General features: G+C 58.0%; 181 protein-coding genes, 1 tRNA gene and 1 riboswitch (2 of these 183 cut by a window edge). Of the genes, 89 read left to right on the top strand and 93 right to left on the bottom strand.

The genetic code is table 11. The features are described 5' to 3' along the window. The 3 genes in view from Poly24_RS18465 to Poly24_RS18455 are tightly spaced (at most 5 nt apart) and all read right to left on the bottom strand, a layout consistent with a single transcriptional unit that may run on beyond the window. Positions 1-507 carry the 5' portion of a class I SAM-dependent methyltransferase gene (locus tag Poly24_RS18465; protein ID WP_231753218.1) on the bottom strand. 237 nt of this gene lie to the left of the window's left edge, so 507 of the gene's 744 nt are visible here — the first part of the coding sequence; its start codon is at positions 505-507; the stop codon falls past the left edge of the window. A gap of 5 nt (positions 508-512) precedes the next feature. Continuing rightward, positions 513-1,241 carry a hypothetical protein gene (locus Poly24_RS18460; RefSeq protein ID WP_145098825.1) on the bottom strand — a complete coding sequence of 243 codons (729 nt, stop codon included), beginning with the start codon at positions 1,239-1,241 and terminating at the stop codon, positions 513-515. Continuing rightward, a complete protein-coding gene (locus tag Poly24_RS18455) occupies positions 1,238-1,945 on the bottom strand; it encodes a PTS sugar transporter subunit IIA (protein WP_145098822.1) in 708 nt (235 codons plus the stop codon). The genes Poly24_RS18460 and Poly24_RS18455 overlap by 4 nt, the downstream gene beginning before the upstream one ends. Positions 1,946-2,190: 245 nt before the next feature. On the opposite strand from Poly24_RS18455, the gene Poly24_RS18450 reads away from it, so the two are divergent. From Poly24_RS18450 to Poly24_RS18425, 6 genes are all read left to right on the top strand, one after another. Beyond that, positions 2,191-3,711, top strand: coding sequence for a glutamate ligase domain-containing protein (locus Poly24_RS18450; RefSeq protein ID WP_145098819.1), 1,521 nt, complete (start codon positions 2,191-2,193; stop codon positions 3,709-3,711). A 646-nt stretch (positions 3,712-4,357) separates the two neighbouring features. Beyond that, positions 4,358-4,570, top strand: a complete 213-nt coding sequence (locus Poly24_RS18445) for an addiction module protein (RefSeq protein ID WP_145098815.1) — start codon at positions 4,358-4,360, stop codon at positions 4,568-4,570. Next, the gene (locus tag Poly24_RS18440) at positions 4,563-4,862 is read left to right on the top strand and encodes a type II toxin-antitoxin system RelE/ParE family toxin (RefSeq protein WP_197452007.1); all 300 of its coding nucleotides are present in this window, start codon (positions 4,563-4,565) and stop codon (positions 4,860-4,862) included. Before Poly24_RS18445 ends, Poly24_RS18440 begins: the two co-directional genes overlap by 8 nt. Positions 4,863-5,056: 194 nt before the next feature. Next, complete coding sequence (uvrA, locus tag Poly24_RS18435; protein ID WP_145098809.1) at positions 5,057-7,891, top strand: excinuclease ABC subunit UvrA; 2,835 nt, start codon at positions 5,057-5,059, stop codon at positions 7,889-7,891. 162 nt (positions 7,892-8,053) lie between these two features. Next, the gene (locus Poly24_RS18430) at positions 8,054-9,433 is read left to right on the top strand and encodes a DUF1501 domain-containing protein (protein ID WP_145098806.1); all 1,380 of its coding nucleotides are present in this window, start codon (positions 8,054-8,056) and stop codon (positions 9,431-9,433) included. Positions 9,434-9,510: 77 nt separating this feature from the next. Further along, entirely contained in the window at positions 9,511-11,985 is a 2,475-nt protein-coding gene (locus Poly24_RS18425; protein ID WP_145098803.1) for a DUF1553 domain-containing protein, read from the top strand. A gap of 45 nt (positions 11,986-12,030) precedes the next feature. On the opposite strand, the gene Poly24_RS18420 is transcribed toward Poly24_RS18425, so the two are convergent. Beyond that, positions 12,031-13,341, bottom strand: coding sequence for a hypothetical protein (locus Poly24_RS18420; protein ID WP_145098801.1), 1,311 nt, complete (start codon positions 13,339-13,341; stop codon positions 12,031-12,033). Between the two features lie 218 nt (positions 13,342-13,559). On the opposite strand from Poly24_RS18420, the gene Poly24_RS18415 reads away from it, so the two are divergent. After that, entirely contained in the window at positions 13,560-13,979 is a 420-nt protein-coding gene (locus Poly24_RS18415) for an RrF2 family transcriptional regulator (RefSeq protein ID WP_145098797.1), read from the top strand. A 22-nt stretch (positions 13,980-14,001) separates the two neighbouring features. After that, the gene (locus tag Poly24_RS18410) at positions 14,002-14,580 is read left to right on the top strand and encodes a c-type heme family protein (protein ID WP_197452006.1); all 579 of its coding nucleotides are present in this window, start codon (positions 14,002-14,004) and stop codon (positions 14,578-14,580) included. A gap of 121 nt (positions 14,581-14,701) precedes the next feature. On the opposite strand, the gene Poly24_RS18405 is transcribed toward Poly24_RS18410, so the two are convergent. Next, entirely contained in the window at positions 14,702-15,700 is a 999-nt protein-coding gene (locus Poly24_RS18405) for a DUF1559 domain-containing protein (protein WP_145098790.1), read from the bottom strand. 1,355 nt (positions 15,701-17,055) lie between these two features. On the opposite strand from Poly24_RS18405, the gene Poly24_RS18400 reads away from it, so the two are divergent. From Poly24_RS18400 to Poly24_RS18365, 8 genes are all read left to right on the top strand, one after another. Then, positions 17,056-17,574: a sigma-70 family RNA polymerase sigma factor gene (locus Poly24_RS18400; RefSeq protein WP_145098787.1), complete on the top strand. Its 519-nt coding sequence runs from the start codon at positions 17,056-17,058 to the stop codon at positions 17,572-17,574. Continuing rightward, a complete protein-coding gene (locus Poly24_RS18395) occupies positions 17,571-19,286 on the top strand; it encodes a LamG-like jellyroll fold domain-containing protein (RefSeq protein WP_145098785.1) in 1,716 nt (571 codons plus the stop codon). Before Poly24_RS18400 ends, Poly24_RS18395 begins: the two co-directional genes overlap by 4 nt. A 106-nt stretch (positions 19,287-19,392) precedes the next feature. Then, positions 19,393-21,891 carry a PSD1 and planctomycete cytochrome C domain-containing protein gene (locus Poly24_RS18390; RefSeq protein WP_231753217.1) on the top strand — a complete coding sequence of 833 codons (2,499 nt, stop codon included), beginning with the start codon at positions 19,393-19,395 and terminating at the stop codon, positions 21,889-21,891. 8 nt (positions 21,892-21,899) lie between these two features. Continuing rightward, on the top strand, positions 21,900-23,309 hold the full coding sequence (locus Poly24_RS18385; RefSeq protein WP_145098779.1) for a DUF1501 domain-containing protein: 1,410 nt from the start codon (positions 21,900-21,902) through the stop codon (positions 23,307-23,309). 72 nt (positions 23,310-23,381) lie between these two features. After that, entirely contained in the window at positions 23,382-23,597 is a 216-nt protein-coding gene (locus Poly24_RS18380; RefSeq protein ID WP_145098776.1) for a hypothetical protein, read from the top strand. 72 nt (positions 23,598-23,669) lie between these two features. After that, positions 23,670-23,783: riboswitch (TPP riboswitch) on the top strand. Positions 23,784-23,854: 71 nt separating this feature from the next. After that, entirely contained in the window at positions 23,855-25,939 is a 2,085-nt protein-coding gene (gene thiC, locus Poly24_RS18375; RefSeq protein ID WP_145098773.1) for a phosphomethylpyrimidine synthase ThiC, read from the top strand. 505 nt (positions 25,940-26,444) lie between these two features. Then, positions 26,445-27,605, top strand: coding sequence for a glutamate 5-kinase (gene proB, locus Poly24_RS18370; RefSeq protein ID WP_145098770.1), 1,161 nt, complete (start codon positions 26,445-26,447; stop codon positions 27,603-27,605). 147 nt (positions 27,606-27,752) lie between these two features. Continuing rightward, entirely contained in the window at positions 27,753-29,039 is a 1,287-nt protein-coding gene (locus Poly24_RS18365) for an outer membrane protein assembly factor BamB family protein (RefSeq protein ID WP_145098766.1), read from the top strand. 117 nt (positions 29,040-29,156) lie between these two features. Here the strand turns inward: Poly24_RS18365 and Poly24_RS18360 are convergent, their stop codons facing one another. Next, positions 29,157-30,317, bottom strand: a complete 1,161-nt coding sequence (locus tag Poly24_RS18360; protein ID WP_145098762.1) for a GNAT family N-acetyltransferase — start codon at positions 30,315-30,317, stop codon at positions 29,157-29,159. A 241-nt stretch (positions 30,318-30,558) separates the two neighbouring features. Next, complete coding sequence (locus Poly24_RS27675; RefSeq protein WP_145098759.1) at positions 30,559-32,697, bottom strand: nucleoporin; 2,139 nt, start codon at positions 32,695-32,697, stop codon at positions 30,559-30,561. A gap of 423 nt (positions 32,698-33,120) precedes the next feature. Between Poly24_RS27675 and Poly24_RS18350 the strand changes: the two genes are divergently transcribed. After that, positions 33,121-34,155: a lysylphosphatidylglycerol synthase transmembrane domain-containing protein gene (locus Poly24_RS18350; protein WP_145098755.1), complete on the top strand. Its 1,035-nt coding sequence runs from the start codon at positions 33,121-33,123 to the stop codon at positions 34,153-34,155. Here the strand turns inward: Poly24_RS18350 and Poly24_RS18345 are convergent, their stop codons facing one another. Further along, positions 34,156-34,959, bottom strand: a complete 804-nt coding sequence (locus Poly24_RS18345; protein ID WP_197452005.1) for a class I SAM-dependent methyltransferase — start codon at positions 34,957-34,959, stop codon at positions 34,156-34,158. Positions 34,960-35,211: 252 nt separating this feature from the next. Here Poly24_RS18345 and gap point away from each other — a divergent pair, with 252 nt between their 5' ends. From gap to Poly24_RS18325, 4 genes are all read left to right on the top strand, one after another. Beyond that, positions 35,212-36,237 carry a type I glyceraldehyde-3-phosphate dehydrogenase gene (gap, locus tag Poly24_RS18340; RefSeq protein ID WP_145098747.1) on the top strand — a complete coding sequence of 342 codons (1,026 nt, stop codon included), beginning with the start codon at positions 35,212-35,214 and terminating at the stop codon, positions 36,235-36,237. 355 nt (positions 36,238-36,592) lie between these two features. Further along, positions 36,593-39,406 (top strand): COG1361 family protein, encoded by a 2,814-nt coding sequence (locus Poly24_RS18335; protein ID WP_145098744.1) that lies wholly within the window; start codon positions 36,593-36,595, stop codon positions 39,404-39,406. 237 nt (positions 39,407-39,643) lie between these two features. Beyond that, positions 39,644-40,945, top strand: a complete 1,302-nt coding sequence (locus Poly24_RS18330; RefSeq protein WP_145103123.1) for a Gfo/Idh/MocA family oxidoreductase — start codon at positions 39,644-39,646, stop codon at positions 40,943-40,945. A 269-nt stretch (positions 40,946-41,214) separates the two neighbouring features. Then, a complete protein-coding gene (locus Poly24_RS18325) occupies positions 41,215-42,063 on the top strand; it encodes an SGNH/GDSL hydrolase family protein (RefSeq protein ID WP_145098740.1) in 849 nt (282 codons plus the stop codon). Between the two features lie 75 nt (positions 42,064-42,138). Here Poly24_RS18325 and Poly24_RS18320 read toward each other — a convergent pair whose 3' ends face one another. The 3 genes from Poly24_RS18320 to lysS all read right to left on the bottom strand — a co-directional run bounded on the left by Poly24_RS18320 (position 42,139) and on the right by lysS (position 45,389). Next, the gene (locus Poly24_RS18320; protein WP_145098737.1) at positions 42,139-43,248 is read right to left on the bottom strand and encodes a leucine-rich repeat domain-containing protein; all 1,110 of its coding nucleotides are present in this window, start codon (positions 43,246-43,248) and stop codon (positions 42,139-42,141) included. Between the two features lie 195 nt (positions 43,249-43,443). Continuing rightward, positions 43,444-43,755 (bottom strand): hypothetical protein, encoded by a 312-nt coding sequence (locus Poly24_RS18315; protein ID WP_145098734.1) that lies wholly within the window; start codon positions 43,753-43,755, stop codon positions 43,444-43,446. A gap of 62 nt (positions 43,756-43,817) precedes the next feature. Beyond that, entirely contained in the window at positions 43,818-45,389 is a 1,572-nt protein-coding gene (lysS, locus tag Poly24_RS18310; protein WP_145098731.1) for a lysine--tRNA ligase, read from the bottom strand. Between the two features lie 323 nt (positions 45,390-45,712). Here lysS and Poly24_RS18305 point away from each other — a divergent pair, with 323 nt between their 5' ends. Continuing rightward, positions 45,713-46,180: a response regulator gene (locus Poly24_RS18305; RefSeq protein WP_197452004.1), complete on the top strand. Its 468-nt coding sequence runs from the start codon at positions 45,713-45,715 to the stop codon at positions 46,178-46,180. Between the two features lie 10 nt (positions 46,181-46,190). On the opposite strand, the gene Poly24_RS18300 is transcribed toward Poly24_RS18305, so the two are convergent. Next, entirely contained in the window at positions 46,191-47,738 is a 1,548-nt protein-coding gene (locus Poly24_RS18300) for an arylsulfatase B (protein WP_145098723.1), read from the bottom strand. 433 nt (positions 47,739-48,171) lie between these two features. Here Poly24_RS18300 and Poly24_RS18295 point away from each other — a divergent pair, with 433 nt between their 5' ends. The 5 genes from Poly24_RS18295 to Poly24_RS18275 all read left to right on the top strand — a co-directional run bounded on the left by Poly24_RS18295 (position 48,172) and on the right by Poly24_RS18275 (position 52,125). After that, a complete protein-coding gene (locus Poly24_RS18295; protein WP_261343122.1) occupies positions 48,172-48,393 on the top strand; it encodes a YqaE/Pmp3 family membrane protein in 222 nt (73 codons plus the stop codon). Positions 48,394-48,680: 287 nt separating this feature from the next. After that, positions 48,681-49,736, top strand: coding sequence for a sodium:calcium antiporter (locus Poly24_RS18290; protein ID WP_145098720.1), 1,056 nt, complete (start codon positions 48,681-48,683; stop codon positions 49,734-49,736). 210 nt (positions 49,737-49,946) lie between these two features. Beyond that, positions 49,947-51,005: an NAD-dependent epimerase/dehydratase family protein gene (locus Poly24_RS18285; RefSeq protein WP_145098717.1), complete on the top strand. Its 1,059-nt coding sequence runs from the start codon at positions 49,947-49,949 to the stop codon at positions 51,003-51,005. 95 nt (positions 51,006-51,100) lie between these two features. Beyond that, the gene (locus tag Poly24_RS18280) at positions 51,101-51,733 is read left to right on the top strand and encodes a vitamin K epoxide reductase family protein (protein WP_145098714.1); all 633 of its coding nucleotides are present in this window, start codon (positions 51,101-51,103) and stop codon (positions 51,731-51,733) included. Beyond that, a complete protein-coding gene (locus tag Poly24_RS18275; RefSeq protein WP_231753215.1) occupies positions 51,733-52,125 on the top strand; it encodes an SPW repeat domain-containing protein in 393 nt (130 codons plus the stop codon). Before Poly24_RS18280 ends, Poly24_RS18275 begins: the two co-directional genes overlap by 1 nt. Here the strand turns inward: Poly24_RS18275 and Poly24_RS18270 are convergent. Continuing rightward, on the bottom strand, positions 52,100-53,311 hold the full coding sequence (locus Poly24_RS18270; protein ID WP_145098711.1) for a zinc metalloprotease: 1,212 nt from the start codon (positions 53,309-53,311) through the stop codon (positions 52,100-52,102). The two genes, Poly24_RS18275 and Poly24_RS18270, sit on opposite strands and share 26 nt — an antisense overlap. Positions 53,312-53,560: 249 nt before the next feature. Continuing rightward, entirely contained in the window at positions 53,561-53,815 is a 255-nt protein-coding gene (locus Poly24_RS18265) for a hypothetical protein (protein ID WP_145098708.1), read from the bottom strand. A gap of 382 nt (positions 53,816-54,197) precedes the next feature. Between Poly24_RS18265 and infA the strand changes: the two genes are divergently transcribed. From infA to Poly24_RS18250, 3 genes are all read left to right on the top strand, one after another. After that, entirely contained in the window at positions 54,198-54,419 is a 222-nt protein-coding gene (infA, locus tag Poly24_RS18260; protein WP_145098705.1) for a translation initiation factor IF-1, read from the top strand. Between the two features lie 269 nt (positions 54,420-54,688). Further along, a complete protein-coding gene (locus Poly24_RS18255) occupies positions 54,689-56,389 on the top strand; it encodes a hypothetical protein (RefSeq protein ID WP_145098685.1) in 1,701 nt (566 codons plus the stop codon). 194 nt (positions 56,390-56,583) lie between these two features. Further along, positions 56,584-58,008, top strand: coding sequence for a redoxin domain-containing protein (locus Poly24_RS18250; protein WP_145098682.1), 1,425 nt, complete (start codon positions 56,584-56,586; stop codon positions 58,006-58,008). A 38-nt stretch (positions 58,009-58,046) separates the two neighbouring features. Here the strand turns inward: Poly24_RS18250 and Poly24_RS18245 are convergent, their stop codons facing one another. Beyond that, positions 58,047-59,399, bottom strand: coding sequence for a DUF1501 domain-containing protein (locus tag Poly24_RS18245; RefSeq protein ID WP_145098679.1), 1,353 nt, complete (start codon positions 59,397-59,399; stop codon positions 58,047-58,049). Positions 59,400-59,767: 368 nt separating this feature from the next. Here Poly24_RS18245 and leuB point away from each other — a divergent pair, with 368 nt between their 5' ends. From leuB to Poly24_RS18215, 6 genes are all read left to right on the top strand, one after another. Next, the gene (gene leuB, locus Poly24_RS18240; protein ID WP_145098676.1) at positions 59,768-60,838 is read left to right on the top strand and encodes a 3-isopropylmalate dehydrogenase; all 1,071 of its coding nucleotides are present in this window, start codon (positions 59,768-59,770) and stop codon (positions 60,836-60,838) included. A gap of 163 nt (positions 60,839-61,001) precedes the next feature. Next, positions 61,002-61,544, top strand: coding sequence for an ATP-dependent protease subunit HslV (gene hslV, locus Poly24_RS18235; RefSeq protein ID WP_145098673.1), 543 nt, complete (start codon positions 61,002-61,004; stop codon positions 61,542-61,544). After that, complete coding sequence (gene hslU, locus Poly24_RS18230; RefSeq protein ID WP_231753214.1) at positions 61,541-62,950, top strand: ATP-dependent protease ATPase subunit HslU; 1,410 nt, start codon at positions 61,541-61,543, stop codon at positions 62,948-62,950. Before hslV ends, hslU begins: the two co-directional genes overlap by 4 nt. Positions 62,951-63,158: 208 nt before the next feature. Then, positions 63,159-64,481: an adenylosuccinate synthase gene (locus tag Poly24_RS18225; RefSeq protein ID WP_197452003.1), complete on the top strand. Its 1,323-nt coding sequence runs from the start codon at positions 63,159-63,161 to the stop codon at positions 64,479-64,481. Positions 64,482-64,487: 6 nt separating this feature from the next. After that, the gene (locus Poly24_RS18220) at positions 64,488-65,246 is read left to right on the top strand and encodes an isoprenyl transferase (RefSeq protein WP_145098670.1); all 759 of its coding nucleotides are present in this window, start codon (positions 64,488-64,490) and stop codon (positions 65,244-65,246) included. A 256-nt stretch (positions 65,247-65,502) separates the two neighbouring features. Continuing rightward, complete coding sequence (locus Poly24_RS18215) at positions 65,503-67,026, top strand: serine/threonine-protein kinase (protein WP_145098667.1); 1,524 nt, start codon at positions 65,503-65,505, stop codon at positions 67,024-67,026. Positions 67,027-67,084: 58 nt separating this feature from the next. Here the strand turns inward: Poly24_RS18215 and Poly24_RS18210 are convergent, their stop codons facing one another. After that, positions 67,085-67,828 carry a nitroreductase family protein gene (locus tag Poly24_RS18210; RefSeq protein ID WP_231753213.1) on the bottom strand — a complete coding sequence of 248 codons (744 nt, stop codon included), beginning with the start codon at positions 67,826-67,828 and terminating at the stop codon, positions 67,085-67,087. A 141-nt stretch (positions 67,829-67,969) separates the two neighbouring features. Further along, positions 67,970-68,431: a hypothetical protein gene (locus Poly24_RS18205; RefSeq protein WP_197452002.1), complete on the bottom strand. Its 462-nt coding sequence runs from the start codon at positions 68,429-68,431 to the stop codon at positions 67,970-67,972. Positions 68,432-68,800: 369 nt separating this feature from the next. On the opposite strand from Poly24_RS18205, the gene Poly24_RS18200 reads away from it, so the two are divergent. The 3 genes from Poly24_RS18200 to Poly24_RS18190 all read left to right on the top strand — a co-directional run bounded on the left by Poly24_RS18200 (position 68,801) and on the right by Poly24_RS18190 (position 73,777). Further along, entirely contained in the window at positions 68,801-69,586 is a 786-nt protein-coding gene (locus Poly24_RS18200) for a hypothetical protein (RefSeq protein ID WP_145098664.1), read from the top strand. Continuing rightward, the gene (locus Poly24_RS18195) at positions 69,583-70,665 is read left to right on the top strand and encodes an SAM-dependent methyltransferase (RefSeq protein ID WP_145098661.1); all 1,083 of its coding nucleotides are present in this window, start codon (positions 69,583-69,585) and stop codon (positions 70,663-70,665) included. Before Poly24_RS18200 ends, Poly24_RS18195 begins: the two co-directional genes overlap by 4 nt. A 151-nt stretch (positions 70,666-70,816) precedes the next feature. Beyond that, the gene (locus tag Poly24_RS18190) at positions 70,817-73,777 is read left to right on the top strand and encodes an FAD-binding and (Fe-S)-binding domain-containing protein (protein ID WP_145098658.1); all 2,961 of its coding nucleotides are present in this window, start codon (positions 70,817-70,819) and stop codon (positions 73,775-73,777) included. Here the strand turns inward: Poly24_RS18190 and Poly24_RS18185 are convergent. The 3 genes from Poly24_RS18185 to Poly24_RS18175 all read right to left on the bottom strand — a co-directional run bounded on the left by Poly24_RS18185 (position 73,774) and on the right by Poly24_RS18175 (position 76,001). Next, positions 73,774-74,331 (bottom strand): hypothetical protein, encoded by a 558-nt coding sequence (locus Poly24_RS18185; RefSeq protein ID WP_145098655.1) that lies wholly within the window; start codon positions 74,329-74,331, stop codon positions 73,774-73,776. The two genes, Poly24_RS18190 and Poly24_RS18185, sit on opposite strands and share 4 nt — an antisense overlap. Before the next feature lie 30 nt (positions 74,332-74,361). Then, positions 74,362-75,093, bottom strand: a complete 732-nt coding sequence (locus tag Poly24_RS18180) for a zinc ribbon domain-containing protein (RefSeq protein ID WP_145098653.1) — start codon at positions 75,091-75,093, stop codon at positions 74,362-74,364. Positions 75,094-75,233: 140 nt separating this feature from the next. Further along, a complete protein-coding gene (locus tag Poly24_RS18175) occupies positions 75,234-76,001 on the bottom strand; it encodes a hypothetical protein (protein ID WP_145098650.1) in 768 nt (255 codons plus the stop codon). A gap of 423 nt (positions 76,002-76,424) precedes the next feature. Here Poly24_RS18175 and Poly24_RS18170 point away from each other — a divergent pair, with 423 nt between their 5' ends. Both Poly24_RS18170 and Poly24_RS18165 read left to right on the top strand, forming a co-directional pair. Next, the gene (locus Poly24_RS18170) at positions 76,425-76,820 is read left to right on the top strand and encodes a hypothetical protein (protein WP_145098648.1); all 396 of its coding nucleotides are present in this window, start codon (positions 76,425-76,427) and stop codon (positions 76,818-76,820) included. 222 nt (positions 76,821-77,042) lie between these two features. Continuing rightward, the gene (locus Poly24_RS18165; protein WP_145098645.1) at positions 77,043-78,089 is read left to right on the top strand and encodes a transglutaminase-like domain-containing protein; all 1,047 of its coding nucleotides are present in this window, start codon (positions 77,043-77,045) and stop codon (positions 78,087-78,089) included. A 3-nt stretch (positions 78,090-78,092) separates the two neighbouring features. Here the strand turns inward: Poly24_RS18165 and Poly24_RS18160 are convergent, their stop codons facing one another. The 4 genes from Poly24_RS18160 to Poly24_RS18145 all read right to left on the bottom strand — a co-directional run bounded on the left by Poly24_RS18160 (position 78,093) and on the right by Poly24_RS18145 (position 82,937). Further along, a complete protein-coding gene (locus tag Poly24_RS18160; protein WP_145098642.1) occupies positions 78,093-78,506 on the bottom strand; it encodes a hypothetical protein in 414 nt (137 codons plus the stop codon). A 49-nt stretch (positions 78,507-78,555) separates the two neighbouring features. After that, on the bottom strand, positions 78,556-79,935 hold the full coding sequence (locus Poly24_RS18155; RefSeq protein WP_145098639.1) for a sigma-54-dependent transcriptional regulator: 1,380 nt from the start codon (positions 79,933-79,935) through the stop codon (positions 78,556-78,558). Beyond that, entirely contained in the window at positions 79,913-81,538 is a 1,626-nt protein-coding gene (locus tag Poly24_RS18150) for a sensor histidine kinase (RefSeq protein WP_145098636.1), read from the bottom strand. The genes Poly24_RS18155 and Poly24_RS18150 overlap by 23 nt, the downstream gene beginning before the upstream one ends. 154 nt (positions 81,539-81,692) lie before the next feature. Then, positions 81,693-82,937 (bottom strand): PP2C family protein-serine/threonine phosphatase, encoded by a 1,245-nt coding sequence (locus Poly24_RS18145; RefSeq protein ID WP_231753212.1) that lies wholly within the window; start codon positions 82,935-82,937, stop codon positions 81,693-81,695. 234 nt (positions 82,938-83,171) lie between these two features. On the opposite strand from Poly24_RS18145, the gene Poly24_RS18140 reads away from it, so the two are divergent. Next, the gene (locus Poly24_RS18140) at positions 83,172-83,663 is read left to right on the top strand and encodes a PEGA domain-containing protein (protein ID WP_231753211.1); all 492 of its coding nucleotides are present in this window, start codon (positions 83,172-83,174) and stop codon (positions 83,661-83,663) included. A gap of 3 nt (positions 83,664-83,666) precedes the next feature. Here the strand turns inward: Poly24_RS18140 and Poly24_RS18135 are convergent, their stop codons facing one another. Further along, complete coding sequence (locus Poly24_RS18135) at positions 83,667-85,442, bottom strand: DUF3592 domain-containing protein (RefSeq protein WP_145098630.1); 1,776 nt, start codon at positions 85,440-85,442, stop codon at positions 83,667-83,669. A gap of 168 nt (positions 85,443-85,610) precedes the next feature. Here Poly24_RS18135 and Poly24_RS18130 point away from each other — a divergent pair, with 168 nt between their 5' ends. Beyond that, positions 85,611-86,729 (top strand): prolyl oligopeptidase family serine peptidase, encoded by a 1,119-nt coding sequence (locus tag Poly24_RS18130; protein WP_145098627.1) that lies wholly within the window; start codon positions 85,611-85,613, stop codon positions 86,727-86,729. A gap of 30 nt (positions 86,730-86,759) precedes the next feature. Here Poly24_RS18130 and Poly24_RS18125 read toward each other — a convergent pair whose 3' ends face one another. The 6 genes from Poly24_RS18125 to Poly24_RS18100 form a co-directional block, all read right to left on the bottom strand. Then, a complete protein-coding gene (locus Poly24_RS18125) occupies positions 86,760-87,134 on the bottom strand; it encodes a hypothetical protein (RefSeq protein WP_145098624.1) in 375 nt (124 codons plus the stop codon). Between the two features lie 21 nt (positions 87,135-87,155). After that, positions 87,156-88,247, bottom strand: coding sequence for a sugar kinase (locus Poly24_RS18120; RefSeq protein ID WP_145098621.1), 1,092 nt, complete (start codon positions 88,245-88,247; stop codon positions 87,156-87,158). Then, positions 88,244-88,915 carry a bifunctional 4-hydroxy-2-oxoglutarate aldolase/2-dehydro-3-deoxy-phosphogluconate aldolase gene (locus Poly24_RS18115; RefSeq protein ID WP_197452001.1) on the bottom strand — a complete coding sequence of 224 codons (672 nt, stop codon included), beginning with the start codon at positions 88,913-88,915 and terminating at the stop codon, positions 88,244-88,246. The genes Poly24_RS18120 and Poly24_RS18115 overlap by 4 nt, the downstream gene beginning before the upstream one ends. A 258-nt stretch (positions 88,916-89,173) precedes the next feature. Further along, positions 89,174-89,914 carry a sulfur globule family protein gene (locus Poly24_RS18110; RefSeq protein WP_145098618.1) on the bottom strand — a complete coding sequence of 247 codons (741 nt, stop codon included), beginning with the start codon at positions 89,912-89,914 and terminating at the stop codon, positions 89,174-89,176. 487 nt (positions 89,915-90,401) lie between these two features. Further along, complete coding sequence (locus Poly24_RS18105) at positions 90,402-91,802, bottom strand: anti-sigma factor family protein (protein ID WP_145098615.1); 1,401 nt, start codon at positions 91,800-91,802, stop codon at positions 90,402-90,404. A gap of 36 nt (positions 91,803-91,838) precedes the next feature. After that, complete coding sequence (locus Poly24_RS18100; protein WP_145098612.1) at positions 91,839-92,444, bottom strand: RNA polymerase sigma factor; 606 nt, start codon at positions 92,442-92,444, stop codon at positions 91,839-91,841. A gap of 307 nt (positions 92,445-92,751) precedes the next feature. On the opposite strand from Poly24_RS18100, the gene Poly24_RS18095 reads away from it, so the two are divergent. From Poly24_RS18095 to Poly24_RS18080, 4 genes are all read left to right on the top strand, one after another. After that, complete coding sequence (locus tag Poly24_RS18095; RefSeq protein ID WP_145098609.1) at positions 92,752-93,603, top strand: SAM-dependent methyltransferase; 852 nt, start codon at positions 92,752-92,754, stop codon at positions 93,601-93,603. Next, entirely contained in the window at positions 93,600-95,894 is a 2,295-nt protein-coding gene (locus Poly24_RS18090; protein WP_231753210.1) for an efflux RND transporter permease subunit, read from the top strand. Before Poly24_RS18095 ends, Poly24_RS18090 begins: the two co-directional genes overlap by 4 nt. 496 nt (positions 95,895-96,390) lie before the next feature. Next, positions 96,391-96,777: a response regulator gene (locus tag Poly24_RS18085; protein WP_145098603.1), complete on the top strand. Its 387-nt coding sequence runs from the start codon at positions 96,391-96,393 to the stop codon at positions 96,775-96,777. Beyond that, a complete protein-coding gene (locus tag Poly24_RS18080) occupies positions 96,774-98,216 on the top strand; it encodes a sensor histidine kinase (RefSeq protein WP_145098600.1) in 1,443 nt (480 codons plus the stop codon). The genes Poly24_RS18085 and Poly24_RS18080 overlap by 4 nt, the downstream gene beginning before the upstream one ends. A 42-nt stretch (positions 98,217-98,258) precedes the next feature. On the opposite strand, the gene Poly24_RS18075 is transcribed toward Poly24_RS18080, so the two are convergent. The 13 genes from Poly24_RS18075 to Poly24_RS18015 form a co-directional block, all read right to left on the bottom strand. Beyond that, positions 98,259-100,031, bottom strand: a complete 1,773-nt coding sequence (locus tag Poly24_RS18075; RefSeq protein ID WP_145098597.1) for an IlvD/Edd family dehydratase — start codon at positions 100,029-100,031, stop codon at positions 98,259-98,261. 205 nt (positions 100,032-100,236) lie between these two features. After that, a complete protein-coding gene (locus Poly24_RS18070; protein WP_145098594.1) occupies positions 100,237-101,172 on the bottom strand; it encodes a lactate/malate dehydrogenase family protein in 936 nt (311 codons plus the stop codon). A 102-nt stretch (positions 101,173-101,274) separates the two neighbouring features. Then, complete coding sequence (locus tag Poly24_RS18065; protein ID WP_145098591.1) at positions 101,275-102,147, bottom strand: class II aldolase/adducin family protein; 873 nt, start codon at positions 102,145-102,147, stop codon at positions 101,275-101,277. Between the two features lie 52 nt (positions 102,148-102,199). Next, positions 102,200-102,484 carry a EutN/CcmL family microcompartment protein gene (locus Poly24_RS18060; RefSeq protein ID WP_145098588.1) on the bottom strand — a complete coding sequence of 95 codons (285 nt, stop codon included), beginning with the start codon at positions 102,482-102,484 and terminating at the stop codon, positions 102,200-102,202. Positions 102,485-102,506: 22 nt separating this feature from the next. Beyond that, complete coding sequence (locus Poly24_RS18055; protein ID WP_145098585.1) at positions 102,507-103,112, bottom strand: hypothetical protein; 606 nt, start codon at positions 103,110-103,112, stop codon at positions 102,507-102,509. A gap of 24 nt (positions 103,113-103,136) precedes the next feature. Continuing rightward, a complete protein-coding gene (locus Poly24_RS18050; RefSeq protein ID WP_145098582.1) occupies positions 103,137-103,400 on the bottom strand; it encodes a EutN/CcmL family microcompartment protein in 264 nt (87 codons plus the stop codon). A 56-nt stretch (positions 103,401-103,456) separates the two neighbouring features. Next, positions 103,457-104,905, bottom strand: coding sequence for an aldehyde dehydrogenase family protein (locus tag Poly24_RS18045; RefSeq protein ID WP_145098579.1), 1,449 nt, complete (start codon positions 104,903-104,905; stop codon positions 103,457-103,459). A gap of 108 nt (positions 104,906-105,013) precedes the next feature. Continuing rightward, the gene (locus Poly24_RS18040; RefSeq protein WP_145098576.1) at positions 105,014-105,325 is read right to left on the bottom strand and encodes a EutN/CcmL family microcompartment protein; all 312 of its coding nucleotides are present in this window, start codon (positions 105,323-105,325) and stop codon (positions 105,014-105,016) included. A 103-nt stretch (positions 105,326-105,428) separates the two neighbouring features. Then, entirely contained in the window at positions 105,429-106,610 is a 1,182-nt protein-coding gene (locus Poly24_RS18035) for an acetate/propionate family kinase (RefSeq protein ID WP_145098571.1), read from the bottom strand. Between the two features lie 84 nt (positions 106,611-106,694). Then, on the bottom strand, positions 106,695-106,967 hold the full coding sequence (locus Poly24_RS18030; RefSeq protein WP_145098568.1) for a BMC domain-containing protein: 273 nt from the start codon (positions 106,965-106,967) through the stop codon (positions 106,695-106,697). A 264-nt stretch (positions 106,968-107,231) separates the two neighbouring features. Then, complete coding sequence (locus Poly24_RS18025) at positions 107,232-107,516, bottom strand: BMC domain-containing protein (protein ID WP_145098565.1); 285 nt, start codon at positions 107,514-107,516, stop codon at positions 107,232-107,234. 102 nt (positions 107,517-107,618) lie between these two features. Beyond that, entirely contained in the window at positions 107,619-108,338 is a 720-nt protein-coding gene (pduL, locus tag Poly24_RS18020; RefSeq protein WP_145098562.1) for a phosphate propanoyltransferase, read from the bottom strand. A gap of 56 nt (positions 108,339-108,394) precedes the next feature. Continuing rightward, entirely contained in the window at positions 108,395-109,177 is a 783-nt protein-coding gene (locus Poly24_RS18015; protein WP_145098559.1) for a DeoR/GlpR family DNA-binding transcription regulator, read from the bottom strand. 305 nt (positions 109,178-109,482) lie between these two features. On the opposite strand from Poly24_RS18015, the gene Poly24_RS18010 reads away from it, so the two are divergent. The 4 genes from Poly24_RS18010 to Poly24_RS17995 all read left to right on the top strand — a co-directional run bounded on the left by Poly24_RS18010 (position 109,483) and on the right by Poly24_RS17995 (position 113,668). Beyond that, entirely contained in the window at positions 109,483-109,971 is a 489-nt protein-coding gene (locus tag Poly24_RS18010; protein ID WP_145098556.1) for a DinB family protein, read from the top strand. 815 nt (positions 109,972-110,786) lie between these two features. Beyond that, positions 110,787-112,268 carry a class I adenylate-forming enzyme family protein gene (locus Poly24_RS18005; protein ID WP_197452000.1) on the top strand — a complete coding sequence of 494 codons (1,482 nt, stop codon included), beginning with the start codon at positions 110,787-110,789 and terminating at the stop codon, positions 112,266-112,268. 54 nt (positions 112,269-112,322) lie between these two features. Then, positions 112,323-112,595, top strand: coding sequence for a hypothetical protein (locus tag Poly24_RS18000; RefSeq protein ID WP_145098549.1), 273 nt, complete (start codon positions 112,323-112,325; stop codon positions 112,593-112,595). A gap of 8 nt (positions 112,596-112,603) precedes the next feature. Further along, the gene (locus Poly24_RS17995) at positions 112,604-113,668 is read left to right on the top strand and encodes a hypothetical protein (RefSeq protein WP_145098546.1); all 1,065 of its coding nucleotides are present in this window, start codon (positions 112,604-112,606) and stop codon (positions 113,666-113,668) included. Between the two features lie 98 nt (positions 113,669-113,766). On the opposite strand, the gene Poly24_RS17990 is transcribed toward Poly24_RS17995, so the two are convergent. The 5 genes from Poly24_RS17990 to Poly24_RS17970 all read right to left on the bottom strand — a co-directional run bounded on the left by Poly24_RS17990 (position 113,767) and on the right by Poly24_RS17970 (position 121,225). Beyond that, positions 113,767-114,945, bottom strand: coding sequence for an FG-GAP repeat domain-containing protein (locus Poly24_RS17990; RefSeq protein ID WP_145098543.1), 1,179 nt, complete (start codon positions 114,943-114,945; stop codon positions 113,767-113,769). Positions 114,946-115,205: 260 nt separating this feature from the next. After that, entirely contained in the window at positions 115,206-115,625 is a 420-nt protein-coding gene (locus tag Poly24_RS17985) for a hypothetical protein (RefSeq protein ID WP_145098540.1), read from the bottom strand. A 148-nt stretch (positions 115,626-115,773) separates the two neighbouring features. Continuing rightward, the gene (locus Poly24_RS17980; protein WP_145098537.1) at positions 115,774-116,730 is read right to left on the bottom strand and encodes a DUF1559 family PulG-like putative transporter; all 957 of its coding nucleotides are present in this window, start codon (positions 116,728-116,730) and stop codon (positions 115,774-115,776) included. 77 nt (positions 116,731-116,807) lie between these two features. After that, entirely contained in the window at positions 116,808-118,250 is a 1,443-nt protein-coding gene (locus Poly24_RS17975; RefSeq protein WP_145098534.1) for a DUF1501 domain-containing protein, read from the bottom strand. 8 nt (positions 118,251-118,258) lie between these two features. Beyond that, positions 118,259-121,225 carry a DUF1553 domain-containing protein gene (locus Poly24_RS17970; protein ID WP_231753209.1) on the bottom strand — a complete coding sequence of 989 codons (2,967 nt, stop codon included), beginning with the start codon at positions 121,223-121,225 and terminating at the stop codon, positions 118,259-118,261. Positions 121,226-121,464: 239 nt separating this feature from the next. Here Poly24_RS17970 and Poly24_RS17965 point away from each other — a divergent pair, with 239 nt between their 5' ends. Together Poly24_RS17965 and Poly24_RS17960 are read left to right on the top strand one after the other, a co-directional pair. After that, positions 121,465-122,004, top strand: coding sequence for a sigma-70 family RNA polymerase sigma factor (locus Poly24_RS17965; RefSeq protein ID WP_145098531.1), 540 nt, complete (start codon positions 121,465-121,467; stop codon positions 122,002-122,004). Between the two features lie 29 nt (positions 122,005-122,033). Next, positions 122,034-123,698 carry a LamG-like jellyroll fold domain-containing protein gene (locus Poly24_RS17960; RefSeq protein ID WP_145098528.1) on the top strand — a complete coding sequence of 555 codons (1,665 nt, stop codon included), beginning with the start codon at positions 122,034-122,036 and terminating at the stop codon, positions 123,696-123,698. On the opposite strand, the gene Poly24_RS17955 is transcribed toward Poly24_RS17960, so the two are convergent. The 3 genes from Poly24_RS17955 to Poly24_RS17945 all read right to left on the bottom strand — a co-directional run bounded on the left by Poly24_RS17955 (position 123,692) and on the right by Poly24_RS17945 (position 127,689). Continuing rightward, positions 123,692-125,335, bottom strand: coding sequence for an enterochelin esterase domain-containing protein (locus tag Poly24_RS17955; protein ID WP_145098525.1), 1,644 nt, complete (start codon positions 125,333-125,335; stop codon positions 123,692-123,694). The genes Poly24_RS17960 and Poly24_RS17955 overlap by 7 nt on opposite strands. Positions 125,336-125,511: 176 nt before the next feature. Then, on the bottom strand, positions 125,512-126,609 hold the full coding sequence (locus Poly24_RS17950) for a DUF1559 domain-containing protein (RefSeq protein WP_145098522.1): 1,098 nt from the start codon (positions 126,607-126,609) through the stop codon (positions 125,512-125,514). Between the two features lie 303 nt (positions 126,610-126,912). Continuing rightward, on the bottom strand, positions 126,913-127,689 hold the full coding sequence (locus tag Poly24_RS17945) for an ABC transporter ATP-binding protein (protein WP_145098519.1): 777 nt from the start codon (positions 127,687-127,689) through the stop codon (positions 126,913-126,915). A 786-nt stretch (positions 127,690-128,475) separates the two neighbouring features. Between Poly24_RS17945 and Poly24_RS17940 the strand changes: the two genes are divergently transcribed. The 5 genes from Poly24_RS17940 (at position 128,476) to Poly24_RS17920 (ending at position 135,533) form a co-directional block, all read left to right on the top strand. Continuing rightward, positions 128,476-129,114, top strand: coding sequence for a PepSY-associated TM helix domain-containing protein (locus tag Poly24_RS17940; RefSeq protein ID WP_391556922.1), 639 nt, complete (start codon positions 128,476-128,478; stop codon positions 129,112-129,114). Between the two features lie 65 nt (positions 129,115-129,179). After that, entirely contained in the window at positions 129,180-129,713 is a 534-nt protein-coding gene (locus Poly24_RS17935) for a DUF2271 domain-containing protein (RefSeq protein ID WP_145098516.1), read from the top strand. Positions 129,714-129,783: 70 nt separating this feature from the next. Next, a complete protein-coding gene (locus tag Poly24_RS17930) occupies positions 129,784-130,590 on the top strand; it encodes a DUF4198 domain-containing protein (RefSeq protein ID WP_145098513.1) in 807 nt (268 codons plus the stop codon). A 23-nt stretch (positions 130,591-130,613) separates the two neighbouring features. Further along, positions 130,614-132,287, top strand: a complete 1,674-nt coding sequence (locus Poly24_RS17925; protein WP_145098510.1) for a sulfite reductase subunit alpha — start codon at positions 130,614-130,616, stop codon at positions 132,285-132,287. 300 nt (positions 132,288-132,587) lie between these two features. Beyond that, on the top strand, positions 132,588-135,533 hold the full coding sequence (locus Poly24_RS17920) for a VWA domain-containing protein (protein WP_231753207.1): 2,946 nt from the start codon (positions 132,588-132,590) through the stop codon (positions 135,531-135,533). A gap of 119 nt (positions 135,534-135,652) precedes the next feature. On the opposite strand, the gene Poly24_RS17915 is transcribed toward Poly24_RS17920, so the two are convergent. Further along, complete coding sequence (locus Poly24_RS17915; protein WP_145098507.1) at positions 135,653-136,429, bottom strand: zinc-dependent peptidase; 777 nt, start codon at positions 136,427-136,429, stop codon at positions 135,653-135,655. Positions 136,430-136,852: 423 nt separating this feature from the next. Here Poly24_RS17915 and miaB point away from each other — a divergent pair, with 423 nt between their 5' ends. The 3 genes from miaB to glgX all read left to right on the top strand — a co-directional run bounded on the left by miaB (position 136,853) and on the right by glgX (position 142,832). Further along, positions 136,853-138,271, top strand: a complete 1,419-nt coding sequence (gene miaB, locus Poly24_RS17910) for a tRNA (N6-isopentenyl adenosine(37)-C2)-methylthiotransferase MiaB (protein ID WP_145098504.1) — start codon at positions 136,853-136,855, stop codon at positions 138,269-138,271. A gap of 192 nt (positions 138,272-138,463) precedes the next feature. After that, a complete protein-coding gene (locus tag Poly24_RS17905; protein WP_145098501.1) occupies positions 138,464-139,633 on the top strand; it encodes a sialidase family protein in 1,170 nt (389 codons plus the stop codon). 1,108 nt (positions 139,634-140,741) lie between these two features. Next, on the top strand, positions 140,742-142,832 hold the full coding sequence (glgX, locus tag Poly24_RS17900; protein WP_145098498.1) for a glycogen debranching protein GlgX: 2,091 nt from the start codon (positions 140,742-140,744) through the stop codon (positions 142,830-142,832). On the opposite strand, the gene Poly24_RS17895 is transcribed toward glgX, so the two are convergent. After that, complete coding sequence (locus Poly24_RS17895; protein ID WP_145098495.1) at positions 142,826-143,257, bottom strand: hypothetical protein; 432 nt, start codon at positions 143,255-143,257, stop codon at positions 142,826-142,828. The two genes, glgX and Poly24_RS17895, sit on opposite strands and share 7 nt — an antisense overlap. Before the next feature lie 200 nt (positions 143,258-143,457). Between Poly24_RS17895 and Poly24_RS17890 the strand changes: the two genes are divergently transcribed. The 3 genes from Poly24_RS17890 (at position 143,458) to Poly24_RS17880 (ending at position 147,982) form a co-directional block, all read left to right on the top strand. Continuing rightward, positions 143,458-145,980, top strand: coding sequence for a DUF3656 domain-containing U32 family peptidase (locus tag Poly24_RS17890; protein ID WP_145098492.1), 2,523 nt, complete (start codon positions 143,458-143,460; stop codon positions 145,978-145,980). Positions 145,981-146,417: 437 nt separating this feature from the next. Continuing rightward, positions 146,418-147,386: a DUF1559 domain-containing protein gene (locus Poly24_RS17885; protein WP_145098488.1), complete on the top strand. Its 969-nt coding sequence runs from the start codon at positions 146,418-146,420 to the stop codon at positions 147,384-147,386. A gap of 152 nt (positions 147,387-147,538) precedes the next feature. Next, the gene (locus tag Poly24_RS17880) at positions 147,539-147,982 is read left to right on the top strand and encodes a hypothetical protein (protein ID WP_145098485.1); all 444 of its coding nucleotides are present in this window, start codon (positions 147,539-147,541) and stop codon (positions 147,980-147,982) included. A 253-nt stretch (positions 147,983-148,235) separates the two neighbouring features. On the opposite strand, the gene Poly24_RS17875 is transcribed toward Poly24_RS17880, so the two are convergent. Beyond that, entirely contained in the window at positions 148,236-148,910 is a 675-nt protein-coding gene (locus Poly24_RS17875; protein ID WP_231753206.1) for a DOMON domain-containing protein, read from the bottom strand. Between the two features lie 335 nt (positions 148,911-149,245). Between Poly24_RS17875 and Poly24_RS17870 the strand changes: the two genes are divergently transcribed. Continuing rightward, entirely contained in the window at positions 149,246-149,494 is a 249-nt protein-coding gene (locus Poly24_RS17870) for a FeoA family protein (protein WP_145098482.1), read from the top strand. Between the two features lie 66 nt (positions 149,495-149,560). Continuing rightward, on the top strand, positions 149,561-151,552 hold the full coding sequence (feoB, locus tag Poly24_RS17865) for a ferrous iron transporter B (protein ID WP_145098480.1): 1,992 nt from the start codon (positions 149,561-149,563) through the stop codon (positions 151,550-151,552). A gap of 28 nt (positions 151,553-151,580) precedes the next feature. On the opposite strand, the gene Poly24_RS17860 is transcribed toward feoB, so the two are convergent. Together Poly24_RS17860 and Poly24_RS17855 are read right to left on the bottom strand one after the other, a co-directional pair. Beyond that, the gene (locus Poly24_RS17860; RefSeq protein ID WP_145098477.1) at positions 151,581-152,468 is read right to left on the bottom strand and encodes an HDOD domain-containing protein; all 888 of its coding nucleotides are present in this window, start codon (positions 152,466-152,468) and stop codon (positions 151,581-151,583) included. Positions 152,469-152,747: 279 nt separating this feature from the next. Continuing rightward, entirely contained in the window at positions 152,748-154,889 is a 2,142-nt protein-coding gene (locus Poly24_RS17855; RefSeq protein WP_145098474.1) for a M3 family metallopeptidase, read from the bottom strand. A gap of 306 nt (positions 154,890-155,195) precedes the next feature. On the opposite strand from Poly24_RS17855, the gene Poly24_RS17850 reads away from it, so the two are divergent. Beyond that, positions 155,196-156,170: a hypothetical protein gene (locus tag Poly24_RS17850; protein WP_145098471.1), complete on the top strand. Its 975-nt coding sequence runs from the start codon at positions 155,196-155,198 to the stop codon at positions 156,168-156,170. A 148-nt stretch (positions 156,171-156,318) separates the two neighbouring features. Here the strand turns inward: Poly24_RS17850 and Poly24_RS17845 are convergent, their stop codons facing one another. After that, positions 156,319-157,440, bottom strand: coding sequence for a citrate/2-methylcitrate synthase (locus Poly24_RS17845; RefSeq protein WP_145098468.1), 1,122 nt, complete (start codon positions 157,438-157,440; stop codon positions 156,319-156,321). A gap of 36 nt (positions 157,441-157,476) precedes the next feature. Next, positions 157,477-158,340 carry a methylisocitrate lyase gene (gene prpB / locus Poly24_RS17840; protein ID WP_145098465.1) on the bottom strand — a complete coding sequence of 288 codons (864 nt, stop codon included), beginning with the start codon at positions 158,338-158,340 and terminating at the stop codon, positions 157,477-157,479. A gap of 227 nt (positions 158,341-158,567) precedes the next feature. On the opposite strand from prpB, the gene Poly24_RS17835 reads away from it, so the two are divergent. The 9 genes from Poly24_RS17835 to Poly24_RS17795 all read left to right on the top strand — a co-directional run bounded on the left by Poly24_RS17835 (position 158,568) and on the right by Poly24_RS17795 (position 170,612). Then, positions 158,568-160,175, top strand: coding sequence for an acyl-CoA mutase large subunit family protein (locus Poly24_RS17835; protein WP_145098462.1), 1,608 nt, complete (start codon positions 158,568-158,570; stop codon positions 160,173-160,175). 1 nt (position 160,176) lies between these two features. Beyond that, positions 160,177-160,569 (top strand): cobalamin B12-binding domain-containing protein, encoded by a 393-nt coding sequence (locus tag Poly24_RS17830; protein WP_145098459.1) that lies wholly within the window; start codon positions 160,177-160,179, stop codon positions 160,567-160,569. Positions 160,570-160,578: 9 nt separating this feature from the next. Then, positions 160,579-162,813, top strand: a complete 2,235-nt coding sequence (locus tag Poly24_RS17825; protein WP_145098456.1) for a bifunctional 2-methylcitrate dehydratase/aconitate hydratase — start codon at positions 160,579-160,581, stop codon at positions 162,811-162,813. A gap of 10 nt (positions 162,814-162,823) precedes the next feature. After that, positions 162,824-164,419: an acyl-CoA carboxylase subunit beta gene (locus tag Poly24_RS17820; protein ID WP_145098453.1), complete on the top strand. Its 1,596-nt coding sequence runs from the start codon at positions 162,824-162,826 to the stop codon at positions 164,417-164,419. A gap of 1,137 nt (positions 164,420-165,556) precedes the next feature. After that, entirely contained in the window at positions 165,557-167,407 is a 1,851-nt protein-coding gene (locus Poly24_RS17815) for an acyclic terpene utilization AtuA family protein (RefSeq protein ID WP_145098450.1), read from the top strand. Positions 167,408-167,415: 8 nt separating this feature from the next. Continuing rightward, positions 167,416-168,186: an enoyl-CoA hydratase/isomerase family protein gene (locus Poly24_RS17810; protein ID WP_145098447.1), complete on the top strand. Its 771-nt coding sequence runs from the start codon at positions 167,416-167,418 to the stop codon at positions 168,184-168,186. Beyond that, positions 168,171-169,931, top strand: a complete 1,761-nt coding sequence (locus Poly24_RS17805; protein ID WP_145098444.1) for an acyl-CoA dehydrogenase family protein — start codon at positions 168,171-168,173, stop codon at positions 169,929-169,931. Before Poly24_RS17810 ends, Poly24_RS17805 begins: the two co-directional genes overlap by 16 nt. Before the next feature lie 151 nt (positions 169,932-170,082). After that, positions 170,083-170,325 (top strand): ribbon-helix-helix domain-containing protein, encoded by a 243-nt coding sequence (locus tag Poly24_RS17800; RefSeq protein WP_145098441.1) that lies wholly within the window; start codon positions 170,083-170,085, stop codon positions 170,323-170,325. Then, on the top strand, positions 170,325-170,612 hold the full coding sequence (locus Poly24_RS17795; protein WP_145098438.1) for a type II toxin-antitoxin system RelE/ParE family toxin: 288 nt from the start codon (positions 170,325-170,327) through the stop codon (positions 170,610-170,612). Before Poly24_RS17800 ends, Poly24_RS17795 begins: the two co-directional genes overlap by 1 nt. Before the next feature lie 8 nt (positions 170,613-170,620). Here Poly24_RS17795 and Poly24_RS17790 read toward each other — a convergent pair whose 3' ends face one another. After that, entirely contained in the window at positions 170,621-170,836 is a 216-nt protein-coding gene (locus Poly24_RS17790) for an addiction module protein (RefSeq protein WP_145098435.1), read from the bottom strand. Between the two features lie 220 nt (positions 170,837-171,056). Continuing rightward, a complete protein-coding gene (locus Poly24_RS17785; protein WP_145098432.1) occupies positions 171,057-172,757 on the bottom strand; it encodes an AMP-binding protein in 1,701 nt (566 codons plus the stop codon). Between the two features lie 149 nt (positions 172,758-172,906). Here Poly24_RS17785 and Poly24_RS17780 point away from each other — a divergent pair, with 149 nt between their 5' ends. Both Poly24_RS17780 and Poly24_RS17775 read left to right on the top strand, forming a co-directional pair. Further along, a complete protein-coding gene (locus Poly24_RS17780) occupies positions 172,907-174,082 on the top strand; it encodes a thiolase family protein (protein WP_145098429.1) in 1,176 nt (391 codons plus the stop codon). A gap of 64 nt (positions 174,083-174,146) precedes the next feature. After that, positions 174,147-175,001, top strand: coding sequence for an MBL fold metallo-hydrolase (locus Poly24_RS17775; RefSeq protein WP_145098425.1), 855 nt, complete (start codon positions 174,147-174,149; stop codon positions 174,999-175,001). Positions 175,002-175,004: 3 nt separating this feature from the next. On the opposite strand, the gene Poly24_RS17770 is transcribed toward Poly24_RS17775, so the two are convergent. From Poly24_RS17770 to Poly24_RS17745, 6 genes are all read right to left on the bottom strand, one after another. Next, a complete protein-coding gene (locus tag Poly24_RS17770) occupies positions 175,005-175,844 on the bottom strand; it encodes a S1 family peptidase (protein ID WP_145098422.1) in 840 nt (279 codons plus the stop codon). A gap of 75 nt (positions 175,845-175,919) precedes the next feature. Then, on the bottom strand, positions 175,920-176,522 hold the full coding sequence (locus tag Poly24_RS17765; protein ID WP_145098419.1) for a GNAT family N-acetyltransferase: 603 nt from the start codon (positions 176,520-176,522) through the stop codon (positions 175,920-175,922). A gap of 42 nt (positions 176,523-176,564) precedes the next feature. Continuing rightward, a complete protein-coding gene (locus Poly24_RS17760) occupies positions 176,565-176,879 on the bottom strand; it encodes a type II toxin-antitoxin system RelE/ParE family toxin (protein ID WP_145098416.1) in 315 nt (104 codons plus the stop codon). 9 nt (positions 176,880-176,888) lie between these two features. After that, on the bottom strand, positions 176,889-177,131 hold the full coding sequence (locus Poly24_RS17755; RefSeq protein ID WP_145098413.1) for a ribbon-helix-helix domain-containing protein: 243 nt from the start codon (positions 177,129-177,131) through the stop codon (positions 176,889-176,891). Positions 177,132-177,299: 168 nt separating this feature from the next. After that, complete coding sequence (locus Poly24_RS17750; RefSeq protein ID WP_145098410.1) at positions 177,300-178,724, bottom strand: DUF1501 domain-containing protein; 1,425 nt, start codon at positions 178,722-178,724, stop codon at positions 177,300-177,302. A gap of 12 nt (positions 178,725-178,736) precedes the next feature. After that, on the bottom strand, positions 178,737-181,367 hold the full coding sequence (locus tag Poly24_RS17745) for a PSD1 and planctomycete cytochrome C domain-containing protein (protein ID WP_197451999.1): 2,631 nt from the start codon (positions 181,365-181,367) through the stop codon (positions 178,737-178,739). Positions 181,368-181,952: 585 nt separating this feature from the next. On the opposite strand from Poly24_RS17745, the gene Poly24_RS17740 reads away from it, so the two are divergent. Both Poly24_RS17740 and Poly24_RS17735 read left to right on the top strand, forming a co-directional pair. Continuing rightward, positions 181,953-182,219, top strand: a complete 267-nt coding sequence (locus tag Poly24_RS17740; RefSeq protein ID WP_145098404.1) for a hypothetical protein — start codon at positions 181,953-181,955, stop codon at positions 182,217-182,219. A 196-nt stretch (positions 182,220-182,415) separates the two neighbouring features. Then, a complete protein-coding gene (locus Poly24_RS17735) occupies positions 182,416-183,345 on the top strand; it encodes a CHAD domain-containing protein (protein WP_145098401.1) in 930 nt (309 codons plus the stop codon). Positions 183,346-183,367: 22 nt separating this feature from the next. Here the strand turns inward: Poly24_RS17735 and Poly24_RS17730 are convergent, their stop codons facing one another. Then, positions 183,368-184,687: a beta-ketoacyl-[acyl-carrier-protein] synthase family protein gene (locus Poly24_RS17730; protein ID WP_231753205.1), complete on the bottom strand. Its 1,320-nt coding sequence runs from the start codon at positions 184,685-184,687 to the stop codon at positions 183,368-183,370. Continuing rightward, positions 184,684-185,847, bottom strand: coding sequence for a beta-ketoacyl synthase N-terminal-like domain-containing protein (locus Poly24_RS17725; RefSeq protein ID WP_145098398.1), 1,164 nt, complete (start codon positions 185,845-185,847; stop codon positions 184,684-184,686). Before Poly24_RS17725 ends, Poly24_RS17730 begins: the two co-directional genes overlap by 4 nt. Before the next feature lie 272 nt (positions 185,848-186,119). Between Poly24_RS17725 and Poly24_RS17720 the strand changes: the two genes are divergently transcribed. Continuing rightward, positions 186,120-187,103 carry a hypothetical protein gene (locus tag Poly24_RS17720; RefSeq protein WP_231753204.1) on the top strand — a complete coding sequence of 328 codons (984 nt, stop codon included), beginning with the start codon at positions 186,120-186,122 and terminating at the stop codon, positions 187,101-187,103. Positions 187,104-187,215: 112 nt separating this feature from the next. Next, complete coding sequence (locus Poly24_RS17715; RefSeq protein WP_145098395.1) at positions 187,216-188,019, top strand: hypothetical protein; 804 nt, start codon at positions 187,216-187,218, stop codon at positions 188,017-188,019. Positions 188,020-188,065: 46 nt separating this feature from the next. On the opposite strand, the gene Poly24_RS17710 is transcribed toward Poly24_RS17715, so the two are convergent. From Poly24_RS17710 to Poly24_RS17685, 6 genes are all read right to left on the bottom strand, one after another. Next, a complete protein-coding gene (locus Poly24_RS17710) occupies positions 188,066-188,692 on the bottom strand; it encodes a cysteine peptidase family C39 domain-containing protein (RefSeq protein WP_145098392.1) in 627 nt (208 codons plus the stop codon). Positions 188,693-188,766: 74 nt separating this feature from the next. Next, the gene (locus tag Poly24_RS17705) at positions 188,767-189,207 is read right to left on the bottom strand and encodes a hypothetical protein (protein WP_145098389.1); all 441 of its coding nucleotides are present in this window, start codon (positions 189,205-189,207) and stop codon (positions 188,767-188,769) included. A gap of 12 nt (positions 189,208-189,219) precedes the next feature. Next, positions 189,220-189,732, bottom strand: coding sequence for a DUF6931 family protein (locus Poly24_RS17700; protein WP_145098386.1), 513 nt, complete (start codon positions 189,730-189,732; stop codon positions 189,220-189,222). 59 nt (positions 189,733-189,791) lie between these two features. Next, positions 189,792-190,082 (bottom strand): PAAR domain-containing protein, encoded by a 291-nt coding sequence (locus Poly24_RS17695; RefSeq protein ID WP_145098383.1) that lies wholly within the window; start codon positions 190,080-190,082, stop codon positions 189,792-189,794. Positions 190,083-190,134: 52 nt separating this feature from the next. Further along, positions 190,135-190,785, bottom strand: a complete 651-nt coding sequence (locus Poly24_RS17690; RefSeq protein WP_145098380.1) for a hypothetical protein — start codon at positions 190,783-190,785, stop codon at positions 190,135-190,137. 71 nt (positions 190,786-190,856) lie between these two features. Beyond that, positions 190,857-193,682, bottom strand: coding sequence for a type VI secretion system Vgr family protein (locus tag Poly24_RS17685; protein ID WP_197451998.1), 2,826 nt, complete (start codon positions 193,680-193,682; stop codon positions 190,857-190,859). Positions 193,683-194,111: 429 nt separating this feature from the next. Here Poly24_RS17685 and Poly24_RS17680 point away from each other — a divergent pair, with 429 nt between their 5' ends. Further along, positions 194,112-199,037 (top strand): vWA domain-containing protein, encoded by a 4,926-nt coding sequence (locus Poly24_RS17680; protein WP_145098374.1) that lies wholly within the window; start codon positions 194,112-194,114, stop codon positions 199,035-199,037. After that, positions 199,034-203,536, top strand: coding sequence for a carboxypeptidase-like regulatory domain-containing protein (locus tag Poly24_RS17675; RefSeq protein WP_145098371.1), 4,503 nt, complete (start codon positions 199,034-199,036; stop codon positions 203,534-203,536). Before Poly24_RS17680 ends, Poly24_RS17675 begins: the two co-directional genes overlap by 4 nt. A 7-nt stretch (positions 203,537-203,543) precedes the next feature. On the opposite strand, the gene Poly24_RS17670 is transcribed toward Poly24_RS17675, so the two are convergent. From Poly24_RS17670 to Poly24_RS17650, 4 genes are all read right to left on the bottom strand, one after another. After that, positions 203,544-204,170 carry a phosphoglycerate mutase family protein gene (locus Poly24_RS17670; protein WP_145098368.1) on the bottom strand — a complete coding sequence of 209 codons (627 nt, stop codon included), beginning with the start codon at positions 204,168-204,170 and terminating at the stop codon, positions 203,544-203,546. Between the two features lie 1,470 nt (positions 204,171-205,640). Beyond that, positions 205,641-208,259 carry an AAA family ATPase gene (locus tag Poly24_RS17660; protein WP_197451997.1) on the bottom strand — a complete coding sequence of 873 codons (2,619 nt, stop codon included), beginning with the start codon at positions 208,257-208,259 and terminating at the stop codon, positions 205,641-205,643. Then, positions 208,243-208,746, bottom strand: coding sequence for an ASCH domain-containing protein (locus Poly24_RS27930; protein WP_145098359.1), 504 nt, complete (start codon positions 208,744-208,746; stop codon positions 208,243-208,245). The genes Poly24_RS17660 and Poly24_RS27930 overlap by 17 nt, the downstream gene beginning before the upstream one ends. A 97-nt stretch (positions 208,747-208,843) precedes the next feature. Then, positions 208,844-209,056, bottom strand: a complete 213-nt coding sequence (locus tag Poly24_RS17650; RefSeq protein ID WP_145098354.1) for a virulence RhuM family protein — start codon at positions 209,054-209,056, stop codon at positions 208,844-208,846. Positions 209,057-209,214: 158 nt separating this feature from the next. Between Poly24_RS17650 and Poly24_RS17645 the strand changes: the two genes are divergently transcribed. Beyond that, a tRNA-Pro gene (locus tag Poly24_RS17645) sits at positions 209,215-209,288 on the top strand. A 169-nt stretch (positions 209,289-209,457) separates the two neighbouring features. Here Poly24_RS17645 and Poly24_RS17640 read toward each other — a convergent pair. The 6 genes from Poly24_RS17640 to Poly24_RS17615 form a co-directional block, all read right to left on the bottom strand. Then, positions 209,458-209,664 carry a hypothetical protein gene (locus Poly24_RS17640; RefSeq protein WP_145098351.1) on the bottom strand — a complete coding sequence of 69 codons (207 nt, stop codon included), beginning with the start codon at positions 209,662-209,664 and terminating at the stop codon, positions 209,458-209,460. A gap of 45 nt (positions 209,665-209,709) precedes the next feature. Next, on the bottom strand, positions 209,710-210,477 hold the full coding sequence (locus tag Poly24_RS17635; protein ID WP_145098348.1) for a glucose 1-dehydrogenase: 768 nt from the start codon (positions 210,475-210,477) through the stop codon (positions 209,710-209,712). A 42-nt stretch (positions 210,478-210,519) separates the two neighbouring features. Further along, a complete protein-coding gene (locus tag Poly24_RS17630) occupies positions 210,520-211,032 on the bottom strand; it encodes a cyclophilin-like fold protein (protein ID WP_197451996.1) in 513 nt (170 codons plus the stop codon). A 4-nt stretch (positions 211,033-211,036) separates the two neighbouring features. After that, positions 211,037-212,086, bottom strand: coding sequence for an alpha/beta hydrolase (locus Poly24_RS17625; RefSeq protein WP_145098341.1), 1,050 nt, complete (start codon positions 212,084-212,086; stop codon positions 211,037-211,039). Between the two features lie 133 nt (positions 212,087-212,219). Next, a complete protein-coding gene (locus Poly24_RS17620; RefSeq protein WP_231753203.1) occupies positions 212,220-212,969 on the bottom strand; it encodes an SDR family oxidoreductase in 750 nt (249 codons plus the stop codon). Between the two features lie 54 nt (positions 212,970-213,023). Then, complete coding sequence (locus Poly24_RS17615; RefSeq protein ID WP_231753202.1) at positions 213,024-213,611, bottom strand: (R)-mandelonitrile lyase; 588 nt, start codon at positions 213,609-213,611, stop codon at positions 213,024-213,026. A 402-nt stretch (positions 213,612-214,013) separates the two neighbouring features. Between Poly24_RS17615 and Poly24_RS17610 the strand changes: the two genes are divergently transcribed. Further along, positions 214,014-214,904 carry an AraC family transcriptional regulator gene (locus Poly24_RS17610; RefSeq protein WP_145098338.1) on the top strand — a complete coding sequence of 297 codons (891 nt, stop codon included), beginning with the start codon at positions 214,014-214,016 and terminating at the stop codon, positions 214,902-214,904. 120 nt (positions 214,905-215,024) lie between these two features. Here Poly24_RS17610 and Poly24_RS17605 read toward each other — a convergent pair whose 3' ends face one another. The 4 genes from Poly24_RS17605 to Poly24_RS17590 all read right to left on the bottom strand — a co-directional run bounded on the left by Poly24_RS17605 (position 215,025) and on the right by Poly24_RS17590 (position 219,498). After that, positions 215,025-215,207: a hypothetical protein gene (locus Poly24_RS17605; protein ID WP_145098335.1), complete on the bottom strand. Its 183-nt coding sequence runs from the start codon at positions 215,205-215,207 to the stop codon at positions 215,025-215,027. Between the two features lie 500 nt (positions 215,208-215,707). Next, on the bottom strand, positions 215,708-216,496 hold the full coding sequence (locus Poly24_RS17600; protein WP_145098332.1) for an SDR family NAD(P)-dependent oxidoreductase: 789 nt from the start codon (positions 216,494-216,496) through the stop codon (positions 215,708-215,710). A 311-nt stretch (positions 216,497-216,807) separates the two neighbouring features. After that, the gene (locus Poly24_RS17595; RefSeq protein ID WP_145103075.1) at positions 216,808-217,617 is read right to left on the bottom strand and encodes an AraC family transcriptional regulator; all 810 of its coding nucleotides are present in this window, start codon (positions 217,615-217,617) and stop codon (positions 216,808-216,810) included. A 729-nt stretch (positions 217,618-218,346) separates the two neighbouring features. Then, the gene (locus Poly24_RS17590; RefSeq protein WP_145098329.1) at positions 218,347-219,498 is read right to left on the bottom strand and encodes a DegT/DnrJ/EryC1/StrS family aminotransferase; all 1,152 of its coding nucleotides are present in this window, start codon (positions 219,496-219,498) and stop codon (positions 218,347-218,349) included. 500 nt (positions 219,499-219,998) lie between these two features. Between Poly24_RS17590 and Poly24_RS17585 the strand changes: the two genes are divergently transcribed. Next, positions 219,999-223,016: a hybrid sensor histidine kinase/response regulator gene (locus Poly24_RS17585; RefSeq protein WP_145098326.1), complete on the top strand. Its 3,018-nt coding sequence runs from the start codon at positions 219,999-220,001 to the stop codon at positions 223,014-223,016. 44 nt (positions 223,017-223,060) lie between these two features. On the opposite strand, the gene Poly24_RS17580 is transcribed toward Poly24_RS17585, so the two are convergent. The 3 genes from Poly24_RS17580 to Poly24_RS17570 form a co-directional block, all read right to left on the bottom strand. Continuing rightward, positions 223,061-225,307: a site-2 protease family protein gene (locus Poly24_RS17580; RefSeq protein WP_145098321.1), complete on the bottom strand. Its 2,247-nt coding sequence runs from the start codon at positions 225,305-225,307 to the stop codon at positions 223,061-223,063. Between the two features lie 20 nt (positions 225,308-225,327). After that, positions 225,328-227,175: a preprotein translocase subunit SecA gene (locus Poly24_RS17575; RefSeq protein ID WP_145098317.1), complete on the bottom strand. Its 1,848-nt coding sequence runs from the start codon at positions 227,173-227,175 to the stop codon at positions 225,328-225,330. A gap of 170 nt (positions 227,176-227,345) precedes the next feature. Next, positions 227,346-227,831, bottom strand: a complete 486-nt coding sequence (locus tag Poly24_RS17570) for a MaoC family dehydratase (protein WP_197451995.1) — start codon at positions 227,829-227,831, stop codon at positions 227,346-227,348. Positions 227,832-228,160: 329 nt separating this feature from the next. Between Poly24_RS17570 and Poly24_RS17565 the strand changes: the two genes are divergently transcribed. Together Poly24_RS17565 and Poly24_RS17560 are read left to right on the top strand one after the other, a co-directional pair. Next, positions 228,161-229,381 (top strand): FG-GAP-like repeat-containing protein, encoded by a 1,221-nt coding sequence (locus tag Poly24_RS17565; RefSeq protein ID WP_145098310.1) that lies wholly within the window; start codon positions 228,161-228,163, stop codon positions 229,379-229,381. A gap of 17 nt (positions 229,382-229,398) precedes the next feature. Further along, the gene (locus Poly24_RS17560) at positions 229,399-229,749 is read left to right on the top strand and encodes a nucleotide pyrophosphohydrolase (protein WP_197451994.1); all 351 of its coding nucleotides are present in this window, start codon (positions 229,399-229,401) and stop codon (positions 229,747-229,749) included. 94 nt (positions 229,750-229,843) lie between these two features. On the opposite strand, the gene Poly24_RS17555 is transcribed toward Poly24_RS17560, so the two are convergent. Continuing rightward, positions 229,844-230,686: the 3' portion of an outer membrane protein assembly factor BamB family protein gene (locus tag Poly24_RS17555; RefSeq protein WP_197451993.1), read on the bottom strand. The gene runs 717 nt beyond the window's last position; the window shows 843 of its 1,560 coding nt (coding positions 718-1,560); its start codon lies beyond the right edge, outside the window — the gene reads right to left on this strand; the stop codon is at positions 229,844-229,846.

Genomic DNA, 230,686 nt, shown 5'->3' with positions numbered 1-230,686 from the left:
GACGATCGCGTCGACTTGTTCGATGCCGCGAGCTTGGCACAGCGCGACAACGTTGGCGACGCTCTCTTCGACGACGTCCACCTCGGGCAGCTTCTGTTGGACGATCGCGACCAATTCGGGATCGCGTTCGATCGCGAAGAACTTGGCGTCGGGATGCAGTTTCTGGACGACATGTTTCGTGAAGACGCCGGTTCCCGGTCCGTATTCGACGACGCCGCGAGCCGATTCCCAATCGAACCAGCCGACCATGGTTTGGGCGAGTTGTTCGGAACTGGGGGCGATCGCGCCAACCGCTCCCGGCTGACGCAGGAACGATTTTACGAATTGCAGCGAATTGTTTCCCAACAGATCGGTCCGTTGCTTGAAGAAAGGAGGTGGGGCGTCGAGCGGCCGCGTTTCGCAGCTGCTGCCGAAATGATAACTCCCCATCGCCTCCTCGGCGACCGCACTGGCCGAGGCCGCCGGCCTACCGGTTCCTAGCAAAACCGCAGCGCTTCGCGGCGCCAATGCGTTTACGCGGTTACGGCGCGGCGATTCAAGCTGGCGAGGATGCTATCGAGATCCAATGGCTTGCTGTGAAGCGATTCAAAGCCGGCCGCTTGTATCGCATGCCACGTCTCGACGCGCGGGCTGCTGACCAGCCAGTGATGTCGAGCGGTTCCAGCGTGAGCGGCAACTGCGGCGGCTTGAGCTTGCCAGTCGTCGAGCGTCGCGATCACCGAATCGTCCCACAACAGATCGCTGTACGGACCTGCGACCGCTAATTGCTGCGGTGCGACGGCGACGCAGGGGATGTTGGCGTGACGCAGCGAATCGACAACTCCCGACCCAATCCAACGGCTGCGACTGACGATCCCGATGCAACCCGATGTTGTCGGTGCCGATGTAGATGCTTGGTGATTCAGGCCGCTCCACGCGACCAATTGGAAACTCCAGCGGTGCCAGTAGATGCGTTGGCAATGGGGCCAGGGAGTTCCGGTCCGTTGCTCCCCTTCGCACAAACTGCCCAGCAGCGTGGCGTAGCTGGCAAGCGGGTATTGTTGTTGCAATGCGCGAAACGTTGCGGCGGGCTGCGGTTGCCGGTCGGGTCGCGCGATGAGGATGTGTGGGATCGAACGCGCGACGGGTTGTTCAATTGCGGCATCGATTGAATCGCGATGTTTGCATTGGCCCGATTCGATAGCCCAGGTCCACGCATCTCGAAATTCGGGATGTTCGTTGTCGCCGATCCACAGCATCATACTTCGTCGATCCGTTCTTCGACGTCCAGGATCGCTTGCCGCGCCGCCGCGGCATCGGGAGCTTCTCGCAATTGTCCGAGGAAGATCTCGTCGGTGATCATTCGGCTGATCCGAGACAGGATTCGCAGGTGAATGCGATCGTCGTAGGAGGCCAGCAGGAAGAAGACGTCGGTCAGTTGGCCGGTATCGGAGAAGGGAAGCGGTTGCGACGTGCGGCCCAAGGCGACGACGGAATCGGCCAGGATCGAGGTTTGCGGTCGCCGCGGGTGCAACAACGCGACACCGCAGTCGAGCGCCGTCGGATGCAACTCTTCACGCGCTTTGACAGCCTCGGCCATCGCGGCGGGATCCCAAAGCATTCCGCCGCCGGCTGCAAGTGAGGACATCGAACGAATCACCGACGCTTTGGTGCGAGCCTGCAAAGGAACTTCGATCACGTCCAGCGAACAAAAGCTCGCGATCGTGATGTCGTTATGGATATTGTCGGCCCGCGATAACACGGCGTCGACCTTATCGAGTTGTTCCAAATCGCTGGCCCCGATCTGTTGTTCGAGCCAATGGTGGACCTCGGCTTCGGAAAAGATCCATCCTCCACTTACACGGCGTCCCGGTAGACGGCCTCGTTGTGCCATCTTGTTGACTTGATCGGGCGTCAGGTGCAGGTAAGCGGCCAGTCCAGCTACATCAAAATTTTCTTCGGACATCTGCTAGCATTTCGCTGTAAGTCGTTACGCGGTCGAGGGATTGGGGTTGCATTGTCGTGTGATCGGCAATTATTGTCCAGTGAACCGTCTCGATTCGGGTTGACGAACTGGTGCGGATGTAAAGAATCAATTCGACCCAGGACTTTGGATCGGGACATCGGAAGCCCCGCAAACGACGGATCGTTTGACTTCCGGTAACGCGATCTTCACAAAACGTCCAACTTATCTAGGCAAGGAGGCCGACGATGGATGTGGCGAAGCGAATCGGTTCCCAAGATGTCAGTTTGCGTCAGCTGTTCCCCGCAGCACGCATGATCTCGACCCCCGACATGACCGTGCGACGGTGTTCGGCCGACGCATCGGATTGCTCTCCCGGCGACGTGTTTGTCGCCGGCATCGACGATACCCCCGCCGACGAAGCTGCGGCTGAAGCGGTTGCCGGCGGTGCGATCGGAATTATCACCGAACAATTGTTGCCCGTGTCGGTCCCGCAGTGCATCGTCGCCGACGTGCGTCAGGCCTACGCTCATCTGGTTTCCGAACTGGCCGGCAAACCCTCCCAACAAATGCTGTCGATCGGCGTCGCCGGAATCGATGGCAAGACCAGCACGACGTTGATGGTCGCCGCGGCGCTCCGGAAGTCGGGGCTGCGAGTTGCTTACAACTGCGACTTGGGACGCAGCGACGGGATCATTCAAGACGTTCCTCGCCGCCCCCTGTCCGACGCGCAAGACCTGACCGACTGGTACGCCGACGCGTCCGATTCGGGATGCCAAGTTGCCGTTGTTGAATTGTCCGAAGCGATGCTTCGCAGCCATGCTGCCGATGGCACTTCGTTCGACATCATGATCTTGTCGGGCGATTCGGATCACGCCTACCTGAAGAGTGCTCAAGGCGGTTCGCTGTTCAGCGAAGCGATCAGCCACGTTCGCCCCAAGGGATTGGTGATCCTTAATGAAAGCAACGCCGTCGCAGCTCAGGCGGCTGAGTCTTCCGACCTTTCGATCCTGACCTACGGCACGTCGCAAGAAGCCGATGTGATCGGACGGATCATGGAACGACACGCGGGCGAAACGACCTTTTTGATCACCGCCGGAGATACCACCGCTGCGGTTCGATCGCGGATGACGGGCGACTGGATGTTCCATCATCAATTGGCTGCCGCCGCAACGGCACTGGTGATGGATTTCCCGCTGGAGACGGTTGCCGCGGGACTGTCGGCGATGGAAAAGATTCCGGGGCGGATGCAACGCGTTGCTTCGTACACCGGTCCGCAGATCGTGTTGGACGATGCCGATTGTCCCGAACGCGTGATGGCGACGATCAACACACTTCGCAAAGAGCTGCCGCGTCGCGGGAAGATCTGGTGCATCGCCGCTTGCGATCATCGTCGGACCGCAACCCACGCGGCCAACTTGGGTTACATCACCGAACGATGCAGCGATCATCTCGTGCTGACCTCGGGCGTTTCGGGCTCCGATGAATTTCTGTCGCTCGTGCACGAGATGCTCGACGGCGTCGTCGACCCCGCGAAGCCTCAGTTGATCGCCAATCGTGAAGCTGCCATTCAGTGGACGATCAGCAAGGCGACACCAAACGATCTGGTCGTGATCTTGGGCGGATGGTGTCCCGATTCGCCGCGAACGATCCGAGCAGCGATCGACGCCGACACGAAACTGGCCGAGCAGACGCTGGAACGCGTCGAAGCGATCGACGATTCGGAGCCAGTCATCCTGCCGCACCCCGCCCTCTTGGCATCGATGTAAATCGGCAGTCTTTTAATTGGTCCGCGTTGCACTGACGCGCGGACGGCCCTCCCCGAAAAACTCGCTCGGCGCTCGTTTTTCGACCCTCCCGGCGTTGCCGGGCGGGTGAAGTTGCGCATGCCTCACCCTCCACCAAACGCAGTTTGAGGTGGAGGGTCGAACGAGCGCAGCTACGTTCGGGGAGGCTCGGCGTGAGGTTGTTTTTACGAGTTTGACTCACGGATGGCCCTCCCCGAAAAACTCGCTCGACGCTTGTTTTTCGACCCTCCCGGCGTTGCCGGGCGGGTGAAGTTTCGCATTCTTCACCCTCCACCAAACGCAGTTTGAAGTGGAGGGTCGAACGAGCGCAGCTACGTTCGGGGAGGCTTTGCGTGAGGTCGGTTTACTAGTTCTTCACTCGCGGACGGCCTTCCCCGAAAAACTCGCTCGGCGCTCGTTTTTCGACCCTCCCGGCGTTGCCGGGCGGGTGAAGTTGAGCTTTGGGGGGAGCCTCGGGGAGTCACCACTTGTCCCTCCGGCGAGTTCCGTCTGCGGCTGCTTGCTTGCAGCCGACCAGTTCGAGTGCGACAATCGCTTGTGTAGAAAAGCTGCATAGATTGTAGGTCGATCTACTGTTTCTCGACGTGTGCCCCTTGGGAGAGTTACTATGACCATCGATCTGGCTGAACTTCGGAGTCTTCCCATCTCGGAGAAGCTTCGAATCGTGGAAGCTCTCTGGGACGATATCAGTGCCTCGGAAGAACCGATCGTCTTGCAACCTTGGCAGCGAGACGAAGCGCATCGGCGCAGTCAGGAAATGAAAGCGGCCCCTTCAATCGCCATCGATCGGGATGAACTTTGGCGTCGAGTCAATGGCTAAGCCGCTTCGGTTTCATCCACTCGTCGCGGACGACTTGGTTAGTGCTGGTGATTGGTACGACGAAATTTCCACTGAGCTTGGCAACCGCTTTCGGGCTTCGGTTGATGCAAGTTTTGACGCAGTAGAATCGCGATCGGAAGCATACGGCATGGTCGATCCGCCGTTGCGTGCTGCTCGAGTCAATCGGTTTCCGTATCTAATCCTCTTCGAAATCACCATCACAACCATCGAAGTGCTGGGAGTTTTTCATACAGCGTCCGACCCAGATAAATGGCGAAAACGTAAAGGATAGTGCGCATGCGTGTGCTGCTTATGCGTGTTTATTCTCATTCGTTCCATGCCATCGCGCGGCGGAAACAAACGGTACCGTCAACCAATTTGGCTGAGCCCCCGCGATTTTCATCCCGCTCGTTGAACGCTACAGTGGAAGATTCGTCTCTCATTCATTGACAAGCCTCTTCGAATCTTGAACCACTGGACGCGGAATTGAATCAACGGAGTATTCGGCTGCGCGGAGTCCGCGTTCACAACTTGCGCGATGTCGACGTCGACGTGCCTCACCATCAGCTGGTCGTGTTTTGTGGTGTCAGCGGCAGCGGCAAGACCAGCTTGGCCCTCGATACGTTGTATGCGGAGGGGCAGCGACGCTACATCGAGAGCTTCTCGGCGTACACGCGTCAGTTCCTGCAGCGGTTGGATCGACCCGATTGCGAATCGATCGAAGGCCTTCCTCCGGCGATCGCCGTCACGCGCGGTGGGGCCTCGCGTTCCAACCGCAGCACGATCGGAACGGCGACTGAAACCGCTGACTACCTGCGGTTGCTGTACGCCAAGGTGGCCGATCTGACTTGTCTGAACTGTGGCCAACCGGTCCGCAGCGACGATCCGCAATCGGCGGCGAACCAGTTGGCAGCGACCGAGCCGGCGGCCCGCGCGATGCTCGGTTTTCCATTGCTGTTGGAATCGAAGCTGCATGCTGTCGATGAGCTCTCCTATCTGCAGCAGCAGGGATTTCTGCGGCTGATCGTCGGCGACCGATCGTTTAATCTAGGCGATGAATCGCGCGGCGAATTGGCCGAAGCGATTGGCGATGGTGCCGAAGCGATCGTGATCGTCGATCGCTTGAAAACGTCGGACGCAGCCGGACGTTTGACCGAATCGATGGAGACGGCGTTTGCCGAAGGGGCTGGCCAAGCGGTGGCGCTGATCGAATCCGCTGAGGGCGAAACGGTAATCGACGGCAAGTCGTGGCAGGCGATGAAGTGGAGTCGCCAGCGGAAGTGCGAAACGTGCCAGATCACCTATCCCGATCCCGAGCCGCGGTTGTTCAATTTCAATAACCCTTTGGGAGCGTGTCCGGCGTGCGAAGGGTTCGGCGATATCGTCGATGTCGATATGGATTTGGTCGTTCCCGATCGGTCCAAGACGCTCCGCGAAGGGGCGATCCAACCGTGGAACACGCCTTCGTATCAGCATGAGTTGGAAGAGTTGTTGGCGTTGGCCGATGATTACGATCTGCCAGTGGACGTTCCCTTTTCGCGGCTGACCAAAAAACAGCGGCGGCTGATCGACGAAGGGGTTCCCGAGCGGGAGTTCGGTGGACTGAACGGCTTCTTTGCCTGGTTGGAACGCAAAAAGTACAAGATGCATATCCGCGTCTTCTTGAGCCGTTGGCGAAGTTACCGCCGGTGCACGACTTGCAACGGACAGCGGCTCAAGGACGAAGTGCTCGCCTATCGCGTCGGCGGCAAGAACATCGCCGAGGTCTGCGCGATGGAAGTCGATGCGATCGCGCGATTCTTCGCCGACGTGAAGCTTGCCGATCGGGAGGCGGAGATCGCGGACGATGTCTTGCACCAGGTCCGCAATCGGCTGGGCTATCTGCAATCGGTCGGCCTCGGCTATCTGCAGCTGGATCGCACGCTGCGAACGCTCTCCGGCGGCGAAGCCCAACGCGTCGCGTTGACCAGCGCACTTGGATCCAGCCTCGTCAACATGCTTTATGTCCTGGATGAACCGACGGCGGGGCTGCATCCGGCCGACGTTCCCAGCTTGATCGAATCGATTGTTCGGCTGCGCGATCGAGGGAACACCGTGGCGGTCGTCGAACATAATGAAGCGGTCTTTGCGGCGGCCGATCGGTTGATCGAAGTCGGCCCGGGGGCGGGAGCCTCCGGCGGCGAGATCGTCTTCGAGGGGACCGCCGACGAGATGGTCCAGACGCAGGGAAGCCTGACGGGCGATTACCTGTCGGGACGCCGAGGGATGTTGTCGCTGCAACGCGATCGGCTGCAGCCGCGCGGGTGGCTGAAACTGACGGGGGCCAGCGGAAACAATCTGCAATCGATCGACGTCGATTTCCCGTTGGGCGTGCTGTGCGTGGTGACGGGCGTGTCGGGGAGCGGCAAGAGTAGTCTGGTTCACGATACGTTGTACGGAGCGATCTGCCGACGCAAGAAGAAGTCGGGCGCAACCAGTCTGCCTTACTCGGATCTGGTGGGCGATGGGCAGCTGGAAGACGTGTTGTTAGTCGATCAATCGCCGATCAGCCGCAGCCCACGCAGCAATCCGGTGACGTACGTCAAAGCGTTCGATTCGATTCGCAAAGTGTTCGCCGATACGTTGGAGGCGCGGACTCGCAATTTTGGCGCCGGCCACTTCAGTTTTAATTCCGCCGCCGGCCGCTGCGAGGCCTGCGAAGGGGACGGGATGCTGCAGATCGACATGCAGTTCCTAGCCGACATCTACATGCAATGTCCCGAGTGCAAAGGGACGCGTTATCGCGACGAGATCTTGAAGATCCGCTACCGCGATCGAAACATCGCCGACGTGTTGAAGATGACGGTTCGCCAAGCGGTCTCGTTCTTCCGCGGCTACGACAAGGTGCAGGAGAAGCTGAAGCGGTTGACCGACGTGGGGCTCGATTATCTGCAGTTGGGCCAGCCGGCCAATACGCTCAGCAGCGGCGAGGCGCAGCGGCTAAAACTGGCGGCCTTCTTAAGTGCCGCTCAGCGACGCCGGACGCTGTTCCTGATGGACGAACCGACCACGGGGCTGCATGTGGCTGACATCGTCAAGCTGTTGGGCTGCTTCGACGCGCTGCTTGCCGACGGGCATTCGTTGATCGTCGTCGAACACAATCTGCGACTGATCAAGGCGTCGGACTATATCATCGATATGGGCCCCGGAGCGGCGGGCAATGGCGGTCGTGTGGTCGCGGCGGGCGAACCCGAGGTGGTGAAAGAGGTGGCGGAATCGGCGACCGGCCAGATTTTGAAGCGAGCGATCGAAGCGGATCTCGCTGCGAGTGAGCCGGAATGAGCCAATAAACTTTGCGGGCTCTACCGGATCGGCTAACATGGATGCAGCGAAATATTGGGGGCTGATTTGCCAGTCCAGCGAGACTGGTGGGCGCCTGCCTGCCTTTGGCTAGTTTTACCAGCAGCCGACCGCAGGCAGCGAGCGAATGAGGAATTATCGACGATGTTAGATCTGATTGGACGCGGCAAAGCCCAGACATGCAACGGAACAACTCGGCGAGATTTTCTGCAGGTCGGCACCCTCGGGATGTTGGGCTTGGGATTGCCCAGCTACGTCGCGGCTCGCGAGGCGGGGAAGGTCGACCCCGCCAAAGAAGATCACAGCTGCATCATGATCTTCAACCTCGGTGCGCCCAGCCAATTGGACACCTTCGATATGAAGCCCGATGCGCCGGCGGAGGTTCGCGGTCCGTTTAAGCCGATCTCGACGGCCAGCGGCGAGTTTCAGATCTCCGAGATCTTGCCGCAGCACGCCAAGATCGCCGACAAGTTTTCGCTAGTGCGATCCTGTTTCCATCGCGGCGCGGCGGTGCACGATGCCGGTTGGCAGATGATGCAGACTGGGCGATTGTTCACCGGCGGCGTGAACTACCCGCACGCCGGCGCCGTCGTCGACTATCTTCGCGGTCGTCGGAGCGATCTGCCGGCTCACGTCGTGCTGCCCGAAACGATGGGCCGCGGCGGTGGGAATCTGCCCAACGGCCAAGCGGGCGGATTTCTTGGCAAACGCTACGATCCGTTTGCGTTGATGGCCGATCCGTCGCAGCCGAACTTCCAGGTTCCCGATTTGTTGCCTCCCGATTCGATCGGCCAAGCTCGGATCGATCGCCGTCGCAAGATGCGTGAGATCGTCGAACAGACGATGACAAATTTCGAATCGAGCGAGACGGCTCAGTTGTTGGACGGCAGCTTTGAATCGGCGTACCGGATGATGACCAGTCCCGAAGCTCGCAACGCATTCGATCTCGCGAAAGAGCCGATGAAGGTTCGCGAGCGGTACGGCATGAATCGCTTTGGCCAGTGCTGTCTGTTGGCGCGGCGATTGATCGAAGGGGGCGTGCGGTTTGTCACGATCAACACCTTCCTGACCGTCTTCAACGAGATCACTTGGGATATTCACGGCAGCAAACCGTTCACGAGCATCGAAGGGATGCGCGACATCGTCGCCCCGATGTACGATCAAGGTTATTCCGCGTTGATCGAAGATCTGGCCGACCGTGGGATGATCGATTCGACCCTTGTCGCGTGCCTCGCTGAATTTGGACGGACACCGAAAGTGAATCCGGCCGGCGGCCGCGATCACTGGCCGCAGTGCTTCACCACCTATTTCGCCGGTGGCGGCGTCCAAGGGGGCCGCGCGATCGGGGCCAGCGATCCCAATGGTGCGGTGCCAGCGGAGCGTCCCGCGGCGGCTGACGAAGTGGTGGCGACGATCTTTCACAGCCTGGGATTGGATTTGGATACCGAACTGCCCGGCCCGGCGGGACGGCCTTTCCCGCTGGTGAATTTTGGGGCCCGAGAAATTCACGAACTGTTTTCATGATCTCCCGTCCTTCCAACGTTGCGTCCCCACGCCCACCGCGCCTCTCCGTTTCCCACCTTCGGCTCCGCTTCACCATCATGCAACGTATCGCTCTTCTGCTGACCGCCGCACTTGCGTTCGCGCCGGCTGCTTTCGCCCAAACCACGCTTCGCATTCTGCCTGAAAAGATCGAACTGACCGGGCAGGAGGCATCGCAGCGTTTTCTGGTCCAACAGGTTGTCGACGGTCGCGTCGCGGGGCAGATCACCGGCGGAGTCGACCTGAAACCGAAGACCGATGGGATCGTCCGCGTCGCCGATGGGCGAGTCATCGCGGTGGGGGAAGGGCAGACCGAATTGATCGCGACCGATGCGGCGGGCAACACGGCAACGGCGATGGTGATCGTTCGCTTGGCCGACGTTCCGCAAACGATTCGGTTCGCCAGCGATGTCCAAGCCGTGTTGGCCAAAGCGGCGTGCAACAGCGGCGCGTGCCATGGCGCATTGGCGGGCAAAGGTGGTTTTCGGTTGTCGTTGTTGGGGTATGACAGCCATGGCGACTACTTCAATATCTCGCAGCAGTTGCGCGGACGTCGGGTCGAGCTAGCTGATCCCGCCCGCAGCCTGATCGTTGCCAAGCCGAGCGGGATGATCCCGCACAAGGGAGGCGTCCGGTTGCCGAAGGAGTCCGCTGATTACAAGCTGCTGCTGGATTGGATTTCTGCCGGTGCGCCGGGGCCCGCCGACGAAGATCCGACGCTTGCGAAGATCGAAGTCCTGCCCAAAGCGGTTCGGTTGGCAAAGGGAGACTCGCAGCAATTGGTTGTCCGTGCGCACTACAGCAACGGTCGAATCAAAGACGTCACGCAGTGGGTTCGATGGTCGAGCACCAACGACGCGGCGGCACGCGTCGACGACCAAGGATTGGTAACGGTCACGGGTCCGGGCGTGGGAGCGATCACCGCTTGGTTTGCCAGTCAGATCGTGAACGCCAACGTGACCGTTCCGTATGCTCAAGAGGTGAGCGACGCGCAGTTTGCAAAGCTGCAGCCGCGGAACTTCATCGATCGCGAGGTGCTGAAACAGTTGAAGCAGTTGAACATTCCGCCCAGCGATCGGGCGGGGGAGAGCGAATTTCTGCGTCGCGCTTATTTGGACACGATCGGACGGCTGCCGTCGATCGACGAGACCCAGTCGTATCTGGCGGATGATTCGCCCGACAAGCGGGATCAATTGATCGAGCAGTTGTTGGTGCAGCCCGAATTCGTCGACTACTGGAGCTACCGTTGGTCGGACATCCTGTTGGTCAACGGATCGAAATTGCGGCCCAAGGCGGTCGAGTCGTTTTACCAATGGATCCGCAGCCATGTCGAAGCGGGAACGCCTTGGGATGTGTTTGTCCGCGAGATCCTGACCTCTCGCGGGTCGTCGTTCGAAAACGGAGCGACCAACTTTTTTGCCAATCATCAGACGCCCGAAGAGATGACCGAAAACGCTAGCCAGGCGTTCCTCGGTTTGTCGATCGCGTGCGCCAAGTGCCACAATCACCCGTTGGAAAAGTGGACCAACGATCAATATTATGCGATGGCGAACCTGTTCGCTCGCGTGCGTGCCAAAGGCTGGGGCGGAGACAGTCGCAACGGCGACGGCAATCGGACGCTGGTCGTGCTGGATCGAGGCGATCTGATCCAACCATTGACCGGCAAACCACAACCGCCGGCGCCGTTGGATGCACCTCCGATGGAGATCGATGATCCGGCCGACCGCCGCGAATACCTAGCCGATTGGCTGACCTCGCCCGAAAACCCCTACTTCGCCCGTTCGATCACCAACCGCGTCTGGGCCAACTTCTTCGGTGTCGGACTGGTGGAATCGGTCGACGACATGCGTGTCAGCAACCCCGCGTCGAACGAAGCTTTGTTGGCCGCGGCGTCGCAACATTTGATCGACAGCGGATTCGATTTGAAGTCGCTGATGCGAACGATTCTGCAATCGGAGACCTATCAGCGGAGCAGTCAATCGCTGCCGGAAAACGCTGCGGAAAAGCGGTTCTACTCGCACTATTACCCGCGGCGTTTGATGGCGGAGGTATTGTTGGATGCGATCTCCGACGTGACCGATGCGCCGACCGAGTTCACGCAGATCTCGTTCCCCGGTGCCGACATGCAGAAGACCGATCTGTATCCCAAGGGGACGCGGGCGCTGCAGTTATATGATTCTGCGGTCGCCAGTTACTTTCTGCAAACGTTTGGTCGCAACACCCGCGACATCACGTGTGAATGCGAGCGCAGCGACGAACCGAGCGTGGTCCAGGTGTTGCATCTGAGCAATGGTGACACGATCAACCAGAAACTGGCCGCCAAAGAGAATCGACTGTCGCGTTGGATCGCCGACGGGCTGGACGATGGCACGATCATCGATCAAGTCTTTCTAGCCGCCTTGTCGCGGCAACCGACCGACCAGGAGCGCGAAGCGTTGCTCGCATCGCTGCAAGGAGAAGAGGACCGACGCCAAGCTTTGGAAGATCTCGTCTGGGGTGTGCTCAGCAGCAGCGAATTTCTGTTGGCGCATTAACCGCGGCTTGAACGAAGTGGCGTTGCCGGTCGGTTTCCGAGTACGCTAGCTGGGCAGACGAATCGCAAATTCCGGTTTCGTGTCGCGGAGGATCTCGAGGATCTGTTGTCGCATTTCGGCGGTCAGGTGAGCATCGTCGGGAGATTCGACGGTCCCTTGCAGGATGGCCACCAGTTTGTCGAGGACGCGCGTGCGAACTTCGTCTGGCAGGCCGTCAAATGCGGAAGAGTAAATCAGAAAGCTGCACGGATACCGGAACAGCCGTTGCTTTAAGTCGAGGTCGCGGAGCGAACGCCCCTTGGAATCTTTGATGCCACGCGCGGTGAAGTCGTTGGCAAACGTGCTGCTGCCGGAGACCTGATCGCTCAGTTCAAATTCGTCGCGCATCAACAGGTATCGCAGCACGCGGTCGGCCGACGCTTCGATTCGCCGATGGGCACTCTCGCTGATGTGTCCCTCTTCGCGTTCCAAGAACTTGTTCATCTGAAACGATTGATGCAACGCCTGACGCGTTTCGTAGTTCGCCGCAGCGATTGCGTTGTGCATCTGCGTTTGGTGTTCCAACACCATCAACGCGACGATATCGCTGTGCGGAGAAAGGTAGCGGTTGGTCGATAGCAACGTGTCGAGGGTCTGAAGATTTGCACCTCGGTCCAGCTCCGGCTGGGCACTCTCCGCTTCACTGAAGACCATGTTCCCCATGTGCCGCATCGCGCCGTGGGATCCCGTGACATACCATCCGCCCCAACGCTCCTCCATCGGGCTCGTCTGGTCAGTCGTGAACGTACCGCTCCCCAAAATTGGCTGGCCGTCGGAGTCGGGATAGACGCTGCGGACCAAATAACCGGGGACATATTGGGTGCGGCTGCTGGCGTGACAGGAGAGACATTGGCCGCGATCACGCACAAATTTGGGCGGTTTCGATTTCGTTTGCTCCAGCGTATAGAAGGTCGCTCCTTGACGCGGATCGGTCGCGGCGATCTCTAATACGTCGCCGCGCACGCACCATCCGACGTACACGTCGTCGTTGAAATAAAGGGCGCGCGGGGTTCGAGGCGCAATGCGGGTGCGCTGCAAACTGGTCTTCGAAAAGACAAGCGTTTGCGAACTGACGGGAATATCTAACGCTTCGAGCACCGACGCGAGGTAGCCGTGCTGATGGTCGAAATGAAGCTGCAATTCCCCCGATTCGAGCTTCGCCGACAACTGAGTGATCCGATCGTCGACCGATGCCTTGTGGTAATCGATCGGCGGCCTTTCATAGGTGTCCGTTTGGGCGTCCGCGGTCGACGGAGCCGCGAGCAATACGATGGTCAACAAAGCCGAGGAGCGAACGATTCGGAGGGGAGTGTTCATCGGGTCTTTTGCTCCAGCAACGCTATAGGTGGGAAAGGGAGGGGGCGTCGATCACGCCTGGCGTTGATCGGGGAAGGGGCGTTAGGCTTGGGGGCAACGGTTTGCGTTGCGATTGCGAACCTGCACCAAAGTGTATAGAATTGAGTTCTGTGTGTCAAGAAACGGGTCGAGTGCGGCTGCCGAAACCAGTTCTTGCGATCCCATCGAGAGAAGCCACCATGCTTTCTAAAACAGCTGAATACGCGCTGCGGGCGGTCGCCTGCTTGGGAGCCCAGCCCGGCGAGTCCTCGCCGGCCGACTCCCTCGCGGAGAAAACCAAAGTCCCGCGTCGCTATCTGAATCGCGTGTTGCAGGATCTTGCCGCGGCGGGGTTGGTTCAATCGCGGCCGGGGCCGGGAGGCGGTTATCTGCTGGCTCGCGAAACGGGAGAGGTCACGATTCTGGAAGTCGTCAACGCCGTGGGGCCACTGGAACGGATCCGCAAGTGCCCGTTGGGGCTTGCGTCGCACACCGAACTGTGTCCGCTGCATGCCGAACTCGACCGCGCCTACGCGGCGACGGAAGAGGCATTTCGAGGTGTCACGATCAAACAGTTGGTCGAATCGACCAGCCCGATCGTGCCGCTGTGTGAAGTTTAGACCAAGGCTTAGGAGAATGGCGATGAGATTCCGCGGGTGGATGATTCGAGCGTGTGCCATCGCCGTGATCGGTGTTCCGTTGCAGGTTGGCCGCGGCGATCCTCCCGCACCTGAAAAAGCTGAAGCCGAAACTCAAGCGGTCCGCGATGCGAAGCGGATGCCCGTTGCGGAGGCTCGCCAACGCGCTCGGCTGATGCACGACATCTACGGCGCGACGCTTGATGTGATGCACCACCGCTATTTCCATGGTGGACGAGCGATTGTGCCAGCTCGAGCGATGGAGGATATCTTCGAAGAGATTCAGCGCGACTCCCACACCGAAGCGCGTTGGATTTCGGTCAACCTAAAACCGATGAGCATCCATCACAAACCGAAGACAAAGTTCGAACAGCACGCTGCCGACGAGATCGCCAATGGGAAGCCAGCGGTCGACATCGTCGAAGATGGCTACTATCGACGCGCCACCGCGATCCCGATGTCGGGCGGGTGCATCGGTTGCCACGACGGGTTCTTCAAGAAACCAACAAAAGAAGCCAAATTCACGGGGCTTGTGATTAGCATCCCCGTGCTCGCCCAATCCCCTGATACCAGCGAGAAGTAGGTCAGCGGAGGAGGGGACGGAGCGGAGGTTCCTTCGTTCATTCGGTGCGCATCAAAAAGACTCCTCGCACGGAATGTGTGAGGAGTCTTTTCGTTAAACGCGTGAATTCGAAGTCGTGAAACTACGGCAGGGTTACAGGACGACCGTCATCACGAGCGATCAGCTTGTTGTAAACGTTGTCGTATCCGCCGTGCAGATTCATTTGATAGTTGGAACTGGTCACGCTGGTTTCTGCGTTCATTTCAAACTCAACGGTTTCGGCAATGAAGTGCACGCTGCCATCACAGAAGACAAACATCGCCCCTCCCGGATGCATGCTGGAGAAGCCTTGTTGGCAACGCCATGAATCTTGCAAAGTGTTCATCTTCACGATTCCAGTGCCGACAACCGCAGAAGTCCAACCGGTGTTCTTCTTGTCGCCGATACCAAAAACCGTTCCGGCAGCTTCGATTCGCAGGTTGCCGTTGGGAGCGCGGTGCTGCCAGCGCCGTTCGCCCACTGCGATCGTGTTGGCAGTACCGTCGATGATGTCGCGGAACGCTGCGTTGTCGTTCTCTTCAAAAGGCCCTTTTTCGCCAGCGCGTGGGTCGTCTCGCGGTTCCCAGGTATCGTTGCTGGCGACGTAGTTGCTGGTTGCGATCTGCGCGTCACTAGCACCGGCAAGGCCGGAGTGCATTTTGCGTTCGGCGTGCGTGTTGAAATCGGGGGCAACATCCGATGGGCAGCGGAACGCGGCGACCGGGGATTGCATCAATGTCAACAGAGCGGGGGTGTTGGCAGCATCGTGCAGCTTGATCGTCCCAACTTGTAATGCATCGAACAGCGGTTGCTGTTCAACAAACGGCAGGATCGATGCGCCCCAGCCCCAGTACGATTTGTCCAGCGTGGCGACGCCTGCCTCACCACTGTTGGCCAACCAAGCAGCAGGAAATTTTTTGTAGGTGTCGTGGTAGTTGTGCAACGCCAAACCAATCTGCTTCAGATTGTTGCTGCACTGCATCCGGCGGGCCGCTTCGCGAGCCGCTTGGACCGCGGGGAGCAACAGCCCAACCAAGATGCCGATGATCGCAATGACCACCAATAATTCCACTAACGTAAAACCTGAACGACGACGACTCATCTTAAAACCTCCAAAAAAACAAACGAATAGAGAAGCACTTGAAACTTGTCAGCAGCAGTCGAGCGGTGGATCGATTTCACGATCCTCGAACTGCGAATGAAACTTACAAAAAGCAACAGCAATCGAGCGCAGCAATCCTAAACAGCCAACTGGCAACACTTCGAAACACAACCACACGAGTCCAGCCGGTCAACGTGAAGGGGTTGGAGTCGACTCCATCTCGCCAGGCGAAGGAGTTACCACATCGGGGGTCGGTTCGTAGTTTTCGTTAGGGTCGGCAGCTGGTTCTTGACAGCCGGCGGTCAAACCCAAAAACAGAACGACGAGACTTAAACTGACACGCATTGGATTCATGGATGGCACCCCCAATATTCCCTGGATAGTGAAACGATCGTTTCGCAAAAACGCATAGGCCGCAGCGATGGACGGAACCGCACAACGCCACGTTGTGGTGAACCGAATACTTGCGGAGCAGACGTTTACAACGAGTACCGGCGTCGATCGTTGCGTGACTGAACCTCGAGATAAGTAACAAGCGAGTGAGGTCAATCTGGATTTGAATTCGTAGTGAGCGGTACTGCTTGAATCTTAGACACGAACGTCAAATGTGAACAGGTTCATTTAGGGAGCCTTAACAACGACCTACACCGGACATGCCGCCGTTGCACTCCGCATTGGGGAGATCCGCGGCCTGTTAAGATGTCATACGGTAACACTGCGCAACGACTCCAACCGCCTTCTCAAATTCACGACACGCAACCCCAACGCGTGAACCGATCAACACCGCTCATCTAACGATCAAATCACTGGCCATGTCCCCCCAAGCGAGTTGAGTAAGAACGCCCACCCAACTTTCGCTTTGTGCGTATCCGCAACCACCTAAAAAATTATTTTTTTTCACGCTCCGCATTGGAATCGTGACTCGACACTTCCAATCGAAGTGCGACAGAGCCTCCCTCTCTCCTGGTCAACACTTTTTCGCGAAAGTGACGCCGTGAACTTCGATGCGCTAAACCGATCGCCATCGATCTTGCCGCCAGTTTTGCCTTCCTAAGGTCCGGCGTAGTATTTGCCGCCAGAGAGGGGGGCAGTGGAATTGTGGCCACCCCACCGAATGGCGGTCCGTCGTCGGGGATCGGTCAATTTAATCGCGTCCCGACCCCTCCTGTGGCACCGGACGAGTGAAGCAATCCGTTGCCGCCAAACATCTTAGCGTCGAGGCCTGGCTTTCCGTGGTGTTTGTTTTGACGCCGCAATGCGAGCGGCGAATTATGGCTGCAATGTGCATTTTCAAAAAAATGCTGTCACACTAGGTGGCGTCGCGACATGGTAATGGCAAGCAACGAAAGGGAACGATGCAACGCGGTGACTTCACAAAGATTGTCTTAGAGCACCAAGGCCGCATTCGGACGTTTATCCGGATGTTGGGTGCCGCTCCCGATGCGGTCGACGATCTGGCTCAAGATGCCTTTGTGATCGCGTATGAACGGCTGGAGATGCTCGAAGATATCGATCAGGCAGGTCCCTGGCTGCGTTCGATCGCCCGAAATTTGGTCCGCAACGAAGCTCGGAAATCGACGCGCCGTCGCCGAGTGGTCAACACCTCGCTAACCGACGTGATGCTGGGATTGGCCGACGAGCCCGATTCGGACGCTTGGACCGAGGAGTGGTTTGCGGCGTTGAAGGTCTGCTTGGAAAAGCTGCCTCAACATGGCCGAGCGTTGGTCGACGGCCGGTATCAGCAAGGGCAAAACGCATCCCAGTTGGCCGACCAAACCGACATGACTCCCGCAGCGGTGCGACAAGCGCTGTCGCGATTTCGGGGACTGTTGCGGCAATGCGTAGAAACTCGATTCCAGCAGGCGGGCGGATGAACGAACCAACCTTTGATGAACTGCTGAGCCAGTTTTTGGATGATGCGATCGGCGACGAGGATCTCGATCGCTTGGGAAAGATGATCGCCGACGACGAATCGCTGCGGCAACGCTACCGCGAAGAGGTGCAGATGGCCGAAGCGCTGGCGATGATCGCCGGTGATGATCGATCGGCGGAGCGGTTTGCGGAGCGATTGGATCAACGACTGGAAGCCGAATCGCAGAAGTTCGACTTCCTTAACCGGGTGCTCAATCGTTCGGGGAAGCTCGCCGAACGAAGCGTGATCCGCCGCTGGGCTCCTATCGTCGCGGGTGCCTTGGCTGCCAGCATCGTGATCGCGTTTGGCGCTGGTCTGTCGACCGGGCTGTGGCAGGGACGACATTCGGCCCCCGCGGTCGCCAACGCCGCGGGCGGACAATTGCCCGAACCGCCTCAACCTGCGGTGATCCCGCAGGAACCTGTCGACGATTCGGTCGCCATCCTCAAGCAAGTCGTCGACGTGGTCTGGACCGGGACCGATCAATACGAAGTGGGCGATTCGGTCTCGCCGCGCGAGATCATCGAGCTCGAATCGGGTTTGGTGCAATTGCAGTTTTTCCGCGGTGCGACGCTGACGCTGGAAGGGCCGGCGCGGTTGGAGATCAACGACCCGGATCAAGTCATGTTGCACGCGGGGCAGGCCTGGGCTCAGGTTCCCGTGCCGGCTCGCGGCTTCACCGTCCTGACCTCCGAAACCAAGATCGTCGACCTCGGAACTGAGTTTGGCGTTTCGGCGACTCCCGGCCAGCGGACCGAGGTCCGTGTCTTCGATGGTTTGGTCGAACTGTACGAACCGGCCAGCAAGCCCGACGGGGACATGCTGCACTCGCTGGAAACCGGGCAAGCGGTCAGCGTCGATGTGCAGGGGCGATCGACGCCGCTGTTGGATCAGGTCACCGCGATGCCTTCGGAATTGTTGCTGCGAGAAAAACGTTCGCAACAGATCCGCGAAGGCTATCGCCGCTGGCAGCGCTGGAGCGAGGAGTTCCGCGACGACCCGCGACTGCTGCTTTATTACAACTTTGAATCTCCTGATGCCACGACATCGACGCTTCGCAATCAAGCTTCCGACACGCGGAAGCTGGACGGAGCCGTTGTTGGGGGCGCGTGGACTCAGGGCCGCTGGCCGCAAAAGGGAGCGTTGGATTTCAAACGCCCCAGCGATCGCGTTCGGTTCCACGTCGCCGGCGACTTCGAATCGCTCACCCTGGCCGCTTGGGTTCGCGTCGATGGCCTCGACCGCATGCTCAGTTCGCTCCTGTTGACCGACCAGTGGGACAATGGCGAAGTGCATTGGCAGTTCGACCAATTGGGCCAACTGGGACTCTCGGTCGGCGGTGCCCCCGATGTCAAGTGGCGGTATACCAAGCCGTTAGTCGACCTGACTCAGCTGGGCCAATGGATCCATGTCGCATCGGTCTTCGATGGCGGTCGGCAAACGGTTCGACATTACTTTAATGGCCAGCGCGTTGGCGACGAAGAGTCGCTTCAATTCGACGGCCGCTTGCGGATCGGCAACGCGGAACTTGGCAACTGGGGGCGGCCGCAATGGCAAGGCTCTCAAGCGATCCGCAACTTCAACGGTCGCATGGACGAATTCATCTTGATCGATGGCGCGTTGCAAGACGCGGAGATTTTGGAAATCTACGAAACGGGCAATCCCAATCGCTAACGTGGTAGAAGTTATGACATCCCGCCTTAACCTTCAGCATCCCCTCCCTCCCCCTCCCCAAACGACACTGCTGACGGCGAATTTCGCTGTGTGTCGCTGGACCCTTTTGAAAACGCTTGTCCTGACAACCGCTTGCTTGGCGGTTGGCAATCTGGCGTGGGCCGACGATCCGGTCGATGCCGCTGCTCAAGCGGGCGATGAACCCATCGATGCTGCCAAGCAGATGGCGTTCTTTGAAACGAAGATCCGCCCGTTGTTGGCGGAGCGTTGCTACGATTGCCACGATGAGAACACGGCCGAATCGGAACTGCGCGTCGATACGTTCGAAGGGATGATCACCGGCGGGTTGGCCGGAACGGCATTGATCCCCGGAAAACCGCAGGGGAGTCTGATCGTCGCCGCGGTCGGCTATCGCGACAGCACGTTGCAGATGCCTCCGGACGAAAAGCTTTCCGACGCCGAGATCGCCGACCTGACGCGATGGGTCGAAATGGGAGCACCGCACCCCGATCGCGACGGCATGCAAACGATCAAGCCACGCAGCGACGTCGATCTGGAAAAGGGTCGACAGCACTGGGCATTCCGCCCGGTCGCAAAGGTCGATCCGCCTACGGTCCATCAAACCAGCCCATCGATCGCGGTTCAGGAGCGTCGCGACGCACCGGTGCAACATCCGATCGATGCCTTTCTGCTGCACCGATTGGAAGCCGAGGGGCTGCAACGAACTCCCGCCGCCGACAAGACGACACTGATCCGCCGGGCGACATTCGATTTGACCGGGCTGCCACCGACGCCAGCGGAGATCCAGAATTTTCTGGCGGATGATTCGGACGAAGCATTTGCCAACGTGATCGATCGTCTGCTGTCGTCGCCCCATTACGGGGAACGCTGGGCACGTCACTGGTTGGATGTGGCACGATACGCCGATTCCAATGGGCTCGACGAAAACGTGGTCCATGGCCACGCCTGGCGTTACCGCGACTATGTGGTCAACGCGTTTAACAAGGACAAGCCGTACGATGAATTTGTCGTCGAACAACTGGCCGGCGATCTCTTGCCGCCGCGCGAAGAACTCGCTCGCGAACACGAGCGTCTGATCGCGACGGGCTACTTGGTGTTGGGCCCCAAGGTTTTGGCAGAACAGGATGAAGCCAAGATGGAGATGGACATCATCGATGAGCAGCTCGACACGATCGGCCGCAGCATGCTGGGGCTGACGCTCGGATGCGCTCGCTGCCACACGCACAAGTTTGATCCGATCAGCCACCGCGACTATTACGGGCTGGCCGGCATCTTTAAAAGCACCAAGAGCATGGACAGCTACAAGACGGTCGCGAAGTGGCATGAAAATCTGATCGAGACGCCCGAACAAGAAAAGCGTTATCAGGAGCATGTCGCCGAAGTCGCCGCACAAGAAAAGAAGATCGCCGACGTCATCGCCGCCGCGACGGCGCTGTTGGAGAAACCGGACAGCGAATTGGCGTTGGCTCAGCGCGAGAAAAAGTTCCCTGCCGAAACGACGGCGGTTCTGAAAACCGAACGCGAGACGCTGAAGAAGCTGAAGGATTCGGCTCCCCAGCGCCCGATGGCGATGGGCGTTACCGAGGGGGAAGTCGCCGACACGAGTGTTCATCTGCGAGGCAGCCATCTGACGCTGGGGGATGTCGTTCCGCGGCGGTTCCCCGAGGTGCTGGCATCGACCGAGCAACCGCCATTGCCAACCGACACCAGCGGTCGGCTGCAGTTCGCCCGTTGGTTGACCGACGGCCAACATCCGCTGACCGCACGCGTGATGGTCAACCGACTCTGGCACGGCCATTTTGGCAAGGGCCTGGTGACGACTGTCGACAACTTCGGTTTGCAAGGGGCTCCGCCGACGCATCCAGAACTGTTGGATTGGCTGGCGAATCGGTTTGTGGAATCGGGCTGGTCGATCAAGGCGATGCATCGCACGATCATGCTCTCGGAAGCCTATCAACGCAGCAGCCAACACGATGCCAAGAACGTCGAAACCGATCCAGGCAACTCGCTGTACTGGCGATTCAACCTTCGCCGCTTGGAGGCGGAAGCGATCCGCGACAGCCTGTTGGCGGTCAGTGGTCAATTGGACCGAACCGTTGGCGGCAACATCTCGCAGTACAAAAATCGCGAGTACGTCTTCAACCACACCTCGCAAGATCGATCGACCTACGACATCAACCGTCGTTCGATCTACGTACCGGTGATCCGGAACCATCTGTACGACATGTTCCAGCTGTTCGATTACAGCGACGCCAGCGTGCTCAACGGCAATCGCAATGTCAGCACGATCGCACCGCAAGCGTTGTTCATGATGAACTCCGAATGGGTCTCCAATCTTTCGCTGTCGATCGCCGATCGCTTGTTGCAAGACATCAGCGACCCGGCCGCGCGGATCGATCAATTGTACATGCAGTCGTTTGGCCGGCCGGCGACCGCCGACGAACGAGATCGTTCGCTCGACTTTGTTTCGCAGTTTGCATCGATCTCGAAAACGCCAACCGACCGCGAGGAAGCGGAACGTCAGGCGTGGCAGCGATTGTGCCAAGCGATTGTTGCATCCAGTGAATTCGTTTACATCCGATAGGTAGGGCCATGAATTTTTCACGACGACAACTATTGAAGACGACTGGAGCGGGCTTCGGATCGCTGGCCCTGACATCGCTTTTGGCCGACGAGTCGGCGGGGAGCAATCAGCCGGGACTATCGGGATCCGAACAGGCGCCTCACTTTCCGCCGCGGGCCCGCCGGGTGATCTTCCTGTTCATGAAAGGTGGTCCATCGCACATGGACACCTTCGATTACAAGCCGCAGTTGCAGAAGGACGATGGCAAGCCGTTGCCCTTCGAAAAACCGCGGGTCCAATTTGCACCGACCGGCAATCTGCTAGGATCGCCGTGGAAGTTCAAACAGTATGGCGAGAGTGGGATCGCGGTCAGCGAGCTGTTCCCGCATGTTGCCGAGTGTGTCGACGATCTGTGCATTATCAATTCGATGTACGGTTCCAATGCGGCGCACGGCGGGGCGAGTCTGAAGATCCACACCGGCAGCGACGTGTTCGTTCGTCCCAGCATGGGATCGTGGATCTCTTACGGCTTGGGGACGGAAAATCAGAATCTGCCCGGCTTCATAACGATCTGCCCGACGTTGGCTCATGGCGGCACGAAAAACTGGAGTTCCGCCTTCCTGCCAGCCAGCCACACGGGAATCCCGTTGGGGAACGCCAGTCAGCCGTCGGACCAGGCACGGGTCAAATACATGCAGAACGCCGATCTCGACCGAGCGAGCCAGCGGATGCAATTGGAACTGATGCAATCGATGAACCAGAACTTCCTCGATTCGACCGGTCCCGATTCGGCGCTCGAAGCGCGAATCAAATCGTTCGAACTGGCGTTCCGAATGCAAACCGAGATGCCCGACGCATTGGATCTCGCGGCCGAGACGCAGACGATGCACAATCTGTATGGTTTGGACGATCCGAAGACCGCCGACTTTGGCCGCCAGTGCCTGATGGCGCGGCGGTTTGTCGAGCGCGGCGTGCGGTTTGTGCAAATCACGCACAGCAACACCGAAGTCCAATGGGATCAGCACGGTTCGCTGCGGAAGGGGCACGAGCAGAATGCAAAAGAAGTCGATAAACCGATCGCCGGTCTTTTGCGCGATCTCAAGGCACGCGGCCTATTAAAGGATACGTTGGTCTTGTGGGGAGGCGAATTTGGACGGACGCCGACCTGCCAAGGGGCCGGCAACGACGGTCGCGACCACAATCCCGATGGCTTCACGATGTGGATGTCCGGCGCCGGCGTTAAAGGCGGCATTCAGTACGGTGCGACCGATGAATACGGGTATTATGCCTCCGTCGACAAGGTCCACGTTCACGATCTGCATGCCACGATGCTGCATCTGTTGGGCTTGGATCACACGCGACTGACCTACCGCCATGCGGGCCGCGATTTCCGGCTGACCGATGTCGCGGGGAAGGTCGTCAAAGGAATTTTGGCGTAGCAGCGATCGTCGTTCCCGCGCCCCGTAGGCTGTGAAGTTGTCAAAAATAAGATCGACCCTGCGATCCCGATCATGAAACAAACCAGGGTCACCGGTCCGGGTTATCAGCCGCTGTGGCAACAGATCATCGCCAACGGGGTCGCCATAAACGGAATCGGCCACACGGTCAGTCTGTGCCTGGAGACGGCATGGAATACTCCCCACGGTACGCCTGCCGACTACCGGGACGTTGGCGCGAGCCTCGCTGCCGCCACAAGCGACTATCTCGGCGGGCGCGTCCAACCTTGAACACGATCTCGTGTTGGGGCTGCAATCGCAAACGGTACGGGTGTTGACTGAAAGCCCTGAAAAGCGATACTAAAACGACCGCGGGGGTGTCCATTTGGGACTGAGAGTTTCGAGAAGCATGAATCGAAACAACCCTTCGAACCTGATGCGGGTTATACCGACGAAGGGAGCGAGACGGCAGCTTGGATTCTCTCTCGGACTTTGCCGTAGTCTCTTCTCCGAGTCATTTTCCCCAATTTGCAAATCAAAGGGAAGCAATGGATTCTCCGGCACTGCCAACGTTGAACGTGTTGAATAACGCCAAGCGGCAAGACGATTTTGCCGGGCAGTCTGCCGATGGCCCCGACAACGCGGATGAGATTCGAGCGATCGAAAACGATCCGACGTTGTTCCCGAATTCTACCCGTATCTACGTCGCGGGCGAGATTCACCAAGGACTGAAGGTGCCAATGCGGGAGATCCGTGTCTCGGACACCGAACACCCCAATGGCAAAGTCGAAAAGAACGAAGCGGTCCGCGTCTACGACTGCTCGGGCCCTTGGGGCGACCCCGAGTTTCAAGGCGATGTGACTCAAGGGCTTCCGGGATTGCGACGGCAGTGGATTTTGGACCGCTGCGATGTCGAGGAGTACACCGGGCGCGACGTACAGCCGGAAGACAACGGCTACCTCTCCGAAGCGCATTCGGAAAAGTACAACGAACTGAAAAAGCCCAAAAACAAGCTCAAGGAGTACCCTGGGCTTCGACGCAAACCGTTGCGTGCCAAGGGGAGCACCGCTGCCGATAGCGACTGGCATCCGGTGACGCAAAAGTGGTATGCCGATCAGGGAATCATCACGCCCGAGATGGAATACGTGGCCATCCGCGAAAACCTGGGACGCAAGGAGGAATTCAAAACGATCGCCGATAAGTATCCCAACCTTCGCGATCTCCCCCCCGAAGCGTCCGATCGCATTCGGCAATTGTGCTCCACGCCCGAGGGTTACGAAATGCCTCGGCCGTCGGAGATCGATCCCAACCAACAGGTCCCCCGCAATCGCATCGACCATCAGCATCCGGGACAGTCCTGGGGGGCGATAATTCCAACGTTCATCACCGCAGAGTATGTGCGTTCCGAAATCGCCCGAGGCCGCGCGATCATTCCGGTCAACGTCAACCATCCGGAAAACGAACCGATGATTATTGGCCGGAACTTCCTGGTCAAAATCAACGCCAACATCGGTAACTCCGCTGTCACCTCGACGATCGACGAAGAAGTCGAGAAGATGCGTTGGGCGACCAAGTGGGGGGCTGATACCGTCATGGATCTCTCGACCGGAAAGAACATCCATGCGACGCGTGAGTGGATCATTCGCAACAGTCCAGTGCCGATCGGAACGGTTCCCATCTATCAGGCTCTGGAGAAAACCGGCGGGCAGGTGGAAGCGCTGACCTGGGAATTGTTTCGCGATACCTTGATCGAGCAAGCCGAACAAGGGGTTGATTACTTTACCATTCACGCTGGGGTTCTGAAGGCATTCGTTCCGCACACCGCCAAACGGATGACCGGAATCGTCTCTCGTGGTGGCTCCATCATGGCCAAGTGGTGCATTCACCACGAGAAGGAGAACTTTCTCTACGAGCATTGGGACGAGATTTGCGACATTTGCGCCGCCTATGATGTCAGCTTCTCGATCGGCGACGGCCTGCGTCCCGGCTCAATCGCCGACGCAAACGACTACGCTCAACTTGCCGAATTGGAAGTCCAGGGTGAGCTGACCAAGCGCGCTTGGGCCAAGGGCTGTCAAGTGATGAACGAGGGGCCGGGGCACGTGCCCATGCACCTGATTCAAGAGAATATGCAGAAGCAGATCGAGTGGTGTCACGAAGCCCCTTTCTACACGCTTGGCCCACTCACGACCGATATCGCTCCAGGTTACGATCACTTTACCTCGGGGATCGGAGCGGCCCAGATCGGCTGGTACGGCTGTGCCATGCTCTGCTACGTGACTCCCAAAGAACACTTGGGTCTACCCGATCGCAACGATGTCCGCGAAGGTGTGGTGACCTACAAGATCGCCGCCCACGCAGCGGATTTGGCCAAGGGGCATCCGGCGGCTCAAATCCGCGACAACGCCCTCTCCAAGGCTCGGTTTGAGTTTCGGTGGCGCGATCAATTTGCCCTCGGTCTCGATCCGGCTCGTGCCATCGAGTACCACGATGAAACGTTGCCAGCCGAAGGGGCCAAGTCGGCTCACTTTTGCTCCATGTGTGGTCCGACGTTTTGTTCGATGAAGATCACCGGTGACGTTCGCAAATACGCTCAAGAGCAAGGCATCGGCTCACAAGACGCCGCGGAATAGACTCCAAGCGATCTCAGCCGCCAGCTCCGGCTGGCTTGACACTAGCGCCGCTGAACGCGGCTCAGGGCACAAAAGATATCCACACCTCTCTGCGGTGTAATGGAAAGAGTGGACCTGCGTTTATCATTACCGCGCCAGGGGGGCGGCAGCGATGAGGCGGTGGTTGAGCGGAAGCGATACCACCAGCAGGGTGCGTCCCCAAATCTCGTTTAACCGCGAGGGCATCGCCCGCGCGTCGTTCGCTCGAGTGTGCATCGCCCCCACAGCCCATCGGGCTGTGGCTTCAGTTCATCGCTGTCCCCAAAACCGTGCTTTTCCCTGCTTGGCCCTCATTGAGAAACCACCCCAAGTGGTTGCGAACCATCGTTTTCATCGGTGGCAGACGGTTGAAGGCCAGTCGTTGTCTTAACCGTGAGGATCCAATCGCGCGCGACGTTTCGCGGCGGGGGCTTTGCGCCGCGGGGTCGGTTGGCGCAGAATGGTTGTCACCTCATAGGAATTTAAAGTGGCAACCGACATCCATCGAATCGAAGCGCTCAACGCGGCAAAAACCTTGGTCGTTAAAGTCGGCACGCGTGTGCTGACATCTCCTGACGGCGGGCTCGACCGCAACCGAATCGCGATCCTCGCCGAACAATTATGCAAAGTCATGGACTCGGGGCGGACCGTCGTGCTGGTCAGCAGCGGTGCAGTCGGAGCGGGGATCGGCAAGCTGGGACTGACCGAACGTCCGCGATTGCTGGCCGACTTGCAAGCCGTGGCGGCGATCGGGCAAACCGATCTGATCCAAGCCTACGAGCACGCGTTCGCAAAACATGGGCGGCACGCGGCGCAGGTTCTACTGACCGCCGACGATCTGCGAAATCGCTCCAGCTTTTTGAACCTGCGGAATGCACTGCGTCAGATCGCGGCCTTTCGGGCGATTCCGATCATCAACGAAAACGACAGCGTTGCGGTCGAAGAACTGATGACCACCTTTGGCGACAACGATCGCTTGGCCGCTTCGGTTGCCAGTCTTATTAACGATGCGATGTTGGTGATCCTGACCGACATCGACGGCCTGCATACCTGCCACCCCAGCGATCCGAACAGCAAAAGGATGTCGACGGTTGAAACGATCAACCACGAGGTGATCGCGATGGCCTGCGACACAAAAAGCAGTGTCAGCAAGGGAGGGATGAGCAGCAAACTTGTCGCCGCTCAGATCGCCACCTCGCATGGCCACTCGGTGATCATCGGCCCCGGCCGCGATGATCGTGTGTTGGAAAAGATCTTGGCTGGCGAATCGATCGGAACGCTGTTTCAACCCGAAGAGAAAGCGATTCGCGGCCGGCTGCGGTGGATCGATTCGGCAGCGGCATTGGCGGGCGAACTGCACGTCGACGCAGGTGCCGCTCGCGCGGTAGGTGACCGAGGAAAGAGCCTGTTGGCGATCGGAATCCGCCGCGTCGAGGGAGTGTTTGATCGTGGCGAAGTCGTTGCCATCGTCGACCCTCAAGGAAATGAGATCGCTCGTGGTCTGATCAACTACACTTCCGACGAAGCGACAAAAATCATCGGCTTGCCCAGTGGCCAGATCGCCGACGTCCTAGGGCATTGTCCTTATGACACCGTGATCCACTGCGACAACATCGCCACCAACAGCGGTCTGCCGCTGCCACGCTAGATCGGCAGTGCCTTGGCCGCCTGACGGTAGCAGAGACGCAGCCCCTACTCGGTTCGCCGCGGTAAAAACTTGCGTTTCGCCTTGGGGCAGCGTAGAACATCGGTCCCGCACTTCTGCGGTCGATCCTCTCGCCCTCTGGTCTCACCGATGAAACTTCTGCTGCGAACCTGCATCGCCCTTTTGATGATCTTTCCTGTCGCATCGGCGGACGCGGAACCGTGGCCAGGCTGGCGGGGGCCGCGCGGCGATGGCAGCAGCTTGGAATCGACGCCGCCGACCGATTGGGACGGCACGACGGGGAAGAACATCGTTTGGACGAAGGATTTGCCCGGCACGGGGCATGGATCGCCAATCGTCTGGAACGACAAGATCTTTCTTGTCACATGCCTCGAAGATCAGCAGGACCGCCAGTTGTTGTGTTTGAGCACGGCGACGGGGGAGACGCTTTGGGAATCGACCGTTTTCAACGCGCCGTTAGAAACGAAGCATTCGTTAAATAGCTTTGCCAGCAGCACACCAGTGACCGACGGCGATCAGGTCGTTGCCGTTTTCCTGGAGGTCGATGGCAGCGAGGCGCCGGCGAAAAACGTCGGCAGGGCACGCAACCTCACGCCGGGCAAGATCGTCGTCGCAGCGTACGATTTGTCCGGCAAACAGCGTTGGTTAGCGCGGCCGGGTGTCTTTCGCAGCGTCCACGGCTTTTGCAGCAATCCCGTTTTGCATGACGATCTCGTGATCATCAACGGAGATCACGATGGCGATTCGTTCCTGGTGGCCTTGGATCGCAAAACGGGGCAAACCGTCTGGAAGGTGCCGCGTCGGCATCAAACGCGCAGCTATGCGACGCCGCTGATCCGTGAGGTCGAAGGTGCGGATCAGCTTGTTTTGCCGGGCAGCTTGGCCGTCACCAGTTTCAATCCGCGCGATGGGGCGACGCTGTGGACGGTTGAAGGGCCGACCGAACAGTTCGTCGCGTCGCCGGTTTACGACGGCAAACACTTCTTCGTCACAGCGGGCTATCCAACGCATCACGTGATCGCGATCCGCCCCGACGGACGCGATGATGTCAGCGATTCGCATGTCAGTTGGCACAGCACCGACGTCCGCAGCTATGTCCCTTCGCCGATCTTGGCTGGACCGTTTTTGATCGTGGCCGACGATCGGGGGACAGCCAATTGTTACGACACGGCAACCGGGGAACGCTTCTGGAACGTGCGGTTGGGGCGCAAGTTTAGCGCCTCGCCAGTCGTGGCGGCTGGCAAGGTTTTCCTGTTGGCTGAAGATGGCACGATGCACATCGTGCAGCCGGGGAAAGAGTTCCAGCAGATCGCTGAACCGCAACTGGGCGAGCGGGCGTTTGCATCGCCAGCGATCGCCGATGGCCGAATCTACATTCGCGGTGAGCAACGGTTGTTTGCGATCGGAGAGAAGTAGTACGTCGCTCGACTCGTTAACCGCGGCAGCAACGCCCCACGCGTTGGAACGGAATTGACGCCCGACCCGACGGGGACGGGGTGACCCGAATCGGGCCGCCGACACAAACGGCGGAGATCAGTGGTAACTGCCGCGGCCGAACTGTGGATGGACTTTGCGTAGCAGCCGCTTCGACCACTCCTTGCCGGGCAACGCCTTGAGCGTTCGCATCATCCCACCGCGTAGACGCCTCGCGTGCCATGCGGCGGGCGAGACGCAGATCGCGCCGTGGGGGACACTGTCGATGACGTTGTTGAGTGTCCATTTATAGGGTAATTCACCGTACCCAAAATCAATCTTGTCGATCTGGTTGGCTTCCGCCTGGCGAACGATTTCTAAAAACAACGCGGTGCCGGGGGAGGCGTAGCTGAAGTCCTGATCGTATACCGGGAACCAATAATGCAGCAGCTTGCCTTCTTGCATTCCCATGTGCATCGCGACCAATTGGTCTCCGGCGTAGATCGCCGAAAGGCGTCCTTGGACGGCACCGTCGCGGGTGAGCATCAGGTGCAAGAGGCTGCGGATCCAATCGACCGAGAAGATGTCAAAAATCCGAGTGCGTTGATATTGTTCGCGTTTGAGTTGGATCAAGCGATCGAGCACGGCGGGGTCGGTCGACGCATACTCCAACCGCAGCGGTCCCTCCTCGCGAATCAACTTCTTCGTTTTGCGTCGCTGTTTAAAAATCGTTTTCCGATTCTGTTCCAGCCAGAGATCGTAGCGAAGGTCGGATGCATTCAGGTCGCATAAAAACGCTTTGGTCCATCCAAAGGCGTGCTCTTGAACGTCGTCGGCCGACGAGAAGAGGGCATGGTATTCGTATCCGGTGGCATCGAGTTCGGTCAGCAAGCCACGCCAATCGATCGTCGTGCCAGGGCCGCAGATGGGGCCGTGAGCATCGTTGATCGTGCGACCGACGGGAAACAGCGATCGGCCGCTGCGATGGTAGGGAAGGAAGGCGATCGGAATGCCGGCCTGTTCGATGATTGCGACCTGGCAGTCGTCGCGAACTTGGTTGACCGCTTGCGTAAACTCAGGCGAAAAGAAGGGGCTGTAGAGGGCCGGATTGCTCGATCGCAATTCCTCCCACCGGGCAACCAATCCATCGTCCAGGCAACTTGCGTGGATCGATCGGACGTGATGCTTTCCCGCCGCGGTCGGCAACGACGATGGGGGAACATCGGCGTTGCGTTCCGATGGCGACTGGGACGGTTGGTTGGGAGAGTCGGCCAAGGGCATTGGGTGAATCGACGGCGATGGGAGGGGCCGGGAATCCTGCACGGAAGTTCAGCTCAACTAAGTTAATTGAGAATCGGGGCGCATCAAGTGTGAAGCTTTCGGCACGTCACCTTTTTTTGGTGAAAAGATATTGCTCGGTGGTGGGGGATGTTCGGTGTAAAAGAAAAGGGACCGCTTCGCTAGGAAGCGGTCCCTTTCGCTGAAATTTAACACTTCGCAGCGTTTTGCCGCTGCGTGTTGGCTAGTTGCTGACCAGTTGGATCACTGGACCGTTGATCGATTTTGCGATCTGTCCGACGTAATCCGCGTCCAAAGGACTCAACCGTCGCGTCGGCACGGTGCAGGTGCGACCGTTGGATTTCAGCAGTTTCACGAAATCGGTTCCGATCAGGATCAGTCGCCCTTCGGTTTCAAAGGTACTGGTGTTGTCCTTCCAGACACGCATCGAAAGGTCGCCGAACGGATCGTCCGCCGCTTCTTTGTTGTCGTCGGCCGGCTTGGGGTCACCAAACAGGTCGTCGAGCCCACCGGCAGGTTCCGGTTCCGTTGCGGGAGCCGCGTCGTCTGCTGGAGGCGTGCCGAACAGATCGTCCGCGGGAGCCGGTTCGGTTGCTGCCGGTGGCGTGCCGAACAGGTCGTCTGCGGGCGCGGAATCGGTTGCTGCGGGCGGGGCGCCAAACAGGTCGTCGGTTTCCATGGGGGCTTCCTTGGCAGGTTCACCAAACAAATCGTCCGCGGGTGCGGCGTCGGCAGGTTTGGCGGGCTCTCCGAACAAATCACTCGGATCCGCAGGCGTTGGTTCACCTGGAACGCCAAACAAGTCGTCCGCGGGCGCGTCCTTCATCGGTTCAGCCGGTGCCGCTCCAAACGGATCGTCCGCGGCAGGCTTCGGTTCAGCGGGGGCCCCAAAGGGATCGTCCGCAGGCGTTTCCTTCATCGGTTCAGCCGGTGCCGCTCCGAAGGGATCGTCGGCTGCCGGTTTGGGTTCTTCAGCGGCCTTCGGCTCGCCGAAGAGGTCGTCGGCAGGCGTTTCTGTCATCGGTTCGGCGGGAGCTCCGAAGGGATCGTCGGCTGCCGGTTTGGGGTCGGCCGGCGCGTCGAACAGGTCGTCCGCGGGTGCGTCCTTCATCGGTTCGGCGGGAGCGCCAAAAGGATCATCCGCAGCAGGCTTTGGTTCGGCGGGAGCCCCGAAGGGATCGTCGGCTGCTGGCTTGGGTTCCGCAGGTGCATCGAACAGGTCGTCCGCGGGTGCGTCCTTCATCGGTTCGGCGGGTGCCGCGCCAAAAGGATCGTCTGCAGCAGGCTTCGGTTCGGCTGGAACTTCGCCAAACGGATCGTCGGCTGCTGGTTTGGGATCCGCGGCGGGGGTCGGTTCGGCAGGTGCCGCCCCGAAGGGATCGTCCGCAGCAGGTTTTGGATCGGCGGCAGGCTTCGGTTCGGCCGGAGCGGCACCGAAGGGATCGTCTGCAGGCGCTTCTTTCATTGGTTCGGCAGGCGCTCCAAAGGGATCGTCGTCAGCGGGCTTTGGTTCCGCTGGCGCTGCCTTGGGCTCTGCCGGTGCAGGCGTTGGTTCGGCGGGAGCTGGTTTGGGCTCAGCGGGTGCCGCCTTGGGTTCGGCAGGAGCTGGTTTGGGCTCAGCGGCCGCCTTGGGTTCAGCAGGAGCTGCTTTTGGCTCTGCAGCCGCCTTGGGTTCGGCAGGAGCCGCTTTGGGCTCTGCAGCCGCCTTGGGTTCGGCAGGAGCCGCTTTGGGCTCTGCAGCCGCCTTGGGTTCCGCGGGAGCTGCTTTGGGTTCGGCTGGCTCTGGCGTGGCATTGCGTTCGCTGAAAGGATTCGGCGTTTCGGTCGGCATCGGTTCGGGATTGACCGGCGTCGGCGCAGGTTTGGGTTCGGTCGGCATCGGTTCGGTCGCCGTCGCAGGTTGGATCACCTGGTCGTCTTTGGCATCGGGAGTCTCGGTGGAGTCGCCAATGACTTCGGGGGCTGGCGGTGGAGTGGTTTCTTCTGCGGCCGCTGGCGGCAAGGTGAGAACCGTTTGAGGTTCCGCGGTCGAATCACCGCTGTACGATCCGGTCTTGCAGATCGGGCAGTTATCGGCTGGGTACGCGGGGAGGCTGGACGAGACGACTGGTGCGGCGGTACTGATTCCACAAGCCGGCGACGAGACGACCGCGGGGGCACAGGAGGCCGACCGGGAGACGACCGGCGCGGTGCTGCAGCTGGGCGCACAGTAAACGGGAGCGCAGGACGCGGGGCATGGGCAGCAGCAGTTCGATGCCGAGGGTGCAAAGCAACCGGCAACGGCATGAGGCGGCACAGCCATGATGACGGTCAGCGTCGTGACGATCATCACGCTCAGCTGACGGCGAATTCGTCGATTCATTATCAACAGTCTCCAGGGAAAGCGACTCTTCGTGTTTTGTAAGCGACGGTCGACCGGATGCCAGTGGGAGGGTGGTCGGCTGCCGTGCCGCGCAAAATGGCGGTGGGATGGAACCCTTATGCTAGTTGTCGTGTAAGGCAGCAGCAAGCAATACCAATGGAAGGGGAGCAGAAAATCGAAACGCAGGCAGAGATTTTACCGTTAGGGTAACTATGCTTGAGGCTGTCGGTGACGAAGTTTCGGTCGTTCGGGTCGCCTGTTCGCATGCCATCGCCTGCTTTCTTTCACATCAACTCTCGGAGGTTGGTTCGCTATCGAAGGCTGCAATCCTCTATACAAAAAGCGGTTTCCGGGCCTATCCTCTAACTATAGGACACAAACTGGGTGTGTCGGATTTTTGAGCCCTCCTGATAAAATGCCGCGATGAAAAGCACACCCAGTAAAACAATGTCTGTGAAGCAGGTTCTGTTGACGGTCGCCAAGTTTGGCGTACCGGTTGGGATCGTTTGGTATCTCGTTTCCCAGATCCAGCCCGAACAGTGGTCGGCGCTGCAAGCTTCGCCAAAGGAATACTCTCTGCTGGCCCTGGCGATGTTGGTCGGCCTCGCGGCGACCGTGCTCAGCTACCTTCGTTGGTGGCTGTTGGTGCGGTCTCACAACATTCCGTTGACGCCCACCGAAGGGGTTCGGTTGGGAGCGATCGGTTTTTTGCTGAACTTTGTTTCGATCGGAGCGGTGGGAGGGGATGTCTTCAAAGCCTATTTTCTGTCCCGTCGCACTCCAGGGAAAAAGATCGAAGTCTTTGCGACGGCGCTTGTGGATCGCGTTGTGGGGCTGTACGGATTGCTGTTGGTCGCATCGGTCGCGCTGTGGATGATCGGCGACTCGTTGGCCGGAGACGATGTTGCGATGATCCGCACCGTTGTCTATTCGTTAACCTTGGCCGGCGCCGCCTTTATGTTAGGGATCGTGTTGGGCGGTTCTCTGATCGACAAAGCTTTGGACCGGATAATGGACGTGCCGATGGTCGGGCCTTTCGTGCATCGCATCGCCGATCCTTTACGCGCCTTCCGGCACCATACCGGGGCGTTCATGATCACGATCGCGATGTCGGTCGTGGTGCACATGATGTTGGCGGTGGCAATCTATTTCATCGCCGCGGGTTTGTATCGACATCCTCCGACGCTACCCGAGCATATGGTGATCGTTCCGATTGCCAACGCCGTTGCTGGATTGCCGATCTCACTGGCTGGAATCGGTGTCTTCGAAGGCGCCCTGGACCATCTCTATGCCAAATTGCCTCAACAACCGACCGACGCATCGGGAACGATCGTGGGGTTGGTGTACGAAATGGTCAAGATCACGATCGCGATGATCGGAGTCGTCTTTTATTGGACGGGACAACGGGAGGTCCGGGAATCGTTTCAGGCTGCCAGCACGGCGCCTGCCGAATCGTGATCAATCACGATGGCAAACGGCGACAAAGCCCCCGGCGCGGACGCGCGGCAGCAGGTGCCGCAACGGCAACACGCCGCTGGCCGTTTGATTCAGTGGGAAGATCTGATCGACTTGGAAACCGGCTTGCCTCAGGTCGGCCTTCAGCTCATTCAACCCAAAGTTGTGAAGGAACATGTTCGGCAGTCCGCGATATTGGTAGACGCGATCGCCAAATTCTTGGTCGGTTTGCTTGCGGCTGGACCACCACGAACGGAATAGCCAGGCGGGGCCGGAGGGATCGTAAAGGGACGACCAGATATTGTGAACGTGCAGCACAAATCGCCCCCCCGGTTTGAGGATTCGCCGTGTGTGCGCAAGCGCCGCGATCCGGTGCTGACGACCGCGAATCATCCCCAACGTGCTAAACAGCGAGACGGCATGATCGACGCATTGGTCGGCGATCCCATTCAGATCGACAAGGTTTGCCCGGACTGAAACGATTGGCAGATTCTGCGTTTGGGTTTTCTGTTGCACCACATCCAACATGTGCTGGCTCAGATCGATCGCCAGCCCGCGATACCCGCTGGCCGCCAGTGCAACCAACGCCCGCCCGGTGCCACAGCCCAGATCGGCAACGGTCGCAGCCCCTTGTGAATCGGCGGGAGGCAGATGCCGCAAAACCAGCTGTTGATCCAAGGCAAACAGAGGGTGGTCGACGAAGTATTGGTCATACTCTGTTGCGATCGCCGGTCGCGCGGCATAATCCCAGGTTCCTGGGCTCACGCCCGCAGGCAACTGCCACGAAGGAATCGATTCAATTTGCACGCACAGCTCAAACGGTTAGAGACAACAAGGGTTCCGGTTGACACGCAACCGGACGATTAGGGAGTGATGACGGTCTTTGGGTGAAGTTTCGCTCGCAGGTCGCTTTACTCTAGAGAGTCGATCTAACCGCAAAATGCGACCTGGGGACTGGCTGGGGGGCGTTTTTTACCGCTATAATCCGTGCGACATTGAGCTCACCCTTTGTTGGTCGCCCTCAACACGATTCAATTTTTACTTCTTAAGGAGCATTCTGTGGCAATTCGAGTAGCAATCAATGGCTTTGGCCGCATCGGACGTTTGACGTTTCGCAATCTGATGGAACGCAGCGACGAATTCGAAGTTGTGGCGATCAATGACTTGACCGACAACGAAACTTTGCGAACGCTGTTGAAGTATGACAGCATCCACGGACGCTATCCAGGCGACGTCGCCTACGACGACAAGTCGATCATCGTCGACGGCAAGCCAATCGCCGCATTGGCCGAACGCGACCCAGCCAAGTTGCCTTGGGGCGAAATGAACGTCGACGTAGTGATCGAGAGCACCGGTTTCTTCACCGCGCGTGCTACCGACACCAAACCAGGTTACGATTCGCACTTGGCCGCCGGAGCCAAGAAGGTTGTTTTGAGCGCACCAGCGAAAGATGGCGCCGACCTGACCTGCGTGATGGGCGTCAACGACGACAAACTGACCGCCGACATGAAGTGCGTTTCGAACGCCAGCTGCACCACCAACTGCTTGGCTCCTGTCGCCAAGGTCCTCAACGACACCTTCGGTATCGAATCGGGCCTGATGACCACCGTTCACGCTTACACCAACGACCAGAAGGTGCAAGATCAACCGCACGCCGACCTGTACCGCTCGCGTGCTGCTGGCCAGAACATCATCCCAACCAGCACCGGTGCCGCCAAGGCCGTCGGTTTGGTAATCCCGGAACTGAAGGGCAAGCTGACCGGTATCGCGATGCGAGTTCCTGTGCCAACCGGTAGCGTCGTCGACCTGACCTGCAACTTGAGCAAAGAAGCGTCGGTCGAATCGATCAACGCCGCGATCAAGGAAGCTGCTGAAGGACCTCTGAAGGGCATCCTGATGTACACCGAAGACGCGATCGTCAGCAGCGACATCGTTCACGATCCGCACAGCAGCGTTTTCGCCGCCGACTTCACCCAAGTTCTGGGCGACAACGGCAAGTTCGTTAAGGTGATCAGCTGGTACGACAACGAATGGGGTTACAGCTGCCGCACCGCCGACTTGATCGCCAAGTTTGGCCCTATGTAATCCTGCCGATTACGTAAAAAATCGTAGCAAAATGCGAAAACCCTCGTTCTTTTTAGAGCGAGGGTTTTTTTGTTGTCAGAACGTCGCTGACATCAGCCGTTGCCGGGGGCCACCGAGCGCAAGCCGCTAGGTGTGCAGGCTTGCGAAGTTGTTTCGGTCGCGGTGTCGCACGGGAAGCTCAAGCCCGGACCATCGTTGCAGTCGTTAAGGTCGCGCGGAAGATCGGCAAACGTGGCGAATTCTCAACGCCAAATGTTGCATCCAGGCATCATTGCGCCATGGGAATGCTAGGTTTCTGCGGGCAAGGTCTGCCTGAACGGATTCGTTTGTGGAACCCGCAAAAACTGCAAGAGCGATGTTTGCTACAAGGACCCACCACTACTTCACCGCTGCGCTTTGGGCGTGCGTTCTGATGATGCCATGCGTCACCGGTTGCACTCACCTCCAATTGCCGGCGATCGATCCGACGGGCGAGTGCTTTTTCCTGCCATGCCCGAATACTACGACACTGACGCTGCCTTGCACCGATAAATTGCAAAATGGCTGCGGTCCGTTTGGGTGCCTGCCCGAGCCGGCGTTCACCGATCCCGCGCCGCCGCCCCCTTGTCTGCAAGGTGCGGGCATTCCGCAGACCGCTCCCGCCCCGCCACCAGCCAAGGTGGTCGACGAGTGCGCCGACGGTCCCAAAGCGGTTCTGTTCGACAAGCATTGCGATCTGCGCAAGTTGTTGCATCTGCCCGACCGTGGCAAACGCGGCCGGATCCTATTGAATCATCGCAAGATCATCGCGCCGGTCGGCGGCGAAGTTGTCTTGCTTTCCGGTGTGTGTGGAACCGACGGTTACCTGATGACCGGCGAACCGCTGGAGTGGATGTTGACGCCCGATAGCGTCGGCCACTTCATCGACGTCGGCGACGATAAACAGGGAGCGCTGCATCGCTTGGTCGCTCGCAACCCGGTCGAAAAGAAAACCGGCAGCTATGCGCTGGGGCGGACCAGTACCGTCGCATCGTTGATCACGCGTGGGAACCTGCGCCGCGGCGACGATGTGCCTGTGAAGAAGGGAGAGACTTGGTTGTCGATCAGCTCGCCCAGCGAAGGGATCAGCCGCGTCACGGTGATGGCTCCCGAAAGCGATTGCTGGGATCAACGCAAAGCGACCGCGACGATCTACTGGGTCGATGCGCATTGGCAATTCCCTGCGCCCCTGAATCTGCGCGCCGGCGAACAGGCTCAATTAACCACCCATGTCACTCGCAAAGAGGGTGAACTGCCAGCGTCGGGCTGGAAGGTCCGCTACCAGGTGATGAATCCTGAAGTCGCACTGTTCGACAATGGCCAATCGCAACCGCAAGCGGTGATCGAAGCGGTCGTCAACGAAAATGGCGATGCCACCGCGATCCTGCGTCCGATCGCGCCGGTTGCCGGAACCGCGTTCATTCAAACCACAGTGATCCGCCCTGCGGGATTAGACGAAGCGTTGCCGCGGATGACGTTGGGAGCGGGGCAGACGATGGTTACTTGGTCGGCACCACGGTTGGTCGTTCGAACCGGTGCCCCGCCATTTGTTGCTCGCGACGAAGAGTTTGCGATCGGCATCAACGTCTCCAACTCGGGCGATTTGACTGCGGAAAACGTTCGCGTTTTGACCGAACTGCCCCCAGGCGTCGAACTGGTCAGCACCTCGTTGATCCAAGCTGATGGCAGCCGAGTGCCGGCGCAACATACGCTGGTCGGGGCTCAGGTTTTGTGGGACATCGACAACCTGCCCGCTCAGACTCAACTAGACATCGAATTGAACGTTCGCGCCAAAGCGAGCTTCCAGATTCCGGTGCAAGCTCGTGGAGCGGAGAACACGTTTGCCGAGGACACCGTCAACGTGACCGTCGTCCAACGGAACCTGGTCGTCACGATTACCCCAGCCGATCCGAACGCTCGTGCCGAGGTTGGGCAAGAGACGACGTTCAATATTGAAGTACGCAACAACGGCGATCAACCGATCTCGGGCGTCCAAGTGCACGCTCAAGGGGATCAAGGTCTGTTGGCCTTTGCCGCCGACACCGGTCAGTGGCAACAGCATGTCGTGAAAGTATTGGAAGAGCCTTTGCTGCCTAACAAGCCTTGGACCATCCAAGCGACCTACCAGGTTCGGGAACCGGGGCAGCGATGCGTTCAAGTGATCGCAACTGGCGGCAACGCTCAACGAGCGACGGAAACGGCCTGCGTCAACGCGGTCAATCCACCACCGGCCAACCCAATGGTTTCGGCTCGCATCGTGACCGGCAGCCAGTCGGTGCAACAGGGGGAGGAAGTGTTGGTGAAGTACTTCGTCTACAACAACGGGACCGTGCCGCTGACAAATGTCCGCGTTGTGGCCACCTACGACCCCGCGTTGACTGCGTTGCAATTCACCCAAGGTTACGACTCGTCCCAGCTAGGGATCTTCACGGTCAGCTGGGTTTTACCAAGCATCCAACCAGGTGAGGAATTGCCGGTCGAAGGGCAGTTCCGCGTCGACGGTCGCCCCGGCGTGGCTCGATTGGATGTAGCGATCTCGTCGGAACAAGGTGCCAACGCATCGGCCGATACGACGTTGCAGGTGTTAGCAAGGACTGTGGCTCCGCCCCCTGCGACGGGGCAGGCTCCCACGCCGCAGCCAGCTCAGCCGCCGCAACAACCGACGCCCCAGCCGCCACCGATTGGTGCACCGCCAATCAACGGCAGCACGACTCCGATTCCAGGTCCATCGACGCCACCGGCCCAAACGCCCGGTGCGGTCGGCAGCGGAATCGGCGGCTTGCAGGTCGACATCGAATCTCGCGACAACCCGGTTGTCGTCGGCGATCGAATCTCGCTCGACTTGGTCGTGACGAACAATCGGAACGTTCCCGAGGACGATGTCATCCTGAGCATCCTGCTGCCAGCCGGAACGCGGCTCGAAGCGGTGCAGTCGACGATGTTCCAAGGGGATCCGGTCGAAAACATCTCCGCCGATGGGATCGTCCGGCTGCAGCCGATCAGCCAGTTGAGGGCCGGTGAGGCGATCCGCTACACGGTGTTGATCAGCGGAAACCAGCCGCAATTGATGACCGTGCGGGCCGAAGCGACCAGCCGTCAGACGTCTCAAGGCGTCGGCGACGAGACGCGGTTGCAGGTTCAAGCACGCTAATCATCGCGTCAGTGTGAACGATTCCGACGGTCGGGTCGATCGTTGGGTGATTCGCTGCCCTAGGGTGGCGAAAAAGGGACGAATCGCCGTCCCATCGCTGGAATCATTCGTATATAATGCGTGGACGACACTGATCGCTGTCCGTTGGCACTCCTCCCCTGTTTCGCCAAATCGGGGTGGGATCGGGCAACGCGTGCAGCTTTAACTTCGCAATTAAATGAACCAAGGATCCCAATGATGCAGAACGACTCTACACGTCGAGGCTTTTTAAAGACATCTACGATTGCCGCCACGGGAGCGGCGTTGTCCAGTTCGGTGGCTCGCACCGCGCATGCTGCTGGCAGCGACGAAATCCGCTTTGTAGTAGTCGGTTGTGGTGGTCGTGGTACCGGTGCCGCGATGCAGATCATGAACACCAAAGGGAACACCAAGCTGGTTGCCGTCGCCGACGCTTTTGGCGACAAAGCCGAACGCTCGATCAAGAGCTTGGCCAACAAGCACAAAGACAAGGTCGACGTTCCTAAGGAACGGATCTTCACCGGTTTGGACGCCTACAAGCAAGCGATCGACGTCGATTGCGATCTGGTTGTGATCGCGACTCCTCCCGGTTTCAAGCCGCAACAATTCGAATATGCGGTTAACAAGGGACGCCACATCTTCATGGAGAAGCCGGTTGCCGTCGATGCACCAGGCGTTCGCCGCGTGCTGAAGTCGGTGGAAGAATCGAAGAAGAAGAACCTGATGGTTGGTATCGGTCTGCAACGCCGCCACGAACCACAATACATCGAAACGATCGACCGCATCCACAACGGCGCGATCGGCGACATCATCGCTCAACGCGTCTATTGGAACGGCGGCGGCATCTGGTACCGTCCCAAAACCGAAGGCCAATCGGAAATGGCGTTCCAGTGCAACAACTGGTACCACTTCAATTGGATCTGCGGCGACCAGATCTGCGAACAACACATCCACAACCTGGACGTCGGTTGCTGGGTTAAGGGATCGTATCCCGTCGAATGCAACGGCATGGGCGGTCGCGAGATGCGAATGGGAGGCGATGCCACCAAGAGCCAGATCTTCGACCACACGTTCTGCGAATACACCTTCTCCGACGGCACGAAGATGTTCAGCCAAGGACGCCACTTGGCCGGATCGTGGACTCACGTCGGCGAAGCGGTTCACGGTTCGAAGGGTACCGCCGATCCATCGGGATCGATCACCGGCCCGAACGCGTGGAAGTTCGAAGGACAACGCCTGAACGGTCACCAGCAAGAGCAACACGATTTGATCGAAGCTCTGATGGCGGGCGAGATCTACAACGAAGGTGAATATGGTGCGAAGAGCACCTTCACCGCGATCCTGGGCCGCGAAGCCTGCTACTCGGGCAAGGTGGTTCAATGGGATCAATTGTTGGCCGAAGGAAAGGACCTTTGCCCAGGCATCGATGAATACACGATCGATTCGGTTCCACCAACCGTTCCCGGCGAAGATGGCAAGTACCCACATCCGGTTCCCGGCAAGTACAGCCCATTCGCCTAATCGGCAACTGGTTGAAAGCGGTTAGTAAAAACTCCAAACGCCCTGTCATTGCGACAGGGCGTTTTTTTGTTTGCCCCGAGAGCTATCGAGGTCCAATCGGCGTTCCTGTTTGAGGTATCAGTCGGCTGACACGTGTCGGCGGATTCACCTGGGTCGCGGCGGCGTCATCGCCTTGGCGACACCGCGCACAAACTTGCATTTGGCCCGCGACTGAGCCACCATGGGGCTTCTCGTCCTACCAAATTTCCCACCTGCAAGGATTCCTATCGATGAAGTGTCCCACCGATCGCCGTGGCTTGAACGGTTCGTTTGCCACAATTGCTCTGTTTGCCGCGTTTTTGATCCACCCGTTTCCATCCAACGAAGCGCTCGCCGAACACGAAGGTCGCGTGCAGATCTTATTGCTCGGCGACAGCACCGCCGAAGGGAGTGTGCCGCGACGGATTCGTCCGGAAGGACCGCATCTGGAGACGGTGTTGGAACAACTGTTGGCGGCGGAAGAGGATCTGCCGGAGTGCGATGTGATCAATTCGAGTCTCAGTGGCGAATACATCCGCCGGCTGTTCGATTCGAAGCGATATGACCGCGACGTCGCCAAGCTGCCGGGGCTCGACTACATCTTGATCCGCTATGGTCTCAACGATCGAGCGCGGCTGGACAATTTCGTCGACGACTTCCCCGCCGACTTCAAGAAACTGCTCGCGCGGCTTCGCGTCGACCATCCCGATGCGATCTTGATCCCGATGACCGTGATCCCGTTTTCGGGAGAAGAGGCGAGCACGCAGATCAACGACTTGGTTCGTGCCGTTGCCAAGGAAGAGCAGCTGGAAGTGTTCGATATCTATCCGCGCTACGCAGCGGAGCTGGAGAAGGGCTACAACATGCTCAACTATCGGCGTTACCCGCTAGCCAAGATTCCGGCCAAGTACCACGAGCTGGTCGAGCCGTTTGTGTATGGCCCCAGCGTCGAAGTGATGGGGAACGAGCTGGATGCGATTCTGGGGCATCTGCCCGGGTGGACCGGAGATCGCCATCCAAACCTCGCCGGGTACAACGTGATCGCCGATGAGACGGCCAAATACATGGCCCCGCTGTTGCGGAAGCGATCGGAGAAATAAAGGCCATCGGCCTGCATAGATCGGTTCGAGCGTGCGAGCACTGTCGGCTCGCACGCTCGATTCGTGCAGCGTTGCTTATTCGACGTGGACGCGCGTTCCGAACTCTTTCAGTTTGGCCAGCTGTTGTTTCTGAGCGTCGTCGGAAAGCGGATTCCCTTTCACGTACAGCTTCAGGAAGGGGGCGAACCGCTTCGATCCTTCGAAGTCCTTCTTGCACATCTCGACCAAGACGCTCAGGTCGGTGATCTTGTTGTCTTGCAGCAGCATGAAGTCGAGATCGTCCAGCGACTTCAGCGGGCTGAGGTCGGCAACCGCGTTGCGTTGGATGTCGAGCGTCGTCAACCAACCGAGGTTCGACAGCGGCTTGAGGTCGCTGATCTGATTCCCTGCGGCGTCAAGCGACCAGATTTTGGTCAGTTCGGCGATCGGTGCCAGCGTGGCCAGCTTGTTGTCGGCGACGTACAAGGTTCGCAGGTTCGACATCGCCTTCAGCGGTGCCAGGTCGCTGACTTGGTTCCGCGACAGATCCAGCAGCTGCATTTTCACCAATCCAGCCAACGGTTTAATGTCGCTGATCTTGTTCCCTGCCAAAGTGACCGATTGCAGGCGGGTGAGGTCTTTGATTGGCCCGAGGTCAGCGATCTCGTTGTCTTCCAAATCGATCAACATGATCGCTTCGCAGTGTTGCAGCCCCTCGAGGCTCTTGATTCCTTTCCCCTTGCCGACAACACGCGAGATGTTTTTCACATCCTCAGCGGTGATCGGTTCGTTGTTGTATCGCTTGGCGAAAACCTCGGCTCGCACCGCCGCTTCGAGCGCTTTGTCGGGGAAGGTCGGCGCTGGCTTCGCTTCTGGCTTCTTCTCTTCTGGCTTGGCCTCAGCCTTCATCTCCTTGGGCTTCGCTTCCGGCTTGGCTTCTTTTTTCTCCGCTGGCTTGGCTTCTTTTTTAGGCTCTGGCTTGGCTTCCTTCTTGGGTTCCGGTTTCTCTTCCTTATTCGGCTCCGGCTTCGCCTCTTTCTTCTCTTCAGCCTTTACGTCTTTCTTCTCTTCGGGCTTTGCTGCCTCGGGTTTCGCTTCCGCCGCCGCGGCGGGCTTCGCCGGTTCGGCCGCCTTGTCGTCGGCGACAGTTGTACCAAGCATCAAGCAAGTGATCGCAAACCAGCCAGTGATTCGAGTGTTAACCATCAGATATTGTCGTGGGTTTAGAGGAAGGCAGAGATGTCGGTTACCGTAGACGATCATCGAGACAACCGAAGCGTGGTTGTACGGGGTGGGCGATCGCCCGTAGCAGTCTGGCCACGGGCGTTCGAGTACGCTGTAGGTTAATCGCTGGCGAGGGCGATTTCCAGTCGTCCGGAGGGGGCGGCGGCGACGAGGGCTCTAAACCATCGAAGCGGTCCAAGCGGGGGGATCGCTCGCTGGAAACGACTCGTCCAACGCCTCATCGATCGAATTTTCGCTCAACCGTCCGCAAGATGGCAGCGGCGCCTGCCATGCCTTCGCAAGTTCGGTCGCTTCCCGGACCCGCACCAGCAGTTCTGGATAGCTCTCCGGCGGGGCAAGCGCACAGAAATCGTGAGCTTCCTGACCGAAATGGTCGCTTCGGTCGAACCGCCGTCCCAATCGACTGGCGGTACGCGTTACGCGGTGGCAGAGATCATTCCACTCGCGAGTTAGAAATACGTCGTTCATCACACACCTCCTGACACAAAAAAGAATCAGGAGAATGAACGTGCAAACGACATGCCGAGCGATCAGTCGATGTGTCGCAACAGCGGGAACAGGATCACGTCGCGAATACTCTTCGAATCGGTCAACAGCATCACCAAGCGATCGATCCCAACACCCAGACCACCCGCCGGAGGCATTCCGTGCCGGAGGGCTTTGATGAAGTCGTTGTCCATCTTGGCCATCGAATCCTCTTCCTCCTGGCCGTCCAATTGAGTCTTGAACAGCTGCTCTTGAAGATCGGGGTCGTTTAGTTCGGTGTAGGCGTTGGCCAATTCCATCCCGCAGATGAACATTTCAAAGCGTTCAGCGATCGCGGGATTGTCGGTCTTGCGTTTGGTCAGGGGGCAGATGCTGGCGGGGTAATCGATCACAAAAACGGGACCGACCAACGTGTCTTCGACCTTCTCTTCGAAGATCTCGTTTTTGATCACGTCGGGGTGTTTGCCGGTCGGATCGAGGCCAACGCTTTTCGCATACGCGGTCAATTGTTCGGCGTCATGGGGATCGATCCCGGTATGTTGGGCGACGAGGTCGTCGTATTTATGGCGTGCAAACGGCGGAGTGAAATCGATTTCGACGTCGCCGAACTTTCGCTTGTAACCGCCACCGATCGCATCGATCGCGTTGACGACAAGCTTTTCGGTCAGGTCCATCATCGATTCGTAATCGCCGTACGCTTGGTAGCATTCCAGCATCGTGAACTCGGGATTGTGCCGTGGACTGATCCCTTCGTTACGATAGACGCGGCCCAGTTCGTAGACGCGTTCGATGCCGCCAACCAACAGTCGCTTCAGATGCAGTTCCAACGCGATCCGCATCGTCAGGTCCATGTCCAACGCATTGTGGTGCGTCGTAAAGGGGCGAGCTGCGGCGCCACCGGCGATCGTGTGCAGCGTTGGCCCCTCGACTTCCCAGAAGCTCTCTTGGTCCAAAGTTTCGCGAATGCTTTTGACGATCCGCGTGCGGTTCAGGAACGTGTCGCGGACTCCATCGGTGTAAACCAAATCGAGGTAACGCATCCGTTGACGCAGTTCCACGTCGGCCAGACCGGCATGTTTTTCGGGTGGTGGCTCGAGCATCTTGCAATGGAAGTGCAAGCGTTCGGCGAAGACGGTCAGTTCACCGGTATTGGTTCGCCCCAGACGCCCGTCGACGCCAACCAAGTCGCCCAGATCGAACAGCTTCGAGAGGGCAAAGTTCTCTTCGCCGACTTGGTTCTTGCCGATGAAGATCTGGATATCGCCGGTCATGTCGCGAAGGTTCAAGAAGACCAGCTTGCCGGTCGGTCGCATCAGGATGATCCGTCCGGCGACGCGAACCTGAGGACCGATCTCCCCCCCGGGGCCTTGATCGGATTTCCATTGGCGGTATTCCAGGTCGGGTTGATCGAAATCGGGCAGATCGACCAACGTCCCATCTTCCAGCTGGAATTTGACCTCTTCGGCCCGTTGCCGCACGTCTTGGATCATCGACCGGTCGTCGAATCGCTGGCCCCACGGATCGACTCCGGCGGCGTTCAGTTTCGCCAGTTTTTCGCGTCGCGCGCGTTGGTGATCGCCATCGTCGTTCAGAGCGTCGTCGGGAGATTTATTCATCGTGGAATCAAGCGTTAACGGAAAGAGGGGAAGAAAACGAGGGCGTCTGCAGGTGTTTGCCAACGGAGTGCGGAATCCGCAGCTCCCGGTCGTCCGCAATCGATCGGCTCGCTGGGGCGATTGTAGACTTGCGGTTATTTGCTGCAACCGCACCAAACCGAGCCAATGCTGGACAAATCGTCAAGAATTACCCAATCGGAATGCAAGCAGATCGAATTTTATGCCGATTTTGTTCCAGATGGGCCCGCGAAGGCAAGCGTCTGGATGCCCCTGCCGTTGCCAACGTGGTTCGCCCGGTCTTTGAAATGACGAGGAACGAAGCCATGTCTCACATTACCCACCGGCACCGCGGCAGCGCGACCGTGTTGGTCGTTGACCCTCGCCCAGTGAGCCTTACGGCGCTCGCCGCGGTGATCGATTCGCAAGGTTACGAATGTTATTGCGCTCGTAACGCCAAAGCGGCCTGCAAGGCGGTCGAGCAAAGGCCGATCGATATGATCTTGTGGGATGTCGCCGACGATGCGGCCGCTGCGATCGACCAAATCCATGCGCTTCGCGAGCTGCATCCCGAACCGTTGGCCGACGTGCCAGTGATCCTGATCGCGGAAAGCTGTTGGGCCGGGCTGGAAACGCGGCTCGACCCGATCTCGCCGGCTCGCTGTCTGTTCAAGCCGCTGGACCCCAACACGCTGATCGATCTGATTCAGCAATCGCTGTGGGTACCCCACGTGATTCGTGGCCATCACTTGAACGTGAAAAAGCCCCTGCAGCCGGGTTGGGTCAAGCTGTAGCAAATTAGCGTTATTGCTTGGCCGCGTTGGCGCCGACGGGAGCTTGCGGCCAGGGCGTTTCTCCCGGAGCCCAATGTTGCGGTTGTTTCGCGCGGACCGCATCGACGGCTTGTTTGAGCCACGCCGGCGGCGCGAGACTCTCCTTCTGACCATAAATATAGGGAAGCGGGGGATCCATCAGCAGTGGCTTGTCCCCTAGCGGCGGCCGCTGGCGGCCAACTTCCGCCAAACGATCGGCGAGTCGGCGGACGACCTGCGGATGCTGGTCGGCCACATCGGTCGTCTCGTACGGATCGGTCTTGATGTTGTAAAGAACATCTCCCATCAGCTTCCAATCGCCGCTGCGAATGGTCGGCAGGCGAACGCTGCCGGTCACCTCGAAGATGATCTCATCGCGTGGGCTTGGTTCGCCGCCGAAGAGCATTCCGGTCATGTCGAGGCCATCGACCGGAAGCGGTTGTTCGCGCGATCCGCCGGCCAACGCGATACAGGTCGTGTACCAATCGGCGATGAACATCATTCCGTCGTTGGAACTGCCGGCATCGACATGCCCGGGCCAGCGGACCAAGCAGGGAACGCGGACGCCCCCTTCAAAAGTCGTGTTCTTCGTGCCCCGATACGGCTTGCTCATCTCTTCCAGTACCGGCCCGTTGTCGTTCGCAAAAACAACAAGCGTGTTTTGGGCGAAGTCGCTTTGATCGACTGCCGCGACGATCTTGCCCACCGCGTCGTCCAGGCACTTGAGCATCGCCTGGCGGACGTCGAACTTGTCCGTATAACGCGGCGGATCGTTCAGCGGACCATGGACCGCGTTAAACGGAACGTACAAAAAGAAAGGCTTGTCGGCCGACTGGCTAGCGATCACCCGCTGTGCTTCGGCCGCGATCAAGTCGGTCGTATAACCCTCTTCTTGAATCGGTTGCTGATTTCGATGCCAATCGTAAACGGCAAACCGGGCCGGCGCGTTGTGCTCGATCGTTTTGGTGTAGTAGTCGACGCCCCAGGCGTAGTGTCCGTATTGGTGGTTGAAACCTTGAGCCATCGGCAGGTGTTCGTCGAGCCATTCGCCGCAGTGCCACTTGCCGACGATCCCCGTGAAATAGCCCGCTTCTTGCAACGCTTCGGCCACCGTCCGTTCGTTGGTATCCAATGCGTGGATCCGCCGTGTCGGTTCGCCGCGATCGTTGTGAGCCAACGTCAAACCAAGCTTCTTTAGATAGCTCGGCTTGCCAAAATCTTCCGATCGCCAGTCCATCCAATTGCGGAACGCATAGCGTCCGGTCAACAGGGCCCCACGCGTCGGAGCGCAGACCGAATGGCTGTAGAACTGCGTCAGCCGAACGCTCTGGGCTGCCAAACCATCTAGGTGAGGTGTCAGTTCGGGATTGCCCCCCTGAAACCCCGGTTGGTTCCAGCCCATGTCGTCGGCCAGAATGAAGACGATGTTGGGACGCGGGGCATCGTCGGCTCGTGCGGATTGCGTTCCGGCAAAAGGTGAGATGGAAAGAATGAGGGCCGTGGCGAGACACTGTAGCCCCACCCGAAGTGAACGATCCATAAGGAGCCTGCCTGGTTTCGATGAGCTTGAGGACGCGGAGCGAAGATTCCGGTTTGAACGCCATTATGATGCAAGCGGTGTTCGGGTTGAAGGCATTCGTGGATTTCCGTTGCCTCCGTTGCAAGCCCCGTGTGCGGCAGCTCGCGTCGATCCTTTCCAGTCGATTGCCCACAGGACGTCCAGCAAGTCGATCGCATTGGAACGTGATTTGCGAATTCACTGCGTTGCCGGCGATGCGGCCCGTGCTTGCAGAGACCGCGAAAACTGTGCAGGTCGGTTCGTCATCGTCGTGTCCAAAGTCCTTCGGCGCCAGATCCGCGGGAAGCTGCGGCAGGTTGCCGATCGGGCCGTGGGGAAGGCCGATGCGCGTTGCCCTTCCGCGGTCCGAAAGAGAAGCCGAGCGGCGTAGCTTGAGCGTGACGCGGTGTTGGGAATGAATACGGAATGGGAGCTAGCCGTGAACTATGTAAGACTACTGATCGCTTTTTTTGTGCCGCCATTGTCGGTCTACATGCAGTTTGGCATCGGGAAATATTTTTGGTGCAATGTGCTTTTGACGATGCTTGGGTTCGTGCCCGGCATGCTGCACGCGGTGTATATCATGGCGGCGCGTCCGCCCGGTTTGGTCAACCTTTCCGGTGATGGGCCCTCTTAAACCGGGCGTTGGAGTTTGGGGGCGCGGCAGTCTCGAGAAGGCACTCCAGCGAGATCGTTGCCACGGCGGATTGGTTTGGAATCCAGCAGCCCGGATGGTGAACGACCAATGCGTTCCCGATCATACGGCTCACCGCCGGTTCTCGCGGAAACCAATTCGCAACGGCTTGCTGCCTTCATCTTAGGACCATGCATGATCGCATTGGGGGCCCGGCATGTCTCTTGCATAGAGTCGCCGATATCGGAATTCCAGATCCACTTCAGCAATAGAGAGCGGTGTGCGCGTTGATGGACTTTGCAAACAACAGTGTGGGAGTCAATTCGGCGATATTCATTGCCGGAGCGCTGCTGGTATGGGGGGCGGGGACGAAGCTTAGCAAGTACGTCGATCTTTTCGCGGATCGGACCGGGTTGGGGAAGGCATTTGCGGGAGTGCTGTTGCTAGGCGGGGCGACGAGCTTGCCGGAGCTGGCGACCACCCTGACCGCCTCGCACTCGGGGGCGGCAGAGCTCGCCGGAACGAACCTCTTGGGAGGTGTCGTGATGCAGATTGCCGTGCTCGCGGTCATCGATGCCTTGGTGGTTCGAGGCCGACCCTTGACGCTCTTTTCTCCCCAGTCGTCGTTGCTGATGGCGGGGATCATGTTGATCGGACTGATTGCATTGGCCTCGGCGGCGGTCGTCAGCGGGGAACTGTTCGCGGTGGTGGGCGTTGGGTTTTGGCCGGTCCTTCTGTTCGTGGCCTACTTGTTTTCGATGTGGGTGATTTACCGATACGAAGGGGACCCGCGGTGGGAGCCGCGAGGCGAAATCGCACAGCCGCCGGAGTCGGCCCATGATCTGAAAGACGCGCATCATGAAGCGTTCCGAAACGTTTCGATGTCGCGATTGGTCGCGTCGTTTTTCGCGGCATCGGTCGTGGTCCTTGTCGGTGGCTTTTTTGTCGCCAGCACAGGCGAAGCCCTCGCCGAACAGACGGGAATGGGGCAGAGCATCGTCGGTGCAACGTTGGTCGCGCTTGCGACAAGCCTGCCTGAAGTGAGCACCACGTATTCGGCGGTCCGGTTCGGCGCCTACAGTATGGCGGCGGGTAACATTTTGGGAACCAACAGCTTGGAGATCGCATTGTTCCTTCCTGCCGAACTTGTCTATCGCGAGGGGCCTGTCTTTGATGCGCTGCAACCCTCGGCTGCCTTTCTCGGTGCGATCGGGATCATCGCGACCAGTCTCTATCTGTGGGGAATCCTGGAGCGACGCGACCGAACGATCTTGGGGATGGGGATCGATTCATTTGCCGTCTTGGTCGTCTACCTCGGCGGCATGGCAATCTACTGGACGTTATAAGTCATCGGGTTCCGCATGATCTGGTGTCATCGCATCGGGGCAGAGGGCCTTGGTGCATGCCATAGGCTTTCACGTGGCTTGGCGTTCTAGACGCTTGCGGGCTCCAGTTCTTCCGGTTCTTTAGGTTCGATCCGATCACACCGCGATGGCATGGCGTTTGCGAGGGATTCTCATCATCGAATCTCCGAAACGAAAACTTCAAGGAGCATCATGTCTACTCAACGTCCTGCTGTAATCGTCACCGGCAGCTCGGGTTTGCTGGGCCAGCCGGTTTGTGAAGCGTTGGCCCATCGCGGGTACGAGGTTTTCGGCTTCGACCGCGTTGGCCTGCCCGAACCGCCCAAAGCTAATCCGCATGTCCACGACATCGAGTGCGATATCACAAGCTACAGCAATGTGCGTGCTGCGATCGAAGACGTCCGCCGCCGTACGGATGGGAAGTTGGCGAGCGTCGTGCATATGGCGGCCTACTACGATTTTTCAGGTGAAGATAGCGACGCCTACGAAGCGATCACGATTCACGGCACCGATCGACTGTTGAACGCGCTCGATGGCTTTGAGTTGCAGCAATTCATTTTCACCAGCACGATGCTGGTCCACGCGCCATGTGAACCGGGACAGCGGATCACCGAAGAAGATCCGTTGCTGGCGAAGTGGCCCTATCCCAAGAGTAAGATCGAAACCGAGCGGTTAATCCGGGAAGGGCATCCCAGCGTGCGGTCGGTGTTCCTGAGGGTTGCAGGGGTGTACACCGACTACGGCCGTCAACCGACGCTGGTCCAGCAGATCAAGCGGATCGATGAAAAAGACTTTCAGAGCTACTTCTTTCCCGGAGATACCGACGCAGGCCAATCGGTGGTTCATCTGGACGATGTCGTCGACGCCATCATCGCCACAGTGGAAAATCGGGCGAAGATCGAAGCGAAGACGGCGATCCTTATCGGTGAACCCGATCCTCCGTCGTATGAAGCATTGCAGGATGCGATTGGTCAGCGAATTCATGGCGAAGATTGGACAACGCTCTATGTCCCCAAGACGGTCGCCAAAGTCGGAGCGGCGGTCACCGATAAGCTTTCCGGGGGCGACGCGTTCATCAAGCCCTTCATGGTCGACATGGCCGACGATCACTACGCACTGGATATCTCGAGGGCGAAAGCATTGTTGGGTTGGCAGCCGAAGCATCGGCTGATCGATCACCTGCCTAAGATACTCGACGCGTTGGAGAAAAACCGCAGTCAGTGGCTTCGTCTCAACGGGCTCGAAAGCTGAACGCTTTGTCGGCCTTGGCTCCTGCTGGCTTGTCGGTTGGAAGCGAGGCGACGGCTTTTATTCCTAGTCATCATGTGCAAACCCAACGGGTCACTATGTCTAACGTCACCCTTCCCGTCGACGACCTTCACCGCAACGTTCCACCGTACTCGCACAATCCTTCGGCGTGGTCCCAGCGGATCCCGATCTGTCTGTTGGCGTTCGTTGCCGCGGTGATCTCTTCCCACTTGGCGCTCTTCCAATGGGGGCTGATCGAAACGACATGGGACCCGGTGTTCGGCGATGGGACCAATGACGTGCTGAAGTCGGACACGGCGAAAAGAATGTACGGCATCCTGGGGATCCATGATGCCGCACTCGGCGTCCTGGCGTACCTGGGAGACGCCGTGCTGGGGTTGGCGGGATCGCCCCGGCGTTGGCAGTATCGTCCTTGGTTGGTGATACTATTCGGCATCGATGTGATCCCGTTGGGGATCGTTAGCGTCGTGCTGGTTCTTTGCCAGGCGTTCGTTGTTGGATCGTGGTGTTTCTTGTGCTTGGTGACCGCTGCGATTTCGCTAATCCTCGTCTATTGGGCGTGGGATGAAGTCCGTGCGTCGCTCACCTATCTTTGGATCGTGTGGCGACAGAATCGAAGCAAGCGGCTTCTCTGGGACGCGTTCTGGGGAAATCGCAGTGATGCACTCGAGCATGCCGCCGAAACTCTCTTGTCTCGGGAGACAACCTAATGTGGGGACGCGTTGTCGAAATCATGACGGCGGTATGGCTGGCGCTCAGTCCATTCATCTTCGCCGTGCAATCCGACCCAACTCTTCTTTGGGCGGACCTTGGAATCGCCGTGCTGATCGCGGTGTTGTCGGGCCTGTCGTATTGGCATCCCACACGGCACGCGCATCTGCTGATCTTAGCGATTGCCTTGGGGATGATTCTCTGGGGCCGCTTTGCCGAATTGCCGCCTCCACCGGCGCATCAGAATCACATCGTCGTCGGATTATTCCTGCTGATGATCGCATTGATTCCCAGCCACGCTTCGCAGCCGCCGCTGGTTTGGCAGAAAACGCTGGCCGAACACGAATCCTCGACGCAACCGTCGGCTAAAGTTCTTCGTCGACAAAGATGACATGCTGAAAGTAGTTTTGGGACTCAAAGCTGGCGCCGAGGGCACCGATCAACAGGCCCAGTGAACTTCCGAAACTGCTCATTGCGAACCGGCATCCAAAATCAACCTGTCCCGCGGCAAGGTTGCCCGACGCAGCCCAACTTGCGATCAATGGGGCGGAAAAGAGTAGCGACGAGATCAGCAGGGCGAAGACCAACAGCATTACCCACATCGTCGCCAAGCCCACCGAAACGATCAGCAATGCCGAGACGGTCGTGACGACGTTTTGTTCGCTGCGCGTGCTGCTGCGGCGGATTAGCAACTGTTGCCGCATGGCGACAAAGACGGTCGCTGCGATGAGGACAAGAACGGCGAGAAGGATCTGCGCGGGGATGCTTTGCGCCAGGGCGAGGTCCCACGCTTCGGCGGTCATCATCAGGACCAGCAATGTCGATACCGAGGCGATTGCGAGCCCCGACAGCCGCCGAGGGAATTGCCACGGACGGGCCGCCCAGACGGCTTCGGCGATTTCGCGGCGATTGATCCATGCCGCTTGCGGGGCAAACCACCAACGACGGATGTTGGCCGGAGCGTCTTCCTCGAGTCGAGGGTCTGCCATTTCGATTAGGGAGGCCTGCTGACGTTCCTGTTGCCATTCTTCCAGTTCGGACATCCGGTCGACTTCCGAGGCCGATGTGGGGCGATACATGAAATTTTCCGCATCACCCATCTGCCCCAAGCCCGACAAGTGACCGATTGCGTGCAGCATTAAGCGGCCCAGGCGGCCGGCGATCCGTTCGACACGCTGGTCGCGACCAGATGGTTCTCCGCTGGCTTTGGGGTCGATCAGCGAGGTGGAGAAAACCGCCGCATCGAAAGGGCGACTGAGAGCGGCAAAGCAGGACGACGACGTGTATTTTCCGATCAATTCCGCCGCGGTCACGACAAAGACAAAGTCCCAGTGCTTTCGGTCACGCTCCTCTTGTGCCTGTCGCAACAAGATGCTCGGTTCGGCGAGGAAACCGACAAGCATCTCCGGACGTTGCAGCTGGGTAAAGCAAAACTGAAGGCCGCCGGTGGAATGCGTTTTCGTCAACTCATCGGACAACCACTCGATCGCCTTCCCCAGGGCTTCCCGATCGACCGTGTCCAATTCCCCCGCGACGACGACTCCGATCTCGATCCGTAGTGAATTCACAGTCTTCACGTCTCCTCCAACGCAACACCCGCCCCAACGTTCGGCGACGTGAACCGATCCGCGTCAGCAAGGCTTGCCATCGAACGACGGCGAATTAAGCGGCGGCCACTTGGACGGATCGTCCAATCGTCTCTTCGGCATTTCTGCGGACCTCTCGACGATCTGGCAATTGTCATCCCACGCCTTGGTTCTCGGTCGGGTTTGGGGCCGCCCGCGGGTGCTTGCGTCCCGCGGCATCCACGTCCCCGTCGGCAACGGTCACGCGTACTTTTGGAGAACTTCGGCGATCACGGCGGGGTCGTCTTTTTCTTGCAGGTGCGTGATTTGGGTTGCTGGCAGCCCCAGCTTCTCCAAGTGTCCGACCAGGTTCTTCCAAACCTGTTCCCGCTTTTTGCCAGTCGTCAGATAGAGCTCGGTGACCAATTCTTGAGAACGCTGCAACGCGATCTGGTCGCGATTGCGATAATAATTTTTGATGATCTTTTCTTGATATCTGCTGTGCTGTTCAGCCATGGATGTTTCCCGTTCAATGGACATCGAGGAAAGGTTGCGACGCACTCGACCGAGATTTGGGGCCGCAACCGCGTATTTCGTAATTGTCGACTGTTTCAGCGCGCCAGTGCAGCCCGCGGCAATGCTAGCTTAGATAAAGCGATTCGCCTGGCCGAAAGGTCCTGCCCGATGGCTTCGAACGCAACAAAACGCAAGCTTCGGTAGACCGATACCGGGTCGATGGTATATAAATGCTGAACAACCCGATTGGCAACACGCGCATTAGACGCTTGCCGATCGCCCCCATCCCCTATCTTGCGGCGTCCGCCGCATCGCAAATCACTGAAATAGTACGAGCGAACGGTTTGCAAAGCAAACGTCCTGCTTGGTTGTTGAGAGGTCTATGGCAAAGAACGAAGAAGCATTTGAAGTGGAAGGTACTGTAACTCAGGCTCTGGCAAACACGCGATTTCGCGTCCAGTTGGAGACGGGAAGCGAAGTGCTTGCGCACGTCGCAGGTCGCATGCGAAAGCACTTTATCCGGATCGTGCCCGGCGATAAGGTCCGCGTGGAACTGTCGCCCTACGATCTGACCAAGGGCCGAATCGTCTACCGCGAGCGATAGTTGCTTGCCCGCAGCGGCGTCGTTTGCTTCGTCCGCTGCCTTCACCTTCGCCATTCGCTTGAAATCCGCATCCGTCCATCGTGATTGCGCCCACTTCCCCCAAACGCCAACTGCCGCTGGACGCTTCAGACCAGCTGGCCTGAGTTGACGTTTGGGGGTGGTGTGACGATTCGCGTTGCTGGGGAGATCGCCGTGCTTTGTCGCGGCAGACCTGCGCAGGTTCCCCCAAGATTTGCTTCGAAGTCTATTTTGTGAAGGACATTAGATTGATGGTCAGCCTCTTAAATCATGGAATCGGTATCGCGCGGCGAACGATCATCGTCGGCCTGTTGGCAGTGGTTGCTGCGGCACCCTCGGTTTACGCAGTCGCGCCACAGGTCGACCAAGGGCAAGCCGGTGTCAATAAGGAACCCGTGGTTGTCCTCGCGTTGGCCAGTTTGGATGGCTTGCTACGCGATGTGAACCATCTGTCGACGATTTCGGGCATGCCGCAAGCTGGCGCTATGCTGAACATCTACGTGGGCGCCTACAGCCAGGGAATCGACCGATCGAAGCCTTTGGGCGTGATCGTGCGGATGATCGATGGTGTGCCGTCGCCGATGTTGTTTGTTGCAATCTCTGATGTCAAAGCGGTTTTGAAGCGTTTGGAGCCACAGTTTGGGCCCGCCGATTCTCTGGACGACGGCACGATGGTGATGCAGGCCGGCCCCAATCTGATCTACATCCGCAATCAAGGCGATTGGGCGTATGTCGCCAACGATCGCGGCGCATTGAACGATCTGCCAGAGGATCCTCAATCGTTGCTGCAGGACATGCACTTGGATCACGACATCGGAATCCGTGCCAATCTTCAACAGATTCCTGAACCGATGCGAATGGGATTGGTCGCTCAAATGCGTCAAGCGTTCGACGACGCCGTCAAACGCATGCAAGAACGTGGCGAAGGAAACGTTCAAGCCGCACCACCGAACGAAGCCGTCATCAAGCAAATGGAATTGATGATGCGCGATTCGGAATACATCACGATCGGGGTGACCATCGATGCCGAGAACAATGAAATCGCCGTCGATGCCTCGGGAACCGCGATCGAAGGTTCGTCGCTTGCCGAAATGTACAACGATCGTCAGTCGATCCCGACCAGCTTTGCTGGCATGATTCGTCCCGATGCGACGGCCTTCACCCACGCCGCGGCGACGACAGGCGAACGGGAGCAAGAGGTTTCGTTGGAATCGATCGACCAATCGATGAAACAATTGCGAGCCGTGATCGGCCAGTACGTCGAACTTTCCGACAGCGACAGTGCCAAGATCGAACAGTATTTGCCTCGCGTGAAGGAATTGCTGGCCGCAAACGTCGAGATGGGCAAGATCAACGGCGGAGTGGTTGCTACCACCCAAGAGAATGAATTGCGAGTGCTTTTTGGTGGCGCGGTGACCAACGGCAAAAAGGTCGAGGAATTGGCCAAGGAGATCTTGGGCGAATTTGCCGGGAACGCCGACGCGCCGCAGTTTAAGTTCAACGACGGCAGCTATGCCGGCCTGACGTTACATCACGGCCATGTCGATTTGCCCGCCGGAAATAAGGAGCTGAACAAAATGTTCGGTTCCAAGCTTCCGTTGTTGATCGCGACCAGCGAAGATCGAATTTACATCGGTGCGGGCAAGGATATCGACGCCCTGTTGAAGGAAACGGTCGACGCATCGACCAGTGGCACCCCAGCCGAAGCATTGCCGTTGTCGCAAGGAACCCTGTCGTTGTTGCCAGCACTGCAATACGCGTATTGGGTCAGTGAGAATTCGATCACCGACATGTTGCTCAAGACGCTGCAGAACAACCCGGAACACGATAAGGTTCGCTTTGTTCAGCCAGTGGAACCCAATGGGCAACGCGTCCGTTTTTCGGTCGACGACGGTGTTTTGCAAGTCATCGGCGTCGCAGCTCAGGCTGGCAAAGGCCGCCCCGAATTCTAGGGGCTAGCAAGTAGGGATGTTAGACTAGGGCGACTTTGATCTTTTCAGGTCGCCGGATTGTCAAAAACCCCCCTGCCGATACGTCATCCGTTGACCAAGCGTGATTTGATTGCCGATGAGAAATCGTGTGCTCGATCACGCTTTTTTGCATTCCCGATCTTTCAAAACACTCGCCTCATCGAGAGCTACATAAAATGTTGACTCTTCGTCCCCGCCGCTTCTGGCTGTTGTTGGTGGCTCCGATCCTAGTCGTCGGTTGCGGTGGTCCGAGCCAAACCACGCTCGACAAGGCGAGTTCAGAAACTGAGGGCTTGGCATCGTCTCGCAAGCTTGCAGAGATCGATGTCCCCGAGTCCGTTGGCGTGGAAACCGCCGCGGGGGCAGTCGATTCCTACGATGTCCAGCTGGGGCCGAAGCCGTCGTTGCGCCCCGTTTCACAAGCCAAAACCGAGGCCATGCCTCAAGCGGCCGCTTCGGTCCCGGCGGCCGAAGTGACGCTCAAGCCAGCGACGGTGAAGACGCCTCCCGCACCGTTGGCTCCGCCTACGGCACTCAAACCACCGGCCGCAGTCAAGCCTGCGGCCATCCAGCCTTCGGCGGCCCGTCCTCCCGCGATCGACGCCCTTGCCGACAACGGCTCGCTGACCATTGGCGATCGCGCACCGCAGCTCGAAATTGTCAGCTGGTTGAAGGGGACCGAGGTCGATGGCTTTGATGATTCCAAAGTTTATGTCGTCGAATTCTGGGCGACTTGGTGCGGCCCCTGCAAGATGAACATGCCGCACTTGAGTCAATTGCAGCAGGAGCTGGGGGACCAGGTTCAGTTCATTGGAATCAGTGACGAACCGGCCGAGAAGATCAGCGACTTCTTCGCGACCGATGCGGCCCCCGGAAAAACGTGGGATGACGTCCTGCAATACACGATTGCCGCGGACCGTAACAAATCGACAAAGCTGCGCTATATGCAAGCTGCTGGGGAACGTGGCATCCCGTGCGCGTTCATCGTCGGCCGCGACGGGATCGTTCAATGGATTGGGCATCCCGCTCAGATCGATCGCCCGTTGGCGGCGATCTTAGAAGGGGACTGGGACATCGCCGCGGCACGCACGACACGCGACAAAGCGAAACGATACGAAATGGCCTTCAACGCGCTGCGGGCGCGAATGGGCGGTTGGATCAAGAGCAAAGACTTCGCGGCGGCGATCGGTGCGTTGGACGCGATGGCGGTTGAATTTCCTGAACGGAACGAACCGCTGATGATCAAATTGGAAGTCCTCCGTGAGGCCGGGCAATTTGCCGAAACCTATCCCGTGATCGACACGTTGGTCGAACGACAATGGGATGATCCCAACATGCTCAGCCAGTTCGCGTGGTTGATCGCTGCGGAAACCAAAGGGGAGGATCGCGATCTGGATCTGGCCTTGAAAGCCGCATTGCGTTCGGTCGAACTGACCAACGAAAAAGCTCCGATCGCGCTGGACACCGCCGCTCGCGTCTATTTCGAAAAAGGCAATGTCGAGGAAGCGATCCAGTGGCAAACCAAAGCGACCGCATTGCCCGGCAAGTTTCAAGAAGAGATGCTCAAGACGCTGGAGATCTACCAGCAATCAGGGAAGTAAACTTCGTTGCGATGCCGTTGCAGGGTAGCCGTTGCTGTTTAACCGATCAGCTCCGGCATTGCCGGATGGTTGTCGACCAGGAAGTGCGGGCGTCCTGAGAAATCGCGAACCATCGTGCTGTGAGGGTTGATGCCCAGGTTGTGATACAGCGTCGAATGGACTTCGCCAAAGTGGATTGGTCGCGAATCGATCTCGCCACCGAGCCGATCGGTCGATCCGATCACTTGTCCTGTTTTCATGCCACCGCCGGCCAGCAAACCACCGCCGACGCGTGGCCAGTGGTCGCGTCCACCGTCTTTATTGATCTTGGGGGTCCGACCGAACTCACCCCAGGCGACGACCGAGACATCGTCGGCCATGCCGCGATCGTGGAGGTCTTCGATCAGGGCGGAGAGGCCTTGATCGAACCAGGGTAGATGGGTGTCGCGAAGCTCGCTGAAGTTGCGGCTATGAAAATCCCAGCGGCCGAAATTCAGCGTGACCACCCGAGCGCCGGCTTCGACCAAGCGCCGTGCCATCAGGAAATGTTCCAGATTCCGCGGGGCCCCGTCGCCATATTTAGCGGGGTTTCCTTTGCCATAACGCTCCCGCGTGGCAGGGTCTTCTTTCGAAAGATCCAACGCATCCGCCAGTCGCCCCGAGGACAGGATGTCCATCGCTTGGCCGTACAGTTGGTCGATCCCCTCCATCGTACGCGACGCGTCGGCATCGCGACGGAAGCGATCAAAAGAGGTTAGCAATTGCTTGCGGTCATTCATCCGGTCCAGCGTGATATCCGACAGCACCATCGATTTCTGAGCCGGGCCGGAGGGGCGAAACGCTGCATTGCCGACTCCTAGGAAACCGGGTAGGCCAGGCGATCCGTAGGGCGGATGCCCCGCGTCGGGGGCGAGGCCTACAAACGGTGGGACCGATGGATCCGACGGACCTTGCAATTGCGCGACGGTCGATCCGATCGAAGGCCAGCCGCCCGGAGGCTGATTTTGCGTTGGGCGTCCGGTGTAACAGATGAATGAATCGTGGGCACCGTTGGGCGATCCGTAGACGCTGCGCAGCGGAACGCATTTATCCATGATCTTCGCGATTCCGGGCATCAATTCGCTGATCTGAATGCCGGGGACGTTGGTCGCCATCGGACGCGATTCGCCGCGAATCTCCGACGGTGCATCCATCTTCAGGTCGTACATGTCTTGGTGCGGCGGCGCGCCGACCATATAGATCATGATGATCGATTTTTGGGAGCCCCGGATTCCAGCGGCCGCTTCGGCCTGCAGCAATTGCGGCAGGGTCATTCCGCCCATCCCCAACGCCCCGATCTTCAAGACTTCACGTCGTGAGAGTCCGTCGCATAACTTGGATGCTCTCTTCGTCGTCGTATTGATCGACAGCATGATGGTTCGTTCCGTGAGCCGGTGGGGAGGATTCTTGGACAAACGTAGCCCAGGTGGGGTTCCTATTATTACCAAATTTGAACGGGTGCTTCCAGCAATTGTGGGATTTTTGTCCGGTTTCGTTTTTTTTGTGGCTATGCGGTGTGGCGAATCTCGGATTGAAGAGTAGTTCGATCCGAGACGGTTTGCGCGCGCGTTCGCCCCTGCCGCTCGGGCAAGTCCGTGCTCTAAGGATTGGGGCTGAAAAAACAGGCGCTGACAGGCAGGAATCTTCAGCGGGGCTTCGGAAATGTTCCAGGAGTCGCTAAACTCGCGTTCCCATCGGATCTAAATTTCCTCGCTCCCCTTTAAACCGAAAGCGGATTGTCTTGAAAGCCAACATTGTACTGCTGCCTGGTGACGGCATTGGTCCCGAAATCGTTCTGCAAGGTCAACGCGTTCTCGAAGCGATCGCGACAAAATTTAATCATCAATTTACCTTCCAAAGCTGCTTGATCGGCGGAATCGCGATCGATCAAACCGGCGACCCGCTGCCCCAACCGACGATCGATGCCTGCCTCGCGTCGGATGCCGTTTTGTTGGGCGCTGTCGGTGGCCCCAAGTGGGATGACCCTTCGGCCAAGACCCGTCCAGAGTTTGGATTGTTGAAGATCCGCAAGGAATTGGGACTGTTTGCGAACCTCCGTCCGATTCAAACGTTTCCCGAATTGGTGGGCGCATCGCCGCTGCGACGCGAGATCGTCGAAGGGACGGACATCCTGTTCTTCCGCGAATTGACCGGTGGAATCTATTTCGGACCGTCGGGACGCGAAGTGGTCGATGGGGTCGAGCACGCGATGGCGACGATGGTTTATAGCGTACCGGAAGTGGAACGCGTGGTCCGCTTGGCTGCCGAAGCCGCTCGCGGTCGCAAGGGGCACCTGACCAGTGTCGACAAAGCGAATGTGTTGGAACCGAGTCGCTTGTGGCGTCAGGTCGCCGAGCGTGTCGTCCGCGAAGAGTTCCCCGACTTGAAGTACGACGTCGTCTTGGTCGATTCGATGGCGATGCACTTGATCAGCCGCCCGAAAGATTTCGACGTGGTTGTGACGGGCAATATGTTTGGGGACATCTTGACCGATGAAGCGTCGATGCTTCCCGGTTCGTTGGGGATGTTGCCATCGGCGTCGATCGGTTCGGATGGACCGGGCTTGTACGAACCGATTCACGGTTCGGCTCCCGATATCGCCGGCCAAGATCTCGCCAATCCTTTGGCTACGATCCTGGCCTGTGCGATGTTGTTGCGACATTCGTTGCAGTTGGAAGACGAGGCGTTGGCGATCGAATCGACGGTCCGCAAGGTCTTGGCCGCTGGATTGCGCACTCGCGACATCGCGGCGGGGGGGCCGGCAATCGGCACCGTTGCGATGGGAGACGAAGTGCTGAAATTGTTGGTGTAACGCGAACGGCGTGAACGCAACCGATGGGTGCCAGCGGAACGCCGCTGTCATCCGCTGTGGAGATCGATCTGCGAAAGCGGGCATCTGGCGGCCGATGTCGGTCCCCGCGACAATGAATGGATTCTCAGGCAACTTTCCCAACACTTGGACCGAGGCGTCTTCTATGGAACTTCACGCAACCACGATCCTATCGGTCCGCAGAGGCAACACGGTGGCGATGGGAGGCGATGGCCAGGTCACGTTGGGAACAACGGTGATGAAGGCCGACGCGTCAAAGGTCCGGCGTTTGAACGAAGGCCGTGTGCTGTGCGGATTTGCGGGGGGGGCGGCCGATGCGTTTGCATTGCTGGAACGCTTTGAAGAGAAGATGCGAGACTATCCGGCCAATGTCCCTCGAGCGGCAACCGAATTGGCCAAGGACTGGAGGATGGATCGGGCGCTGCGTCGGTTGGAGGCTTTGTTAGCGGTGGCGGATGTGAAACATTCGCTGTTGATCAGCGGTACCGGCGACGTGATCCAACCGACCGACGGCGTGATTGGGATCGGTTCAGGCGGCCATTACGCGATCGCCGCCGCGCGGGCTTTGTTGGCGCATTCGGATCTTGGGGCCGCAGAGATCGTTCGTCGATCGTTGGAGATCGCCGCGGACATCGACATCTATACCAATCGCAACATCGTTGTCGAAGAACTGGAGATCGTATCGTGAAAGACACGCACAACGTTGTCGACTCGCTGGGCAAGCTGACTCCCGCCGAAACCGTCAAGCAATTGGATCGCTATATCGTCGGGCAACCGCAGGCCAAGCGAGCGGTCGCGGTGGCGCTGCGGAATCGCTGGCGACGGCAGCAGTTGAGCGAAGAGATGCAGGTCGAGATTGCGCCAAAAAACATTTTGATGATCGGTCCAACAGGGGTCGGGAAAACCGAGATCGCTCGGCGATTGGCCCGAATGACCGGCGCGCCGTTCATCAAAGTCGAAGCGACAAAATATACGGAGGTCGGATATTACGGCCGCGATGTCGAAAGTATGGTACGCGAGCTCGTCGAGAACGGCTTGGGCTTGGTCCGTGAGAAGTTTCAGGATCAGGTGCGTGAGGAGGCCGAACAGCGGGCCGAGAACCGGTTAGTCGATTTGTTGGTTCCCGGGTCGAGCGAATTGCCCAGCCTGGACGATGTCGCCGATGATTCCGCTCCCGAGGGGGATGCCTCCTCGCATGATTCCGAGGATGTCGGAAAGCGTCTGCAGCGGACGCGCGACAAGATGCGGAAGATGTTGCGCGACGGCCAGTTGGAAGAGCGTACCGTAGAGGTGACCACCGCGTCGAAGACGCCTCCGATGGTCGTGGGGGGGATGGGCATGGAGAACATGGACATCGACCTGCAAGGGATGTTCGAAAAGATCATGCCGCGAGGATCACAAAATCGCGAGATGAAGGTCCGCGAAGCGCGGACCGTGCTGATGGAGCAAGAGACCGAAGCGTTGTTGGATCCCGAGGCGATGAACGCCGAAGCGATCCGATTGGCTGAAGAACTGGGAATCATCTTTGTCGACGAAATCGATAAGGTGATTGCCACCGATGGCAAAAACGCCGATGTCTCACGTCAGGGGGTGCAACGCGATCTCTTGCCGATCGTCGAAGGGACCAGCGTGCAGACCCGGTATGGTTATGTCCGTACCGATCATATCCTGTTCATTGCCGCCGGAGCGTTTCATCGGGGCAAGCCGAGTGAATTGATGCCCGAACTGCAGGGCCGGTTTCCGATCCGGGTGGAATTGGATGAACTGACCGAGCATGATTTCTTGCAGATCTTGACCGAGCCAAAGAATTCGTTGACCCGTCAATATGAAGCCTTGTTGGCGACCGAGCAGGTGACGATCGAATTCCAGCAGGACGCCCTGGCTCAATTGGCTCGATTTGCGTTCAAGGTGAACCAATCGACGCAGAATATCGGTGCTCGGCGGTTGTACACGATCATGGAGCGATTGCTGGAAGATCTCAGCTTCGACGCTCCCGGGATGGGAAAAAGCGTGGTCAAGATCGATGCGGCCTATGTCGAACAGCGGCTCAGCGAGATCGCCGAGGATGAAGATCTCAGCAAGTTCATTTTGTAGGGGTCGTACGCTTCGTCGGGGGAGCGCTTGCCATGGAGGTTGGGCAGAATGCAACGTTCACAGCGCCGGCGGCGTCGCTTCCGAGGCGGATTTGCCAGGTTGCCGCCGACGCCCGTTGTGATTGCGTCGGTCTGCCAATACACTAGTTGGCTTTGGCAATTTTGACGTCGCCCCCGAGGCGACTTGTTTTTTGAAAAGGACCGATTCGGTGCCAGGAACTTGTGTAATAGGGCTGCAGTGGGGCGATGAAGCCAAGGGTAAGCTTGTCGATCTGCTGGCCAAAGATTACGAAATGGTCGTGCGTTACGCCGGGGGTGCCAATGCGGGGCACACCGTCGTGAGCGGCGACGAAACGTACAAACTGCATCATATTCCCAGCGGCATCCTGCATCCGTCGGTCCAGAACATGATCACCCCCGGCGTGGTCATCAATCCCACCACGCTGTTGGAAGAGATCGATGGATTGGCCGCACGCGGCGTCCGCTGTGTCGACAACATGCGAATCAGCGAACGAGCCCACTTGGTCATGCCGTGGCACATGATCGAAGACCGGATCATCAACGAACATCGCAGCGTTGGCAACGAATCGATCGGCACCACAAATCGTGGTATCGGACCATGTTACCGCGACAAGGTGGGCCGAACGCATGCGGTTCGAATGACCGATCTGATGCAAGCCGATCGCGCGGAACGGATCGCCGCCGTCGCCGCGCAGAAGTACCGGCTGTTGGAAGGGATGGGGGCTTCGGCCGACGAATTGGCCAGCATCGAACCGAGTAATGTGGCGGCGATCGCTGGCGGTTGGGCCGACCGGCTTCGCGAATTCACAGGTGACACGACCGAGCCGGTCTTGGCTGCTTGTGAAGCGAATCGCAAGGTTCTGTTCGAAGGCGCTCAAGGGGCGCTGTTGGACATCGATCACGGCACCTATCCGTTCGTCACCAGCAGCAATGCTTCGGGCGTTGGCGTTTGTGCCGGTGCGGGAGTTCCACCGCGTTGGATCAATGAAGTTGTCGGCGTTTGTAAAGCGTACAGCACACGCGTCGGCGGCGGTCCGTTCCCAACCGAATTGCACGACGAAATCGGCGACAAGATTCGCAAGCTGGGCAATGAATACGGCACAACCACCGGGCGGCCACGTCGTTGCGGATGGCTCGACGCCGTCGCCTTGCGTTACACCGCTCGGTTGAGCGGCGTCTCGCGTCTGTCGTTGATGATGATGGACGTGTTGAGCCATCTGGACGAAATCAAGATCTGTGTTGCTTATGAAATCGACGGCAAGCAGACCAAACATTTCCCTTGCCACGCCGATGAAGTGCGTCGCTGCAAACCGGTTTACGAAACCATTCCGGGCTGGAAGACTCCCGTCGATGACGCGCGGACTCTGGAAGAATTGCCCGAAGGAGCGCATCGGTACATCCGCCGCGTGGAAGAGTTGATCGGATTCCCCGTGGGAATCATTTCGGTGGGACCGGATCGAGCGCAAACGATTTTTACCGAGCAAACAAAGTTGGACTTGGCGATCGCGTAACCTGTGATGTCTCAGGCTGAACCCACCCCATCGACCCACGCCCCTGCCATCACGGCCGATGCGTTGCCCAAGCACATCGCCATCATCATGGATGGCAATGGCCGCTGGGCTCAACGACGTGGCTTACCGCGGATCGAAGGCCATCGGCACGGTGTCGATACCGTGCGCCGGACGACTGAAAAGTGTGCCTCGCTTGGGATCGAAGCCCTCACGTTATATTGCTTCAGCAGTGAAAATTGGAAACGACCTCCGGTCGAACTCGATTTCTTAATGCATCTGTTGGAGCAGTATTTGGTCGAAGAGCGGCGGACGCTGATCGATAACGGCTTGCGATTGAACATGATCGGGCGCCGCGACCGGTTGCCCGCGGCGGTTCTTCGCGAGCTGGAAATTACGCAGCAGTTGTGCGCCGAACACACCGGCATGCAGCTGGTGTTGGCGGTCGATTATGGAGGACGTGCCGAGATCGTCGAAGCGGTGCGTCGTTTGGCTTCCAAGGCCCAAAGTGGTGAATTGCAACCCGATGCGATCGATGAAGCGATGGTCGCCGATCATCTCTATACCGCTGGGATGCCGGATCCCGATCTGTTGATCCGCACCGGCGGTGACATGCGGATCAGCAACTATCTCTTGTGGCAGATCAGTTACGCCGAACTCTGGGTAACCGATCGATCATGGCCCGACTTCCGCGAAGAAGATCTGATGCAAGCGCTGCATGATTTCTCGGGGCGGCAGCGTCGCTTTGGCGGGCTTCTGCCCAGCTGACCGTCGCGCTGGGCGTGGATGCGATGGGTGCCGGCTGTAGTTTGCCTGAAACGGGCAAATGCCTTCTTTTTATGCCAATCTTCGGCCGCTTCACGGAACGTTAACGCAGTCTTCATGCGTTTCCACATCGACGCGGCTACCCTACAGGCCTACAACTTGGGTTGCGTAACTGGGGCGATGGTATGCCCCGTAGGCGGCACAAGCATCGTCCACCCTCGAACGTTTTTTGCAACGGGCAAACCGCAGTGCGAGCAAGATGACCACCACGACAACGACGCGCGATTTTGTTCGACGATTGCGTCGCAGCGAGCTAATGGAGCTTGATTCGCTGCGGAAGTCGCTTGCGGCCATCCAAACGAAACATGGCGGTCAGTTGCCTGAGGATGTGAAGGTCCTCGCCGAAGATTTGATTGGCGGCGGGGCGATCACCCAGTGGCAAGCCAAGAACCTGCTATCGGGACGCTGGAAAGGTTTTTTCTTAGGCAAATACAAGTTGCTGCGCCAGTTGGGCGTGGGGGGAATGAGCGCGGTCTTTTTGGCCGAACACGCGGTGATGCGGCGACGCGTCGCGATCAAGGTGCTACCGCGTCGACGACTCAGCAATCCTCTGAACCTTTCTCGGTTCCAACAAGAAGCGCGGACCTGCGCGATGTTGAATCATCCCAACGTGGTCCAGGTGATCGATTTCGATCGTGTCGACGACCAGCATTTTATGGTCATGGAATTTGTCGACGGGATGGATTTGCAACGTTTGGTTCAGCAGCAGGGGCCATTGCGGTTGCATCGCGTGCTGGAATACCTGCGCTGCAGCGCGTCGGGTTTACAGCACGCTCACGAACGTGGCATCATCCACCGCGATATCAAGCCGCTGAATATTCTGATCCATCGCGATGGCGTGCTGAAGATTTCCGATCTCGGTTTGGCGCGGTTACGGTACGACGAAGATCCCTCGTTGTCGGGCGAGACACCAGGCGTGTTGGGGACCGCTGATTACGTCGCCCCCGAACAGATTCGAGCCAGTCATTTGGCCGATGGTCGATCCGACCTGTACAGTCTCGGGTGTACCCTCTATTTCATGCTCACCGGCCGCGCGCCATTCGCGCAAGGAACGGTGCAGGAGCGAATCGCGCGGCACCAAACGATGCCGCCGCCGGATCCTCGCAAGCTACGGTCGGACTGTCCTACCGAGCTGGCGGAAATCTGTATGCGTTTGATGGCCAAGAGCCCCGAAGACCGCTACCCCACCGCGACGCTTTTGTTGCAAGCGATCGATCGCGTGCAATGGAATTTCACTTCTTCGGGCGTGCCGATCTCGATCCCCGAACATTCACCGCAGGAGTCGCTGTCGTCGATCGTCACCGATTCGAACAGTGGGTCGAGTGCTGGAGGGGCCCATCCGGTCTCCGATTCACCGTTTGATGATTTTTCACTCTCGAACACCTCCGATGATGGCAGCGATGCGAGCCTGGATGATTTGTTGACGGGGATTGACCTGCCCACCGTGATGCCCGCCACCGCGGCGAACTTCCAATCGCTACCGGCTGCCTCCGCACACACCTTTGCTTCCGCGGTGACCGTGCCGAAACCCAAGTCGGCTGCAACCGATGCTTCGCAAAACAAAACGATCATCTACGCCGGGATTGGGATGGCGGCGTTCGCCGTCGTTTTCAGCGTGGTCATGTCGATCGTGTTCGTCTTCTCGCCCGAGGATAAGGGACGCGGGATGATCAAACGTTCCGAAGGCGGGAAAACCGGCAACGTCGTGATTATTGGCAACTGATGCTTGCCCGTCGACGAATCATCGCTGGGGGCATTCGGAAGGATTGTCTTCGCATCGACTACTCTGTTTCCCACCGCACTTTGTCGGCGATCGGCTGGCGCGTCCCCGCGGGCCAGTCCGTGGCCGGGTAGCCCACATAAAACAGTCCTAGCACGCGGTCCTCTTCTCCTAGTCCGACGAAGTTTCGCATCGCGTCGCTGCAGGCAGCCGGGTTGGACGACCAAAAGCCACCCAGGCCAAGCGCGGTCGCCGAAAGATGGATGTTCTGTACGGCGCAAGCGACGGCGGCGATTTCGTCGATCTCCGAGATCTTTTTGCTGGGCTGGCGTTTCATGCCGATCGCAATGACCAGTGGCGCAAGGGTGGGGTTGACGGCAAAACTGTCGAATTTGTTCTGCTTGAATTCGCCCGGCGGAGTGATTTCGCGGTAGGTTTGCGCCAGCATCTGCGCCAGCCGTTTCCGTGCGTCGCCAAGAAAGACCGTGAACCGCCAAGGTTCGGTCAGCCCATGCGTCGGCGCCCAATTGGCGTCTTCCAAAAGGGTCTGAATTTGATCGCGATCGATGGGCCGCGCGTCCATTTGGGCGGGCTTGATCGTGCGTCGCGTGCGAATCAATTGATGGATCGATGGTGGCTGCATGTGGCTTTCCGCTGCGGGAAGGTTGGTCGAGAGATAGATCCCGAAATCGTACCCGAACCAACACCACGGCACCAACCTGTGACCACCCGAAGACGGCGCCGCTTGCCGTGGGTGTTCAGCCAGCGTTCCCACGAAGCGATCGGTCGCGTCGCCGTGAAGCACGCGTTTCGAGGTATCGTCAGCGATCCCGTTCAGGAACGTCTGCGAACCCCGAGCGGTCGTCGCGGGGAGCGGTTTCCACGCGATCGTTCATAGGAGGGTGTCTGTGAACCCGTTCGTTTATCGGCCGCGATCGCCAATGCGCTAGGGCAGTTGCGGTCGTTCTTCGGAAACCGCCACTTCGGAAGCCGTAGGCCGTTTGCTGGGTTCCCGCAGGACCGGCTTCAGTAAACCGATGCGTTGTTCTTGCGGAAGCAGTTGACGGTTGCTGCGCTCGGGGTCCACTTGCGACCACGTTTCTCGATAGGCCGGAGACCGCACGCTTCGTAGGATGCCATCGTCGTGCCAGACACAGCGGTATCCGACAGGCTTCCACGACTTTTGCGGTAGCTGTTCGGGGTCTTTGACCAACCGCCATGCTTTAACGTGGAAGCGATTGTGAGTCCGCGACCACTGATAGAAGATGACTTGGTCGAACACATGCCGACCTTGTTCATCAAAGAAATGATTCAGTTCGATCAGATCGACCTGTTCATCCGCCGACTGGGTGTCGGGAATCGCTGCGGCGACAACGCCGAACAGCAAAAGTAGAGCCATGCCACTCATGATTTTCCTCCGTGAGCAAGTTGCGGTTGCAACAAACCTTCGTGGTGCTCAGATATCGGTGGCAGGGCGGTATCTCAATGTTGTAAAAACATCTGAGCAGTTCAACCTCTATCGTTAGTTTATCGGCCGGTCAAGGGCATGATGGCTACGAAAGCTGACTGTTTTGTATTGAGGCCGGGCCAGCGGGGCCTGTTTTGATGCAGCGATGGCGGTGTTCAGGGGGGACTTCGATCTGGAATCGATCGCGTGGTTCTGTTAGCTTCGGCGAGGCTGCGAAGTCTGCTGCGCGTGTTGGTTCGATTCAACCGACGCGGTGGCTTACCGCCACCACTTCGGAGACTTCATTTGAAAGGGATTGGAATGTTGGTCATGGAACCCATGCGACGGACTGCCGCGTTGATGTTGACCCTTGTCGGAATGTGCGCTGTTCTTGGGACAGGTCCGTTGGCGGCGCAGTCGAGCGATCATCCCAGCCTTCGCGCGGAAACAAAAATCTATTTCGATGGTCGCAAGCCGGCGCTGGTGGGCGAAACGCTGACACTGTTCGATACCGGCATCGCTTACGATATTCAGTTGCCGGAAAAATCGCAGATTACGGTTTTTGATATCCCTCGTTCGAGGGTCGTGTTGCTCGACGCCACCACGCAGCAACGGACGACGATCGGCTGTGACGATCTGGTCCGTTACATGACAGCCCTTCGCCAGCAAGCCTTGGAAACGGGCAAAGCCGATGCGATTGGTGTCAGCACGCAGCCGATCAGCGATCCGCAAACCGGGGTGGTGCAGGCTGGATTCCCTGGTTTTCTGTACATCGCCGAAACGCAAGCGGCCTCACAACCGGGACTTTCGAAGATTTACAACGACTTCACCGGCTGGGCGACGCGGTTGAATATGTATCAAAATCCTCGTGGGGCCCCCTTCGCCCGCTTGGCTCTGAACGAACAGATGTCCGCCAGTGAGGTTTTGCCCAGCAAAATCACGCTGCGGGCGACCGTTGGCGATCAAACCGAAACATTGCGATCGGAACATCAATTTAGTCCGATGTTGTCGGTACAAGACCGGGCGCTGATTTCGCAAATCGGTGGTATGCTAGTAAGTTTCCAAGATGTACCCGCCGACCAATTCCGCACCCCTCGGGTTGCGCAAAATGAATGACCAACCAGCCGCCCGCCCCCAATGCGTTCTGTTTTTTATGCTGCCAGCAAGGTTCCGAACCAGCGCTCAAGGCGGAACTTGACGATCGCAAGTGGCGGCTCGCCTTTTCACGCCCTGGATTCGTAACGCTTAAAAACGTCGCCGCCGATTCTGGCGAGGCCGAATCTGCCCAGGCGACGCTCCCTTCGGGGATCTTCATCCGCACCGCCTCGTGGTCGATCGGTAAGGTTGCCGGTGAGGAATCCGATAGGTTGGCTGGCCAGTTGAGCGAGCTATTGCGGGAGGCCAATCTTCCCAAGCCCGACCTGTTACATCTCTGGGGACGCGATCGATTGCCCGTTGGCGAACGCGGCTTCATGCCCGGCAATGAACCGCTGACCGAAGCGGTGGCCGATTTCTTGGCCGCGAAACTGCACGAAGAGGATTTGATCGCATCGCCGATGGCGAATCAGATCGCGCGTCCCGGCGATCGCGTGCTGGATGTCGTGATGGTCGAATCCAATCAGTGGTGGGTCGGTTGGCACGAAGTTGTCAGCGCGGTCGATCGTTGGCCCGGCGGAACGTTTCCGATGAATCGCGACCGAGAGGTCATCTCGCGGGCCTACTATAAAACCTCCGAAGCGATCGCCTGGAGCGGTTTCCAGTTGCATGAAGGGGACCAAGTGGTCGAGATCGGCAGCGCTCCCGGCGGCTCGGTGCAACGGCTCCTGGAACTGGGGCTGCACGTCACCGGGATCGATCCTGCGGAGATGGACGAATCGATCATGGAGCACAGCAATTACCGACATTTCCGGGCACGCGGTGGCGACATCAAACGCCACCATTATGCGAAAACCCGATGGTTGTTGGTCGATTCAAACGTGAAACCTGAAAAGACGCTGACCACGGTCGAGAACATTGTCCAGCATCGCGATACGTCGATCACCGGAATGCTGTTAACGCTGAAGTTGAGTTCCTATGAACGGGCAATTGATATTCCGATCTGGTTGGATCAGATTCGATCGTGGGGCTACACCAACATCCGCGCACGCCAACTGGCAACCGGGCGAACCGAAATCTGCGTGGCGGCCAGCATTTGAGCCGTCCGCGCGAAATTCCCACCTTTAAAAGACCACTCGTGATGGCGTGCTTCGCGGCGGTGTGCATCGGCGAAGCTGTCCGGCACGAGTTTATTTCCCACCTGTGATTTGGGCAGGGCGCGAGGTCCTGCGAGAGTAGTAGATCGAACCCATGCAAGATCGTCTTCAGTCGTCGCTTGTCGCATTGCAGTCACAGCTCGAAGGGGAGTTGCGTATCGACACGGTCGCGCGCACCGTCTATTCGACCGATGCGTCGCTGTATCAAGAAACCCCGTTGGCGGTGGCGATTCCCAAAACCGAAGCCGATCTGCGGCAGTTGATCCTGTTTGCCGCCGAGCACAAGATCGGCCTGATCCCGCGAGCCGCCGGCACCTCGTTGGCCGGCCAAGTCGTCGGCGCGGGGATCGTCGTGGACATCTCCCGCCACTTCACGCAGATCCTCGAGATCGATCGCGAAGCGGGGTGGGCACGTGTGCAGCCGGGAGTGATTCGCAACGAATTGAACATGGCGTTGCAACCGCATGGGATGCTGTTTGGTCCCGAGACGTCGACTCAGAATCGAGCGATGTTGGGCGGCATGTTTGGCAATAATTCGTGTGGATCGAATTCGATCGTCTACGGCAGTACTCGCGACCACGTTTTGGAAGTCCGTGGGTTCTTGAGCGATGGCAGCGAAGCGACCTTCACCGCGCTCAGCGACGAAGACTTTGCGGCGAAATGCGCTCTGGAGAATGATTCGTTGGAGTCGCAGATCTATCGCGGGATTCGAGATCTTTTGAGTCAACCGGAGGTTCGCGAAGAGATCGATCGCGAATTTCCCAAGCCACAGATTCCGCGACGCAACACGGGATATGCTGTCGATCTATTGATGGATGCATCGCCGTTGGCACCGGCCGACGCGCCGAGCGAAAAACCGTTCGATTTTTGCAAGTTGTTGGCGGGGTCCGAAGGAACGCTGTTCTTCGCCACCGAGATCAAAGTGCGTTGCCTGCCGTTGCCGCCACCGGCGTCGGCGCTATTGTGCCCGCATTTCGTATCGGTCGACGAATCGCTACGAGCGACTTTGTTGGCGGTCAAGCATTCGATACATGCGTGCGAACTGGTCGATCACTTTGTTCTCAGCGGTGCGGCTCGCAATCGGGAGCAACGCGCCAACATGAGTTTTGTCGACGGAACGCCGGGAGCGATTCTGGCGATTGAATTCCGTGCTGACACCGATCAACAGGCCGTTGCCGCGGCGGAGCGGTTGGCGACGGAGATGAAAGCGGCCGGGTTGGGGTATCATTTTCCTGTCTTAACCGGAGACGACACGAACAAAGTGTGGGATCTCCGCAAAGCGGGCTTGGGGATTCTCAGCAACGTGGTCGGCGATGCGAAACCTTGTGCCGTGATCGAGGATACCGCGGTTGCGATCGAAGACCTGCCCGAGTTTATTGCGGAATTTAATCGCCGGCTGAAGACCAAACATGGATTGGAGTGTGTGCACTACGCGCACGCTGGATCGGGGGAGATCCATCTGCGGCCGATTATCAACCTCAAGACCGACGCCGGGAACCAACAGTTTCGCGCGGTCGCGCAGGAGATCGCCGATTTGGTCAAAGAATATCGCGGGTCGCTTAGTGGCGAACATGGCGATGGCCGATTGCGTGGTGAGTTTCTGGAACAGATGATCGGTGCGAAAAACTACCAAGTGATCCGGCAGATCAAACGGTTGTGGGATCCCGAGAATCGCTTCAATCCTAACAAGATCGTCGATACGCCGCCGATGAATTCAAGCCTGCGATACAAGCCGGGGCAGGCGACGCCGGAGATTCCAACGGTGCTGGATTTCAGCGGTACCGAAGGCGTGTTGCGTGCGGCTGAGCTGTGCAACGGTTCGGGAGACTGCCGCAAGACGCAGCTGTCCGGCGGCACGATGTGCCCTAGTTACATGGCGACTCGCAACGAACAGGACACGACGCGGGCGCGGGCGAACATGCTGAGGCATGTTTTGACGGCAGCCGATGGGGATCGATTCCCGTTTGACAGTGAAGAGGTCCGTCAGGTGATGGATCTTTGCTTGTCGTGCAAGGGCTGTAAGCGAGAGTGTCCGTCGAACGTCGATGTTGCCAAACTGAAGGCAGAGTTTCAACAAGGCTATTACGATGCGCATGGCGTTCCTCGGCGGGCCAAATTGATCGCAAACTTTGCCCGCAACAGCCAGATGGCAGCGATCGCCCCGTGGATGTTCAACTTCATCGTCCGCAATCCCGTGACCTCGCGGATTTTCAAACGCTTCGCCGGTTTTGCCGAAAAGCGTTCGCTGCCAACGATGCACCGAACAACGCTGCGTCGTTGGTTCGCCAAGCATACCCCGCACGCGGCAGCGGGGAAAAACGGCCGCGTGCTGTTGTTCTGCGATGAATTCACCAATTACAACGATACGCCCGTCGGGATCGCGGCGGTCGAGTTGTTGGAACGATTGGGGTACGCTGTCGAGATTCCCGAGCATCGCGAGAGCGGACGGGCAGCGTTGTCCAAGGGATTGCTGCGGCAGGCGCGGGAGGTTGCCGAAGAGAACGTCCGTCTCTTGAAGGATCGCGTCAGCGCAGACCTTCCGTTGGTTGGTGTCGAGCCGTCGGCGCTGCTGAGCTTTCGCGACGAATACCCGGAACTGGTCCGCGGCGACCTGCGAGACGCGGCAGTGAAGATGAGTGAACACTGCTTGATGATCGATGAATTTTTGGCGCGGCAGATGGATGCGGGGCGGATTCCGTCCGACGCGTTCACCGATACGCAGCGGACGATCCGCTTGCATGGTCACTGTCATCAGAAGGCTTTGGCATCGCTGGCACCCACGGTGCGGATGCTTCAATTGCCACGGAACTACACCGTGCGATTGATTCCGTCGGGGTGCTGCGGCATGGCGGGATCCTTCGGATACGAGCAAGAGCACTACGATTTGTCGATGCAAATCGGCGAATTGGTTTTGTTTCCAACGGTTCGCAAGGAACCGGCGGAGAACCTAATCGCCGCGCCGGGGACCAGTTGCCGTCATCAGATCGCCGATGGCACCGGCCGCAAAGCCGAACATCCGGTGCAGATTCTCCGCGATGCGTTGCGACCGGTTTAGGCCGCGTGGCGAATCGTTTGTTCCATCCACGTGACCACTTTGCCCTGTGTGGCGACACGCGTTGCCAACAACAGGATCATGAAGACGGCGATGCCCAGGCAGATCGCGTTGGATGTTAAGAAAAACACGACGGTCGCCAGCATGGCGGGGCCTTCCAACAACGCTGCACCCACGATGTGCGCGGTTTGGTAACGGGCCAACATCAACGCTTCGGGTTCGGTCAGTGGAGCCATGGGATCGATCGTCGGATGGTTCGCGTCGTCGCGTAATTTGCGAGCCCGCGAAGCGTGCTGTTCGGCCGACCGTCGCAGCATCGACGGTAAAATCACCGAAACGGCGGTGCTCAGCATTGCAACGGCCATGACGACAATCACCAGCGGTTCGAGATTGGTTTTGAGGACCGCATCGTCGCGGAGCATTGTCATCACAACCAGGATCACCGAGATATTGATCGCGCCAAACAGTAAAGCGATCGAGATGATCTGCATCGTCAACACCGACTTGCTGAGCGTCTCTGGCAGTGCGTGATGTCGTTGGCCAAATTTGGAATTCATGGTGCAAACGGCCCAACAATCGGGAAGGGGTTATTCGGAAACCGAATCGGCGGTCATGTAAAGGATCGCCCCGCAGGTGGGACAACAGATGAAGTGGGACAACATCAATCGGTTCAGGACTTGGGGGGCAAAGGTAGCGCCACAGTTGCCGCACGATTGACCTTCGACATGCGCCAATCCATCTTCACCATGGCTGCGAATCAAGCGTTGGTAGATCTCGACCGCATCGTCGGGAAGCTGTTCTTCGGCGACCGCGAGTTCCTCCATGACACGTTCGCGTTCGGCAGTGGCGACCGACACCCGCGCATCGACTTCGCTTTGTAACGACGCATGGTCCGCTTCGCGTTGATTTAAATCTTCGGTGCGGAGTTTCAATTCCCGCCCCAATTCATCGATCTTTTCCATCGCTTCGAGGATTTCATCGGCCAATACGCCGTTGGCTTGTTGGTCGGCAGCGATCTGTTCTTTGAAGGTTTGGAATTCGCGATTGCTTGCCGCGGTGTTCAATTTGGCTTTGAGATCGGCAACCCGTTGTTCGCGTTCTTTCAATTGCAACTGTTTTCGATCGCACGCGATCTTGGCCTGTTGCAGCGCATCCTTGGCTTGTTGTTCGGAGGCTTTTAACGTTTCGATCGCCTTAATCCCCGCTTGTAGTTGGCGTGGGCCACGACCGATTTGGCTGTTCAGTTCGGTCAACTTCTTATGAATGTGATGCAGCGTGCTAACCGTCGAGTGCGAAATTTTATGCGGAGCATCAGACATGAGAAATTAACCGTCGATCGGAGGGAAAAGGTTTTATCAACAGAATGGGGCGCCCCGATGGGTTCGTCAAGACGGCTGGACCGGCGGGGCTCGCGTCGCAATCGACGTACATCCGCCGCGAAACGCGCGGTGGTGGAAAACTAATTGGCAATCGTCAGTTGAATCGTTTCGGCTTCGTTGATCTCAAGCGACGCCGCGATCATCTCAGCTGCATTGCAACAGGGTTCGAAATACTTCAGTTCGTCGTGGAGAATTCCCACGGATCCGCCACAATCTTTGGCGTGAATCTCAATCGGCAGTTGATCCGATCGTTTAGCCAGCGGTCCGAGTCCGGCAAACCCGAGTGCCGTTGGATTGTGGTACTTGCTGACCATCGCATACAGGCTGAGGACTCGGTCCCTACTATTATAAAAAAGGTTCATGGCGCCGATGTTCTCTACCGCTTTGCCGTGCATCTGACCGCGTCCCAGCCAGTGCCGGTCGAGCGCCGGAGCCACCAGGTGGATGCCGATTCGAGCGCCTAGCAGCGGTTGCCCTGGGAGCGTACGGCCTTTAATCGCACCTCCGGCAGCCGTGTGCAGGGCGCCGGTAACAATCCGTCCACCGAAACTGTAGCCGACCATTTCTAACCGATCAGGGGCGGGGAAGTGTTGCAGCACCCGACCGGCATATAATGCTTGGGTATCGGCCCGATCGGCTTTGGATCGAACATCGGTCAGCGGATTCAGGATCGGATCGCTGGGCCAGCTCCACAAAATCCAACGGATCTTGGTTTGGTTGTGGCAACGTCGATTCACGTAACGGTAGATCCGTAACGATCGATCGATTGCTTCTTGGGCGGTAAAGCGGTTCCCGTGAAAGTAGATCACGTTGAGGTACGAACGATCTTCGGCGACACGTGAATACAAACCATCGACACTATCGTGTTGGAGGCCCCGACCCTGATGGTATCGAAATACTTTGAGATTCGGATTTTCTAGGTTAGCGCAACAGGCAGCGCTACTGATGCAACGTGTGTTGAGGACCCAATATTCGTCCCCGTCACGAAGCATCCGCGCATGGCCTTCGCTGGCACTAAGAATCATCAATATCGACGCGAACGCCATGGTCGCGAGCGATCGGAAACCTATCGATTGCAAAGCATCGATACGGTTCGATGACCGCGGGATGTTTACAAAACGCACCGCACCTTTCTCCGTTGCATCAAACCTGACAATGATGTTGCAAAAAAACCTCATTCTTGCTTGCACGCGTAATCCCACAACCTAGAGTTGTGCGGCTTAAAGAAGCTGCACGGTTTTTAACTCAAAATTAGGGATTAGGTGAGAACAATGAATGCACGATTTGTAACGCTTGTAGCTGTTGTTTCGTTGGCCGCATTGACCGGCTGCACCGGCATGGGGAACGGCTTTTGTAGTGGTGTTGGCGCTCCCTGTGGTGCGGCTTGTGCCGCGGCAGCCACTCCAGCGTACGACTACGCTCCGGCCATGGAAGCCGGATGCGGTTGTGGAACCGATTCCTATTCGGGGTACGCAGGCGGTGTGGTTACCGATGGGTATTCCAACGGGATTGGGTCTTATAATGACTATGGCTACCAAGGCGGTTGGCAATCGAGCCAAGGGGTTCCGCAACCTGGACAATATGTCGACGGCGGTTATGTCGTTCCCAACGGTCCTGGAACCAACATGGCTCCCGCACCTCAACTGCCACAACCGGCGAACAACTAAACTTGCTCGGACCGTGTTTGCGATCCGTGCGATTATTTCGCAGTGCAATACGGTTGTCATCGGACTCGACAACCGCATCTCTTCAGATCAGCATAGAGAAAGCCGGTCAACTTGGCCGTGCCACCAAAATGGATTGTGCTGCGTGTTCGGAGCGTAGCGGTCGTCGAACAGCCGCTGTCACCGAAGTGCACTATTGTTCCTATCCGAAACAGGCCGCGCCCGATGACTTATCCCATCCATCCTCGTCGCCAGCCCCAACCACGCCCTACGCTTGGTCACGATCTTCGGCGATCGTTGGGTTCCACCCATGCGCCTCTGTCGCGACGTTCGCTGCTATTAGTCGCCGCGGCTTGCTGTGCGCCCTCCGCGGTTGGGCAAGAGACAACCGCGACGGCCGACGACGCGCGGTTGGAGTTCGTGGCTCCCGAAAAACAATTGTGGCAAGTCGGCGTGAAAGTGATGACCGCCGGATCGTTGTGCGAAGAGATCTACGCAACCTTTCCGGTCCCAACCGAATGGCCCGAGCAAAACGTCCAAGTCGTCGACCAGAGTCTCAGCCGTTATGTCGATCGCTGGGATACACGCGACATGCTGGGCGGTGCCAAACAGGTGTTGGTTCGGATGGTCAACGTTCCCCCCAACACCGCTTCGGACGCGCTGTTCACCTTTGAAGTGACCAAGTCACGGATAAAAAACGTGGGGGAAATCAACGATCTTGTGATTCCTCAAAAGGTCGAACGCGAGGAGCGTGTTTTTCTTGGCAGCAGTCCCTACATCGATCCACGGCATGGCAAGATCCGCAAGATCGTGAACGAATTGCCGGCGACCGACGACCAAACCCCATGGCAACAGGTCGAACAGATCTATGATTGGGTCCGCGATCATGTCGAGTATCGCGAAGGCGAAATCAAAACCGCCGTCGAAGCGCTCGACGATGGCTACGGCGATTGCGAAGAATTGACAAGTTTGTTTGTCGCGATCTGTCGCGCTAAAAAGATCCCCGCGCGGATGGTCTGGATCCCTGGACATTGCTACCCAGAATTCATGCTGCACGATGCCAGTGGCACACCTCATTGGTTTCCTTGCCAGGCGGCGGGAACACGTCAATTTGGTGAGATGGATGAATACAAGCCGATCCTTCAGAAAGGGGATCGCTTCAAAGTTCCCGAACAGAAATCGGTGCAGCGTTATGTTGCCGAGTTCTGCAAAGTCAAAGCACGCTCGAAGCCGGATGTCACGTTCGTTCGCGAACTGAGCGACAGCGAATAGGCATTAGGCAAACGCGCGCATCAATCCAATCGCCAATACGATCAGATTGCCCATCGTGGCGGCCATGGCCAGAGTTGGTCTGCGTGTTGCCAAGGCCATCGCGCCGAGAAGACACCCGCCGCTGGCGATGATTGTCGATCCGATGGGAAAGGTCGCCAGCGACCCGAGTCCAAAGACGATCATGATCAGTGAAGCGAGCAATCCGCCGAGCATGGTTTCCCGCCACACGCCGGCTTCAAACGAGATCGTTTGCCCGACCCATTCCAACGGTAACGCCGTGCCGGGAGCGAACGGAGATCCGATTGGAATCTCGGCTGCCAATTCCGCCGCTTCCAAATCCGAAACCACACGCAGGTGCGAGACGGAACCCGCCACGGTGCGATCGCTGGCGGCGCGCGGGTCGGAATCGATATTCATTAAAAGTCACCTGCGGCAGCCAAAGTCCGACGCATCGGCGTCGCGAGGGTTACGCGGATTGTTTTTCCGCGGCAACCGTGTTCAGCTTGTTATACAGGGTTTTCAGGCTAATGCCCAGTTCCGCGGCGACCGCTGACTTGTTGCCGTCGTGACGCACCAACGCCTGTTCGATCGCAACGTTCTCCATCTCTCGCAGGCTCATCGGACTCGAACTGCGTAGCTCTTTCCGCAGTTGTCGGTCGCCAAAGTGACGCGGTAAGTGCTCGGGACGAATCGGCAGCGAATCGCACAAAATCACCGCGTGTTCAATCACATTGGCCAGTTCGCGAACGTTCCCCGGCCAGACATGCGCCATCAGCGCGGTCATCGTCTCGGGCGTGAACAGCTCCGCATCGGTCAGATTTTCCGTATTGAAGCGGCGCAGCAGGTGCCCTGCCAATTCAGGAATATCGCTAGCCCGTTCGCGGAGCGCCGGAACTTCGATTTCAAAGGTGTTGATCCGGAACATCAGGTCCTCCCGGAACTCCCCTTTCTCGACCATTTCTTCCAAATTGCGGTGGGTGGCGCAGACAACGCGGACATCGATCTTTTCAACTTGGCTGTCACCCACGCGGCGGATCTCACGCGATTCCAAGACACGCAGCAGCTTGGCTTGCATCGCCAACGGCAGTTCGCCGATCTCGTCCAAGAAAATCGTGCCGCCATCGGCAACTTGAAACAAGCCTGTCCGCGCGGCATCGGCGCCGGTGAATGCACCGCGACAGTGACCGAACAATTCGCTTTCGATCAGATTTTCGGGAAGCGCGCCACAGTTGATCGCCACAAACGATTCATTCGCCCGGCGGCTTTGATCGTGGACCGCACGTGCCACTAGTTCCTTGCCACAGCCGGTCTCGCCGCGGATCAGGACGGTGCTTTCGGTGGGGGCCACCTTGGCGATCAATTGGCTGACACGTTGCATCGATGGATGCTTGCCGATCAGTTGCGGGTCCCCTTCGGCGCGACGCAAACGCAGCTGCAACGCAGACATCTGTTTGCTGATCTGACGTCGTTCGGCCACACGGCCCAACAGCGTTGCCAGGTCGGCCAGCCGCGACGGCTTGGTCAGATAATCGAAAGCGCCACATTTGACTGCGATGATCGCCGATTCGGTGGTCGATTTGCCGGTCAACACGATCGCTTCGCACGTCGGTTGCAATTCTTTGGTCCGCTGTAGGACTTCGATCCCGTTCATGCCGGGCATGTCCAGATCGACGATGAGGCAATCGTAGGCCTGCTTTTCGACAGCTGCCAAAGCGGTTAAGCCATCGGGGCAAATCGTGACGGTGTGACCCATCCGCGGCAATTCGGCCCGCATCAGTTCTTGCAAGCCGGTTTCATCGTCAGCGAACAGGATCGATAAACCACTAGGCTGCGTTTTTTTGGACATCGGTTTCCACGGTTTGTTTTAAAGGGAGTGTGACTTCTAGGCGGGCGCCCCGTCCCGGTCCTTCGCTTTGTGCGGTCATCCGGCCGCCGTGCTGTTGGACGATTCGGTAGGAAATGCTCAAGCCCAATCCGGTGCCTTGGCCTTCTTTGCCGCTGGTGAAAAAGGGTTCAAACAAATGGGTTTGGACATGATCGTCCATGCCGCAACCATCGTCTTCGACAGTCATCACGGCGACATCGCCCCGTTGTCGCAGTCGCACGTCGATTGCGCCGTCGGTATCGACACTCTCTAACGCATTGGTCAACAGATTGAGGACGACCTGTTTGATCTCTTGGCCATTGATCGCCGCATTGACCTCTTCGGGGCAATCCAAGCGAATCGTCTTGCAGCGGTATTGGCCCAGTGTTCCGACCATCGCGACGACATCTTCGACCAAGTGCTTCAGGTCGGTCGGTTCTCGTTTGACATTCCCCAAGCGGCTGAAATCGAGCAGGTGTTCGGTGATCCCTTTGCAACGGAAGGCTTCGTCTTGAATCCGCCGCAGATTGGTTCGCAACGTGGACAATTGGTCGTCGTTCAACGGTTCGGTCGAATCGGTATCGTACAGCTGGTCGTGCAATCGGGATTCCAACGCTTCAGCGCTCCACGCGATCGATGCCAACGGATTGTTGATCTCGTGCGCGACCCCGGCGGCCAAGAACCCAACGCTGGCCAGTTGTTCGTTTCGGATCGCTTCATTGGTTCGCTTGCAGATCTCCTCTTCTTTGCCCGCGATCACGTTCTTCAGTTCCGATTCGGTGCTCAGGAACCGCGACGTCATGTCGTTCATCGACTGGGCGAGTTCCGCCAATTCGTCTCCCGTGCCCAGTTCGATGCGGTGATCGAAGGCCCCTTCGCTGATCGTCCGACTTCCCTTCAACAGCATGCCAAACGGTTTTACCACGACCCGATGGAACAGGAAAATCAGCGCGGCAAACATCCCAAACGCCAAGATCGAACATCCCCACATCCAGCCGATGACCATGCGGTAGAAGACGCGAACATCCTCGCGCAGGCTAAGCATGTGTTGCTGCAGAAAGGTGGGCAGTTGTTGCGCCGAATCGGCCAAGCTGTCGAGTTCGATTTCCAGGCGTGCGTAGTCGATTTCTTTGAGCGCCCAGTTTTCGGCGCGGACGATCTCGTCGATCCGTTCGAGCCCACGGAGCATCGCGTCGATCGTATGTCGCTCACGCGATCGGTCCGACAGCAGCGACGAGACATCGTCGCCAGCATCCAATTCCGACCGATACGCATTGGCCGAAGAGCGGACGTCGGCTACGCAGGTTCGGAATTGTTCGCGCTCGTTGGTCAACGAGATTCGGGCTAGCGGATTTTCGCTGCTGGAATGGTCGTGAATGTGGTGGTAGGTGTTCCGCAGTTGTTCGACGTCGCGAGTCAACGAGCTGGTCAGCGGAAGTTCGGCCGCACGATCACTGACGCTGCTGGCGAGTTGCCGGTAAGCGTAGATCGAAAGAAAACCGCCAACCGAAAGTGTCAAGACAATCGCGCACAGCAAGCCGAGGGCAATCAGCAGTTTCGTTCGGATTCTTAAATATCGGAGCACGCGCGACCCTCCGCAAAGATGAGACAAATGGCTGCGGAGTGTAGCAGGAAGCAAAATCTCGAGGCAAGAACAATCGAGTCCCTACCTGGTGTGAATCTTCAAAAGATGGGCGATCCGATCGTCCGCGCGTCGGCCGTAAATTAGAAGTCGTATATTAGAAGTCGATCGTCGAATCGCTGGCCTGACGGCGGTGCTGTTCGCGCAATTGTTCCATCGTGGCGATAATCGCCTCGGACTGAAGAGTGACCGCCTCCCGTGGCGAACCATTTTGCTGTGCCTGCTTGGACTTGAATTCCAATGCGTTGATTTCGCTCCAATCGACGGACCACTTCTTTTCCGCGGCCGCGTCGCGGAGTGCGTTGACGGTACCGATCAGGTTCCGAATCAGTGGACGGCTGTCGGAACAGTCGTACCGGCGGTAGGGGCTGGTGGTGCTTCGCGGGGTGTTGGAGCTTGGGGAAGCGGCTTGCTTGGGGCTGCCGACACCGATCAGCGTCAGGAGTCCGGCGATGCCACTAACCAATCCCGCTGCAGCGGCAGGGCCGTAGCTGCCCAGCAAGGCAAACACAATTGCCGCGAGCAGGCACGTGCCGGCAATCATTGCTAGCGGCATCGAAATTTGGAGCGGCTTGCGATGCGAGGGGGAGGAATTTCGAGCGCCGCTAGCGACGACTTCCGCATCGTCAACGCGGACAATGATGATCGTAATGTTGTCGGGGCCGCCACGAAGATTGGCGAGGTCGACCATCACGCGACAGGCATCCTTGGGGGGAAGGCAATCCATCAACACGCCGATTTCCACGTCGTCGACTTGCCCGGTCAGGCCGTCGCTGCACAGCAGAAACGTGTCGCCGGCTTGCAGCGGCCAAGGGCCTTCGACGTCGACCATCACTTGGGAATTGGGGCCCAACGAACGAGTGATCACGTTTTTGGGGATGTTGCGGCTGAGCTTCTTGTCGATCGGGCCGGCGGCTTCCATCTCCCAGACCAGACTGTGGTCGAAGGTCAGTTGTTCCAGCGATTGCTTGCGCAGTCTATAGACGCGGCTGTCGCCGACATGCCCTACCCAGGCGCCTTCGGGGCCAAGGACCAGGGAGCTGCCGGTGGTTCCCATGTTGTGGAACTCCGGGTTTTGTTGGCCTCGCTGGTAGATCTCTTGATTGGCTTCTAGGATCGCTTTGCGAAGCGCTTCGGGCACCGGAGCGTCGGAAGGGCGGAAGTAGTGGTGTGGGATCTGTTCGACAGCTAATTTGCTAGCCAATTCTCCCGCGGCGTGCGCACCCATCCCATCGGCCACAACAAACATGTGTCCGCGTCGCTGCCATCGATCGGGCGAGTCGGATATCTGGACGACGGCGGAATCCTGATTGTTCGCGCGACGCATGCCTACGTCGGACAAGATAGCGTGTTCGATGGGATCAGCCCTCTTTTCGGAATGTGCGTTTGCTAGCCCCGTGTCGCGGCCGAAACCTATTGTATTTAGTTCACTGCCGATCACCTAGCGGGCAATCGGTCTGGCGAGCGAGCCGGCCATATTACTACACTGCCACCGAATTCTGCGGAAACGGGGGACGCAGGCAGTCCTATATTAAGGCAAGCTATGAATGGTTTGGGGCCTCGGTGCACTTTATCGATGAACGTTTTAGTTGTCGTGATCGTCCTGATTTCGTCGGGATGTGTGCGTCGTCGGCTGATGGTCCGTACCGATCCCCCCGGTGCGTTGGTATCGGTCGACAATCAGGTTATCGGCAATTCTCCCGCAGCAACCCCGTTCGTTTATTACGGAACCCGTGAGGTCCGCGTTGAACGCGACGGTTACGAAACCCAAACGCTGCGGCATAAGATCAATCCCCCTTGGTACCAGTTGCCGGGTATCGATTTCATCGCGGAGACGTTGTGGCCGTTTGAGGTCCGCGACGAACGGGTGATCGACACCAAGATGGTCCCGCGCGTCAGCGAGCCCGCCGATGTGATTGCCGCGCGTGCCGACCAACTGCGATCCCAAACGCGCACCGGCGTCGCGACACCGTTGCCGCCGACCGCCATGCCGCCGACGGCTGTTCCGTTGCCGCCGAATTCCCAAACGCTTCCGTTTGGCGGCGTGCCGGCTCAAGTCTCACCGTAACGGCTACCGCTTTTTGTCGTCACCAAAACGGCGGGTTGTGATTCCGGGCGGCTCGCTGCCGATCACCTGCCGCCATAACGCAGTGGCGTATTGTTGCGCCCGATGCTTGCGGTGGATCCCTTTGCCCACGGTAATCGGTTTGCGATTGCGAGCCTGGAAATAGACCTCGAAATACGCATTGTCGTTCACCCGGGTCGTCTGCCGGATCGACAAGCGATCGATGTCATCCAAGGGGATGTTTTTCCAGCGAGCCAGCGGAATCATTCCGCTGCGAATGCGCACCATCCCCGCTGCGGTTTCGATCCGGCAGCGCCAAAGCATCGTGTGGATGAAGCCGAGTGCCAGCGGGAATCCGATCAGCCCCAAGACCACTCCGATGAACCAAGGTCCCTCGTAGTGAAAGATCAGAAAGGCGGCGAGGTTGAAACCGCCAGCGAAGACCAGCAGCGTTAGGATCCCCGACAACGTCTTCTGCCCCGTGATCCACCATCGCTTCCGCACCCCTTCATCGACCATGCGGACTCCCGATTCCAACAGGATGTCGTCGGACTGATCGGGGTCGCTGAAGTCGGTGACAAGACTCTCGGGACGCTTCAGGTCTTCACTGCTGTCGGCCGTCTTGTAGACCGGCAGTTCGCAGGTGATGTCCAGTGGAGATCCGGCGTCCAACCCTTTCGCCGTTAAGATCCAAACGACCTTGTCGTCGTCCAGCGGCGCCGAATCGGGGAGGTCGAACGGGGCGACAAAATCGAACGGTACCGCCGATGCGTTGGCATCGGAGGACTTCAGATCGGTGAGGATCGTTTGTTCATCCTGCCAGCGCGTCTCGGTGACGGCGCTCGACCGCATCTCGCCGCGGTATTTTGACGTGCAATCGCAGCGCAGCGTAACTCGAACGCCGGTCGACATGTTCAGCTTACGCGAACTGTGGATGATCCCGGTCACGGGGCCGCCGATCACTCCCGGCACGGTTGCCAGTTGAATGCGCGAATCGCCTCGAGTGATCTGATGCCAGATCGCGGTGAACACTTTGACCGCTGCGATCGCAATCGCCAACGGGCCGATCAATCCCAGGTAGGCCCACCAACTTCCACGCTGGAATTCTTGCGGCAGCAAAAGAATCGTCGGCAGCGACAACAGACTCAGCAGCACCAGCCAGGGAAGCGAATGCCATAACCGATGCAGCGGTGAGACCTTGATTTCGCCCGCTTCCCAGTCGCTGCGCAATCGCCACATCTGGCCGGAAGCCTGAGCGATCTGCCGGCGTTTCTCGTGCCAGGGTAGATTGCGATCATGGAATAGCATCGCGATCCCGGCGCCACCGAAGGCGAGTCCAAAGACTGAAAGCAGCAGCATCAGCGAGAACCGCGAATCGCGTTCCAGGACCGCGTTTTGCGGCGCCGAGGGATCGACGAAACAGGGATAGGGTGTCTTGTCGCGGACGTGGCGTTTCAGCCGCCGGGACAAGGCGCGGTTCCATTTGCGATCGCCATCGGAAGTGAAGGGGCTGAAGCTGACGCGCTCGCTGTGGTAGGTCTTCCCCAAAAAATCGTAACGGTAGCGAGTTTCGACGCTGTAGGTTGTGCTGTCGCCGCCGCGGTGCGTCTTTAAGCTGGCGTTGAGGATCGTCGCGGGCACCTCGACCCACGAATGCGCCCGATAGGATTGGTAGGTGTTCCAATAAAGAAACCCCGTCGCAGCTACCCCAACCAGTACAAACGGCATGGCAAAGCCGACCATACAGCCGCGAGGTAAACTGTTGTATGATTGATCCGCCATGATTTCCTTCCTTTTTTGTCGCGCGATCTCACGCAGCCTTCGGGCACCGTCGCGCGAGCCCTTCCCGCTGATTGCGGCCGTTTATTGAAACAATACGCCGCTTTCCCCCGCCTTGTCGTGTGAGAAATCGCCGACATCCAATCCCTCCGCCTCCAAGAGACCCCACCTATGAAACGTTGGATTCCTCTGTTCCTGCTCGCCCTCTCGGCCGCCTCGCTGACAGCTCAAGACCGTCAGCCCCCTGCAAGCATCGCTCGCTACTTCACGCCGCCTGCAGACTGGCAAGGCGACATGGGAGCCTTTCGCTCGCCGCTCCAGTTTAACGACGGCACGATGGTTGAAAACCAATCCGACTGGAAGCGCCGCCGCGCGGAGATCCTCCGGCAATGGGAAGGTCTGATGGGGCAGTGGCCAGCGCTGATCGAAGATCAGGATCTCGAGGTGCTCGCTTCGGAGCGGAGAGAGAATTTTGTGCAGCACAAGGTCCGCTTCCGCTGGTTGCCCGAAGAGTCGACCGAAGGTTATCTGTTGATTCCCGATGGCGAAGGGGAGCGGCCTGCGGTGATCACCGTCTTTTACGAACCCGAGACCGCGATTGGGTTTGGGAAGGCAGGTCGCGACTTTGCACTTCAGTTGGCGCGGCGTGGCTTTGTTGTTCTATCGATTGGAACCACCGACGCCTCAGCGGCGAAGACCTACGGTTTGTATTACCCCAGCCTGGATGATGCCCAAGTGCAGCCGCTGTCGATGCTCGGCTACGCGGCGGCCAATGCGTGGCACGCGCTGGCGCGACGCCCCGAGGTCGACGCCGATCGGATTGGAATCGTCGGTCATTCCTTTGGCGGCAAGTGGGCGATGTTTGCATCGTGCCTGTTCGATCGCTTCGCCTGTGCGGTCTGGTCCGATCCGGGGATCGTATTCGATAACGCGCGGAACAGCGTGAACTACTGGGAACCCTGGTACCTCGGGTATCATCCGCGCCCGTGGCGGAAACGGGGGCTGATCACCGACAGCAATCCGGCCTACGGGCTTTATCCAAAATTGATGCAGCAGGGGCGCGATCTGCATGAACTGCACGCCTTGATGGCGCCGAGACCCTTCCTGGTTTCGGGCGGTTCGGAAGATCCACCTCAGCGCTGGCAGGCACTCAATCACACGATCGCCGTCAATCGAATGCTGGGCTACGAGAACCGCGTGGCGATGACCAACCGTCCCGACCACTCCCCCAACGCCGAATCGAACGCCGTGGTCTACGCGTTCTTTGAACACTTCCTGATGAACAAGTGAGCGATGCGAAATCGGCCAAAGCGGCCGACGCTACCACTTCAGATTCCACTGCTCGGCGGGCTGGTCGAGATCGAACCAGCCGGCGAAGTTTGAATTCTGATCGACGCGACGAGCTTCCTCGACTTCGGCGTCCTGCATCCGGACGACGATCAGGCCCACGTCGTCGCTGGTCTGGATGTTCCACTGCTTCAGCACGTTGGCTCCCTCGCCACCAAATTCGTCGACCGCCAGTTCCAGCAGGATCCGGCACAGTCCCTCTCCGGTTACGTTGCCCGACTGCTGTGCCGCGGTGTCGCGGATTGCATGCTTGATCGCGTGGTGGACAAAGTGAACCGCGTCGATCGGATGCTTCCGCTCCGAATCGGGCGTGGAGGAATTCAGGGAGGAGGAAGATGGTTCGGACATGATGCTTGGGGTGCGGGAGGCCTATCGGACGACGCGACCGCTGGCGCTTCCCTTGGCCAACGCATCGATTTCTTCGCGGCTGGAAAAATTCAAGTCGCCGATGATCGAATGCGCCAAACAGGAAGCGGCCACGGCAAATTGTAACGCAGCTTTCGGGGTTTGGTAATCGTCGTGCAGCAGGCCGAAAATTAGGCCGGCAGCAAACGAATCCCCGCCTCCCACGCGATCGACGATATTGCGAATCGAATAGGGTTCATATTGACCATCGGTTTGCGGGGCAAAGGTGGCCGATTGGGCGTTGGCGTCGTACAGCATCGCTCCCCAATTGTTGTGTGTCGCGGAGAAGCTCTCGCGCAAGGTGGTGGCCACATAGCGCAGGTTGGGAAATTGTTCGACCACGTTGCGAGCGACTTCGGGATAACGCTCGGCACTCAGTTTTCCCGACGCCACGTCGGTTTCGGCGGCGCGAATTTGCAACACGTCGCCACAGTCCTCCTCGTTGGCGATGAGGACATCGACAAACGGAAGCAGGTGTCGCATCGTTCGTCCGGCCAGTTCGTGAGGCGTCGAGGAGGAGTCCCAGCGCCACAGCTTGCCGCGGAAATTTAGATCGCATGAGACGGTCAGCCCCTTCTGTTTCGCCAGCTTGGCCGCTTGAAGCGTCGCCTGCGCAGCCACTTCGGAAACGGCGGGGGTGATTCCTGTGACATGGAACCAATCGGCGCCGTCGAAGATTTTGTTCCAGTCGTACGCATCGGCGGGTGTTTGCCCGATCGTCGATCCGTCGCGATCGTAGATCACGCGACTGGGGCGTTGGTTGGCGCCGGTCTCTAGAAAGTACAGGCCCAGTCGGCCGACGTCGCTGCGAAGAATCGATGACGTATCGATCCCGATCGATCGCAACGAATTGACGCAGGCATCGGCGATCGGATTGTTCGGCAGCGCCGTGACAAAGTGGGCGTCGAGCCCGAGGATCGACAGCGACGCGGCAACGTTCGCTTCGGCACCGGCAAAGGTGACATCCAGAGAGCCCGGCATCGCTTGAGGCAGACGCAGAAAGCCTGGAGGGGCCAGCCGACCCATGATTTCACCAAACGTGACGACCTTACTCATGCGATTTCCTTGTTTTGGGTAGCGGCGACGATGCGGCTCGCTTCGGTTGCGTTTTCGGTAATCTCCGCCCAGGCTTTCTGTTGAATCAATTTCCGCGGAGCGATCCACGATCCGCCGATCGCGGGAACCAGCGGACTACTTAAATAGGATGCCATGTTTTTTGCATCCAATCCGCCCAGCGGAATGAACTGGAGGCCAAGGTGTGCATAGGGGGCGGCCATGCTGTTCAGGTAGCGCATCCCGCCGCTCGGTTCGGCGGGGAAAAATTTCAACTCGCGGCAGCCCAGTTCGACCGCCAGTTCGATATCCGATGGGGTGACAATTCCGGGGGCGAACGGAAGACCGCGGGCTTGCGACCGTTCGACCACTCGCCGGTTCAAACCGGGCGCGACCGCGAAGGCGGCTCCGGCATCGATCACCGCATCGACTTGATCGGTGGTCAGGACGGTTCCGGCGCCGACCAGGACATCGGGAACCTCCGTGGCAATCGCGGCGATCGCATCGAGCGCCGCGGGAGTGCGGAGGGTCAGTTCGATCGCTTGGATGCCGCCGGCCAGCAGGGCTTGGGCCAAAGGGACGGCATGTTGAGGTTCGTCGATCACGATCACCGCGACAACGCCGCAGGCCTGCATTCGCGCAAGCATCGCGTCGGGGAATTGAGACTTCATGGTGGTGGGCGATGGGGTGGAGGGAAGGTCGGGCCCGACGAGATACCTGTCGGCCAGTGGGGCAAGATCACGAGTCCGCTGTCGGCTGCGGTTGCGAAAACGGCGCAGCGTTGGCGAGCCACAGCTTACCCGGGCAAGCGATTTCTGGGAGGGGGCGGAATCGCCCAGACCACGCTCCCGCCGGTGGACCGCCAGCGGGAGGGGCAGGTAGGCTACCTGCCCTTAAGGCATTTTGATGCCGGCCCTATTTCGCGTTGCTTAACCAAAATGGGGGCGTTGTGGTGGCTGCTGATAAGAGTTGGGTTGAGGCGTGCGGGTTGGCTGCGAACCGTAGGGCGATTGGTTGCCATAAGGGGCGTGGTTGCCATAAGGCGTTTGGCTGCCGTAGGGCTGTTGCGTCGGCTGTGCGGTCGCGACTTCTTCTTCCTTCTTCTTGCGAGGACCTTGGGGGCCGGGGCGACGGCCGCGGCGTCCGCCACGCTCTTCGGGGACCATCTTTTCGTCGACGGTCTGCAGCAGTTTGCTGATGCACAGCTTGTTGATGCTCAGTTCCAATTCCTCAGCTTGGACTCGCAGGAACTCGTGAAGGCTCTTTGGCAAACGGACGGTGATCATCCGTTGTGGTTCCAGCGTATCTCCCTTGCCGGTGTCCTGGCTGCGGAGGGCGGTCAGCATTTCTTGGATCTGGCCGTGCTCGTGCGACTCCTCGAAATACTGCATCTCTTCCATCGTGGGGAACAGCTTGCGGACGAAGCCTTCAACGCCCAGAGTCTCGCGGAAGAACTCAATCCAATTGGAGGTTTGGGTGAAGGCTTCTTGAGCCAATCGCATTGCTTCGGCGGGGCGTTCTTGCAGCGACAAGCCATCGTTCATCGGCGGCAAGGTCAGGCGGTTTGGAGTTGCTGCGGCAGGTGCGGCTTCATTGCTTGCAAAGCGGTTGTCGTTGTTGGTGTTATTCAATGTCTGGGTCGGGTTACTGAAGTTATCGTGGCTTACCATCAATCCGTCGCTCCGTGGCTGTAGACAGCGTCCTTGCAAGAAGGTCGCAATGTTGTGGTCCTGCGTGGCCGGGCATCACCTTCGCCTCGACTCTCCCGCAGACTCGCCACCATATTCAGATGCCGTCAAACGCTATCGCGTAAACCCTTTTGCAAGCACGACTTAGGTGCTTGCATTGTTTTCGTGCACGGAATCCGTGCAGGGGTGCTTCGATGTGGGCACCGGCCGGCGTGCCTGGTTTTTGGGCACGCCCTTTTTGTGCAAGACCTAAGTGTCCAGTTCAAGCGTCTGCAGAGAATTAGCTAAAAAGAAGATTTCTTAAAAAGAATTTTGCCAACCGTTGGCATTGTTCCCGCCGCGAAGCGAGGGGAAGTTGCTAGCGAATGCTGGCTTCTTCGGAGGGGCGCGTTGGTTGAAAAATCGTTTCCGAAAATCAATTCACGCCGGAGGGCGAGGGAGTCGCCGCGAGGTCGCTGGAAGAGGAACTCTAGGGGAGCAGGTCGATCACCAAGATCGGTGATGCGTCATCGGAGGGGGAGGTTTGGAAGGTCGTCTTCAAATTGCCTCGCTCCCGTCCGGCGACGGTTTTCAAAATTTGTTCGGCAACTTGCTGAAGTGTTTCAGGGCGGCCGCTGATGATCAGCTGGACCGCTTGGTTGGCCGTCGCGGCGGATTCCTTTAATGGGTCGTTGTTCCCCTTAAGCTTCTCTTCTTCACGGCTCGATGGATTCGGCTGGGAGATGAGGTTTTGGTCTGCTAGCAATTGCTGGATCTTGATTAGCTGTGGTGCTATTAAATCGGGGGAAGACTGGATTTGCAGGTTCTGGAATTGCTGCAGTTGGGGTGCATCGGCGACCCGATTCTTTGCGGGGCTGCCCGTGCGGTTGGAGTACTGCAACGTGTCGTCTTTCGCGGCCGAGTTGGGGCGCTGCGCGGCGTCAAACTTGTCGGCCGCCGCGGCGATCGATCGCTGGGGCGCGGTCGCGGGAGAGGCTTGCGAATCCAAGGGAGCCTGCGTTGATTTCGCCATTGGGGATTCCACCCGGGGGGTGTCGGCAGTGGTTGATAATTCCCCGGTATTCAGATCGGTCTCGCGATAGAAGTAGCGTCGTGCTGCTTGGGCGGGAGCCGTTGCATTGTCTTGAATCGCCTGGCCGAAGCCTTCTGCGCCGCGGTCGGCTTGGATTTGCGGGGCCGTTCGAGCGGCGTACGGCTGGGCGCGCGAACGCTGTCGCATCCCTCCCATGCCCATCGCCGATCCGTTGAGTTCGGCCGACTGGCGTTGCATTGCGGAGGTCGCCGGGGGGGCGGCAAGCGGTTTGGCAAGTTCGGCTTCGGGGGAGGGCTGCGTGCGTTCCATCGCGCTGATTTGGGGGGCCGCGTCGGCTTCTTCGGTCGACTGGAAATCGCGTTGAAGTTGCAGTCCCACATCGGCAGCGGCGGGCTGAGATTCGAAAGCGACACCGTCTCGCAGTTCCAGCGATTCGGTGATTTGAGGATCGCCGGTCGCCGCTCCCGAAGCGATGATCTCTCCGTTCGGCTGGCCGGTGCTCGGACCTTCGCTGCGCAACAGATAGGCGCCGATCGCCAGCATCAAACAGGCAGCGGTGGCCAGTACGGTCAGTCTGCCAAATGCTTGCACTCGCCGTTCGCTCGCCGCGCTGCTTGCCAGTTGCTTCGCTTGGATCCGTTGCCGCACCGCGAGAACCGGATCGGCGAGGGGGCGGATCGGGGGGAGTTGGGCGACGGCGTCGCGGATCGTCCGTAGTTCTTGGAGCCGTTCTGCGCAGGAGGGATCGGCGTCGATCGTCTGTTCAACGATTTCTCGTTCGGTCCCGGACAATTCGTCGTCCAGGTAGGCGGTTAACATTTCCTCAGTAAACTGCATGATCAACGATCCGATGCTCGACAGAGCCAATGTACTTCAATCTTCATCGTTCGGCCGCTCTCGCGTTAACAATTCCCGCAGGTCGAGTCGGGCCCGGTGCAGGCGGCTGCGGACGGTTCCCTTAGGGATGGCGAGTACTTCCGCGATTTCTGCATAATCCATGCCATCGATGTCTCGCATGACCAGCACCGTCCGTCGCCCCGCTTCTAGGCATCCGATCGCGTGCCGCAATCGGTCGACTTGTTCGGCGTCGGCCATCTGCTGGTCGGCCGATCGGGCTGGGTCTTGAGGCGTCGGGGCCAGTTCGATGTTGGTTTGGGTGTGCGTGCTTTCCAGCCGTCGTTTCCGCCGCTTGGTGATCGTCAGATTGAAGGCGATCCGGTACATCCAGGTAAAAAAGCTGCTTTTGCCAGCAAATGTGTTCAGTTTAAAATAGGCCTGAGCCAACGTCTCCTGCATCAGATCCTCGGCATCGTCGCGGTTTCCCACTTGAGCATGGATCATCGTCAGCAACCGTCCCGCATGTCGCCGCACCAACGAATCGTACGCCGAAGCTTCCCCGGCCAGCGCCCTGCCAATCAGGGCGTCGTCGGAAGCTTCCGCTTCTTCATCCGATGCTTTGCTACGATTCTGGACGTTCATTTCGTGGGGGCGGTTCCCGGATAAGTGCAGTTGGGTCGTCGAATCGGCATGTTTTTAGGCAATGGAAGGCAACCGACGCGCGGTGGCCTGGTCGCCGTGACCCATGGGATGGGCATGTTATACCGTGAATTGCGACAACATGGCACAGCGGGGATGCCTTCGGAGCGTTCGCGAGGGTTTTCGGCGGAATCCTGTGCTGTCGCTTGCGTAGGCCTTGGCTTGCTGGGAATTCATCTCGCTAGCGTTCCTGCGATATCTTATAAATGGCAAGGAGTCGTCGCATCATACCAACGGGGTTTCGAAGTCCATGATTGAATCGAGTGTTCCGATCGATGCCGTCGACGTCTCGGGACATTATGACGACTTGGACGTTTTCTATCGCCAGTTGTGGGGCGATCACCTCCATCATGGCTATTGGCACAAGGGGGACGAAACGCCACTGCAGGCGACTGAAAACCTGATCCACCGCATTGCGCTTCCACTGGAGCTCCAGCCGGGGGCGAGGGTTTGCGATGTCGGTTGCGGTTACGGTGCGACGTCGCGGTACCTGGCCGAGAAGTACGGCTTTCAAATGACGGGGCTGACGATATCGTCGACCCAATATGAGTACGCGATCGCTCAGCCGCGCGCGACCAACAGCCCGACGTATTTATTGCGGAATTGGGAGTCGAATCAACTGGCCGACGGATCTTTTGACGGCCTGGTATCGATCGAGTGCATCGCGCATGTTCCTCATAAAGATGTCTACTTTGAAGAAGTCGCTCGAGTGCTCAAGCCGGGCGGCCGGGCGTGCATCACGGCATGGCTGACCGCCGAACGCTCCTCGCCGACGGCCCAGCGGTGGCTGCTGGAACCGATTTGTCGCGAGGGCCGGCTGCCAAGCATGGGAGCGGCGAGCGAATATACTCAGTTGGCCGAAGCGGCGGGACTGCGTCAGGTGAAATATGAGGACGTAACCCGCCAGGTTCGCAAAACTTGGGCGATCTGTGTATGGCGTGTTGTGAAGTTTTGCTTCTTTTCGCGGGCCGGGTGGCGGTTCATCTTTTCGTCTAAAAGCCGCCATGCAATCTTTCTGTTGAGTGTCGCGCGGATCTGGATCGCGTATGCCACCGGGGCGATGAAATACGGGATCTTTGAATTTGAAAAGCCGACGCAGTGAATGAACCGTTGCCTCACGAAGAGGCGGAAAATTCGATGTCCATTGGACAGCAGTTGCGTCTGCGCACGTTGTCATGGATCGTGGTTGCCGCTTTGGTGCTCGTGTCTCCGGTGCTGCTGTATGCGTTGTTGTTTCTCCACAGCAATACGACCGACATGCACCAATGGCTTCCCGAAGGGCGTGTGGAGGTGCAGCGTTACGAGCAGTTCATTCACCAGTTCGGTGGCGATGAAATCGTTCTGGTCAGCTGGCCCGGTTGCACGATGAGGGATCCACGGTTGGCCGCGTTGGCAACGGCGCTGCGAGAAGCCACCGCCAACGATCCCGATCCGATCTGGCACCGTGTGCTCACCGGGCCCGAAGCCATGCGTGAACTAATTCAGGGGCCTGCGAAATTGCGGCCCGGCCAGGCGGCTGGCCGGATCGACCGATTGTTGCTCGGCCCCGATCGTCAGACCACTGCCGCCTTGATCACGTTGACACCATCGGGCGGCACCCAGCCGCATCGGGTAATCGATACGATCACTCGGACCGCGCAACAAGCGTGTGGTTTGTCACGCGACCAGTTGCGATTGGCCGGGGGCGTTTACAAGGCGTCGATGATCGACTTGGCGACCGATCGTTCCATCAAGCGCTGCATCCTCCCCTCCGCATTGCTCACGCTGATCGTGGTGGGAGGGTTGCTGCGAAGTCTCCGATTGACGCTTGTCGTGCTGGTTGCCGCGGTGTTCTGTGCGCTGATCGGGATTGCGATGATCTACTACACCAGTAACGGCATCAATGCGATTCTCGTGGCGGTGCCAACGCTGTTGTATGTGTTGACGGTATCCGGAGCGATCCATTTAGCCAACTATTATCGTGATGCACAACGCGAAGTCGGTGCGGCGCAGGCTGGGTTTCGCGCCGTTCAGGTGGGGTGGACACCTTGTGCGCTGGCGTCGATCTCGACGGCGATCGGTATGGCCAGCTTAGTCGTATCGGATCTCTCACCGATCCGAAACTTTGGCATCTATTCGGCGCTGGCCGTGGTGGTGGGCTTCTTCGTTTTGTTAGCAGTCTTCGCCGCCGTGCTGACGCTGAGCCCGTGTGTGAAGTCGGAGAAGCCGATCGCAGTGCCGACGGAGGTCGATCCATGGTTGGACTTTGTCGTCGGCAAGGTTTTGAAGTACCACAACCTGTTGTTGTCGCTTGGGGTGATCGGATTGGCGGTTGCTGGTTGGGGATTGATGCGTACGACGACGACCGTGGATCTGCTGAAAAACTTTCGTCCGCACAGCGAATTGGTTCGCAATTACCTTTGGATCAACGAGCATCTCGGACCGCAAGGATCCTTGGAAATGGTCGTGCGCTACGATCCCGATTCCACCCAGCGGCCGATCGATCGGCTGACGCAAATCCGCGACGCCGAGCGTGAGGCGCGCAGCGTCGATGGCGTGGTCACGACCCTTTCGGCGCTGACGTTCGCTCCCAGCATCCCGAAGCCATCGGGGATCCGTGGTATCGCGGCTCAGGTGACTTTTGAGTCGCGGTTCAACGCGGCACGGCCTGAGATTATTTCGCAAGGTTGGTTGGCCGAATCGGACGTGGGGGAGTCCTGGCGGATTCACGTGCGTGTTCCCGACATGGATGGGCGGCCCTACAAGGCCGTGATTGGCGATCTGCGCGAACGCGTCGGCGCGATTTTCGCAGACGACGTCGATACCGTGCATCTCGAATTTACTGGAGGCTTGCCGTTGATCGACGAGGCTCAGGGGGAATTGTTGGATGACCTGACCGACAGCATTTTACTGGCGTTTGCCATCTTGGCTCCCGTGATGATGTTGATGTTGCGGAGCTTTTGGGCAGGATTGGTGGCGATGTTGCCCAATGTCGCTCCCGTAGTGACGGTATTTGGAGTGTTGGGTTGGATGCAGGTCCCGATTGGACTGGGAACGATGTTGACCGCCAGCGTTGCCTTGGGGATTGCCGTCGACGACACGTTGCATTTCCTCACCTGGTACCGCCGTGCGCTCGTTCAGGGGCATTCTCGCCAGGACGCGATTCGCACTGCGTTCCATCGGTGCTCGATTGCAATGCTGCAAACCACGTTAATCTGTTGCACGGGGTTGTTGGTTCTGGTTCCGGCGGAATTCATACCCACAAGTATGTTTGCTGTGATGATGATCGTGCTGTTACCCACGGCATTGGTGGGCGATCTCATTCTGTTGCCAGCGTTGTTGGCCAGTCCGATCGGCAGGGCCTTTCATCGTCCACCCGCGGTCGATCCATCGCGAACTGCGGAGTCCTTGTGATCGAACCAATTTGCGGTTGTTTGACACTCGATTAACGTGACCTATGTTACATAGGGAACGCCGCCGTGGTATGTTCCGCAAGCTGGACGGAAGGGGCAACCATGGGCAAAGCTCTGCTGTAACCACGCCGTTCGAAGTTCGCACTGCTGCGCAGACACGATTCCGGGCTATCCCAATGGTTGGGAATCGTTGCGTTTGCGACCTTAGGGAATGCTGGCCTCTCGCGAGCCCAACCGGTTGGGATGCGACGACCGCAATGTGCCGGTCGTGCAAGCGAATCGATTGTGTGGGGCATCAAAGCATGATGTGATATCGGGGAATCTGGATTTGCGGGAAACCTCAAATGCTGGGTCACCCATGGAGTCCACGATCGATTCGCTTCCATTTGTCGTCGTCCGTTGACCGTGGAATGATGCGTTGTGATTCTCGAGTCGATAGCCACCTTCAGCACATGCGGACAATTGTTTCGATAGACACGTGTTAGGGATACAAAACTATGATTTCCGTGTTAGTGGTCGATGACAGCAGATTTATGGGCAAGGTGATGCAGACCGTGCTCACTGAAATCGGATTCAACGTCGTTGGCCTGGGCTGCGATGGCGAGGAAGGGGTGCAGTTGTTCAAAGAATTGAACCCCGACATAACTTTGCTGGATGTGACGATGCCGAACATGGATGGTCTGGAGTGCTTGAAGGAGATTCGCGCCCACTGCCCCGATGCCAACGTGGTGATGCTCTCGGCGCTCAAAGACGAAGAGATCGTGCGGAAGTGTTTGGAAGCAGGCGCGGGGGCGTTTCTAGAGAAACCAATCCGTCGCGATTGCATTGAGGATCAGCAGCGTCTTATTTCAGCCGTCGAGAAAATTTTGGGGTACGCGGTGTGAACGACATTCAACATCTATCGGATCATGCACGCGCGTTTGAAGAGATTTCCGAACGTGTCCTTTTCGACATGTTTGGAGTTTCCACGCTCCAACGTTCGGACGTCATGGAATCCAGTTCGTTGCGAACGAAGAAGAATTTTATCGTGTCGATCTACTACACGGGGACCGTGTTTGGTGAGTATGTGATCGCCATGGATGAAGAGACCGCGGCGCGCGTGATTGGAATTGATGAGACGATCTTTCAGCAGACGCAGCCCGAAGTGCGCGAAATGATTTGCGACGCGATTTCTGAAACATTGAACACGATCGTTGGGGAAGCGATCGTGCGGTTGCAAGAAACCTACGCCAAACTGACGGTGACCGCGCCACGTGTCTATTTCGGCGAGATTCGCTATCCTCAGTTTCGTACGCGCAGCGTCACGATGGAAACCCAAGTTGGCCATGTCGAGTGTCACTTTTGCCTAGACTTGATGCGGCTGGATCTCGCGACATCCTACGACGAAGCGATGGCGAGTTTGGTGGAAATCAACACAAAGCTGAAGGCTGCCAACCGTCATCTTGCGGAACAGCAAGCCCAGTTGGTCCATTCCGAGAAGATGGCTTCGATCGGTGTGTTGGCCTCTGGGGTCGCCCATGAAATCAATAACCCTCTGTTTTTCGTCGACACCAATTTGAATGCGTTGTGTGACTATGTGCATGTCATTGAATCGACAATCTCGGATTATGAACGGTTATGTGCAACGCTCCTGGATTGTAATGCGCCCGTGATCGGTTCCGATGGAAGCGTATTGAATCGGCTAGGTGGGAACGCTTCCTCCGAAACGCCCCAACGCGATATCCGATACGTGTTGAACGACACCAAAATGTTGGTCAGTGAATCGCGTGATGGTGTGATTCGAATCAAAGACATTGTGAAGAGTCTTAAGGACTTTTCCAATCTTGACCGCGGCGGCATCGTGGATGCAGACCTTAACGCGATCGTCATCAACGCTGTCAAAATGCTACAAACGACGCTCGGGGACACGGACAAAATTGAATTGAAGTTGGGGGAACTCTCCACGATGGCTTGTAACGTGGGGGAGATCGCTCAAGTCTGTTCGATCGTCATTCTCAACGCCGTGCAGGCAACTCCTGACACGGGAAAGGTCTATGTGTCGACGAACGGAACCGATGTGGATTCGTGTTTGGTTGTCGATGACAACGGGGCTGGAATCTCTAAGGAAGATCTCGATCAGATCTTTGATCCGTTTTTCACCACCAAAGCGGAAGGGGAAGGGACGGGATTGGGGCTGTCGATCGCTTACGGAATCGTTCGCACCCATGGCGGCGCGATCACGGTAGAAAGCGAACTGGGCGTCGGTACCAAGGTGATCGTTCGCTTACCCAACGAAAGCGTTCAGGAAGAACTGGACGAAGCGGAATGCGATGCCTTCATTTGACATCGTTTTGGCGTTTTGTATCCGCACCGCCGCGCGGCGCCTTTAGTGGCTGTGCCGCAGCGGTTCGTCGCCCAGGTTGCGATAGGCGGTTGCAAAATCGAGGCACGCCCCGTCGGACAATTGTCCGGTGTAGGTTCGCGACAGTTCTTCCCACGGCGATCCATTGATCAATTCAGGCGGCTGGTAAGCGTCTCGCCGGGCATGCAGTTCGTGTTCGCTGATCAATAGCTCGACGCGGCTGTTGTTCAGATCGAACCGGATCATGTCGCCGGTTTCCAACAGCGCTAGGTTCCCGCCAGCCAAAGATTCCGGGGAAGCATTTAAGATCGATGGACTCGACGAAGTTCCGCTCTGGCGGCCATCCCCCATCGTTGGCAATTCGGAGATCCCTGCGGCGATCATCTCGTCGGGCGGCTGCATGTTGACGACTTCCGCCGATCCGGGATATCCGATCGGTCCGCATCCGCGGATCACCAAAATACAGGAGTCGTCGATCATCAAGGCAGCATCGTTGATCCGGTCGTGATAATCTTCGGGCCCTTCGAAAACGATCGCCCGCGCGTCGAAGCAGTTTTCGTTGCCGGGCTCACACAGATAACGCTTGCGGAACTTGGCGCTGATCCCACTGGTCTTCATCAACGCTGCGTCGAACAGATTTCCCGACAAGACCATGAACCCGGCCTGAGGAATCAACGGACTGTCAAACGGCATGATCACTTGGCGGTCCAGCGATTCACGCCCCGAAATGTTTTCGGCTACCGATTTTCCGGAGACTGTTTTGCAGCCGCCATGAATCCGGCCGGCTTGCAGCAATTCAAGCATCACGGCAGGCACCGCGCCGGCGCGATGAAAGCCTTCGCCCAAGAAGTCGCCTGTCGGTTGGCAGTTGACCAGCAACGGGATCTCGTATCCGATCTCCTGCCAGTCTTCGACCACCATCTCCACACCCATGTGTTTGGCGATCGCTTGGATGTGCGGCGGCGCATTGGTCGAACCACCGATCGCCGAATTGACGACGACGACGTTCTCAAACGCTTCCCGCGTCATGATCTCGCTGGGCCGCAGATCCTCATGAACCATTTCGACGATTCTTCTGCCGGTCTGATACGCCATCTGGCCGCGCTGCCGAAACGGAGCGGGGATTCCCGCGCATCCGGGCAACGACATGCCGAGGGCTTCGGCGAGACAGTTCATCGTCAGCGCGGTCCCCATCGTGTTGCAGTGCCCTGGGCTGAGCGTGGTCGATTCGAGCATCATCATGAAGCCGTCGTAATCGATCTCGCCCGCGGCCAATCGCTTCCGCGCTTCCCAGATCACCGTGCCGGCGCCGGCCAGTCGACCGTCCAGATAACTGTCGACCATCGGTCCGCCGGAGAGGACGATCGACGGAAGGTTGACGGTCGCAGCGGCCATCAATGCGGCGGGAGTTGTCTTGTCGCAACCGGTCGTCAAAACGATGCCGTCGAAGGGGTAGCCGCGCATGATTTCAACCAAGCCGAGGTAGGCGAGGTTGCGATCGAGTCCCGACGTCGGACGTCGGCAACTCTCTTGAATCGGATGCATCGGAAAGACAAACGGGATTCCTCCGGCATCGCGGATTCCGTCGCGAGCGCGCTCGGCGGTCTGCAGATGGATCCGATTGCAGGGGGAGATGTCGCTGCCGGTTTGCGCGATTCCGATCAATGGGCGACCGGATTGCAGTTCGTCGCGAGTCAGCCCGTAATTGAGATAACGCTCCAGATAAAGCGCCGTGATTTTGGGATCGCTGAGGTTATTAAACCAGTCTTCGCTGCGCAATCGCTTCTTGTCGTCCATGGTCGGCCCGCCGTTATGTTGTGGAACGCCGGCCCGAAATCACGAGGCCGACGCATCGGCCTCAATATACAAGAAATTGCCCCCGCTCGCTCCGTCCGAAATACCGGGACGAAGCGCTAGAAGGTGATTCCAGGATCGTCGCGCGGATCACTCGCTTGAACGTCGTGCTCGTAATGCGAAAGAGCGACCAACTGGAACCGGGCTACTAACCGACGCGGTTCAGGACAACTTCCAAGGTTTTGCGAAGCGCTGCACCGCTGGCTCGCAGGCCTTGAACTTCCTTTGGCCACAGATCGATCTCGTGACGATCGACAACGCCGCAACGGCCGACAACTGTCGGGACGCTCAACGCGACGTCGCGGATTCCGTAACATCCCTCTTGGATGCTGCTAACTGGCAGAACCTTTTGCGAATTCAAAGCGATCGATTCGATCACGTCGCGGATCGCGATGCCGACGGCAAAGCCAGCTCCGCCCTTGCGTTTGATCACTTCGGCGCCACTTCCCTTGGTTCGCGTGAACAATTGGTTCGCCAAGTTTGGATTCCAACCTGGGTATTTGTCCAATGGCAGGCCGGCGATCGTGGCACTCGACCAGATCGGCACCATGCTGTCGCCATGCTCACCCAAAATCAACGCCTTCGTCTGCGTTGGCGGTGCCTTGAGTTCCGACGAGATCAGGCAGCAGAAGCGGATCGTATCGAGCTGAGTTCCCAGGCCGATCACCTTCTGCTTCGGCAAGCCCAAGCGATGAGCCGCGACGTAGGTCAGGATGTCGACGGGGTTCGACACGACGACGACGATCGCGCCCTCCTTCAATCCAGCCGCTTTGATCTGGTCCAAGATCGAAACAAACAGGTCGGTGTTGCGGTTGATCAAGTCCAATCGCGATTCGTCTGGCTTGCGACGCAGACCGGCAGTGATGCAGATCACATCGCTCGACGGAATGTGTTCGTAGCCGCCACCAACGATCACTTGATCGGCGACGCTAGGAGCACCGTGAGCCATGTCGAGCGCTTGGCCAACGGCCAGTTCGGCGTTGACATCCAGCAAGGCGATCTCGCGGACGATGCCGCCGCACTGCAGCGCGTAGCCCGCACAGGATCCAACCAAACCGCCGCCGCCAATAATCGATACTTTCATAATTCTTTCACCGTTCTGCGGGACGCAAATCGTGCGTCCGTTGGAGTTTCTGTTGTGTCGTTCTTGTCGTGTTAAGTGTCTCGGTTCGTCGCTGCGTCGCGATTAGGCTTTGCCCATCTGACGCATGACTTCGGCGGTGATCAGCTTCACCAATTGTTCTTCGTCGACGTTCTTGCCAGCGGCTGCCGCAGGGGCTGCTCCACCGGACATGCTGCCGGCTGCGGGTGGGGCGTCGAAGGCGCGACGCGATACGCCGTTCGCTTCCCAGCTGTCGCGGAAGACATCGTTGGCACAGATGTCACAGTTTTCGAACTCCTTGGTCAAACGCGGATCGGTGAACCCCCATTTGTCCTTCAGTTCCAACAGTTCACGCGACTTGTCGCCGCTGAGGTATTGCACGTGTCCCAGCTGACGCGACAGCAGCAGGATGCGGCAGTAGGCGTCCAAGATCTCGGTCCACCAGTAAGCCCGTTCGACGTTTTCGCCGAAGCTGACGGTGCCGTGGTTGGCCAGGATGATCACGTTACTCTTGTGGATGTACGGGATCACGGTATCGGCAAACGCTTGTCCGCCGGGAGTCTCGTATTTGGTGATCGGCACGTCGCCCAAGAAGACTTCGACTTCGGGCAGCACGCATTGTGGGATCGGTTCGCGAGCGACGGCAAACGCGGTGGCGTGTGGCGGATGGCAATGCACCACGCTCTTCAGTTCGGGGCGTTGCTTGTAGATTTCCAAGTGCAACAGCGCTTCGCTGCTGCGCTTCTTGTTGCCGCTCAACTGCTTGCCGGTCATGTCGACAACGCTGATGTCTTCAGGCTTCAAATAACCCTTGCAGTGCATGGTCGGCGTGCACAGGACTTCGTTTTCGCTAACGCGGACGGTGATGTTCCCGTCGTTTGCAGCGGCGAAACCCTTGGCGTAAATCCGCTTTCCAATTTCGCAGATGTCTTGTTTGATTTTGTGGATGTTTTGCATGCTGGTCTTTGAAGGTTGCAGGGTGTGAGTGCTTGGCTTCGGAGAAGTCACGCTATTGGAGGTCGATATGGTCTAGGATCGCCGCGTTGTAAGCGTCGATGCATTTGATTTGCGGTTGGAAGGGTTGAGCCGCTTCGGGGCCCTCGGCCAAAGCGATCAGATCGCCATTGCCCGCTCCCAATTCGTCCCAGGTCACCAACAGTTCGGAGCCGCTGAAGTCGTCGCTGGCGATCTGCGCGATGTCGTCGACTGGCAACACGCATCGCAGCCGCGAACCGGCCATGGCCGGATGGCATCGGCTGAGCGTTACGCTTCCAATCACTTTGGCGATTCGCATCGGTCTTCCGTGGACGGGGTTTCTATTTTGTTAGTCGCGTGGCGAGGTTTGTCGCCGCGATCACGTTCAGTCGCGTCATGTCCAGCACCCAAACATCGGGCTGCATCGCAGCGGCGACCGCTTGGACTTCGCTGAGCGATCCGACTTGAACCGCTTCGGCGCCGCTGCGACATAGATCGCAGACCACGCGTTGCGGCAGGTCGGCCAGGACAATTCGAGCTTCTTCGGCGACAACGATCTGCACTCCGCGGCGCGTTCGAATGCCCAATTGCTTGGCAAACGCGGCACAGCGGTTGGAGCAATCGACGTCGGCGACCAGCAGCGCCGCCGGGGCAGCGACTGGAGTTCGCATCGTGTTCTGTTTTTCTTCGCGGACGATCGCGATCGACTGCGCTCGCAGCAGATCTTTGACCGCCGGAGTGATCACGGCACGCGGAGCGACGGCGATTTCGGACATTCCGTCGAGCCGTTTCTCCACGTCGGTCAAAGCGATCACGGGGCGATCGATCAGGCACAGCCGCGTGTTGGCGCTGGCGACCGGTTGCGACTTTGGCGCCACGGCACCGGCGACCACTTCGCCGACAATGCGGCGAACGATGGCTTCCAGGTCGAGTGGCGTTGAGGTCATGTTGAGTTGTTGTCTTCTTTCGAACTATCGTTGGTCGATGATGCCCATCGTGGTCCAGCGGGCGGGCGTGTTTTTGTCTTTGCCGATCAGGTCTTCCATGCAACTGGAATCGCTAGTCAGCAGGACGGTATCGCCACGACTGGCACCCCAGCCATCCAAGGTCAGCAACGGCGGGCCATCCGCCGAACCGTCCGCCATCAACGGTTGAACGATCAACAGCTTCTGCCCGACAAAGCTGGCGTGCTTGATCGTGGCGCGTGTCGTTCCGAGGACTTTGGCGGTTTGCAATGGACGAGCTTTGGAGTGTTTTCGATTTCAATCGGATTCAATATCGCAGCCGTCGCTTAGACGTTTTTCGGGCTGCCGACGACGTACAGGTTTTCGATGATGCTGCAGCGGCGTTCGCGAGTGAACGTTTGCGGCGTGGTCACCCCTTCGCCGGTCGGTCCCGCGATCGAGAAGCTCAAGTAGCCTTCGCCGCCAAGTCCCAATCCGGCCATGCTGGCACCATTCTTCACATACAGCGTGGTGTCCATCGCGCGGCCCATCTTGGTCATGTTCCGCACGTCGCGGCTGTGGATCATGCTGGTGTGACGGAAGCCGTGTTCGCTCTCCTTGGCCATCGCAATCGCGTGGTCGACATCGCGAGCGCGGACAAAGGGGATGAATGGCATCATCTGTTCGACGCCAACAAACGGATGCGAATAATCGGTCTCGCCAAACGCCAGTTCGACGTCGGCGGCAACGTTCTTGCCCGCCGCGGCACACAAGACGGCAGCGTCTTTGCCGATGAAGTCCTTCGCGGCAACTTGGTGTCGGTGTTCGCCTTCGCCAACGACTGCGATCGCTTGCGAGGTCAGTCGATCGATCTCGCTCGAATTCAGTCGCGCCGCGCCGGCGCGTTCCATGGCGGACATCATCGCGTCGAAGACCTGTTCGACGACAAAGACTTGCTTTTCGGCGATGCACAACAGATTGTTGTCGAACGCTCCACCTTCGATGATGCAGCGAGCGGCGCGATCCAGATCGGCGGTCTCGTCGACGACGACGGGAGGATTTCCAGGGCCCGCGACAACGGCTCGCTTGCCGCTTTTCAAGGCCGCGCGAGCGACAGCGGGTCCGCCGGTGACGCAGATCAGTCGGACATCGCGATGCGAGAAGATCGCGTCAGCGGTTTCGAGGGTCGGTTCGGCGATCACGCAGATCAGATTGTCGATCCCCAGGTCGTTGTAGATCGCTTCGTTGAATCGGCGTACGCCCTCGGCAGCAACTCGCTTTCCGCTGGGGTGTGGGTTGACGACAACCGTGTTTCCGCCAGCGATCATGCTGACCGCGTTGCCGGTGATCGTAGGCAGCGAGTGGGTGACGGGAGTGATCGCACCGATCACACCAAAGGGAGCGCGTTCGATGATCGCCAGACCTTTGTCGCCGCTGAAGGCTTCGGTCTTGATCATCTCGATCCCGGGAGCGCGTTGGCCCAAGGTCAACAGCTTGGCGATCTTGTGTTCCAGGCGACCGATCTTGGTCTCGTTCATCTCCATCGTTCCCAGCTCTTCACTCTGGTCGATCGAGATCCGGCGGATGTGGTCGATGATCCGGCCGCGCTCTTCGATGGTCCGTTCGGTCAGCTGCAGGAACGCTTCTTGCGCCGCGGCGACCGCTTCGTTGGCATCATGAAAAACGCCGTGCCGTCCGCTGTAGCCGCCGCTGCCATTGTGGATCGGCGGTGGCGAACCCACTTCGGCCAATACCTGGGAGACGACTGAGCGGATGAGGTTTTCGTCGTATTGCATAAGAGCGTCGTGGGATTGTGGGGTGTCGTTTCAAGTGGTTCGTTCGTCGGGAGAACGAAGCCTGTTGTATGTCGTGAGGCGCACATTCGCGGGGCGAAAGGGGACCTTCTATTCGTCTCGCTTGTAGACGTTTTGCTTTTCAATGTGGACCGAATCGACGATGCCGATGATCACGCAATCGATCGGCAAGTGTTTCGTTTCGGGAGTCAATCGAGCGCTGCTGCCTTGGACAATCAGCACGTAATCCCCTTCACCCGCCCCCAAGGTATCGCAGGCGATGAAGGTCCGTCCGGTGGTCGTCAACGACTTCCGCTGGTCGGGTTCCAATCGATAGGGTTCGACGATCAACAGCTTGTGTCCGGTCATCGAAGCGACCTTCTGCGTGCTGACGACGGAACCGGTAACTCGTGCGATAAACATGGGTAAACTTCGTTCGGGTCACAGGCAGGTGCCTGTGTTTTGCGTTGTGCCGGGATCGTTCGTTTAATTCTTGTCCGATGTTCGCTGCGTCGATTGCGGTTGCTTATTTGCCTAGCAATTCGACACACTTGCGAGCGACCACCAGTTCTTCGTTGGTTGGGATTCTCCAGATCTGCGTGCGGCTGGTTTCGCTGTGGACTGCCATTTCACCTTCGGCGACGCCGTTTTTGACGCGGTCGATGGCAATCCCCAGGTCTTCCAAACCTTCACAAACTTTGGCGCGGATCTCCGCTCCCTTCTCTCCAATTCCGCCGGTGAAGACGATCGCGTCGGCTCCGCCTAACAGAACCAACAGCCCGCCCATCATGCGGCGAACTTCCGAAACGTAAACATCCAACGCCAATTGGCAATCGGCATCTCCTTCGGCGGCACCCGCTTCCAGATCACGCATATCGCCACTCTTGCCGCTCAATCCCAACAGGCCGCCTTCGTTGGCCAGCTTGTTCAGGACTTCGGTCAGCGACAGCCCGGTCTTTTCCATGATCAAGGGGATCGCAAATGGGTCGAAATCGCCGACGCGGTTGTTCTGCGGTAAACCGGTCTGCGGGCTCATGCCCATCGTGGTCCCGATGCTCTTGCCATCGCGGATTGCACACAAACTGCTACTGCCACCCAAGTGACACGAGATCACGCGGCTGGCACCAGGAATCAATTCCGCCGTTCGCATGGCGATGTATCGATGACTGTTGCCGTGGAACCCAAAGCGACGGATGTGGAAATCATCCGACCATTGTTTTGGGATCGCGTAATAACGCTGGGCGTCGGGAGTCGTTTGGTGGAAATCGGTTTCAAAGGCCGCGATCAACGGAATGTTTCCGCCGGACGAAGCCAGTTGTCGCATGGCGGCAACGTAAGGCGGGTTGTGCGCCGGAGCGACGTCCCGCATCTCTTCCATCGCTGCCAATACTTCTTCGTCGATCCGATAGACGCCGCTGAACCGTCCACCATGTACCGCTTTGAACCCAATCGCATCCACTTCATCGGCCGATTTGATGCAGCCGTGTTGCGGATCGGTCAACTGTGCCAAGCACGCTTCGACAGCGACTCCGTGATGCGGAACCGACATCGTGCGTTGATCTTTCCAGTCGCCGATTTCGACCGTGCAGGACGATTCGGGCGAACCGATCCGATCGACCGCGCCGCGAGCGAGCGTGGTTTCATCGGACATTTCGATCAACTGATACTTGAAACTCGTAGATCCGAGATTTGCGACTAAAACCTTCATGGCAACAGGGTCGTCCGTGGTCGTGGGTACTGGTTGTTAGGAACGGGTGGGAGTCATCGGGTCGCGGCAGCGATCGCCGGTCGACTACTTGTTGATGAACGCTTCGACCAAGCCTTCGCTGGGACGAGCGATCACGTGGCTGCCGACCAATTCGCCGACTTGAGCTGCCGCGGCAGCACCCGCTTCGACGGCTGCGCGAACGCTGCCGACATCGCCGGTGACGACGGTCGTGCAGAACGCACCACCGATGTCGATGCGTTTGGTGATTTCGACGTTTGCCGCTTTGGCCATCGCGTCGGTAGCTTCGATCAGGGCCAACAAACCCTTTGTTTCAACAAGGCCAAGTGCTTGATTCATCTTATTATCCAAGAAAGTTTTTTGTGAAGGAGCGGTTGCGGATGCAGTTTTGGTTACGGCTGTTCTTGTCGTTGCAGCCGTCGTCCGTCGAGCGGGCTCCTTGGCAGGAGTGCCGCCAGTCGGTGTGGATTCGGTCGCGGGAGTGCGAGTCGAAGTCGTTTTCTTTTTTGCCATGGGAAGCGTGTCCGGTGGTTAGCGTAGTTGTGCGGAAGACCGTAGCGGTCGACGCAACGCTCGTCAGGCGAGATCGCCCAATCGAACGGCTCAGCCACCCACCTTGAGGATCTTGCCCAAGTCGTCGTGTGGACGTGGGATCACCTGAACGGCAACCACTTCACCCACGCGACCACCCGCTGCGGCACCCGCATCGGTTGCGGCTTTCACTGCGGCAACATCGCCGGTGACAAACGCGGTAACCAAGCCGCTGCCGACTTTGTCCCAACCGAGGAAAGTGACGTTGGCGGATTTCAACATCGCGTCGGTCGCTTCCATCATGGTGATAAAACCCTTCGTCTCGATCATACCGAGCGCTTCGTTAATCTTTGCCATCTAATTGGTCTCTGGAGGGAGGGAGGGAATTTGAAATCGAAAATTCGAAATTTGAAATCGGGTGTTGTTGGTGCGGCGTTGGACGTCGAACCTCAGCAGGATTTAGTGAGCCTTGCAGCCGCATCCGCCGCCGCTGGGGATCAATTCGATCTTGGTGGCGCTGTCGAGATTGCAAGCGTTTCCTTCATCGGTGTCGATGTGAACTTCCAGCTTGCTGGTCTCATCGGCGCGAACCAACACGTCGCTCATCGTGATCGTGCACTGTGGGCTGGTGATCTTCAGATCCATGAAGTCACCCTTTTTGACGCCGTAGAACTGGGCGTCGCTTTGATTCATATGGACGTGGCGGGCTGCGCGGATCACGCCTTTGTCCAGCTGGATCGTGCCGGCGGGACCGACCATTACGCAGCCGGGAGTCCCGTCGATGTCGCCGCTGTGGCGGATCGGAATGTCCAGCCCCAGCGAGATCGAATCGGTGAACGCCAGTTCGACTTGGCTGAACGGACGCGTGGGGCCCAGAACGCGGACGCTTGGCAGCATCCGTTTCTTCGGACCGACGATCATTACTGTCTGTTCGGCGGCGAAGAAGCCGTCTTGGTACAAGCCTTTCATTGGCGTCAGCGTTGCGCCGGGACCAAACAGCGTTTCGACGTGTTCATCCGACAGATGGACGTGCCGTGCGGAGATGCTAACGCGGAGGTTCGGTTTGCCATCGACCCAACCCGGAGGTTGAGCGGCCGAAGACAAATCGTTGTTGACGATCGCGCGAACGGCGCGGCGAACCAAGGCTTCGATCTGTGCGTTGTCTAAGGATTGTGTCATGGGCAATGGTTGCAGGTCGGAGGGGGCTGCGGATTGTGGGGGACGGTCGTTTTGATCTATGAGTGGATCGCCGGGGCGATGATCAGTTGGACGCCGGCGTCGGTCAGTCGTTGTTGCCACTGGGGCGATAGTTCGTCGTCGGTCACGATCGTCGCGACATCGCCCAATTGGCAGGTTCGCGAAAGACTCGCGTGGCCAAACTTGGTGCTGTCGGCGACGATGATCGTTTCGTCGGCGCTGCGCAACATCTCCTTCTCTGTTCCGACAAGAAGCATGTTGCTGTTGTAGTAACCTCGCTCATCCGCCCCGGCGATACTAATCACCGCGTGGCGGACATTCAAACTTTCTAACATCGTATTTGCGAACGGCCCCAACGTGACGCCGGTGCGGTTGTGAACGTAACCGCCGACGAGGACCAAGTCCGACTTGTCGCTACTGGCAAACAGGTTCGCAACGGGCAGCGAATTCGTCACGACTTGTAGTGGTCGGCCGACCAACAGACGAGCTAGTTCGTAGGTCGTGCTGCCACCGTCGAGGAGGATCGTGTCGCTATCGCAGATCAATTCGCTAGCGGCCTGGGCAATCGCTCGCTTCTGTTCCCAACGGTTATCACGCCGACCTTCGAACAGTCGCATGTTGGTCGGTGACCCGGTCCAAAACACGCCGCCGTGAGTTCGTCTCGCCTCGCCAAGCTCCTCCAAATGGTCCAAGTCGCGACGAATCGTCGATTCGCTGACTTGCAGTTCCGCCGCCAATTCCAACAGCGACGCAAATCCGGTCGATTGAATCTGCCGTCGCAGATTTTCACGCCGTGCTTCCGTGGGAGAGCCGTTGGACAAAATCGATTTCTTCCGATATCTGCGAGAAAACTCGTTGCCTGTGATAGATTATGGTCACGATGTGAAAGAAATCAATCACCGGCAACCAGAGAATCCGCCTAATTTACCTGTTTTGCTATCATAGCGTACTATCGTTCTCGACTTCTTGCAGGCTTGAATCGCGACCGAAACGACTTCCTCGCCAAGGTTTCACAATTCGTGATGGGCTGTGGCAAATTTGACGCCTATATTGGAGACTGGTCCCAAGCGGGGCGGCTTTAGCCCGCCAATCTTCTTTTCTGAGCTCAGTCCGCAGGATGTAATCGATGGAACTCGAGGTAAAGCTGTTCACCATGATGCGAGGCGTGTTGACCGAGATGGTCGATGGCATCTCCGACGCCGATTTTCAGAGCCTACCGGCCGGTGGTGGTAATTCGCCGAACTGGATCTTGGGGCACTTGGCCCTTTGCAACGAGTTTGGGCTGATGACGATGGGTCTTCCTGTCGAGCGAGCCGAACAAATGATGCCGATCTACGGTCCAGGGAGCCAACCGACCGAGGTGACCGACCATTTGATGGGCAAAGCCGATCTGGTCACCTTTTTTAATGAATCGGCTGATCGTTTCCTGACGGCAGTCGCCAATGCCACCGACGAAGATCTCGCCGCGCTGCGAAGCAACCCGATTTTGAAAGCTCACCTGCCGACCGTTGGTGACATGCTGGGCCATCTGTTGACGACCCACTTCGCACTGCACATCGGACAATTGAGCGCCTGGCGTCGCAGTCGGGGTATGGGCTCGGTTCTGAAGATCTGAGAGATTTCCGAACGAAAATTTGGTATTCCCGCTGGAGCCTTAGGCTTCCGCCGAGCCATTTCTGGGGGAACGCTAGGACTGGGGCTATGCGGACTCCTCCAAAAAAACGCGCTTTCCCAAGGACGAGAGTTCACGCGTAGTGACGATTCGGGGCTACGGGGCGCTCCGATTGCTGTCGACATTCTCGGGATTCGGGTGAAACGATCGATCCTCATGCTTCGGAAAGTCGGTTAGGGGCCCAGATGCCCCTAACATCGCCTCTTTACGTGGCATTCCTCGCCCCGTCGGCGCAAGTGCCCCGACGTCATTTTCGGTAAGGTCGGCGATCCCAAACGCTGCGTTTTGCGTCGCCTTGGCGGCGTTCCAAAGACGCGATGGTTTCACTTCACACCACGAGAAACCGAAACTTTTAAACGAGATGCTTGACACGGAATCGTGGCGTTGACATGCTGGCACGAGGGCCAGGCTTCTTAGGTGTGGAAGGTCACTAGATGGGCGGGTTCATGACGTTTGGCGACATGCTTCCGTAACGCTTGGATCGCCATTTGGGGGCGGGCGTTCTCCCGAATGGCTGGACGCAATGGGCGCCCTTGAGAGATTCATCGAGTTTCGGGCGCGGCGACCAGGCGGTGAGTCTGATCCTCCTTCACGGAGGATCAACGCGACTATGGAGCGTGTTGGAGCTTTTGTTATGGGCGCGAGGGGGGACTCGCTGAATCCTCTTGTTGGAATTTGGGTTAAGGACGATCCAAGTAGAACTTACTTTGTTGAATCGTCAGGCCTTAGCTTCATCGTTGATGAGGAGTTCCAGAACCATGCATACTAAGATTGAAGATTATTGGAGTCCTGCACCTCTCCTGGAATTGTTTGACCAGTATGCCGGAAAGTTCATCGATCTTGACCGGGATGTCCAAGTCGATGGCGATCAGCTTCGTTCACGTCGCGATCAACTTGTTCGATTATTGCAAGAAGCATCACTGCGCCCCGGCGATCGCGTCGTCTTCAGTCTTGGAAACGGACCGGGATTCGTCGCCACGTTGATGGCGATTTTAGAAATCGGTGCTGCTCCGCTGTTGACCCATGTCGATACTCCGCCCCCCGAATTGTTGCGACACGCTCAAGCGTGCGGCGCTCGCTGGATCGCCAGTGAAAAGTGGTCTGCGGCGCAGATGAGCGACGTGGCTGTAAGTGCTTGTCCAATCGATGCCGACAGTTGGTGTGAATTCACATGGTCGACCGTTGACGAATCGAATAAGAACTTTGCGGGCGATTTTCCCGGCGTCGGCGGCGTGCCGCTAAACATGACTTCGGGAACAACGGGGCGGCCCAAGTTAGCGATGCGACACGCGGAGGCTGCCGTCGCCGAAGCGAGGAACTACATCGACGCGATGCAGATTGGGGCAAACGAACAATTCTTCTGCACCGTACCGATGAGTCACGGTTACGGTTTCGGAACCTGTTTGGCGGTTCCTCTACTGAGTGGGGCGAGTGTGGTTTCAACACGCGTGTTCAATCCACGCCTTGCCCTGAGGGCGTTGAGCGATCACGCGATCACGACATTTTCTGCGGTCCCGGCGATGTTAGATCTGTTGCTGGCGGCGGCCCCGGCGGGATACAGCCATCTGCCCAAGCGTGTCTTTTCCGCAGGCGCACCGTTGTCCGAGAGAACGTCTTCGCATTTCATGAAGCGAACCGGAAAGGTCGCCCGCCCGTTGTACGGTACGACGGAAACCGGAGGCATTTCTTTGGTGGGAGAACTGGACTCGCCGTGCTTGGAAAGTTGTGTGGGGCTGCCGATGCGAGGGATGCGGGCGGAGATTCGCCGCGATCCGGAAGCCCCCGAAATCGACGAACGCTTTGGCCGTGTTTACATCCACTCCGACGCGGCGATGGTCGGCTATCTAACAAAAACAGGCGTCGACACGTCGGCCCTCGACGATGGGTGGTTCAATACTGGAGATATCGGGTATCTCGACGAACAGGGGTCAATTCATTTGGTCGGTCGCGAGAGTGATGTGATCAACGTGTTTGGAATGAAAGTGATCCCCAGCGAAGTCGAAAAAGTGATCTCGGAATTTCCGGGTATCTCCGATGTGAAGGTTTACGCGGGCAAGCATCGCTCGGGTTCGGAGATCGTCAAAGCGGCAGTGGCTGGAGTCGACGCGGAGGATGTCGAGTCGCTGAAGAAACATTGCGAAACGCAACTCGCACCCTACAAAGTTCCCGGACGAATCATTTGCCTTGAATCGCTGCCACGCACCGGGCTAGGGAAAATTATCAAGGCAGAACTGCCGTAGATCCTTGTGCTTGCAACGTCTGCCCGCATCCGAAGTTCACAACGAGACAACCATATGAACCATCCAAGCATTGAAATCAAGCTCAAAGAAATCCTCTTCGACCTCATCCAAGATAGCGACGGTTGTCAATACAAAACGGCCGACGCGATCGATCCTGCGATTGAATTTTCCACATTGAACATCACGTCGATCGATTTGATGGAGTTTGTTCTGGTGGTCGAAGCTGCGTTCGATATATCGGTGTTGGACAACCTATCGCCGGAGAATCTGCCGACCACACTTTCACAGTGGGCTGATTTGACCAGCACACAACTGGCGGTTCTGTAGAGTCCATCATGATCGAACTACGAACATTCGACGGCGATCCGCGAGAATTGGCCGATTTCTGCACGAGCACTTGGCGGAAGCGATACGCAGGCCAACGGATGCCGACTCTCACCTGGACCGGCGACTTCTTGGACTGGGAATTGTTCGCCGACGATCGTGAAGATCGTCATTTTCTCGTCGCTGCTTACGATGGCACCAAGCTGGTCGGTGCGCTCCCGGCGCGGCCGATCTCTTATACGATTCAAGGTCAACGTCACGCAGGCACTTTGTCGTCTTATTTCAGTGTCGATCCGGACTATGAAACCCAAGCGGTGGCACTGAAGTTAAACCTTGAATTGTGTCGCCGGCATCGTCAACGCGAGTTTAGTTTTAGTACCGGTTTCGTTTTTCTTGGCGCTTCGGCGGCCAAGGGGAAAGAGTTTTGGAGCCGACAACCGCGCAGCATGAAATATATTTCCAAGGTCGGATTATGGGCGCGGGTCTTGGATCACCGTGCCGTTGCGAAATACGAGTTTTCATCGCGCGACCGCTGGGCGGTTCGTGCGCTCGGAACGTTGCAACGAGCTCCCAACCCCAAAGGCCCTGACGTCCCAACGATTCGCCCATTCGAAGCGAGGGATCTGGGGGCTTGCCTGCGTCTGACGCAACGTTTGGAGGCAACGTCGGAGTTCAGTTACGTGTGGGACGAGAAGATGTTGATGCGACAATTGAGCTTCAAAGGAGTTCCTCGCACGCTGGTCGCTGAAGAGAACGGACAAGTCGCCGGATTTCTGAACTACTGCCATCTCGATTTACTGGGGCAAACCCAAATTCAGACTTCCGTTATCGATCTGGTGGCGATCGAATCATTGTCGCGTCGGACGGCGAACCAGTTGATCCGGCGCGGATTGCAACAGATGCAGAACGAAGGCTGTCACGTCGCACTGTTGTTGCGAACGGCGTGCTATCCCAAGCTTCCGTTAATCGCCAACGGATTCGTTCCGCAGCCTGCCGAATACTACTTTGTCGCTCAGATGATGGGGGGCGCGAAGCTGCCGGAGAATCTGCGCAGGTTTCACGTTCACTGGCGTTAGCGACCACTAGCAGGCTTGCCGACTGCGGATGGGAGAAGAAACGTCGGCGTTCGCTTGAAGGTGAGACTCGCCCTCAAGCGAACTGGAGCCTATCCGAGCTATTCGCTGAGAAACACGTAGGTTCCCTTTTTGTTGCCAACGATCACATCGGGCAGTTCGTCGCCATTGAGGTCGGTAGCCGCGACTTGCGTGCCCACTCCTGAGTCGTCGTCGACTTGGTGCGGCACAAATTGAACGCTTCCCTTGGCGTCACGTTTCAATTCGAACCAATAGACGACGGCGGGAGCATTCGGTTCGGCATCACCATTGGGGCCATGTGCCCAGAAGCGTTTGCCGGTCAAAATATCCTTCAATCCATCGCCGTTCATGTCGATCAATTGGAGCGCGTGCATTTGGCTGATTCGGAGATCTGCCGTTGAGGTGTCTGGTTTGCTGGGAAGGATGACATGCTGCTTGAAGCTGATCTCGCCCGCTTCATTGCGGACCTGTTGATACCAAACCAAACCATACATGTGGCAATGCCACGACGTAATCAAGTCGTTGTGGCCATCGCCATCAACGTCGTAGACCAACATGTGCGCTGCGGCTTGGGCAAATTCAAACGGATGCCAAATCCAAGGCTTTCCCGCTTCGGGTGTTTTGGGTTGTTGCCACCAGCCGGCGGCTTCGATAATGTCGGTCAGTCCATCGCCATCGAGGTCGCCTAGCCCCGCGCCATGGGTGTATTTTTGGTAACCGCGTTGTTCGCTGACCGGATGGAAAACCCAAGGCTTCTCGGGTTGTTTGGGATCCCACGTTCCATAGCCTAGAAAACCGTCGATGTTGTAAATTAGATCGGGCCGTCCATCGCCATCGACGTCACCCCACCCTTGTGATTCGTTGCCGACATTTTTCAATGCCGCGTGCGATTTCCAATGCCCCTGTTTGCCAGCGGGGTTTTCATGCCAAACCGCATCTTTGCCCGGCCACGGGACGTACAACACGTCGTCCCAGCCGTCGCCATTGAAGTCGCCGGTGTAGGTTAGAAAGTTGTCCGAATAGCCGTGGGGGTCAAACGCTTCGGGTGTGCGGATTTCGTGTCGCGTTTGAAAATCGGGGCCTGCGTACCAGTAGGGCCCCGAGACGATGTCTTGTTTTCCATCGCGGTTGAAGTCGCCGTAGTAAGCCCCCTCGCAATGGAATTTGTCGGTCAGGTGCAACTTCTTGTAGGTCGTTTGGGCTTGCAAAGTAGAAAGGCCAACGCTGCACAGCAGCAACGCCAAGGTCGCGGATCGCATGGGGAGGGCTCCGGAATGTGGAAGGATCACGGTGTTGGTTGGGAGGAGATCAATAGCCAGCGGAAAGCGACCGCTGGCGAGAAGTATCATAGCTCGCCGCGAAAATTGATGGAAACCAAATCGTCAAGTCGCTGAGACGATTGGTGGATGCCCGCAACGCTCGCCTCCGTTGCAACGGCTCTCGGCGGTCGGTTCGTGAAATTCGCAAGTGATTCTCACGGGCGAACGGATGTGGCGCGCCCCGTATTCCCCTGAAGCTACTAGTTTGCGGATGTGAGTGCGAATTGGAGATCGGATCGGTCCTCTCCCAACGCCGCGTCAAGTGTCAGCGTGCTGTTGACGTTGTACCGCGAAGGGATTTGCTCTTCGGTGACATCTTCGCTGGGACTGTCGGGCGTATCGTAGACCTTTCGTGTTCCCGTCACCTTGGGAGCGATGATTTCAACGCGCATCGCGCCTGGAAACACTTCGGCATCGAACGATCCGTCGTTGACTGCCGCCCCAGCCGAATTGCCTTTGCCGTCGGTAGGAATAAAGGAAATTTGCCCCGTCTCAAGTGGTTTTCCGTCCAAAGTCACCGTGCCACTGATGCGGACACTGGGAGCACTTTTTGTTGGTCCACACCCCGAAACGCAAAGGGCCAATGTACACAGAGAAGCGGCAACGTAGCGATTGAACATTTTTCTGTCCGTTCCTGAATGGATTGATGCGTCGTACCGAACCAACACGATTGCTGAGACGGTTCGGAGAATTTTGGTTTCGTTCAACTGGGGGCCAGGTTGGAAAACCGCCTAGCCCGCAGCTGACACGCAGGGCGTCGACGATGGTTTAGAAGTCGCCAAGCACTTCGCCACCGCTGCTGGTCCCCAAGGCCTGCCATGTGGCAAGATCGATCGTTTCCCCGACAAATCGGACGGAACCATCGGCCAAGGCCACGGTGACACCGCCCGGGTGCTGGCTGCGTGCCGAGATGCTCGCTCCCGCGGTTTGATTCACGCATGGGGCATTGCGGATCGTCGATCCACCGCTGGGACAATTGGCGATCGCGTCGGCGACCGAACTGTTGGGCGTGTTCCGCGTGGTGAAGGCGAACGAGCCGTAGCTTAAGTCGTCGTTGAATCCATCCCCGCGCGAATCGTTGCTCGTGTCCGAAGCGGGAGCCAGCAACTCCGACAGCAGCAGCGTGTTGGAGGTGCCATCGATGAATGTGCTCATCTTGGGCGTGGAAGGGCGGGCGGCGTTGCCGCTTTTGAATCCAAAAGGAGCTTGGGTTGTTTCGACGGGCGTACGGACCGTACCGTTGCCAAAGTTCACCGCATAGTGAACTCGGGCACGCCAATACACATCCCCCTGCCACTGTTTTGCTCCTGGATTGCTGGGGCAATAGTAGGCGGGAACCTCTGCGGCGATCACGCCAGTCAGCGCATTTTGAACACAATTGGGAGCGTTATGAAACGGTTGCGCCCAGTCATATTTGTCGAACAGTGCGGTCTGTTCGATGAAAGGCCAAATCGTTCCCACCCAGGTGTGGCGCTTCGATTGACTTACCCCGTCGGTGTTCACCGCCGCAAATGGAAAGGCCAACACCGTGTCGTGGTAGTTGTGCATTGCCAACCCCCACTGCTTCATGTTGTTCTGACACTGCATCCGCCGTGCAGCTTCGCGCGCCGCTTGAACGGCCGGCAACAACAATCCAACCAAAATCCCAATGATTGCGATCACGACTAACAATTCAACCAGCGTGAATCCTTGACGTCGAACGGAACACCTGCGTGAACGAGACATAATACCTCCAAGAAACTGAACGAACGGAAGAGAAATCGAGAAACAAAGTGGATAAGAGGGAGCATTGAACGCGCATGCTAAATCAGCTCCTTAATGACATGCCCATGAACATCGGTCAGCCGGCGATCGACACCATCGTGACGGACGGTTAACCGTTTATGATCGATCCCTAGTTGGTGCAGGATCGTTGCATGGATGTCGTAGACTTGGGTCGGGTTCAATCGGTCCAGTGGTTTGTAGCCCCATTCATCCGACTCGCCATGCGTGATGCCGCCACGGATTCCTCCGCCGCACATCCAATTGGTGAAGACATAGGGATTGTGGTCGCGTCCCTTGCTTCCTTGCGTGCTCGGCATCCGACCAAATTCGGTGGTCCACAACACGATCGTGTCTTCCAGCATGCCCGTCCGCTTGAGGTCTTTCAGCAGGGCCGCAGTTCCGACGGCCATCCCGCGGGCCAGTGGACCATGGTCACGCTCGATATCTTCGTGAGAGTCCCAGTTGCGGCGCGGGAAACCGTTGTCGTTGCCCGACCAGATTTGGACAAAGCGAACGCCGCGCTCCAGGAGCCGTCGGGCGATCAGGCACTTACGGCCGAAATACTCCGCTTCTTCGGCCGGATTGATGGCGTCAGGATACGTGGCCCCGATCCGATCCAAGCCGTACATCTTCATCGTTTCCGCGGTCTCGCCTGAAATGTCCAACGCTTCGGGAGCACTCAACTGCATGGCTGCCGCCAATTCATAGGAGCGAATGCGGGCTTCCAATCGCGAATCCCCCGCGTGCTGTTGAAGATGGCGTCGATTCATCCGATCGAGCACGGCCAACCCATCGCGGTCGCCGGTCGCGGTCACAAAATCGGCGCGCGCTGTCAGGTCATCGATGGGATTTTCGCGTTGCGGGAAAATCGTCGTCCCCTGCGCACTGGCCGGCAGAAAAGCGGAGCCCCAGTTCTTCGGTCCGTTACTAGCGAACCCACGATGGTCGGGCAGGACGACAAACGTTGGCAGGTTCTCGTTGATTGCCCCGAGACCATAGCTGACCCAGGCGCCCATTCCTGGGAATCCCGGGCGTTGGAAGCCTGTCGCTTGCAGGTAGGTCGCTTGGGAATGGACTCCCGTTTTGCCGACCATGTTGTGAACAAAGGCGATGTCGTCGACACATTCCCCCAGCGGTGCAACCACTTCACTCAGCTGTTTGCCCGATTTGCCATACGGCGCAAATTGAAAGGGGGATTTCATCCACGGGCCCAAGCCATTTTGAAAGGCTTCGACATGTTCGCCGAAGTCCGACTCTTGGCCGTGAACTTTCTCTAGTATCGGTTTGTGATCCCATAGATCGATGTGGCTGGCCGCGCCGGCCATGAACAACTGCACCACACGCTTCGCTTTGGGCGGGTGGTGCAGCACTTCGACCGCGCGTCCGCTGGCCGAATGCGATTCGCGCTGCAGCATGGCGGCCATTGCGAGCGCCCCAAAGTTTGTCCCTGCTTGGCGGACGAAGTCTCTTCGATTTTGCATTCTATTGTTCAGTCCACAAACACGAATTCACTGAGGTTCAACAAGATCCGACACAAATTCTGCAGCCCATGCGTTTTCGCATACTCGACCAGATCTTCTCGTTCTTCCGCCGTGGGAGAGCGCTGGGCCAACAATTGCATCGCCAAGGTGACCTGCTCGGGAAGGGTGCCGCTTTCGGTTTCCAGTCGCTTCGCAAACGCTTGCGACATCACTAAATTGAACTTGTTGTTCAGCAACGACAACGCTTGCAGCGAGGTCAACGTTTCGTTGCGTCGCGGCGTGCTCTGCGACGAATCCGCGCAATCGAGTGTGGTCAGAAAGGGGTTCGGTTGCGAACGGGCGATGAAACGATAGATGCTGCGCCGATGCGATCGCTTATCCGCTGGATCAAACTTGTGATATTCGAAGTGAGGGGAGTGCGCGGTTTTTTCCAAGGCGAACAAGTAGAACCCGGGGCCACCCATCGTTTCGTCCAACGATCCGCTGACCGATAGGATCGAATCGCGGACCTCTTCGGCTGACAGTCGCCGCCGATTCGAGCGCCACAGATATTGATTGCTGCCGTCGACCGTCGAATTGGCGACGATGTCGTCGGAGGCTTGTTGGTAGGTGTTGCTGGTTACGATCATTCGGTGCATGGTCTTCATCGATTGTCCGCCGTCGCGAAATTCGACGGCCAACCAGTCGAGTAGTTCGGGATGCGTCGGTTCAGCTCCCATTCGACCGAAATCGTTGGGGGTGGCGACAATTCCCTGACCGAAATGGTACTGCCAGATTCGATTGACGATCGATCGCCAAACCAGCGGATGCTCCGGATCGGTCAACCATGCGGCCAGCTGCGCCCGACGTTCGGATTCGGACAACGTCGGGTCAAACTGCCATTGGGAATCGCTGGCCAGCGGGATCACTCCTGGTACCGCGGGGTCTCCCGGTAGCGCAACCTCGCCACGGTGCAGAACAAAGACTTCGCGTGGTTTGCCGCCGGTCGGCTTGAAATTCCCCTGGGGCTGAAAATCGGTTGCCGCTGCGTAAACGATTTGCTGCGGAGGAAGCGCTGCCAACGCGGCTTCCGCCTTGGCGATCTTGCGTGTCGCATCCTCGCGCCGGGTGACAAGTTCGGGCGTCGTGACCGCCGCCAAGATTGCGTCTCGCTTGACGGTGGCTTCCTGGATCTGCCGGGGCACATCGGGATCTTCCATTCGCGGCCATTTTCCATCGGTCAAGTTCTGTCGACGCCATCGAATCGGGGCTTCGATCGAATCGAGCGATTGGACCGTCGCCCCGGTCGCAACGTTCTGGTTTCCAGCAAAGACTTCCAGCTCCGCAAGGGCGAAAATGAAGTCGGACTTGCGCTCGGCCAGCCTTGTCGCCGTGATCCGCACGCGACGGACAGGCTGGTTTGCGATGGCGTAAGCGACCGGCATCAGGCCTGGATTTGGAAAGTCGCCCGCGGTGGCATCGTGGATTGTGGTCCAATTCCCTGCGTCGTCGGCCGCTTCCAGTTTGAACCGCTTGGGAAAACCAAAGCCGGCACCGATCTTGTTGAAGTCGTCTTCGCAAGCATGTAAAACGATCTGTGATGCCGTGACTTCCTCCGGTAATTCCACTTCAACCCATTTTTCGGAGTCCTGATTCGCGACGATCGCACTGTGGTACCCGTGTTCGTCCACTTTGATCGGTTTCGAACGTTTGTTGAGTGTCTCGATCTTCTGGGACAACTCGGCCAGTTCGCTGCCTCCCGCGGCGACGATCGCATCGTCGACACTTTTTTGAAGCGACCTCGCATCAGCAAGCTGGCGTTGGAGCTGAACGCGTTGTTGGGCAACTTGCGGTTCTGAGTCAAAAGTCCGGTCGGCACGGTCGACTGCCGCAAAGACTGCTTGTAGGCCGTAGTACTGCTGTTGCGTGATCGGATCAAATTTGTGGTTGTGGCATCGCGCACACTGGACCGTCACGCTACAGAATGTGTTCAGCACGCCCGAAACCATGTCGTCGCGATCGAGATTGCGGGCCACTTTGCCATCGAGTTTCGCTTCGGAAACCTCCACGTGACCGATAAAGTCCCACGGACCGGCGGCGATAAAACCGAGCCCCAACATGCCGTCGGCGGTTCCTGGAAACAACACGTCCCCGGCGATCTGTTCCTGGACAAAGCGCGTGTACGGTTTGTCTTCGTTGAACGATCGGATCACATAGTCGCGGTAGGGCCAAGCGTTGGGACGCAATTTATCTTTGTCGTAGCCGTTGGAGTCGGCGTACTTTGCAACATCCAGCCAATGCCGCGCCCAGCGTTCGCCGTAGTGCTTCGAATCCAGCAGCCGATCGACCAAATTTTCGTAGGCGTTCGGATCGGGATCGGCCACGAACTGTGCGACTTCCGCCGGGGTTGGGGGAAGCCCGGTCAGATCGTAGGTCAAGCGTCGGATCAGCGTTCGGCGGTCCGCTGGCGGCGAATGGGTCAGTCCCTTTTCACGCAGCTTCTCCAATACAAATTGATCGATCGGAGATTTCGCCCACGGATCGCTTTGCGGAGGAATAGGTGGTCGCGCGAGCGGCTGGAACGACCACCAGTTGAAATCGTCGACCAACGCCTCCTGCAAAACAAAGCCCTTGGGCCACTGGGCTCCCGCGTCGATCCATTCCGCGATCGTCGCGATTTCCTCGCTCGATAGCGGATCGGCGTCCTTGGGCATCTCTGCTTTGCTACCCTGCGGAGTGATCAATGCGATCAGATGGCTTGCCGCCGATTCGCCTGGTTCGACAAATCCGTCGGCAAAAAACGTGTCGGATTCTGCGATCGAAAAGCCACCCTTTGCCGAATCGCCTGCGTGACAAGAAAGGCACCGCTGCGACAACAGCGGCGCGACGCGATTTTCAAAGAAATTGTCGTCGGCCCTAGCCGACGCGGCAGCGAACGACAGTCCGACCGCAGCGGCGAGGCTCCAACCAAACGCTATTCGATCTTTTGTAAGCAACAGCAATCCAAGGACCCTAGATGGAGGCAAAGGCGGGAATCGTGCACGGTAACTCGAGTGACCCGAAAGGGGCGAGATTGGTACCCAAAATAAAAAAAATGTTTTGAGGAGGTATCAAAACGCTCGATGGCGCGCCATTCTTTGTTGGCTAGCTGCTGGAAAATCGAGCCCGTTCGCGACCGCGGACGCCATTTAAGTTCCTTCCACTTTCCTTTTTGGTGCAATCGAGATCTCGCGGGATGGAAACTGAACCGTTCACGAAACCCGACGAATACGAGTTGTTTTTGCGATTGTTTTTGCGAGACCAGTTCCGCGTGCTCGGATATATTCGATCGCTGATCTATCAGCCCTGCGCGGTGGACGACGTGTACCAGGAAACGTGTCTGGAATTATGGCGCAGCTTTTCCAGTTTCCGTCGCGACGAAGATTTTGCCGCTTGGGCCTTGGGAGTCACGCGGCATCAAGTGCTTAAACATTGGCGAACCCGCGACCGCGATCGACACGTCTTCAGCGAAGCCTTGATGCAAGAGATGTCGGCGACGGCGGTCGGGATCGGTGCGGAAATCAACCAACGCCAAGCAGCGATGGACGAATGCGTTAAGTTGTTGAGCGAACGGCAGCGCGAATTGGTTCAATTGTTCTATGGAGAGAACGAATCGGCATCGCAAATTGCCAAACGCTGGCGTCGGTCGGTGCACGCGGTCTACAAGTCATTGAAGGTGATGCGACGATCGCTGTTTGATTGTGTCGAATCAAAACTGGCCAACGAGTCGGCTTAACATCGTCGTTGCCCAAGAGGAATTGAATCATGCATCCGCACGACCAACGCGATGACCGTGAACACTTGCTGGAACTTGCCGATCGGATGATCGATGGCGTGGCGACGTCCGACGAAGTGGCTGAATTGGAATCGATATTGCTTAACGATCCAGAGGCCCAACGGACGTATCTGCGTTACACGCTGGTGCATGGTCAAATCGCGATGACGATTCCCGCCATGCCCGCGGTGCGGCCGTCGATGGCAGCGTCCGCAAGCGACGCCGATTCGACAGAACCAACGCGTTTGGGAAACTCGCGTTTTGCAACGTGGTCCACCGCGGCCGGGTTAGCGGTTGCGGCGTCGGTGCTGGTCATCATCGGCCTGCGATGGCACGGGAATGCGTTGGAACCACAGGCTCAAGTTGAAATTCCCCAAACGAAACTTCAAACCCAAGCGATGGCCTACAGCTACGACCATCGCAAACAGTTGTTGGGAACGGTGGGGACCTTGGGGCGCAATCGAAATGCTACCGGGCCGCTGACACTGTCGGTTGTCCAAGGGGCAACTAAGTTTCGCACGTCCAGCGGGGCCAGCCTACGCGTGCAGGGACCCGCGATGTTTGGCATCAATTCCGCAGCCAGTGGCGTGTTATACAAAGGTTCGGTGCATGCGAAATTGCACCACCCCGACGCGAGCTTCTCGGTGACAACGGCAAATCTACGGTTCCTTGATATGGGAACGGAATTTGAAGTCGATGTGATCGACGATCAACATATTGCAGTTCGAGTGCTCGACGGAGAAGTGGAGGTGCAATCGCGGATTCGTTCACCGTTGTTCTATTGGAACTTCGATACGCCTGGATCGACCGCGGTGGAAGATCCCTATACGCGAAGCGTTCCGCTGACCTATGGCGCCAATGCGTCTCGCACCGCGGGAATCGTGGGCAATGGAGCGGTTCGATTCGATAATTCTCCACGCGCTTTTGTAAAGATCGACGAGGGGTTAGGAGAAACGGTGGGAACCGGCGCGATGGCTTTCAGTAGCGGGATTGCGATCGAAGCGATGTTCGTGTCGAACTGGAGCGGAAAGTTTAAGGACTACGACGAAATCTTTCGCAAAGAAGATGGCGATTATCGGTTCCTTTTAAGTTTTCAGAACGATGACAATATCGGTGAATATGCAGAACCTCAGGTCGCCAATGGCCCGTGCCTTTCATTTGGTCTGCATTTGGAAAAGCTTGGCTACCGTGAATTAGACATGCCTCTGGACGGAGTCGACGGCCGCCCCAGCGTCGTGGAGTTAACCGACGGCAACCCGCACCACGTCGTCGCCACGTACGATAGCTTCAGTGGCAGAAAGTGCCTCTATGTCGATGGTCGTTTGCGATTCGTGCACACGTATCCTATTGGCATCTTGGCAATCAGCGGCGGTTCGGCCCCCGCCATTATTGGCAACAATCAATGGAATGAGTCGGAAGCATTTCATGGTACGTTGGATGAAATCGCTCTCTATGATTTTGCATTGACCTCGGAGGAAGTGGCACTTCACTATCGCCAGGTGCTCGACAGGAAATCGTATTTCTCCCAGGATGTTCGAGCATCGTCGAATCAGCGATGGGAATCGATTTGCTCGGTTCGTGCCGGCAGTCGCCAAGTGTTTAATATCGTGACAGGGCTGCCGATCGAAAGCGTCACTCCGCCTAACGATTACTGAGTCACCGGATCGGGAGTCGACGCGACAGTCGACGATCCCAGCAAGTCGATTAACCCATTGGCAAACGTGTATCGCCAGTAGAAATAGCCGTGGCTGCTGGCGTACTCGCGGTGAGTCAGTGTATAGCCTTTTGCGGTTAGCACGTCGCGCAGATGGCGCGTTGAATTGAGGATGTCGACTTCAAATTCGCCAGCCTCCAGATGGAACCGGGTCGGTTGCCGCGGAGCGTCGGCGATTTGGCGAGCCAGCCACTCGGGTTCCGATGCCGGTAGCGTCGGTCGACTTCCCGGCGACCACCAGAACGACCCCGATTGGCAGTAGGCGTTGCCGAAGATCTCGGGATGGGCATGACCGATAAATGCGGCAGCGAGTCCGCCGTAGCTTGCTCCGGCGATTACGCTGTTGGCTGGCGAGGCGGTGATCTCTTGACCTTTCGCCCAAGGAATCAGTTCGCTGGCGATGAAGTTGGCGAAGTCGGGATTGCATGGCAATTCGACCGAACGGCTCTCGGGACTCGGATTGCTGACGAAGATCGCTGCGGTGGTGCGGATCGCTTTTGCTGCGATCAGATTGTCGAGAATTGTTGCGGCGTCGATCTGTTGCAGATATTTGTCGCCATCGAAGACGACTAACAATCCGTTTTCTGGATCGCCCGGTCGATAGCCAACGGGTCGATAGAGATGAATATCTCGCGTGTTGCCGAGCGTTTCGCTGGTCAATCGATGTCGCGTGATCGCGCCACGTGGTGTTTCCGGATTCGGTTCGATCCAGCTTGGGTGAGGGGCATCGGGCAGTTCGACGACCGAGCTACCGTCGTAGATGTCGACCGGATCGGCGGGGAAGCAAAGCTTGTTTAATGGATCACGCTGTGCTGTGGCGAGGATCGCTCGGCGTCGTTCCCATGGCGAACCGTCGAAGACCGGCACGTCGGGAGCGAATCGGTAGTCGATCCGGGCGCTGCGGGGGACGCGGTAGCTGCGATACCAAACATCGGAATCGCCCAGGCGATGCAGTTCGTCGTGGTCCCCCGACGGCGCGCCAAACAGCCGCACGTTGCGCTGAACGCCGCGCCAGAGAAAGGTCACCAAGACGTCGGACTTCGGCAGCGGCGGCATCACCGCTTCGGATTCGACCAACGGCGCTCCGGCTGCCCGGATTTCGCTCCAGAAACGATCGGTGCTCGGATACTTCAAAAGGTCTTGCTGCAGCTGACGCAGCCGAGGACTCTGCAATTCAGGTTGCGGAGCCTTTTGTTCGGCCAGCGGGATACTGCTGCGTAACGTTAACGAAAACTCTCCCTTCGCGGGACCGGAGATCGAAAACGCATAAGGCCCTTCGCTGCCGACGACAAACATGAAGGTTTGTGTTGATCCGTGGCCGGCGGTGAGTTGACGGATGTGGTTTCCTGTGGAATCGACAAGCGACAGGACCAGTTGTTCGCCATCGACCGCGCCGCGAATGAAGTCCCCCGGGGATGCGGGAATGACGATCGTTGGCGAATTGCCTTGAGCGTCGAGCGAATCGTTTAGCGGTTCACCGATCGCAAGCGTTGTCGCTGCGTTTGATGAAGCAGGTTCAGAGGCGAAGGTAGTGACTGCTGAGCTGCAGGCGATCAGTGCCACCGCAACAAGCAGCATGCGATGTCGGGTTGAAGTTCTTTGGAACAATGGAATTCTTTGGCAACTATGGATTGGGTTGGAGCGACGAGACGAAGCCGAACGGGATCGAAGGCGATACGAAAACTCCAAGCCGCGGCAACCACAGCTTGGAGCCTCGCAGACGTTGCATCATTAAAAGAACCTGTGGGGCAGTTCTATTGCGACGCAACGGTCTTCACTTCGCCACCATGCCGCGTCCAGCTGGCGTGCCAGACGGCGCGATCGATCGTATCGCTGGCGTTGCGGACGCTGCCATCGGCTAGGCTGAGCACGGCGATGCCGGGATGGTAGCTGCGGGCGGCTGTCATTTTGGATGAGCCGTAGGTCATGTCGGGAACTTCGCTGTTGGGCGTCAAGCGTCCGTTCATCACCGGGCCATTGGGGACGCTACCGCGCAACCAGTAGTGATTTCGATCTCCCTTCCATGACGCGATAAACGATTGAACTCCCGCCAATCCGTTTGCATCGGCGGCAGCTGCCATGGTGGCGTCGACGCCCGACGTTGCGGCGGCGCGATAGGCACGCGGATCCTGCACGGGCGTGGGCGATGCGATGTCGATCCCCGTCCCGATCGTCGTCTCGGCAAACACGATCGTGTTGCTGGTTCCATCGACGATGTCGCGGAAGCGGATCTTCGCACCGATCCAACACAATCCGTCCGACGGCGTGCCGTTGCCGGGATGGAACACGCCGTCGAGTCCGCTTCCTTGGTTCATCGCATAACTGGTCCCCGCGATTTGGATCGTCGTTCCCAAGGGCATGGTCAACGAGTGCAGGTCGGCTCCAACATCGCTGGGGCATTCAAACGTCGGCACCCGCGTTCCCGCGGCGGCCTGCAAAGCCAACGGCAAGTCGGCCAGTGCTGGGTGTCCCATGTAGAGGTCGAAATCGATCAGGTCTTGCAGATTTTCCTGCTCGATGAAGGGGAGCAGTTTCGCAAAGGGGGAGAAGTCATTGGGGTATCCTCCGGGGTAGGACCAGCCGTTGTTGGGGAACGCTTCGTTATAGGTCGAAGCGTAGTTATGAAGCGCCAACCCGAGCTGCTTCATGTTGTTGCCGCATTGCATGCGACGCGCCGCTTCGCGTGCTGCTTGTACGGCGGGCAGCAACAATCCGACCAGGATCCCGATGATCGCGATCACCACCAACAGTTCGACAAGCGTGAACCCGCGGCGGCGATCAGCGGCAGGACGGGAGAGGCGTGGAAGGTCGCGCGTGGGCGACAACGGAAACGAAACGTGGCGGAACGCCATAATACAATGCTCCTCAAATAGGCAGGCAAATGGAAACGGTTGGCCGCGGTCCAACGAGGACTGTGGCTTGGAAAACCGAGTTTGGCTGGCTAAGAGATAGAGACTCTATTGCTTGCTATCCGCCCAAGTTGCAGCCAATGGCTGAGGCCTTGGGCGGTGTTGTCGCGCCGAATGGAACGGTCCATGACGCAGGTAGGTTTTCGCTTTTCGAAGCTTCCAGGAAATTGGAATTTGGCAAGCCGTCGGCAAAGCAAACCGGTTCGCATTTGTTTGCAAACAGGCAGCTCGCTTTCGACATGGAAGTTAGGTGGTTAAGACGGGTTCGCCCGCTCCCAAAACCTCTTGGTAGTGAGCCGCCAAGGCTTGGGCGTCGGGATATTCGTCGGTTTGTAGCGACTGAACGATCTGGCCATCCTTCAGAATCACGACCCGGTCCGACCAGATCGCCACGCTCGGTTCGTGCGTCACGACGATGATCGTCCGCTGCTGTTGGTCGCATAGTTCACGCAGCAGTTTGCAAATCGATTGACCGGTGACCGAATCGAGGCTTCCGGTCGGTTCGTCGGCCAGCACGATCGCCGGATCGGATGCCAACGCTCGTGCGATTGCAACGCGTTGCTGCTGGCCGCCGCTGAGCGCGTCGGGGCGATGCGTCAGTCGATCGCCGATTCCCAAACGGTCTGCCAAAGCGGCCAGCGAACTGCTCTTGGGCTGTTTGATTCCTGCGGCGTACAGCGGCAGCAGGATGTTGTCGGCCGCGCTAAGCGCCGGCACTAAATTGAACGATTGAAAAACCAGCCCGATGTGTTCGCGTCGAAATTCGGTCAGCTTGCGATCCGATAGCGTTGCAAGATCCTGCCCGTCGACAAAAACTTCGCCTGCGGTCGGCCGCGTCAGACCTGCCATCAAATGCAACAGCGTACTTTTTCCCGATCCGCTGGCACCCATCACCGCGACAAACGAACCGTGCTCAACAGTCAGATCGACGTCCTTCAAAGCGTCGATCGCACGCTCTCCCTGGCGAAACGTTTTGGTGGCGTTTCGAACCCACAGTGGGGCGTCTCGATTTTCTTGGCTCATGTGAGTTGGCAACTTCTCGGTGCATGAAGGATCAAAAAGGTAGGGTCTCGTTGCGATGGTAAAACCGTTCGCGTGAGAGACGTGGCTCCGCCATCGGCATCTTCCACCGCAATGTCGAACGCCTCTCGCTCCAGCAACCCGCATGCCAACCTCGCCCATCGGGCTCCCCCCTGGCGGCGGGGCACGGTGGATGGCCCATCACCTTCCCGCGTCTTTGCCTCGCCGATTCCTGCATCAACGGGGATCTGCTGGGGAGAGTCATCCCGGAAAGAAAAATCTGTTTCGGTGAAGCCCGCGTCGCCCAGAGGGAGGGGGGGACGCCGGATGGGCGGCGGAAGTTTCACCGCTGGCGATCAATCGACCGCCAGCGGAGGTTCGCCAAGGAAAACGCTGGGAAAATTCTGACCGCGGCGCGCGAAATTTGGACTTCACCGGTTGCCAACGCCTCGGTCGGCAACTACGCTTATTGCGACGCGATCTCAATAACGCGTCATCGCAGCCGATAGCAAACTGTTTGTCATCGGTTGTCCCCGCCAGCAAATGGCAATGCTCCGACGGTCGTCCGACGCAAAAATGCTCGCCGACCGACGTCAAGCATTTTTGCCTTGTAGCCAGCCTCCAGCGGCAGCGTCGTGCTCGCCGATTTGTACTGCAAACTCAAGGCTGCAAAATGCGCCCTCCAACCCATTCCGCACTGTTCGCCTCGCCCAGTGCGTCGATGCCGTACGGTTTTTCTGGGGAGAGTCTGGTTTGAGTCAGCGATCTCCCGACACCACCAAACCACCGATCCCGTCGGATCCGCCGTCGGTCAGCCAGACGCTGCGCCGCGGGTTCTGGTTGCGAACGATGATCCAATGGCACTGGATCAGCTCGGCCGTCTGTCTGATCGGGATGATCTTGTTTTCGGTCACCGGGATCACGCTGAATCACGCTTCGCAGATCGAGACGGTTCCGGATGTGGAGCACCAGATCATCGAGCTACCGCAGGAGATAACCGACGCGATCGACGCTCAGACGCCTGCCGAGAAAGCTCCGCTGCCATCGGCGGTCGCGACTTGGTTGAGCGATCAAACGGGGATCGCGATCGGTTCGCGAGAGGCCGAATGGAACGAGGACGAGATCTATCTATCGATGCCCGGCCCGGGGAGCGATGCGTGGGTGAGCATCGATCGGTTTGCTGGCGAAGTCGAATTCGAACGGACGCAGCGCGGCTGGATCTCGTATTTCAACGACCTGCACAAAGGCCGCAACACGGGGCCGGCGTGGAGTTGGTTCATCGACATCTTTGCGATCGCAACGCTCGTGTTTTGCTTTACCGGTTTGGGGCTATTATTCCTGCACGCGAGAAACCGGCGGATGACGTGGCCGCTGGTCGGACTGGGGCTGATCGTTCCGTTTTTACTCGCGCTGCTGTTGATCCACTGACTGCCACGCTTCCAATTTTCACCATCCTCTCCATGACTGTTTCCTTGAACAACAAGAGTCGACGCATGTTGAAACGCTTTCCCCTTCTTGCCGCTTCGTTCGCCTTGGCGTTTGCCATGCCAGCCGCGCCGGCGACGGCCGCGGAGATCGAACTGAGCATCGAAATTCCGCGACTGAACGTTTCGGAATATCACCGCCCCTATGTCGCCGCCTGGATTCAAACCGCCGACCGCAAACAGATTCGCAACCTGACGGTTTGGTATCAGATGCGCGACACGAACGAAGGGCACGGCACCAAATGGTTGCCCGACTTGCGGCAGTGGTGGCGGATCTCTGGCCGTTCATTGGACGTGCCGGTCGATGGCGTCACCGGGGCGACGCGGCCGGTCGGCAAGCACTCGCTGACCTTCACGGACAAGCAGCCTCAATTGGCCGATCTTCCGGCCGGGGAATACACCCTGATCGTCGAAGCGTCCCGCGAAGTGGGTGGCCGTGAACTGGTGAAGATCCCTTTTAAATGGCCTGCCACGTCGTCACAGACGCTCGACGCCCAAGGCGAAAAAGAGCTGGGAGAGGTGACCCTTTCGGTCAAGCCCTAGCCAATCCACGATTCCATGTTCGATTTCGGTTCCCTGTAAAACCCTTTGTTACCCTTTAGAGAGTCTCACGATGAAAATTTCATCCTTCCTGGCTGTTGCCCTCGTTGTCACGCTGTCGCAGATCGCATCCGCTCACAAAGTGTGGGTGCTGCCATCGCAGACGTCCCTTTCGGGGAACGATCCTTGGGTCACCGTCGACGCCGCCGTGTCGAACGACCTGTTCTACTTCAATCACCATCCGTTGCGTCTCGACGGCCTCGTGATCACCGCTCCCGATGGCGGTTCGGCGGAAGCTCAAAACGCTTCGACCGGCAAGTATCGTAGCGTGTTTGATGTTCAGTTGGAGCAGGAAGGAACCTACCGCATCGCGTTGATGAACCAAGGCCTTTTCGCCAGCTGGGTCGAAAACGGCGAACGCAAACGCTGGCGTGGATCGGCCGCAACGTTTGCAACCGAAGTACCGGCCAATGCTGAAAACCTGAAGGTTACCGAAAGCGTTGGACGGATCGAGACTTTCGTCACCAATGGGGCTCCTAGCAAGGAAGCGTTGAAGCCGACCGGCGTTGGAATCGAATTGGTTGCCGCGACGCATCCCAACGATTTGTATGCGGGAGAGAAGAGTCAGTTTCAATTGCTGATTGAAGGCAAGCCCGCGGCGGGATTGGAGATCGAGATCATCCGCGGCGGAACCCGCTACCGCGATTCGCAGGAAGAAGTCATCGCGACGACCGACGAGAACGGAGAATTCACTGTCGCGTTTGAGAAGCCCGGCATGTATTGGTTTTCGACTTCGTCGCAAGACGAAAAAGGGAAGACCGCCCAAGCGAAGACCCGTCGTCTCAGCTACGCCGCAACGCTTGAAGTTTTGCCACAGTAAATCCGTTTGATTGATTAGGTCCCATGGCAAACCAACCACCCCGCCGCAGATTCGCTGAAGTGATCGGCAACGCAGTCGTCATGCTGCTGTTGGTGATTGTTGCGTTGCTGTTTCTGCGGCTCACTCGCGGTGCTTGGTGGATTGCAAATCCACCCTCATCGCGGTGGTGGATTGCCGGTGGGACGCTAACATTTTATCTGCTGTTTTGCCTGCGGATGCTCCGTCGTCCGGCGAAGCGTATGCAAGCCAGCAACTCCGTCGGTGCTGCAACCGCTGCTGCGACGGGGGAAGCCGCGGTCGATCCCTCTTCGATCGCCGTGGTTTACGCTAGCCAAACAGGCTTCGCGTATGAACTGGCTCAGCAGACAACGGCGTCGCTGAACGAAGCGGGCCAGTTGGCTCACCTGGCGGGGATCGAACAGATCGATCGCGAGCGATTGGTCCGCGGCGGACGTTTGTTGTTTGTCGCCAGCACGACGGGGGAAGGCGATCCGCCCGATCACGCCTATGGATTTCTCGAAGAGGTGATGGGGCAGGCTGCGGATCTGCAGGCCTTGGAATATGCGGTGCTCGCCCTCGGCGATCGCACCTACACCCAGTTCTGTGCGTTTGGGCGGCAGGTCGATCAATGGTTGCGGCGACACAAGGCGCGGCCGCTGTTCGATATCGTCGAAGTCGATAACGGCGATCCGGCGGCGCTTCAAACTTGGCAAACCAAAGTTGCCGAGACCTTCGAAACGGTTGCGGCAACGCCATGGCAACCGCCGAAACTGGACGACTGGCAACTGGTCGCACGCCAGGAATTGAATCCAGGCAGTCTTGGTGGCGGCGTCTATCATCTGAAATTACAACAAACAGGCCACGAGGCGGGCCCGGTGGCTTGGCAAGCGGGTGACATCGCCGAGGTCGAACCACGGAATTCGCGAGCCTCCGTTGAACGCTGGTTGGAAGCAGCGGGATGCGATGGCGAGACGACGATCGAAGTCGGCCATGAGAGCACGACGTTTGCCGAGCGGTTGGCGCGGTGTGAGTTGCCAGATCTCGATGGCGTTGAAGGTCGGAATCCGCAGACGTTGGCCGATGGCTTGAAGCCGCTGAAGCCTCGCGAGTATTCGATCGCGTCGTTGCCCAGCGATGGCAATTTGGAATTGGTGCTTCGCCGCGTCGTGCGGACCGACGGGACGCTCGGAATTTGTAGCGGTTGGTTGTGCGACCACTTGGAATTGCAGCAGTCGGTGCGATTGAGGCTCCGCAGCAACCCGAGCTTCCATCCCCAATCGGTCGATCGCCCGATGATCTTGATCGGCAACGGAACCGGGATCGCGGGGCTGCGTGGACATTTGAAGCAACGCGTCGCCGCGGGGCATTCCGAGAACTGGCTGCTGTTTGGCGAACGCTCCGCCGATCGCGACTTCTTCTTTCGCGATGAACTCTCCAGTTGGCAACAGCAAGGGCTGCTGAAACGCTTGGACCTCGCCTTCTCCCGCGACGGCGAACAGCGGACCTACGTTCAGGATCGACTAAGCGAATCGGCTGACGAACTGAAAGCCTGGGTTGCACGCGACGCGGCGATCTATGTCTGCGGCAGCCTCGATGGGATGGCTCCCGCGGTCGATGCCGTGATCCGCAAAACGCTCGGCAACACGCTGGTCGACCAGATGCTCGCCGACGGCCGCTACCGCCGCGACGTCTATTAGTTGGTGGCTAGACGACTCCGTCGCGTGGTCTATATCGAAGCCGCGATGTTATCCTTATAGCATCAAAGCAATGCAGTCGAAGCCACAGAGATCTCCGAGTTCACCGAGGCCCACGAATCGCGGCTAGTTTTCTCTGTGGACTCTGAGATCTCTGTGGCTAAAGCCGTGTTTCAAATTGGATCTATCAGCCGGGCACCAATAGCTCCCGAGGATCTCGGTGGCCAGTTTTACTTCTCGCATGTCGCGATGTAGCTTATAGCGTTGGTTCGATTGATGGATGCGTAGGACTAGGAATCTTGGATGCGAATCGGTTTTGATGCCCCCGAATTTTTATGGCTGCTGTGCCTGTTGCCTCTGTTCTGGGTAGCCGCGTACCGGCGTCGCGGATTGGGCGTCGTGCATGCGGCGGTTGCGATCGGTTTGCGTTCGCTGGTCCTGTTGGCGATCGTTGCGGCGATCGCGGGCGTGCAGATTCGTTGGCACAGCGACCGCGTCGCGGTGATGTATCTGTTGGACCAATCCGAGAGTATCGATGCCGGTCGGCGCCGGGAGATGTTCGACTTCGTCGCCGCCAACGTGCGCGCGCATCGCCACGCGTCGCGCGACGATCTGGCGGGAGTGATCCTGTTTGGTAGAGAGGCGACGATCGAAGTCCCTCCGTTCAGCGACGACCTTCCGCAGCGGTCGCAGTTCAGCGACGGATCGCTTCGCACCGACGCGACGAATCTCGAACAGGCGTTGCAGTTGGCTCGGACCGCGATGCCAACCGACGTCCGCCGCCGGATCGTGATCCTCACCGATGGGAATCAGACGCTGGGTCAGGCTGCGCGAATCGCCGATCGGATCGCCGACGATGGGATTGGGATCGACATCGTTCCCGTTCCGACGCAGTCGGGCAGCGACGTGTTGGTCGAAAAACTCGACATGCCGGCGCAAATTCGCCGCGGACAACCGATCGAAGCACGCGTCGTGATGACGAATTTTGCTGCGGAGAATTCGGACGCTCCCGTTGCGGGACGACTGCAGGTCACGCGGCGCAGCGGACACGACGATCAGATGATCTTGAATCAACCGATCCTGCTGACACCTGGGAAAAACGTCTTTCCATTGCGACATACGATCGATCGCGCCGCGCCTTATACGTACACCGCGACCTTCGTCCCCGACGATCCGGCGGATGACGCGCGGTCGCAGAACAATCGTGCCGTGGCGTTTGCGAATGTGCGGGGGCAGAGTCGCGTGCTGCTGATCGAACCGGCGACCGAGCCTGGAGCGTGGGCCGAGTTTGCCGATCGGTTGCGTGAAGAGAATATCGAAGTCGTTGTCGAGCCGAGCGACGCGACTTTCAGTTCGCTGGCTCAACTGCAAGCCTACGATTCAGTGATCTTGGCCAACGTGCCGCGCGTCGGCGGGGATGCTGTCGATTCGCTGCAATGGTTCAACGATGATCAGATCGAGATCTTGGTTCGCAACACGCAACAATTGGGAGCGGGCTTGCTGATGATCGGCGGTCCCGATGCGTTGGGTGCCGGCGGTTGGACCGGGACGGCACTCGAAAAAGCGATGCCTGTCGACTTCGAAATCAAGAATCTGAAAGTCGCTGCGGTCGGGGCGTTGGCACTGGTGATTGACAGCAGCGGATCGATGGATGGCCAAAAAATGCAGCTGTGCAAAGCGGCGGCGTCCGAGGCGATCAAGATGCTTGGCCCAAGCGATCACTTGGGAATCTGGACCTTCGACGGCGCGACGCGCGAAGTGATTCCGATGCAGCCGGTTGCGGGGCGAACGCACATGTTGCCGATGGTTTCGCGCATCACAGCTGGCGGCGGCACGGTGATGTATCCGGCGATGGAGCGAGCGTTTATCGGGCTGTCGCAAACCGAAGCGGCGGTGAAGCACATGATCGTGCTGACCGATGGGCAAACCATGCCAAACGACTTTGCCGCTTTGACGCAGCGGATGCAACAACAAGGGATCACCGTTTCGTCGGTAGCGATCGGCAAAGATGCGGATCTGAGCTTGATGCGACAGATCGCTTCGATTGGCAATGGAAAGATGTACCATGTGCATTCGCCGCGAGGGATTCCGCGGATCGTGATGCGGGAGACGCGTCGGGTTTCGCGACCCTTGATTTTCGAACAGCCAGCAGGCGTGCAGCCGCAGCTCGCGCAAGACCATCCGCTAATCCAAGGCGTTGGCAGCCCGCCACCGATCCGCGGCTATGTGATGACGACGGCCAAGGATAGCCCGTTGGCTCAGGTCTTGATGTCCGCGGCGGGACCTCAGAACAGCCAACAGCCGGTGCTGGCCGTATGGCAGTATGGGCTGGGGCGGACGGCGGTCTTGACGACCGATGGCGGCCAGCGTTGGGCAAGCGATTGGCGGACGTGGGATGACCGCAAGAAATTGATCGCTCAATTGATGCGATGGCTGAATCGACCCGCCGGCGACGCGGGGAAGTTCACGTTGGCGACCGTCGTGAATGATGGACAGGTGCAAGTCGTTGTGAACGCGTTGGATGAGAGCGATCAGTATTTGAACTTTCTCGAGATGGGAGCCTCGGTGCTCGACCCCGATCTCGAACCTATCGACTTGCGGATGCGGCAGACCGCGCCGGGACGTTACGTCGGTTCGTTTCCTGTAGATCGCGCGGGGAACTATTTTGTCCACGTCGTCCCCGAAGCTGGCTCGGCTCCGCTGACCACCGGCGTTAGCGTGCCGTTTAGCGCCGAATACCGGATCCGCGAAGTGAATCGAGGGCTATTGGAACAATTGGCTGCAGCGGAGCCACGCGGCGGCGCGGCGGGAACGTTGGCTCCATCGATGGCGAGCGGCGACGCCGATCCGGCGGCTTTGAACCCGTTTCGTGGCGGTTTGGATGCGATCCGTTCGATCCAAGATTTTTGGCCCATCTTCGTTCTGATCGGATGCTGCTTGTTTGTCGGCGACATCGCGGTCCGCCGGATCCGCTGGGACTTCAGCGGAGTGAAACGTCTAGCTGCCAAGCGAGCCACGAAATTGCAGGACGCCGACGCGAGCAAGCTCCAGCGCCTGCAAACGCTCCGCTCGATCAAACAGCAAGCGGCTGGCAGCGCGATGCAGGAGTCCGAACCTTCGGCACTGCTTCCTGCAGTTGAAACGCCAACCGTTCAAACGAAGCCCCCAACTCTCGGCAGCGACGATGCTCCCGAAGCCCTCTCATACACCGAGCGCTTGCGTCAAGCAAAAGCGAACGCGAGGCGTTAAAGGGTGTTCGAAAAGTGCAGTGGCAACGCGGTGGATTCCGTTTTGCTGCCTCAACCCACATCGTTCTTGTTGGTGTTGCGGATGCGCTTCTGTTGCGGAGGGGTGTCCAAAATGGCAGCCTACGGCGATGGTTGGACGCCCCAGAGTTTGGTCAACAATTGGCAGACTTCGGGATCGTGCTGTTGCAGTTCTTTGTGGTCGAAGGGGAAGAAGTCGTTGCGCGTGAAAAAGGCTTCGGTTGTCTCGGCGAAATATTCTTGCGGGTTGGTCAGCGCATAGGCGCGGTCGAAGCGTTTGTTCCCTTCGGAATCTTGCCGCTCCACGCGATCATAGCCGCCGCTCGCTTTGGCTTTTTCGAAAGCCGATTGCAGCGGTTCGTTTTGAAAGCCATCGGGAAGTTCGCGATGGTGGTAGGCGTGGGCGAGTTCGTGCAACGCAAAGTTTGGCATCCGTCGCGTTTCGGCGGCGAAGATGCGGATGTTGGTAAATTCGACTCCGCGGGCCATCGCTGGATCGCGCCCGTTGGCTCGCAGCCAATCGCCGCTGGGATGGTATTCGGCTCCCGGAGGGATGCCGGGATATTGCGGCGAAAACCAGAGCGTTACGTTTTGCAGGCGGTCGACTGCTGCCGAGGGAACGACGCGGCAGATCTCGTTCAATTGAAGGGTTAACAGCTGCAGTGCCTGTTCGGTCGCCGGACGCGTTTCCGGTTCGAGCAGTTCGAGGTGGATTTGCACCGTCCAGCCGGAGAGGTCTTTCGCCGCGTAACTCGGTGCCGTGGAGGTTGACTCTGCCGGTTGAGGCGGGGCTATCGCGGCGGCGGAGCGCGCGAAGATGAGGCTGGCGAGAAGGTAAATGCTGGCTAACGCAGTGGTTTGAATAGCGGATTTCGACATCGAGCGAGCCTGGGGGTGATAGCAATTTGTCGGGAGGAGCGGCGGGAAGGGGGGCGGATTGGGTAGACGCGGTCCCTTCGCAGTGGAAGGTCCAGTCTATCCGCAGCGGCTTGCGGTCACAAAGCACTAGCCTTTCAGGCACTTCCGCTGGTAACATCTACACCCATCAGGGCTTAAGTTGGGGTGCGTGTTCGGGATCCCGGACGCGGATACGAAACGGGAATTGCTATCTGGAAGCTTATGCCGCGTGGGTGCTGACTACATAAATATGATCCTCTGGGTGGTCGGGTCGATGCTGGCCGTGGGGATTTTGATGGGCTTGATGCGTCGTCGGCGCGATCAATTGGTCCAGGAACTTCGAGAACACGTCGAGCGTGAGCGTTCGACTGACAAATCGCCAAAGAGCGAAGCTAAAAGTAAAACATGACGAAACGACTTTATATCGAAACGGTCGGCTGCCAGATGAACGTCTTGGACAGCGAGATGGTCGTAGCCAACCTTCGGCAACACGGCTACGAGGTCGTGCAATCGACTGAAGATGCCGATGTGCTGCTGTACAACAGTTGCAGCGTTCGCCAGATGGCTGAAGAGAAAATCTACAGTGCTGTTGGCGAAGTCAAACGGATCAAAGAAGCGCACCCCGATCGCGTGGTCGGCATCATGGGCTGCATGGCTCAGAAGGATCAAGCCAAGATTTTTGATCGCGCCCCGCACGTCGATCTGGTCATCGGCCCGGGACAGCTGCATCAGATCCCCGACTTGATCCAGCAGGTTCGCGCTGGCTCCGGGCCTCAGGTGATGGTCAGTCTCGGGCGTAAGGAAGGTACGCAAGAGGATATCCGTCGCAGTCACGAGACGTTTGATCCGTTGCGGGATCCGTCGATGCGGCCGACTCCGTTTCAGGCCTATCTGCGGATCCAGATCGGTTGCGACAAATTCTGCACCTATTGCGTTGTGCCAATGACTCGCGGTCCGGAACAGGGACGCCGGCCTTCGGAGATTTTGCTGGAAGCGCAAACGCTGGCCGATCAGGGCTGCAAAGAGATCACGCTGTTGGGCCAGACGGTCAACAGTTACAAGTACAGCGAAGATGGCACGACGACACGGTTGGCCGATCTGCTGCGATCGCTGCACGAGATCGACGGCATCGAGCGGTTGAAGTTCGTGACGAACTATCCCAAGGACATGACGGAAGATCTGCTGCGAACGGTGCACGAATTGCCAAAGTGTTCGCCGTATCTGCACGTTCCCGCGCAAAGTGGTTCGGACGAGATCCTGAAACGGATGAAGCGTGGTTACACGATCGCCGACTACCGGGCGATGATGGAGCGGATCCACAAGTTCCTGCCCGAAGCCTCGGTCAGCAGCGACTTTATCGTCGGTTTCTGTGGCGAGACCGAAGAGCAGTTCCAGATGACGATGGATCTGGTTCGCGAGTACCGCTACAAAAACAGCTTCATCTTCCAATACAGTGTTCGCGAAGGGACCAAGGCGAACGAACGATTGGAAGACGACATCCCGCTGGAGGTGAAGAAGCGTCGTAACAACGACTTGTTGAACCTGCAGAACGAAGTCTGCTTGGAAGACAATCAACGCTTTGTCGGCGAGACGGTTCAGGTGTTGGTCGAAGGGCCGAGCAAGAAGTCGATCAAGAACGGCGATGATGGCCCGGTCGTGCAGATGACCGGGCGAACGCATTGCGATCGGATCGTTGTGTTCGATGGGAATCGCCGCCAAGCGGGACAGATGATGGACATCGTTGTTCGCGAAGCACTGTGCCACACGCTGATCGGCACCGTTCACACAAAACACCTTGGCCCTCAAGTTTTTCAGCTGGCTTGATTTTCCGCTTGGCGTGTTCGAGAAGACGTCGTTAGCTCCCGTTTCCGTTAGTTTTTAATTCGCGTGGCCCGAGCGGCAGAGTTTGCTTTTTCGCAGGCAAGTTTGTTTTCCGAGACCACGCACGGCATAGATCGGCTCGGCGCGATGCCGTGGCACCGTACGGATCGATCGTTCATCAAGGACCGATGACAAATGAAAGTTGCATTCTTTCCACTCGCCGTTCTGTTCGTCTCTATCGCGTTGGCGTCCCCAACGCACGCGGACGATCCGCTAACTACGGTCACTCTGGAAACGATCGATCTGACCGACCAGCTGCGCCGCCAAGTCGTCGTCGACCGCGAAACGGGACTCTACCTGGGCTATCCATCGACCACTTTGTTGGATGACGGGCAGACAATGCTGTGCGTTTATGCCAAGGGAGTCGGCCGCGGGGCGATCCTCTACAAACGCAGCGAAGACGGCGGCAAGACTTGGGGGCCACGACTGGCGACTCCCGAAAACTGGTCGACCTCCAAAGAGGTTCCCAACCTGCATCGTGTCGTCGACGCGGAAGGGAAGCGTCGCCTGTTGCTTTGGTCGGGGCTGTATCCGGCACGGATGGCAATCTCCGAAGACAACGGAGCCCAGTGGAGCGAATTAAAGCCAGCCGGAGATTGGGGCGGAAGCGTTGTGATGGGGTTCGTCGAACCATTGAGCACCCCAGGGCATTATCTGGCGATGTTCCATGACGACGGTCGCTATTTTACCGAACATGGGGGGAGCACCGAGACGGTGACCCTTTATAAGTCGTTGTCCACCGACGGAGGCCTCACGTGGTCGCGACCGGAATCGGTTCACCGGTCCAGTGCGATCCATCTTTCGGAGCCCGAGTGCATTCGTTCGCCTGATGGCAAGCGGTTGGCTGTGCTGTTGCGAGAGAGTCGGTTGCGAAAGAATTCCCACGTGATTTTCAGTGATGATGAAGGCAAGACGTGGACCGCACCACGCGAGTTGCCATTGGCGCTGACCGGCGACCGACATGTTGCCAAATACGATTCGGACGGTCGTTTGCTGGTCAGTTTCCGCTGCCGTTCACCGCATCATGCTGCCAAAACACGTCCTTTTGAAGGGCATTGGATCGCATGGGTCGGCACCTGGGACGATCTCGTTGACGGAAAGCAGGGCCAATATAATGTGCGGCTGAAAGAAAACACCAAGGGCTACGACACGGGATATTCGGGGGTCGAGATCCTCCCCGACGGAACCTTTGTTGCCACCTCCTACGGCCACTGGGATGAAGGTTTGGATCCCTACATCCTTAGCGTCCGATTGAAGCTGGCACAGTTGGACGAAATGTCGCAAGGGGCTGCTTCGCCGCAGTGATCGTTCGTCCGCAGGGGGACCTTTCCCTAGCTGTTGGAGCGACCAACAGCATTGGATCGTTGGAGGTCAGCCCGCGCTGACCGCTGTTCCCCCGTCGCGTCTCCGTGGAGAGGCCGGGGGGGGGCTGTCAGTTATACGTAAGGCATGATGAGTTGTCGCGACCGAACGCTTGCCCGGCCAGTGAGAAGTCTTTCGTTCGTCGCAGACCGTTCCACATCGCAATCATCCATGTTAGGGCCGCAGGCTCGACCATTTGCATAGCCCAGGCCATCGGCCTGGGTTCTAGGGGCGTTGATTGACATGGTTGGGCTGAAGGCCCGGTCGATTGTCACCACCACTCCCCCGGGGCGTTGCCCCTTCGCCTGTTGTGAAATGAAACCGGGCGCCGTCGGCTGATACCCAGCCCTGCAGGCTGGGCTATGCAAATTGCTGGACCTTCGGCCCGTGCCAGGAATGTGCGTGTCCCCTTTTGCCCCTATCCGATGATCGACCGATCGGCGTGATGGAAGGGTTGCCGGGATTTTGCCAACTGTTGCGGCTGCCAGTGGGGAGCGGTCGGTTGCCATCGAGTGCTCGCGGAACCGGACACGCCTGGGATGACACGACGACGTTTCCGAATGGTTATTGCTGTCAATCATCGCGCGACCGGAGACTTTGCCGCACCGGAATGATCGGAATTTTTTGAAAATAATTTGGAGGATTCTTCTGTTACAGCGTTCCTGAGCCGCTTGAAGGCGGTTCTGCTTCCATTGTCACTACGGTGTGGGGACGATCGTGTCCTGTCGAGGGGGAACGGAGAAAAAACGCCAAGGGGAAGGCAACGGCCTCATTGCAAGGTATCTTGTGGTCTAGGTCTGGTTGATGTTTACGCGAATTCGCAATAAACATTGCCGGAATGTCCGTCCTTTCTTCGCTGATCGAAAATGAAGGTGTTTCTGGTAGCGGTTCGCTAGATGATCCGTTCGGCCGTCGCTCAAAGAAAATTGAACGAAGCTGAACGAAGATTCCAGCCGACATCGGCAGCGGGGGGTATTGTTTTTACATAGGCAATTTGAAGCCTGTCGATGAAAGTACCCCTTGAGTCATGCTCCAGAAGGATCTCCGAAATATGCTCATGCGTCACCCGCACCCCGAGTTGCAATTCGCTTACCAACTGCCTTACGGGGCGGTCGTGAAGCCCAATGGCGTCCAGTTCTCTGTTTACAGCCGTTCTGCAACCTCGATGCGTTTGCTGCTTTACAAGAACGTCAACGACCGCGATCCGTCGCAGGTGATCGAATTCGATCGCGACGTCGACCGCTGGGGGGACATCTGGAGCATTCAGGTTCCGAATATCAAGCCGGGCCAGCTGTATCACTTCCAAGCCAGTGGACCTTTCGATCCTGAACGCGGCCAGCGGTTTGACGCTTCGGCGCGATTGATCGATCCCTACGCCAAGGCATTGGCTGGCAAGTTCCAATCGAACGAAGACGGGATCACCCGTCCGCCGAAGTGCGTCGTCGTCGACGACAGCTTCGATTGGGAAGGCGATCGCCACTTGCGGCACGATCTTTCCGATTCGGTGATCTATGAGATGCACGTCCGCGGCTTTACCAAAAGCAAGACGGCGAAGATCAAAAATCCCGGCACCTACCTGGGCGTGATCGAAAAGATACCGTACCTGAAGTCGCTGGGCGTAACGGCTGTCGAGTTGATGCCGGTTCACGAGTTCCCGATCGAAGCGACCAACGGCGAAAAACTGGAACGGCCGAACTATTGGGGCTACGACCCGATGGCCTTCTTCGCGCCGCACCGTGGCTATGCGGCCGGCAAGCAGCCGGGGGCGCAGGTCAACGAATTCAAAGAGATGGTCAAGGCGTTGCACGCCGCCGGGATCGAAGTGATCCTGGACGTCGTCTTCAACCACACGTGTGAAGGGAACGAACAGGGACCGACGTTGAGCTTCAAGGGGCTCGAGAATTCGGTCTACTACATCCTTTCCGAACAAGAGCACTACACGAACTACAGCGGTTGTGGAAACACGGTCAACGGAAACCATCCGGTTGTCCGCGAGATGATCTTCCATTGCCTGCGACACTGGGTGCACAACTACCACGTCGACGGTTTCCGGTTCGATCTGGCGAGCATCTTGAGTCGCGATCGGCACGGCAACTTGGTCCCCAACCCGCCGATGGTCGAATTGATCGCCGAAGATCCGATGTTGGCAGACACCAAGATCATCGCTGAAGCTTGGGACGCCGCGGGAGCTTACCAAGTCGGCTCGTTTGGCGACCTGCGTTGGGCCGAATGGAACGGTCGCTTCCGCGATGACGTTCGCGGTTTCTGGCGTGGCGATGGCGGAACGCTCGGCGCCGTGGCAACTCGCCTGGCGGGCAGCAGCGACCTGTACCAACACGCTGGTCGGGCTCCGTTCTGCAGCATCAACTTTGTCACGTCGCATGATGGCTTCACGATGAACGACCTGGTGTCGTACCGTGACAAGCACAACATGGCCAATGGCGAAGACAATCGCGACGGCGACAACCACAACATCAGCGACAACTACGGTATCGAAGGCCCCACGCGGCGACGCGGGATCCAATCGGTTCGTGAACGTCAGATCAAGAACATGCTGTCGACGCTGTTGCTCAGCCAAGGCGTTCCGATGCTGGTTTCGGGGGATGAAACCCGACGCACGCAAAAGGGAAACAACAACGCCTACTGCCAGGACAACGACATCAGTTGGTTCGATTGGCGATTGGTCGAGAAGAACGAATCGATGGTTCGGTTTGTCCAGGGGCTGATCAAATTCCGCCGCGACCAACCGACGATGCGACGCAAGAAGTTCCTCACCGGGCGACCTGAAAACGGTCGCAAGATCCCTGACGTTTCGTGGTTCAACGCCAACGGCGACGCGCTCGATTGGCATCAACCCGAATTGGCGATGTCGGCTTATTTGGCCGCACCGTTGAAAGCCGACGATCCCGACGGGATGGGACGCGATGTCGTGATGTTCTTCAATTCGACCGGAGAGCGGAAGACCTTCAACATGCCATTGCACGGCCGTGGGATGAAGTGGAATCTGTTTGTCGACACGACGGCGCCTTCGCCAGCGGATATCTATCCCGATCTGGACGGTCCCGTGCCGGTCAGCGGTCAAGCGATCGACCTGTCCTATAAAGGGCTGATGATCTACGTTTCCGAATTGGTCAATCAGTAGTCGACGTCGGCGGGCGGCTCTTCGGAGCCGCGAGCCAGATAGACGATGACAGCGCCGCCAGCGGCGGTGCTGATCGCTTCTCCATAAGTCCAGATCGCGGGCATGCCGGTCGCTAGGTCGACCCACCATTGCAAACCGCCCAGGACAACGATCCCCCAGCCGAGCTTCAACACCAACGCTCGGTATCGCGGCAGGTCGCGGGCCAGTTCCAGGACCGCGACGCCTAGCATTCCGTAGACCACCGACAGGTGCCGAGCCAGGTACCAGGTGAGCCGGTGGTCGGGGAAGCCGTCGATTTCAAAGAATTCCGCTGTCGCGATCATCCACGATCCAGGCATCGCGGCCGCGAAGAAGGCGGAAAAGACGACGCCGCCAAACAGCAGCAGGTACCAATAGAGCAGTCGATGGCGAGTGGCCGTTTTCATCGGTTGCGGTCCGGTGGGAAACAATTCGTTTTCGTGCGGGTGATGATACCACGTGCAGGCAGGTTTCCAGCCCGGAGGTGTCAAAACGGGGAAAGTGCGGTCGGGCTAAAAAGTTGAACGTACGCTACAATGCGAGAGTGCGATGAGGCTGCGTTTGTCGAGCCTCCCACGCCTCTGTTCCCCAACCGCAAAAATCTACCTTGTCCACCTCATCGCTCGATCGCCCATCGCCCCTGCCTCCCGAACTGCTTGCTCCGGCGGGCGACATCGATTGCGTTCGCGCGGCGATCGAAAACGGTGCCGATGCTGTCTACTTCGGCCTCGACTGTGGATTCAACGCCCGGGCTCGGGCCCATAATTTTGGCCCCGCCGATTTGCCTGAGGTGATGGATCTGCTGCACAGCCGCGGACTGGCGGGCTACGTCACCCTGAACACGCTGATTTTTCCCAGCGAACTGCCGGCGATCGCCGACCTGTTGCGACAGATCTCCGACGCCAACGTCGACGCCGTCCTGGTGCAAGATCTCGGCTTGGTTCGCTTGGTCCGGCAACTGGTTCCCGACCTGCCGATCCACGCGTCGACGCAGATGACGATGACCAGCGCCCAATGCATCGACGAGATCGAATCGCTGGGGATCGAACGCGTGGTCGTCGGCCGCGAACTGTCGGTCCGCGAGATCAAGGCGATCGCTCAGAAGACGACGATGCCGTTGGAGTGTTTCATTCACGGCGCGTTATGCGTCGCCTATTCCGGCCAGTGCCTGACCAGCGAATCGCTGGGGGGCCGCAGTGCCAATCGCGGCCAGTGCGCGCAAGCCTGTCGTCTGCCGTACGAGCTGATCGTCGATGGCCAGGACCGCGATCTGGGCGACCAGAAGTATCTGTTGAGTCCTCAGGATCTGGCGGGATACGCGTTGATCCCCGACCTGATCGATGCCGGCGTCTGTTCGCTAAAAATCGAAGGGCGATTGAAGACGCCCGAATATGTCGCCAACATCGTTCGGCATTATCGCAAGGCGATCGACGACGCGATGGCAGGCCGCGCGGTCCATCTGACCGAGACCGAAGTCCGCGAGATGGAGCTTTCCTTTTCGCGCGGCTTCTCGCCGGGCTGGTTGGAGGGTTGCGAGCACAAGCGTTTGGTCCCCGGGCAGAGTTCCGCTAAGCGTGGCGTCCGGGCGGGAACGGTGATCGCAACGAATCGTCGCGGCGTGATCGTCGACGCGGAGATCCCGCTGAATCGCGGCGATGGGGTCGTCTTCGATGGCGATCGGGATCAGCAAGCCGAACAGGGCGGACGGCTGTTCGATGTCCGCGCGTTGGATCGCGAGGATCCTTCGCGAGTCGAACTGCAGTTCGGAACCGGAGCGATCGATTTCGATCTGCTGGAACCGGGCCAAGCGATGTGGAAGACCGATGATCCGAAGCTGAACCAGAAGCTCAAGCGAAGCTATTCGCAAACCGATCCGGTCCGCCGGCGTCCGCTGCGTTTGCGCGTGACAGCCGCAGTCGATCAACCGCTGCGCGTCGTCGCCGAAGCGGCTGGCATGGCACCGGTCGAAATCGAATCGGACCAAGCGATGGTCGAAGCTCGCAAGCATCCGATCGACGAAGCAACGCTTCACGCCCAGTTGGGGCGGATGGGCGGGACCGCGTTTGAATTGACGGCGCTCTCGGCCAAGATCGTCGGCCGTCCAATGTTGCCGCTGAGCGTGTTGGGACGGTTGCGACGCGAACTGGTCGCGGCGCTGGAAGCTCAAGCGATCGCGCGGCCGCCGCGGCGGTACTGCGAATCGGCGCTGGCCGATCTGCAGCAGAGTGTTTCGAAAACGCAAGCCGCAGCAGCGAGCGAAGCGGGCCGCGTGCCGACGCTGCACATTTTATGTCGCACGATGGACCAGATGCAGTCGGCGATCGACGCCGGGATGCGGGATCTGTATGCCGATTTCCACGACATCCGCGAGTATCGCGGTGCGGTGGCGATGGCGCGGCAGGCCGAAGCCAGGATCGTGCTGGCGACGCCGCGGATTCAGAAGCCCGACGAATTCGGGCTGTTCCGCGCGATGCGACGCCATCAGCCCGACGGCTACCTGGTTCGCAATTTGGCCGGCCTGCGATATTATCGCAACGAAGGCTTCCCAGTGATCGCCGACTTTTCGCTGAACGCGACCAATGAAATCTCCGCCGATCATTTGATCGCACAAGGAGCGACGCGGATCACTCCGTCGTACGATCTGAATCGGCAGCAATTGACCGAACTGATCGAAGCGGTTCCGAGCGGATGGTTGGAGATCGTCGTGCACCAACACATGCCGATGTTCCACATGGAGCATTGTGTCTTCTGCAGCGTGCTGTCACCGGGAACCAACAAGACCAACTGTGGCAGGCCATGCGACCGGCATGTCGTTCACTTGCGCGATCGGGCGGGGATGGAACATCCGCTGCAAGCCGACGTCGCTTGCCGCAATACACTCTTCAATGCGGCGGCTCAGAGCGCCGCAGAGATCGTCCCGTCGCTGATCTCCGCCGGCGTCGCGGCGATGCGGATCGAGCTGTTGGAAGAGACGGGGCCCGAGATCGCGCGGACGATCGAACTGTATCAACAGTTGTTGCGCGGCGAGGTGACGGGCAAAGAGGTCTGGACGCAATTGCGAGCCAGCAACCGCGTCGGCGTCACCCGAGGCACTCTCGAAGAACGCCGCAACCCACTGACGATTCTCTAAATCGCGTACGACAGAAGCTCTGCCCTACATCACTACTTAGGAAAACTCAACACTTGAATTGTTGGGCATACAGGGTGTGTAGTTTACCATGGTTTGGCTGTCTATATATCGGCAGTGTTACTGTGAAGGGGATCATTTGTGCGGGCCGGTTTGGTTTGTTTATCATGGTAACTTGAAGGGTTTGCGGGAAATCTGTAGATTCACCCTTCTTCATGTGTAATCTGGCACCCAAGTCAGTTTGTGTGTGTCAATTATCTTTCCGCAAAACGGTGCTCCGATTGAACCGCTGCAGGTTCGGAAATTAGATCTCGCGCGTTGTCGATGCGATATTCGATCGAAATGTAGCGCATTGGAGTTCACTGTTAGCTTGGTTTAACAATGTATGAGTTTGGTGGAGGGTTCGCGCTGCGAGCACTCGACCATTCGGAGATTGCCAGATGATAAATCGATTGAAATCGAACGGCGGCCTGCGATCGCAGGGTTTTACGCTGGTTGAACTGTTGGTAGTGATTGCGATCATCGGGATCTTGGTGGGGCTGCTGTTGCCGGCGGTCCAAGCGGCGCGTGAGGCCGCTCGGCGAATGCAATGCTCTAACAATCTGAAGCAGATTGGTTTGGCGATGCACAACTACCACGACACGCACCTGCGATTTCCTCCAGGAAGTATTGGAACCGCTTTCACATCGTCGTCGACCGATTTGGATAACAAATTTGGACCGTTGGTTCACATCTTGCCCTACATCGAGCAAGGGCCGTTGTACGATCAGGTCGACTTCAACGTCAGTTTTTGCGCTCCAGTGAACCACAAGATTGCCGCGACACGGATCGATGCCTATCTGTGTCCTTCGTATGCCGGAGAGGAATCGGGTAAGGACCAGTTCTATCAATATGGTGGCTCGAATCCATCATTCGATGCTGTGATCAGTAACTACTTAGCTGTTGGCGGCTATCATCCGACCGGGCATCAGAATTTTAAGTCGACGACGACTCTGGGCGATTCGAGTCGCTACGGGATGTTCTTCGCGAACAGTAAGACTCGGATGGCAGATGTCATCGATGGCACCACGAATACCATGATGTATGCCGAATTTCGGCCGACGATTATGAAGGATATCGGTTGGTCCACCTGGAAAGTCAACTCGCGCTGGAGTCCTTGGGTGGGCGGGATCTATTTGGAAGGTAGTGGCTCGACACGGGGCACGCGGTATGGACCCAACCAATTGACGCCCTATACCGGCAATCAAGCGAACGATTGGACTTTGTTGCCATTTAGTTCTCAGCATCCAGGCGGGGTCCAAATCGTGATGGCCGATGGAAGCGTTCGGTTCGCTGCGGAGACGGTCGATATCCTCACTTGGCGCGCCATCAGCACAAAGGGCGGGAACGAAACGGTCGCGCCCTGGTAGCGGAGCGTGCAGCCTCACGTTGTCACTTGCTTGACAATCGGTATGGAAATCATGAGTAAACCGTTGCTGGCAGTTCGTGGACAACGAACTGCCAGTCGGTATTTTGCGCACTTTAACCTATTGCAATTGAATCGATAATGAGAATAGAACGCTTGTCTAAAACTTGGCTCGATGTTTGTGTCGTGGCGACCTGTTGTTTTGCGCTGGTGGGGTGTGGTCCTTCGGGGCATCCTGGGCTGATCCCGGTCTCGGGCAAGGTGACCATCGATGGTGAACCGTTGCAGACGGGGACGGTTGAATTTATTCCCGACACATCCAAGGGGACGACCGGTCAGGTTGCCTTTGGCCAAATCGGCGCCGATGGTACCTTTCAATTGCGTACGTTTGAGCCGAACGATGGGGTAAAACCAGGTTCTTACAAGGTCGGTGTCCAGGCGATGGAAGTCGTTCCGTTCGACCCCGAAGCTCCTGAGCCTCCGTCGGATAAATCGCTCATCCCAACACGATACGCCGACGCCATTACCAGCGGATTGACGGCAGAGGTGAAACCGGAATCAAACGATCCGCTTCAATTTGAACTGTTCAGCAAGCCGTAGCGGAGAGGCTCTCTCCATTTCATGGGATCGTTCCTGCCTCGACGTGGCGCGAACGATCCGGCGGATCTAGCAACCACGTCGGCGGCAATGGGGGAAGAACGCCGCAACCCGTTGACGATTTTGTAGCCTCGGTGGGCAAGTGACGTTGCACGAGGTGCAGTTTGACTCGCACTTACCGTACGGAAGGCGAATTCGAGAGTGTCGCGTGCCCACCGTCGCTTTAACGCACAGCTTCGGCGGGCTGGTGGCGCTGTTAGTCTTTCGCCAGTTCGGCAGTTGCCCAGAGCGTGGGATCTTCTTGGCACGGGTATTCGGGGCCAAGAGAGAGCGTTTGCCAGCCGATCTCGCGGTCGACGATCGCGTACCACAAACTAATCCGTGGGTATTCGCTGGGGTCGTATCCGGTGAGTCCCTTGGCTGGGATCAAGCCGCTCATTTCGTAGCCGTGCTTTTTCAGCGTGCTGTGAACCTGCAACGCATCGGAATCGACCGGCGTGGGCAGTTCGCGAGCTCGATGGATATTGAGCATTCGAGCGACGGGTTGATCCCGTTTTACGCTCGCACCCATCGGCAAAAAGGCAAATTGATGGCAGTAGCGATTGGCGCGGTGGATGCCGGGTGAGTTGCGCGTGTCGATATACAGATGCAGCCCATCGCTCTCTTCGACGCGGGCTTCGCGGCACCAAGGCATTTGAGCTTTGCCGACGACCTCGACGCGAAAACCGATCCCGTTTTCGTTCCATCCCATGCGGAGATCGGCATAGTGCGGCCGACCTGCGAGCGTGCCAAACGCGGGAATGCGATAGCTTTCATCCAGGCGAACGCCGGTCTTGCCCCACTTCAACGGCGCTCGTTTGAGTGCGACGGAAAACTCAAAAAGAAAGGTTGGATCAATTAAGCTTGATCCTTTTCCGACGGCAGACGACATAAAGACAGCTTCCAGCGTTCAGGGCGGCAGACTACATAACGATCCTTCATTGTCGCAATCGGCTGGAAATCCGCAACCACGGGAGATCCGCGGGCGGCGTTCGGTGCCGCGAGGTCTTGAACATCCGACGCGTCGCGGATAGCATATTGATATCGATTCTCATCTAGCGTGGCGGCGTTGAGGCTGGCTTGCTCGAATGTGTTCGATACCCATCCTGTCGGCGGCGTCTGGCAATAGATGTTGGACGTTTGGGCGACCTACCTTAAGTTTCGAGAAGCCATCGCGGCGAGCAGCCGTTCACCGACTTGGCACTCCTTCTTTCGTTGAGATACGCAATGCATGCACGTTCGCTGGCTGATTTACCAGCCAATTCATCGGGGATGGTTCTGCGATTCAATCTATCGGATGAAGATTCGATTCGGATTCGGACGCTGGGGATCTGCCCAGGGATGACGGTTGAAGTCGTCCAAAATGGCGACCCGCTGATTTTGGCGTCCGCCGGAACGCGGATCGGTATCTCGCGACGGATCGCTGCGCATGTGATGATCGAAGACGAACCGGTCGCCGCCGGCGCCGCGTTGTAGCGACCATCGCGATGCTTGCTCCAGTATTTGCCCCCACCATCAAAACCCTTCGATTTGGACTGCCACGTGTCTGAAGCGACTTCGATTCCGTTGCCCGTCCTGGGGCAGACATCCCAAGCGTCCATGTCGATCGCTTTGGTCGGAAACCCCAACGCCGGGAAGACAACGCTCTTTAATTCGTTGACGGGATTGCGCGCCAAAACGGCAAACTTCCCAGGCACGACGGTCGATCATCGCCAAGCGACGATCGTGTTGGAGGGCGAAGTCCATCAATTGGTCGATCTGCCGGGAGCTTACAGTCTCGAAGGGATCAGTCCCGAGGAAGAAGTGACGCGCGATGCGTTGATGGGAAAATTGGGGGACAAAGCAATCCCCGATGTGATCGTGTTGGTTTTGGATGCGACGCAGTTGACCCGCAACCTCGTCTTCGGCAGCCAGATCCTGGAACTTGGCCGACCGACGATCGTCGCACTCAATATGATCGACGAAGCCGAAGCCAATGGGCTGGAGATCAGTGTCGAGCAGTTGAGCGAAGAACTGGGATGCGAAGTCGTCCCGATTGCGGCCCGGCACGGTCGCAACCTGGACGAATTGTTGAACAAGTTGAACGCGTTGGTGAAACAACCGGTTGCCGGCACGTGCGGCAGTGCGGCCGCGTGCGCTGGATGCAGCGGATGCCAATATTCCAGTCGCTTCCGCTGGGCAACCGACCTGACCCGTCGCAGCGTGCAAGGGGAACAGACCGCGCGGACCTATACCAATGAAAAAATCGACCGGATCGTCACGCATCGCTGGGTGGGGCTCGCCTGCTTTGCCACGTTGATGGCGGTCGTGTTCATGTTGATCTTCTGGTTAGCCTCGTTCCCGATGGATTGGTTGGACGGCATGTTCGCCTCCACGTCGGAACTGGTCGGCGGCTTTCTGCCCGAAGGCGATTTCCGCGATCTGATCACCGAAGGATTGATCGGTGGCGTGGGAGGCATGTTGGTCTTCCTGCCGCAGATCTTCATCCTCTTCTTTATGATCACGCTGTTGGAAGATTCGGGATATCTTGCGCGAGCCGCTTTTGTGATGGACCGCTTGATGTATCGTGTTGGTCTGCCGGGCAAAGCGTTTGTTCCCTTCCTGGCCGCGCACGCGTGTGCGATTCCCGCGATCATGTCCAGCCGCGTGATCGATGATCGCCGCGACCGATTGAACACGATCCTGATCATTCCTTTGATGACCTGTTCGGCTCGCCTGCCCGTCTTTGCGATGGTCGTGGCGTTGATGTTCCCTGACAACGCCGTCTTGGCGGGGCTGACGTTTGCCGCGGCATATGCAATCGCCATCATCGGCGCTTTGGCGATCAGTTTCGTTTTCCGACGCACCATTTTGCCGGGCAAAACGAAACCGTTGGTGATCGAACTGCCACCCTATCGCCTGCCGTCGCTGCGCAATGCGTTGACGACCAGCCTGGATCAATCGCGTCTGTTTGTTCGCAAGGCGGGAACGACGATCTTAGTCTTCTCGTTGGTCCTCTGGGTGTTGGCCACCTATCCCAAAGCGACTCCTGAGATGCTGCCGACCAGCTGGCAGGATCAGCTGAGTCAAGTCGAGGCGACCGGCGACGCCGACGCCTACGACACGATGTTGGCTCAGGCGCAGAGCGAATATTCGATCGCTGGCCGGATGGGTAAGTTCATCCAACCCGCCTTTGCACCGCTGGGCTACGATTGGCGATTGAGCGTGGGAGTGATCAATTCGTTTGCCGCTCGCGAGGTAATGGTCTCGACCTTGGCCGTTTTGTACGGTGCGGGAGACGAGGAGGAGGGCTTGCTCGGTTCGCTGCGCCAGGCTCGCGACGCCAGTGGCAGTCTGGTCTTTACGACGCCGACCTGCCTGAGCTTGTTGATCTTCTACATCTTCGCGATGCAGTGCTTCCCGACGTTGGTCGTCGTGAAACGCGAGTTGAAGGGTTGGAAGTGGCCCGCGTTCCAGTTGGTCTATATGACGCTTGTCGCTTACGTCGGCGCGCTGATCACCTATCAAGCGAGTCTCTATTTTCTAGGTGCTTGATCTATCGCGGCGGTCCGGTTGGGCCGAACTAGACCAGATTGGTCAGTTTGACCTGCGGCACGGGCAGCTTCAGCAGCGGAGCGAATTTTTCGGCGCTCTCATCGACGTCTTGCAGCAGCGATTTGAGGTCGTCGGTCGATCCGACGAGCTGTCGGTAGCCGGCGACGAACAAGTCCTTTTCGTTCCAGTTCGGATCGTTGCAGCTGGGCAACAACGACGCCAAGGCGACGCAGGCGCGGCCGCGAAGCGAATCGCCGCCAGCGAGCAGATGATCCAATTGCGTGTGGTTTTCCATCAGTCCAGCAAACTCTTCGGGCAGGTTCCACTTGCGAGCCAACACGCCGGCGGCTTCGGCATGATCCCACCCGAAGAACTCTTTTTCGAGGCTACTGAGCCGAGCGTTTTCGCTTACGCGGCGAGCCAGCAGCGGCGCGTATTGTTCGGGCAATTCTTTCAACAGCAACGGGATCGCCATGTCTTGCAGCAACGCTCCGGCAAACAGATCTTCCGCTTCACGCAGTTTTAACTGGCGGCCCAACAGGCGTGCGAACAGCCCGCGACGCAGCGAATCCTGCCAAAGTCCCTTCAGATCGAAAGCACCAAACTTTGGATTCGGTACCAGGCTGAAGACAGCACTCCAAAGTGCAAAGTTGGTGATCGCTCGGACGCCGACAAGCGTCAGGGCTTGTTGGACGCTGGCGATCTCGCGGGAAAAGCCGAAATAAGCGGAGTTGACGAACTTGAGCACCTGTCCCAGAAGACCTGGATCCGCTTCGATCGGGCGAGCGAATTCCGCGGGACCGTTGTTGGGATCTTGCGAGAGTTGCAACAAGGTGATCGCACTTTGCGGCAACGCCGGCAGTTGAGCGGCGGTTAAAACTTCGCTTAACTTGGTCGTTGCGGTCGCAGTTGTCATCGTTGTTGGTTGCCTAAATTCGAATCGAAGGGGAGGTCCTGTGCGATTCAAACGTAGGATATCCCCTTGCGAAAGCAAAATTGCCGCCACTCTTTTCAGGGCTTTTGTTGCCTGACAGGAGAGGTTCGGTGAGGAGAATTCCGCTGGGAACACCTCGGAGAACTCAAATTGCCGCAGACCCGGTCCAATCTCGGAATGTGACCGAGCCTCGGAGCGGATCGCTGCGGCCGCGCGGGACGCTTCCCGCGCGGTTTGACGATGCAGCGTCGAGAAACGCGACTACTTCGTCGGGAAGCCACGTTTGCGGAGCAGGGCGCTGGTGTCGACATCGCGTCCGCGGAACGCCCGGAATCCGTCGGCCGGATCGATCGTGTCGCCGACGCTCATCACCGAATCGTGCAACCGTTTCGCTGTCGCAGGGTCGTAGTAGCTGCCCGCTTCGTCGAACACCTCCGCCGCATCCGCAGTCAACGCGTCGCTCCACAGATAGCTGTAGTAGCCGGCCGAATAGCTGTCGCTGGCGAAGATGTGCTGGAAGTGGGGCGTGCGGTGTCGCATCGGCAACTCCTCCGGCATCCCGATCGCCTTCAGCGTTTCGCGCTCGAACGCATCGGGATCGATCTCGTCGCGATCCGACGTGTGCAGCTTCATATCGATGAACGCGCTGGCAAGGTATTCAACGGTTCCAAAGCCTTGATTGAAGGTCGCCGCGTTGGCGATCTTGTCGGGCAGTTCCTGAGGCATCGGTTGGCCGGTCTGACAATGGACGCAGTAGCGGCTGAGCACCTCAGGCGTGTCGAGCCAGTGTTCCAACAATTGGCTGGGGAATTCGACATAATCGCGGGCGACGGAGGTTCCCGATTGCGATGGGTATTGGACTTTGCTGCACAAGCCGTGCAGGGCGTGTCCAAATTCGTGGAACAGCGTGACCGCATCATCCCAGGAAATCAGAACCGGTTCGCCGGCGGCACCTTTGACAAAATTGGAGTTGTTCGAAACGATCGTCGTGATCGGCTTGTCGATGTTTTCCTGAGCCCGATAGGCACTCATCCACGCTCCGCTCCGCTTGCCTTCGCGAGCGTACGGGTCGAAGTACCAAAGACCGACATGGTTGCCATCGGCATCGTTCACTTCCCAGACGCGGACGTCGGGATGGAAGACGGGCAGATCGGTCGTCTCTTTGAACTGCAGACCAAACAGCTCGCCCGCGGCCCACATCATTCCTTCACGCAGCTTTTCCAACTGCAGGTACGGTTTGACTTCGTTGAAATCGAGATCGTATTTCGCCTTCCGCACCTTCTCGGCGTAATAGCGATAGTCCCACGGCTGGATCTTGATCTTCGCTCCCGATTGGTCAGCGATCTGCTGCATGTCGGCAACTTCTTCTTGAACCCGAGCGACCGCCTTGGGCCAGACCTGCATCATCAGATCCATCGTCGCTTCGGGAGTCTTGGCCATCGTTCCTTCCAACCGCCAGTGAGCGTGCGTTGGATAGCCCAGCATGTTCGCTCGCGTCCGACGCAACTTCAGGATCTCGGCGATCAGCGTGTTGTTGTCGTGAGCGTCGCCGTTGTCGCCGCGGTTGTAATAGGTGCGCCACACCTCTTCGCGCAGCGGACGGTCGTCGGCGTAGGTCAAAACCGGATCCATCGAGGAGCGCGTGTTGGTGACGGCCCATTGCCCCGGCTTGCCACGTTCTTCAGCGGCCGACGCCATCGCGGCGACGACCGAATCGGGAAGACCCGTCAAGCGAGCTTCGTCGTCGATCCAGGTGACGTAGCTCTGTTCATCGTGCAAAACGTTTTGGCTGAAGTCGGTGAACAGGCTGGCCAGCCGCATGTTGATCTGCGACAGCTTCTTCTTCGCTTCGGGTTCCAGCTTGGCCCCTTTGCGAACAAAGTTTCGGTAGCGGTCGTCCAGCAGACGTTGTTGGGCGAGCGTCAGATTCGATTTCTCATCGCTTTGGAAAACGGCTTCGATCCTCGCGAACAACTTTTCGTTTTGCGTGATCTTGTCCGCATGTTCGGCCAGCTTGGGCGAGACCGCCCGTTCGATATCGGGGACCGGACCGAGATTCAGATTCGACGAGTGAACGCTGAAGAGCGTATCGAGCCGTTCCAACGTGCGACCGGCTTTTTCGAGCGCTACGATTGTGTTCTCGAAGGTTGGCGGTTCGGGATTGTTAGCGATTGTATCGATCTCTTGTTGCGCCTGAGCGATCGCTTGATCGAAGGCGGCGACAAACTCTTCTTGGCGGACCAAGTTCCAAGGGGGGACGCCGCCAAAGGGGCCAGTCCATGGTTCCAGCATTGCACTCATCGGTTGTTCGACTCCGTTGTCTACTGCATTGACGCTCTGGATCGCGGCGACGCAAGCGGCGGCGATCAAGAGCGGGCGTTGAAATTTATGAAAACCACGCATCGGATATCTCCAGCAAAGTCCGCGACCGGGGCGCGAACGGATTGGGAACAAATTACATAGGTTAAGCCTAGAACCAAGATCATTGAGATTCCAGTCGCATCGGCCGCTCAGCCTAGACATTGCCGCTGGCAGAATCAATCCAACGTGTCTGCTTTGCCAAGCCGCTTAGGTTTGGCTGGAGCGTTCAAGCGGCCCGCGGTTCGAGAATCTCCACGGCCTCCGTTTGGAAATGCTAGCGTCGCGTTGAAGCCGGGGTCGAAAGAACTTCTTACACGACTCTATTTCCTAAACTAGGAGGTCCTCCCCGTGCATAAAAAGCACTCCTCCGCGCGTTTGGCATTCTCATTGGCGATCGCTTTGGCAACCGCTGCGATCGATCGAGAAGCTAGTGCGCAGGCAGATTTGTTCCTTTCGGCAGGTGCTTGGGTGCCTGTTTTACCCGAATATAAAGCCGGTACGATTTCGGACGGCGGATCGAGTACCGATCTGTTCTCCGACGATCAGACCGATGTCGGAGCCCAATTGACCCTTGGTGGATTCTACCACTTTGCCCCCACGCGAACGCTGTTTGAATCCGACCTGCAGATTGCCGGAATCGGATCGATGGGGTCGAGCGGAACGTTCACCGACAACGATCCGACTGCCAGCTACGGATTCGTGACTCTCGACGGGAGAGGGCGAATGGCGACAGTCGGCGGCGAATCGTTGACGATGGATGTGGACAGCGATGTCTTTCATCTGCACAAATACGTAGGTTTGCGCGACCGCTTCAGTCTCGATTGGATCGGCCTGGGCGACATCACAATCGGTTGTGGTTTCAGTTGGATGTTGTTCGATCAAGATTTCCAGACCGATGCACGGTTTGGCGACGGCCGCCGCGGACAATCCATCGAAGATCTCGACACCAACTACCTCGGCGGTGAGTTTCGCGGCACGCTGCGACAGTCGATCTTTGGCCAGATCTGCTACTTCGACGCCCGCTACGGTATCTATGAGATGGACGCCGAGTACTTCGGTACCAGCACGCTCCATTTCAACGGTGGTGGGTTGGCCGCGCAAGGGGACCTGAGCACGGGGCTGAAACAGACGACGACGACGGCCGAACTGGCGATGCGAACCGATATCTGCATCGGCGGCTGGTTGGTTCGACCCATGATTGGAGTGAAGTACTTCGACGACATGGCCCAGATCAACCACCCGCTCGAGTTTCTTGGTGGGCCCACGACGCTGACGACCGACAGCGCCTATGTCTTCAACGGATCGATCGAGTTCTGCTTCTAGTGCAGCGTCAACAATAAACTTTAGGGTAGTGGGCGAGGTCACGAGTCCTTTCGCGCCAGAGATTATGCGGACTCGTGACCTCGTCCACTACCATCAGTACTAAAATCAAAGTTTGACAAACCACCGGGATGATGTTTCCGCGAAGGGCTCACGTACGTTGATGTGGCCGCACAAGCGGGCGTTGGCTGGGGCCGATGTAGTTTGCGGTCGGGCGAATCAAGCGGTTGTTGGATCGTTGTTCAAAGACATGAGCAGACCAGCCCGCGGTTCGAGCCATCACGAATAGCGGAGTGAACAGCGCGGTGGGGATTCCCAAACAATGGAATGCCACCGCGCTGTAGAAGTCGAGGTTGGGGAACAATCCCTTCTCGCGTTGCATCACCGTTTCGATCCGTTCAGCAACCGCATAGGTTTTCAACTGACGTGTCTGTTTGCACAACGTCAGTGCCCAGCGTTTCATGATCTCCGACCTCGGATCGGTCGACTTGTAAACGCGGTGTCCAAATCCCATGATCTTCTCGCGCCGGGCGAGCTTGCGTAGAACTCCCTGCTCCGCTTGTTCGGGATCGGTAAAGTTAGAGATCAACTTCATCGACGCTTCGTTGGCACCCCCGTGCAGCGGACCACGCAGCGTGCCGATTCCGGTGCAGATTGCCGAATAGAGGTCCGATCCGGTCGAAGCTGTCACGCGAGCGGCGAAGGTCGACGCGTTGAATTCATGTTCGGCGTACAGGATCAACGCCACATCCAACGCCCGGCGATCGACTTCCGATGGCGCACCGCTGTGCAATAGCTGCAGAAAGTGCCCTGCCACGGTTGTTTGTTCCGATTCAATTTCGATCCGGAACCGATCGTTTACGAACCGGTACCAATAACAGATCATCGATGGGAAGACAGCCAGCAACCGCGCGGCGATGCGTTGTTGTTGATCGATCGAATGTTCTGGTTCCCAACAACCTAGCAGCGACGTCCCCGATCGCAACACGTCCATTGGATGCGAGGTGTCGGGCAACTGTTCCAAAAACGACATCATCTCGTCCGATAGCCGTTGCTGGGCGATCCGTTTGGCGAGGAATTGATCGCGCTCGGCGGGAGTTGGCAGTTCGCCGTGTATCAGCAGGCACGCCACCTCTTCAAACGTCGAATGCTCCGCCAAGTCTTCGATGGTGTAACCGCGGTAGGTTAGACCGACGCCTTGCTTGCCCACGGTGCTGATCGCCGTCTCGCCAGCGACCACGCCTGCCAAGCCCGTTGAATTCGTGAGAATCATGACAGTCCTCTACGGTTGATTTGCGTTGCGTTATCCTTAATCCGGTTCTTGGGCGTGATAATCCAACACGTCGTACAATTCCTCGCGAGTTTGCATCGCGGCGATCAATTCCGCCTGCGTTCCGTCGCGGCGTAAAGTTTCGTAAGCGTTCCGCGCGGCAGCATTCATCGCGCGAAACGCTGTCAACGGATACAATATCAACCGCACTCCGGCAGATCTCAATTGCTCGACCGTGAACAGCGGCGTCTTTCCGAATTCGGTGATGTTCGCCAACACGGGCACTCCGAACGCGGCGGTGAAGCGTTTGTAATCGTCCAGCGACGCAACAGCTTCCGCAAAAATCATCTCCGCCCCGGTCTCGACGTATCGCGCCGCTCGATCGATCGCCGCATCGACCCCTTCGACGTCGACAGCATCCGTTCGAGCCATGATCGCGAACCTGTCATCGGTTCGGCTGTCCAATGCGGCTTTCAATCGATCTTGCATCTCGATTGCCGGAACCAGTCGTTTACCGGGGCGATGGCCGCAGCGTTTCTCCGCGATCTGATCTTCCAAGTGCAGCCCGGCTGCACCAGAGCGGATCAGTTCACGTGTCGCGCGGCCGATCATCCGTGAATCGCCCCAACCCGTATCGGCATCGACCAACAGCGGCAATTCGGTCGCCGAAGTGATGCGTCGCGCATCCTCTAATACATCGTGCATCGTCGTCACGCCTAAATCGGGCAACCCGTGCGACGCGCTGGCGACACCGGAGCCCGACAGATAGAGAGCTCGAAACCCGGCCTGTTCGGCGATCAGGGCCGACATCGCGTTGACAGCTCCCGCGATCTGCAACGGTCGCTCGCGGTCGACGGCGGACCACAAACGTTCCCCGGCGGTGACAGTTTGCGAAGACGACATGGTTGTTTCTGAGAAACGAAAAATGCCCAACGATCGATTCGCAACAGAGTGTCCGATTCGACTGGCCCCGGATTAGCATTCCGTTGGGAGTTGCCGAAATTACCTAAACTCTGCCGCCATTGGTGGCGAAACCGCACGGCAGGTGCGGAGCGAGGCGATTGCGCTTTTGATTTGTTGCGGGCGTTGGTGCATATAATGCATTGTACCCATCTCGAGGGAGTGTCGCGATGAATTTCGTTGCCGCCGAATCACCCGCTTTCCGAACATCGCTCAGCGGCGTTCCGATAAAGCCGTTGTACAGTCCCGCCGACCTGGCGGACTTTTCGGCGCAGGGGGAGATTGGTCGGCCTGGACAGTTCCCCTACACCCGCGGCATCCACGAATCGATGTATTGCGGGCGGTTGTGGACGATCCGTCAGTTCGCCGGCTTTGGGCGACCTCGCGATACAAATCGCCGCTTCCGCTTTCTCTTGGATCAGGGGCAGACAGGCCTCAGCACCGCCTTTGATCTGCCAACGCTGATGGGGTTGGACAGCGACGACCCGCGATCGGTTGGCGAAGTCGGCCGCTTGGGCGTCGCCGTCGACACTATCGACGATATCTTGGCACTTTTCGATGGCGTCGATCTGCAGAAGGTTTCCGTCTCGATGACGATCAACGCTCCGGCGATCGTAGTGATGGCCTTCTATCTGGCAGCGGCTCGGCAGCGCGGCTGCGATTGGCGTCAGCTGAGAGGCACGATTCAGAACGACATCTTAAAAGAGTTCCATGCGCAGAACGAATTTGTCTTTCCGCCGGAGCCTTCGGTTCGGCTGGTGGTCGATTTGATCGCGTTTTGCACCCGCTATGTTCCTCAGTGGAATCCGGTATCGATCAGCGGATACCACATCCGCGAAGCCGGTTCGACGGCGCAGCAGGAGCTGGCGTTTACGCTGGCCGATGGGCAGCATTATGTACAGAAGTGTCTCGAACGGGGGCTCAGTATCGATGCGTTCGCGCCGCGGCTCAGCTTCTTCTTCAACGCGCACAACGATTTGTTTGAAGAGGTCGCCAAGTATCGGGCGGCGCGAGCGTTGTGGGCAGAGATGATCCGCGATGATTATGGTGCGAAATCGGAAGCTTCGTGGAAGCTGCGGTTCCATGCGCAGACGGCCGGTTGTTCGCTGCAAGCGGCGCAGCCGGAAGTGAATGTTGTGCGAGTCGCCTATCAAGCGATGGCCGCAGTGCTTGGCGGCTGTCAGTCGTTGCATACCAATTCGATGGACGAAACGTTTGCCTTGCCCAGCGAACAAGCGGTCACGTTGGCACTGCGAACTCAGCAGGTGCTGGCGCACGAGACCGGCGTTACCAATACTGTCGATCCGTTGGGCGGCAGCTATTTTGTGGAGTCTTTCACGCACAAGATGAAGCAGGACGCAGACGCTTGCTTTCGGGCGATCGCCGATCAGGGCGGCATGATCGCCGCCGTGGAGAATGGCTACTTCCGTCGCCAGATCGCCGATGCCGCTTTCGTATATCAAACCGCTGTCGATCGCAGCGAGAAGCTGGTCGTTGGCGTCAATGCGTTTCAACAGCCCGATCGCAATCCGATCGCGGTGATGGAGATCGACCCGGCGACCGAACCCGATCAAATCGATGCCCTACTCGCCGTCAAACAAAACCGCAGCGGTGCCGATGTGACGCGTTCGCTCGACGCGCTGCGGCACGCTGCCGAACATCGTGACAACGTGATGTCCAGTCTGCTGCAAGCGGCCGACGACCGGGCGACGGTGCAGGAATGTGTCGACGCCTTGGCCGATGTCTATGGCCGCTTCCGACCTTCGGCGGCATGGTGATATGAACCGACCTCCACTTGCTCAACGAATTTTGTTAGCCAAAGTTGGACTCGACGGTCACGACCGCGGGATCAAGGTCGTCGCCCGAGGCTTGCGCGACGCGGGGTTCCACGTAATCTACAGCGGTCTGTGGCAATCGATCGATGCCGTCGTCCAAGCCGCGGCTGACGAAGACGTCGACTGGCTGGGCGTCAGCATTCTCAATGGTGCTCATATGTCTCTGGTTCCCGCGCTTTTGGAAGCGCTCCGCCAACGAGAACTCTCCCATATCGGCGTGATTGTCGGCGGTATCATTCCGCCAGCCGACCAGGCGAAACTGATCGAACTCGGAGTTCGCGGCTGTTTCGGCCCCGGGACGCCCCTTCCTTCGATCGTCGAGTTTTGCAACAGCTGAGATTCTCCCATGCCGCACGATAGCTCTCGCAACCAGATTCCATCGCTTGCCCAACGATTGGGCCGCGGCGATCGAGTGGCACTGGCGAGGTTGTTGTCTTTGGCCTGTAAACAGGAGCATCGATCGACCATTGCGGCGGCGATACGCGGGCAGGATGCGAGCGCGTCGCCGCGCGATGCGGAGGTGATCGCGTTGACCGGCAGCGGCGGTGTGGGCAAGAGCAGTCTGCTGGGATTGTTGGTCAACGATTATGTCGATCGTGGAGCCACGGTCGGCGTGTTGGCTTGCGATCCGGAGAGTCCGATCAGCGGCGGGGCGGTGTTGGGAGACCGTTGCCGGATCGCGACCGGATCGGCGACCAAGCGGTTGTTCGTTCGCAGTCTTTCCACGATGTCGGGGCAGCAAGGCGTGGCCTCGTCGGTAGCGCTATCACTGCGAATCATGAAAGCCTTCGGATTCGATCGGATCTTCGTGGAGACCGTTGGCGTCGGGCAAGGGGATGTTGCAATCCGCGATCTGGTCGACGTCGTCGTCCTGACGCTGCAACCGCAGACCGGCGACGATTTGCAATGGGAGAAAGCCGGCCTCTTGGAAGTCGCTGACGTGGTGGTCGTCAATAAATCGGACCTGCCTGGAGCCGATGCGACAGTCGCCGATCTGCGACAACAATTGACGAGTTCCGATTCACCATCGGTAGCGATCGTGCAGACGTCGGTTGCGGATCGGACAGGGATCGAAACGCTTGCCGCAGCGATCGACACCGCGTTGCGATCGCGCCGCGACGTTCGCTCAATGAACGCACACGCTGCGAAACCGCGTGCGATCGCTGCGGGCGATACAACGCAGACCGATCCGTTGTTGGAACAAATCGCCGATTATGTCTGCGCCCCGGCGAACTTTAGCGAAGAAGCCTGGGCCACCGCCAGGCTGTGCCTGTTCGATAGCCTCGGTTGCGGATTGTTAGCACTCAACCATCCGCAGTGCACCCGGTTGTTGGGGCCCGTCGTTCCCGGAGCAACATTGGAAAACGGAGCGCGAGTGCCGGGCACGGCTTATCGTTTGGATCCGGTCGCGGCGGCTTGGAACGTCGGATGCATGATCCGCTGGCTCGATTTCAACGACACCTGGCTGGCAGCCGAATGGGGCCATCCGTCCGACAATTTTGGCGGCATCTTGGCGGTAGCGGACTATCAAGCTCGGCAAGGTAATCCGCTGACGGTCCGCGACGTCTTGTCCGCTGCGATCAAGGCGTATGAAATCCAGGGGATCTTGGCGCTGGAAAACTCTTTCAATCGAGTCGGCTTGGATCATGTGCTGTTGGTCCGGATCGCGACCTCCGCCGTGGCGACTCAACTGTTGGGAGGCACGCGGCAGCAGGTGATCGATGCGGTCAGCAACGCTTGGGTCGACGGCGGCGCCCTGCGATGCTACCGCCACGCCCCCAACACCGGTTCGCGAAAGAGTTGGGCCGCGGGGGATGCGACGCGGCGTGGCGTGCAGTTAGCGCTTTGGAGCGTCGCTGGCGAGCGAGGCTATGCCACCGCATTGTCGACTCCGCAGTGGGGATTTGAAGACGTGTTGTTCGCCGGCCAACCGATCGCGTTGCCGCGACCGCTGGGATGTTACGTGATCGAGAACGTGTTGTTTAAAGTCGCGTTTCCTGCCGAGTTCCATGCGCAGACGGCTGCCGAAGCGGCCATCGCATTGTCGCCACAAGCCGGATCGCGACTGGATTCCATCCAACGGATTCGGATCGAGACGCAGGAATCGGCGATCCGGATCATCGACAAGACGGGAACGCTGCACAATCCGGCCGATCGCGATCATTGTTTGCAGTACATCGTGGCGGTTGCGCTGCTGAAAGGACGTCTTGCGGCGGAGGATTATGAAGCCGATGCCGCCTCCGATCCGCGGATCGATCGGCTGCGATCGCTGATGGAAGTCGTCGAAGACCGGCGGTACTCACGCGACTATCTGGATCCCGACAAACGTTCGATCGCCAATGCGGTCCAGTTGTTTTATGACGATGGTTCGGCAAGCCAGCGCGTTGTTGTCGAATATCCGTTGGGGCATCGACGTCGACGCGACGAAGCGAAACCACTGCTGCGGGAAAAGTTCATCAGCAACGTGGCAACGCGCTTCAGTCCCCAGCGAGTTGAGTTATTGCAGCGCTGTTTTGACGATGACGGATTGGACGCAATGTCGATCGATCGATTCATCGATCATCTTGTGGAAACCTCATGAGAGACCTCGGATGACCAGCTTGAGAGAGCTCACCGAACGAATCACTTGCCAAGAGTTGACGCTCCGTGAAGGAGGCGGTGCCGAGGGGCAGCAGCGACAGTTGCGGCACGGCCGATTGCCGGTGCGTCAGCGGTTGGAATTGTTGTTGGATCCCGGGCGACCCTTCTTGGAACTGGGGCTCTGGGCGGCGAATGGGATGTACCAAGAATGGGGCGGCGTTCCGGCAGCGGGAATCGTCACGGGGATTGGTTTTGTTCAAGGTCGCGGTTGTCTGATCGCCGCCAATGACGCAACGGTCAAAGCGGGAGCGATGTTTCCACAATCGGTCAAGAAGCTGTTGCGAGCACAGAAGATCGCCTATCAGTTTCGTATTCCGGTGATCTATCTGGTCGATTCAGCCGGCGTCTTTTTGCCACTGCAGGACGAGATCTTTCCCGACGAAGACGACTTCGGACGGATCTTCCGCAACAACGCAGTCCTCTCGGCCGCGGGAGTGATCCAATACGCGGCGGTGATGGGAAACTGTGTCGCCGGCGGAGCATACCTTCCAGTTTTGTGCGACAAGCTGCTGATGACCGATGGCAGCCAGATGTGTCTGGCGGGACCGGCGCTTGTGAAAGCGGCGATCGGCCAAACCGCCGATCCCGAACAGCTTGGCGGGGCGTCGATGCACGCAGCGATCAGCGGCACCGTCGACTTTCACGAACCGGACGATCCCGCTTGCTTGAACCGCTTGCGGTCGCTGGTCGATCTGTTGCCGATCGATCGGTCGCGAGCGAGCGACATTTGTGACGTGGGGACCGAGCGAGATTGCGATTCGGTTTACGACATCGTTTCGGCGGACGGGCGGCAGGAGTACGACGTCCGCGACGTGTTGCGATGCATCGTCGATGGTGATTCGTTGCAAGAATACAAAGCGGAATTTGGGCAGACGATTGTGGCGGTGTTCGCTCGGATCGGCGGGCATCCAATCGGAATCGTCGCCAACCAAAAACGGCGATGCCGGGCGGCCGACGGTGAGCTTCAAGTCGGCGGCGTGATCTATCCCGACGCCGCCGACAAAGCCGCTCGGTTTGTGATGGACTGCAATCAGATGCGAGTTCCGATCGTCTTCGTTCAGGACGTGCAGGGCTTTATGGTTGGCAAACAGGCCGAGCAAGCGGGGATCATCCGCGCCGGAGCCAAGTTGGTCAATGTGATCAGTAATTCGATCGTTCCGAAGTTGACAGTGATCATCGGCGGATCGTTTGGTGCGGGGCACTATGCGATGTGCGGAAAAGCGTACGACCCCGCGCTGATCCTCGCCTGGCCCTCGGCAAAGTACGCCGTGATGGGAGGCAATCAAGCGGCCGATACGTTGCTGCAATTGCAGTTGCGCGAAGCCCAACGCAACGGTCGCTCACTGGCCGACGAGGAAGTCGACGCGCTGCGAGATTCGATCCGCCAGCGATATCAAGAACAGACCGACATCCGCTTCGGTGCAGCGCGCGGTTGGGTCGACGCGATCATCCCGCCGCACGAAACGCGACTCTGGTTGCAGACGGCGCTCGATCTGTTGCCGACAACGGATCAACAAAATTTCAGAACGGGAGTGTTGCAGGTTTAGGGGGGGGAATGTTGTTGGACTCATCGAGAAGTGTGTCGCCCTCCGGGCTTAATCGTTTATGGCTGTGCCGGTTCCCGGTGGCTTACACCACCGGCATTAGATTTGCCGCCCTATCGGGCTGAGGAGAGGTGCAAAGGAGGTTGTTTGCAAACCAGGCCGATAGGCCGACACAAGACCTGCCGGGGCCGTGAGGCCCCGGAAAGAAAGAGCAACAGATCGACAAGGCCGATAGGCCGACACATGGTTCGATCCCTATGCCGCCCTCCGGGCTTTGCCGCATAGGGCACTGCCAGTTCCCGGTGGCTTACACCACCGGCATTGGATGTGCCGCCCTATCGGGCTCAGGTGAGAGTGGGGAAATCAGTCAACTGCACGCCAGGCCGATAGGCCGACACAACAACTGCCGGGGTCGTAAGGCCCCGGAAAGAAAGAACAACAGATCGACAAGGCCGATAGGCCGACACATGGTTCGATCCCTATGCCGCCCTCCGGGCTTTGCCGCATAGGGCACTGCCAGTTCCCGGTGGCTTACACCACCGGCATTAGATGTGTCGCCCTGACGGGCTCAGGTGAGAGTGGAGAAATCAGTCAACTGCACACCAGGCCGGTAGGCCGACACAACAACTGCCGAGGCCGTGAGGCCCCGGAAAGAAAGAACAACAGATCGACAAGGCCGATAAGCCGACACAAGGTTCGATCCCTATGCCGCCCTCCGGGCTTTGGGCCATAGGGCACTGCCAGTTCCCGGTGGCTTACACCACCGGCATTGGATGTGCCGCCCTATCGGGCTCAGGTGAGAGTGGGGAAATCAGTCAAATGCACACCAGGACGGTAGGCCGACACAACAACTGCCGGGGCCGTGAGGCCCCGGAAAGAAAGAACAACAGATCGACAAGACCGATAGGCCGACATAAGGTTCAATCCCTATGCCGCCCTCCGGGCTTTTCCGCATAGGGCACTGCCATTTCCCGGTGGCTTACACCACCGGCAATAGATTTGCCGCCCTACCGGGCTGAAGAGAGATGCGAAGGAGGTTGTTTAAGAACCAGGCCGATAGGCCGACACAAGATCTGCCGGGGCTGTCAGGCCCCGGGACGAGAGGCAAACCGGAAGACAACCACGAGGCCATAACCAATCATGTCGCGTTCGATTCGAATCGGAAATGCACAAGCGTTCTGGGGTGATCGCAGCGCAGCGGCGGCGGAGATGTTGAATCTGGAACCCGAGCTGGATTACCTGACGCTGGACTATCTGGCCGAGGTCTCAATGTCGATCCTGGCGATGCAGCGACAACTGAATCCAGAACTGGGCTACGCTCGCGATTTTGTCGATGTCATCCGATCGTTGGCTCCTTATTGGGCGGCGGGAGGCCGCTGCCGAGTGCTCGCCAATGCGGGCGGACTAAATCCAGCTGCCTGTGCCGATGCGTGTCGTAGGGCGCTGGAACAGGAGGGATGTCCGTCGCTAAGGATCGGGATCGTCAGCGGCGACGACGTCTTGGACGAACTCCGGTCGTCCGCTGCCGCGGAGGAGTTCAAAAACTTGGACGACGGCGAATCACTAGCTGACAACGTCGATCGGATCGTGACGGCCAACGCGTATCTGGGAGCCGGTCCGATCGCCCAAGCGCTGGCCGATGGAGCCCAGATCGTGATCACGGGCCGCGTCGCTGACCCATCGCTGGTCGTGGCGGCTTGTCTGCATCATTTCGGCTGGCAAGAGAGCGAACTGGATCGCTTGGCCGGCGCGACGGTGGCGGGCCATCTGATCGAATGCGGAACTCAAGTGACCGGTGGGATCAGCACCGATTGGCTAAATGTTCCCGACCCCGCCAACATCGGATTCCCGATCGTCGAGGTCGCCGACTCGGGAAACTGTATCGTCAGCAAACCGCACGGCACGGGAGGACGCGTGACGGCGACGACGGTTCGCGAGCAATTGGTCTACGAAATCGGCGATCCCCGCGACTACCGAAGTCCCGGTGTTTGTGTCCGCTTCGATGGACTGCGGGTCGAAGATTTGGGATCCAATCGGGTGCGAGTCTCCGGTGCGGTTGGTCATCCGCGACCCGAACAATATAAGGTCAGTGCAACTCTACGCGATGGCTTTCGCGCGGCGGGGACACTGGTTATCGTGGGGCGCGATGCGGTCCGCAAAGCGAAGCGATGCGGCGAGATGGTTTTGCAACGCGTGAGCGAAGCGGGATTCGAAATTCGCGACAGCGTGATCGAATGTCTGGGGAGCGGTGCTTGTGCTGGAAGCGTTTTATGCCAAGACAGCGATGGCGATCCGGATGTCTTTGGTGAAGTCGTTCTGCGGATCGCAATCGAATCGGAAACGCAAGCCGCGGCTGAGCGGTTCGCTCGCGAATTGATGCCCTTGATTACCGCCGGGCCACAAGGGACCACCGGCTACGCCGAGGGACGTCCACGCGTGCGACCGGTGATCCGGTATTGGCCCTGTTTGATCGATCGAGATCGCGTCACGCCACGTGTCGACGCGATCCAAACCGATGACACCTCGACGGACGACCCGTCGCCGAGTGCTTCCGAAACTCAGGAGAAGACGCTTTTGGTGCAAGGTGGAATCGCCAGTCAGTATTGCGAAGGTGAATCGGAATCGGAAATGACAACCGGCATAGACGCACCCGCAACAATCGCTTCGCGTTTGGGATCGATCGCGTTTGCACGCAGCGGCGATAAAGGGACATCGGCCAATATCGGAGTCTTGTTGCGATCCGATGACGATTGGGGATTTCTGGAAGCTTGGTTGACGGCGGATCGCGTGGCAGCGTTCTTGCAGCCGCTAGGTGTCCAATCGGTCGAGCGCTATGAACTGAAGAATCTCGGCGCACTGAATTTTGTCATCCGTGGTATCTTGCAGAACCGGTTGCGCAGCGACGCACAAGGTAAAACACTGGGGCAGTTGCTGTTGGAAATGCCCTTGCCTGCCGAACGTGGGCGTACAATAGAAGCTGACGAAAGGTGAGTGCTGTGATGGAAGAATGGATCCTCGTCGAATCGATCCAGCCGGGAATTGAGTCGATCGTGCTGAACCGTCCCGGTCGCCGCAATGCGCTGAGCATCGAACTGTTGGATCAATTGTCTGCCGCGTTGCAACGGATTGAATCGGATCGCGGTAATCGCGTGGTGATTTTGCGAGCCGCCGGGCCGGTCTTCTCCGCGGGGCTCGATCTGCGTGAAGCTGCCGATTTCGCGTTGGTTGAACGATCCGCGGCGGCGGTCGAGCGGGCGCTGCGACAGTTGCGGGAGACATCGTTGATCGTGATCGCGGCGGTTCAAGGCGGCGCGTTTGCCGGCGGAGCGGGACTGATGGCAGCTTGTGATCTAGTGATCGCAGCAGAGGATGCCAAGTTTGGATTCCCCGAAGCCCGGCGTGGTCTGTTGCCCGCATTGATCTGCGATGTGCTGCGTTACAAAGTACGCGAAGGGGATCTGCGGGAACTGTTTCTGTTGGGCGACACAGTCGACGCCGCGCGAGCGCAGCAGGTTGGGCTGGTGCAGCGGATTGTTGCGGCAGCTGAGTTGCAAGCCGCTGCGGTTGCAGCAGCTGAGGCCGTGATCGCTGGCGGTCCCCAGACGATTCGCCAGACGAAGCGGTTGATCAACGAGACCTTTGCCGTTCCTAAAACAAAAGATGCGGGAGACAGTATCAAAAAACATCTGGCCGCTCGTCACAGCACCGAGGCGCATGAAGGGCTGGCTGCGTTTATTGAAAAGCGAGATCCAAGATGGGAAGCCACGTAACCGAACCGTCGGCGGAGCGTCTGCAGCAGCGAGCCGAACAGATCCGCCAAGCCGAAGAACTGCTGGGCTCGCTGCCGCAAACGATCGGATTGGCCAAGGGATTGTTTGCCGGCCGGTTGATAGCTGATTGGGTCTTTCCTTATCCGCAACTGTCGATCAATCAGAAAGCCGACACCGATGCGGCGGTTGCCGAATTGGAAGCGTTCTGCGATCGGAATCTCGATCCGGTGCGGATCGATCGCGAAGCGGATATTCCACGTGAATTGATCGATGGATTGGGGCAGTTTGGTTTGTTGGGGATGACGGCGCCCGAGGAGTTTGGCGGCCGCGGGTATTCCCAAATGGCCTATTGCCGATTGTTGGAAGTGATCGGCAGCCGATGTAGTGCGACGGCGATCTTCGTCAACGCGCATCATTCGATTGGGATGCGAGGGCTGTTGCTGTTCGGGAGCGATGCGCAGCGACGGCGTTGGTTGCCCGATTTGGTCAGCGGAAAGAAGCTGGCGGCGTTTGCGTTGACCGAACCCGACGCCGGCTCCGATGCGGCAAACGTGCAAACGATGGCGGTTCCGACGGCCGACGGTCAACACTTTGTGCTTAATGGGCAGAAACGATACATCACCAATGGAGCGATCGCGGATGTCTTGACGGTGATGGCGCGAACGCCGGTCGCCGAGAGCGACAAGACGGCGATCACCGCGTTTCTCGTTACGCCCGATATGCCGGGATTCCAGGTGACCGAACCGCGGATGGAAAAGCTGGGGATCCGCGGGACCGCGACGTCTCGGTTGGCCTTCGACAACATGCGCGTACCGCGTGAAAATATCTTGGGGCCGATCGGCAAGGGATTGAAGGTCGCCCTGACGGTGCTCGATTTTGGCCGCACCACGTTCGGAGCCTGTTGTACCGGAGCGGCGAAGACTTGTCTGCAACTGGCGACCGAACACGCGCATCGTCGACGGCAGTTTGGCCGCTCGTTGGCGGAGTTCGAACTGGTGCAACAGAAGCTGGTGCGGATGTCGGCTTGGACCTACGCGATGGAAGCGATGACAACGGTCACGGCGGGGCTGATCGATCGCGGTTTGGAAGACTACATGTTGGAGACCGCGATGTTGAAGGTCTGGAGCACCGAGCGGTTGTGGACGATCGTCAACGACGCGTTTCAGATTCACGGCGGCGCTGCCTACTTCACCGACCTGCCTCTTGAACGGATGCTCCGCGACCATCGCATCAATCAAATCGGCGAAGGGGCCAACGAAGTGCTGATGTCGTTCATCGCGTTGACGGGGATGCGAGGTCCGGGCTTACAGATGCAAGCGGTCGCGTCGGCGTGGAAACATCCGCTGCGGGACGCCGGGTTGGTGTGCCGGTTTGCGACCGATGGGCTTCGCTTGCGGTGTTGTTCTCCCGCGGTCCCGCTGCGAACGCCGGAACTGCGACGGTACGGAAAGCAGCTGGGAAAACAGATCCGCCGCTTTGGGGCGACGGTGCAAAAGACATTGGTCACGCATCGCGAAGAGGTGCTCGAACGCCAGTTGGTGTTGGAACGAATCGCATGGATGGCGATGGAGTTGTTCGCCGCGGCGTCGACGCTGAGCCGATTGGACAGCGATCTGGCGAACAACGATCGCACGCACGATGCCGTCGCACGATGGTGTTTCGCTGATTCACATCGCCGCATCGAAGGATTGCAGCGAGCGATGCGTTGTAATGACGACGACCTGCTGAAGCGTGCAGCGAATTAGTCTTGGGCGTCCACGAGATAAAGTTGTCAGTGGACGCCGGGGAAGCAAGCAAAGTATATTGGGGTAGAGTTTCCATTGTGAAACCTGCGGCCTAGCGGCAAAACCATGTTGAGCGACCGACGGCAATCCGGAATCGAGCAGGAACAACGAGATGAGTACAGGCATTCCAGAAGACATGGAGTCATTCGTTCAGCGAATGGTCGTTGGGCGTAGGTTTTTGAGTGAACAAGATGTGGTTACCGAAGGATTGCGTTTGCTTCAGGCTCGCGAGACCCTTCGTGATGAAGTTGCCAAAGGGTTTGCGAGCCTCGATGCAGGCCAAGAGGTTCCAGCGGATCAAGTGTTTGCAAGGGCTGAACAACGAATCGCGGAAATTGAACGCGGAAACCGATAATGGCCCACGTCATCTTCTCACCGGAAGCAGATGACGATCTCGAAGCAATCGTTGACTACATTGCACGGGACAAGCCGATGGCCGCCCGCCAATGGCTTTGGGAAATTCTTAAGACGTGTGAAATGCTTGCGAACCAACCGGGGGTAGGGGAAGATCGCAAAGGTCTTGGTGTTACGGGGTGCCGGTCTTATAGCGTTGGGCAGTATGTTGTGTTCTTCCGTGCGAGGGAGGATGGCATCGAGGTCTCGCGGGTGATTCACGGAAGCCGCGACATGACGAATCTCTAGGTCGCCCGCTATCGCCCGAGTGCCACGCGAAATTCGTCTTCTGTCAAAGCGGACGAAGGATCTGCTTGGTATTCCGACCAGCGACGATTTAGCTCCGCTTGTTGGGCTTCGGATAATTCCGTCCCCACATCGCGGGGCAATTGGTCCCAAATCGCCTGCACGACTCGAAGTTGGTCGCTTGGCGGCAAAGCTGCTAGGTCGTTGATCACTTGTTCTACGGTCATGGACTGTCCTCCGGTTCCACTAGTCTACCAGATAGCTAATCGGTTGCGTATGAGAAGAAGCTGAGGCTCCATGGGGACACGATGCCACGCTCGATGGGATCAAATGTTACGTGTATAGCTTCCAGCAATCTGAGCAACAAATTGGGCTAGGTCAACTGAAGACTTGCCGGATCTGAACGCGGCTAGTTTTTTTAAGCCCCGTTGATGGGAGGCTCTGCAATTAAGCGGTTTCGATATTTGCTTCGTCTTGTAGGCCCAGTTCCTCGATCCCTTGTTCGCGGATTTTGAACTTCTGGATCTTGCCGGTGACCGTGGTCGGAAACGAATCGACAAACTTCCAGTACCGCGGGACTTTGAAGTGCGCCAAACCGAGGCGACAGTATTCGCGAAGCTCCGTTTCGGTCGCCTGTTGATCGCGTTTGAATTTGATCCAGGCGAGGATCTCTTCGCCGAAGCGATGATCGGGAACGCCAACGATCTGCACTTCTTCCACCGCCGGGTGTTCGTACAGCCGCTCTTCGATCTCGCGGGGATAGATGTTTTCGCCGCCGCGAATGATCATGTCGTTCAACCGGCCCGTGATTCGGTAGTAGCCATTGGGTTGTCGCATGCCGAGATCGCCGGTGTGCAGCCAGCCATCGCGATCGATTGCGGCGGCGGTTTTATCGGGCTGGTGGTAATAACCAATCATCACCCCGTGGCCGCGGCCGCAAAATTCGCCCTGTTGGCCGTCGCCAAGTTCGGCGCCGGTATCGGGATCGACAATCTTGGCTTCAAATCCGGGCAGTGGCCGCCCGACCGTGCCGACTCGCAATTCGATCGGGTCGTCGGTGCGTGTCTGCGTGATCAACGGAGAAGCTTCCGTTTGGCCGTATCCGATCGTGATTTCGCTGGCTCCCATCTCTTGCGTGACGCGTCGCATTAATTCGATCGGACAGGGACTGCCTGCCATGATCCCTGTCCGCAGCGACGAGAGGTCGTGTTTGGAGAACGTCGGATTTTCCAGTTGAGCGATAAACATCGTCGGCACGCCATAGATCGCCGTGCAACGCTGCGATTCGATCGCCGCCAACGTCTCTCCGGGATGAAAGCATTCCGACGGGAAGATCATTGCCGATCCGTGCACGATGCAGCACATTGTCCCCAGGACACAACCGAAACAATGGTACAGAGGCACCGGCAGGCAGACGCGGTCGCGCGGTCCTAGCCGCTGCGATTGGCCGGCGTAGAAAGCGTTTAAGAGGACGTTGCGATGCGACAGCGTCGCCCCTTTGGGATGCCCGGTCGTGCCGGAAGTGAACTGAATGTTGATCGCGCGGTTCGGGTTCAAGCGTTCGGCAACTTCGTCGACACAGGCTTGTGGTACCGAGACGGCCCCCGACATCAGATCGTACCACGACAATCCAAACGACGGCTGATGGCCACGCATCTCGACGATCCAACGCAGACGGGGAAACGTTGGGCTGTGCAGGTGTCCGGGCGTCGATGAGGCCAGATCTGGCGCCGCTTCGAGAAGAATTTCTTGAAAGTGCATCGTCTTATAATGATCGATCAACGCCAAGCCGCGGACATCGGCTTGTTTGAGCACAAACTTCAGTTCGCCCGCCCGGTACGATGGGTTGATGTTGACCAGCACGACGCCGATCCGCGCGGTGGCGAATTGCAGCAGAACCCATTCGGGAACGTTGGTCGCCCAGACGCCGAAGTGGTCGCCGGGAACGAAGCCCAACGCCAGTAGGCCGCGAGCGACTAGATCGACTTCGCGATCCAGCTCGGACCAACTGACCCGAACGCCCGGCCCGCAGAAGACAATCGCGTCGTCATCCGGGTATTGACGTGCGGTCTCTCGCAACACTTGTCCGATCGTTAGCCCGTCGACCCACGGTGTCGGCGGAGCAACTGGCAATTGAGCAGTACTCATTTGTGAACTCCCGTCCGCGTGTACTCCTTCATTTTAGGGAATGCAGTGGGGAGCAGGCGATCAAAATCTTCGAGAATTAGTGATCGGGTAGAACGCAGAATTTCCTAAAATACAAGGAAACGAAGGCTGTTCTTGCGAAAGGTCATTCGATGTCGACAGCTTATATTTTGTCGGCGTGTCGCACGCCAATTGGTCGTTTCCAAGGCGATTTCGCCTCCGTGGCGGCTTCCGATCTGGCGGCTGTCGCAATTCGTGAAGCGATCCGGCGGACGGGATTGTTGGACGCCGAAGTCGACGAAGTGATACTCGGCCACGTCTTGTCGGCGGGTGTTGGTCAAGCACCGGCGCGTCAGGCGGCGCTGCGAGCCGGGCTGCCCGAGACGGTTGCGGCTTGCAGCGTGAATAAGGTCTGTGGTTCGGGACTGAAGGCGGTGATACTGGCCGATCAAGCGATTCGGTCGGGCGACGCGAAGCTTGTTGTCGCTGGAGGGATGGAGAGCATGAGTCGCTGCGGTTGGCTGTTGCAACGTGGGCAGCGGGCGTTGGGGGATCAACAGTTGACCGATTGGATGTTGCACGACGGTCTGACGTGCGCGATGACGGGGGATTCGATGGGAGCGATCGCCGACCAGTTGGCCGCTCGCGCGAAGATCTCCCGCCCGACGCAAGACCGCTTTGCTTTGGAGAGCCATCGTCGGGCGATCGAGGCGATCGATGCAGGGGCCTTCGCTGAGGAGATCGTTCCCGTTGCGGTGAACACCAAAAACGGAGCGATTGAAATTTCCAGCGACTCTGGCCCGCGGCGGGAGACGACTTTGGAGCAGCTGGCGGAACTGAGGCCGGTGTTTGGCAAGGAGGGAAGCGTGACCGCCGGGAACGCTTCGATGATCAGCGACGGCGCGGCGGCGGTTGTTGTGGCCGATGCGTCGGTCGCGGAGCGCAGCGTTGTTCACCCGCTGTGCCGGATTGTGGCGACGGCGACTTCCGGAGGTGCTCCCCAAGATCTGTTTACCGCCCCGGTGGCTGCGATTCGCGAAGTTATCCGCAAGGCGGAGTATTCGCTACAGGAGATCGATCTGTTCGAGATCAATGAAGCTTTTGCCGTGCAGATGGTCGCCTGCATCGATCAGCTTGACATTCCTCACAGCCGTGTCAACATTCACGGCGGAGCGATCGCGTTGGGGCATCCGATCGGCACAAGCGGCGCTCGGGTTCTGGTGACATTGCTGAATGCGATGCAGCGTCACGAGAAGCGTCTCGGGATTGCGGCGCTCTGTTTGGGAGGAGGCAACGCGGTGGCGATGCTCGTCGACCGAGAGATTTGAATTGAAGCAACTACTTAATGATTTCGAGCGAACCGCTGGATGGTTCGTCGGCAAGGTGATCTGAATGAAACGTTCGTGGATTCCCGTTGGAGAGCTGCAATTGTTGCCGGTCAGCGGCGGGCAATTGTGGATCGACGGTGGAAGCATGTTTGGCATGGTGCCACGGATGATGTGGCAACGGTTCGCCGAACCCGATTCGCAGCACCGGGTGCTCGTCGAAACGAACTGCTTCGTCGTGCGGACTCCGACTTCGCTGGGGATCATCGACAGCGGATATGGCGGCAAAGCGGGGCCGAAGATTCGTCAGAGGATGAGCATGGAGGATGGGATGCCGCTGGTACGAAATCTCGCCCAGCATGGGATCGTTCCCGACCAAATCGATTGGGTGATCCTATCGCATCTGCACTTCGATCACGTCGGTGGCTGTGTCGCCCGCGATGCCAGTGGGCGGTTGGAACCGGTCTTCCGCCGCGCTCGGCATATCATCCAGCAGACCGAGTGGGCCGACGCGACGGGAAAGATTCCCGAATTAGTCGGTTCGTATTTCGCCGACGATATTGTGCCTTTATCCGATGCGGGGTTGGTCGAACAGGTCGACGGCACGACCGAGATCGTCCCCGGCGTGACAGTGACGTTAACCGGAGGGCATACGCGCGGTCATCAATCGATCGCGCTGCAATCGGGCAACGCGTCGGCGATCTTTGCGGGAGATATCTGTCCGACGGCGGCGCATCTGCCGACCTTCTGGACGCTTTCGTACGATCAGTTTCCGCTGACCGTACGTCGATTAAAGGCCAGTTTGTTCGACAACGTAATCCAGCACGATCGGGTGCTGTTGTTTTCCCACGACCCAGTCACACCGGCGGTTCGATTGACACGTTCCGCCGACGGTCAGGTTGTCGGGCACGCGGTTGGTTAGCGGTTAGTCGGCCTGTCGTCCGGCTTCCTGGGGTTCGGATGCATCGGTCGGTTCATCCTCGGTCTCTTTTTCAGCTTCGCTCGCGACCGGATCTCCCGACGCTGCATCGATTGCTTCGCGGATCAATCTCGCCGGCACAAGCTTCGCCAACTTGGCTCCGGTCTCGTCGACGGCAACGGCGATGTACATTCCGACGATCGCGATCGCGTCGGGGGACTGCATCGCGCGAAAGACCGGGCTGCCGCTGGTTCCCGAAGCGACGGTCGGCGTGGCGTAGATAATCGGAACCACGCCCCAGTCTCCTTTCGATTTCAATTCGCGCGAAGCGATGTGTCCGCGAACGACTAGCGAACTGATCGGCGGTGTGGTTCCGTAGGCCAACGGAAAGCCAACGAACTCGATTTCGCTGGCTCGCGGCGGCGTTGAGGTCAGCAACGCTTCATAGGGAAGGCTGAGGTAGTTGAAATCGGCGATGTCGGACTTCGACGCCCGCGTAAGCTGAAGCCGTGCGACCGCCAAATCGTTGTTCTTGTACTGAGTCCAAGGGTTGGTGTCGGAGGGGACGATTCCACGCAGCTGCATCCAACGCGATTCGCCACTGTCGCGGGTGTATAGGATCCGCGTATCGCTTTTGGTTTCATCCGCTGCATGGTTCGCAGTGACCATGAATAACGCGTCGCCCTTTTGAATGAAGAAGGCGGTCGCGTGCTTGTTCGATGTTTTCTGTTTGGTCTGAATCGCAACGACCTTGTCCCAATGTTTCGGTTCTTGCGATTCCTGCCCCGCCAGATCACAGGCGATAAGAGAGCCAAGCATCAAGAAGATGAAGAGGTGAGTTTTCATGGGAATCCATCCGAGCGCGGGGAGCAAAACAAGCGATCGCAGTGGGGAGATTATAGAGTGGTTCGGGGCGGCAGGTTAATCTCGCGATTGCAGCTTGAATTCCAAATGACTTTTCACCGCAGGCCATTCGTGCTGCAGGATCGAATAGACGCAGGTGTCGCGGAGCGTGCCGTCGCGGTGACGTTGCTGGCTGCGAAGAACGCCATCGAGCTTGGCTCCCAGTCGCTCGATCGCTCGACGGCTGGCGAGATTCAGACTGGAGGTGCGGTACTCGACCGCGATGCATTGCAGCGTCTCAAACGCATGGCTCATCAGCAACAGTTTGCACTGCGTGTTCAGGCCCGTCCGCTGCACGCGCTGGGCGTACCAGGTCGAACCGATCTCGAGCCGTTTGTGCGTGGCGTCGATGTGCATGTAGGTCGTCATGCCGACGATCGTGTCGTTGGCATCGCGGACGACGAAGGGCAACATCGAACCGGAGGCCTGCAGATTCAGTCGTCGCTCGATCTCGGCCATCATCCCTTCGGGAGCGGGAACGTTGGTGTACCACAGCTTCCAGAGCTGGCCATCGCTGACAGCGGCGGCCAGTGAATCATGGTGCTCGCGCGACAGCGGTTCCAACGTCGCTAGGGGCCCGCGAAGCGTCACGGGCTGCGGCCAAGGGAGTGGATCGTTCATCGAGTCTCCGTACGCTGTCGTGGTCTGTCGTCTTGTCGGTCGCTAGATTTTGGTTGCTTCTGTATTCATGTCCTGCCCGCCTCGCAGAACCCTAACTATCTCGATGGAATCTTCTCGCTCCACGTAGAACACAACGTGGTTGGGGAAATCCTTTACCAGCTTCGTTCTCATCCCTGCCAGATCGGGAACGCTGTTTACGAACGGTGATCCGCTTTGAGGAAACAACGCCAAGCCTTTAATGGTCTGCTCAGCTCTCTCTAGAAATCGCAACGCAGCATCCATGCTGCCATCGGCAATATACATCGCGTGCGATTCGACATCCTCGCTGGCTTTGGGCCGCCGGATGATAGGTTTCAACTTCGCCACTTATTTGACGCTTTTGGCGATCACTCGTTCTTTGATTGCCTTCCACTCGGCGTCGGTCCAGGGTTTGGCATCGCCGCTCGAAATTCCTGCCATCAGTGCTTGTTCGGTTTCGCCTTGCTTCTCACTTGCTGCGGCAACTAACGCCGCGATGTATTCACCAGCTGTTGAATAACCGGCTTGCTCCGCTCCTCGGGAGACAAACGACATTAAATGCTCTGGCAATTCAACCGGGATGCTGGACATCGCAACTCTCGCTTTCTCGGTGATGGTTCACGAACGACAACATGGTTTTTACGCGAAGTCCCTTCGGGGCCAACTTCGGCGTGGTTCCGGCCGAGCCTACATTATACGATCAAAGGTTGCTTCAAACCATCTTCGCTTGGATAGAGAATGTGGCGTCAAGACCCATCGTTATGCGATCAGTTCGTCGACGACGCGGCCGTGGACGTCGGTCAGGCGGAAATCGCGGCCAGCGTAGCGATAGGTCAGTTTTTTGTGATCGAAACCTAACAAGTGCAACATGGTGGCGTGCAGGTCGTGGACGTGAACGCGGTTTTCGACGGCTTTGAAGCCAAATTCATCGGTGCTGCCGTGGACGTAGCCCCCTTTGACGCCGCCGCCAGCCATCCAGACGGTAAACCCGTGGTGGTTGTGGTCGCGACCGTTCATCTTGCCTTGGTTCGTTCCTTCTTTGGGCATCTCCACAACGGGAGTCCGTCCGAATTCACCGCCCCAAATGACGAGAGTGTCCTTGAGCATGTCACGCTGTTTCAGATCGCGTAACAGTGCGCCGATGGCTTGATCGCATTGGCCGGCCAGGTCGCGGTGGCGTGCTTCCAAGTCGTCGTGGTTGTCCCACGGTTGACCCGCCCCGTGCCACAGTTGAACGTAGCGAACGCCTCGTTCGACAAGCCGCCGGGCGATCAGTGTCTGCCGCGCGTGGACGCCTTTACCGTACATGTCCAGGATGTGCTGCGGTTCGCGATTGATGTCGAACGCCTCGGCCGCGTCGGACTGCATTCGATAGGCGAGTTCGAACGATTGGATTCGGCTTTCCAATTTCGGTTCGCTGGTTCGAGTCGACCGATGGATACCGTTGAGTTGGTTCAGTAGATCGAGTTGTTGCCGTTGGTCGTCTCGGGAGACGCGGAAGTTGTTGATGTTTTCGATCAGTTTTTCGATCCGAGTATTGTTCGAATCGACGTAGGTGCCTTGATAAATGCCGGGGAGGAAACCCGACTGCCAGTTCTGGGCCCCTTTGATCGGATAGCCGCCGGGGCACATCGAAACAAAGGCTGGCAGGTTCTGGTTTTCCGTGCCCAATCCGTAGGTCATCCACGATCCGACGCTGGGGCGAATCAAACGCGATTCGCCTGTGTTCATCAGCATCAACGACGGTTCATGGTTCGGGACGTTGGCGTGCATCGAGCGGATGACGGCGATGTCGTCGATCGATTTCGCGGTCTCCTTGAATAGCTCGCTGACCTCGATCCCGCTCTCGCCATACCGCTGGAATTTGAAGGGTGATCCCATCAGGGCACCGGTCGGACGTTCGGTCTTTAGGTTGCCGCCGTCCAACGGTTGGCCGGAGCGTTTTTGCAGCTCGGGTTTCGGGTCGAACGTATCGACATGGCTGGGCCCACCGTTCATGAACAGATGGATCACCCGTTTCGCCTTCGCCGGAAACTGAGGCGGCTTGGGGAGCAGCGGATTGGCAACCGAATCGGCGACCGCTTCGCCATGCATCAGGTCGGCTAGAGCCAACGATGCAAAGCCCATTCCGCTGCGGCAAAGCAGTTCGCGACGCGAGAGTCCACAGTTGTTGTATGCATTCATCGTTGCGATCACTCAGTCAATAAAAGTTAGTTCGTTGCTAATCAGCAAGGCGTGGGCGAGTTGTTCGAAGCGAGTCAGCAGACGCGGCTGCTTGCCATCGGGATTGCCGCTGAAGTCGGTTTTCGAATCGAAATCCGCGATCACGCCGCGATCGCTTTGGAAGCGGATTTGAATGGTCCATTGATACGAATCAAACGCCGTCGAGATGTTGTCTTCGGCGACGAAGTCGATCACTTGACCTTCCTTTACCTGGACGGCAAGCTCCCGCACCGATTGTTCGGAATTCATCAACAGCTCTTTGAAAAGCACCTTGCCTTCCGAGGCGATCGACATCCGCACGCCATCCCCTTTGTCGCTGGGATGTTTCATCTCACATGAAATTGTGACCTCGCCGGTTTGCGGCGCGGTCCACCGCCGGACCGAAGCGATCACGTCGCCGGGATGGCCTCCGGTTGGCGTCAACGAAGTGTATTGCAGGTGCTCGTCGGGAATCTTCGGTCCGCCGGCCCAACGTCCCTTTTGGAAGTGGGGCAGGCGTTTGAAGTCGGGGACGTGCGTTCGGGCTTCGTCGAAGTTGCCGTATCCGTAGTCCCACGCCGAGGCAGGCGAGACGGGGACGGTGGCTGGATCGATCGGAGATTGGCAGAACTCGATCGCATACCGCAGCTCTTCAGCCGTCGGTTGGCGTTTCAGCACACGCAGGAACAAGGCGTTGATTTTTTGGTCGAGCGATTCGGTCGGCAGTCCCCGCGTCGCCACGTTGGCGACTTTGATGCTGGCATCCAGAATGAACGGGCTGTTCATCAGATACAGCGATTGTTGAGGAACCGTGGTGTAGTACCGCTGTGGTTCGTGCGCATCGGGGCTGGCGACATCGAAGACCCGGAACAAGGCGGGCAATTTCTGTCGATCGATGAAGGCATAAACTGTTCGTCGCGATTGAGGTGAACCGTCGCTGACCACGACCGGCGCGCCCCCCTTTTGTAGATCGAGTTGACCGGCGGAGGCGAGGATTGTGTCGCGGAGCGATTCGAAATCGCGGCGGCGTGCGATACCGCGAGCAAAGTACCAGTTGTCGGGATCGCGTTGGACGACCTCGGGAGCAACTTGGCTCGATTGTCGGTACAGATACGAGTTCGCAATCCGCCGGACCAAGTGTTTGATGCTGTCGCCCTGCTCAGCAAAATCGACGGCCAGATCGTCCAAGACCGCCGCCTGCACTGGCAGTTCGGTTCGGACGCCGTAGTCGCTGGGCGTGCCGACGATCGGCTTGCCCATCAGATGCATCCAGACACGATTGACGAGGACGCGTCGGGTGAGCGGGTTGTTGTGGTCGACGATCGCTTGGGCGAGATCCAAGCGGCCGCTGCCGTGGGTAAACTTGGGAGGTTCGTCGCCGTGCAGCGCGGTCAAGAAACGCCGCGGTGCGATCGGGCCGCGATTTCCACGCTGGCCGCGAACCCAGACCGGATGATCGGTCGTCTTCTCTTTGTCGAACAACGCCAGTTTCGATGGCAGGTCGTCGCGATATTCGCTGCTTTTCATCACGCCCACCAACGAATAGTAGTCCATCGTTGGAATCGGATCGAATTTATGATCGTGGCAACGAGCGCACTGAACCGTCAGGCCCAGTAGGCCGCGGGTGACGACATCGATGCGGTCGTCGACGATGTCTTCGTTGCTCAAAAAGCGGCGACCGATTGTCAGGAAGCCCATCGCGTCGAGATCGCCCTGTTCGTTTTTGGGATCGATCGTATCGGCGGCCAGTTGCAACGTGACCTGGCGATCGAAAGGCATATCGTCGTTGTAAACGCGGATCAGCCAGTCGCGATAGTTTTCGCTCTCCAACAACCGCGGTTCCCGCTTCGCCGGCGCGTAGCCAACGGTGTCGGCATAACGGGCGACGTCCATCCAGTGCCGCCCCCATCGCTCGCCATATTCGGGGCGGGCCAACAGGTTATCGACGACGCGGCGCGCGGCGTCGGGACGTTCCGAGGCAAGAAAGCTGTCGATCTCGTCGCGGCTCGGTGGCAGACCGATCAAGTCGAAATAGACGCGTCGTAGCCAGGTTTCGCGATCGGTGGGGCCGCTCGATTCGATTCCTTCGCGAGCCATCCTTTCCAGGGCGACCGCATCGATCGGATCGTCGCTGCGAGGATCGATCTTGTCGACCGCGGCAGCTTGTTGCGGTGGTTGGAACGCCCAGTGCTGACGCCAATCGATCTGAGGTTCTTCTGCGTCGGGCGTGTCGTCGACGCGTGGATCGTAAGCTCCGTTGGCGACCCATTTACGAAGGATCTCGATTTCTTCGTCCTTCAACTTGCCTTCGGGAGGCATCTGCATCGACCCATCGTCGTACAGAACGGCTTTGACCAGCAGGCTTTTCGCCGAATCGCCGGCAACGATCGCGGCCCCTCGCGAACCGCCCTTGGCCAACGCCGCAGCGGAATCGACTCGCAAGCCGCCCTGCGCCTCATCGAACTCGCGCGAATGGCACTCATAGCAGCGTTCGATCAACAGCGGGCGGACCTTGGTTTCGAAGAAGGTCTCGGCAGCCGCAGAATCTTCGCAGCGCGCGGTGTTGCCCGCGAGTAAGGCGGCCAGCAGGATAAGCTGCAGTTGAAATATTGGGCGTGTAAGCATAAATGCGGGCTGAGCGAGTGGCGGGGGCGTAAATTGCCATGGAACCTTCTGAAGGCGAAAAATGCAACGCTCTTCGGGTCTCAGGTGGGCAGAACCCATTATACATCGACGCCGATTTCCCGCCAGCGTTCTCCGAGGCACGTTCCTCTTGCAGCCACCTTTATTGTGGTGTTGGAACCTTTCGAATGGACGGCGCCGGTTTAATCCGCAGAACCGGACTCTTAACGCTTTCCAAAGCCGATTTGAAGTTGCGTTCAGCCCCTTTGGTCAGCGTTCCAATTGCGGCTTCCCAACGGTTAAACGAAGGGAAAAGAGAAGTCCCTCGAGACGGGAGGGAGCACGTCGATGAGAAGCGTCTTCAATGGGGGAATCGGATACCGGTGGTGGCGTTGGTCAACCGTTCTGGAATCAAGGGGCGGCGTGTGATTTCGAGGGCTCGATCGATCGCAGCAACATCGCGATTCGCCCCAGTTGTTCCCGCGATATGCGAACGTTTGTCTTCCCGCGGTCGGAGTTGGATACGGGACGCCATCGGGGGTGCCACTTCGGTGAACCCAAGTGTGCGGGATCGCAGATAGCGCCGCAATGACCGCATTGGATCGCAACGTTGCTCCACTGGATCGATACGATCATGGGACGCCCACAAACCTGACAATTCTGGTGGAAATAGAACTGGTCCATGCGAACGATGCCTTTGAGTTCTGGATGATTGGAAGCTTTGATTCCGCGGTGCCTGTTGAATCCTTCATCAACTGTGATCCGAACCCAAGTCCATTTGTGTTTGCCCGCATCTCGAAGCGTCGCATCGCGACCGCCTGCCCTCGAGGTGGGGACAATTGTACATTCATTTGAGCTAGGTAAAGGGGGCATGCCAAAAAAATACGGAACACGCCGTCTGATTTTCACCTAACCGAATTTGAAAGCATTGCGATTTGGCCATCATAAGAAGGGGGAGGTGGAGACGAAACATCGTGCTACGTGCTACGATGAGATGCGTGGCGTAGATAATCGCTTCCTTTACGAACATTTGCACCTTGGGAATTGATACATGAAGATCCGGTTTAGTGGCGGCGAATCGGTGCAGCAGGGCATTCAGCGGATTGCGGCGACGCAAATTCAGCAATCGATTGACGACCTCTCGAATCACGAACTCGACCGCAGCGAGGTCGTGCATGATGTCCGCAAGCGATGCAAAATGATCCGTGGCATGTTGCGGTTGGTGAGGCCAACGATCGGCGAGGTGTACGAGCGCGAAAACACTTGGTTTCGCGATGCCTCTCGAAAACTATCCGGGCTGCGCGATGCCGATGCCACGCTCGAAGCGCTCGAGCGGCTGCGAGAGTATGGTGCGAAGGAGGTTCCGGGGAAACTGTGGGACCGGTTGGACGCGGTGTTAGATAACCGCAGCCAAGTTGCCAGCTCGGGCACGCTCGATTGGGAGCCCTTCTTCGTTGAAGCGACCCAAGACATGCAGGCCGCTCTCGATCGTGTGCCCGAATGGAATTGCGACGAGGATGGATTTGACGCGTTAAAGCCCGGTCTTGAAAAGACGTATCGACGCGGCAAGCGGGCGATGCGCGATGCGCTCAAAGAGCCATCCGACGAGCGGCTTCACGAATGGCGGAAGCACGCTAAGTACCAAATGTACCAAGTGCGGATTCTGCGCGACGCGAGTGAACGCGAACTCTCCAAGCGTGGGAAGCGGTTGAAACGACTTACCGATTTGTTGGGGAACGATCACGATCTCGTGGTCTTGCACCATCTGCTTATCGAACATCCCGACTTCAAGAAATTGCGACAAGCGAAAGGGTTCAAACGATTGAGTGGGGCGATCGACGCGCGCCGCAGCGTCCTGCAGAAGCAGGCGAAGAAACTGGGGAAGAAGTTGTTCTCGGCGTCCAGCAAAAAGTTCTCCGGCGCAATCGAACAGGCGTGGCAGCAGTGGCACGACGATGCTGCGGTAGTGGAAGCTCTGTAGGTGTCTGCTACGACGGATGCCTTCAAGCAGCCGCCGATTGCCAATACGAACGCGGTTCGCTGACCCGCGATAGGATCAACGCGGCGTTCTGGCCACCGAAGCCGATGTTGTTGCTTAGGATATGCCGGCACTTGGCATCTCGGGCGACGTTGGGAATGTAGTCCAAATCGCATTCCGGATCGGGGTCGTCGTAGTTGATCGTTGGGGGCAACGTATTGGTCTGCATCGCCATCAAGGAGACTGCCAATTCGATCGCGCCGCAGGCGGTCGTGGCATGCCCCAGCATACTTTTGGTGCTGGAAACGGGGATGTCGTAGGCGACCGATCCCAGGGCGGATTTAATCGACCGCGTTTCGACCTTGTCGTTCAAGACCGTTCCGGTTCCGTGGGCGTTGATGTAATCAAGGTCTTCTCCATCGATTCCCGCATCCTTTAATGCGCGTCGAATCGCTTGGACACATCCACGTCCTTCGGGATGGGTGTCGGTGATTCGGAACGCATCCTGCGCCGACCCGTAGCCACTGATCTCCGCGTAGATAGGGGCCCCACGTCGCCGCGCTTGTTCGAATTCTTCCGCAACAAACAGGGCGCCTCCTTCGCCGATGACAAACCCGTCGCGGCTGCGGTCAAACGGGCGTGCGGCTTGCTTAGGGTTGGCATTCTGTTGGCTGAGCGCTGATAGCCGGCTGAAGCCCGTGACGCCCAGTTCATGGATACAGCTGTGGGCCCCGCCGCATAACATCGTGTTGACTTCACCGCGTCGGATCATTCGCACCGCTTGGCCGATCGCTTGCGACGACGAAACGCATGCTGCGATGCAATTCACACTGGGCCCTTGCAGATTGAAACGACCTGCCAATGCGATCGCGGGCATCTTGGGATCAAACTGACGCTGCGATTCGGGATCGAATAAACGCAACGCGGTGTCGGTGTAGGCGGCGGGTTGAAAGCTGTGATCGTTCAACGATTGAGAGATCGAATCCACCAGCGGGCTGAAGGGGGTGAACGGTTCGCCACAGCCGAGATAGACGCCCGAAAGTCGCGGATCGAAACGCTCTAGATCGATTCCCGAATCGCGAACGGCCATGATGCCTGCGGCGAGTGCAAAGCGTGTCTGACGGGGCGCCGTGGCCCACTGACGCGAGTTTTCGCCAACACTTTCCATCGACCACGACTTGGGAACTTCCGCAGCGATGCGGACGGGATACTCCGACGCGTCAAAGGTTGAGATCGGCCCAACGCCCGAACGCCCAGCGGTGAGATTATCCCAGAACCCATCCAACCGGTGGCCCAGCGGTGTGACGATTCCCATTCCTGTGATCACAACACGACGATGCATCATGCGGCTCGCGACGTTTGAAGGTTGCGGACGACCAGGCAGCTGGCGAGTCCATTGTTGGTGATGCCAAGATTAAGGGCAGCGTGTTCCGCATCTGGAGCGGTTGCGGCCAAACGCATCAGCGCCATCGCCAATCCGATCGCGCCGCTGCCCGCGTCGACCTGACCGATCCATTCGCTGAGGTTCATCGATTCGGACAACGGGGATCCCAACGATTGTTGGATCGCGGAGTCGCTATGTGGGCCGTTGTAGATGACGCATTGAATCGCATCGCGATCGGCGAGATGCGACTGAGCCACCGATGCGCCGATGGCGTTGCGAATCGCGTCATCAGGTTTGGGGACCATCGTGTTGTCGATCACGCAACTGCTGCCAATCCCCAGCACCTCGGCATAGATCGTCGCATTGCGATTGCGGGCGGCGTCGAGTCGTTCGATCACAAACGCGGCGGCTCCTTCGGAAGCTTCGCCTGCCACTGCGTCGCCTTCGTTAGTCGATCGGTCACAACGGATGGAAGTGCCGGTGCTGCCGGCGATCATCGCGTCGGCTTCGTCGTCTAACAAATGGTGTTTGGCTTCCTGGATGGCAAGGTTCGCCGAAGCTTCCGCTTGCGTGATCGTATTGTTGGGACCCTGGTAATCGCAGCCGATGGCGATGTGGCAGGCGGGCATGTTGGGTAACACGCGCAGAACCCACAAAGGATCGACGTGGGGAAGGCCTTGCGAACCCCAGGCGTTCGGGATCGGCTGGTCGGGCGATTCGGAACAGGCTTGCACGCCGGCGATGAAATCTTCTGGTCGGACTTCGACGTTGCCTGCGCCGAAGCAAACGCCGACCCGTTGGGAATCGTAGCCCGCCGTGTCCAGGTCGGCAGCTTGGATCGCTTGGTAGGCCGCGGCAACGCCAAGTTGGGTTTCGCGATTCATCAACTTCATCGACTTCCGCAAACTGCGTTTTCGAACGGCGGGCAGGTTGCCAAAATCGTCGATCGCGCCGGAATAGCTTGCGATCGGTCCAAAGACGGGAACTGAAGTAGCGGCCGACGCCATGGCTCGCGATTCGACTGTGGCTGAACTCAGCGATGCGAACCCGGCTCCTAAGGAACTGAAGACGCCAACGCCGGTGATGACGACGCGGTTGTGTTCGGAGGAATGGTGGTTCATGGGGCTCCCTGCCCTCGGATCGGTTGAAATCCTCGAAGTGCCTGAATCAGCCCTGCCACCATAGCCGCTGCGGCGAATCGCTGTCTAGATCAGCCTTGGCTAGCAAATTGCCCGCGGGCAAGCGGTTCGTTGACGATCAGCAAAAAGAAACGGCGTCGGGCTGATAGGGCAAAGTCGCTGCGAAGATGTGCCGATAATTCGGAATGTGGCGGTTCGCATCGATGATGCGAATTCAAGTCCCAGGGGTTTATGGTAGTAGGAAGGATAATCTTATGAACGTGCGCATCCGGCTTGCCCACGTCATGGCATTTGCTGGCATTTTGGTTGTATCGACAGCCTCGGCTCAGCGGCCACGACCGATCGTACCCGGCACCGGAAAGCTGGTCACGGCAGTGGGTGACGACTTCGAAGATCCGAACTGGCGATACGTCCCTCGAAATCCCAAGAGCACCGAGGATATCGACGAAAACCAGCGCGGTCCGACCGGGAAATCGGTCAACGGCCGCTGGTACGAAGGAATCAAACGTGGCCATCCCGACATCGTGCGCCGCGTTCCGACGCCGCCGGGCGGGTTGCCTGGTAGCGAAGGATCGTTGTTACTGAAGTCGATGTTCACGGGAATTCCCGGCCAAGCGAGCAACGAGTCGCACAACCAAGACGACTTCATCTGCAACGTTCAGTACCGTCTGAACGGTCGCGTGCCGGTGGAGAGCCAACCGAATGTGGTGACGCGCGTCTGGCTGCCTAAGGTGAAGGATTGGGAGGATCGAAGCGGTCCCCACTTTGGCTTCCGATTGGCCCTGGAAACCACGGCGATCAAAGAGTCGGAAAAGGGCTTCTTGATGTTCAAAAGCAAAGGCCCGGAAAACGAGGTCTATTGGCCAGGGATGTTTGTGGAGTTGCAACGTAAAGAGAATACGCGGCAGAACTACGATTACGCCTATTGGCGAATCCGTTGCGATTCCAAAGGGCGCGATTTCCAAGGCCCCCCCATCACCACGACGGGTTGGTGGACATTGGGGCTCTCCTGCACAACCGACGGAATGGTGCATTACTACATCTCCGAAGGGGTCGATGACTTGACGCAAGAGGACTATGTCACGTCGCTGTATCCTTACAGCTACAAGACGGAGCGGTTGCGAAGTTTCTTCTACAACACGATGAGCCGCGACGATGGACGCACATGGAGCACCGGCGTGATTGTCGATGACCCGAAGCTGTACTTTGCTAGCGAGCAGCGGATGGCTTCACGTTAGTCTCGGTGGAGGCGCAGCCAAACGTCGCCCTGTTTTTAGACGAGTGCTAGCAAACGGATTGCTTGCGTTTCCGCTCTGGCAGCGGTTGCGCGAAGTCGTCACAATATCGTCCATGAAAGAGACGGACTTCCAACGAATGGGGCGGTATGCGTTAGAGCGACGCTGGACGCCTCAACAAATCGCAACCAAGCAACAAGAAATCTTGCGGACGACGCTTGCTTTGTCGTCGACGCTTGATGGTGTGAACTTTACGCGGATGGCGGCGGCCGATCTGCGACGGATGTGCATGCTCTACGACGACCACTTTTTTGAAGGTCGTTTGTTGTGGTTGGCTCGCCGCGAGGGGATCGATTTTAATCTCTCCAGCCGGATGACGCGGGCGGCTGGCAAAACCGTCACCACCTACGATTCGAAAGTCCGCGATCCGCAAGTGCCCGGCGGTAGGAAGCGTACGTTTGAAGTGATCCTTTCGACGACGTTGTTGTTCCAAACCTTTCACGATCTCGACCGGCAAGTGATCGTCAGCGGATGTGTTTGCAACAACCGCTTGCAAGCCGCTCAACGCGTCTGCGAACACGAGCTTGTTCATTTGGTCGAGATGCTCTGCTTCAACGACAGCAATTGTGCCAAGCGGCAATTCCACGGGATCACTCGGCGGTTCTTTGGGCACACCGATTATCAACACCAATTGATCACGCAAGACGAACGCGCCGCGAAACGCTTTCAGGTCAGTGTCGGCAGCCCGGTCGAATTCCAATACGAAGGGAAGATGTTGCGCGGCAAAGTGAATCGCATCACGCGTCGCGCGACGGTCTTGGTCCCCGATGGAAAAGGGCAGATGTTCGACGACGGGCAACGCTACAAACGGTTTTATGTTCCGTTGGAGCGATTGAAACCTTTGGCTCAGGCGTCGTAGCCGCGTCGATCGCAAGTTGCGCCCAATACGCTGAATCCGCAATCTTCTAACGCGGCGAAAACGAGGCATCGCAGCCCAGGCAAAAGAACCGCTGCCAGAGTCCGCTGGAATTCCAGTCGCTCGGATCAAACAGGCGGTTGGGCGCCAGAGTGATCGGCGCGGCGCAGCGTGGACATGTTGGTAGAGATTCCGCAGTGCTTTGCGTTTCGCTGAGAGCGGGTTTGTCGATGGCGATCAAGACATGTCCCGAGGTCTCGCGATTGGGCTTCCAGAGTTGTAGGAAACGCTGCCGGTCGAACCTTTGGTTTTTCCCCAGGAAGGGATCATCCAGCGTGATCGTTGCATCGTCGATCGTTGCCAATAAAGTGAAATGTCCTTCATCCGCGGCACGGTAAGCGCGATGGTTCAGAACGACCGTGATGCCGGCGTCAAGGCAGGTTTGAATCGCCTGCCACGCGCGTTCGGGCTGGCACTGCAAAACGGCGGCATCCAGCTGACACGTGCGGGCCAGGGCGGCTATCAGGTACGATCGCGCGGCGCGAGTGCCAAACGGATCGTCACGCGTGACGGCGTGCCAGATCGCATCGACCGATCGATCGATGCCAAACCGGCGGAGTGCAGCGACCAGCGAAATCGGGCCGCATGATCGCGGTTGAGCGTTCTCCTTGCACACTCCAGCTCGGTTAAAGGGCGATGCCGGAGAGATGGCAACGGTTGACGTGGTTGATGGGTTGACGGTCGCCATGATTAGGAGATCGACCAATCTTGCCAAGCCGCTCCGGGACCGTCGTCGATCGTTGGATCGGGGATGGCGGGGACGTAGCGGTCTCGCATTTCATCGGCGAATTGCAGCGACAGTCCGCTTGGCAGTGCGGCGGCCAACGGGACCAAGTTCTTGCGAATCTCAGCGGCCGGCGGTACGTTCGCGAGGTTCTCTTTGGCCTTTGCGATGTTCTGGCGGGCTTGTTCCATTTGCGTATCCATGTGGGCGATCTGCTTTTCAAACGCATCGATCGCTTCGGGATAGGCGGTTCGCATTTTGCCAACCAGCGGCTGGGCGACCTCCATCAAACGGTTCAGCACTTTTTTGACTTGCGACGGCGGCAAGGTTTCGATTCCGATGCGCATCTGGCTCTGAATGTTGTCCAGATCGTCCCACAGTCCTTCAACATTGTCTGGCGTTTTCATCGTTGGGTTCCGTTAAACAAGTTGCGGTTTCGGTTGCGTTGGCTCGGCCGTCGGCATGGGGCGAGTGATCGCCTGACGTGCCAATTGCAAGAGATTTTGAGATGCGGTCGCTCGTTCGACCGGAGGGCTGGTGGCCAGCAGATTGTGGATGAAGCCTTTGGTGTAGGGGCCCGATACGTTGGGCGTTGGCACGGCGATTCCCGCTTCGTCGGTCTTCAACTGGCCGCCGCTGAATTGCACCGCTTGCAACAGCCACTTGCACATTCCAACGGTATCGGACTTGGCTTGCAACGCCGCAGCGCGGCGCAGGTCGTCGCTTGGTTGGAAGACCCAACGCGCAGCGATCGCCAGCGCGGCGTCTTCGACGGGCGGAGGCGTGGGACGCCAGATCGACCAGGCCGACAGGCAGCCCCACCAGATCAAGCGATTTGTGGGAGCGTGCTGGCACATCGCATCGATCCCATTGTTGGGCGTCCGCGCTTCGATTTGGGCCACCAATATTTTGTCTAACTGATCGAGGTTCATGAGTTATTGCTTTTGGATAGAAAACGGTTCGCAGATCGCGTCGGCGGTTACAAATGCCTTCAACCGCCGATCATGACGGTCGGGCAGCCCAAGGTGATCGACCCGCCATGCGCGGTCATATCGCCCATCCGCGCTGCCGGTTTGCCGCCGACCATCACGGTGCCGCTTCCCATCACAATCGAATCGGGCGGTCCGACACAAACACACAGGTCGCCGACGACCGATGCGGGCAGGCCGCCAATCAGGACGGTTGGGGCTCCAGGGCCGGAGATCGGACCTCCGACATGAGGCACCAAAGCGGTGACCATTGGACAGGTGTGGAGGTCGGCAACTCGTGCGGCACAGGGCATCGTTCAGCTTTCGTTTTTTGAGGTTGGAATCCAACGTGTTACCGTGGCGATCTTAGTTGATCATCACCATCGCACCTTTAAGGGTCATCGTTCCCGATGCGCTAACTTCGGTCGACGCGGTTCCCTTGACCGTCATCGTTCCTGAGGAACTGACTTCGGTCGATGCCGTCCCCTTGATCGTGGCGTCGGCGCTGGCGGAGACCGAAACACTTGGCGCTTTCATTTCCGCCGATGCGGTCCCTTCCACGGTGACTTCGATACCTTCGATCGTGATTCCGGTAGCGCTGATCGTTATTTTGTTCGTGCCGACCGAAAGTGTGATCGAATCGACGCCGATCTCGATCTTGGGGGACCCTTCGATCTGACCGTTTTCAAGCACGATGCTGCCGCCGTTGCCTTCGAGGTCGACCTGCTGCATGCAGGGGGCAACGCCTGCCCGTAAGCCGATGTTTCCTGTGTTCCCCGAGTCGACGACGATGCCGTCGGCAAGGACATCGATCCGACACTGATCGACTTGCGAAGTCACTCGCCCGTTGGCCTGAAGGCAAACGTTGCCGTCGTCGTTGGGCCCTTCGGCAGTCAGACTGACCCGTCCCATCAAGGGATCCGTGGGGTCGGTCGGCGTACTTTTGACCTGGGCTCGTACCGAAAAATCGGCGCATGTGGTGGCGTGTTCGCCCATCAGATGAATTGCGTTATCCAACGTTAACCCCTATGTTTTGCCGCATGTTTTGAATCCGAATCTTCTAAAGACTCGCTATCCGTTGAATGGTCCTAGGTCGCTGCAGGGGCTTCCGACGGTGCTGCGGATGCTGCTCCGCCAGCCTCTGCCCCGCCCGCTTCTGCGCCGCCCGCTTCTGCGCCCCCAGCCTCTGCGCCGCCCGCAACTGCTCCACCGGCACCGCCCTCATCCCCGTCGTCATCCTCGTCGTCTTCAACGATCTGCTCCAATTTACGTTCACTGGTGGCAGCGGAAGAGAGCGCGTTTTCGACTTCAACGGTTGCGGCCTGGGTGCTATCGGGCGCAGCCGAATCGGTCGTTTCGAGAACGCGTGCGGATCGTTGCACAGCCACTTCGCTATCGTCGACCGTATCCTCCACCGAAGCCGTTGCATCGTCGACCTTCGCAACGGTCGATTCCATGAAGACCAGTAGACCCTGCAAACGTGGAAGGATGTTAAACGTCCAGACCTCGGCGAATTTGACGAACCCCTGCCAGTGTTCCCCTTTGTGGGAGACCGCTGCTTTGGTTAACAACATCACCGCAAGGTCGATGATCAACAGCAGCGCCACGGCGATTTCACAGGCGGTCGTTGCGGGGGCATCGACCGGCGTTTCATTTCCCTTCGAAAACCGTGTGGCCGGCTCCTTGGGAACAGGTAACACCTTGGTGATTTTGTAGCCGCGATGGCATTCGATCGCCTTTCCATAGTGCAGATTGCTTTTGCCTCCAAACGTCGTCAGACCCTGTCCCCCAGCGCCGAAAAGCAGGGGAAGCAGAGGGTTGAGGAGCATGCCTGCGGTGGGAGCAGACTCGCCAATCTTGTCGGCCAGGAACTCGAAGAAATCCATCGGGTCGCAGACCATCGAAATGTTGCAACCATATTTGCTTGCGTACGATCCGCCGAAGGTTTTTGAAAACGAATCGCCTACGGTGAAGTCGATCTCACCCTTATCGTCGGCCAAGAACAAACTCTTGAGCATCTCGGTAACGCTGAACCCCGACTCCGCCTCTTCCCCTGGCTCTTTGAACTGGGCATCGGTTCCACCATCGTCGCCACTCATGTTGTTGCCGCCGCCGCCGCTTCCGCCGATCGCGTCGAACAACCAATGGTGTCCTTTGAATTGGATCTCTTTACCCGCCGACCATTTCACTTCCGTGGTTTCGCTGCTGATGCTGTGGTAGGTCTCCGAATGCAGCTCCAAGTATTCGGCTCCCTCTTTGTCATGGAACACGACGGTGCTGGTGTTGTTGACCGGATTCCCTTTGTGCGAGCAGGAGTGAATGCCGCAGGAGAGCTTCAGCGAGGGGAGCGTCAGCGGTGGCATGTTGGTGGCATTGTAGACGCTCCCCACGATGATCGGCCGATCGGGATCGCCGTGTTCAAAAGCGACGATCACTTCATGATCCACCCGCGGCCAGAAAAATGCGCCCCAGCGCGGTCCAGCCCAAAATTGGCCAACACGCACCCAACAACTGGTATCAGTGGTCCCGGTTTGCCACGGAAAGACAACCTTGACGCGACCGTACTTGTCGACGCAAACATGATCGTCTTTCTGGGAAGCGTCGCCGACAACCGTGGCCGGAACCACGCCGTCGATCCTTGGTTTGGCCGTCTTTCGTGCGGGACGATAGGGAACCGTGACCGAGCTGCAACGAAAGCGATTCTTATACGTCAATTTGACATCGCGGTGCCCGCTGTGTTGCCCCGTCGCCAAGCGGACAAGATGTTCGACTTGCGTCAAATAGTAGGCTGTCGGATCGGGAATGCGATCGCGCACCAGTTGGAACTTATTCCCTGGACTCATCACCGCCACGTCGCCCTCGCCACGGAACCGCGCGACCTGGTACTGCAATCGCGCCGCGCGAACCTTGGCATCCGATTCAGCCAATGAATCCAGATCTACTAATTGCTTGCGATCCGCGCCCGCAGGGGTGATGTCATCGACCCGATCTGCGACCTCCGATGGGTAACACATCCACGTGGTCGCGGCGTTCGCCGTCGAGCCGCAGATCGTCGTATGAGAGCTGTCGGCTAACGACTTGGGGCGTTGAAAGTGTCGGTCCAACGAGCGGCTCGTTTCGGGCACCAATTGGCGCGTGGCGATCCAGCGGCGGACCCGCATCGAATCGCGAACACCTCCGCCGACGTCATCGAATCGGTAGGTGGGAATGGTTGCTGCCGAAGAGTCCGAGGATGTTTCGCTTGCGGAAGCGCCAGACGATGATGGCGGTGGCGAATTCGCCGCGTCGATGCTGTCGGTGATTACCAAGCGTTCGGTGCGATCTTGCGGATCGACAGCTTGCCCTTCGTATTGATGTTCGAAGAAGTAGAAAAGGCCATCTGCTTCGAGCAAGCGGCTGACAAAGGCAAAGTCGCTCTCGCCGTATTGGACGCAGTAATTGTGTGGTTTGGTTTCGTTCGCCAATCGCCAATCGACGTTCATGCTGCCCAGAACGGTGGTCACGATCTCGCGGGTCGTCTTCTGGCTGAACATCCGGAAACGTCGATTGAGTCCCAGTTGCCACAGTCGCGGACGAAGGATCGCTGTGAAATAGCGGTCGCGGTCGTCGCTGTGGTCGTAGGAGACGTGGGACAGGATCCCGCAGAAGTCGCGTGTCGCGGGGGCGTGATCGGCGGCAACGACCGACAACCATTCCGGGTTCGGTAATTGAAAACTTGCCATTACTGCCAGGCCGGTGAATTGGTCTAACGTTACCGGGTCGTGCCGATTCGAACGCAACTTCAGTCGGAACCGATACAGTCCACTGATCCGTTCACGACCACGAATTTCGGTTAGGCGAAACCGATCCACTCCAAGGCTTGAGTGCAGATGGATGCGTGTCTGCACCGGATCGATCAGGGAGTCGACGGACATGGAATCGTTACCTACAGATCGAAGGATGGTTCTCGATCGGCGGTCCCTGCCATGACGTATCGCCCTATCCTTAGGTCGATGCAGGCAGTGTCGACACAATGCCCTGCTGAACGGCATCGGCCACGGTGGCTTGCCGAGGTCACTGCAATCTTCTCGTTGTGTGCGGTTTTGGACTCGACTGTTCCTGCTGCGCGAAGCTTGCCGGTTGTACGGTCGACAGTGGTTGGGAAAAGCATCCGAATCAGGCACGAATTTTTTCTGACACGGTTTTCGAGGTTATGTTTGTGCGGCATCGTCTGGCCAGCGGGCAACGAAGTGAGGCTTGACGATGCGCGAACAAGTGTTGCAATGGAATCGTGTTGCACGACCGTTCCGATCCTGCCTTGCGTCTCGCCTACCTTTCCAACTCGAACACTCTTGGGGCCACGTATGTCATCTAGCGCCGAAGGATCATCGGCTGCGCCGTTGTTGCCACCCACTCGACGTGCCGCCCCCATCGATTCGATCGCGTCCTGGAATTCCAATCGAGGGAATCGACCCGTTTGGCGGTGGTCCAGTCGCTGGAATTTGTTGATCGGCGGAGTCTTTGCGGCGACCGCGTTGACCGCGGTGTTGACCTGGGCGACGACAAGCATCGGCCGTGCGCCACGCGTTTGCGTGATGTTGGCCAGCACGGATTATCACGCCAACCTCGACCTGCCGCCCAACGCAATGGGCGACCGCGCAATCGGGCGACTTTCCGCTTGGGTCACCCACGGGGAGATCAACGCCCGACGGAACATTCGATTGGCCAGGCCTCCATTGGAACTAGCAAATCGCAGTGATTTTGAACGCATCAGCACCGATCCCAACGCTGCGATTTCACTCACATTCCTTTCGGTCCACGGAATCCACACGCCGCAAGGTCCGGCGCTGTTGGCCGCCGATGCCCAATCGATCGACGACGCCTACCCCGTCAAAGATCTGTTGGCGCAGATCGCTCGGTTTCCAGAGAAACAGAATAAAGTGCTGCTGTTGGACTGTGTGCATTTCCAATCACAACCGTCGCTGGGAATCCTGTTGAATGACTTCGCCCGCCAGATCCGCGACCTGGAAGATACGATTCGGGCGATTCCCAATTTGGTAGTTCTGATTTCCAGCGAAACGCATGAGCAAAGCTGGATCAATCCTGCCGTCGGCACCACGAATTGGGCCAACGCGTTCATTTCCGCAGTCAACGGTTTGGCGGAAGATCGGGATCGCGATGGTTGGATCGACCTCTTGGAAGTGCATGACTGCGCTGCCGAACAGACGACCGTTTGGGCCGCCAAAGTCGCTCAGCGTCCGCAACATCCGTGGATGCTGCCCTCGGGAGAAGAGGGGGCGAACCGCTGCCGCAACCTCGGTCTGTTCCCCAGCCAGAACCCAACGATCGAGATTCCCGCGTTAGTGTCACCTTCGAACAACGATCGCATCGCGCGATGGTTCTCGCGGCACGATCAACTGGCGGCGCAATCGCTGCATCCGGCGATCAAATCGCCAGCCATCTGGCCGCGCTTTGAACGCACCTTGTTGCGTTATGAGGCTTTTGAACGCGCCGGATGCGAAAGTGCTGCGGACGTCTTGAGCAATCATCTGGAAGATCTCGTTCAGATTCTCGACAAACCAACACGAATCGAATCGGTCGCCTGTCGTGCGGGCGTTTTGGCGCCCGAGATGGTGGGATTTGAGGTGACGGACGACCTGCGAGGGAAGGCAAAAAAACTGGCGGCGCTGCTGTCGGAGATGCCGACCGATGAGGCAGCCGATCATTGGTTGAATGTGATCGCGGCGCAGCCGAGCGAGGCACAGGTGGCATTCTTGCGTCGATCGATCATTGAATCGCATGCCGATGCACTGGCAACGGCGTTTCGCACCCAAGTAACCGTTGATCGCCAACGACTCGATAAAGCGGCGTCCATGGTGACCACGATCACCGATCCATTGCAACCAATCCCACAACTGGGCCGCGTCCTGCAATTCCTGGCCCGCGATCTGCCTTCGGAACCGCTGGGATCGGTCGATGCGACACGGATCGCTCGCTTCTTATCGCTCAGTGCGCGCTGTGATCGCATCGCCAACGACGGTCTGTGGTGGTCGCCTCAACTGTATCGTTGGGTGTCACCGATGATCGATTCTACCGATCGCCAGCGCCGCTTTGCCGGAGACCTGTTGATCGGCGAGGCCGAAGCCCGTCAACGCGCGGACGTCTGCCTCGATGCCGCCGAAACCGGATACGCCCAAATCGACCAGATTTGCAGCGTCCTGATCGATGCCCAAACGATCGTCCAGTGCGGCAGCAATCAATTGTCGCGGCTTCGCGAACTGGCTGCCGCCAGTACCCGTGACGCGCCGCAAAATCGTCAAGCGATCCCCTCGCTCTACGGAACATTGCAGCAGATCGAAGCGATCGTCAATGGCGACGTGGCAACAAAAGAATCGCAACGGAACGCGGAACTGCTGCATCTAAAAGACCTGACGCAACAAGTTACCGCTCAAATCGCAGCGGTTCGCAAACGTGTCGACGCTTGGCAATCCGATGTTTTATCGCAACAGGCAGGCTGCCTTCCGGATGTCTACGCGGCCTTGCATACGTTGGGAAGTGATGCGACCACGCGGCACGCGGCCTGGGAAAGTTTGTGCCGGTTGGCAGCGAGTGCCGATGCGGGATCGAATTCCGAAGCGGTCGTCGAACATCCGATTTCGTTGAACACGATTCAAGCGTCCGCGGCGCTCCGAGGTCAGTTGTCGCTGTGCGTCTGGCCGGCGAAAGAGTTCGATGCGATGGTCGCCGGAGAATCGGAAACTCGGGCCGAAGTCGAACATCGCCTGAAGATCTTTGCCACCGATTCCCAGTGGTGGAAAGCCTTGGCAACGGCCGGCTACCAAATCGGTCTACGTGAGAAGGCGGCACGGCAATTGACGACCACGCCGATCTCGCCGCAATCGGCCGACGAAGACGATCAATTGCGCAACCGACTTGAATGCATTCACCGGATGGCTTCGACGCCCCCTTTTGAAAGTCAGCAGTTCGTGACCGCGGTCTGGACCCACGGGTTCGCACGCTTCCTCGCCTGGCAAACCGAACGTTTTGTCGCCGACACCTATTGGTCGCTCTCGGCATCGGGGCCTGCGTATTATGCGCGGGTCGCCGAACTCTTGTCCGGCGATATTGCTTCGCTGCATTCGCGGACCCGTTCTCCGAACAACCCACTGTTGTCCGATCCGTCGTCTGCCGTCACGATCACGTTGCCCAACGGATTGGTTTGGACGACGCAGCGGACTGACCAAATCAATGTGAGCGTCCGTACGATGGATCATGGAGCCGAAGGCTTTGCGACGATCTGGGTCGACGCGACGGGTGACTTGCAAGTGACGCAGCCCACTGCGGGACAACGCGTCTGCCGGCCGTTGTGCGATCTTTCGAAAATGAAAAACGCAGCTCAGGCGACGGAGGCGGACGGCCTGATCGTGCATCTGGAGCGTCGCGAAGGGACCACGCCGGCGTCTGCAAACGTTCAGGTGCATGGCTACTTTCGCGGACGACGCATCACGGCGCCGCTGCCGGTCACGATCGCACAAACTCCCGACGTTCACATCGTTCAAAACCCCAAGTCGCTTGGCGGCCAGATCGCCATTCGATCCGACGCGCCGAACCACCACGCGACCGACGGCGCGATCACGCTGGTGTTGGATTGTTCGGGCAGCATGGGGGCGGATCGGGGGCAGGTCTTCGGGCCCGATACAAAATATGCCCACGCCGTAACCGCGATCGAATCGCTGTTGAAAGATCTTCCCAGCGGGGTCAAGTTGAGCGTTTGGACGTTTGGCCAAGCCGTAGGCGAAACCAAGACCGTGCAGCCGGCGGAACGTTCGATTCGCCGTATTCAAGCTCCGATCGTATGGGATCCTCGCGACCGATCGCTGCGCCAGAACTTAATCGACGCGATCAGTTATCCCAACGTCGAACCATGGAACGAATCGCCTCTGTTGGCTGCGATGCTGGCTGCTTCGAATGATCTTCGGGATGCCGATGGCGTCCGCAGCTTGGTCGTGATCACCGACGGTGCCGACAACCGAATCGCAACCGATGGCGTGGCCAACCCGTTGGGACTGACACCCGAACAATGGCTCCGTAGACAGTTCAACGGGACCGGCATCACGGTCAACGTGATCGGATTTCGCGTTGATGCGGGGGACAAAACCGCGACTCAAAAACAACTGGCCACCGTGCGGCAACTACTGCCTCCGGGGCGCTTCGTGACCGCCGACAAAACGTCGGAATTGGCCTCCGCCCTCGCGGAGATGTTAACGGTGGAGACCCCGATCGCGATTCGCAAGGCGACATCGACATCGGCCGACAAAACTCATCCTGTGGCGACGGTACCTATCAGTCCCGGCGATGCCGCGGCGTCTTGGACACCGATGTTGGACGCGGGACTGTACTCGGTAGCGACCGACGGCGCGACAGCGCCTACCACGATCCAGTTGTCCGATGGCGAGCAATTGATCTTGGATCGATCGACGGTCGGGACGTACAGCCTGTGGCCCGCGATCGACAAACAATTCCGTTGGTGTCCGCAACGACAAAGTGGTCGCTGGACGTTGGCGTTGGCGCCGCAACCGATCTCCGTGCCGGGAATCTCCGCCCGTCGGTTGGTGTTGTGGGCCGATGCGACACGTGGGAATCTGGCGATTCAACGTCCGAGCGAACTTTGGGTCGAAGCCCGCGACGGCGACAAAGCGATGCCGATTCGTTGGCAGAACAATTCGGAACCCTCATGCGACGGCTACGATTTGTCTGTGCAAGGCGAAGTCGTCGGCCAGCCGCAATTCAGCGTTTGGATTAGCGATCGAAAGGCAAATTCCGTGGGGGCGTTGGTACGCAATCAAGACTTCAGGCAATTGCAGGATCTGGCGCCCGCCAGTTGGCAGTTGAGCGAGGGGGAAGTACGGCTGAAATCAGCCGCGATTGAAACGCACACGGTTGCCGACCGCAGCGGCACGCTGACGCCTCAGTCTTGCTTGGTGCTGCGTGGCAGCGGGCCGCGTTCGATGGCGTTGCGGTTGCGAACCCGCGGGCTCGCCTTTGAAGGGCAAGACGAACAATGTTTCACCACGTTGGGCGAATTCACGCTGCGGCAGTGGCCGGTTACCGGCGATGATGTCCAACGTTCACTGCAATCGGTCGAATTGATTCTTGTCGATCAAGTGAAGAGCGACACCGAGCGTGCCGGTGGTAAGGTGATCTTTGCCGAACCGCCGCGTCGCCCCAGCGTCACCCGGCGAAGTCTTTCCGACGGCGGAAGCCTCGCGTATTCGGGAGTCGAGCGATGAGCGAATCAGCATCGGAAGTCAACGCAACCGCGCCGGAGACTGCCGCCGCGAACCCGCCGCGATGGCGTAGTGGACCGATACTCCACGGGCCCTCGCGATATCGTCAACTAGCGATCGGCAGCTGTTTGTTGGCAACGCTGATGGGCACGATCTTGGCGTTTGCATCGCTCCCATCGCCGAATCATCGCACGGTGCTCGTGTCGTTGTACCTGCAGCCGGACGATGAAGCCTTGGGTGTCGACGCGCCACACCCGCCTACCGACGAACTATTTTTAGGGCTTGTTCCCGCGAACGCGCCGCTTCAAGGTGTCGCCAACGTCGTGGAGTCCGAGGGCGATGAGGAGACTGCGAAGCCGGATGCGGACGCATCTGGAACGCCTACCGCCACCAAAAATGCAAAGGACCCCGATGCCAAAAGCGGCGGGACCGATGCCAAGGCCGAGGCCGCCAAATCGGCTGATGCTAGCGCTGGCCAAGCAGCTTCGGAAAATGCCCCTCCCAAAAAACGGAACGCATCGAAACCTGGGAAATCATGGCGTGACGCGTTGGTTCAAACCGATTCGCGGCAGCAGGTCGTGCTGCATGTGAGCACGCTGGCGCGGATCGACCAGGGACAGGTCTATTTCTACGGAGTCGATCCGAAAACCGAGCAAAACGTGGCGATATCGCTGGTCGATGTCCTTGCACAGCTCGAGAAATCGCCTGCTGAAAAGAAGCTGCTGATCCTGGAGGTTCATTGGCCGATCGTGTCGGATGAAGGAGATTCGCAGCAGCGGTTGCAGTTGCTAAATCGAGCCATCAAGGAACAATTATCGCTTCATGAAATCGGTGACACGCACGTCTTGTTGTCGGCATCGGACCAAGGTCCGGCGCGTGGATTGCGTGCCGCACCGCAAAGTTTGATGAGTTATTGCTTGACCCAGTCGTTGTGTGATGCGGCGGCGGACTGCGATCACGACGGACGCGTGTCGTTGAAAGAAGCGGTGGATTGGGCGGCACCATTGATTGCATCGGCTTCCTTGCAAGCGGGGCCCGAACAACGTATCGAATGGATTCCTGGAGAATCCAATGTCTGTTTCTCGCCAATCACGGCAACGATCGATTCGGCGCATCGGGAATATCCCGCGGCGCTGACTGCGGGTTGGCGATTGCGTGAGATGTACTTGGCCAATACCGAACTACCCTGGTTGCCCGAGACGGGGCGGCGTTGGGCACAATCGCTCAGCCAGATCGAATCGGGCTGGCGTCGTGGTGAAAACGAAAACAACGTCGCATCGGCGGTCGCACGCATTCAAGTCGAATGTTTGGCGGAGATCGACAACGCGTTGGCGACCCGCGCTCAAACGCGTCCCGATTCGCTGCGGTTGGCTGCGGCGCGAATGCTTTCGGATCGCGAAGCGACGGAGATCGAGGCCCGCGCGAAAACTCTGATGACCGAACATCAAAAGATCACTGCGACGATTCCCGCTGCCGAACAGGCCGCTGCGATTGGCAAAGCGGTCGCCAAGTATACGGCGGCTTTCGCATCCGATCAGGCCGCGGTCGCGCTGGAAGCGGTCGTCGCTCAATTTGATCGCAGCGTTCGCATCGATCGGGATTCTTTGGAACTGCTCGCCGCCGTGCGGAACGCCTGGAAAACGCCACCGACCTTTCCGATCACCCAAGCGATCGATCGACTGCGGATGAGCCAAGCAAACGATCAACAAATCGCTACCGCGCTGCGAATGTTCCGGATCCATGGACGATTAGGATCCGATCCGGCGGCGATTGCGATCTTGAGTCCACGGATCAACGACGTGACCAATGCATTTGTGGTCGCTCAACGCCTGGCTTGGAATTCAGGGATGACCTTGGACTCTGAAGTCACGCGACAATTGGATTCCGCCTTGGTCATGTCGGGGACCGCCTTGGCCGCGGAAGAATCGGTCGGTTTGGCGATTCGCCGATTGAAGGTCGCAAGCCAGACGATCGCAACCGACGCGGCCGTAGGGGTTCATTGGGACCACGATCGAGACTATCTGCTGGCCCAGCGGCGCGCCGCGGATCTGATCGGTGCGATCGGCAAGTTGCGCCGCGGGACGATTCAGGGAGCGGGGATCTTGACGGGTGAATTGGCGGTGTTGCGGCAGGCTTCCGAAGCCTTGGACCGTCAGTTGAAGCAGATGACTCAAAGCCACAGTGATCAAATCACCAACAGCGAAGCGAGCACTTCGGGACTGATCTCGACAACCATTCCGGCCTCGGTCCGATCTCAGATTCTAAACCAACCGATTGAATATTCGTTTGGTCCCGAGTACCGGGCTGCAAATCAGTCGGCCACGCTGGCGTCGGCGATGTCGTCGGTCGACGCAATGTCCGACCAACCGCAGATCTGCCTTCAAACGTTGTCCCAGCAGGCCGAAGCGATCGCGAAGGCCTCCGCCTCGCGATACCTCAGCTGGTTGAACGATTACGTCGCACAAACGGCCACGATCGACGCGATCCCGATCTATCGATCGATTGCGCAACAACGTTCGATCGCCCGCAGCGATGCGATGATTCCTGTCGCAATCCGGGGCGGACTGGGCGATTTAACGTGGGATACGCCAACGGCCCAGATCGCGCTGCACTATCAAGTCGACGTGATGGACGCGGTTCCGGTGACCTATGAATTTTTTGCTTCGGCAGGCAACTGCATCGCCGTCGTTCCACCGCGTGGGACCTTAAAAGCCGACCAGATCGACCAAATTCAGTTCGATCTTACGCCGTCGGACGTCGCCCAAGTGGATCCCTTTGTGGGAGGGATCTGGTTGCAATTGACGCGGGGGACGCAAACCGAATTGATTCCGCTGAAGATGCCCAAACAACCGATCCGGCCCCCGGTCGAGATCGACTTTGGACCGGCAGCAAGTTCACGCGGCCGCGACGTTCGTTTGGCATTGTGGCCCGACAACCAGCCGCAGGCCCTAGCCTGGCAGCTGATTTGCCATGATCCTTCGATCGCGTCGATCGTCGTTTCAGTGAGTTCTCCTTCGCTGGGTACGTTGACGACGGCTCCGATTCCGTGCCAGCGAGATGTCGCCACGCCGATTCGTTTTTTGCCGGCGGAGCCAACGACGAAAAAGAGTCCGGCAGGTTCGCAAACCTCGCGTGACCCAAGCTTGTTGCTGACAGCGACGGAACCCAAAAGTGGCGCGGTGTTGGGGCGATGGCGGATCGCGACCGAAGTCCTCGACCCGCGTGAGGCCTTCAAATTGGGACCGGCCGAATATCGAGTCCGCCCTCACGGCGACAACGAACTGTCGGTCGATGTCCTACGCAATCAGATGCGTTTGGAGGGGAGCGATCCTTCGCTACCCGAACCCACTTTCCGGTTGGAACTCGATTCGACAGCGATCGCTCCGTTGATCGATTTTGGAGACAGCCGATTGCAATCACAACTGGCGGCGGAGCAATCACGCTGTCAATTGTTTGCGCACAACCTGAGGTTTGACGAAGGCCGTGAACCGGAAGTCTCGCTTCCCGTCTCGATCAATGGCGACCCCGGCTACTTTGCACTATCGGGGCGGTTTCCGAGACAGTCGAGTCGCGTGCGGTTGCAAGCGCAACGAACGCCTACGATCGACGTGAGCGCAGTCGATGCGATCGTTCCCGGCCAACCGATCCTGGCAACCCTCAAGGCACGCCAGCTTGCCGATGCCGACGGGTTGACGATTGAAGTGCTTTCAAGCGATGGTGGTCAGGAAGTTCTGTGGCGGACCGACGTTCCAACATCGCGTTCCATCGACGCGAAGTTTGCCGGTGGGGGAACGCAAGCGACGTTGCAAGTGGTTGCCAAACGGAGTGATTGGCAGTTGCCAATCCCAACGCATTTTGGAACGGGGGTACATCGCTTGCGGGTAACAACCACCGATCCAATCGGAAATCAAAAGGTGACGGGCACGCATCGCTTCCTGTTGGACGACGCGTTGCCCGACGAGATCCATGCTCGTGGCGAATCGATATCTGACCAAATGACGGTGTTGATTCATCTGCGGCGAAACCCAAGCGGTGTGGCGAGCGTGAGTGTGCTGCCCGTGGTGGCGACGACGGATACCAAAGTCAAACCGATAAAGGCGGATCGATTGGGGGATGGGGATGAAACTTGGCAGTTGGCGTGGCCCAAGGCTTTGCCAGTTCCCGAACAGATCGAATTGACGATCACGACAAACGCAGGGAAGACGGGTTCCAACGTGGTGGCATTGCCGGTGCAGGTGATCGAGCCGATCGGGCGTATCGCGGGGCGAGTATTGGAAGGATCGATCGCCCAGCCCGGCTTGACTGTCTCGTTGACCGACGCCAAGGGAAAACCGGTATCGAAGATCGAGACCGCCACCGATGGCAGCTACACATTCAGCGTCCCGCCGGGGAAATACAACTTAGAGGTAAAAAAGCCGGCGACGCAGCGGAGCGCAAAAGCCGAGGTCGAGGCAAAGCTACAAACGACGACAACAACCGACCTGTCGTTGTTGCGCTCTTAGTCGCCGTTCAGCGAGTTGGTACGAGCGTTCCCATCTTGTCTGGATCGGCTGATGAAGCCCCGGCAGACGAAGCTCCGTATCGCAGCCGTAAGGATTGCGTTTCGGAAGCGGATTGTCGAATGATAAACAGGGCGTCGTATTCGTCGTGGGCGAGCTCAAGGTGTTTTCGCTTCGCAAGCATGCCCGCGATCGCGCCAGCCGTGTTGGAGTGGCCAACGATCAAAACGACTTCCCCAGCATGTTTGTGCGCAAGCGAAGCGATCCAATCTTTGCTCGGTGTCTCATAGATTCGGATCTCGGTACCGGCAGCCGTTGCCAGCGGTTGCACTGTACCTTTCGTCCGTTGGGTATCGGTCGAATAAATCGCTTGCACATTCAGAGCCCTACCGAGCGAAGCAAGAATTTGTGAACGTTGCTGGCCAGTCTTCGTAAGCTTGTCCAAATTGCCATCTCGCTCGGCGTGCCGAACGACAAGAAAAGTCGTGGTGGCGTTGTGCGGATCCGTTTGGGCAAACAGCGGTGTGGCATTCAGTGTGCCCAGCACGACCCACAGCCCAAACAATGATTGGCAGATGGTTCGCGCGCTGGTGGACCTATTCGCTAGATCTTCAATGCGGCTATTGAGTCGGTTCATGGTGGTTTCCGGTGATCGTCAAATGTTTCGAAATTTGGGGGGGATTCGCAGCGGCGACGATGATATCACACTTCGAATCGGAAGATCGGCGCGTTGCGGCCGAAGTTCAGGGGTGATCTCTGCGTGTGCCGAGGCAAACAATCCGGCACGCGTGAATACCGAAAGGGGACACCCACTATAAAGTTACCGCCACCGGAAGTCCTCGCGCATCAGGGCCGCAGGCACGGTAATTTGCCCAGCCCAGGCCATCGTCCTGAATACCGAAAGGGGACACCCATTAAACGTTACCGCTGCCGGAAGCCTTCGCGTATCAGGGCCGCAGGCACGGTAATTTGCCCAGCCCAGGCCATCGGCCTGGGACCCAGCCAGCCGCCGATCGCGTCAGGGCCGCAGGCCCGGCAATTTGTTGGTCGCTACAAACCGTCGGGCCTGCGGCCCTGACGCGATTGAGGAGATGGGAGGCCGTCGTCGCTTCCCAGGCCTGCAGCCTGGGCTAGGCAAACGGTCGAGCTTACAGCCCGGATGCGCTCGAAGTGATTACCGTTTGGCACTTGGCTTTTCCCAAAATCGGTGCCGAATGGGGCGATTGCAAATTGCAAAATGAACATGGCAACTTGGCTATTGCAATCACCCATCAGAAGGCAGTTGGAGAGATCTCAACGCACCGCAGTGCAATGGAAAAATGGAAAAATGGAGAATACCGAAAGGGGACACCCATTAAAGGTTGCCGCCACCGGAAGTCCTCGCGCATCAGGGCCGCAGGCACGGTAATTTGCCCAGCCCAGGCCATCGGCCTGGGACCCAGCCAGCCGCCGATCGCGCAGCAGGGCCGCAGGCCCGGCAATTTGTTAGTCGCTACAAACCGTCGGGCCTGCGGCCCTGAGAGATTGAGGAGATGTGATGTGAGGCCGTCGTCGCTTCCCAGGCCGATGGCCTGGGCTGGGCAAACGGTCGAGCCTACAGCCCTGATGCGCTCGAAGTGATTACCGTTTGGCTTTTGGCTTTCCCAAATTCGGTGCCGAATGGGGCGATTGCAAATTGCAAAATGAACATTGCAAATTGGATATTGCAATCACCCATTGGAAGACAGTTCAGGACATCTAAGCGCACCGCAGTGCAATCGAAAGATGGAGGGGCCTGCGCCGGTTATTACCACGCCAAAGGCGTGGCAGCGATTAGCCGGTGGTTGAGCGGAAGCGATGCCACCGGTAGGGTGCGTCAGGCGATTTCCCGACCCCGCAAGGGTCGCAGCACCCTGGAGGGTATGCCGCTACCGCGATTGCGCCAGTCGCATCGCCAGCACGCGGAGCCCAAATTTTCCTGTCCCCAAATCGGTGCCCCACCAAAAAAGGTAATGCCTGCGTCACCTCAAAGTTTGGCTGTCCCCAAGATCGTTTGAGGATTTGCTTCATCGGGATAGGCATTCACAGGCCGACCAACGAGAGCCTACGCCAGAATTGCTCTTTGTTTCTATACAATGCTTCGTTGATCGGTTTTCACATCATCGACGACCCCACTTAACTCTGCAATGTCGTGCAGAACATCAGCCGGAGATGGAACACTGAATCCACGAGATGGAGATCGGTGGTGTGCGTCAGTAATATCGCAACATTTGCTGAATAGGTTCTTGACCCGTTCGCAATGCTGAGCCGTAACCGCAACGGTTTTCGGCAGATCCTTCAGATTGATATAGTCACGGTGACGTACAACGACTCGACAGAAAATCTGGTCTTCAACGACTTTCTCAATTGTCGCCCGTAAACGTCCGTAAATGCCCTCAACCTTCGCCTTATAGGCCTCGTCTTCGTGGTTGTCGTAAAGTGTTTGGGCTGCACGTGTATCTTTCTCTAGGGTGTCGATTCGAGCCGCTACGCTTCTTGCATCCCAGGGCAAACCACTCTCAACGATGCCGGCCGTTGCTTGCCTTGCCGCCAACTGTTGGATCTGAACTGGTAAGCCACTTCGGCTTGCACCATCGAGTAAGTCATGAAGGAATACGATGTCATGGGTAAAGACAACCACTTGCCTATTTGCGGATTCTTCAACGAGACGCTGAGCGAAGCAGCCACGCCAGTGGTGGTCGAGCGATGTGACTGGGTCATCGAACACGACAGTTGACTTGGTCGGCTCAGTCGCAAGTTCTGATAAGAACCCTGCCAACGCAATGCAGCGATGCTCGCCTTCAGAAACAATTGTACCCACCTGAGCGTTGCTGGCTCCAACCAGCTGGACGCGATAGAAGGTGCGTCCGTGCTTTCCTTCTGCTGCGGCAAGTTCCACGTTTAGTCGACGCACGCCTTGTTGCATCTTGTTGATTTCATCTGCAAACGCATTGCGAAGCTGATCGGTCACGTAGAGTTTGGCCAGTTCTTTGCTTTTGGTCGTAATTGCATTCGTTTTGGTTTCGGCGATTGCCTTTTTCAACTTGCTGATGTCGGCCAGCCGAGACACGTGCTCCTTCACGTCGCCGAGTACGGTTGTTAGCCACTCGCGAGCTTTTAGCTCTGCAAGTTCGTCCGTCAGCCTTTTTCGCTCTGTCGCATCTGCTGATTTGTCAATCTCTGCGGCACGCAGGCCCAGGGTCTTAATGAGAGCTACCAAGTGGTCGGTAACGTCGTTGAGCGTTCCCGGAGTCTCGAAAGACCAGTTGCTTGATTCGTAAGCCAGCTTAACCGCACGCAATCGTCGCAACAGCGTTGCAAGCTGGTCCCGAACTGACTGAAAGACTTTAGCGTCGATTGCTTCGACGTCTTTCATTTGTTCCCTCGTACCTTCGCCTTGAAGGTCAAGCCGATCTAAAGCTGTAACAGCAGTTGTCAAAGCCGTAGTTGCCTTGGTTGCTTGTTGGGCACTATCGTCACGCACGAACTTTTCGAATCGCTCTAGTCGATCCTTTGCATCTTCAGCAAGCGGTTGTTGACATAAAACACAAACGGCATTTTCAGTGTCTGTAGCAGGAAATCCCGTGTCTGGAATTGCGTCCGTTGAGTATCGACGAGCCGCTTCCCAAAGCGCACGCCATACCGGTTCCCCAATGCCGTCCAGAGGATCATCATTGAAGTTCATCGCCGCAGCAACTTGAGCGGCCTTCGTTTTCGCGGCGGCGTCACTGGCGAGTGCTTTGATTGCTGCAAGTACTTCGTCAGACAACGCCTTCTCGGCCGCAGCGAGCGAACGCCCGAGCGTGGTGATTCGACCTGCCTGAACCCGCAGATCTTTCGCCGCCTTCTGCGGGTCGAAGGCCAATTGAACGGGTATCTCTTTCAGTCGCTCCAATTCGGCATCATTCAAAGACGCCAGCGTATCCAAGTCTTCCGGTTTCGTTGAACCCTTGAGCTCGCTCAGCGTCGTGCCGACCTTTGTGTTGCCGGTCGCGTAGCTGTTTCGCAGGAATGGAGGTGTTTCGCCTTCGAGTATCCTCTTCTCTGCGTTGAGCTTTGCCTGAACTGATTTGCACAGGTCGCCCAGTGTCGGCAAGATCTCTAGCCCGAATGGCGTGAAAGCAACCTCGTTCTTATCTCGGACATGCACCGATGCACAATCCGAATCGAAGAAACTGATGGCTCCAAGCCCATCGGGTGATTGTTGCCCGTCGATCCATTGTGCTGGCGGCTGCTCGGCATCATCAACAGCGGTCGTGATGACGGCACTGGCTGGGGCAGTCGCTGCATCACCCATGACATTAGGCAGAATTGGGGCGCCTTTGCTGCGGGCACGGCAGGCACGGCGCAGGATTCGCCCGTATCCACTCTTCCCCGAACCGTTGTAACCAAATACCACTGTCAGGCCGGTTGCAGCAAACGATAGTAATTGATTTGAATCTAATGCGTTGACGTTCGCCGCTTCCGAGATCGAGCACAGCGTAATCTTTCGATCGGACCGTTGCCGAGAAGGGATATGTTCGGTCGCTAGCAGTGTTAATTCGGGTGCGGAATCTTCGCTCAGCCCGTAAGCCTCACGACAGGCCGCGGTCAGCTCATCGGTATCCGAGACATCAAAGCTGCCTTTTTCGATAATTCGACGTAACGCATCGCGTTGCCAATGCGGTTGGTCGAGCGACCATGCGAGGATGTCATCGTGAATTGTCATTCTTCTTGTAGCTGGGGATTTCACGAGTGGCCTCATCACTTGATCCTAGATTTCTTGAGTAGCTTTGGTTTCTCGGACGAGATACAGCTTGGCGTCGCGTTCCAGGACGACGCCCCAGTCGGGGTTGTAGTCGCCAAGCGGCGTTGGAATCTTGAACCAGCCGGGCAGCTTGCAGAAAAAACGAACCAGCTTCGGATGAATCGAGCTTCTCTGCCACGTAGTGTTCCACTTCGCTATGGAATGGAACGAAGTCGAAATGGAGTGCGGTCATCGCTGCTTTGCACCTTGTGAAGTTTGCCCAGCCGCAGCCGACGAGGTTTTTTACTGCCGAATTGGAGGCATCGGGCCGCCCCTGGGCAGCATAAAGGTCGATGGTGCCACGGAGTTTGGAGACCTGCAATCGATATTCCACGCACTTTTCGCCCCTGAGGATCTGCTCCGCCCAAGGCTGCTGAACGCAAAGCGCTTTTTGCGGTCCATGCTGCATTGAAAACAAACCTCGTTAGGAAATACAGTCACGGACATACCATACCGAATTGCTGCCAGAAAACCACTCCCCTGGGGGGCGGTGCCGTGTCAGGGTGCTACGTTGTGGCGTCTGTCAACATCGGTTGCAGGGCGGAGCCGTAGACGCCCAAGTTGTATATGCAACAAATTCGATTGATAACGAAGGTGATGCTGGCGTCGAGATTGCAGTGTTTGAGCGACCGTTGGACCTGGCGTTTGCCCTCGGATCGAACTTGTAAGTATTCCTTACAAGTTGCCGATTCGGTCAGTTCACCCTCTTCGTAAATCATTGCCAGGTGTTGGGTTATGTTCTGTGGGTGGAAAGGGGATGGGTGGAAAGGGGACATCCACAAAAGGTCGTCCAATATTGACGAGCAAAACGGGACGCGTAAACTTCGTTTTGAAGGGAACACTGCTGCTGAATGCCGGTCGTTTCATCCAACAGAACCGGGGCGTGGCTCAGTTTGGTAGAGCGCTGCGTTCGGGACGCAGAGGTCGCTGGTTCAAATCCAGTCGCCCCGACTGAAATAATGCGCACCGCTTTCCAAAGCGAGGCGTTTTTTCGTAATCTATGTTGCTGCATCAATTTCCGTAGTTTTTGGAAGCCAGCACTCGGTCCGGATCCCCGATTTTGAAAAGGGTGATCGCGGGCTACATCGACGAAACGCGGCGATTCTGTTGAATTGCGAGTTCAAATCCCGTCGCCCCTTTCGACGTTAGGGCGAAGGATCTTCCGGTGTGAACGGAAGCCGTTTACACACCTATCGACGGCGGATCGAATCAGCGCAATGTCTTTTCCTTCTACGCTCGCCTGTCCGAAGCCAAAGCTCATTCCCATACAGCCGAGGCCGAGTGCCGAGACTTCCAGACGACCGTTTCCAAGTTTGCGGTTCTTCATTTGCTTTTTCCTTTGCCGTGTTGCGATAGATATACGAAGTAAAAATCAACCGACCGTCATTCCGCCATCGACCGTCAACGCCTGGCCGACAACGTAGCTTGCGCCGGGACTGCATAGCCAAAGCACTGCCGAAGCGATTTCATCAGGACGGCCAGCTCGTCCGATGGGAACATTGTCCGCGATATTTGCGTAGGCTTGCTCATCTCCACTCACCACATCGCGAGCGATTTGTGTGTCAATCAGGCCAGGATTGACTGCGTTCACGCGAATGCCCTTCTTGACGTATTCAAGGGCCGCAGTCCGGGTTAGCCCGACCACACCGTGCTTCGACGCGATGTAGGACGCAATTCCAGGGTTTCCCGTCAACGCACCAACTGACGCATTGTTGACGATCGCCCCACTCCCCTGCATCTCCATCTGCCGCAGTTCGTGCTGCATGCAATTCCACACTCCCCGCAAGTTGATCCCGATGACACGATCCCAATCATCGCGCGAGCTTTCGGCAATTGGCGCTGACTTGGCCATCACGCCAGCATTGTTGAAAGCGGCGTCAAGCCGACCGAACTCAGCAACCGTTCGATCCACCATCGCCTTAATCTGGGCGTCATCGCTAACATCGCACCCAATGGCGAGAGCTTTGCTGCCAGCGGCAATCAGCTTTTTCGCCTCCATGTCGACGATGTCTTCGCGGAAATCGGCCAACACGACCGCAGCCCCTGCGTCGGCAAACGCCTGTGCCGTTGCCAACCCCATGCCGGATGCGGCCCCGGTCACGAGCGCTACTTTACCGTTGTAGTCGAGTGGATTGTTCATCGTTTCTTCTCCTGTATGTTGGGGCTTTGGCAGTTCTGGTTGTCATTCCAACTCGAAGGTCATGGTGACGTCGCCGTGACCGACCGCTTCGGCAAGATCGGACGGGTTGTCGATTCGCCCAAGCCGAGTGTATCGGTAGGTTGTTTTGAATGCCTTGTAAAATAGAACGAGACTGTTGTCTCCGTACAGCATGATGTCGCCGTTCTGAATGCTGCCGGGATTGATTTCGTCCGTCGGCAGGCGCGTCGCGAGGTGGTAGTATTTCTCGTTGCCATTCAGCTCGGTCATATCAAGCGTCAGCGGCAGCAGCGAATTGAGTTTGGCCACGGTCGCATTGTTTTCGAGCGTGGCTTTGAATGTCTTCGAACCGATTGTGATTTTCACTGTGCCCTCCGCGGCATCGCTTGTGACTTGGGTTCTGTTGCTCGCCGAGCCGGAAGCATCAGCCTTCTGAGCCGGGTTACTACTGTTGCAAGACGTCATGCCGAGAAGTAGGCCCATCGTCGCATAAAGAATTGAGCGAGACTTATTCATGGTGATTGCAATTGTCTCCATGACGCTACTTCAGATTGTTTGTGAAAAAGGACACCAGCTCCTCGAACGGGATCACATCTACGCGATCATAAAGATCAACATGGTTGGCACCCTTGATGATGAGCAGTTCCTTCGGCTCCGCAGCAGCCTTGTAGGCTCTTTCGCTGAGATAACGTGAGTGAGCATTCTCGCCGTGAATCAAGAGGACTGGACGCGGTGAGATTTCATCAATGTAGGTGAGAAGCGGCATGTTCATAAAGGACAACGGATTGGCGACTGTCCATGAACCATTTGAGTTGATTGATCTCGGGTGGAAGCCGCGTGGCTTCTTGTAGTAGTCGGCGTAATCAACCACAAATTGCGGCTCGCCGCCCTTTAGCTCAAGAGAAACGGGGCCAAGCTGCGGCGCGCCCTTTTCGGCATCGGTCCAGCGCTGCTGACTCAGTTTCTCTAGCGTTTTCGTGCGTTCTTCTTTGGTTTGTCTGTCGTTGTAGCCTTTGGCCATTACCCGTGACATGTCATACATGGTGCTGGTCGCGACCGCTTTGATCCGCTTGTCCACGGCGGCGGCGTTCAACGCCATACCGCCGAATCCGCATATGCCTATGATGCCGATTCGTTCGCGGTCCACGGAAGGTAGCAGACCGAGAAAATCCACGGCGGCACTGAAATCCTCGGTATTGATATCGGGCGAGGCGACATGGCGCGGGTCGCCGCCACTCTCGCCGGTGTAGGACGGATCGAAAGCCAGGGTGACAAACCCGCGCTCAGCCATCGTTTGCGCATACAGGCCCGACGACTGCTCCTTCACCGCGCCAAACGGGCCGCTGACGGCAATCGCAGCCAAGCGTTTGTCACCGTGGTATTTCGGTTGATACAGGTCGGCGGCCAAAGTGATACCGTAGCGATTTTTGTAAGTGACCTTCTGATGAGTCACCTTGTCACTCTGTGGGAAGGTTTTGTCCCATGCGGACTTGTCCTCTGCGAATACGGCGTCAAGTAGGGACAGCATCGCGCCGAGGATCGTTAGCACTACTAATTTGTGGGGCGTGATCTTGATCCAGTTAGACTTCATATTTGTATTCTCCTGTAAGCAAAGATTTGAATGGGTATTGCCCGCATCGCGTACGCCGCTAAATCGGCTGCGCATCGGGCCGGAACATGATTTCATTGACATCGACGTTCTTAGGTTCATCGATCTGTTTCGATCAGAGTTCCTGGGCCGTTGGCCTGAACAGGATCTCGTTGACGCCGACCTCTTCGGGCTCGTTGACAGCGAAGGCCACCATGCGGGCGAAGGTTTCGGCGGGCACTCCGACCTGGGCTACATGGTCCTGAGTCGTTTTCTGAACGTCCTGCTCGCTGATGTGTTCCAGCAGTTCCGTTTTGACCGCGCCCGGCGAGATGATCGTGGTGCGTACGTTGTAGGGCGTCATCTCCTGCCGCAACCCTTCAGACAAAGCCCGCACTGCAAACTTGGTCGCGGAATAAACGGCAGAGCCTCCGAAGAGCTTATGGCCCGCGACAGACGAGACATTGATGATGTGACCGGACTTCTGCTCCTTCATGTAGGGAAGCGCGGCGGCAATGCCGTACAGAACGCCTTTGACGTTGACGTCAATCATCTGATCCCATTCGTCGACCTTCAGCCGCTCGAGAGGCGAAAGTGGCATGACCCCGGCATTGTTGATGAGCACGTCAATCTGGCCGTAGGTTGCTACCGCCTTGTCAACGAGTGCCTTCATTTGCTGGCGGTCGGTGACATCTGTGACCACAGCCAGCGCTTTTCCGCCTCGTGCCTCAAGTTCGTCCGCCAGTCCCTTGATGCGATCGGCCCGTCTTGCGGCCAGCACCACCGTTGCTCCCTCAGCGGAAAGCAGCCGTGCGGTTGCTTCACCGAGACCGCTACTGGCTCCAGTAATGACGACGACTTTCCCTTTGATATTCTCACTCATCATGACGTTATACCTTTCGTATTGTTGATACTCACTTAGTTGACAATCAGAACGCGACTACGCTCCATACTGCTCTTCGGTGACATGCTCCATCCAATCGACAACTTTGCCGTCGAGGGATTCCATAATCGCGATGTGGGACATCGCGGTCGCGGGCGACGCGCCGTGCCAGTGTTTCACTCCTGGCGGGAACCACACCACGTCGCCTGGACGAATCTCCTCGACCGGGCCTCCCCAGACCTGCACACGGCCGAGGCCCGACACCACGATCAAAGTCTGGCCGAGGGGATGCGTATGCCACGCCGTGCGGGCGGCAGGTTCGAAAGTGACGCTCGCACCGGAAGTTCGTGCCGGTTCATGGGCATCGAACAACGGGTCGATTCGCGTTTTACCGGTGAACCAGTCTGGTGGTCCGGCCTTAGAGGGTTGCACCCCATTTCTTGTGATTTCCATTATTTCCTCCTTCGATTTCGTAGACTCTTGGTTTGCTCTGATTTCACCAATAGTCGACAGTGAAAACGCAGCAGCACCTGCAACCCCAGTAAACTCTCGACGATTGAGTCGGATCTGAGAGGCAGGCGACAAGCTTTGCGATTGCAAGCTTGCCAACCTGCTGCGTTGAATCTTTGAGTTTCGGTTTGCCATTTGGCTTCGTCCTTCAAGTTGAGTTGTGTCAGTACTTCATCGTATTCGTCCCTTCACAACAGGGGATAGAACGATCCTCTTGGCTCATTGCCTGATCCTCCGCGGCTTTAAACTTCGATTTCAGCAAACTGGCTAGCGTTCATATACCACTCGACGAAAATGATTCCAAGCAGGAATTCATCTCTATGATTATCTCCAACTTGCTCCGACCAAACTCGCTCTTAGACGTTGAATGCTATTCGATAAAAACTCCCCGCCAGTAACACAATCCTGCTACGCGATTGCCTGATCCTCCGCAAGCATGCGAACCGAAGGTAGTCACACTCGCCAGCCCTCGGTACGATAAAGACAACGAGGGCGCCCCTCGCCAGACGCAAGACGGCAATTTCGGAAGGAGCAAAAATGAACAGCCAACAATTGAAAACGCTGGTGTCTGTGGTTCGGCGGCATTCGACTGCGAATAAGTCGGTCAGCAGTGCGATTCCGGAGCTTAAATTGTCGTCGTTCTCGGCGCCGACGGAGATGACGGCTCTGATTTACGACCCGTGTTTGTGCTTCGTTGCCCAGGGTGGCAAAGAAGTCGTGCTGGCCGATGAAGCATACCGAATGGACGAGGGACAGTTCCTGCTGGTATCGGTCGACCTTCCGGTCGATGCGCGAGTGATTGAGGCATCGTCCAGTAAGCCCTATTTCGGCTTGCAAATCTCGTTGGATCCAAGAGTCGTTGGGGATTTGCTTGCTGACGGTTCGACTGTTTCGACAACCGGTCCATCGGAGCGAGGGTTGGCCGTAACGCTGGTCCAACCGCAACTACTCGATGCCGTGAGCCGACTCGTCGCTCTGCTTGACGCGCCGCAGGACATCGGCCCCCTTGGGCCGCTCGTGTTACGCGAAATCACTCACCGAGTATTGACCGGTCCGCAGGGAATGCGTCTTCGCCAAATCGCGCTGGCAGGAGCTCCCGCTTACCGCATTGCGCAAGCAATTCGTTGGCTAAAGGACCACTTCGCCGACCCATTGAGAATTGAATCCCTTGCGGAGCAAGTTGGACTGAGCGTCTCTTCGTTTCACCTGCATTTCAAGAGCGTGACTGCTATGACGCCATTGCAGTATCAGAAGCGCATAAGGCTCCAGGAAGCTCGCAGCTTGATGCTCGGAGAAAGGCTCGATGCAGCCGAAGCCGGCTTTCGTGTTGGATACGAGAGCCCGTCCCAGTTCAGCCGTGAATACCGCCGCATGTTTGGCGCACCGCCTCGCCAAGACGTTGACGCCGTACTTTCGGCAACTTCGTAGAAATGTTCGGGACGACTGAAGGAAACCCATGGCAGACGGTTCCGGCTGGCCGATCGCAATGTGGTTCCCGTGTCACCGCGCTCGTCGCTGACTCGTATTCTGATTCGCTTCGCCGACAAGTTAGACTAGATCGGTTTCACCGTAGCCGGGACACGACCGGAGTCGGAGCTGACGGAGGTATTCCTGACGATACTGTTCTTGCTTGATGGGATTATCAAGAGCTTGCTCCTCGCTTGCATCGAGCTGGTCTTCAGCTTCTTTTTGATCCTTCGGGTCTTCGCTTGGAGTAGGTGAGTTAGTCATGGGCTTGGGTCTCCATCTGAAACGCTTGGCAAGGCCACGCCGAAACGCGTTCGCGTTCGGGTAGCCAGAAACACAATAGGTCGATTAGCAAAGAAGCCTGTGAAAGCGTCTTTGCGGGATCGTGCCAGCGAAGGACCGGCTAATCAAACTTTGCTCGGCAAGGGCTTTAAGAAAGCTGTTTGGTGAACCGCTTTCCGCCTTGCTTTGGAAGACGAGAAGCGAATCACTTCAGCTGTTTACGGTTTTCTCCGATCAGGGCTTTTAGCCCGGCGAAAGCCGCAGGATCGGATGTTTGCAGGTCGGAAAGAGAGGAGCAAAAAAGTTCTAACCGTGTCTTGTCGCCCCGACCTTGAATTCAAAACAGCACGTCGCTTCGATTTGCGGCGAGCTGTTTCTCTTCTAATTGCAACGGTTTACGCGAGTTCTTGTCAGCTACCTTGGCAGTTCAAACCGATGCCCTGTTTCGCCCGCGTCACCTTCACGTTTCTTTTCCTCCTCCGTTAAGCAATCGTTGGAATGAGTCCTCCGTCGACTCGTATTGGTGCTCCGTTGATAGCCGATGCGAGTGGGCTGGCAACAAAGGCAACCATGTTGGCAATCTCTTCGGGTTCTATCAATCGTTGAATCAACGAGGTCGGCCGATTGTCTGCCATGAATCGCTTCTCCGCCGAATCGTAGGGGTCGTCCGGGAAAAGGTTGCTGACGAATTCCTTCACACCTGGCGTTAACGTCGATCCAGGCATGACGGTGTTCACCGTAACGCGGCTTCCCTTGGTCAATTGAGCCAGACTGCGCGAGACGGCAAGTTGTGCCGTCTTGGTCATCGCGTAGTGAGGCATTTCCGGAGCGGGGACGACGCCGGATTCGCTGCTGATGAAGATGATGCGTCCGGTGTTTTGCTCCAGCATTTGCTTGAGGTAATGCCGTGCAAGCCGCACACCACTCATCACGTTGATGTCAAAGATGTGCTGCCACGCTTCGTCCGTCAGATCGAAGAAATCGACCGCTTCAAAAATGCCCAGATTGTTGACCAGGATATCGATCTGCGGATGTTCGGCGATGGTTCGTGCGACGCCTTCGGCCGTCCCATTGTCGGAAACCAGCCCGATCAGGTCGGCCTTCGGTTGACTCTCGCGAATTTTTCCAATCGCCGTCTCGACGCTCGCTTCGCTGCGACCGTTGACGATGGTTGTTGCCCCTTCGGCAGCCAGGCGAGTCGCGATCGCCAGCCCGATTCCGCCTGTTGATGCGGTGACCAGTGCCGTCTTGTTGTTGAGTTCAAGATTCATCGAATTCTTATCCTATTCCCTGGCGTTCATGGATGGGTGTCGAAGCGAATACTTCAACAGACGGGGCTGACTTGTAGCCCTTCTACGCCATAAGTTTAGGGAGGTGCCCGGGAAGCTTCTTGAACGATTTTGCGCGCCGTCAAAAGAACTGCTGCAAGGATGTACGCAGGCTCAGAACCTGCGGATCGTCCCCGTCGCCCGTCCACTTTGGTATCAACACCGTCGATTATTTCGCGGAAGGGGGCGAGCCATCCGATCTTTCACGCTCTATTGCGCGTGACACCGGACGGCTTGGGGAGCGCGACGGCGGGTCAGGAGTGGCTCGATGAATTCACTGCCTTCGAGTACGCTCCCGGCGCGACCCCGATGAATCGTTTGAAATGCCGAGTGAAGTGCGACTGGTCCGCGAAACCGGCAGCGTAGGTGACGTTAGCTAGCGTCTCACCGGCCATCAACATCTGCTGCGCACGACGGACTCGGATCTGAGAGAGATAGGCCTGGATGGGAATGCCGACCTCTTTGGAGAAGACGCGGCTTAAATAAGGGGCGGAGGTCCCAGCCAATTGGGCGAGTTCGTGAAGCGAGACATTCTCGCGGAATTTCGCTTCCAAGCTCTCCTTGACTCTCCGAATGTTCGCACGTCCCCGCTTTTTCGGAATGTCCGGCATCGATGCGTGCCGCACCAAAAGCTCGCAGATGGCTTCATAAAAGGCTGATTCCTGATCCAACTGTGGATCTCCGTCGTCCATCGCCCGGTGAGCCTGCAAAACGAGCTCGACAAGTTGCGTGTCGTCGATGACCGGGGGCAGCAACAATGGTTCGATATCACCGTTGCGGTCAAACGTCCTGACGATACTGGCGATGACGTTCGGGGCAGCATAGAGATAACGCCACGCTCCGGTAGCCGTGCACGAATGCACTTCATTGGGGTGAATAACAAGCAGAGTCCCCGGTCCGGTGAAGTATCGCTGGCCACGATAGAAAAACGTCCCCGTCCCCCCTTCGGAAACGCCCAGTTTGTATTCAGGGTGCGAGTGATTCGGCCAAGTGTGTTCGACCGACTCCCATTGATGCACCGTAATCCCGTCGTCGGCAGAACCACGAACTTTGAAATGCTTCACTTTTAATCCGGAAGCCATATTGTCCTCGGTGGCGAATCAAACAACGTGAAAGGCAACGGTGAGTCTACGTCGCGGGATGAGTGCGAGCAAGCAGGACGTAGAGTGCCCTCTCGGCCGCTTCCTATTCTACACGGAAATCACGCCATTAGACCGCGAACACCCGACATCGAGAGATAACACCTCCTGCGTCATTCTAAAGGTGGAAAGGGGACATCCACAAAATTGACTGTGTCGATTGGGGCCTTCGTTCGAGAGCGAGTTTCTCGAAGTGCATCGTTGGGAACCAAGGGGTTGTCTGTTCCCAAATGGGCCGGTTTGATTTTGGGTGCCACTGGCTTTGCCCGTGCGATGCGAGCGAAGTCTTCTTTCTGGGGGCGTCCCTACCGAACCATTCTTATTTCGGCCTGGTGGGCGGGGCTGCGTTCCAACCGGTTCGGCTTGGTGAGAGCGCTGCGCAACGCTTGCTTGGTGTGACGAGCGTCGCTAATTCCACGGAACCGCGACTCGATTCGAGTTCCCGTCGTCGGGAGAATCGACCAGCGACCGCATTGCCGATGCGGTTTATCGTGCGTCAGAACCCCAAAACTCAACACGCTTTGAACGCATTACATTTTTGCGTTTTGAGTTTTGGAATCGCAGGTTCGTACCGGTGGGGCCCAGGCATTTATTCCCCACGGAGAGAGCACCGCGTGGTGGTTGAAGTCACGCGGCGATTTGGTATCCGGTGCGTTACGCAGCCGCTTTTTGGCGGCCTTGGAAGAAGCCACGCAAGACGCTGACGACGCGTTCTTGTTCGGATTCTTGCAGTTCGGGGAAGATCGGTAGATTCAAGATCTCCTTCGCCGCACGTTCGGTTTCGGGGAGCGAGCCGGGCTGAACCGCGACGTGAGCGAAACATTCCTGTTGGTGCATTGGAACGGGGTAATAGATTTCCGATCCGACACCGTGGCTGGCGAGATGTTCGCGAACCGCGTCGCGTTGACCATCGGGAACGCGGATCGAATACTGATTCCAAACGTGATACGCGTTGGGATCAAGTTTCGGCAGCGTAAAGTGTTTGTGCAGGTCTGCAGCTTGCAACATGTCGCGGTACCGCGTCGCGTTCTTTTGGCGGCTGACCGTCGCTTCGGGCAGATGCTTCAATTTGACGCGGAGGACTGCGGCTTGGAAAGTATCCAGGCGGCTGTTGATGCCCAAGGCACGGTGGTGGTAGCGAGGTCGCATGCCGTGCGAAGACAGCAAGCGCAGACGATCGGCGATTTGCGGATCGTTGGTGGTCATCATGCCGCCGTCGCCCATCCCGCCAAGGTTCTTGGTTGGATAGAAGCTGAAGCAACCGATACGTCCCCAGCTGCCCGCCGGTCGGCTGTGGTAGGCCGATGCGATCGCTTGAGCGGCGTCTTCGATGATCGCGATGCCGTGCTTTTCGCCAATCTGGCAGATCTTATCGATCGCCGCACATTGGCCAAACAAGTGGACCGGAATGATCGCGCGGGTTGCGGGAGTGATCGCCGCTTCGATCGCGCGGTGATTGATGTTGAAGGTGTCCGGCAGGATGTCGACAAACACCGGTTTGGCACCCAAGCGTTCGATGCAGCTGACGCTGGCGAAGAAGGTGAAACTGGGAACGATCACTTCGTCGCCGGGGCCGATATCCAAAGCCATCAGGGCCAACAACAACGCATCGCTTCCCGATGCACATCCAATCGCATGATCGACCTGGCTGAGGGTCGCGATCTCATTCTCAAGTGCCGAGACATCGGGACCGTATAAGAAGCGACCGCTATCGATCACCTCTCCAATCGCCGCCAGCATCTCCTGACGCAATGGCGCGTTTCCTCGACCTACATCCAGCAGTGGCACATTTGGTTCATCGGCCATGGCATTTGCCTTCCTTGGCTTGCTTTAGTTTTGAGCGGAGTCGTCCCAGACCCCTTGCTAATCTGACGATATGCCAACTTGGTCGAATTGGTCAAGATCGTTTCAATTGGGGGGATTGGGGCATTGGCAAAGGAAAACGTTGAATGCGACCGATGCGCTCGATTTTTGTGAACGATTCGTGAGGATCGGAGTCAAATACAAAGTGCAAGTTTTAGGACTGACAATCAAACGCTTTCTTCGCGTTATCCTTCGTCCGTGGCCTGGAGTGGTGTCGCGGTGCGAGGTCTGAAATCCGCCGGACGCTCGCAGCGGAATCGCCCGGCGATATTGATTCACATGAAAATGCAGCGAAGGCGCGTCGAGAGGGACACGGATTGCCTGGCACGTTGTTGAGACTGGCCTATATTGAAACAGAATCATTGCGTACACGGGGCACCGCAGATGTTACACTGCGGCAGCCCCACCCTTGAGTCATCTTCCGCCCGCGCGATAGACCTTCCATGCGTGATCCCACCGGCCCTTTCGACCTGCGATCTGCCTTGGAGAAGGTGCGGGCGCGGCTCGCCGCTCAGCTGACCGACTCGCCGGACGCTGACGAATTGATGCGGGATTGGGAACAGATTGCCCGTCGTGCCGAAGCGGCGGAGGCCGTCGCAGTCGAGACGGCGGGGTTAGAAACGGCGGATCCCGATGCCAACCCCGAAGATCCGAGTTCGGCCTTGGGGGAGACTCGGATTCTGTACCACACGTTGGTCGACAATCTGCCTATCAATTTGGTCTTGAAAGATTTGCAAGGCCGTCGCGTTTTTGCCAATGAACGCTATCTGCAATTGCACCACATGACGTTGGAGGATGTGCGCGGCAAGACCGACTATGATATCTTTCCGAAAACGCTCGCCGATCAATACCGGCTGGATGATCAGCAAGTGATCCGAGAAGGGATCGTGCTGCACGACACCGAACCTTATCTTTCCAAAGATGGCGAGGAATGTTGGATAGAACGGGTCAAGGCCCCCGTCCGCGATGCGCGGGGTCAGATCACTGGGGTGCAGCTGCTGTTTTGGGATGTCACCGAGCGGAAGCATCTGGATCAGGATCTGGAGAAAGCGCGTTATCTTCTGAACACGTTGCTGAACAACATTCCTGATAGCATCTATTTCAAGGATCGCGACAGTCGATTCATCCGCATCAGCCGCAGCATGGCGCAGAAGTTCAAGTGGAAAAACGCGGAGATCGCTGTCGGCAAGACCGATGCCGACATCTTCACGCGCGAACATGCCGCGTCGGCGCGGGCCGACGAGATGGAGATCATGAAGACCGGCGTTCCAATGGTCGCTGAGATCGAACGGGAAACCTGGGCCGACCGTCCCGACAGTTGGTGCTCGTCGACCAAGATGCCACTGCGCGACGACGCCGGTCGCATCGTGGGAACCTTTGGCATCACTCGCGACGTCACCGAACTGATGCGTACCGAACAGGAACTGAAGACCGCCAAAGAAGCCGCCGATGCGGCCAACCAAGCGAAAAGCGACTTTCTGGCGAACATGAGTCATGAAATTCGCACGCCGATGAACGGGATCATCGGGATGGCCGATCTGATGGCCCATACGAACCTCTCGATCGAACAACGTGATTATCTGAGAACGATCAAAGATTCGGCCGATTCGCTGCTGCGGATCATCAACGACATTCTCGATTTCTCCAAGATCGAAGCTGGCAAACTGGAGCTCGAAGAGACCACGTTCAACCTCCGCGATTGCGTCGGTCGCACGGTCCAGACCCTGGCGGTTAAAGCGGCCGAAAAAGGATTGGAGCTCGCCTGTCGCATCGATCCCCACTTGCCTCACCAAGTTTCCGGTGATCCGGTGCGGCTGCGACAGATCGTCGTCAATCTGGTCGGCAACGCGATCAAATTTACGCAGCAGGGAGAGGTGGTTGTCGAAGTGACCAATGCCGACGATCCCAAGATCATCGCAGTCACCCAGCCGAAGCAAGACGTGGATGCCGAAGCGATCAGCCGGCATGCCCCGGCGGGATCGATTCGCTTGCAGTTTGCCGTTCGCGATACCGGGATCGGGATTCCTCGCGAGAAGATGCAATCGGTTTTTGAAGAGTTCGCTCAGGCGGACGTTTCGACGACGCGGCAGTTTGGCGGCACCGGATTGGGATTGGCGATCTCGGCGCGGTTGGTGGAGTTGATGCACGGCGCGATTTGGTTGGATAGCCAGTTGGGCGTGGGGACCACCTTCTTTTTCACGACGGAGTTTTCGTTGGTTGACGAATCCGCGTCGCAACCATCGGAAAACCTGGACAGTCTGCGCGGGCTGGCAACGATCGTCGTCGACGACAACAACACCAATCGTCAGATCTTTGGCGAGATGCTTGACGCCTGGCAATTGAATCCCACGTTGGTGGGGAGCGCGCCGGCGGCGCTTGCGGAATTGCAACGGGCCGCGGCTACCGAGGCGCCTTACCGGCTGGTGTTACTCGATTGCATGATGCCTCACATGGACGGGTTTGCGTTGGCCGAATGCATTCGGCAATCGCCGATGCTGAAATCGCTGCCGATCATCATGATCTCATCGGCCGCGCGGGGAGACGATTCGCAGCGGTGCCGGGAGATGGGGATTCAGCGCTATCTGACCAAGCCCGTTTTGCAATCCGACCTGTTCGATTCGATACTTGAAGCGATGGGGATTCGCAGCCCCAGCGAACACCAAATCACGCCGATCGAAGCCGATCGGATGACGCGTCCGTTGAACATTTTGTTGGCTGAAGATGGGCTGGTCAATCAGCGGGTCGCGATTGGTTTTCTGAGTCGCGCCGGGCATAACGTCACCTTGGCGCGGAATGGGATCGAAGCGGTCTCGGAGGTTGCCCGACAGACCTTCGATTTGGTGCTGATGGATCTGCAGATGCCCGAGATGGATGGCGTCGAAGCGACGCTTGAGATCCGGGCGCGCGACCGCCATTTGGGACACCACACGCCCATCATCGCGATGACCGCCGCGGCGATGGATGGGGATCGCGAACGCTGCTTGAATGCGGGGATGGACGATTACATTTCGAAGCCGATCAATCCGACGCAGTTGCAGGCAGTGATCGCGAATGTCTTCGAACGCCAGCCGCTGCCGTTGTGCCCGACCGAGCAACGCTTCCTGCCGCCGCTGGAACAAGCGGCGCCTTCGCAGATCGTGGACATTCAACGTGCGATCGAACGGATCGATGGCGGCTGGGAACTGTTGGAACCGTTGACCAGTGCGATGCGTCAGGAGGGCCCGTTGCTGATCGATCAGATCCACCACGCGCTGCAGGTGGGGGATTGCCAGTCGCTGGCCCGCGCCGCCCATACGCTAAAAGGATCTGCGGATGTTTTTGCCGCTAGCCGAGTGGTCGCGATATCGATCCGCCTGGAAGACCTCGCCCGTGGCAAAAAATTGCCCGAATGCCGCGCTTTGGTGGACGAATTGCAAGAGGAAGTGCAGGCGATGTTGGAATGTCTCAGCCGCGATCCGTAGTGCGAAGAATACCGCCGATGCGAAGCGGTGCTGGCATGACGCGTCTATAGATCAATCCGGAATGTCTTTTGCAGGAACCGGATCGCCCGGGACGCCAATGTCTGTTGGCCGATCGCAATGCGAGCGGTTCCGTGCAAACCATCTTCCAGCGGTTGTTCGGTCTCTGGCAGATGGGCGATCGCTTGGTAGACGGCGCCCGCCGGACGCGCGTTCTGCGGATCTTCGATTTCGTCGGTCCAGATGCTCTCGTTGGGCTTGGTTTCAATCGTTCCACCAAACTGTTGCGACACATGGGCCCGGATCTGGTCGGCATCGGTTTCGGAGATCGATTCGATGCGACTGGGGATCGACACCGCGGAACGGGAATCGAGCAACAGTTCGACCGGTTGGCCTATGTCGATAAATTCGATATCACTTTGGTCGATCGTCAATCGCGCGTCGGGGGTTCCCAGATTCCCGATTTTGCAAATCGGTTGGCCACGCAGGAAGGATGTCCCCACGTTTTCGGCGTGCAGTGTCCAGCCGTCCCAGTAATCGAGGGTGTCGGCATCGGCCTGCGGCGGCGGTTCCGACCAGATCGGCATCACCATGCCCGATTGAGGCGCCAGCAGAACCATTTGCTGTTGGATCCGGTTCAATTGCGCCAGACGTTGTTCGATCGTCAACCGTTGTTCGCGAAGATTGCTCAATGGGTCGCTTCCGGAAGGAGCATGGTACCGCGTCAAGCGGAGCATCCGTTGTTCGCTATCGAGTTCAATCAGACGACCGCTGAGTTCGGCGATCTCCAGCTCTACATCCAGGTCGCGTAGCGTCGCGATTTTTTCCCCCTTCTGGACGTATTGTTTCGGCGTCACATGCAGCGTTTCCAGAACCGCATCATGTTGGACGTAGACCGTTTGCGCATCGCGCGGTTGAACGACGAAGTCGCAGACGACATGGCTGGGCAAAGGGACGGCGAACAGGAACACCATCGCCGCGACAAGCAGTACGGCCGCGCCGATGCCGCGAACGGGTTTGATCTTGTGGATGCGTCCGGGGACGGAAAAGTATTTGACAAGCCCGATCAGCGGGACGATGGCGAGCATGGCAACCAAAAGAAAGCTGAACATCTTGGCGAACTCCTGCAGCCCCGCGGGGCGGAAGAGACGAACGATTAGAAAAGCGATGACATAGATCAGAACAATGCGATAGAGCGTCGCGGCGATTAGATACCCGACCAACCAGACTTTCGTTCGCAGCGGTAACATATCTTCGTCTCCCTCCCGCACGCCGAACGCGAATCGAAGGAAGAGATTGCGAACGATGGTTTGGGATCGCTTCTGCAAGTTGGGGATTTCGATCAGATCGCACAACATGTAATACCCGTCGAACTTTAACAACGGGTTGCCATTGAACAACACCGCACTGACCGATCCCAGAAACATCACGTTGAGACAGACGTATTGGAATCCGCCCGGTCGGCTGTGCCACCAACCCAATGTGGCCAACGCCGCCAGGACCAGTTCCACATAGACACCGGCGGCGGCAATCGCGGCACGCTTCCATTTATCGGCAAGACGCCAGGAATCGGAGGTGTTGACGTAAAGGGTGGGCATGAAAACCAATAGCATCACACCCAGTTCATGACATCGGCGACCATACCGGGTCAAAACGATGCCGTGTCCGAATTCGTGAAGCACCTTCATCGCGGCCAGTACGATCGCCAATAGCAGCCAATTGTTTCCTGAAAAGAATGTCTGCATGCGGGGCAGGCGGGCGACAAATTCATCCGCATGCGCGGCCAACCAGGCGACGGCGAACAACATCAGCAACACGTTGGCAATCACGATTGGTTTGCTGAAGAACCAACCGAAACAATCGTTCGCAAGACGGAAGGCGCGGTCGGGATTGATCCCGCGCCAACGAAAGGCCAGCACGTTCTTGCCTTCGCTGAATCGCTGCTTCAGCTTGCGTCGCCGCCCCATCCGATGAAGATGACGCCCGGAATCGGACAGCGCTCCGGCGAGCAACCCCTTTTTGTGGAAGTCGATCAGATAGGCTTGGATCTCCTGTTGCGTGATGCGATGGGGGGCGAAGCGTGCTTCGAACTGTTCCTTGATTTCGATGACGCTGTGCTGGCCGTCCAGTGCCGTCAGCAATGCGTGCTCTTGTTCGTTCAACCGAAAATATTCGAGCGCCAACAAATCCCCGACCACATACGTCGGTTCCCCGCGATAGACGTGAGGGACCACCCGCAGGTCATCGCGCATTCGCAGGGGGATCGGATTCGTTGGGCTGCCAGTGGCATACATAGGGATTGATTTGTTGTGTGTTACATCACATCCAGCAACGGATCGCGGCCCATTTCCCAGATCGCGCGGAGTCGTCGTTTTTCATGGTACAGTGCCGCCATGCGGTTCTGGCGACGGCGTCGTTCCAAGGCATGTTGGGCGGCCGCAAGGGACGTGGCTTGGTTACCGTGCCGATGCTGACGGTATTGGGTTGCCGATTTTTCGCCGTAGGCTCGATCTAAGATCGCATCATCCAAGCAGAGGAATAGGCGATACGTTCCCGGTTGCCCTTGGCGTCCACAGCGACCCCACATCTGTTGATCTTGACGCGGGGAATCATGGTGCTCCGAAAGAATCACGTGCAGACCGCCGCGCTCGATCACGTCGTCGGACAATTCAATATCCGTGCCGCGTCCCGCCATACTGGTCGCCACCGTGACTTGTCCCGAGCGTCCGGCGCGGGCGATGATTTCCGCTTCCGAGGCGTGTTCTTGGGCGTTAAGCACTTGGTGCGGCAGCTGGGCATCATGCAATAGTTTACTTAAACGCTGCGAATTCTCGACACTACGGGTGCTGATCAGCACCGGCCGTCCCGCTTGCGAGACGGCAACGATTTCGTCGACGATGGCTTGGTATTTTTGGTCTTGATCGGCAAAGTAGCGTGTCGACAGCGGTTGCCGCCGCGAAGGATGACGCGGCGGAATCGGGATCACGTTGGCCTTGTACACCTTCTTCAGTTCGGTCGCTGCGGCAACCGCGGTCCCTGTCATGCCGGCCAGCTGACGATACGCGAGGAACAGCCCCTGCACGGTCAGTTTGGCCGCATGGGTTGTCGGCGCCGTGATCGGTAATCGCTCGGCCGCTTGAATTGCTTGTTGAATGCCATCTTGCCATTGCCGCCCCTCACCCAAGCGTCCCGTCGCTTCGTTGACCAACACGATCTCGCCCTCGCGAACGATGTACTGTTGGTCGCGATGGAAGTCGCGGTGCACTTGGATCGCCCGTTCGAGCTTTTCGAATCGATCCAGGATGCTATGCCCTTCAAGCAAGTTGCCGTTCAATTGTTGCCGCGCCCATTGGCGTCCGGCGGGTAACAATTCCACCGAGCCTTCGCGGAGGTTGTACCGGTAGTGTTGGTTTTCGAGTGCGCGAGGGGCGGTGGTCGCTGCCCAATCGTAGAGGGCTTGTTTTTGATCGGTCAGCGGCGACGAAGCAGCGATCACCAGCGGCGTGTTCGCTTCGTCGATCATCAACGCATCCGCTTCATCGGCCAACAGATATTCGAGCCCGCGACCGACCGGCTGCAGTTCGGACGCGCCGTTGCCAGATGCACGTTCGGCGCGGCGCTTCAAACGATCGCGTAAGAAATCGAAACCAAGTTCGGCAGCGGTGGCATAGGTGATGTCGCAACAATAGCCCTGTCGGCGCTGGGCGTCGTTCATTCCATCGACCACCACGCCACAGGTCATTCCCAACATGGCGAACAGTGGTCGCATGGTGTCGGCGTCGCGCCGAGCCAGGTAATCATTACTGGTCGCCAGATGCACGCCTTGGCCTCGCAAAGCGTGCAGGTACAACGGCAAGGTTGCGGTCAGCGTCTTGCCTTGGCCGGTTTCCATCTCGATCACACAGCGGTTCGCTAGATGGATGCCTCCCAACAATTGCACGTCGTAGTGGCGAAGGTTTAAGGTGCGCTGCGCCGCTTCGACAACGAGTGCGTACGCTTCGGGGAGTATCCGGTGCAGCGATTCGCCTGCCGCGGCGCGGTATCGCAGGGTCGCCGATCGTTCCCGAAGCTGTTGGTCTGATCGGTTGGCAAGTCCGCGCAACTGACGTTCGATCCGCGTCAATTGGCGAGCGGCTGGCGAGCGGAACGGCAGAGAGAACATGGCGACATGATTCGGGAGACGCGAACACAGGATTTCTTGGGGTTACGGTCTACGATAGACCAAACACCTGCCGAATGCCAACACTCCGCAACACCCGACCCGAAGGGTGGATCCGTTCGACGCAACTGGTGCGAACCGAGCGCTCGCACAGGGTGCAACGCCAAACCGGATTAAACCGATTCGTGGGCCTCCGTCGCCTTGCGTCGGACTTTTGTCGCCGTTTTTGCAGCCACGATCGTCACCAGGCTGCCTTGTTGCACGACCAGACCGCTTTGGTTAATCAATTGGCGGAACCAGGTCACCTTCCCGGCGCGGCGGCCGTGAGGCTGGATCGCGATGATTTCGGTCTCCACGTGCACCGTATCACCAAAAAAGATGGGGTGCTTAAATTGCCAGTCCTCGAGATCGGTGAACGCGATCGTGTGGACTTGGGGATGGTTTGAAGAGAGCCCCGCCATGATCGATAGGCCAAGCAAACCATGGGCGATCGGCTTGCGAAACGCCGACTTGCGGGCGAAGTCTTCGTCGACGTGCAGGGGGTCGTGATCACCGGTCAAATCGGCAAAACCGATCACCTGATCTCGCGTAATCGTGCGGCTGGGGCTGACCCAATGATCTCCCTTGTGCAGATCTTCCAGATAAAGTGTTTCGTTCACAGTATCCCTCAATACGCGCAACTCGGAGACTTGTCAGACAACAAGACCTGCCGAGGGGGCATCGGTTGAAAACGTCCGGCGCTTGCAGGAAAGCGTGCTGCAATCGTATCAGGCATCTCCTGAATCGGCATCGCGACGCCCAACGCACCGTTTACTAACAATACTCCCCGACCGTCAAAGGTGCTGGTAAAAACTAGGGGACGCTGAAATTTCATCCCAAAACCTATCGAATAACTCAGCTTGTGTTGTTTGGTATACTTGCGTCGACAGAACTCAACACCCTCACCCAACCCCACTTCCCGCCACAAGCCGTAAGGACTCAACCCCCCATGCAAATCAAACATTGGATGCTTTCGATCGTTGCTGCCAGCGGCGCATTCCAGGCCGTCTCCCCACAAACCACGTCTGCGGAATCGCCAGCATCCTTTCAGGTCCGTCAGTTGGCCGTGGATGCTAACGAGGGGATTGCCGCCACGGATGTCGATGGGGATGGCAAGCTGGATATCGTTGCCGGGCGGTTTTGGTACAAGAATCCGGAATGGACGCCGCGGCCGCTGCGGATGATCGAGGATTGGAACGGATACGTGCAGAGCAACGGGGACTATGTCTTCGATGTCAATCAAGATGGCCGACCCGATGTGGTTGCCGGATCGTTCATCCCGACCGAGGTCTATTGGTTCGAGAACCCAGGCGATCCAAGCCTGAAGCTTGGAAAGATGTGGAACAAACATCTGCTGGTCGATACCGGGCAATCGCGAAACGAAGGCGTATTGTTCGAAGATCTCGACGGCGACGGGCGCCCTGAATGGATCGCCAACAGCTGGGCCAAAGATGTTCCGATGTACGTCGGCTTGCTGAAACCCAAATCGGAATCCGGAGAGGAACAGGCGAAAAAGAAGGACCAAAAATCGGAAGCCGCGTTTTCGCTAGTGCCCACGATGATCGGAAAGGCGGGAAATGGGCACGGCGTTGGTGTCGGAGATCTCAACGGCGATGGCAAGACGGACCTCCTGGTGGGTCAGGGATGGTATGAACAGCCTGCCGAAAATCCTTGGTCGGGCGAGTGGAAGTTCCACAAGGTGTGGGACCTACACGCGAGCCTGCCGATGTTGATCGTCGATGTCGACGAAGATGGGCGCAACGACATCATCTTTGGCAAAGGGCACGATTACGGATTGTTATGGTGGCAAAACACCGGCGTCGACGACGATGGGGAGATCGAATTCAAGGAGCACATGATCGATCGCGAATTCAGCCAACCGCACTCCTTGGCGTGGGCCGATTTGACGGGCGACGGAAAGCCCGAATTGATCACGGGAAAACGCTATTACGCCCACAATGGCAATGATCCCGGAGGGCAAGAAATGCCCTGCATGTACTACTATACCGTCGATCCGAAACAAGCTAAGTTTCAACGACACACGATCGAGGAAGGGCACGTTGGAACCGGCTTACAAATCGTGGTGGCCGATTTCAATCAAGATGGACGTAACGACATCGCCGTTGCGGGCAAAAGCGGAACACATCTGCTAACGAATACGGCTCAATAAAGGACCGACGGTCAACGATGGCTGAAATCACGCTTGCCGACGCGCAGCAGCTGGTCGACGATTGGATCAATCGCTTGGGAGTTCGCTACTTCAGCGAATTGACCAACCTCGCCCAGCTGACGGAAGAGGTCGGGGAGCTGGCCCGAATTCTATCGCGTCGCTTTGGTGATCAGAGCGCCAAGCCGGGCGAAAAGCTTGGCGATGCGGGTGACGAACTGGCGGATGTCTTGTTCGTCACCATTTGTTTGGCGAACCAAATGGGCATCAATCTCACCGAGGCCTTTGAACGGAACCTTGTCAAGAAGACGGTTCGCGATCACGACCGCCATCGGAATAATCCCAAGCTGTACGACGACGATCGCCGTTAACAATCCGATTCCGATGGTTCGGGATTACAGGTTAGGCAACGAACCTTGGGTCGCGTTCGCGTTGCCAAACCTTGGGAAATCTCCCGCCAGGCCGTTAGAAAGGATTGGCCGCTCCAAACGGATCGGCATTGTCCATGCCGCCACCCGCGGGGGCTCCGAACGGATCGGCTCCTCCTGCGGGAGCTCCAAACGGATCGGCTCCACCCGCCGGAGCGCCGAACGGGTCAGCTCCGGCTGCGGGAGCTCCAAACGGATTTTCGTTGTTCGTTTTCGGTGCCGCCGGTTTTGTTGGCTCTTCGGTTTCGGCTTCGGGCTTGAATTCGACAGCGATCTTCAATTCGGGCAGCTCGCGTCCGATCGGTCGCAAACATTGCACGTATCCGGTGTCACTGACCAGATAAACGCGGTCGGTTCCGCGATTGACAATCGTACGGTGCAGGATGGTACTCATCGCGGTTGCTGCGCGAGAACCGTTCAGCGCGTTGACGATTGCAAGATGGTTCGATGAATCCCGAGCGATCAGGGCGTCGCCGATCGATCCGATCACCTCTTTGATCCGCGAAGCGGGCGTCTTCCAAACCAGTTGCCCGCTGGAGGCATCAAATGCGTACAGGTTTCCGTAGGAGCTAGTCGCATAGATATTCTTGTCCAATGCAATGACGTCGCCGACCATGGGTTCGCCAGTGCTGTATTGCCACAGCGGTGTCGCGGAGCGTGCGACTTTGAAGGCATAAACGCTGCCACCGGCGGAGCTGAAGAACATCAGGTCCTCGCCGACCGCTTCGACGCGTCCGTTGACATTCCCGGCGGATTGGATTCGGAATAATTCCGAAGGCGATCCGGTCGCTTCCATGCAATAGACAAGCCCTTCACTGGTCGGCCAGGCCATCCGTTTCGATTTTGGAAAGCGGCGTGGTTTGGCGATCGCGTGTCCGGA

This window comes from Rosistilla carotiformis (assembly GCF_007753095.1).
GTDB lineage: Bacteria > Planctomycetota > Planctomycetia > Pirellulales > Pirellulaceae > Rosistilla > Rosistilla carotiformis.
Note: the sequence above shows the minus strand (reverse complement) of the source record. Positions and strands in the feature narration are given on the sequence as shown.

What these genes read in the sequence shown, in the direction of transcription:
- Poly24_RS18460 (WP_145098825.1), bottom strand. Translation starts at nt 1,241, where the DNA reads ATGATGCTGTGGATCGGCGACAACGAACATCCCGAATTTCGAGATGCG.
- Poly24_RS18455 (WP_145098822.1), bottom strand. Translation starts at nt 1,945, where the DNA reads ATGTCCGAAGAAAATTTTGATGTAGCTGGACTGGCCGCTTACCTGCAC.
- Poly24_RS18450 (WP_145098819.1), top strand. Translation starts at nt 2,191, where the DNA reads ATGGATGTGGCGAAGCGAATCGGTTCCCAAGATGTCAGTTTGCGTCAG.
- Poly24_RS18445 (WP_145098815.1), top strand. Translation starts at nt 4,358, where the DNA reads ATGACCATCGATCTGGCTGAACTTCGGAGTCTTCCCATCTCGGAGAAG.
- Poly24_RS18440 (WP_197452007.1), top strand. Translation starts at nt 4,563, where the DNA reads ATGGCTAAGCCGCTTCGGTTTCATCCACTCGTCGCGGACGACTTGGTT.
- Poly24_RS18430 (WP_145098806.1), top strand. Translation starts at nt 8,054, where the DNA reads ATGTTAGATCTGATTGGACGCGGCAAAGCCCAGACATGCAACGGAACA.
- Poly24_RS18425 (WP_145098803.1), top strand. Translation starts at nt 9,511, where the DNA reads ATGCAACGTATCGCTCTTCTGCTGACCGCCGCACTTGCGTTCGCGCCG.
- Poly24_RS18420 (WP_145098801.1), bottom strand. Translation starts at nt 13,341, where the DNA reads ATGAACACTCCCCTCCGAATCGTTCGCTCCTCGGCTTTGTTGACCATC.
- Poly24_RS18415 (WP_145098797.1), top strand. Translation starts at nt 13,560, where the DNA reads ATGCTTTCTAAAACAGCTGAATACGCGCTGCGGGCGGTCGCCTGCTTG.
- Poly24_RS18410 (WP_197452006.1), top strand. Translation starts at nt 14,002, where the DNA reads ATGAGATTCCGCGGGTGGATGATTCGAGCGTGTGCCATCGCCGTGATC.
- Poly24_RS18405 (WP_145098790.1), bottom strand. Translation starts at nt 15,700, where the DNA reads ATGAGTCGTCGTCGTTCAGGTTTTACGTTAGTGGAATTATTGGTGGTC.
- Poly24_RS18400 (WP_145098787.1), top strand. Translation starts at nt 17,056, where the DNA reads ATGCAACGCGGTGACTTCACAAAGATTGTCTTAGAGCACCAAGGCCGC.
- Poly24_RS18395 (WP_145098785.1), top strand. Translation starts at nt 17,571, where the DNA reads ATGAACGAACCAACCTTTGATGAACTGCTGAGCCAGTTTTTGGATGAT.
- Poly24_RS18385 (WP_145098779.1), top strand. Translation starts at nt 21,900, where the DNA reads ATGAATTTTTCACGACGACAACTATTGAAGACGACTGGAGCGGGCTTC.
- Poly24_RS18380 (WP_145098776.1), top strand. Translation starts at nt 23,382, where the DNA reads ATGAAACAAACCAGGGTCACCGGTCCGGGTTATCAGCCGCTGTGGCAA.
- thiC (WP_145098773.1), top strand. Translation starts at nt 23,855, where the DNA reads ATGGATTCTCCGGCACTGCCAACGTTGAACGTGTTGAATAACGCCAAG.
- Poly24_RS18365 (WP_145098766.1), top strand. Translation starts at nt 27,753, where the DNA reads ATGAAACTTCTGCTGCGAACCTGCATCGCCCTTTTGATGATCTTTCCT.
- Poly24_RS18360 (WP_145098762.1), bottom strand. Translation starts at nt 30,317, where the DNA reads ATGCCCTTGGCCGACTCTCCCAACCAACCGTCCCAGTCGCCATCGGAA.
- Poly24_RS27675 (WP_145098759.1), bottom strand. Translation starts at nt 32,697, where the DNA reads ATGAATCGACGAATTCGCCGTCAGCTGAGCGTGATGATCGTCACGACG.
- Poly24_RS18350 (WP_145098755.1), top strand. Translation starts at nt 33,121, where the DNA reads ATGAAAAGCACACCCAGTAAAACAATGTCTGTGAAGCAGGTTCTGTTG.
- Poly24_RS18335 (WP_145098744.1), top strand. Translation starts at nt 36,593, where the DNA reads ATGTTTGCTACAAGGACCCACCACTACTTCACCGCTGCGCTTTGGGCG.
- Poly24_RS18330 (WP_145103123.1), top strand. Translation starts at nt 39,644, where the DNA reads ATGCAGAACGACTCTACACGTCGAGGCTTTTTAAAGACATCTACGATT.
- Poly24_RS18325 (WP_145098740.1), top strand. Translation starts at nt 41,215, where the DNA reads ATGAAGTGTCCCACCGATCGCCGTGGCTTGAACGGTTCGTTTGCCACA.
- Poly24_RS18320 (WP_145098737.1), bottom strand. Translation starts at nt 43,248, where the DNA reads ATGGTTAACACTCGAATCACTGGCTGGTTTGCGATCACTTGCTTGATG.
- Poly24_RS18315 (WP_145098734.1), bottom strand. Translation starts at nt 43,755, where the DNA reads ATGAACGACGTATTTCTAACTCGCGAGTGGAATGATCTCTGCCACCGC.
- lysS (WP_145098731.1), bottom strand. Translation starts at nt 45,389, where the DNA reads ATGAATAAATCTCCCGACGACGCTCTGAACGACGATGGCGATCACCAA.
- Poly24_RS18305 (WP_197452004.1), top strand. Translation starts at nt 45,713, where the DNA reads ATGTCTCACATTACCCACCGGCACCGCGGCAGCGCGACCGTGTTGGTC.
- Poly24_RS18300 (WP_145098723.1), bottom strand. Translation starts at nt 47,738, where the DNA reads ATGGATCGTTCACTTCGGGTGGGGCTACAGTGTCTCGCCACGGCCCTC.
- Poly24_RS18295 (WP_261343122.1), top strand. Translation starts at nt 48,172, where the DNA reads ATGAATACGGAATGGGAGCTAGCCGTGAACTATGTAAGACTACTGATC.
- Poly24_RS18290 (WP_145098720.1), top strand. Translation starts at nt 48,681, where the DNA reads ATGGACTTTGCAAACAACAGTGTGGGAGTCAATTCGGCGATATTCATT.
- Poly24_RS18285 (WP_145098717.1), top strand. Translation starts at nt 49,947, where the DNA reads ATGTCTACTCAACGTCCTGCTGTAATCGTCACCGGCAGCTCGGGTTTG.
- Poly24_RS18280 (WP_145098714.1), top strand. Translation starts at nt 51,101, where the DNA reads ATGTCTAACGTCACCCTTCCCGTCGACGACCTTCACCGCAACGTTCCA.
- Poly24_RS18275 (WP_231753215.1), top strand. Translation starts at nt 51,733, where the DNA reads ATGTGGGGACGCGTTGTCGAAATCATGACGGCGGTATGGCTGGCGCTC.
- Poly24_RS18265 (WP_145098708.1), bottom strand. Translation starts at nt 53,815, where the DNA reads ATGGCTGAACAGCACAGCAGATATCAAGAAAAGATCATCAAAAATTAT.
- infA (WP_145098705.1), top strand. Translation starts at nt 54,198, where the DNA reads ATGGCAAAGAACGAAGAAGCATTTGAAGTGGAAGGTACTGTAACTCAG.
- Poly24_RS18255 (WP_145098685.1), top strand. Translation starts at nt 54,689, where the DNA reads ATGGTCAGCCTCTTAAATCATGGAATCGGTATCGCGCGGCGAACGATC.
- Poly24_RS18250 (WP_145098682.1), top strand. Translation starts at nt 56,584, where the DNA reads ATGTTGACTCTTCGTCCCCGCCGCTTCTGGCTGTTGTTGGTGGCTCCG.
- Poly24_RS18245 (WP_145098679.1), bottom strand. Translation starts at nt 59,399, where the DNA reads ATGCTGTCGATCAATACGACGACGAAGAGAGCATCCAAGTTATGCGAC.
- hslV (WP_145098673.1), top strand. Translation starts at nt 61,002, where the DNA reads ATGGAACTTCACGCAACCACGATCCTATCGGTCCGCAGAGGCAACACG.
- Poly24_RS18220 (WP_145098670.1), top strand. Translation starts at nt 64,488, where the DNA reads ATGTCTCAGGCTGAACCCACCCCATCGACCCACGCCCCTGCCATCACG.
- Poly24_RS18215 (WP_145098667.1), top strand. Translation starts at nt 65,503, where the DNA reads ATGACCACCACGACAACGACGCGCGATTTTGTTCGACGATTGCGTCGC.
- Poly24_RS18205 (WP_197452002.1), bottom strand. Translation starts at nt 68,431, where the DNA reads ATGAGTGGCATGGCTCTACTTTTGCTGTTCGGCGTTGTCGCCGCAGCG.
- Poly24_RS18200 (WP_145098664.1), top strand. Translation starts at nt 68,801, where the DNA reads ATGGAACCCATGCGACGGACTGCCGCGTTGATGTTGACCCTTGTCGGA.
- Poly24_RS18195 (WP_145098661.1), top strand. Translation starts at nt 69,583, where the DNA reads ATGACCAACCAGCCGCCCGCCCCCAATGCGTTCTGTTTTTTATGCTGC.
- Poly24_RS18190 (WP_145098658.1), top strand. Translation starts at nt 70,817, where the DNA reads ATGCAAGATCGTCTTCAGTCGTCGCTTGTCGCATTGCAGTCACAGCTC.
- Poly24_RS18185 (WP_145098655.1), bottom strand. Translation starts at nt 74,331, where the DNA reads ATGAATTCCAAATTTGGCCAACGACATCACGCACTGCCAGAGACGCTC.
- Poly24_RS18180 (WP_145098653.1), bottom strand. Translation starts at nt 75,093, where the DNA reads ATGTCTGATGCTCCGCATAAAATTTCGCACTCGACGGTTAGCACGCTG.
- Poly24_RS18170 (WP_145098648.1), top strand. Translation starts at nt 76,425, where the DNA reads ATGAATGCACGATTTGTAACGCTTGTAGCTGTTGTTTCGTTGGCCGCA.
- Poly24_RS18165 (WP_145098645.1), top strand. Translation starts at nt 77,043, where the DNA reads ATGACTTATCCCATCCATCCTCGTCGCCAGCCCCAACCACGCCCTACG.
- Poly24_RS18160 (WP_145098642.1), bottom strand. Translation starts at nt 78,506, where the DNA reads ATGAATATCGATTCCGACCCGCGCGCCGCCAGCGATCGCACCGTGGCG.
- Poly24_RS18155 (WP_145098639.1), bottom strand. Translation starts at nt 79,935, where the DNA reads ATGTCCAAAAAAACGCAGCCTAGTGGTTTATCGATCCTGTTCGCTGAC.
- Poly24_RS18140 (WP_231753211.1), top strand. Translation starts at nt 83,172, where the DNA reads ATGAACGTTTTAGTTGTCGTGATCGTCCTGATTTCGTCGGGATGTGTG.
- Poly24_RS18135 (WP_145098630.1), bottom strand. Translation starts at nt 85,442, where the DNA reads ATGGCGGATCAATCATACAACAGTTTACCTCGCGGCTGTATGGTCGGC.
- Poly24_RS18130 (WP_145098627.1), top strand. Translation starts at nt 85,611, where the DNA reads ATGAAACGTTGGATTCCTCTGTTCCTGCTCGCCCTCTCGGCCGCCTCG.
- Poly24_RS18125 (WP_145098624.1), bottom strand. Translation starts at nt 87,134, where the DNA reads ATGTCCGAACCATCTTCCTCCTCCCTGAATTCCTCCACGCCCGATTCG.
- Poly24_RS18120 (WP_145098621.1), bottom strand. Translation starts at nt 88,247, where the DNA reads ATGAGTAAGGTCGTCACGTTTGGTGAAATCATGGGTCGGCTGGCCCCT.
- Poly24_RS18115 (WP_197452001.1), bottom strand. Translation starts at nt 88,915, where the DNA reads ATGAAGTCTCAATTCCCCGACGCGATGCTTGCGCGAATGCAGGCCTGC.
- Poly24_RS18110 (WP_145098618.1), bottom strand. Translation starts at nt 89,914, where the DNA reads ATGGTAAGCCACGATAACTTCAGTAACCCGACCCAGACATTGAATAAC.
- Poly24_RS18105 (WP_145098615.1), bottom strand. Translation starts at nt 91,802, where the DNA reads ATGCAGTTTACTGAGGAAATGTTAACCGCCTACCTGGACGACGAATTG.
- Poly24_RS18100 (WP_145098612.1), bottom strand. Translation starts at nt 92,444, where the DNA reads ATGAACGTCCAGAATCGTAGCAAAGCATCGGATGAAGAAGCGGAAGCT.
- Poly24_RS18095 (WP_145098609.1), top strand. Translation starts at nt 92,752, where the DNA reads ATGATTGAATCGAGTGTTCCGATCGATGCCGTCGACGTCTCGGGACAT.
- Poly24_RS18085 (WP_145098603.1), top strand. Translation starts at nt 96,391, where the DNA reads ATGATTTCCGTGTTAGTGGTCGATGACAGCAGATTTATGGGCAAGGTG.
- Poly24_RS18075 (WP_145098597.1), bottom strand. Translation starts at nt 100,031, where the DNA reads ATGGACGACAAGAAGCGATTGCGCAGCGAAGACTGGTTTAATAACCTC.
- Poly24_RS18070 (WP_145098594.1), bottom strand. Translation starts at nt 101,172, where the DNA reads ATGAAAGTATCGATTATTGGCGGCGGCGGTTTGGTTGGATCCTGTGCG.
- Poly24_RS18065 (WP_145098591.1), bottom strand. Translation starts at nt 102,147, where the DNA reads ATGCAAAACATCCACAAAATCAAACAAGACATCTGCGAAATTGGAAAG.
- Poly24_RS18060 (WP_145098588.1), bottom strand. Translation starts at nt 102,484, where the DNA reads ATGCGAATCGCCAAAGTGATTGGAAGCGTAACGCTCAGCCGATGCCAT.
- Poly24_RS18055 (WP_145098585.1), bottom strand. Translation starts at nt 103,112, where the DNA reads ATGACCTCAACGCCACTCGACCTGGAAGCCATCGTTCGCCGCATTGTC.
- Poly24_RS18045 (WP_145098579.1), bottom strand. Translation starts at nt 104,905, where the DNA reads ATGCAATACGACGAAAACCTCATCCGCTCAGTCGTCTCCCAGGTATTG.
- Poly24_RS18040 (WP_145098576.1), bottom strand. Translation starts at nt 105,325, where the DNA reads ATGTTTATCGCACGAGTTACCGGTTCCGTCGTCAGCACGCAGAAGGTC.
- Poly24_RS18035 (WP_145098571.1), bottom strand. Translation starts at nt 106,610, where the DNA reads ATGAAGGTTTTAGTCGCAAATCTCGGATCTACGAGTTTCAAGTATCAG.
- Poly24_RS18030 (WP_145098568.1), bottom strand. Translation starts at nt 106,967, where the DNA reads ATGAATCAAGCACTTGGCCTTGTTGAAACAAAGGGTTTGTTGGCCCTG.
- Poly24_RS18025 (WP_145098565.1), bottom strand. Translation starts at nt 107,516, where the DNA reads ATGGCAAAGATTAACGAAGCGCTCGGTATGATCGAGACGAAGGGTTTT.
- pduL (WP_145098562.1), bottom strand. Translation starts at nt 108,338, where the DNA reads ATGACACAATCCTTAGACAACGCACAGATCGAAGCCTTGGTTCGCCGC.
- Poly24_RS18010 (WP_145098556.1), top strand. Translation starts at nt 109,483, where the DNA reads ATGGAACTCGAGGTAAAGCTGTTCACCATGATGCGAGGCGTGTTGACC.
- Poly24_RS18005 (WP_197452000.1), top strand. Translation starts at nt 110,787, where the DNA reads ATGCATACTAAGATTGAAGATTATTGGAGTCCTGCACCTCTCCTGGAA.
- Poly24_RS18000 (WP_145098549.1), top strand. Translation starts at nt 112,323, where the DNA reads ATGAACCATCCAAGCATTGAAATCAAGCTCAAAGAAATCCTCTTCGAC.
- Poly24_RS17995 (WP_145098546.1), top strand. Translation starts at nt 112,604, where the DNA reads ATGATCGAACTACGAACATTCGACGGCGATCCGCGAGAATTGGCCGAT.
- Poly24_RS17990 (WP_145098543.1), bottom strand. Translation starts at nt 114,945, where the DNA reads ATGCGATCCGCGACCTTGGCGTTGCTGCTGTGCAGCGTTGGCCTTTCT.
- Poly24_RS17985 (WP_145098540.1), bottom strand. Translation starts at nt 115,625, where the DNA reads ATGTTCAATCGCTACGTTGCCGCTTCTCTGTGTACATTGGCCCTTTGC.
- Poly24_RS17980 (WP_145098537.1), bottom strand. Translation starts at nt 116,730, where the DNA reads ATGTCTCGTTCACGCAGGTGTTCCGTTCGACGTCAAGGATTCACGCTG.
- Poly24_RS17975 (WP_145098534.1), bottom strand. Translation starts at nt 118,250, where the DNA reads ATGCAAAATCGAAGAGACTTCGTCCGCCAAGCAGGGACAAACTTTGGG.
- Poly24_RS17965 (WP_145098531.1), top strand. Translation starts at nt 121,465, where the DNA reads ATGGAAACTGAACCGTTCACGAAACCCGACGAATACGAGTTGTTTTTG.
- Poly24_RS17960 (WP_145098528.1), top strand. Translation starts at nt 122,034, where the DNA reads ATGCATCCGCACGACCAACGCGATGACCGTGAACACTTGCTGGAACTT.
- Poly24_RS17955 (WP_145098525.1), bottom strand. Translation starts at nt 125,335, where the DNA reads ATGCTGCTTGTTGCGGTGGCACTGATCGCCTGCAGCTCAGCAGTCACT.
- Poly24_RS17950 (WP_145098522.1), bottom strand. Translation starts at nt 126,609, where the DNA reads ATGGCGTTCCGCCACGTTTCGTTTCCGTTGTCGCCCACGCGCGACCTT.
- Poly24_RS17945 (WP_145098519.1), bottom strand. Translation starts at nt 127,689, where the DNA reads ATGAGCCAAGAAAATCGAGACGCCCCACTGTGGGTTCGAAACGCCACC.
- Poly24_RS17935 (WP_145098516.1), top strand. Translation starts at nt 129,180, where the DNA reads ATGTTGAAACGCTTTCCCCTTCTTGCCGCTTCGTTCGCCTTGGCGTTT.
- Poly24_RS17930 (WP_145098513.1), top strand. Translation starts at nt 129,784, where the DNA reads ATGAAAATTTCATCCTTCCTGGCTGTTGCCCTCGTTGTCACGCTGTCG.
- Poly24_RS17925 (WP_145098510.1), top strand. Translation starts at nt 130,614, where the DNA reads ATGGCAAACCAACCACCCCGCCGCAGATTCGCTGAAGTGATCGGCAAC.
- Poly24_RS17920 (WP_231753207.1), top strand. Translation starts at nt 132,588, where the DNA reads ATGCGAATCGGTTTTGATGCCCCCGAATTTTTATGGCTGCTGTGCCTG.
- Poly24_RS17915 (WP_145098507.1), bottom strand. Translation starts at nt 136,429, where the DNA reads ATGTCGAAATCCGCTATTCAAACCACTGCGTTAGCCAGCATTTACCTT.
- miaB (WP_145098504.1), top strand. Translation starts at nt 136,853, where the DNA reads ATGACGAAACGACTTTATATCGAAACGGTCGGCTGCCAGATGAACGTC.
- Poly24_RS17905 (WP_145098501.1), top strand. Translation starts at nt 138,464, where the DNA reads ATGAAAGTTGCATTCTTTCCACTCGCCGTTCTGTTCGTCTCTATCGCG.
- glgX (WP_145098498.1), top strand. Translation starts at nt 140,742, where the DNA reads ATGCTCATGCGTCACCCGCACCCCGAGTTGCAATTCGCTTACCAACTG.
- Poly24_RS17895 (WP_145098495.1), bottom strand. Translation starts at nt 143,257, where the DNA reads ATGAAAACGGCCACTCGCCATCGACTGCTCTATTGGTACCTGCTGCTG.
- Poly24_RS17885 (WP_145098488.1), top strand. Translation starts at nt 146,418, where the DNA reads ATGATAAATCGATTGAAATCGAACGGCGGCCTGCGATCGCAGGGTTTT.
- Poly24_RS17875 (WP_231753206.1), bottom strand. Translation starts at nt 148,910, where the DNA reads ATGTCGTCTGCCGTCGGAAAAGGATCAAGCTTAATTGATCCAACCTTT.
- Poly24_RS17870 (WP_145098482.1), top strand. Translation starts at nt 149,246, where the DNA reads ATGCATGCACGTTCGCTGGCTGATTTACCAGCCAATTCATCGGGGATG.
- Poly24_RS17860 (WP_145098477.1), bottom strand. Translation starts at nt 152,468, where the DNA reads ATGACAACTGCGACCGCAACGACCAAGTTAAGCGAAGTTTTAACCGCC.
- Poly24_RS17855 (WP_145098474.1), bottom strand. Translation starts at nt 154,889, where the DNA reads ATGCGTGGTTTTCATAAATTTCAACGCCCGCTCTTGATCGCCGCCGCT.
- Poly24_RS17845 (WP_145098468.1), bottom strand. Translation starts at nt 157,440, where the DNA reads ATGATTCTCACGAATTCAACGGGCTTGGCAGGCGTGGTCGCTGGCGAG.
- prpB (WP_145098465.1), bottom strand. Translation starts at nt 158,340, where the DNA reads ATGTCGTCTTCGCAAACTGTCACCGCCGGGGAACGTTTGTGGTCCGCC.
- Poly24_RS17835 (WP_145098462.1), top strand. Translation starts at nt 158,568, where the DNA reads ATGAATTTCGTTGCCGCCGAATCACCCGCTTTCCGAACATCGCTCAGC.
- Poly24_RS17830 (WP_145098459.1), top strand. Translation starts at nt 160,177, where the DNA reads ATGAACCGACCTCCACTTGCTCAACGAATTTTGTTAGCCAAAGTTGGA.
- Poly24_RS17825 (WP_145098456.1), top strand. Translation starts at nt 160,579, where the DNA reads ATGCCGCACGATAGCTCTCGCAACCAGATTCCATCGCTTGCCCAACGA.
- Poly24_RS17820 (WP_145098453.1), top strand. Translation starts at nt 162,824, where the DNA reads ATGACCAGCTTGAGAGAGCTCACCGAACGAATCACTTGCCAAGAGTTG.
- Poly24_RS17815 (WP_145098450.1), top strand. Translation starts at nt 165,557, where the DNA reads ATGTCGCGTTCGATTCGAATCGGAAATGCACAAGCGTTCTGGGGTGAT.
- Poly24_RS17810 (WP_145098447.1), top strand. Translation starts at nt 167,416, where the DNA reads ATGGAAGAATGGATCCTCGTCGAATCGATCCAGCCGGGAATTGAGTCG.
- Poly24_RS17805 (WP_145098444.1), top strand. Translation starts at nt 168,171, where the DNA reads ATGGGAAGCCACGTAACCGAACCGTCGGCGGAGCGTCTGCAGCAGCGA.
- Poly24_RS17800 (WP_145098441.1), top strand. Translation starts at nt 170,083, where the DNA reads ATGAGTACAGGCATTCCAGAAGACATGGAGTCATTCGTTCAGCGAATG.
- Poly24_RS17795 (WP_145098438.1), top strand. Translation starts at nt 170,325, where the DNA reads ATGGCCCACGTCATCTTCTCACCGGAAGCAGATGACGATCTCGAAGCA.
- Poly24_RS17790 (WP_145098435.1), bottom strand. Translation starts at nt 170,836, where the DNA reads ATGACCGTAGAACAAGTGATCAACGACCTAGCAGCTTTGCCGCCAAGC.
- Poly24_RS17785 (WP_145098432.1), bottom strand. Translation starts at nt 172,757, where the DNA reads ATGAGTACTGCTCAATTGCCAGTTGCTCCGCCGACACCGTGGGTCGAC.
- Poly24_RS17780 (WP_145098429.1), top strand. Translation starts at nt 172,907, where the DNA reads ATGTCGACAGCTTATATTTTGTCGGCGTGTCGCACGCCAATTGGTCGT.
- Poly24_RS17775 (WP_145098425.1), top strand. Translation starts at nt 174,147, where the DNA reads ATGAAACGTTCGTGGATTCCCGTTGGAGAGCTGCAATTGTTGCCGGTC.
- Poly24_RS17770 (WP_145098422.1), bottom strand. Translation starts at nt 175,844, where the DNA reads ATGAAAACTCACCTCTTCATCTTCTTGATGCTTGGCTCTCTTATCGCC.
- Poly24_RS17765 (WP_145098419.1), bottom strand. Translation starts at nt 176,522, where the DNA reads ATGAACGATCCACTCCCTTGGCCGCAGCCCGTGACGCTTCGCGGGCCC.
- Poly24_RS17755 (WP_145098413.1), bottom strand. Translation starts at nt 177,131, where the DNA reads ATGTCCAGCATCCCGGTTGAATTGCCAGAGCATTTAATGTCGTTTGTC.
- Poly24_RS17750 (WP_145098410.1), bottom strand. Translation starts at nt 178,724, where the DNA reads ATGAATGCATACAACAACTGTGGACTCTCGCGTCGCGAACTGCTTTGC.
- Poly24_RS17745 (WP_197451999.1), bottom strand. Translation starts at nt 181,367, where the DNA reads ATGCTTACACGCCCAATATTTCAACTGCAGCTTATCCTGCTGGCCGCC.
- Poly24_RS17740 (WP_145098404.1), top strand. Translation starts at nt 181,953, where the DNA reads ATGACCGCATTGGATCGCAACGTTGCTCCACTGGATCGATACGATCAT.
- Poly24_RS17735 (WP_145098401.1), top strand. Translation starts at nt 182,416, where the DNA reads ATGAAGATCCGGTTTAGTGGCGGCGAATCGGTGCAGCAGGGCATTCAG.
- Poly24_RS17730 (WP_231753205.1), bottom strand. Translation starts at nt 184,687, where the DNA reads ATGATGCATCGTCGTGTTGTGATCACAGGAATGGGAATCGTCACACCG.
- Poly24_RS17725 (WP_145098398.1), bottom strand. Translation starts at nt 185,847, where the DNA reads ATGAACCACCATTCCTCCGAACACAACCGCGTCGTCATCACCGGCGTT.
- Poly24_RS17720 (WP_231753204.1), top strand. Translation starts at nt 186,120, where the DNA reads ATGAACGTGCGCATCCGGCTTGCCCACGTCATGGCATTTGCTGGCATT.
- Poly24_RS17715 (WP_145098395.1), top strand. Translation starts at nt 187,216, where the DNA reads ATGAAAGAGACGGACTTCCAACGAATGGGGCGGTATGCGTTAGAGCGA.
- Poly24_RS17705 (WP_145098389.1), bottom strand. Translation starts at nt 189,207, where the DNA reads ATGAAAACGCCAGACAATGTTGAAGGACTGTGGGACGATCTGGACAAC.
- Poly24_RS17700 (WP_145098386.1), bottom strand. Translation starts at nt 189,732, where the DNA reads ATGAACCTCGATCAGTTAGACAAAATATTGGTGGCCCAAATCGAAGCG.
- Poly24_RS17695 (WP_145098383.1), bottom strand. Translation starts at nt 190,082, where the DNA reads ATGCCCTGTGCCGCACGAGTTGCCGACCTCCACACCTGTCCAATGGTC.
- Poly24_RS17685 (WP_197451998.1), bottom strand. Translation starts at nt 193,682, where the DNA reads ATGTCCGTCGACTCCCTGATCGATCCGGTGCAGACACGCATCCATCTG.
- Poly24_RS17680 (WP_145098374.1), top strand. Translation starts at nt 194,112, where the DNA reads ATGTCATCTAGCGCCGAAGGATCATCGGCTGCGCCGTTGTTGCCACCC.
- Poly24_RS17675 (WP_145098371.1), top strand. Translation starts at nt 199,034, where the DNA reads ATGAGCGAATCAGCATCGGAAGTCAACGCAACCGCGCCGGAGACTGCC.
- Poly24_RS17670 (WP_145098368.1), bottom strand. Translation starts at nt 204,170, where the DNA reads ATGAACCGACTCAATAGCCGCATTGAAGATCTAGCGAATAGGTCCACC.
- Poly24_RS17660 (WP_197451997.1), bottom strand. Translation starts at nt 208,259, where the DNA reads ATGACAATTCACGATGACATCCTCGCATGGTCGCTCGACCAACCGCAT.
- Poly24_RS27930 (WP_145098359.1), bottom strand. Translation starts at nt 208,746, where the DNA reads ATGCAGCATGGACCGCAAAAAGCGCTTTGCGTTCAGCAGCCTTGGGCG.
- Poly24_RS17650 (WP_145098354.1), bottom strand. Translation starts at nt 209,056, where the DNA reads ATGATTTACGAAGAGGGTGAACTGACCGAATCGGCAACTTGTAAGGAA.
- Poly24_RS17640 (WP_145098351.1), bottom strand. Translation starts at nt 209,664, where the DNA reads ATGAAGAACCGCAAACTTGGAAACGGTCGTCTGGAAGTCTCGGCACTC.
- Poly24_RS17635 (WP_145098348.1), bottom strand. Translation starts at nt 210,477, where the DNA reads ATGAACAATCCACTCGACTACAACGGTAAAGTAGCGCTCGTGACCGGG.
- Poly24_RS17630 (WP_197451996.1), bottom strand. Translation starts at nt 211,032, where the DNA reads ATGGAGACAATTGCAATCACCATGAATAAGTCTCGCTCAATTCTTTAT.
- Poly24_RS17625 (WP_145098341.1), bottom strand. Translation starts at nt 212,086, where the DNA reads ATGAAGTCTAACTGGATCAAGATCACGCCCCACAAATTAGTAGTGCTA.
- Poly24_RS17620 (WP_231753203.1), bottom strand. Translation starts at nt 212,969, where the DNA reads ATGATGAGTGAGAATATCAAAGGGAAAGTCGTCGTCATTACTGGAGCC.
- Poly24_RS17615 (WP_231753202.1), bottom strand. Translation starts at nt 213,611, where the DNA reads ATGGCAAACCGAAACTCAAAGATTCAACGCAGCAGGTTGGCAAGCTTG.
- Poly24_RS17610 (WP_145098338.1), top strand. Translation starts at nt 214,014, where the DNA reads ATGAACAGCCAACAATTGAAAACGCTGGTGTCTGTGGTTCGGCGGCAT.
- Poly24_RS17605 (WP_145098335.1), bottom strand. Translation starts at nt 215,207, where the DNA reads ATGACTAACTCACCTACTCCAAGCGAAGACCCGAAGGATCAAAAAGAA.
- Poly24_RS17600 (WP_145098332.1), bottom strand. Translation starts at nt 216,496, where the DNA reads ATGAATCTTGAACTCAACAACAAGACGGCACTGGTCACCGCATCAACA.
- Poly24_RS17590 (WP_145098329.1), bottom strand. Translation starts at nt 219,498, where the DNA reads ATGGCCGATGAACCAAATGTGCCACTGCTGGATGTAGGTCGAGGAAAC.
- Poly24_RS17585 (WP_145098326.1), top strand. Translation starts at nt 219,999, where the DNA reads ATGCGTGATCCCACCGGCCCTTTCGACCTGCGATCTGCCTTGGAGAAG.
- Poly24_RS17580 (WP_145098321.1), bottom strand. Translation starts at nt 225,307, where the DNA reads ATGTATGCCACTGGCAGCCCAACGAATCCGATCCCCCTGCGAATGCGC.
- Poly24_RS17575 (WP_145098317.1), bottom strand. Translation starts at nt 227,175, where the DNA reads ATGTTCTCTCTGCCGTTCCGCTCGCCAGCCGCTCGCCAATTGACGCGG.
- Poly24_RS17565 (WP_145098310.1), top strand. Translation starts at nt 228,161, where the DNA reads ATGCAAATCAAACATTGGATGCTTTCGATCGTTGCTGCCAGCGGCGCA.
- Poly24_RS17560 (WP_197451994.1), top strand. Translation starts at nt 229,399, where the DNA reads ATGGCTGAAATCACGCTTGCCGACGCGCAGCAGCTGGTCGACGATTGG.